Here is a 226,092-nt window from a genome sequence, read left to right as displayed (position 1 = left end):
GCCGGCTCGTCGACCGGTACGCCTCCGAGCTGTGCGTGGCGGCCGTCGCCGGGAACGAGCCGCCCGAGTGGGTGCGGGCCGCGCTGCCCGGCCTGCCCGACACCATGGCCGCCGGATCGCGCCGCGCCAACGCGGTGGAGCGGGAGAGCGTCGACGTCGTCGAGGCGGCGCTGCTCAGCGGCCGGGTCGGGGAGCTCTTCGACGCGTACGTGATCGACGTGAAGGAGAAGGAACCGTCCGTCGGCACCGTCCACCTCGACGATCCGGCGGTCGTCGCCCGGGTCGAGGGCGGCACCGCGCCGCTGCCGCTGGGGGAGTGGCTGCGGGTCAGGCTGTCGGAAGCGGATCCTGGCCGGGCGAAGGTGCTGTTCGCGCCCGCGTGACGGCGACCGCGTCGCGGACCGCCTCGTACAGCGCCCTGGGGTCGTCGGCGTGCAGCCGGACGGTCGTCACCTGCCGGACCCCGCCGAGCAGTCCGACGACGTCGACGGGCTCGCCCAGCTCCAGGGTGACGGAGGTCTGCGAACCGACGGCGAGGTTCAGCTCGCCGTCCCTCTTCTCGTGGGTGAAACGGTTCTCCCTGCGTACGGCGGTGATCCGGTCCAGCGGGACGCACACGTCCACGTGGGCGCCCTGCCGGGCCCGGAGCCGCCCGTCGCCGAGCACGTGCGGCCGGGTGACCGAAGCCGCGTGCAGCCCGAGGACGAAGAGGACCGTGTAGACGTCCAGGACGAGGACGATCGCGTGCACGACGGGCAGATCGGCCAGGAGCCACGACATGCCGGCCGTCTCGACCAGACAGACGAAGGCGAAGCCGTACATGAGGGCGGCCTGGTCCCGCGCGTGCGGGAAGACGCCCTCGGCCCCCGCCGTCCCGTGCGGCCGGCGCGCCGCCCACCGCCACAGGCTCGCGAGCAGCGTCAGCTCGTGCGCGATCAGCCGCAGCACCCGCTCCGGTACGAGCTCCGCCAGCGCCTCCCGCCGGGAGAGCCCCCGCCGCCGCAGCCGCGTCCACACCACCGCCTCGGCGGTGAGCAGCACGCCCATCAGCAGCTCCGTGCCGACCAGCACCGCCCCGGGCATCCGCACCCCGCCGAGGAGCAGCACCAGCACCACCAGCTCGGCCGGCAGCGCCACGTACGCCACCGCGCGCAGCACCCGCAGCACCGGCCCCCGCTCACGCCCCGTCATCCGTCTCCCCTTCCTGTCGCTCCCGCACGAGTCCGAGCGCCCGCCGTACGACGGCCGCCTGGGCCGGTGCCAGATCGGCGAAGAACACGTCGGCGAGCCCCCCGGACCCCTCCGGGGGGAGCTCGAAGCCGCCGATCCCGTCCGGCAGCGCCGCGGCGAGCGCCCGCGCGGCCTCCTCGACCCGGGGGTCGTCGGCCGGGGCGTCGACGAGCGCGTCGAGGAGCCCGTACACGTGCCCGGCGCTCCCGGCGACCTCGTGCATCAGCTCCATCAGCCGGGCCCGCTCCGCCGGGGGCACGACCGTGTCCAGCAGGGCGAGGATCTCCCGGTCCTTCACCGCCATGGGCGAGTCCGGCAGTTCGCCGACCCCGGCGAGCAGCGCGGCCAGCTCCGGCGAGACCGGTCCCTCGGCGGTGAGCCGCCCGGCCCTGGCCGCGTCGAGCAGCCCGGCGAGCCGCGCCCGCCGCCCGTGGATCACCGCCTCCTGGCGCGCGAGGTCCGCGTCCAGCTCCTCCAGCACGTCCACCAGCTCCCGCCCCTCGTCGTCCGCGAGCACGTCGCGCACCTCGTCGAGCCCGAGCCCCAGCTCGGTCAGCCGTCGCACCCGCGCGAGCAGCACCGCGTCCCGGACGCCGTACTCCCGGTAGCCGTTGGGCAGCCGCTCGGGCTCGGGCAGCAGCCCCAGGTGGTGGTAGTGCCGCACCGCGCGGGGGGTGACCCCGACGAGTGCGGCGATCTCGCCGATCCGCATGCCCTCAGTAGAAACCCTGACGCCGCGGCAAGGTCAAGCCCGTCCCTCCCGGCAGGTAGCATGGTCGGCACGGCAGACGAGCCGGGCGGGCGGCCGCGTGGAGATCCCCGGATCTCCCCGAGGAACGTCCGGGCTCCACAGAGCAGGGTGGTGGCTAACGGCCACCCGGGGTGACCCGCGGGACAGTGCCACAGAGAACAGACCGCCGGGGGCCTCGGCCCACGGTAAGGGTGAAACGGTGGTGTAAGAGACCACCAGCGCCTGAGGTGACTCAGGCGGCTAGGTAAACCCCACCCGGAGCAAGGTCAAGAGGGGACACCCCGGTGTCCCTGCGCGAACGATCGAGGGCTGCTCGCCCGAGTTCGCGGGTAGACCGCACGAGGCCGGCGGCGACGCCGGCCCTAGATGGATGGCCGTCACCCCGGCGACCGCGAGGTCCCGGGGCACAGAACCCGGCGTACAGCCCGACTCGTCTGCCCCTTCGGTCCCCGACCTGCCGCATCGCAGGCCAGGGGCCTTTTTTCATGGGACGCCACTCTCCCGCCGAGTCACCGGGGTGTCGGAGGTCTCCGATGTCTGCCGGTCCCGGGGCCGAGCTGCGGTGTCGCCCCGGGGACGGAGGGAGGGGCAGCCTCGGTGTGGGGAAAGAGAAGGAGCCTTGCCTCCGCGAGGTTCGTCGCGAAGCCGTACGGCTCCCACAGGTGGCCGTTCCACCGCTGGATCGCGCGGGGAGCGTCGGGGTTCAGATGCGATGCCCGCGGGCCGTCTCCGGTCACGAGGGGCACGGCACGGAGCTGCCCGATCCTCGCGTCCCGGCGCTCGGCCCACTCCGCGAGCGGTTCGTCGTCCATGGCCGGAGCGTAGTGGGTCAGGTGATCCGGTGCTCCCATCGCAGGGAAGAGGCCTGGTCGATCCAGTACAGGTGGGACGCGGGCGTCACGCGGAGCCGTACGGAGTCGATCTCCGGCGTCCCTGCGGCCCGCCAGGCGACGAGGGAACGTTCCACGTCGTCCCACAGGGCCACCGGGCCGCCTTGGCGGACGGTCCAGTTCTCGTCGTCGACGAGGAACTCGGCGAACGACTCCCTCTCCGGATCGAACAGGTACCGCAAGGGCGCCCCGTCACCGTCCGTCGCGCGGACGAACTGAGCGCCGGGCGCCGCCAATTGCGCGAGGAAGGCGGGCATCCACTCCTCCAGGACAAGAGGAGACACCTGAGTGCGCCGCTCACCGTCCGCGTACGCGGTCCGGGCGGAGAGATCGCCGGCCACGGGGGCCACTGCCTGGGCCCGCGCCTGCATGAAGGAGGAGCGCCCGATGATCGAGCCCTCGGCGGTGCCGTCGTCGCCGACCGTCAGTCTCGCGAGGCCGGTTCCCCACGGCCACGAGCCGACCGTACCGAGGACGACGCCTCCGGCTCTCGTCTGCCTGATCCACGCGTACGGGATGCGGCGGACCGCGCAGGTGGCGATGACCCGGTCGTACGGTGCCCGGTACGGGTGGCCGAGGAGACCGTCGCCCGTCACCGTCCACGTCGAGAAGCCGGCGGCTTCGAGTGCGGCGTCGGCGCGCGCGGCCACCTGTGCGTCGACCTCCACCGTGGTGACGTCGTCCTCGCCGAGGCAGTGGCACATCAGGGCGGCGGAGTAGCCGGTGCCCGTGCCGATCTCCAGGACGCGGTGGCCCCTCGCGAGGTCCAGAGTCTCGATCATGCCGACGACGGTTGCCGGGGCGGTCGAGGAGGACGTGGGCACACCCACGACGGGTCCGCCGGACCGGTCGGCGGTGAGGTGGCCGTCGAGCTGGGTGGTGAGGGTGTCGCCGTTGTATGCGATCTTCAGCCACTCGCCCGGGTCCGTGTTCGCGGCGGTGACGGGCCGCCAGGTCCGCCCCTCGTCCAGGAAGACTCCCGGATGGAGGAACCGCTCGCGGGAGACACTCTCGACGGCTGCACGCAGCCAGGGGGATTTCAGGACCCCCGCCTTCATGAGCGCGGTCGCCATGCGGCGTCGCTCTGATGTCGGGTCGGTCATCGGCGGTCTCCTTGTGCGAGCAGGTCGGCGAAGGCAGCGGACATCGGGAGGCCGGTCTCGGTCTCCAGCCACCCCCACTGTCCGTTGGGATTCAGTTCCAGCCACCAGTAGTCCCCGGTGCGGTCGACCGCGAGGTCGAAGCTTCCCGACACCAGACCCAGTCGGCCCAGGTAGGCATGCAGTCCCTCGGTCACCCGGTCGGGAAGGTGCTCCACGGTGTAGGTCAGGGCGCCGTAGTCCTTGCGCCAGTCCAGGAGGGCGGAGTCGATGCGTACGGCGAACGTCTGTCGGCCGACGATCAGCACGCGGACGTCGGCGACCTTGTCCACACGGGCCTGGAACAAGTGGGGGACGACTCGGACGCTGTCGTCGATCTCGTCGGCGGTGACCGGGTCCGACCAGCCGGTCACCGGCACGTTGTCACGCGTGTAAGGGGTCCATCGGAGTGTCTTGAAGATCGCTTGCTCCTGAGCCCGGATGAAATCGCGGGCTTCGTCCGGATCGTTGGTGACAAGGGTGGGAGGGATGGTGAAGCCGAGTTGCCGGGCGAGAACGAGCTGCGCGGGTTTGTAGTCTGCTGCGGCGACGCGCAGGGGGTGGTTGACCCACAGCGGGCCACTCAGGGCGTAGAGGGTGCCGCCGAGTCCGTAGCGGACCTGCGCCGCCGCGAACCGGGAATCGTCGGCGGACAGGTGGGGAAACGTAGGCCATTCCGGGCGGCGCCAGTACACCGACCGGACCTGGGTCACATCAGCGGTTCTCGTCGGGGTGCGCACCTGCCCGACCACCGAGGCCGGGCAGGTGCCGAACAGGGCCGAGACCGTGAGGTTCTCGCCGATGTCGGCGGGATTGAACCGGACCACCGGCACATCGCGCCGGTTGAGTTCGGTGATCACCATGTCGGCGGTGATGTCGTCCGCCTCGGTGGCCACCAGAACCGGCCTGTCCTCGGTGATGGCCATCAGTCCTGCGTGCTGTCCTGGTCGTGACCCTGGTCGTTCCGGGAGTCCGAGTTCGTCGTCGTGGAGGTCTCGGTGCCGGAGCTGGTGCCGTGCTTGCCCATCTCGACCACCCGCCCGGCAGGGTCGCGGAACACCCCGAGCTGCGTCGTGGGGTCGATGGCGACCGTGGCGTGGGGCCGGCGGATGACCGCCGGGTAGGGCGCGAGCCGGCCCGCACCCCACGGCCGCGTGGGGGAGGGGAGTGCGACAGAGGTGGTCATGGGACTCCTTGGGGCGAAAGGTGTGGTGCGGGAAGCCTGTGCCAGGGGCCGCGGACGGCGATCCACGGGGCGCGGCTCAGGGGCGAGCGGGCTGGATGTTGTCGGCCGCGGTCGTCCACTCGACTCCGGACGCCGGCCGGATGTGCGCGATGCGGACTGTGCCGTGGCTGTGGAGTTCGTGTGTGACGGCGACGAGCACACCCTCCCCACGCGAGGCGATGTCACGGACACGCGTGTCCAGGAGCGGGTGGTGCTCGTAGCCGTCGGAACCGACCGGATTCACTTCTCCGGCTCCCGCCTGGCCTCGGCGCGACGCATGAATCTCTGCCGGCCGCCGGCAGCTCGTAGCCGCAGAGCCCGGCTCGGCGCACCCGGCCGGGGCTCCGGCGGCGTGTACGTACGGCCGCTGGCGGCAGGGGCTCTGCGGGGCGGTCCGGAGGTCGTCACCCGGCGCTCCTCTCCGTGAGGGAGTCGCTCGGAGGCCCCTTCGGCCTCCGAGCGATGTGTGACCAGTGAACGACGATCCGTTACCTTCTCCCAGAGCTGACCTCGCGCAATACCCGGGCGTTTTCCAGGCGTTGGTACATGGCGGGTACGAGTGCGTGAAAGGGTTCTCGTGAGGGGAGACCTATGGCGTCGAGGCGTAAACAGTTCGCGGAACGGCGTGCGGCCCGGGGTTACTCTCAGGAGGAATTCGCGGCAGCGCTCTCGGCGGCCGCGTCCACCGTGGTCCGTTGGGAAAGTGGCCGCGCCACCCCGCGCCCCCACCAACGGCCTTGTATCGCACAGTTGTTGGGAGTGACCCTCCCCGAGCTGGAAGCCCTTCTCTCCGACGAGCAGCCGGCCGAGACGGCCGGGCTCTCCGCTGCTCCACCCCTCCTCCATGGTGATGATGACGACATGAAGCGCCGCGAAGTCCTGGGTCTGCTCGCCGTCACGGGTGCTCTGGTCGCCCTTCCCGATTCCGGCGAGGCCGCCCGAGGGCGGGCTGCGTCGACGCTCCTGGAGACGGGGGACGCCTTGCATCGCAGCCTCTGGCAGGTCTACGCGCTGTCGGACTCGAAGCAGAGCGTCTTCCCCGCGGTGCGCGCACAGCTCGATGTGATGGCGAAGGGGCTGACCGAGCCCCGTACCGCTGCGGAGCGGTCTCGGCTGTGTCGGATGACGGCCGACCTCTACCAGCTCGTCGGTGAGCTGTTCTTCGACGCCAACCGGTACACCGACGCCGCGCAGTGCTACACGCTGGCCGCCAACGCGGCCCATGCCGGTGGCGACCACGACCTGTGGGCCTGTGCCATGACCCGTCACGCGTACGTCGAGCTGTACGCGCGCCGCGCGCACGCGGCCCAACCCCTGCTCGCGGCAGCGTTCCGTATCGCCCGGAGCGGAGACCACACGCTCTCCACCCGTCACTGGGTCGCGGCCGTCCAGGCGCAGGCGTACGCGGCCGTGGGCGATCTCGACGCGTGCGACCGGGCTCTGGACGAAGCCGAGAAGGTGCAAGCCCTCGACGGTGCCCACTCGCACAACGGCGGCTGGCTCCGCTTCGACGGCTCCCGCCTGGCCGAGGAAAGAGGGGCCTGCTACCTCCAACTGGGGCGCCCTGATCTCGCTGAGGAAGCGCTCACCGCGGCCCTTGCCCAGCCGCTGTCCCTGCGTCGCCGCGCCGCTGTTCTGAGCGACCTCGCCGTGCTGGGGGCGCACAGGCGGGACATCGACCAGGTCGTGCACTACGCGGAGCAGGCACTCGGACTGGCCGACCGGTCCGATTCGGGATTCATCGGCAAGAAGCTGGACGCGCTTCGCGGGCGTCTTGCCCCGTTCGTGTCCGATGACCGAGTCTCGATTCTTGATCACCGAATCGCGGCGCTTCCGCGCAGCGCATGACGAGAGGGGCACGCGTATGAACGACGGCCGGATCTTCCGCGAGGCGTGGATCGACGGGGTGAACAAGCACTATCCCGGCGAGCCGAAACCCGGCTACGTCACGCCGTGGGACGAGACGCCGGAGTGGGAGCGCGGGGCCGCAGCCGCTGTGTACGGGCAGGTGCGCGACTTCATCGAGGTCAGCGGCGGGCATGCGGCCCGGCTGACCCGCGAGCAGAAGGGCCGGTTCGTCGCGATCTGCTGGACCGCCCAGATGTTCAGGCACTTCGAGGACCCGAAGCCCGGATACGTCGCCGACTGGGCCGACCTGCCGGCCTGGCAGCAGGAGACGGACGCGGACATCTTCGAACGTATCGAGCGGGCCGTCTGACGTCAGGAGCGGCGACGTCCCCGTCCTGGCCGGGTGGGGACGTTCTGCCGTGTAGTCGCCGAAGGAGCCACGGAAGGGCCCTCCCTGCACGTTTGTGCAGGTCATGGCGCCGCGCCGACAGAACCCGGCGTACAGCCCGACTCGTCTGCCCCTTCAGGGCCCCGGAAGGGGCCCTTCTCGCGTGGGGCGGGAGGGCTCAGGCCAGGACCTCCACCGTCCAGTGGGGCTCGCGGTCGTCGGTGCGGATCACGACCGGCCTGGGGGCGGGGGTGGGCTCCTCGAAGAGGTCGCGGCCGAGGGCGAGGCCGTTCTGGGTGATGACGTAGGTGCCGGTGCCGAGGGCGGCGAGATCGGTGACGGTGGTGACGCCGTCGGGGGTGATCCGCTGGAGGCGCCAGACCGAGGCGGGGGTGTCGTCGGGGCGGACCAGGGCCGGGGAGCGGTCGGTGCCGGGGGCGGTGACCCGGTCCTCGGTGCCCTTCACGGTGAGGCGGAAGCCGCCGTCGGCGGCCCCGACTGCCCACTCGGCGGTGCGGTGCCGTTCGGCGGGGAAGCCCACCAGCGTGCCCTCGTGGACCCCGACCGGGGCCCCCTTCGCGTACAGCCTGACGATCCGGTCGTGCTCCGACATCGCTCCTCCAGCGGGGACGGGCGGTTTGGTGTCCCCGATACTGCCCGGGGCCCCCGCCGGGTCGCCGGAGGCTGTCGGGGGGCTCGCCCGACTGGCCCATCCCCGGCGCCGGAGCGGGGCGCGGGGCGCTCCGGCGGGTACGGCTGGGGCATGACCCTTCCTGTGGAACGACTCCGTGAGCCTGCCGTGCGCGCCTTCGTCGCCGCGCTGAACGCGAACGACCGGGCGGCCTTCGCCGACGCCCTCGCGCCCGGCGCGACCATGTCCGACGACGGCTCCGAGCGCGACCTGCGGGAGTGGACCGAGCGCGAGGTGTTCGCCTCGCACGGGCGGATGGCGGTGGAGAGCGAGGACGAGAACGGGCTCGCGCTCGTCGCCACCTACAGCAACGACACCTGGGGCGCGATGCGGACCGCCTGGCGGTTCACCGTCGAGGACGGGAAGGTGGCCCGCTTCGAGACCGGTCAGGCGCCCGCGGAGTAGGCGGGCGGGCCGTCAGCCGCGGCCGACGTAGGGCATGGTCGTGGCCATCACGGTGGCGAACTGCACGTTCGCCTCCAGCGGGAGGGCCGCCATGTGCACCACGGTCGCGGCGACGTCCGCCGCGGCCATCACCGGTTCGGCCGCGAGCTCGCCGTTGGCCTGGAGGATGCCGGTCTGCATGCGGGCCGTCATCTCGGTGGCCGCGTTGCCGATGTCGATCTGACCGCAGGCGATCCGGTACGGGCGCCCGTCCAGCGACAGCGACTTGGTGAGGCCCGTCATCGCGTGCTTCGTCGCGGTGTACGCGATCGAGTGCGGGCGCGGCACATGGGCGGAGATGGAGCCGTTGTTGATGATGCGGCCGCCCTGCGGGGACTGCTCCCTCATGGCGCGGAAGGCCGCCTGGGCGCAGAGGAAGGCGCCCGTCAGATTGACGTCGACGACCGCGCGCCAGGTGTCGTAGGACAGCTCCTCCACCGGGGTGCCGCCGCCCGCGAAGGTCCCCGCGTTGTTGAAGAGCAGGTCGACGCGGCCGAAGCGGTCCCGTACCGCGTCGAAGAGGGCCGCCACCGCCTCCGGTGAGGTCACGTCCGTGGGCACGGCGAGGACGCGGTCCCGCGCCAGGCCCTCGGCCGTCTCCTCCAGGGGCGCGAGCCGCCGGCCCGCGAGCGCCACCGACCAGCCCGCCTCCGCCAGGGCCCGTGCCACGCTCCGGCCGATGCCCGAACCCGCTCCCGTCACCACCGCGACGCCCATGCCGAACCCGCCTTCCAGCTCCGTGTCGCCCCCGGCCGCGCAGCGTACGCCAGACGTGTGCCCCATGAACTCATCCGTCCGACACGTGGATGACCTGTCCCCGACAAGGCGATGTCGCCCCGGACCCCTCGAATACCGACGGACAGCAACCGTCAGGGGAGGGGCACATGACACCCGCACCGCACCACACCTCGGCCCACAGCGAGGAACTCCGCGCCGCAGCACGCCACTTCGGCCGCCGTCGGTTCCTCACCGCGACCGGTGCGGCCGCCGCGCTCGCCTTCGCCGTCCAGCTGCCCTCGGCCGGCACGGCCGCCGCCGCGGAGCTGGACGGCCGCCGGATCACCGAGGACCCGTTCACCCTCGGCGTCGCCTCCGGCGACCCGCACCCCGGCTCCGTCCTGCTGTGGACCCGGCTCGCACCGCGCCCCTTCGAGCCCGGCGGCGGCCTGCCCGCCGAGCGGGTGTCCGTCCACTGGGAGCTCGCCCGCGACGAGCGCTTCACCCGGCCGGTGCGGCGCGGACGCGCCACCGCCCACCCCGAGTTCTCCCACACGGTGCACGTCGAGGTCGAACACCTGGAGCCGGGGCGGGAGTTCTTCTACCGCTTCCGCGCGGGGCAGTGGACCAGCCCGGTCGGCCGCACCCGTACCGCCCCCGCGCCCTGGGCCCGGCCGGCCCGGCTGCGGCTCGGCGCCGTCTCCTGCCAGGCCTACCACGACGGCTATTTCACGGCCTACCGGCATCTCGCCGAGGAGGACCTCGACGTCGTGTTCCACCTCGGCGACTACCTCTACGAGTACGCCGTGAACGCCACCGGAGGCGCCCGCGCCTACACCGACCGCGTCCTCCCGGCCGTCTTCGCCCGCGAGACGGTCACCCTGGAGGACTACCGGCTCCGCTACGGCCTCTACAAGTCGGACCCCGACCTGAGGGCCGCGCACGCCGCGCACCCCTTCGTCGTCACCTGGGACGACCACGAGACCGAGAACAACTACGCGGGCGGGACCCCCGAGAACGGCGTGCCGCCGGAGGAGTTCCTGCTGCGCCGCGCCGCCGCCTACCGCGCCTACTGGGAGCACCAGCCGTTGCGCAGCCCCCAGCTGCCCGAGGGGCCGGACATGCGGCTGTACCGGCGGCTGCGGTTCGGCCGGCTCGCCCAGTTCGACATCCTCGACACCCGCCAGTACCGCTCCGACCAGGCGTACGGCGACGGCTGGCAGGTCCCGGGCCCGCTCTCCGAGGACCCGGCCCGCACCATGACCGGCGCCACCCAGGAGCGCTGGCTCCTCGACGGCTGGCGCCGCTCCGACGCCCGCTGGAACGTCCTGCCCCAGCAGGTGGTCCTCGCCGAGCGCCGGGACCGGCCGACCGCCGACTTCAAGGTCTCCATGGACTCCTGGGACGGCTACCCGGCCTCCCGCGCCCGGATCCTGGCGGGCGCGCAGGCGGCGGGAGTGGAGAACCTGATGGTCCTCACCGGCGACGTGCACGTCGGGTACGGCTTCGACCTCAAGGCCGACTTCCGCGACCCCGGCTCCCGCACCGTCGGCACCGAGATCGTCGCCACCTCGATCGCCAGCGGCAAGGACGGCGCCGACCGCCCGTCGAACCACGACACGCTCATGCGGTCCAACCCGCACCTGAGGTTCTTCAACGGGCGGCGCGGCTACGTCACGGTGGAGCTCGGCGAGGAGAGCGCCCGCGCCGACTTCCGCACCGTCACGCACGTGACGACGCCGGGCGCCCCGGTCACCACCGCGGGCTCCTTCGTGACGGTGGCGGGCGACCCGGGGCTCACGCCCGCGTGAGCCCCGCCTCCTGCGGGTAGCGGACGCCGACGCGGTCCCGCACCGCGTCGAGCGTCCGCATCACCGCGAGGGTGCCGTCGAGCGGGACCAGCGGCGACTCGGTCTCCCCGGCCCGCAGACAGCGCATCACCTCGGCGGCCTCGTGGCGCAGCGAGTGCGGGTCGTCCGTGTTCGCGAACTCCTCCGGCTCGGCGCCCTCCCGGTGGAGCGTGAACCGCTCCGGGAAGAAGAAGCCGCGCGGCACCTCGATCCGGCCCTTCGTGCCGGTCACCGAGGCGGTCAGCGGGGTGTCCGCCTCCAGCGAGCAGGACAGCAGCGCCGAGGCGCCCGACTCCCAGCCCAGCAGCATGCCCGTGTTCAGGTCGACGCCCTCGGGGGAGAGGCGCGCGTGCGCCTGCACCGAGTCCGGCTCGCCGAGCAGCAGGTGGGCGAAGGACACCGGGTACACGCCCAGGTCGAGCAGGGCCCCGCCGCCGACCGCGGGGTCCCGCAGCCGGTGGTCCGGGCCGAAGGAGCCGGCGAGCCCGAAGTCGGCCTGCACGGTCCGCACCTCGCCGACGGCCCCGTCCCGAACCAGCTCCGCGAGCCGCCGGATCAGCGGGTTGCAGTACATCCACATGGCCTCCATGAGGAAGAGGCCGCGGTCCCGGGCGAGGCCGACCAGCTCCTGGGCCTCACGGGCGTTCAGCGTGAAGGCCTTCTCGCACAGGACCGCCTTGCCCGCCTCCAGGGCACGGCCGGCCGCCTCCCGGTGGGCGTGGTGCGGGGTCGCCACGTACACCACGTCGACCTCGGGGTCGGCGAAGAGCCCGTCCCAGCCGCCGTACGCCCGGGCGATCCCGAACCGGTCGGCGAAGGCGCGCGCCGACGCCTCGGTGCGCGACGCCACCGCCACCACCTCGGCGCCGTCCAGCTCCGCCAGATCCGTCGCGAACCGCTCGGCTATCCCGCCGGTCGCGAGAACGCCCCACCGTATGCCGTCGCCCATGCCGTCCCACCCCACTGGTTTCGTCCCGTCCGATCGAGCTGAGAGCATAGGCAAGGTTTCAACGAAATGGAGCGGTCGATGCCGGAAAGCGGCCAGAGAACAACACAAGGAAACATAGCCGGACCTTCCCCGGCCGCCTCCGCCCCCGCCGCCCGGCGGGTCGGGCTGCTCGTCACCCTCGTCCTCGGCGGGCTCACCGCTCTCCCCCCGCTGTCCATGGACATGTACCTGCCGGCACTCCCGGAGGTCACCCGCTCGCTGGCCGCCCCCGCCGCGACCGTACAGCTCACCCTCACCGCCTGCCTCGCCGGCATGGCCCTCGGCCAGCTTGTCGTCGGCCCCATGAGCGACAAGTGGGGCCGCCGCAGGCCGCTCCTCGCCGGCATGGTCGTCTACGTCCTCGCCACCGCCGTCTGCGCCTTCGCGCCCACCGCCGAGCTGCTCATCGCCTTCCGGCTCCTCCAGGGCCTCGCCGGCGCCGCCGGCATCGTCATCGCCCGCGCGGTCGTCCGCGATCTGTACGACGGCGTCGAGATGGCCCGCTTCTTCTCCACCCTCATGCTGATCTCCGGCGTGGCGCCGATCATCGCCCCGCTCATCGGCGGCCAGATCATGCGGATCACCGACTGGCGGGGCGTCTTCCACGTCCTCGCGCTCATCGGAGTCGCCCTCACCGTCGTCGTCTGGCGCTTCCTGCACGAGACGCTGCCCCCGGAGCGCCGCCAGGAGGGCGGCGTCGGGCAGGCCCTGCGCACCATGCGCGGCCTCCTCGCCGACCGGGTCTTCACCGGCTACATGCTGGCCGGAGGGCTCGCCTTCGCCGTCCTCTTCGCGTACATCTCCGCCTCCCCCTTCGTCGTCCAGGAGATCTACGGCGCCTCCCCGCAGACCTTCAGCCTCCTCTTCGGGCTCAACTCCATCGGCCTCGTCGCCGTCGGCCAGATCAACGGCAAGCTCCTCGTCGGCCGGGTCAGCCTCGACAAGGCACTCGGCTGGGGCCTCTCCGTCATCCTCCTCGCCGCGGTGGCGCTGCTCCTGATGACCAGCGGCGTCTTCGGCGAGGTCGGCCTCGTGCCGATCGCCGCCGGACTCTTCGTCCTCATGTCCGCGATGGGTCTGGCCATGCCGAACACCAACGCCCAGGCGCTGATGCGGACCCCGCACGCCGCCGGCTCCGCCTCCGCGCTCCTCGGCACCTCGTCCTTCCTCATCGGCGCGATCGCCTCGCCGCTCGTCGGCATCGCCGGCGAGCACACCGCCGTCCCCATGGCCGTCGTCCAGCTCGCCTGCGCGGTCGCCGCGCTCGCCTGCTTCCTCCTCCTGTGCCGCCCCTGGCGCGCCGCCCGGGGTCCGGCCGCGGTCTGATGTGACGATCCGGGGGTGTGCCACTACTGCGGTTGCCGGGACATCCCCCTGATCAAGGAGTTCATCGCCGAGCACGAGGCCGTCACCGACCTCGGCGGCGACGCGGTCCGCGCCCTCGAAGCGGGCGACCGCGCGCGGGCGGCGTCCCTCGCCGCCGAGATGACGGTGCTGCTGCGACGGCACTGGGCGGGCGAGGAGGCGGGACTCTTCCGCGTCATGGCCGAGAACGAGGAGTACGCGGGGTACGTGGCGGCGCTCGTCACCGAGCACCGCGAGCTCGACGCCTTCCTCACCGGCCTCGACCTGGACGAGCCCGCGCAGCGGGAGGCCTTCGTCTCGGCGGTCTCCGAGCTCCACGACCACATCGCCAAGGAGGAGGACGGCCTCTTCCCCGCCTCCCTCACGGAACTCACGGGCGAGCAGTGGAACAGGGCGATGTCCGCCCGGCGCGACGTCCGGGGCGCGTGACGGGGACGCGTGACCGGGGCGGACCGGTGCCGCGGTCCGCGGCGGGACGGGGGCGCGGAGGCGACGCCTAGACTGGATCGGTGAACGCCTCCACCCCCTCCGCCGAGTCCCTGCGTGCCGCCCTCGCCGGGCTGCTGGACGGGCTTCCGCCCTCGCAGACCGCCAAGGCCGTGGAGCGGCTGATCGCGCACTACCGGGGCACGACCCCCACCGACGCGCCCGTGCTCCGGGACCGCTCGGACGTGGCCGCGTACGCGGCCTACCGGATGCCCGCCACCTTCGAGGCCGCCCGCGCCGCCCTCGGGGCGCTGCGGGCCGCCGCGCCCGGGTGGGTGCCCGGCGGCCACACGGACGTCGGCGGCGGGACGGGCGCCGCGAGCTGGGCGGTCGCCGAGGCGTGGGACGGGGCCCCGCCGCGTACCACCGTCCTCGACTGGGCCGAGCCCGCGCTCGCCCTCGGCCGCGAACTGGCCGCCGGGACCCTGGACGCCGAATGGCGCCGCGAGCGCATCGGCACCGCGCTCCGGCTCGCCGACACGGACCTGGTCACCGTCTCGTACGTGCTCAAGGAGCTCACCGAGGCCGACCGGGTCGCGCTCGTCACCGAGGCGGCCCGGGCCGCGCGCGGCGCCGTCGTGATCGTCGAACCCGGCACCCCGGACGGCTACGAGCGGATCATCGCCGCCCGCTCCGTCCTGATCGACGCCGGCCTCACCGTCGCCGCGCCCTGCCCGCACAGCGGCGCCTGCCCGATCGAACCCGGCACCGACTGGTGCCACTTCGCGGCCCGGGTCAGCCGGTCCTCGCTGCACCGCAAGGTGAAGGGCGGCTCGCTCCCGTACGAGGACGAGAAGTACGCGTACGTCGCCGCGACCAGGTTTCCCGTGACCCCGGCCCCCGCCCGCGTCATCCGCAAGCCGCAGCTCCGCAAGGGGCTCGTCCAGCTCGACCTCTGCGGCCCCGGGGGGCTGGGCCGCGAGACCGTCACCAAGCGCCACGGGTCCCTCTACAAGCGGGCCCGTGACGCCGAGTGGGGAGACTCCTGGCCGCCGGAGCCGGTCGAGGACCGGGCCTGACCGAGGACCGGGCCTGACCGAGGACCGGGCCTGATCGAGGACCAGGCCTGATCGGGGTCGGGGTCAGGGGCGGGATCGGGGTCGGGGTCGGGGTCGGGAGGGCGTCAGGACGCTAGGGCCGCAGCTCCTGGGTGCAGCACTTCACGCTGCCGCCGCCCTTGAGGAGTTCGCCCAGGTCCATGCCGACGGGGTCGAAGCCCCGGGCCCTCAGCGGGGCGAACAGGCCGGTCGCCGTCTGCGGCAGCAGCACGTGCCGGCCGTCGCTGACCGCGTTGAGGCCGAGCGCCGCCGCGTCCTCGTCGGTGGCCAGGAGGGCGTCGGGGAAGAGCCGGGCGAGGACGGCACGGCTGCCGGGGGAGAAGGCGTCGGGGAAGTACATGACCTCGTCGGCCGCCTCGTCGAGGACGCACAGCGCCGTGTCCAGGTGGTAGTAGCGCGGGTCCACCAGCTCCAGGCCGATCACCGGCCGTCCGAAGAACTCCTGGGCCTCGCCGTGGGAGAGCGGGCTGGAGCGGAAGCCGGTGCCGGCCAGGATCCAGGACGCGGTGACGGCGAAGTCGCCCTCGCCCTCGTTGACGTGCCGGGGGAGCCACAGGTCCTCCTCCGCCCAGCCGCTCCGGCGGAACCAGTCCAGGTGCGCCTCGGCCTCCGCCGTCCGCTCGGGGTAGGCGAACCGGGCGCCGAGGACCCTTCCGCCGACGACGGTCGCGCCGTTCGCCGCGAAGACCATGTCGGGCAGCGCCGGGTCGGGGTCGAGGAGTTCGACGGTGTGCCCGAGGGCGAGGTAGCGGTCGCGCAGGTCCTCCCACTGGGCGAGGGCGAGCGGCAGGTCGACGGGTTTCGTCGGGTCCATCCACGGGTTGATGGAGTACGTCACCGAGAAGTGCGCGGGTGGGCACATCAGGTAGCGGCGGGGCGAGGACTCGCGCGGAGTGGAGCGCAATCGGGCCTCCTCACGGACGGCGGCCCGCCGGAGCGGACCGTGGATCGGTGGAGCCATGGTCCGCTCTCGGGGCCCGGAGCGCAGTGGACCGTTCGGGTGGTTCGTGCCCCGCACACCTGGGCGATACGGCGGTGCCGCGAGGGCGCGGTGCCGTGATCACGAGGGACGAGACGGGTCGTCTCGCCGGGTGGTAGGTTGGGCGCCATGCCCGCACACCAGGACTCCGCCGAGGTCCCCGCCGCCGAGACGCCCGCCGCCAAGGCCTCCACTGCCAGGACGTCCGCCGCGAAGGCCTCCTCCGGCACCAGGACGTCCGCCGCCAAGGCCCCGGACGCCTCCCGCCGCAGCGAGCGCTCCCGCCGCGCCATCTTCGACGCCGCCCTCGCCCTCGTCTCCGAGACCGGCTACGCGAAGACCACCGTCGAGGGCATCGCCGCCCGCGCGGGCGTCGGCAAGCAGACCATCTACCGCTGGTGGCCCTCGAAGGCGGCCGTCCTCCTCGACGCCTTCCTCGACCTCGCCGCCCGCGCCGCCGAGGAGGCCGGCGCGGCGGAGGGGCAGACCGAGCTGCCCGACACCGGTGACCTCGCCGCCGACCTCCGGCTCGTCCTGCGCGCCACCGTCGACGAACTCGCCAACCCCCGCTACGACGCCCCCACCCGCGCGCTCGCCGCCGAGGGCTCCACCGATCCCGAGCTCGGCGCCCGCTTCACCGAGAGCCTCCTCGAACCGCAGCTGAACGTCTTCGCCCGCCGCATCGAGGCCGCCCAGGCCGCCGGCCAGGCGGACCCCGGCGTCGATCCCCGGCTCGCCACCGAACTCCTCGTCGGCCCTCTCCACCACCGCTGGCTGCACCGCACCGGCCCGCTCACCCACGCCTACGCCGACGCCCTCGTCGACCTCGCCCTGCGCGGCCTCACGCCCCGCGCGTGACGGGCGTGAGCGTCGTCACCGGCCCCCGGTTCCCCACTCCGGTCACCCGGGGAGCAGGATGGTGGGACCATGGGCAAGAGCCGAACGGGCGAGCATGAGGTGTGAGGGGATAGATGGGCGACGGCATCGGCCGCTACCGCGGCACGGAGAGCAAACTCGCACAGTGGCTGCGCAGGCGCCCGAAACGCACCGCGGCCGACGACGGGAACACCCGCGAGACGCTGCTCCTGGCCGTCGCCGCCGCAGGCCTGCCCCTGGCCCCCGCCGCCCACCCCGTCGGCTACAGCTGCTCCTGTGAGCGGATCGGCTGTCCCACCCCCGCCCGGCACCCGGTCTCCTTCGCCTGGCAGACCCAGTCGACCACCGACCGCGCGCAGATCGAGCGCTGGGTACGGAACCAGCCCGAGGCGAACTTCATCACCGCCACCGGCATGGTCCACGACGTCCTCGACGTGCCGCTGGCCGCCGGCCGCGCCGCCCTCGACCGCCTCCTCGCCGAGGGCGTCGAGGTCGGGCCCGTCGCCGAGTCCGCGGACAGCACCGGCGACGGCGGCCGGATGCTCTTCTTCACCGCCACCCGAGGCACCCCCGAGGACGAGGACGAGTGGTGGCCCTGCGAGCTGGACTGCCATCCCGAGACCATGGACGAGCATCCCGGCCTGCGCTGGCACTGCCGCGGCAGCTACGTCCTGGTACCGCCCGCCCGGCTGCCCGGTGACGAGGACGACCACCCGGTCGTCGGCTGGGTCCGCGGCCCCGAGCACGCCCTGCCCGACCCGCTGAACCTGCTGGAGACGCTCACCGACGCCTGTGCCCGGCACGCCGCCCAGCGCGAGGCCGACGGCGACGAGCACGCGGCCCACTCCGTCGCCTGGCCCCTCACCCGCTGACCCCGCCGGATCACCCTCACCCGTCGAGCCCGCCGGGCGCGCTCACCCGCCGCCGCTGTCGTCGGGGCTACGAGCCCTCGACCGCCACCACGCCCTGGAGCCGGCCCGCGAACGTGACCGCGTCCCGGTCCGAGCCCGCCGGCTTCACCAGGACGACCTGGCTCGACACCCACTCCTTGGTCACCGTGTTCACGATCTCGCCCTTCATCAGGGCCCGCAGCTCGGGGCCCAGCTTCGGCCGGTAGCCCTTCGCCGTCGTCTGCCGCTCGAAGTGGCGGCTCGCGAAGAAGACCAGCGCCCCGCCGTCCTTCGTGCCCAGCGCCAGCGGCGCGAAGTCGCCCGTGTCGGCGGCCCGGTCGATGAACTGGACGGCCAGGCCGGGCCGCGCGGCGGTACGGGCCCGCTTGTCGCGCCACTCGGTGGTGTGCGGACCGGCGGCGAACGGACCGGCCCCGCCGTCCTTCAGGTACGCGGCGTACCGCGCGCTCAGCGCGCCGGGGGCGACCGCGAGCGCGCCCGTGTCGGCCGCGACCGACACCTCGTCCCCCTCCGCCTCGGCGAACTCGGGCACCTCGTCCGGGCCGAGGATCACCAGATGGGCGGCCTTCCACGCCTCGTCCGGGCCGTTGCGGACGAAGGCCACCAGCCAGCGGTTCTCCGCCCCGGCCGTGTTGTCGTCCCGGTTGGCGTCGGTGTCCGCGACGAACCAGCGCGGCCAGCCCGCCTTCCGGGGCACCAGGAAGCGGGCGTCGCGCAGTTCCAGCGGCTTGTGGTCCGGGTTGCCCCCCGGCTGGGTCACCGACTTCGACTTCAGGCCGGCCTGGTTGATCGCCCCGAGCGGGCCGGTCACCTGGCGGGCGTCGAGCGTCGGGTCGTTGGCCTTGTCGGCGCGGTTGAACGCGGTGACGAAACCGGCCAGCGCCGCCGTCGCCTCCTCCGCCGTCGCACCCGGCACCACCGCGGTCCCGCCGTGGACGGTCACACAGCCGCTCGCCGTCAGCGCCACGGCGGTCACCGCGGCGACGGACGCCAGGGCCCTCGCCGGACGCCGCCCCCGCCGCTCCCCGGACCGCCGGGTCTGCCGCTCCAGCCTCAGCCTTCTCATCGGTCGCCTTCTGCTTCTCCACGCGCACGGACGGACCCGACCCTATCGGGGCGGGGAAGGGCGCGAGCGCCGGGACCGGATACAGCGCCCACACCGTGACCTGAGGGGCCGTCGGGCCCCGCGCCGGCTCAGCCGGCGGGCACCGCCGGCCGGTCCGGGTGATGTCCGTCCCGCCGCGGGACGACCTGGGGGACGCCGGTGCGCGGGTGCGGGAAGACCTCCACCGGCTGCCGGTAGACCCGGCTCAGCAGCTCCTCGTCGAAGACCTCGGCAGGCGGCCCGTCGGCGGCCACTCCGCCGCCGTGCACGATCCCCACCCGGTCCGCGTGCGCCGCCGCGAGCCCCAGGTCGTGCAGGACGACCACCACCGCGTCCCCGGCCGCCGCCCGCTCCCGGCAGACCCGCAGCACCAGTTCCTGGTGGCGCAGGTCGAGCGCGGCCGTCGGCTCGTCGAGCAGCAGCAGCCCCGTCCGCTGGGCCAGCACCCGGGCCAGCGCCACCCGGGCCCGCTCGCCGCCGGACAGCGCGGAGAACGGGCGCGCGGCGAACTCCGTCACCTCGGTCGCGGCCATCGCCTCCGCCACGGCCGTCTCGTCGTCCGCCTCCCGCGCGGTCCCGGCCCACGGGGCGCGGCCCATCCGGACCACGTCGGCCACCGGGAAGGGGAAGGACAGCTCGGCGGTCTGCGGCAGCACCGCCCGCCGCAGCGCCAGTTCGGGCGCGCTCCACGCGTCGGCGGCCCGGCCCCCGATCCGTACCGTCCCCGCCTCGGGGGCCAGGTCCCCGGCGAGCACGGACAGCAGGGTCGACTTGCCGGCGCCGTTGGGCCCCACCAGGGCCAGCACCTCGCCGGCGCGCACCCCGATCCGGGCCCCGTCGAGGACGGCCCGCCGCCCCCGCACCACCCGGATCCCGTCCGCGTCGGCGACGGACCCGCCGGGCTCCACGGGCGTCGGCAGCGCCTTCGTACGCCTCCTGAACACGTCGATCACGCCCAACCACCCTGCTTCCTGCGGGTCCTGCGGAGCAGCCAGAAGAAGAACGGGCTGCCGATGAGGGCGGTGAGGACGCCCAGGGGGAGTTCGGCGGGGGCCGCGAGGGTGCGGGCCGCCAGGTCGCCGGCGGTGAGGGCGACCGCGCCGCCGAGCGCGCTGCCGGGGATCAGGAAGCGGTGTCCGGGGCCGTTCGCCATCCGGAGCACGTGCGGGATCACCAGGCCGACGAAGGTGACGATGCCGGAGACCGCGACGGCCGCCGCCGTCAGCAGCGCCACCACCAGGATCAGCGCGATCCGCAGCCGCTCCACCTCCACGCCCAGGTGCCGGGCGGGCCGCTCGCCGAGCGCGAGCAGGTCGAGCCGGCGGGCGTAGAGCGGGGCGACGGCGAGGCCGAGCAGCGCGCACGGCAGCACCGCGAGCACCTTCGGCCAGGTGGCCTGGGCCAGCGAACCCAGCTGCCAGAAGGTGATCTGGCTGATCTGCGCGTTGTCCGCGAAGAAGATGAAGAGCCCGATGAGGGCGCCCGCGAAGGCGGTGACGGCGATGCCGGTGAGGATCAGCGTGACCACCTCCGTCCGGCCGCCCGAGCGGGACATCGCGTACACCAGCACGACGGTGACGAGCCCGCCGGCGAAGGCGAAGACGGTCACCGTCCAGGTGCCGAGGAATCCCGCGCCCAGCACGATCGCGCCGACCGCGCCGACGGCGGCGCCGGAGGAGATGCCGATGACGCCGGGTTCGGCCAGCGGGTTGCCGAAGACGCCCTGCATCAGCGCGCCGGCGCAGCCGAGGGAGGCGCCGACGAGGAGGGCCAGCACCACCCGGGGCAGGCGGATGTTCCACAGCACGCTCTCGGCGGTCCGGTCGAGAGCGTGCCCGCCGAGGCCGATCCGGTGCTGGACGGAGGCGAGGACGTCACCGAGCGGGATCTCGTACGCGCCGATGCCGGCCGACAGCAGGGCGAGCAGCAGCAGCGCGGTGAGCAGCCCGCCGGTGAGCAGCGCGGTGCGGCCGCGGCGGTGCGCGGGGCCGGGGGTCTTCCCGGGGCCCTCGGCGGCCGTCGGGTCCGCGGGGTCCGCCGGGGAGGCCGCGCGTTCCTGGAGCGCCGTCACTTCTTCGCCCCGTACAGCTGGTCCACGAGCGAGGCGAGCACCTGGTCGGTGCGCGGGCCGTAGTTGAGGAGGACGCCGTCGTCGACGGAGACGACGCGGCGGTCGGCGCCGGCCGGGGTCTCGGCGACGCCGGGGATCTTCACCAGTCCGTCGACCCCGCCGACGGACTGGAGGCCCTTGGTCATGACGAGGATCGCGTCGGGGGCGGCCTGGGCGAGGGCCTCGGTGGTGATGGGGGTGAAGTCCTTCTTCAGCCCCGACTCCTTGCCCGCGTCGACCGCGCCGGCCGCCTCCAGGAGCGAGCTCGCCCCGGACTCGGCGCCGCCGAGGAGGTAGACGGCGGCCGAGCCGCGCACGTAGAGGAAGGCGACGCGCGGCCTGTCGGCGTGGGCGGGGATCTTCTCCCTCACGGCGTCGAGCCGTTCGGCGGTCCGCTCGCGCAGCTCCTCGCCGGCGGCGGGCACGCCGAGGGCGGCGGCCACGTCGTCGATGCGGCTGCCGACGTCGTCGAGGTCCTTGGCGGCCGGGACGACGACGAGCGGGACGCCGGCGTCGCGGATCTGGGCGATGGCCTCGGCGGGTCCGGTGGTGGACTCGGCGAGGACGAGGGTCGGCTTGAGCGAGAGGACGCTCTCGGCGGAGACGTCGTGGGCGCGGGTCACCACCGGGAGGTCCGCGGCCTGTTCGAAGGTGGCGGTGACGTCCCGGGCCACGACCCGGTCGCCGAGGCCGAGGGTGAAGACGATCTCGCTGAGCGAGCCGCTGAGCGGCACGATCCGCTCCGTCGAGTCGACGGTCACCCGGCGTCCGTCGGCTGAGCCGACGGTGACGGGGAGCTGGGGGGAGGCGGGGGAGGAGAGCGGTTCGACCCGGTCGGGGGCGGCCGCCGCCTTCGCGGCGGGGGCGGCCTTCGGAGAGTCGCCGCCGCCGCACCCGGTCGCCGTGAGGGCGAGGGCGATTACTGCTGTCAGCGCTCCCGCGAGGCGAGTTCTGCGCACCGGACACCGTCCTGTCGTTCCGCTTCGGAAGTTCGTGGCCCGGCTTCCGTGGGAGGGGTTCCCGCCGGGACCAGGGATACCTTAGGTTAGCCTTACCTCACCCGCTAGCCCTCGGAGGGGTGCTCCATGCTGCTGTCCAGACCCTGCCGCGCACTGGCCGTGACCCTGTTCGCGGCCCTGCTCGCCGCCCTCGTGCCGGCCGCCGGCGCCCACGCGGAGAGCCGCCCGGTGCAGGGCGGCCGACTGGACTGGGGCATCAAGTCCTCCTTCCAGAGCTACGTCACCGGCCCCATCGCGCAAGGCAGTTGGAACCTCACCGGGGGTGCGGCCACGGTCGGCTCCCAGTACCGCTTCCACTCCGCGCAGGGCTCGTACGACGCCGAGACCGGTGCCTTCGAAGCCGCCTTCGGCGGCGGCGTCCACTTCACCGGACACCGCAAGGCCGACGGCACGAACGAGCTCGACCTCACCATCAGCCGGCCCCGGATCCGCATCCAGGGCGGCGCCGGCACCCTCTACGCCGACATGGCGAGCAAGGCCAAGGGCAGCGGGCGCACGACCGTCAGCGCGCAGGTTCCGCTTGCGAGCCTGAACCTCGGCGGCATCGACATGCGCGGCGGCACCGGCTCCGTCTCGCTCGCCGGCGTCCCCGCCACGCTCACCTCCCAGGGCGCCTCCGCCTTCGCCGGCTACTACCCGGCGGGCACCGCGCTCGACCCGATCAGCCTCACCGTGGACGTGCGGGCCGCCCCGGCGACGAAGGCCCCGTCCACCCCGCCGCGTACGACCGCCCCGCCGACGACCGCTCCGGCCACGACCGCTCCGGCCACGGCCACTGCGAAGCCCACGGCGACCGCCGGCACCCCGCTGAGGACCGCCGCCGTCGACTGGGGCGTCCGCCGCACCTTCCGCGAGTACGTCACCGGCGCCATCGCGCAGGGGAAGTGGACCCTCGCCGAAGGCGCCCAGGACGGCGGAGCCCTCTTCCGCTTCCCCTCGGGCACCGGCCGCTTCGACCCCGCGGCGGGCACCCTCGACGCCGCCTTCGCCGGCAGCGTCCGCTTCACCGGCACCCACCTCGACCTCACCCTCGCCGAGGTCACCGTCAAGGTGACCGGCGGCACGGGCACCCTCGCCGCCGACGTCACCAGCGCCGGGAAGACCGAGAAGAAGGTCCCGCTCGTCACCTTCCCCGCCCGCGGACTCGCCCCGAAGAACGGCCTCGCCGTCGTCACCGAGGCACCCGCCACCCTCACCGCGGGCGGCGCCCGCGCCTTCGGCGGGATGTACAAGGCGGGCACCGTGATGGACCCGGTCTCCCTCGCCGTGTCCGTCGACGCGGCCGCCGCGCTCCCGGCCCTGCCCGACCTGGGCAGCGAGCCCACGGCCACCCCGTCCGCCGCGGCCACCCCGTCCGCCGCGAGCCCCTCGGCCTCCGCCGCGCCGGTGACCGCCGCCGCCTCTTCGGACTCCGGCACGCCGGTCGGCGTCTACGCCGGGATCGGCGCGGGCCTCCTGGCGGTCGCCGTCGCCGCGTACGTGCTCCTCCTCCGCCGGCGCCGCACCGCGCAGCCGGCGGACGCGACCGGCCCGGGTGACACGAACGGGGCGCCCAAGCCCACCGACTGACCCCCCGAGCCCCCCGAGCCCCCACCCCGAGTCCCACCCCGCACAGGCCCGCGCAAGACGCCCGTGCGGCGGCCCCCCACACCCTCGTGCGCCCCCGCACACCCCCCGAACCCCCCGTTCCCGCCTAGGAGACCACCCGACATGGCCACCCGTATGCGCCGTCCCGTCACTCTGGCCGCCGCCGTCACCACGGCCGCCGCCCTGAGCGCCGGTGCCCTGACCCTCGCGCTCCCCGCGGCCGCCGCCGACACCCCGGCCCCGCCGCTCCCCCTCGTGGAGGGCACCCTGGACTGGGGCATCAAGCAGTCCTTCCGCAACTACCTCGCGCAGCCCTTCAGCAAGGGCAGGACGACGATGGAGGGCGGCGCGACCCAGGCCGCGGGCAACGGTGTCTTCACCTTCGTCGACGGTGCCGGCACCTACGACATGACGAGCCACGCCACGGCCACCGCCTTCAAGGGCGGCGTGCACTTCGAGGCCCACGACGGCGCCCTCGACATCCGCATCTCGGACGTCAGGCTCAAGACCGCCGGTTCCGCGGCCCCGACCGGCGAGATCACCGCCGACGTCGTCACCAAGGAGAAGGACGGCACCTTCACCACCCGCAACGACGTCTCCTTCGCCGCGCTCGACATGACCGGCGTCCGGCCCGGCCAGGGCCCCGGCGGCGCGATGGTCTTCAAGGACATACCGGCCAAGCTCACCGAGAAGGGCGCCGCCGCGTTCGCCGGGTTCTACAAGGAGGGCGATGCCCTCGACGCCGCCACCCTCACGGTGAAGGCCGGCCCCCGCCCGACCCCGCCCACGACGCCGCCCACCACCCCGCCCACCGCCACGCCGACGACGACCCCGCCGACCACGCCCCCGACCACCCCGCCCACCACGCCGCCCACCACCGCGCCGACCACCCCCACGACGGCCCCGACCACCACCGCCCCCACCACCGCGCCCCCCACCACCCCGGCCCCGACCACCACCGCGCCGAGCCCGACCTCCACCACGACCACGCCCGCCGAGGAGCCCGGTGTCGTCGCGGGCCGGCTCACCTGGGGCGTCCTGGAGCGCTGGCGCGTGTACGTCGCCGAGCGCTGCGGCGGCAGCGTCACCCCGGCCGCCGGGGCGACGAAGTCCGGTTCCGCGTACGCCTTCCAGGTCGACGAGGCCGAGCTCGACGCGAACGCCCGCACCCTCGCCGCCTCCTTCACCGGCCGTGTCGACTTCGTCTGCGCCGCGCACGGCATCGACTGGCGCATCGGCGGCGTGAAGATCGCCGCCGACGGCACGAAGGGCAGCATCACCGCCGACGTCACCACCGCCGACGGCACGAAGAAGGGCGTGCGCTTCGCCGAGCTCGACCTGGCGAAGGCGGACTGGACCCCGAAGGACGGGGTCGTCACCCTCGCCGCCCTCCCGGCGAAGCTGACCGCCGACGGCGCCGCCCTCTTCGCCGCCCCCGGCGGCGCGTCCTTCTACGACGCGGGCCTCGCCCTGGAGCCGGTGACCGTCTCCCTCGCCCTGGACAAGGACGCCACCCTGCCGCCCACCGGCTCCACCGGCTCCACGGGCTCCACGGGCTCCACCGGCACCAGCGGCTCGGGCACGACCGGCTCGGGCACGACCGGCTCCGGCACCACCGGAGCGGGCACGGTCGGCGGCGGCGGCACGGTCGGCGGGGGTGGCACGGTCGGCGGTGGCACCGCCGGCGGCTCCGGCGCCCTCGCCGCCACCGGCTCCTCCACCCCCACCGGCCTGCTGGCCGGTGCCGCCGCGCTCATCGTCGCGGCGGGCGGTGCGGTCGTCGTCGCCGCCCGCCGTCGTACCGGCGGTGCCGAGAGCTGACCGCCCGTAACACCGCAGCACCAGCAGTACCGCAGCACCAGCAGCACCCGCGTCACCCGAAGACCGCCACCCCCCAACAGGCAGGGCCGCACCCCGGAAACGGAGGTGCGGCCCTGCCGCATGCCCCTGGATGGTTCAATTCCGCCATGAACACGACTGCCACCGACGTCACGGAGATCGACGTCCTGCGGGTCTTCTGCGCGGGCGACGGCCGCCACGGCAACGCCCTCGGCGTCGTACGGGACGGCCGCACCCACCCCGACGAGGCGTCCCGGCAGGCGCTCGCCAAGGAACTCGGCTACAGCGAGACCGTGTTCGTCGACGACCCCGAGCGCGGCGTCGTCGACATCTACACCCCCGGGCTGCGGCTCCCCTTCGCGGGGCACCCGCTCGTCGGCGCCGCCTGGCTGCTCGACCTGGAGGTCGTCCACCCGCCCGCGGGCGAGGTCTGGGTGCGTGGGGACGGAGAGTTCACCTGGATCGAGGCGCGCGCCGAGTGGGCGCCGCCGCGCACCCTGCGCCGGTACGGCTCGGCCGCCGAGGTGGAGGCCCTGGAGGTCCCGCCGCCGGGTGAGTGGATCTACGCCTGGGCGTGGGAGGAGGAGGCCGCCGGACGGATCAGGGCGCGCGCCTTCCCCGGGCGCGGCGACGGCATCGACGAGGACGAGGCCACCGGCGCGGCGGCGCTGCTGCTCACGGCGGAGCTGGGCCGGGCCCTGAACATCACACAGGGCCGGGGTTCGCAGCTGCTCACTGCCCCCGGCCCTGACGGCATCGTGGAGTTGGGCGGACGGGTCCGCCTGGAGGGCACGCTCACGCGCTGAGCCCCGCGCGACGCGAGGCGTCCACGTGCCGGGCGTGCCCCGTGGGTCTCAGGCGCTGAGCGGGAACTCGACGCCCAGCTCGCGGAAGACGCCGGTGTTGAAGGCGAAGGCCCGCTTGCACTCGTCGACGATCCGCTGCTTCTCCAGGTCGTCCGCGTTCACCTGGTCGAGGAGCTCGCGGTAGGTCCGCTTGAACGCGGCCGGGTTGCCGATCGCGTCGAAGACGTAGAACCGCACGCCGTCGCCCTTGCGGTCGAAGCCCCAGGTCCGCTCGGCCTTGTCGCGGATGATCTGACCGCCCGACAGGTCGCCCAGGTAGCGCGTGTAGTGGTGGGCGACGTACCCGGCGGGCCAGGTGCGGGCGCACTCGGCGACCCGCTCGGCGTACGCCACGGTGGCCGGCAGCGCCGAGACGCCGGAGCGCCAGTCGGGGCCGCGCAGGTGGGCGAGGTCGGCCTCCAGGGCGGCCGTGCGGAAGAGCTCGGGCTGTATGAACGGCCCGGCGACCGGGTCCTCGCGCAGGGCCTCCGCGCCCTCCTCCAGGGCCTGGTACACGAACCAGAGCTGCTCGGTGTAGCGGGCGTACGCGTCCACGCCCAGTCGTCCGCCGAGGAGGTCGCCCATGAAGGACGAGGTCTCCGCCTCCGTGTGCTGCTCGTGCGAGGCCGTGCGGATGAGGGTGGAGAAGGGCGTGTCCAAGGCGTGCCTCCGGGACCGATGGGGCGGGAACCAGTTGACCCGATTTTGCAAGGTTAGGCTTGCCTAAGTCAACTGGTTCCCGACGACCTGTCGGTAAAGCTTGTACCCCCGGGGGTGGTCAGGGCAACGTAAGAATCTCCGCTCCGGTCTCGGTGACCACGAGGGTGTGCTCGAACTGGGCAGTCCGCTTGCGGTCCTTGGTCACCACCGTCCAGCCGTCCTCCCACATGTCGTACTCGTGGGTGCCGAGGGTCAGCATCGGCTCGATGGTGAAGGTCATGCCGGGCTGGATGACGGTGGTGTGGTGGGGCGAGTCGTAGTGCGGGACGATCAGGCCGGAATGGAAGGACGAGTTGATGCCGTGCCCGGTGAAGTCCCGCACGACGCCGTAGCCGAACCGCTTGGCGTACGACTCGATGACGCGGCCGATGATGTTGATCTGCCGGCCGGGCTTCACCGCCTTGATCGCGCGGTTCAGCGACTCCCGGGTGCGCTCGACGAGGAGCCGGGACTCGTCGTCGACGTCGCCGCACAGATAGGTGGCGTTGTTGTCGCCGTGGACGCCGCCGATGAACGCCGTGACGTCCAGGTTCACGATGTCGCCGTCGCGCAGCACCGTGGAGTCCGGGATGCCGTGACAGATGACCTCGTTGACCGAGGAGCAGAGCGACTTGGGGAAGCCCCGGTAGCCCAGGGTCGAGGGATAGGCGCCGTGGTCGCACAGGAACTCGTGCGCGACCCGGTCGAGCTCATCGGTGGTGACGCCCGGGGCGATGTGCTTGGCGGCCTCCTCCATCGCCTGCGCGGCGATGCGGCCGGCGGTCCGCATCAGCTCGATGGTGTCGGAATCCTGCACCTCGGGCCCCGTGTACGGGGTGGGGGCGGGCTTCCCGACGTACTCGGGGCGGCGGATCGAGCCCGGGACGGAGCGGGTGGGGGAGAGCTCCCCCGGAACGAGAAGCGACTGGCCAGACATACCAGCGAGTCTAACGACCGTGTCTGGGGCAGCATGGTCCCGAGGGAAGGAGCCGACGACCATGGCCCTGTTCAAGAAGCGCACGGCCGGAAAGCCGGGCGAGTGGTACTACTGCCTGGAGCACAAGAAGGTGGAGGAAGGGCCCGAGTGCCCGGCGAAGAACCGATTCGGCCCCTACGCCACCCGTGACGAGGCGACCCACGCCATGGAGACCGCCCGCGAGCGGAACCTGGAGTGGGAGACCGACCCGCGCTGGCACGACGCCCCCGGCCCGGACGAGAACCGGGACTGACGGCGGCGGACGGCCGGGGCCGGGGCCCACACGACCCCGGCCCCGTCGCCGCGGCCCGCACCACCGGGCCTTGCCCCCGTCGCCGCCCGCCCGGCCCTGGCGCCGTGGCGCCCCGACTCACACTGCCCGGCCCCGGCCTCGGTCTCGCCCGGCTCGCCCCACCGCCGCTCGCACGGCTCCGGGCCTCGTCGCCGCCCGCCCGGTCCGGCCTCGTCGCGGCTCACGCCGCCCCGGCAGCCGCCGCCTCCTGCTGCGCCTTGCGGCGCAGCGCGTCCTCGTCCGTGGCGGAGTCGTACCGGAGGAGCTTCGGGAGCGCCAGGCAGAGCAGGCCCACGGAGGCCACACAGGCCACGCCGCCCGCCCACACCGCCGTCCGCGTGCCGGTCCACCCCGCCATCACGCCCGCCCGCACCTGGCCGAGCTGCGGGCCCACGCTGTACGACAGCACCTCGATGCCCGCGAGCCGGCCGCGCAGCTCCTCCGGGATGGTCTGGTTCCAGATCGTCGACCGGCCGAGCCCGCTCAGCATGTCGCCCGCGCCCGCGAACGCCAGGCACAGCAGCACCAGCCACACGTTCCCGAACCAGCCCGCGCCCGCGATCGCCAGGCCCCAGCCCGCCGCGCCGCCGGCCACGAGCAGCCCGTGCCGGCGCACCTTCGACGTCCAGCCGCTGGTCAGCCCGAGCACCAGCGAGCCGACCGAGCCGGCCGCGTACATCAGGCCCAGCGCCCAGGGCGCGTCCAGGTCGTCGGCGAGGAAGGGGAAGATCGCGTTCGGGAAGGCGAAGAACATCGCCGCCAGGTCGATCGCGTACGTGCCCAGCAGCACCGGCCGCGACCAGGCGTACCGCGCGCCCTCCGCGATCGACCGCAGCGACGGCTTCTCCGCGTCGTGGGCCGGCGGCGCGGGGGAGAGGCGCCGGCACATCAGCACCGACACCGCGAAGCCGGCCAGCGTCACCGCGTACGCCGGGGCGTGGCCCGCGTAGGCCACCACCAGGCCCGCCAGCGAGGGGCCCGCGATCGCGCCCAGCTGCCAGCGCAGCGAGTTGAGCGCCGCGGCGGCGGTCTGCTGGGCGTGCGGCACGATTCTCGCCATCAGCGAGTCCAGGGCGGGCCGCTGGAGCCCGGCCAGCGCCGACACCCCGGCCGCGACCACGTACAGCGGCCACAGCAGCGGTTCGTCCAGCAGCGAGTTCAGGAGCAGCAGCAGCGCGAGCAGTCCGAGGCCCGCCTCGGTGCCGATGATCACCCGCCGCCGGTCCACCGCGTCCGCGAGCGCCCCGCCGTACAGTCCGAAGACCACCAGCGGCACCAGCTCCACGGCGCCCATCGCGCCCACGGCGAGCGGTGAGTCGGTCAGCTCCTTGATCTGGAGCGGCAGGGCGACCATCGCCATGGCGCTGGCGAAGAAGGTGACGAGCCCCTGCCCCCACAGCAGCCGGAAGTCCCGTGAGGAACGCCAGGGCGCGGTGTCGGGGAGCAGGCCGGCGAGCCGGGCGCGAAGCGTGGGCGGAGCGGGGGAGGGAGCGGAGGAGGACACGAGAAGCCATCCTGCGCTGCGACGATCGCCTGAGGCAACCGGATTCGGTCACCAGCGGGCGGGCGGCGGCGAGGTGAGCCGGTCGGCCAGCACGGAGAGCCGGTCGCGGAAGCGGCGCCCCCGGGGCGACGGCAGCGCGTTCTCGCCCGCCGCCGCGCTGACCAGGTGCTGGACCGTGTCGAGGTCCACCCCCGCCGCCTCGTCGACCGTGAGCGTCTCGTGCGCCAGCCCCCGCACCTCCGCGTCCCCGCCGTCCAGCGACAGCACCGTCGCCCCCGCCCGCCGGGCGTCGTGGACCCGCTGGAGGAGCTCCGCCCCGGGCCGCTCCGGCGCCACCACCAGCAGGGTCGCGCCCCGGCCCGCCGCCGCCAGGCGGCCCGGGCCGACCGCCAGGTGCGCCGGGTCGCCCGGACGCGCCCGGTGCCGTACCAGCGTCGGCGCCAGCTCGGGCAGCCCGGACCAGGCCGCCTCGTCCACCAGATGGGCCGCCAGGTGCCAGGGCTCGTACGTCTCCGTGCCGACGAGCAGCAGCCCGCCCCGGTGCGGCACCACCGAGCCCCGCAGCGCCCCGGCGAAGCGGCGGGCGGCCGCCGGCCACTCCGTCCCGGCGAGCACTTCCCGCAGCAACGCGACCCGTACGGCATCCATGGCGCCGCATCCTGCCCCAGCGGACGCCCGCGCGCCGGGGCTTGTCCCCGATCCACCCGAACGGGGACCGAACCGGTGGGTAGGGTCGCCCCATGACTTCCTCGACTCCTCCCCGTACCCCCAAGGACCCCTGGGACCTTCCCGACGTCTCCGGGCTCGTCGTCGGCGTCCTCGGCGGCACCGGCGACCAGGGCCGCGGCCTCGCCTACCGCCTCGCCGCCGCCGGCCAGCAGGTGATCATCGGCTCCCGCGCCGCCGACCGGGCCGAGGCCGTCGCCGCCGAGATCGGCCACGGCGTCGAGGGCGCCGACAACGCCGAGTGCGCCCGCCGCAGCGACGTCGTCATCGTCGCCGTGCCGTGGGACGGGCACGCCAAGACGCTGGAGTCGCTGCGCGAGGAGCTGGCCGGCAAGCTCGTCGTGGACTGCGTCAACCCGCTCGGCTTCGACAAGCAGGGCGCCTACGCGCTCAAGCCCGAGGAGGGCTCCGCCGCCGAGCAGGCCGCCGCGCTCCTCCCGGACTCCCGGGTCGCCGCCGCCTTCCACCACCTCTCCGCCGTCCTCCTCAAGGACACCTCGATCGCCGAGATCGACACCGACGTGATGGTCCTCGGCGAGGAGCGCGCCGACGTCGAGATCGTCCAGGCCCTGGCCGGCCGCATCCCCGGCATGCGCGGCGTCTTCGCCGGCCGGCTGCGCAACGCCCACCAGGTCGAGTCGCTCGTCGCCAACCTGATCTCGGTGAACCGCCGCTACAAGGCCCACGCGGGCCTGCGCGTCACCGACGTCTGAGAGCCCCGCGGGCCCGGCGCGCCGCCGCCGTCCGGGAGCCCCGCCGCGCGCGGGGCGGAGCCGGAGAACGGACGCTTCGGGGCATGGGGGACACTGGTCGGGCACCGTCAGCCGTACCCGACAGGAGCCGACCCCCATGCCCCGTCTCGCCCTCTACGCCCTCGCGGTCTGCGCGCTGGCCGTCGCCGCCGCCGTGATCTCCTTCGTCAACGGCAGCTTCATCGGCATCGTCTGGGTCCTCCTCGCCGGCCTCTCCTCCAACATGGCCTGGTACTACGTCCGCCGCGCGAAGGCCGAGAAGGCCGCGTCGGCCGAGGCGGCGGCCGTCACCGGCTAGAGCGGGCAGTACTCCGGGGCCGGCGTGCCCTGCCAGAAGCGGAACAGCTCCGAGCCGCAGTAGCGGTTCAGCCCGTCGACGCCCAGCGCGCGCATCAGGGCGTCGACCGCGTCGAAGAAGGCGCCGTTGACCGCCGGCACGAAGAGCAGGCCGATCACGACGAAGAAGCCGTACGGCGCGTACGGCGCGATCTTCCGCTTCACCTCGTACGACAGCCAGGGCTCGATGATCCCGTAGCCGTCGAGGCCCGGCACCGGAAGCAGGTTCAGGAGCGCGGCCGTGACCTGGAGGAACGCCAGGAAGGCCAGCGCGTACCGGAAGGCGGGCGGCACCCCGTCCAGCGCGTCCAGCCAGAACGGGGCCGTGCACGCCACCGCGAACAGCACGTTCGCCAGCGGGCCCGCCGCCGAGACCAGGCTCTGCCTCCACCGGCCCCGGATCCGGTCCTGCTCGATGAACACCGCGCCGCCCGGCAGACCGATCCCGCCCATGATCACGAAGAGCACGGGCAGGATCACGCTCAGGACGGCGTGGGTGTACGCGAAGGGGTTCAGGGTGAGGTAGCCCCTGGCGCCCACCGAGGCGTCCCCGCTGTGGAGGGCCGTGCGGGCGTGCGCGTACTCGTGCAGGCAGAGCGACACGACCCACGCCGAGACGACGAAGAGGAAGACCGCCACCCCGGGCAGGGCCGCGAAGTCCACCCACACCGCCCATCCGGTGACCGCCATGACGGCGAGCACCGCCAGGAAGACGGGACTGATCCGGCGCTCGTGGCGGCGGACGGCGGCCGAACTCATCACGGACTCCCCGGGGGACGGACCCGCGGGCCCGGCGGACGGGCCGCGGAAGGACTGCGGACGGTGTGCGTGCGATGTGCGTGCGGCGGGCCGGACGCGAGGGCCGGCCCGTGTGCGGACGGCGGGCCGGGTGCGGGCGCCGGTCCGGTGCGGACGGTTCGGGCGGGTGGACGGGACGCGGACTGTGTGCGGGAGAACGTACCGCTCCGCCCCCGGGTTCCCCCGCCTCCTCGCGCGCCCGCGGCTCTCCCGGAGAATGGGGGCGTGCGTTACTGCCTCCTGGGACCGACCCGCGTGCTGACCGCCGACGGCGACGAGCTGTCCGTCGGCGGCCCGCGCGTCCGCGCCCTGCTCACCACGCTCGCCCTGCGGCCCGGTCGGGCGCTGCCCGTCGCCGCGCTCGTCGACGAGGTCTGGTACGGCGACGAACCGCCCGCCGACGCCGTCGCCGCCCTCCAGGCCCTGGTCGGGCGGCTCAGGAAGGCGCTCGGGCGCGACCGGGTCCACTCCGCGGAGGGCGGCGGCTACCGGCTCGGCGCCGCCCGCGAGGACGTCGACCTGTTCCGCTTCGAACGGCTCGCCGCCGAGGGCTCCGCCGCCCTCGCCGCCGGGGACCCCGGGCGGGCCGCAGCGCTCCTCGACGAAGCTCTGGGCCTCTGGCACGGCCCCGTCCTCGCCGACCTGCCCGACCGGCACGCCGAGGCCGGCCGCTGGGAGGCCCGCCGGCTGGACGCCCGCCGCACCCGCCTCGACGCGGCCCTCGCGCTCGGCCGGGCCGCCGACGCGCTCCCCGAACTGACCGCGCTCTGCGCCGACCGCCCGCTCGACGAGCCCCTTCAGCTGCTGCGGATCCGCGCCCTGCGGGACACCGGCCGAGGCGCCGAGGCGCTGGCCGCCTACGAGGAGGTCCGCCGGACCCTCGCCGACCGCCTCGGCGCCGACCCGGGCCCCGCGCTGCGGGCCCTCCACGAGCGGCTGCTCGCCCCGCCGGCGGAGCCCGTGACCCCCGCCCCCGAGGGTCCGCCCGCCCCCGAGGGTCCGCCCGCCCCCGCGCCGGCCCCCGCCTCCGCCCCCGGAAACCTCCGGGCCCGGCTCACCTCCTTCGTCGGGCGCGACGCGGAGATCGGCGCCCTGCGCCAGGACCTGGCCGCGGCCCGGCTCGTGACCCTGCTCGGACCCGGCGGCGCCGGCAAGACCCGGCTCTCCCAGGAGACGGCCGAGCGGGTCGCCGACGCCTGGCCCGACGGCGTCTGGGTCGCCGAACTCGCCCCCGTCCGCGACCCGGAGACCGTCCCCGAGGCCGTCCTCGCCGCCCTCGGCGCCCGCGAGACCGTGCTCCGCGGCGCCGGCGCCGAGGAACTGCGCACCGCGGCCGACCCCCTGTCCCGCCTCGTGGAGCACTGCGCGGGGCGGCGGATGCTGCTGCTCCTGGACAACTGCGAGCACGTGGTGGGGGCGGCGGCCCGGCTGGCCGAGTCCCTCCTGGCCCGGTGCCCGGGGGTACGGATCCTGGCGACGAGCCGGGAACCGCTGGGCGTGCCGGGGGAGCGGCTGCGACCGCTCGGACCGCTGCCCGAGGAGACGGCGCTGCGGCTCCTCGCCGAGCGCGGCGCGGCGGCCCGGCCCGGCTTCGAGGCGACCGACGACCCGGCGGCCGCGCGGGAGATCGTGCGGCGGCTCGACGGGCTGCCCCTCGCGATCGAGCTGGCGGCGGCCCGGCTGCGGATGCTGTCGGCGCGCCAGATCGCGGACCGCCTCGACGACCGCTTCCGGCTGCTGACCTCGGGGGCGCGCACGGTGCTGCCGCGCCAGCAGACGCTGCGGGCCGTCGTCGACTGGTCCTGGGAGCTCCTGGAGGAGCCGGAGCGGGCGGTGCTGCGGCGGCTCGCCGTCTTCACCGGCGGCTGCGACCTGGAGGCCGCCGAGGCCGTCTGCGCCGGACCGGAGGACGCGGACGTCCTCGACGTGATGGGCGCGCTGGTGGACAAGTCGCTGGTGGTGTCGGCGCCGGAGGAGTCCGGGATGCGCTTCCGGCTCCTGGAGACCGTGGCCGAGTACGCGGCGGAGCGCCTGGACCAGGCGGAGGAGAGGGCGGACGCCGAACGGGCCCACCTCACGTACTACCGCGAACTCGCCCGCCGCACCGACCCGGAGCTGCGCGGGGCGGGGCAGATCGCCGCGATGGTCCGGCTGGACGCCGAGTACGGCAACGTCAGGACCGCGCTCGGCCGGGCCGTCGCCGCCCGGGACGAGGACGAGGCCCTCGTCCTCGTCCACGCCCTGCTCTGGTACTGGCAGCTGCGCGACCACCGCTCCGACGCCCTGCACGCCGTCCGTGCGGTGGCCGCCCTCGGCCCCGACCCCTTCTCCCCGCCCGCCGCGCCCCTCGTCCCGCTCGCCGAGCCCTGCACGGCGGCCCCGCCGCCGCTCTCCGAGGAGCAGCGCTGGGAGGCCCGGCGCGGGGTGCGGCTGGTCGAGCTGATCAACATGGACCACGAGACCGCGCGCTGGATGAGCCCCGAGGGCCAGGACCGGCTCCGCGAGATCACCGCCGTCTACCGGCCGGGACTGCCGCAGACCTGCCGGCTCCCCGGCTCCTTCGCCGTCTTCGCCGTCCTCATCATGGGGGAGCCCGAGCGGCTGCACGAACTGCTCGACGTCACCGTGGACGCCTGCCGCCGCAACGGCTACACCTGGGAACTCGCCCACATCCTGCACATGCGCGCCAACATGCGGGCCAACCGGGGGCAGTGGGCCCAGCGGGCCATCGCGGACGCCGACGAGAGCCTGGACCTCTTCGAGCGGCTGGGGGACGCCTGGGGGGCGGCCGAGGCGCTCTCCGCCCGCGCCGAGGCTCATGAGAGGCAGCTCGCCTACGACCTGGCGGCCCGGGACTTCGCCGCCGCCATCGACTACGCGGAGAGGATCAGGGCCCCCTCGCAGCGGGCCCTGCTGCGCGCCCGGTACGCCGACACCCTCGTGGAGGCCGGCCGGGTCGAGGAGGGGGAGGCGATCCTGCGGGAGATCATCGGCGACCACTCCACCGGCCACGAACCCCAGCTCGGCGCGCGGCTCTTCCTGGCCATCGCGCTGGGGCGCACGGGTCGGACCGGCGAGGCGCGGGAGTACCTCACGGCCCTCCTGGCGGAGTTCAGCAGCGAGACCCTGTCCGTCTTCGAGGGGTTCACGCTCGGCATCCTGGCCTGGCTCGACGTCCTGGAGAAGGAGTACGCCGCCGCGCTGGGACGCGCCTTCGAGGCGTACGAGCGCTCCCTCGGCCCGCTGTCGATGATGGTGATGCCGCAGATGCCCGGGATCCATCTGGCGGTGGGGGCCTGGGCGCTCGCGGGGCTCGGGGGCGAGCGGGCGCGGACGGCGGCCGTGCTCCTCGGCGTGCGGGACGCCCTGGTGCCGGAGGGGCACCGGGAGCCGGCGATGGAACGGGACAACCTGGCGCGGGCGACGGAGCTGGCCCGCGCGACGCTCGGCGACGCCGTCTTCGAGGCGGCGCACGCCGAGGGCGGCGGCCTCTCCGCTGAGGAGGCCGCCGCCCTGCTCGGTCGCGCCGCCGACGCGATCACCGGACGCGCCGAGCCCTGATCCCCCGCCGGTGGGGGCCGGTCCCGTCAGGTCTTCTTGCGGAACTTGGAAACCGCGAGCGGCGCCGTGACGAGCGTGATGACCAGGGACCAGCCCAGCACCATCCACACCGAGTGGGCGACCGCGCCGCCGTTGATGAGCGCGCGGGCCGCGTCGGCGAGGTTGGAGAGCGGGTTGTAGTCCGTGAAGGTCTCCAGCCAGCCGGGCATCGTCGTCGTCGGGGCGAAGATCGACGAGCCGAACTGGAGCGGCATCAGCACCATCATCGCCATGCCCTGCACCGCCTGCGCGGACCCGAGGCTCAGGCCGAGCAGGATGAAGATCCACATCAGCGAGGCGCCGAAGACCACCGACAGGCCGATCGCGGCGAGGAGGTGGAGCACCGAGGTGTGGATCGTCAGACCGAGCAGGAAGCCCATGCCGAGCAGGATCGCCGTGGCGATCATCATGCGGCCGAGCTCGACGACGATCTTGGCGATGAGGACCGAGGAGCGGGCGATCGGCATCGTCCGGAACCGGTCCATCACCCCCTTCTTGAAGTCGTCGTTGATGCCGACGCCGACACCCATCGCGATGTTCATGCCCATCATCGCCATCAGGCCGGGGGTCACGTAGTTCACGTAGAGGTCGTTGTTGCCCTTGCCGGAGATGGCGCCGCCGAACACGTACACGAAGAGCAGGATGAAGATGATCGGCATGAACACGGCGTCGAACATCGACTCCGGGTCCTGCTTGATCTGGAGCGCGTTCCGCCGGGCCAGGGCGCCGATGTGGCGCAGGTTGGCCCGCAGGCCGATGCGGCCGTCGGTCTCGGTGCGGACCGGCCGGACCTCGGCGGGACCCGGGGCGACGGCGGGGGACTTGGTGACCGTGGTCGTGCTCACGCGGCGACCTCCTCGGGGATCTCGTCGGAGACGGCGGTCTTCTGGCCGGTGATGGCCAGGAACACCTCGTCCAGGCTGGGCAGGTGGGTGCCGATGTGGGCGACGCCGAAGCCGCGCGCGCCGAGCAGCGCCACCACGGCGGTCAGCTGCTGGTCGGTCAGGATCGGCACGTACAGCGCGCCCTCGTCGGGCACCACGGTCGCGCCGGCGACGCCGTCGAGACCGGTCTCGCGGAGCGCGGCCGCCATCGCGGGCAGCTGGTCGGGGTCGACCGGGCGGACCTTGAGGGTCCGGCCGCCGACCTTCGCCTTGAGCTCGTCGACCTCGCCCTTGGCGATGACCTTGCCCCGGTCGACGACGGTCAGCTCCCTCGCGAGCTGCTCCGCCTCCTCCATGTACTGGGTGGTGAGGAGGACGGTGACGCCCTCGGAGACCATCCGCTTCACCTCGTCCCACACCTCGTTGCGGGTGCGGGGGTCGAGGCCGGTGGTCGGCTCGTCCAGGTAGAGCACGGCCGGCTGCCCGATCATCGAGGCGGCCAGGTCGAGGCGGCGGCGCATGCCGCCGGAGTAGTTCACGGCCGGGCGCTTGGCAGCCTCGGTGAGGGAGAAGCGCTCCAGCATCTCGTCGGCGCGGCGGCGGGCGTCGGCGCGCGACAGGTCGAGCAGCCGGCCGATCATGTACAGGTTCTCGAAGCCGGAGAGCTTCTCGTCGACGGAGGCGTACTGGCCGGTGAGGCCGATGGTGCGGCGCAGCTGGCGGGGCTGGCGCACCACGTCGTAGCCGGCGACGGTGGCGGTCCCGGCGTCCGGGACGAGGAGGGTGGAGAGGCAGCGGACGAGGGTGGTCTTCCCGGCGCCGTTGGGGCCGAGGACGCCGAGGACGGTGCCCTCGCGGACGTCCAGGTCGACCCCGTCGAGGGCCTTGGTGTCGCCGAAGTGCTTCACGAGGCCCCTGACCTCGATGGCGTTGGTCTGTGATCGCGTCATGGACACCATGGAACACGCGACCACTGACAGTCTTCCGACAGACGGCCGACAGCCCGCCGACGGGGGCTGTCGGCGGGCTGTCGGTGGTGCCGGGAGCGGACTAGTGGAAGGTGTGCTCCTCGGCGGGGAAGGCCCCGCCGGCCACGTCCTCCGCGAAGGCGCGGGCGGCGTCGCCGAGCGTCTCGCGGAGGTTGGCGTACTGCTTGCTGAAGCGCGGCACCTTGCCGCCGGTCAGCCCGGCCATGTCCGTCCAGACGAGCACCTGGGCGTCGGTGTCGGGTCCCGCGCCGATGCCGATGACCGGGATGTGCAGCGAGCGGGTGACCTCGGCGGCGAGTTCGGCCGGGACCAGCTCCAGGACGAGCGAGAAGGCGCCCGCGTCCTGGGCGGCCTTGGCGTCGCGCAGCAGCTTGTGCGCGGCCTCGTCGGAGCGGCCCTGCACCCGGTAGCCCATGGTGTTCACGGACTGCGGGGTGAGGCCGAGGTGGGACATGACGGGGATGCCGGCCTGGACCAGCATCTCGGTCTGCGGCAGCGAGCGCTCGCCGCCCTCCAGCTTGACCGCCTGGACGCCCGCGTCCTTGACCAGCCGGGTCGCGCTGCGCAGGGCCTGCACGGGGCCCTCCTGGTACGAGCCGAAGGGCAGGTCGCCGACGACGAGGGCGCGCCGGGTGCCCCGGACGACGGCGGCGGAGAGCAGGGCCATCTCGTCCATCGTGACGGGCACGGTGGTGTCGTAGCCGAGGTGGCAGTTGCCCATGGAGTCGCCGACGAGGATCACCGGGATCCCGGCCTCGTCGAAGACGGACGCGGTCATGGCGTCGTAGGCGGTGAGCATGGGCCACTTCTCGCCGCGCGTCTTGGCGGCGGCGATGTCGTGGACGGTGAGTCGGCGCGAGCCCTTGCCCCCGTACAGCGTCCTCGTGCTGTCGGCGGGCGGTTTCTGGGCAGCCTGAAGCGTCATGGTGCACGGCTCCTTGTGTCATCTCGAGGCGCCCTGACGGCGTCCCCGGACCACATCCATGGTGGCACTTCGCCGGGCGGGCGGGGAAGTGGGCCGGAGTGGCGCTGTTCACAGACGAATAAGCGTTCGATTGCTGGGTCGGGGGCACGTAAAGGGTCGGTCATGAATTTCAATACGAGACGGACCCGTATCGAAACGCGTCTACAGTGGAGAACATGCCTGTCCCCACCCCGTCCGCGCCCGCCCGCTCCCTGCCCGAGGCCGTCCACCGCCGCCGCTGGGCCGTCCTCGGCGTGCTGATGCTCAGCCTGCTGATCGTCGTCCTCGACAACTCGATCCTGAACGTCGCGGTCAAGACGATCTCGACCCCGGCCCCCACCGGTCTCGGCTCCACCCAGAGCGAGCTGGAGTGGGCCATCAACTCCTACACGCTCGTCTTCGCCGGGCTCCTCTTCGCCTCCGGCCTCCTCGGCGACCGGCTCGGCCGCAAGAGGTCCCTCCTCTTCGGCCTCGTGGTCTTCGGGGCCGGCTCCGCACTGGCCGCCTTCTCCGGCTCACCGGGCGAGCTCATCGCCTTCCGGGCCGTGATGGGCCTCGGCGCCGCCTTCGTCATGCCCGCCACCCTCGCCGTCCTCATGAACGTCTTCGAGCGCGACGAGCAGCCCAGGGCCATCGGCATCTGGGCCGGCGGCGTCGGCCTCGCCATCGCGATAGGCCCGATCACCGGCGGCGTCCTCCTGGAGCACTTCTGGTGGGGCTCGATCTTCCTCATCAACGTGCCCGTGGTGCTCCTCGCCCTCGGCCTGATGATCTGGCTCGTCCCCGAGTCCCGGGACCCGGCGCCCGGCCGCATCGACGTCGTCGGCGTGCTCCTCTCCGTCCTCGGCCTCGTCCTCCTCGTGTACGGGATCATCCGCGGCGGCGAGCAGGCGTCCTTCACCGAGGCGGGAGTCCTCGTGCCGGTCGTGGCGGGCCTCGCCGTCCTCACCGCCTTCGTCCTGTACGAGAAGCGCAGCGACCACCCGGCCCTGGACGTCTCCTACTTCCGCAAGCCGGTCTTCTCCGCCGCCGTCGCCGCCATCGCGCTGGTCTTCTTCGCGCTCATGGGCGTGACCTTCTTCTCCGCCTTCTACCTCCAGAGCGTCCGCGGCTACAGCGCCCTCGACTCCGGTCTGCTCCTGCTGCCGCTCGCCCTCGCCCAGATGGTCTTCGCGCCCCGGGCCCGGCTCGCCGTCGAGCGCTTCGGCGCCCGGACGGTCTGCGCCACCGGCATGGCGGCCGTCGCCCTCGGTCTCGGCGCCTTCGCCTTCTTCGACGCCGACACCCCGGTCTGGGTGCTGTGCCTGGTCTTCCTGGTGCAGGGCGCGGGCATGGCGCACATCATGCCGCCGGTCACCGTCGCGATCATGCAGACGCTGCCCCGGGAGAAGGCGGGCTCCGGCTCCGCGATCAACAACACCTTCCGCCAGGTCGGCGGCGCGCTCGGGGTGGCCGTCCTCGGCTCCGTCCTCTCCTCCGTCTACCGGGGCGAGATGGAGGGCCACCTCGGCGCCCTCCCGGCCGCCGTGCGCACCACGGCCGGCGAGTCCCTGGAGGCGACCCTGGCGGTCGCCGAGAAGCTGGGCGCCGACGCCCTCGTCGCCCCCGCCCACCAGGCCTTCCTCGACGCCATGCACGTCACGGCCTGGGCCTCCGCGGGCATCGCCGCCGTCGGCGCGGTCGTCGTCGCCGTTTTCCTCCCGGGCCGCACCGCGCCGCCCGGCACCCCGCCCCGCCCGACCACCGACCAACAGGACCACCCGCAACCGGCCCACCGCTGAGCCGGGGTCCGGGCCTGGGCCCGGCTCTGGCTCCGGCCCCGGGCCTTGGCCCCCGGCTCCGGCCTCGGCCCCCGGGCCCGGGCCTTGGGCCGTGCCCCCCGGCCCGCCAGGTCCAGGCCTCGCCCGCCCCGGGCCCCGGCCTCGCCCGGGACCCGCAGGGCCGGCTTCGCCCCGCCCTGCCCCGCCCTGCCCCGCCAGGGCCCGGGGGGCCGCGCTCGGGGGGTGAGAATGAAGGGGACTCAGCTTTCCCACGACGAGAGGCGACGCGCGTGTCCTTGGCGGACGGCGAGAATCCCGGCGAACCGGCCGGCCCGGCCCCCGACCGGCGGCCCCCGGCCGTCCCGGCCGTCACGGAGGTTCCGGCCGTCCCGGCCGTCCCGCTGGTTCCGGCCATGTCCGGTCCCGGCGGCGACGCGCCCGTCGCCGCCGGTCCGGGCGGTCCGGATCTCGGCGCCGATCCCAGCCCCGATCCCGGCCCTGACCCCAAGCCCGTCCTCGACCCCGTCCCCGACCCCAAGCCCGTCCCCGCCCCCGGCCCCAAGCCTGCCCCCACCCCCGACGCGCCCGTCGGCTGCTCCGGGGCCGAGGGCGGGCCGCGGCGGGGGCGGCCGCGGAGCGAGGGGGTGGAGCGGGCCGTCTTCGACGCCGTGATCGGGCTCCTGGAGGGCGGGGTGCCGCTCGGGGACGTCTCCATCGAGCGGATCGCCCGCACCGCCGGGGTCGGCAAGGCCACGATCTACCGCCGCTGGGCCGGCAAGGAGGATCTGCTCGTCGAGCTGATCCGCTCCGTCGAGCCCCCGGACCCCGAGCTGCCCGGCACCTCCGTCCGCGACGACCTCGTCATGCTCCTGGAGTTCATGCGGCGGCGTGGACTCGCCAAGCGGACCTCCGCGCTCCTGCGGAACATGTTCGCGCAGATGCAGGCGCACCCCCGGCTCTGGGACCAGTACCACCGCACCGCGATCGAGCCCCGCCGCCGACGCGGCATCGAGGTCCTGGAGCGCGGCGTGGCCACCGGCGAGGTCCGGGCCGACCTCGACCTGGAGCTGGTCAACGACCTCTTCGTCGGGCCGCTCCTGCTCCGTACCGTCCTCCAGCCCGACGCCGACCTGTCGCCGGACTTCCCGGCCCGCGTCGCCGACACCATCCTCGACGGGGTCCGACCGAGAAACTGACCACACCGGCCGCCGCCGGACCCGGGCCGGAGACCCGTACGAATGTGCGCGTTCTGTCACAGCCCGCCCTCATCGCCGCGCCGCCGGGAACCCCGTCACACGCCGTGTCCGTCCTTGGGGGAGTGCGCGGGGCCCGGCATCGCCTAGGGTCGGGACCGGGTCTCGGAGCACGGACGGGTACGACGCACGGCACGGCAAGACGAGCGAGGGCAGCGATGGCGCGGGTGGACATGACGGGGACGGAGCACGGCGGAACGGGAGGTGCCCCTTCCGGGGCCCAGGGCCGGTTCCGTTCCTCCCTCGGCCGCCTGCGCCGCGACCCCGGCATCTGGCGGCGCGGCATCCTGCTGGCCGCCTTCGCGATCGTCCTCGCGCTCCTGATGGCGCTCCACGCGCAGATCCCCAACCGGGTCGGCAACCTCGGCAGCCTCACCGAGACCTTCCTCCCCTGGTTCGGCCTCCTCGTCCCGGTCCTGCTCCTCCTCGCGCTGCTGCGCCGCTCCGCCACCGCGCTCATCGCGCTGCTGCTCCCGGCGGTCGTCTGGCTCAACCTCTTCGGCGGGCTCGTCGCCGACAAGTCGACCGCGGGCGGCGACCTCACCGTCGCGACCCACAACGTCAACGCCGACAACCCCGATCCCGAGGGCACCGCCCGGCAGCTCGCCGCCTCCGGTGCCGACGTGCTCGCCCTGGAGGAGCTGAAGGCCGACATGGTGCCGGTCTACGAGCGGGAACTGGCGGAGAAGTACCCGTACCACTCGGTGCAGGGAACCGTCGGCCTGTGGAGCCGGCTGCCGCTGCGCGACCCCAAGCCGGTCGACATCCACCTGGGCTGGACCCGCGCCATGCGGGCCACCGTCGTCGCCCCCCAGGGCGAGCTGCGGGTGTACGTCGCCCACCTCCCCTCCGTACGCGTCAACCTCGACGCCGGCTTCACCGCCAGCCAGCGCGACACCAGCGCCGACGCCCTCGGCGCGGCCATCGCCGGCGACCGTGCCCAGCGGATCGTCCTCCTCGGTGACCTCAACGGCACCATGAACGACCGCGCCCTCAACGCCGTCAGCGCCCAGATGCGCTCCACCCAGGGCGCGGCCGGCGACGGCTTCGGCTTCTCCTGGCCGGCCTCCTTCCCGATGGCCCGGATCGACCAGATCCTGGTCCGCGGTGTCGAGCCGGTCTCGTCCTGGGCGCTGCCCGAGACGAAGAGCGACCACCTGCCGCTCGCCGCCCGCATCACCCTCTGACCCGACGGACGCCCCGGCCGGTGACCGGGCGACCGACCCGCCGGCGACCGGGTGACCGACCCGCCGGCGACCGGCCGACGACCGCGCGAAGCCGGGCGTACGGCGTCCGAAACCCTTTCTTCATCCCCCGGTGACCGGGGGACCCTCCGGGATCTGCCACAATTTGTTTTGTAAGAAAACAAACCCCTGGATCCGGAAAGGGTCTCCCACCCATGCCCGTGGCCCTGCTCGCCCTGGCCATCTCCGCTTTCGGCATCGGCACCACCGAGTTCGTGATGATGGGCCTGCTGCCCAACGTCGCCGGCGACCTCGGCACCACCGTCCCCACCGCGGGCCACCTCGTCTCCGCCTACGCCCTCGGCGTCGTCGTCGGCGCCCCGCTGCTCACCGCCCTCGGCTCCCGGATCCCGCGCAAGCGGATGCTGATCCTGCTGATGGCCCTCTTCACCGTCGGCAACCTCGCCTCCGCCCTCGCCCCCGGCTACGGCTGGCTCCTCGCGGGACGCGTCCTCGCGGGCCTCCCGCACGGCGCCTTCTTCGGCGTCGGCGCCGTCGTCGCCGCCCGGCTCGTCCGCCCCGACCGGCAGGCCCGCGCGGTCGCCACCATGTTCCTCGGCCTCACCGTCGCCAACATCCTCGGCGTCCCCGCGGCCACCCTGCTCGGCCAGCACCTCGGCTGGCGCGCCACCTTCCTCGTCGTCGCCGTCATCGGCCTGGTCTCGCTCGCCGCCCTGGCCCGGATGATCCCGGACCTCCCCGTCGACGAGCGCCAGGGTCTCGGCCGCGAACTGCGCGCGCTGGGCCGCCCGCAGGTGCTGCTCGGCCTGCTCACCGCGGTCTTCGGCTTCGCCGGCGTCTTCGCCGTCTACTCCTACCTGGCCTCCATGACCACCGAGGTGATGGGCTTCGGCGAGTCCACCGTCACGATCGTCCTCGCCCTCTTCGGCATCGGCATGACGGCCGGCGCGCTCGCCGCGGGACCGCTCACCGACCGCGCCCCGCGCCCCACCCTGTACGGCTCCCTCGCCGCCCTCGCGCTGACCCTGGTGGCCTTCCGCTTCACCGTCCACGTGCCCTGGCTCGCCCTGGTCACCGTGGTGGTGCTCGGCGCCGTCGGCTTCATGACGACCACCCCGCTCCAGATGCTCGTCATGGAGAAGGCGAAGGACGCCCCCACCCTGGCCTCCGCCTCCAACCACTCGGCCTTCAACCTCGCCAACGCGGGCGGCGCCTGGGCCGGCGGCGCGGCCATCGCCGCAGGCTGGGGCTGGACCTCCCCGGCCCTGGTCGGCGCGGGCCTCGCCGCCGCCGGCCTCGCGGTCGCCGTCGCCGCCGGGCTCCTCGACCGTACGGGCAGGAGCGCGGAAGGGGCCTCGCACGTCGTCGCGCGAAGCCCCCTCTCCGGCCGGGAGACCCCTGTCAGGGAGCCGGCGTCTCGCGCCAGCGGTTCGTGATCGGCAGCCGCCGGTCCTTGCCGAAGCCCTTCGCCGAGATCTTGGTGCCCGGCGGGTACTGGCGCCGCTTGTACTCCGCCGCGTCCACCATCCGCAGCGTCCGCGCCACCAGCTCGGCGTCGAAGCCGGCCGCCACGATCGCGTCCGTGCCCTCGTCCCCGTCCACGTACAGGGCGAGGATCCGGTCCAGCACGTCGTAGTCCGGCAGCGAGTCCGTGTCCACCTGGCCCGGGCGCAGCTCGGCGCTGGGCGGCTTCGCGATCGAGTTCTCCGGGATCGGCGGGGTCTGGCCCCGCTCCTCGGCGGCCCGGTTGCGCCAGCGGGCCAGCCGGAAGACGTCCGACTTGTAGACGTCCTTGATGGGGCCGTAGGCGCCGACGGAGTCGCCGTAGAGGGTCGAGTAGCCCACCGCCAGCTCGGACTTGTTGCCCGGGGCGAGGACGAGGTGGCCCTCCTGGTTCGAGATCGCCATCAGGGTGGTGCCGCGCAGCCGGGACTGGAGGTTCTCCTCCGCGAGCCCGGTCAGATCCAGTGAGGCCATGAAGGCGTCGAACATCGGCCCGATCGGGACCGTCCGGAGGTTCAGGCCGGTCCTGCGGGCCAGTTCGGCCGCGTCGCCCTTCGAGTGGTCGGAGGAGTACCGCGACGGCATCGACACCCCGTGCACCCGGTCCGCGCCGAGCGCGTCGCAGGCGATCGCGGCGACCAGCGCCGAGTCGATCCCGCCGGAGAGGCCGATCACCACCGAGCCGAAACCGTTCTTCGCGACATAGGCGCGCAGCCCGATGACGAGCGCCGAGTAGACCTCCTCGTCGTCGTCGAGCCGCTGCGCGTAACCGCCCGTCAGCTCCGCGTCGTACTCCGGTACGGGCTCCCCGGCCTCCCCGGTGAGGACCGCCCGGTCGATCCGCAGCCCGTCGTCCACCACCGTCCCCGGCGCCGGCGCCTCCGGGTCGGCGGCCGGCAGGTCCAGGTCCAGGACGACGCTGCCCTCGGTGAACTGCGGGGCCCGCGCGATCACCTCGCCCGCCGCGTCCACCACGATCGAGTCCCCGTCGAAGACCAGCTCGTCCTGCCCGCCGGTCGACGCCAGGTAGGCGGTCGTGCAGCCGGCCTCCTGGGCCCGCCCGCGGACCAGTTCGAGCCGGGTGTCGTCCTTGTTCCGCTCGTACGGCGAGGCGTTCACCGACAGCAGCAGCCCGGCGCGGGCGCTGCGCGCCGCCGGCACCCGGCCCCCCTCCTGCCACAGGTCCTCGCAGATGGCGAGGGCCACGTCCACCCCGCGCACCCGCAGCACCGGCAGGGTGTCGCCCTGCACGAAGTAGCGGAACTCGTCGAAGACGCCGTAGTTGGGCAGGTGGTGCTTGGCGAAGCGGAGCACGGCCCGGCCGCGGTGCAGCACCGCCGCCGCGTTCTCCGGCGACCCGGCCGGGCGCCCGAGCCGGGGCACCGCCCGCTCGGTGCGGTCGAGGTAGCCGACGACCACCGGCACCTCGCCGAGGCCCTCGTCGGCGAGCCGCCGCGCGAGCGCGAGCAGCGCCGCCCGGGAGGCCTCGACGAAGGACGGCCGCAGGGCCAGGTCCTCGACGGGGTAGCCGGTCAGCGCCATCTCGGGGAAGGCGACGAGGTGCGCGCCCTGCCCGACGGCGTGCCGGGTCCAGTGGACGATCGCCTCGGAGTTCCCGGCGAGGTCCCCGACGGTCGAGTCGATCTGATTCAGCGCGAGGCGTAGTCGATGCACGCGTCGCAGTCTAATCGTCAAATCGACGCTATGTCCCGGGAATCGTGGCTCGACCCTGCCGCCGCCCCGTTCGCCCCGACATGCGGAGAGCGTCCACCCCGCTGACCATGAGCCCATGACGACCACCGACGACCCGGCGGAGTCGGCGCGGCCCGCCACCGGCGAGGACACGACGGCCCTCTCCGCCGCCCCTCGGGTCGCCGCCGCGCCCCGGGTCGCCTGCGCCGGCGGACCGGTCCTCCGGGGCCGCGTCGCCCCGCCCCGGCTCGCCTCCGCGGGCGGACCGCTCCTCCCGGGCCGCGTCGCCCTCGGCCTCTTCCCGGGCCGCGTCGTCCCCGGCCTCTTCCCGGGCCGCGTCGTCCCCGGCCTCTTCCCGGGCCGCGTCGTCCCCGGCCTCTTCCCGGGCCGCGTCGCCCCCGGCCTCCTCCTCGGGTTCCGCGGACCCGCGCGGGTCCACCCCGCGCGGGTCCGCCCCGCGCGCCGGGAACCTTCCGGGACTCCCTGACGTCAGACCCCGTATGCCCGGAAAGATCACGCGCGCTTCCGCCGTCCTGCTGCTCCTGGGGGCGCTCGCGTACACCGCCTGGGTCCTCGAAGTCGTCGTGCGGACCGGTCTCGACCCGGTCCGCACCTACGTCTCCGAACTCGCCGCCGCCGACCAGCCCCTCGGCGGGCTCTTCCGCGCCACCGACCTGGTCGCCGGGCTCCTCGTCCTCGCCGGCGCCGTCCTCGGCCTGCTCGCCTCCCGCGCCCCCGCCGGACCCCCGTCCGACCCGGGCACCCCCAGCTGGGCCCGCACCGACCCCCGGCCCCCCGGCCGCCGCCCCTGGCTCCTCGCCGGCTGGGCCGCCCTCGCCCTCTTCGGCGCCGCCACCGCCGTCGATTCCCGCCTGCCGCTCAGCTGCACCCCCACCGCCGACCCGGAGTGCGCCGCTCGCGAGACCGCCGGGCTCGTCCCCGCCACCCACACCGCCCACGCCGTCAGTTCCGGCCTCGCCATGACGGGCGCGATCCTCGCCATGGTCCTCCTCACCGTCGCCGCCCGCCGCTACGGCCGCTGGCGGCCACTGGCCCGCATCGGTCCCTTCCTCGTCGCCCTCGAACTCGCCGCCACCGCCTGGACGCTCGCCGAGGTCGCCTCCTTCGAGGCGGGCAAGGGCCTGTGGGCCCTCGGCGCCGGGCAGCGCCTCCAGGTCCTCCTCGTCGCCGTCTGGACCGGCCTGCTCGCCGTGTCGCTCGCGCGTGAGGGCACCGCCCGCCGCGCCGGCGCCGGAGGCGGCACCGGAAGGAGCACCGCACCATGAGCTTCGTACGCCTCGGGGGCCTCGTCCACCACGTCGCCGTCGACGGGGAGGGACCGGTCTGCGTGCTCTCCGCCGGGCTCGGCCTCGGCTGGTTCGACTGGGACCCGGTCGTCCCGCTGCTCGCCCCGCACCGCACCGTCGTCCGCTTCGACCGCCCCGGCCACGGCCTCACCCAGGGGACCACCGCGCCCCCGACCCTCGCCGGCGAGGCCGACCGGATCGCCGCCCTCCTCGACGCCCTCCGGCTCCCCGGCCCCGTCACCGTCGTCGGCCACTCGATCGCCGGCTTCCACGCCGAGGGCTTCGCCCGCCTCCACCCGCACCGCACGGCCGGACTGGTCCTCGTCGACTCCTCCGTCGAGGACCGTCCCCGCCCCGGATTCCTCGGCTGGACCGTCCCCGCCGGGACCGCCCTGACCGCCCTCGGCCTGCCCGCGGCTCTCGGCCCCGCCCTCCGCCGTCTCGCCGTCCACCCCGACCCGGCCCCACCCGCCGAGGTCCGCCGGGTCTACCGCAGCTCACGCGTCTGGCGCGGCGCCCTGCGCGAGAACGCCCGCTACGGCTCCGTCGCCGCCGAGCTCGACGCCCTCCGCCGCACCCACCCCCTCCCGCCCGCCGCCCCCGTCACCGTCCTCGCCGCCCCCGGCGGCTCCGCCCGCTGGGAGCGCCGCCAGCGCGCACTGGCCCGACGGCTCGGCGCCCGCTACGAGGCGGCCGCGCCCTCGGGCCATCTGGTCATGCGGGACGCCCCGGACACGGTCGCCCGGGTCGTCCTGGAGTCGGGTCAGGAAGCGGCGTAGACGCTCGCGCAGAACGCCTTCAGCTGCTCGTCCGAGAGCTGCTGGGCCAGATCGGCCTCGCTGATCATGCCGACCAGCCGCTTGTCCTCGATCACCGGGAGCCGCCGGATCTGGTGGCTCTGCATCTCCTCCAGCACCGCGCCCACGTCCGCGTCCGCGTCGATCCAGCGCGGGGTGCCCTGCACGATCTCGCCGCAGGTCACCTCGGACGGGTCGTGGCCCATCGCCACACAGCGGACGACGATGTCGCGGTCGGTCACGATGCCGCAGAGACGTTCGTTCTCGTCGGCGACGGGGAGCGCCCCCACGTTCAGGTTGCGCATCATCTGCGCCGCGCGGTCGAGCGTCTCGTGGGCCGGGATCCACTGGGCTCCCGGGTGCATGATGTCCTTCGCCGTGGTCATGGGGTGCGTACCTTTCGTCGAACTACGTCGTACGAACTCCCCGAGCGCCTCTCATTCTCCGGGCACGCGTCGGCCCCCGCGACCGCAGCGGTCACGGGGGCCGGGCGCGCCTGACTCAGGCGGTCGCGCCGCGCTTGCGGAGCATGTCCGCCATCAGCGCGATCTCCGACTCCTGGGCGTCGACCATGCCCTGGGCGAGGTCGCGCTGGATGTCCACCGAGCACTTCTGCACACAGCCCTGGGCCATGTGCACCCCGCCCTTGTGGTGGGCGGTCATCAGCCTCAGGTACAGGATCTCGGCGTCCTTGCCGGACGCCTTCCGCAGGGCGTCCAGCTGGGTCCGCGTCGCCATGCCGGGCATCAGCGCGCCGTCCTTGGCGGCGGCGTCACCGGTGACCGGCATGCCCATCCAGGTCATCGGCGCGGTGCCGGACTCGACCTTCGGCAGTCCCCACACGTCGAGCCAGCCGAGCATCATCCCGCGCTGGTTGGCCTGGGTGTTGGCGATGTCGTACGCGAGCCGGCGCACCGACTCGTCCCGCGTCCGGTCCCGGACGATGAAGGACATCTCGACGGCCTGCTGGTGGTGGACCGACATGTCCCGGGCGAAGCCGGCGTCCGCCGACGCGGTGTCCGGGGTGCGGGGTGCCTCCTCGCGCTCGGCCGAGGCGACCGTGACCGCGCCCGCGGCGAAGAGCACCGAGAGGGCGACCGCGGTGATCGCCGCGTAGCGGGTGCGGCGGGGGGTCACTGGCCCATCCCGGCGCCGCCCATGCCGTCGGCGCCGACGCCGCCGGTGCAGGCCGCGCCCGGCTCGGGCGTCTGCTTGCCCTGGACGTACTTGGTGAAGAAGGCGTCGACGCGCGGGTCGCTCGCGCCGTCCACGGTGACCTGCTTGCCCCACGCGGAGAGCATGATCGCGCCGGTCTGGTCGTCGACCGGGCTCATCAGCGTGTAGGGGGTGTCGGAGACCTTGTCCTTCAGCTTCTTCACGTCGGCCTCGGCGGCCTTCTTGCTGTACGTCACCCAGACGGCGCCGTGCTCCAGCGAGTGGACGGCGTTCACCTCGGGGACGGCCTTGTCGTAGACGTCGCCGTCGCAGTTCAGCCAGACCGGGTGGTGGTCGCCGCCGACCGGGGGCTTCGTGTCGTACTTGACCGCGGTCTCGACGTGGTTGCGGCCGAGCTTCGCCGCGTCCCAGCTCTTCTCGCCGGCGATGGGGGCCTTGGCGGCGGCCTCCTTGGCGTCCTCCTCGTCGGACTTCTTCATGAGCACGAAGGTGCCGAAGCCGACGAGGCTCAGCACGACGACGGCGGAGACGCCGATGGTGAGGAAGCGGTTGCGGCGCTCCCGGGCCTGCTCGGCGCGGCGCATCTCCTCTATTCGCGCGCGGCGGTCGGCGGTGGTGGAGCGGTTGGCGGCCATGGTGGTGTCGTCCTTCTGGGAAAGAAAAAAGGGGGTGTCGTCGGGCGGGGGAGGGCGGAGGGCCCTAGGTCCGGAGGACCTGAAGGACGTGCAGGTCCGGGGCGCGCGGCCGGACCCCGGGGCCGCCCGCCGCACCGTCGCCGGCGAGCGCGTCGACACGCGGCAGCCGGTCCTCGGTGTGCAGCGGCGGATCGAGGGGCGGGGCGCTGAGCACCGCGGGGGAGAGGGACGGGAAGAGGGAGCAGTCGCCGCGGTCGTACGGGCAGACGTACGCGCTCCGGTCGCCCCCGGGGACGGGGGTGGCGGCGGGACCCGGGGCCGCCGCGGTCGCCGCCGCGGCGGCCCGCTCGTGACCCGGATGGCGGCCCGGACCGGCCGGTCCGGGCCCCAGGCAGACGAAGAGCGCGCCGAGGAGCGTCGCCACGGCACTCACCAGTGCCAGGGGACGCGCGTGCCGGGACGGGCGTTCGAGCCGCAGGGCTCCCATGGGCGCAGATCGTAGTGGGCGAGGGGGCTCCGTGGGCCGAACGGGGTACGGATTGCGGAGGTCCTCGGTTACCTGTGTCACACCCGAACAGGCAGTATGGGTGTGCAACGTGCGCGAAACCATGTGGTGGGATGCTCAGGTGCCCCCCGATGTGCCCGAGGCGGTGGGAGCAGGCGGCCTGACCAGCGAGGATGGGTGTGTAAATGGACAAGCAGCAGGAATTTGTGCTCCGTACGCTCGAAGAGCGCGACATCCGCTTCGTGCGCCTGTGGTTCACCGACGTGCTCGGCTTCCTCAAGTCGGTCGCCGTCGCCCCCGCCGAGCTGGAGCAGGCCTTCGACGAGGGCATCGGCTTCGACGGCTCCGCGATCGAGGGCTTCGCACGGGTCTACGAGTCCGACATGATCGCCAAGCCGGACCCGGGCACCTTCCAGATCCTGCCCTGGCGGGCCGAGGCCCCCGGCACCGCGCGGATGTTCTGCGACATCCTGATGCCGGACGGCTCCCCCTCCTTCGCCGACCCGCGCTTCGTCCTCAAGCGGGCCCTCGCCAAGGCGTCCGACCTCGGCTTCACCTTCTACACCCACCCCGAGATCGAGTTCTTCCTGCTGAAGGACAAGCCGCTGGACGGCTCCCGGCCCACCCCGGCCGACAACTCCGGCTACTTCGACCACACCCCGCAGAACGTCGGCATGGACTTCCGCCGGCAGGCCATCACCATGCTCGAATCGATGGGCATCTCGGTCGAGTTCTCCCACCACGAGGGCGCCCCGGGCCAGCAGGAGATCGACCTCCGCTACGCCGACGCGCTCTCCACCGCGGACAACATCATGACCTTCCGCCTGGTCATGAAGCAGGTGGCGCTGGAGCAGGGGGTCCAGGCGACCTTCATGCCGAAGCCGTTCTCCGAGTACCCGGGCTCCGGCATGCACACCCACCTCTCCCTCTTCGAGGGCGACCGGAACGCCTTCTACGAGTCGGGCGCCGAGTACCAGCTCTCCAAGGTGGGCCGCTCCTTCATCGCGGGCCTGCTGAAGCACGCGGGCGAGATCTCCGCCGTGACCAACCAGTGGGTCAACTCGTACAAGCGCATCTGGGGCGGCTCCTCCCGCACGGCCGGCTCGGGCGGCGAGGCCCCCTCGTACATCTGCTGGGGCCACAACAACCGCTCCGCCCTCATCCGCGTCCCCATGTACAAGCCCGGCAAGACCGGCTCCTCGCGCGTCGAGGTCCGCTCCATCGACTCGGGCGCCAACCCCTACCTCACCTACGCGGTCCTCCTCGCCGCGGGCCTCAAGGGCATCGAGGAGGGCTACGAACTCCCCGCCGGCGCCGACGACGACGTCTGGGCCCTCTCCGACTCCGAGCGCCGCGCCATGGGCATCGAGCCCCTCCCCCAGAACCTCGGCGAGGCCATCTCCCTCATGGAGAAGAGCGAACTGGTCGCCGAGACCCTCGGCGAGCACGTCTTCGACTTCTTCCTCCGCAACAAGAAGCAGGAGTGGGAGGAGTACCGCTCCGAGGTCACCGCCTTCGAACTGCGGAAGAACCTGCCGGTGCTGTAAGCGCAGGTCAGGACAGGTAGACCCTGGAATTGAGGCTGAGGGCCGACGGTCGCGAACCGTCGGCCCTCAGGCGTCCCGCCCGGCCGGGGCCGTCTCTGGGCCCCGCTGGAGCTTCGGCGGTGGCCGCTCAGCGTTCGGTGAGCTCCGAGGGGGCCTCCTGGACGATCCAGCCGTTGCCGTCCGGGTCCTGGAAGGAGAGGAAGGAGTTCCAGGTCTCGCCCTTTCCCTCCTCCCAGCCGTTCGGGCCGAGGCGCATCACGGGGGAGACGTCCACCCCGGTCTCCACGAGCGCGATCCGCGCCGCCTCGATGTCGGTGACGCACATCTGGAGGTTCTGCAGGGAGCCCGGGGTCATCTGCGTGGTGCCGGGCATCGGCGGCATGCCGGAGAGCAGCGCGAGGGAGCAGCGCGAGCCCGGCGGGGTCAGCTGGATGATCCGGGTCCCGGGGGCGACCTCGTCGTCCAGGTCGACGGCGAAGCCGCACTGCTCGGCGTAGAACTCCTTCGCCCGGTCCATGTCGGTGACGGGGACGGGCACGACTTCCAGTGTCCAGTTCATGGGACCACCGTCCCGCACCCCGCCGCACGCCGCACGTCTTCGACCTGACGGACATGCGTCTTCCCTCCGACCGGGTGACCTGATCTTTTCGGCCGAGGGTCGGGACGGATCACCGATGACCGGTTCGGCGACACACAACTTCCTTATAGTGACCACGCGTTGGCCGCACCAGGCGTGCCGACGGCAGGTTCGCCACAGGAGACAGGACCGATGACGAGCTCCCCCTCCGCAGGTCCCGTACCCGATCCGGCACCCCCGTCCGGGTGCCCCGCGGCCGTCCCGCTCTCCGGCCCCGGCTTCCACACCGACCCGCAGGCCCTCTACCGGTCCATGCGCCGCGAGCACGGCCCCGTCGTCCCGGTGGAACTCCCCGGCGGCTTCCCCGCCTGGCTGGTCATCGGCTACCGCGAGGTCCACCGGGTCACCAGCGACCCCGAGCTCTTCCCCCGGGACGTCGGACTGTGGAACCAGTGGCCGCACGTCCCGGACGACTGGCCGCTCCTCCCCATGGTCGGACGCCCCCTGCCCTCCGTCTACTTCAGCGCGGGCGAGGAGCACCGGCGTCACCTGCGGATGCTCGTGCCCGCCCTGGAGGCCGTCGACCCCTTCGAGGTCCGCGGGCACTGCGAGCAGCTGGCCGACCGGCTGATCGACGCCTTCTGCGCCCGCGGCACCGCCGACCTCGTCGCCGACTTCTGCGAACCCCTCCCGGTCCTCGTCCTCGCCCGGCTCGTCGGCTTCCCCGACGACGAAGGCGCCGACATCGCACGGGTGTTGAAGGACCTCGCCGACGGCGGACCGGAGGCGCAGACCGCCCACCAGCGGTTCGCCGGACACATGGCCCGGCTGGTCGCCGCCAGGCGCGCCGAGCCCGGCGACGACGTCACCAGCCGGATGCTCGCCTTCCCCGAGGAGTTCACCGACGAGGAGTACACGCTCGACCTGATGGCCGTCACGGCCGCCGGGCACCTCACCACCGCCGACTGGATCGGCAACTCCGTCCGGCTGATGCTCACCGAGGACGCCTTCGCCGACTCGATGGCCCGCGGCCGCCGCAGCGTCGCCGACGCCATGAACGAGGTGCTGTGGGAGGACGGCCCCACGCAGATCCTCGCCGGCCGCTGGCCGGTCCGCGACACCCGGCTCGGCGAGCGCGCGGTCAAGGCCGGTGACCTGCTGCTGCTCGGCCTCGGCGCCGCCAACACCGACCCGGTGATCCGCGCGGGCGCCCCCGGCGGCGCCCCGGCCGGGCGCGGTGGCGGCGGCGCCCACCTGGCCTTCAGCCACGGCGAGTACCGCTGCCCGTTCCCCGCCCAGGAGATCGCCGAGACCATCGCCGGGACCGGCATCGAGGTCCTCCTCGACCGGCTGCCCGACCTCGAACTCGGCGTACCGGAAGAGGCGTTGGTCCGCCGCCCGTCCGCCTTCCTGCGCGGCACCACCGCCCTGCCCGTCCGGTTCACCCCCGTACCCCCGACAGGAGACCCCTCGTGACCTGCCCGCACGCGGCCGCCCAGGGCGGCGCACCCGTCGTCGTCGACCCGATGGTCCGGGACCTCGACGGCGAGACCGCCCGGATCGCCGCCGCCGGTCCGCTGGCCCGCATCGACCTGCTCGGCGTGCCCGCCTGGGCCGTCACCCGCCACGCCGACGCCCGGCGTCTCCTGGTCGACCCCCGGCTGGTCAAGGACCTGAACGCCTGGGACCTGTGGACCTCCGGAACCGTCACCCACGCCTGGCCGCTCATCGGGATGATCGACGCGGGCCGCTCGATGTTCACCGTCGACGGCGACGAGCACCGCCGGCTGCGCGCCAAGACCTCGCAGGCGCTGACCCCGCGCCGCCTGGAGGCGATCCGACCCGACATCGAGAAGTTCACCGCGGAACTCCTCGACGCCCTGGAGGAGGGCGGCCGGGACGGCGCCGTCGTCGACCTCAAGGCCGTCTTCGCGCAGCCGCTGCCCATGCGGGTCGTCGGCATGCTGATGGGCGTCGACCCCGCGGCGAACGCGATGCTCACCCGGCAGTACAAGAAGTTCTTCTCGATGCTCACGCCGCAGGACGAGCGGCTCGCCCTCCTCGCCGACCTCGACGTCTTCTACACGGACCTCGTCCGCGCCAAGACCGCCCTGCCCACCGACGACCTCACCTCGGCGCTCATCCTCGCCGACGAGGGCGGCGAACCGCTCACCGAGGAGGAGGTCGTCGGCAACCTCAAGGCCATGGTCGCCGCCGGCCACGAGACCACCATCGGCCTCGTCCTCAACGCCGTGCGCGCCCTCCTCGCCCACCCCGACCAGCTCCGCGGGGTGCTCGCCGGAGAGGTCTCCTGGGACGCCGTGATCGAGGAGACCCTGCGCTGGGACACCCCCACCACCCACCTGCTGATGCGCTTCGCCACCGAGGACGTCCAGGTCGGAGACGCCGTCATACCCCGGGGCGAGGGCGTGGTGATCTCGTACCGGGCGATCGGACGCGACCCCGAGCAGCACGGTCCCGACGCCGACGCCTTCGACATCACCCGCCCGGCGCCCGTCCGGCACATGACCTTCGGCCACGGCCCGCACATCTGCCCGGGCGCGGCGCTCTCCCGCGTCGAGGCGGGCATCGCCCTCCCGGCGCTCTTCGCCCGCTTCCCCCGCCTCAGGCTCGCCGTGCCCGACGAGGAGCTCCGCAACCTTCCGGTGATGACCCAGAACGACCTGGAGTCCTTCCCGGTGCTGCTGGACGCCTGAGCCCGCGTGCTGGACGCATGAGCCCGCGTGCCGCTGGACGCCTGAGCCCGCGTGCCGCCGGACGCATGGGCCCGCGTGCTGCTGGACGCCCGAGCCCGCGTGCCGCTGGACGCCCGAGCCCGCGTGCTGCCGGATGCCTGAGCCGCTCCGGCGTCAGGTCCGCGGGCTCGGCGCCGGGCCGGGGGTCCAGTGGAGCCGGCCGTCCTGGCCGAGCGCGGCCACCCCGCCCGGGCCCGCCGCCGGCGCGCCCGCCAGCGGGAAGTCGGAGAGGCGCCAGGTGCCGCCGCCCGGGAGCGGGGCCACCGCGAGCCGGCCCGTCCTGGACCGGGCCGCGACCAGACCGTCCGCCGCGCTCACCGGGCCGAAGCCCGCGATCCCGCCGGCCGGCGGGACGACCGGCGCCAGCCGGACGGTGCCCTGGAAGTCGGCCGCCTGCGGCGCCCCGGTGGCGGGCACGCGCGACCAGAGACGGATGCCGTCGCCGACCGGCGACGGGCCCGCGCTCAGCGCCAGCGTCGTCGCCGGCAGACCGGTCGGCAGCGGCCCGGCCACCGGGCCGCCGCCCGACGCGCCGGTCCACATCAGGACCGAGAGCGGGGTGCCCGCGAAGACGTACGTCCGCCCCCGGGCGTCCGTCGCCGCCACCGGGTCGCCGTGCAGATCGGCCCCGCCGAGGCTCCGCCACGGACCCCAGGCGCCGCCCGGGGTCCGCTCGCGCCCGGAGAGCCGGTGCTCGCCGTCGCGCAGGAAGAGCGAGACCCGGCCGGTGCCGTCCACGGTCACGGCGGGCGCGCTGATGTCCGGCGTCCGGTCGGCCTCGTCCCGCTTCCCGGGGGTGCCCAGCGAGCGCCACGTCCCGAAGCGGCCGCCCGGCGCGGTCTGCTCGACCGCGACGACCTCGCGCCGGTAGCCGGCCGGGCCCTCGAAGGAGGTCCGGGTGCCGAAGACGGCGATCCGGCCGTCCCGCAGCCGTACGGTGTTGACCCCGCCGTCCAGACCGCCGCCGGCCAGCAGCTCCGGCCCCTTCCAGCCGCCGCCGGGCGCCCGGTGCCAGGTCGCGAGCCGCCCGTCCTGGACGCCGAAGGCCAGCAGCCCGCCGTCCGAGGCCGGCTGGATCCAGCCGGTCGAGGAGCCGCGCGCGTACCGCACGGTCCCGGTCCAGCCGCGCCCGCCCGGCCGGCCCGACGCCTTCAGGTCGCCGCAGCCCGCCGGGCTGCCGCAGTCGGCCCCGTCCAGCCAGGCGTACGTCTCCAGGCTGCGCAGCTTCTCCTCGGCGGTGCGGCTGTCCAGCGCGCTGGGCAGGTCCGTGTTCGGGTAGCCCATGTAGCTCTGCACCCCGAAGCGCGGGTTCCCCGGCCGCTCCGCGTACCGGGCCAGCGCCGCCTGCACGAACCGCGCCCCGTAGGCGTGGTCCTGGTGGTCCCGCAGCCGTCCGGTGTCCTCGTGGGTGCCGGGCGTCGGGTCCAGGGTGCGCACGAAGGTCGGCCGGAAGCGGTCGAGCAGCCCCGCCAGCGTGGCGACGACCTGCTCCTTGGAGTACGCGAAGTCCGCGGCGACCGGCGTGCCCGAGGAGAGCTGGGAGCCGAGTGCGGGGATCCGGCCGTGCCACAGGCCGCGCAGGCTCACCGGGCGGTCGGCCGAGGTCGAGCCGGCCTCGCGCAGCTGGAGCCAGACCAGCCGCAGCTCGGGCCGGGCCCGCAGGGTGTCCAGCTCGGCCGCGCCCCCGCCGGCCGTGGGGATCACGGTCCGTTCCCAGGGGCTGGTGCGGTCGCCGGTCGCCATCTCGGCGTACGCGGCGCGTATGCCGTTCTGCCGGGCCTCGGCGAAGGCGGGCTTGTCCGGCAGGGTGACGGCGGAGGCCCGGCCGGAGCGGGCGTTGACGCCGTTCGACTCGCCCGCGGTCATGTACACGGTGGTGAGCGGGGCCCGGTCGGCCAGCGACTGCGCGGTGTCCGGGTTCATGAAGTACAGGTCGTCGTCGGGGTGGGAGACGAACTGGACGACGGCGAGCCGGGCGGCGGCGCGGTCGCCCTTCCCCGCCGGGGCGTCCCCGGCGGGCTCCTGGGCCACGCCCCGCACGGCGCCGCGGGGCGGCCGCGGGTCGGGGACGGCCTCCCGCACGCCGACGGAGGACGGGGCGACGGCCGCGCCGTGCGCCTCCTCCGTGGCGGACGTCGCCGTGAGCACGCCCGCGAGCGTCCCGCCCGTCAGCACGGCGACCGTCGCCGCGGTCACGACGGACCTGCGGTGACGGAAGGGGCGTATGAGGCGTGAGGGGCTGCGGACGGGCATGGCGGGGGAGGGCTTTCTCTACCTGGGCGGCGGGGGCGCGTCGGGGAGCGACGGCGGTTCGCGACGGCGACGGCGACGGGACGAACGACTCACATGGGTACAGGGCCAAAGCGGCCGAAGGGTTCCGAAAACGGCCCGATGTGCCCGACGTCACGTGTGATCCGTGCCGGATCCGGGCAGGTGGCACAGGTTGCCCGCCGGCTCCCGGACCTCGCCCGCGGCCCGGTCCGCGCCCGTCGCGCACGCCCCGCCCGCTCCCTGCGGATAGGCTCGATCCGTCGGGCGTGCGGGGCTGGAGGGAGCTGCGGAGATGACGGTGCCGGGGCGCAGGAGCAGTACGTTCTCACGGCTGCTGCGGCACGGGTTCACCGATCCGTCCGGGGCCGAACGGCTGCTCGACCTGCCCGAGCTCGCCGCGCTGCGCGGGGACCCCGTCCTGCTCGACGCGCTGGGCGCCACCGCCGACCCCGACCTCGCCCTGCGCGGCCTGGTCCGGCTGGTCGAGGCGCAGTCCGACACCGAACGGCAGACGTTCACCACCACCCTGCTCTCCGCCAAGCCCTTCCGGGACCGGCTGCTCGGCGTCCTCGGCGCCTCCGAGGCGCTCGGCGACCACCTGGCCCGGCACCCGGAGGACTGGGCGACCCTGGTCACCTACGAGGCCGTCGACCTGCACCCGGGGGTCACCGAGTTCGAGCGGGGGCTCGCGGAGGCGACCGACCCGGTGTCCCTGCGGGTCGCCTACCGCCGCTGCCTCCTCGGGATAGCGGCCAGGGACGTGTGCGGCACCACCGACGTCGCCCAGACCGCCGCCGAGCTGGCCGACCTGGCCACCGCCACGCTGCGGGCCGCCCTCGCCCTCGCCCGGGCGGCCGAACCCGCCGACGCCGCCCAGTGCCGGCTCGCCGTGATCGCCATGGGCAAGTGCGGCGGCCACGAGCTGAACTACGTCTCCGACGTCGACGTGATCTTCGTTGGCGAGCCCGTCGAGGGAGCCGACGAGGCCAAGGCGATCCAGGCCGCCACCCGGCTCGCCTCCCACCTCATGCGGATCTGCTCCGAGACCACCGTCGAGGGCACCATCTGGCCGGTCGACGCCAACCTCCGCCCCGAGGGCCGCAACGGCCCGCTCGTCCGCACCCTCTCCTCCCACCTCGCCTACTACCAGCGCTGGGCGAAGACCTGGGAGTTCCAGGCCCTCCTCAAGGCCCGGCCGGTGGCAGGCGATCCCGAACTGGGCAGCGCCTACGTGGACGCCGTCTCCCCGCTGGTCTGGCAGGCCGCCGAGCGCGAGAACTTCGTCACCGACGTGCAGGCCATGCGCCGCCGGGTCGTCGACAACATCCCGGTCGCCCAGGTCGACCGCGAGCTGAAGCTCGGCCCCGGCGGCCTCAGGGACGTCGAGTTCGCCGTCCAGCTCCTCCAGCTGGTGCACGGCCGCAGCGACGCCACCCTGCACAGCGGCTCCACCCTGGACGCGCTCGCCGCCCTCGCCGGCGGCGGCTACGTCGGCCGCGCCGACGCGGCCCAGCTCGACGAGGCCTACCGCTTCCTGCGCGCGATGGAGCACCGCATCCAGCTGTACCGGCTGCGCCGCACCCACCTCGTCCCCGAGGGCGAGGACGACCTGCGCCGCCTCGGCCGCTCCCTCGGCCTGCGCACCGACCCGGTCGCCACGCTGAACAAGGAGTGGAAGCGGCACGCCTCCGTCGTCCGCCGCCTCCACGAGAAGATCTTCTACCGGCCGCTGCTCGACGCCTTCGCCCAGCTCGCCCCCGGCGAGATCCGGCTCAGCCCCAAGGCCGCGGGCCAGCGCCTCGAAGCCCTCGGGTACGCCGACCCCGCCGCCGCCCTGCGCCACCTGGAGGCACTGGCCTCCGGGGTCAGCCGCAAGGCCGCCATCCAGCGCCATCTGCTGCCGGTGCTGCTCGGCTGGTTCGCCGACTCCGCCGACCCGGACGCCGGCCTCCTCGGCTTCCGCCGGGTCTCCGACGCCCTCGGCAAGACCCCCTGGTACCTGCGGCTGCTCCGCGACGAGGGCGCCGCCGCCGAGAACCTCGCCCGGGTCCTCTCGGCCGGCCGGCTCGCCCCCGACCTGCTGCTGCGCGCCCCCGAGGCGGTCGCCATACTCGGCGACCCCGAGGGGCTCAGGCCGCGCGGCCGGGACCACCTGGAGCAGGAGGTCCTCGCCGCCGTGGGCCGCGCGGACGACGCCGAACAGGCCGTCGCCGCCGCCCGCGGGGTGCGCCGCCGCGAGCTGTTCCGTACCGCCGCGGCCGACCTCATCGACTCGTACGGCACCGAGGACAGCCCCCGCACCTCCGACCCCGGCGCGCTGGTCGACCGGGTCGGCGAGGCCGTCACCGACCTCAACGCCGCCACCCTCGCCGGCGCCCTGCGGGCCGCCGTCCGCGCCGAGTGGGGCGAGCAGCTCCCCACCCGTTTCGCGGTCATCGGCATGGGCCGCTTCGGCGGCCACGAACTCGGCTACGGCTCCGACGCCGACGTCCTCTTCGTCCACGAGCCGCGCCCCGGCGTCGACGAGCAGGAGGCCGCCAAGGCCGCCAACCGGGTCGTCACCGAGATGCGCAGGCTCCTCCAGCTCCCCACCACCGACCCGCCGTTGCTGATCGACGCCGACCTGCGACCGGAGGGGCGCAACGGGCCGCTCGTCCGCACCCTCGCCTCCTACGAGGCCTACTACCGCCGCTGGTCGCTCGTCTGGGAGTCCCAGGCCCTGCTCCGCGCCGCCCCCATGGCGGGCGACGCCGACCTCGGGCAGCGGTTCATCGAGCTGGTCGACCCGCTCCGCTACCCCGTCGAGGGCCTCGGCGAGGACGCGGCCCGCGAGATCCGCCGCCTCAAGGCCCGCATGGAGTCCGAGCGGCTGCCGCGCGGCGCCGACCCCACCCTCCACGCCAAGCTGGGCCGCGGCGGCCTCAGCGACGTCGAGTGGACCGTCCAGCTCCTCCAGATGCGGCACGGCTGGGCCGAACCGGGGCTGCGCACCACCCGCACCCGCACCGCGCTCTCCGCCGCGCACTCCGCCGGCCTGATCCCGACCGAGGAGGCGCAGACCCTCGACGAGGCCTGGGTCCTCGCCACCCGGGTCCGCAACGCGGTCATGCTGGTGCGCGGCCGCCCCGGCGACACCTTCCCCTCCGACCCGCGCGAACTGGCCGCCGTGGGCCGCTACTTGGGATACGGCCCCGGGCACGTCGGCGAGATGGTCGACGACTACCGCAGGATCACCCGCCGGGCCCGCGCGGTCGTCGACGAACTCTTCTACGGCTCCTGAGCCGGGCGACCGCCCCACCCGGCCGTCCGGGCCGAACGCCCCGCCCCCGCGCGGCCGGTGGCGCGAGCCCGAGGCCCCGCCTCCGCACGGCCGGTCGCCCGGGCCCCCGCCCCCGCACGGCAGGCCGTCCGGGCCGAACGCCCCGCCCCCGCGCGGCCGGTGGCGTGATCCGGCCGACGCGGCCGGGGCCCGGCCGGATACGATCGCCGCATGGCCCTGATCATGAGCGACGTGCACCGGTTCGAGGCGGCCCGGCCGCGGCTGGAGGCCATCGCCTACCGGATGCTCGGGTCCTCGGCCGAGGCGGAGGACGCCGTGCAGGAGACCTTCCTGCGCTGGCAGGCCGCCGACATCGGGCGCATCGAGGTGCCCGAGGCCTGGCTCACCAAGGTGCTCACCAACTACTGCCTCAACCAGCTCACCTCGGCCCGCGCCCGGCGCGAGACCTACGTGGGCCAGTGGCTCCCGGAGCCGCTGCTCGCCGGCGACCCGATGCTCGGCCCCGCCGACACCGCCGAACAGCGCGAGTCCGTCTCGTACGCCGTCCTCGTCCTCCTGGAGCGGCTGACGCCGGCCGAGCGCGCGGTCTACGTGCTCCGCGAGGCCTTCGGCTACGCGCACCGGGAGATCGCCGAGATCCTCGACATCAGCACCGCCTCCAGCCAGCAGATCCTCCACCGCGCCAAGAAGCACGTCGCGGCGGGCCGGGCCCGCACCGAGATCGACGAGGCCGCCGCCCGCAGGATCGTCGAGGAGTTCCTGGCCGCCGCGACCAGCGGCCGTACCGAACCGCTGATCGAGCTGCTCACCCAGGACGCGGCCGCCATCGGCGACGGCGGCGGCAAGGTCCCCGCCCGCGCCCGGGCCTTCGAGGGGGCGGTCGCGGTCGCGACCTTCCTGCGCGGCCTCTTCAGGCCGAGCGACGCCAAGCGGGCGCTGGTCGGCGGCTCGCCCGCCTTCTACGCGTCCACCGCGAACGGCGGCCCCGCGCTCGTCGCCGTGGTGGACGGCCGGGTCGTCGGGATCACCTGCCTGGAGGTCACGCCGGACGGCATCCTCGCCGTCCGCAGCCAGGTCAACCCCGACAAGCTGGACCGGGCCACCGACCGCTGGGCGGAGGAGGCGCACGAGGCCCCGCTGTTCGCCTTCTGACTCCTCGCCGAAGGGTGTGACGCAGGTCACATCGAGATCCTGTCAGAGAACGCGGGGCCGCCCGGTTCAAGGGGCGAGACCACGCCGGAGAAACGGCGCGGACCCCGCGCAGACAGGAGTTCGGTCATGCAGCACCGCATCGTCGTCCTCGGAGCCGGCTACACCGGAGCCGTCGCCGCCGGCCGCCTCGCCCGCCGCCTGCGGGGCGAGGACGTGAGCATCCGCCTGGTGAACACCGAGCCCGACTTCGTCGAGCGCGTCCGCCTGCACCAGCTCGCGGCCGGCCAGGACCTCACCCCCCGCCCCTTCGACGAGATGTTCGCCGGCACCGGCGTCGAGCTGACCCTCGCCCGCGTCGCCGCCGTCGACGTCGACCGCAGGGCGGTCACCGTCGACGGCGCCGCCGGACGCGAGGAGCTGGCGTACGACTCCCTGGTCTACGCCCTCGGCAGCGGCTGGAACGACGGAGGCGTCCCCGGCGCCGCCGACCACGCCCACGAGCTCGCGAGCCGCCCCGGCGCCCTCCGGCTCCGCGCCCGGCTCGCGACCCTGGAGGCCGGCCGGACCGTGGTGGTGGTCGGCGGCGGACTCACCGGCCTGGAGGCCGCGACCGAGATCGCCGAGAGCCGCCCCGACCTGGACGTGGCCCTGGTCGTCCGCGGCGCCCTCGGCGACTGGCTCTCGGAGAAGGGCCGCGGCCACCTGCGGAAGGTCGTCGCGGGGCTCGGCATCACCGTCCACGAGCACCGGACGGTCGCCGCCGTCGCCGCGGACCGGGTGACCACCGAGGACGGAACCGCCGTCCCGGCCGACGTCACCGTCTGGACCACCGGCTTCGCCGTCCACCCCGTCGCGGCGGCCACCGCTCTGGAGCTCGCCCCCGACGGCCGGATCGCGGTCGACGCCACCATGCGCTCGGTCTCCCACCCCGACGTCTACGCCGTCGGCGACGCGGCCATGGCCGCCGGACCCGGGGGCGAGCCGCTGCGGATGTCCTGCGCCTCCGGCGTCCCCATGGCCTGGCAGGCCGCCGACGCCCTCGCCGCCCGCCTGGCCGGCGTCAAGGTGCCCGAGATCGCGATCCGCTACTTCCAGCAGTGCGTGTCGCTGGGCCGCAAGGAGGCCCTGGTCCAGTTCGTCACCGCCGGCGACCGGGCCAAGGAGAAGGCCCTGACCGGCCGCACCGCCGCGCTCTACAAGGAGCTCATCTGCAGGAGCGCCGTCTGGGGCGTCGCGAACCCGACCATGGGCCTGCCCTCCCGCCGCCGCCGGGTCGCCCGGCAGGACCACCGCGACGCCGTCCCGGCGGAGGCGACCGCCTGACGACAGGCCCAGGGGATCCCGGCGGAGGCCCCGCCGACGAGACGACGGAGGCCCCCGCCGACGAAACGGCGGGGGCCTCGGTCCTGCTCACGCTCAGCGGCGTCCGTATCACCTTCCGGAGCCGACCGGCTCCTCGCGCTCCGCGGCCTCGCGCGCGTCCGTCCCCCGTGCGGGGGCGGACGCCGCCGGCGCGACGGCGGTCAGCGGCTCCACCTGCTTCGACAGGCGGTGCGGCCAGGTGCCGTACCAGAAGTAGGCGACGAGGAAGCCGAAGCCGAGGCAGATCCAGCCGCCGACCGCGTCCAGCCAGAAGTGGTTGGCGGTAGCGACGATCACGACCAGGGTCAGCGCCGGGTAGAGCAGGCCCAGGATGCGGGCCCAGGGGGCCTTCGCCAGGAAGAAGATCGTCAGGCCGCACCACGTCGACCAGCCGATGTGCATCGACGGCATCGCCGCGTACTGGTTCGACATGTGCTTGAGGTCGCCCGAGGCCATCGAGCCCCAGGTGTGGTGCACCAGGACCGTGTCGATGAAGTCCTTGCTCTCCATCAGCCGCGGCGGCGCCAGCGGATACAGGTAGTAGCCGACCAGGGCCACGGCGGTGGTGGCGAAGAGGACGGTCCGAAACGCGGCGTAACGGCCCGGCTGCCATCGGTACAGCCACACGAGCACACCGATGGTGACGATGAAGTGCAGGGTGGCGTAGTAGTAGTTCATCGAGACGATGAGCCATGTCACCGAGTTCACGGCGTGGTTGACGGCGTGCTCGAAGGCGAGGCCGAGGGACTCCTCGGTCCGCCAGATCCAGTCCGCGTTCCTCAGCGCCTCGGCCTTCTGCTCCGGCACCGCGTTGCGGATCAGCGAGTACACCCAGTAACTGACCGCGATCAGCAGCAGTTCGAACCAGATGCGGGGACGTCGCGGGCTGCGCGCACGCAGCCACGCCCACCGGCCGTCGGCCACGATGGGTGACGACGGGGTCGTCCGGTCGTCCAAACTCTTCACGGTCGTTTCACCCATAGGCAGAGAGTTTGCCAGATCCACGCCCCCCGACCGATCATCCCCCGGTCGGGTGTGCGGCGCACCCTCTCCGTCTCAAGGACGAGGTACCCGGGTACTACCGGGCGGCCGGGGGCGGCGCCGAGGCCGTGGAGCCGCGGACGACCAGCTCCGGCATGAAGACGAACTCCGAGTGCGGGGCCGGGGTGCCGCCGACCTCCTCCAGGAGGGCGCGGACCGCCGCCTGGCCCATGGCCTGCACGGGCTGCCGGATGGTGGTGAGCGGCGGATCGGTGAAGGCTATGAGGGGGGAATCGTCGAAGCCGACGACGGAGACGTCCCTGGGCACGTCGAGCCCCTGCTGCCGGGCCGCGCGGATCGCGCCGAGCGCCATCATGTCGGAGGCGCAGACGATCGCGGTGCACCCCTTGGCGATGAGGGCAGAGGTCGCCGCCTGGCCGCCCTCCAGGGTGTACAGGGAGTGCTGGATCAGCTCCTCCGACTCCTCGGGGGCGAGGCCGAGGCGGTCCCGCATCCCCTTCTGGAAGCCCTCTATCTTGCGGAGCACCGGCACGAAGCGCTTCGGTCCGACGGCGAGCCCGATCCGGGTGTGGCCGAGGGCGGCGAGGTGGGTGACCGCCAGCTGCATCGCGGCCCGGTCGTCGGGGGAGACGAAGGGCGCCTGCACCTTGGGGGAGAAGCCGTTGATGAGGACGTACGGGACGCCCTTGCCGCGCAGCTGGTCGTAGCGGGAGGTGTCGGCCGTGGTGTCGGCGTGCAGCCCGGAGACGAAGATGATGCCGGCCACCCCGCGCTCCACCAGCATGTCGGTGAGCTCGTCCTCGGTGGACCCGCCGGGGGTCTGGGTGGCGAGCACCGGGGTGTAGCCCTGGCGGGTCAGGGCCTGCCCGATGACCTGCGCGAGGGCCGGGAAGATGGGGTTGTCCAGTTCGGGGGTGATCAGCCCGACGAGGCCGGCGCTGCGCTGGCGCAGCCGTACCGGACGCTCGTAGCCGAGCACGTCGAGCGCGGCAAGGACGGATTCGCGGGTGGCGGTGGCCACACCGGGCTTGCCGTTGAGCACGCGGCTGACTGTGGCTTCACTGACCCCCGCCTGGGCTGCGATGTCGGCAAGCCGCGCGGTCATGGGAGTGGACTGTACCGGTCACAGCGCGTATTGCCCACCAGTGGGGGAGGCCCCGCTCGCCGGGGGACTGGCCGCGGCCCCGGTGGAAGGTGATCGCAAGGTCTTGCAGGTCTTGCGGTGGGGCGTGGGTGACGGTTGCTGCGGAATGGATGGTTCCGCAGGGTGATGAGGGCCTCTGTCGAGCCGATCCGGGCCGGAGAATCCGGACGAAAGGGGGGAAGGGGCGCTTCCGGGCCGCTGTCAAGCGGCCCGACGGCAACCTTCGGGACACGCGGATGTAACGATCCCCGGTCCTTGCAGAAATTCGCCGCAAGCTCTTTCGGCTCGTTTTCATCCCTGTTACGTTCCTGGCAACCCGGAGCGCCGCGAGGGAGCGGTCGCAATGAGGAAGGTTCCAGCCCCTCGTCACCCCGGGATCATGTTGAAGGAGTTCACATGCGGCGTGGCATAGCGGCCACCGCGCTGGTCGCGGCCCTGGGCGTCACCCTGGCGGCGTGCGGCGGGAGCGACAGCGGTTCCGACGGTGCATCGAAGGGCTCGGGCGAGCTCTCCGGCACCGTGACGTGGTGGGACACCTCCACGGTCGGCTCCGAGGACAAGGTCTTCAAGAAGGTCGCCGAGGACTTCACCAAGAAGCACCCGAAGGTCACCGTCAAGTACGTGAACGTGCCGTTCGGTGAGGCCCAGAACAAGTTCAAGAACGCCGCGCAGTCCGGCTCCGGCGCCCCCGACGTGATCCGCTCCGAGGTCGCCTGGACCCCCGAGTTCGCCGACCTCGGCTACCTCGCCCCGCTGGACGGCACCCCGGCGCTGAAGAACCAGGACGACTTCCTGCCGCAGGCCGCCGCGTCCACCAAGTACAAGGACAAGACCTACGCCGTCCCGCAGGTCATCGACTCCATGGGCCTCTTCTACAACAAGAAGATCCTCAAGGAGGCCGGTGTCGAGGCGCCCAAGAACATCACCGAGCTGAAGGCCGCCGCCGCCAAGATCAAGGAGAAGACCGGCAAGTCCGGCCTGTACCTCCGCGGCGACGACGCCTACTGGTTCCTCTCCTTCCTGTACGGCGAGGGCGGCGACATGGTCGACGCCGCGAGCAAGACGATCACCATCGACAACGCGGCCGGCGTCAAGGCCTTCAAGACCGTCAAGGACCTCGTCGACTCCAAGGCCGCGATCACGGACGCGACCAACGGCTGGGACAACATGCAGGCCGCCTTCAAGGACGGCAAGGTCGCGATGATGATCAACGGCCCGTGGGCGCTCGCCGACACGTACGCCGGCAAGGAGTTCGCGGACAAGGCGAACCTGGGCATCGCCCCGGTCCCGGCCGGCTCCGCCGGCCAGGGCGCCCCGCAGGGCGGCCACAACCTCGCCGTCTACGCCGGTTCCAAGAACCTGGACGCCTCCTACGCCTTCGCCGAGTACATGACCTCGACCGCGGCCCAGGCCCAGGTCACCAAGGAGCTGAGCCTCCTCCCGACCCGCCAGTCCGCCTACCTGGAGTCCGAGGTCGCGGGCAACGAGAAGGTCGGCTTCTTCAAGCCGGCCGTCGAGAAGGCCGTCGAGCGCCCCTGGATCCCGGAGGGCGGCAGCCTCTTCGCGCCGCTCGTCACCGAGTACACCAAGGTCCTCACCGGCCAGGCCACCCCTGAGCAGGGAGCGAAGACGGTCGGCGAGGGCTACCGCAAGCTCCTCAAGGACTGGAAGTAAGAGGAAGGCTGACCGGCTGATGGCTGTGGACACCACCGGCCAGTCGGTGGCGAAGGCCGCGGGCGACGACGTCGCCCGCGGCCGGAGCCGCGGGACTGGTCCGAAGCGGCGGGCGCCGAAGCGCTCCCTCGCCACCCACTGGTACGCGTGGGCCATGGTCGCCCCCGTGGTGATCGTGATCGCCGTGATCATCGGATACCCGCTGATCCGCGGCATCTACCTGTCGCTCACCGACGCCACCGAGCGCAACGTCGCGCGCAGTATCGGCGTCAACGAGATCCCGGCCACCTACGAGTTCGTGGGCCTGGACAACTACGTCACGGCCATCAACGGCAGCCAGTTCTGGGCGACGCTCGGCTGGACGGTCCTGTGGACCGTCGCCTGCGTGTCGATCACCTTCGCCCTCGGCCTGGCCCTCGCCAACATCCTCAACCGCAAGATCGCCGGCCGCTCCGCCTACCGGATGATGCTCATCCTCCCCTGGGCGGTCCCCGGCTTCGTCTCGGTCTTCGCCTGGCGCTTCCTCTACGACGAGCGCCGCGGCATGCTCAACCAGATCCTCTCCGGCGTCGGCATGGACGGCGTGCCCTGGCTGAACGACCCCACCTGGGCCAAGTTCTCCGTCATCGCCGTCAACGTCTGGCTCGGCATCCCCTTCATGATGGTCGCCCTCCTCGGCGGCCTCCAGTCCATCCCCGGCGAGCTCTACGAGGCCGCCGAGATGGACGGCGCCAACGCCTGGCAGCGCTTCCGGAACATCACCATGCCGGGACTCCGGTCCGTCTCCACGACGGTGGTCCTCCTCTCCACCATCTGGACCTTCAACATGTTCCCGGTGATCTTCCTGCTCACCCGGGGCGGACCCGGCGAGGCCACCCAGATCCTCGTCACCCAGGCGTACAAGTTCTCCTTCGAGATCAGTCCGCGCGACTTCGCCCAGTCGTCCACGTGGGGCGTCCTCATCCTGGTGCTCCTGATGATCTTCGCCGCGATCTACCAGCGCGTCCTCCGCAAGCAGGGAGAAGTCTGGTGACCACCACGAACCCCGCCCCCCGGGCGATGAACGCCCCGGTCCGGGGCCGCCGCTCGCCGCTCGCCTCGGTGGCGCTGCACCTCACCCTGATCGTCGCCTCCGTGATTGCCGTCTTCCCGGTGCTGTGGGTCCTGCTGACCTCGCTCAAGCCGGCGAAGTACGCGACCACCACGGACTTCTTCAAGGAGACGACGTTCGAGAACTACACGAACCTGCTGAGGGACACCCCGTTCCTCACCTGGTTCGGGAACTCGCTCCTCATCGCCGGACTCACCACCGTCGTCGGCGTGTTCATCTCCGCCACCACCGGCTACGCCGTCAGCCGCTTCCGCTTCGCCGGCAAGCGCGGCCTGATGTGGACCCTGCTCATCACGCAGATGTTCCCGGTCGCCGTCCTCATCGTGCCGATCTACAACATCATGGCGTCGCTGGGGCTGCTCAACCAGGCGGCCGGCCTGGTCATCACCTACCTGACCATCGCCGTCCCCTTCTGCGCCTGGATGATGAAGGGCTTCTTCGACGGCATCCCGCGCGAGATCGACGAGTCGGGGTACGTCGACGGGCTCACGCCCTTCGGCACCTTCTGGCGGCTGATCCTGCCGCTCGCCAAGCCGGGCATCGCGGTGACCGCCTTCTACTCCTTCATCACCGCCTGGGGAGAGGTCGCCTACGCCTCCGCCTTCATGGTCGGCGACGAGAACCTCACGCTCGCCGGCGGTCTGCAGAAGTTCGTCAACCAGTACGGGGCCCAGTGGGGTCCGATGACGGCGGCCTCCGTCCTCATCGCCATCCCCGCCGCCCTGGTGTTCCTCCTCGCCCAGCGCCACCTCGTCACCGGCATGTCCGCCGGCGCGGTGAAGGGCTGACGGCCCTGAGCGCCGAACCCGTACGCCCCTCCTTACCTCCCAGGGAAGACATGACCCAGCACCTCGCCACCCCCGCCGCCGCCCCGACCACCGGCACCGACACGGGCTGGTGGAGAGACGCGGTGATCTACCAGGTCTACCCGCGCAGCTTCGCCGACGGAAACGGCGACGGCATGGGCGACCTGGTGGGCATCCGCAGCCGGCTGCCGTACCTCAAGGAGCTCGGCGTCGACGCCGTGTGGCTCTCCCCCTTCTACGCCTCGCCGCAGGCCGACGCCGGGTACGACGTCGCCGACTACCGGGCCATCGACCCGATGTTCGGCTCGCTGCTCGACGCCGACGCCCTCATCCGCGAGGCCCACGGGCTCGGCCTGCGGATCATCGTGGACCTGGTCCCGAACCACTCCTCGGACCAGCACGAGTGGTTCCAGCGCGCCCTGCGCGAAGGCCCCGGCTCCCCGCTGCGCGACCGCTACCACTTCCGCCCCGGCAAGGGCGAGAACGGCGAACTCCCGCCCAACGACTGGGAGTCCATCTTCGGCGGCCCCGCCTGGACCCGGGTCGAGGACGGGGAGTGGTACCTCCACCTCTTCGCCCCCGAGCAGCCGGACTTCGACTGGGACCACCCGGCCGTCCGCGACGAGTTCCGCTCGATCCTGCGCTTCTGGCTCGACATGGGCGTCGACGGCTTCCGCGTCGACGTCGCCCACGGCCTGGTCAAGGCCCCCGGCCTGCCCGACATCGGCGCGCACGACCAGCTGAAGCTGCTCGGCAACGACGTCATGCCCTTCTTCGACCAGGACGGCGTCCACGAGATCTACCGCTCCTGGCGGCAGATCCTCGCCGAGTACGACGGACAGCGCGTCCTCGTCGCCGAGGCGTGGACCCCCACCGTCGAGCGCACCGCCAACTACGTGCGCCCCGACGAGATGCACCAGGCGTTCAACTTCCAGTACCTGGGCACCCACTGGGACGCCACGGAGCTGCGCACCGTCATCGACGCCTCGCTCGCCGCGATGCGCCCGGTCGGCGCCCCCACCACCTGGGTGCTCTCCAATCACGACGTCACCCGGCACGCCACCCGCTTCGCCAACCCGGCGGGCCTCGGCACCCAGCTCCGCACCCCCGGCGACCGCGCGCTCGGCCTGCGCCGGGCCCGCGCCGCGACGCTGCTGATGCTGGCGCTGCCCGGCTCCGCCTACGTCTACCAGGGCGAGGAGCTGGGCCTGCCGGACGTCACCGACCTGCCCGACGAGGTGCGCCAGGACCCGTCCTTCTTCCGCGCCAGCGGCCAGGACGGCTACCGCGACGGCTGCCGGGTGCCGATCCCGTGGACCGCCGAGGGCTCCTCGTACGGCTTCGGCGACGGCGGCTCCTGGCTGCCGCAGCCGGCCGCCTGGGGCGGACTGAGCGTCGAGGCCCAGACCGGCGACCCCGGCTCCACCCTGGAGCTGTACCGCAGCGCGCTCGCCGTGCGCCGCGAGCGTCCCGAGCTCGGTGCGGGCGAGGCCGTGGAGTGGCTGGAGGCGCCCGAGGGTGTGCTCTCCTTCCGTCGCGACGGCTTCGTCTGCACCGCCAACACCACCGGCCGGGCCATCTCCGTCCCGCTGCCCGGCCGGTATCTCCTCTCCAACGAGGACGTCAGGATCGCGGACGGCGCCGCAGAGGTGCCGGCCGACACCACCGTCTGGTGGGCGGTGTGACGATCCCTCCGCCGCGGGGCACCGGCAACGGCGCCCCGCGGCTCGCGGACATCGCGGCACAGTCCGGGGTCAGCGAGGCCACCGTCAGCCGCGTCCTCAACGGCAAGGCGGGGGTGGCCGGCGCGACCCGGCACAAGGTCCTCGCGGCGCTCGACGTGCTCGGATACGAGCGTCCGGTCCGGCTGAAACGCCGGAGCGCGGGCCTTGTCGGGCTCGTGGTGCCCGAGCTGACCAACCCGATCTTCCCGGCCTTCGCGCAGGTGGTCGAGCAGGTCCTCGCCGGGCACGGCTACACGCCGGTGCTCTGCACCCAGATGCCCGGCGGGGCCACCGAGGACGAGCTGGTCGACCAGCTCGTCGAGCGCGGGGTGGCCGGCATCGTCTTCCTCTCCGGGCTGCACGCGGACGCCTCCGCCGACCCGGCACGGTACGCCCGGCTGACCGAGCGGGGGGTGCCGTACGTCCTCATCAACGGCTACCACGAACGGATCGACGCCACCTTCGTCTCCCCGGACGACCGCGCCGCCGCCCGGATGGCCGTGCGGCACCTGGCCGAGCTGGGGCACGAGCGGATCGGCCTGGCCATCGGCCCCACCCGGTACGTGCCCTCGCGCCGCAAGGCGGAGGGCTTCGCCGCCGAGCTCTACGAGATGCTCGGCGTGGAACGGGCCGAGGCCGAACGCTTCGTGCGGCCCACCCTGTTCGGCGTCGAGGGCGGGCACGCCGCCGCCGAGATCCTGCTCGACGAGGGGTGCACGGGCATCGTCTGCGGCTCCGACCTGATGGCGCTCGGCGCCGTCCGGGCGGCCCGCGCCCGCGGCCTCGACGTGCCCCGGGACGTCTCCGTCGTCGGCTTCGACGACTCCCCGCTGATCGCCTTCACCGACCCGCCGCTGACCACCGTGCGCCAGCCCGTGCAGGCCATGGCGACGGCGGCCGTCGGCGCGCTCCTGGAGGAGATCGAGGGCAGCCCGGTGCAGCGCACCGAGTTCGTCTTCCAGCCGGAGCTGGTCGTGCGCGGGTCCACCGCGCAGCCGCCGCAACTCCTTGCGTGATCCCCGGCGATCGCGGTGTCGGAAGTATTGACCGCACGCCTGTACGCCCCTACGGTCGCGGCTGAAAACAGTTGCTGAGAGTTTCGGCAACTTCTTGCGAACAGCTCTCACACGCGACAGGGACGTCGTACAGGAGGAAGCATGGCAAGAAAGACCGTGGCCGCTGCACTCGCCCTCGTGGCGGGAGCCGCTGCGGCCGTCACGGTGAACGCCCCGGCCCAGGCCACGCCGCCGGGGACCAGGGACGTCACCGCCGTGATGTTCGAATGGAACTTCGCCTCGGTGGCCCGGGAGTGCACCGACCGCCTCGGCCCCGCCGGCTATGGCTACGTCCAGGTCTCCCCGCCCCAGGAGCACCTCCGGGGCTCCCAGTGGTGGACCTCGTACCAGCCCGTCAGCTACAAGATCGGCGGACGGCTCGGGGACCGCACCGCCTTCAGGAACATGGTCGACACCTGCCACGCGGCCGGCGTGAAGGTGATAGCCGACTCGGTCATCAACCACATGGCCAACGGCTCCGGTACGGGAACGGCCGGGACGCCGTTCTCCAAGTACGACTACCCCGGCCTCTACTCCGGCGCCGACATGGACGACTGCCGGGCCACCATCTCCACCTACCAGGACCGCGGGAACGTCCAGAACTGCGAACTCGTGGGCCTCCCCGACCTCGACACCGGCGAGGACTACGTCCGCGGAAAGATCGCCGGCTACCTCGACGACCTCCTCTCGCTGGGCGTCGACGGCTTCCGGATCGACGCCGCCAAGCACATGCCGGCCGCTGACCTGGCCGACATCAAGTCCCGGCTGAGCAACCCGAACGTCCACTGGAAGCACGAGGCCATCTTCGGGGCGGGCGAGGCCGTCTCCCCGAGCGAGTACCTCGGCAGCGGCGACGTCCAGGAGTTCCGCTACGCCCGCGACCTCAAGCGGGTCCTCCAGAACGAGAAGCTCGCCCACCTCAAGAACTTCGGCGAGTCCTGGGGCTACATGCCCTCCGGCCGGTCCGGCGTCTTCGTCGACAACCACGACACCGAGCGCGGCGGCGACACCCTCAGCTACAAGGACGGCGCGAACTACACCCTCGCCTCCGTCTTCATGCTCGCCTGGCCCTACGGCTCCCCGGACGTCCACTCCGGCTACGAGTGGACCGACAAGGACGCCGGGCCGCCCAACGGCGGTCAGGTGAACGCCTGTTACACCGACGGCTGGAAGTGCCAGCACGCCTGGCGCGAGATCTCCTCCATGGTCGCCTTCCGCAACACCGCCCGCGGCGAGGCCGTCACCCAGTGGTGGGACAACGGCAACAACGCGATCGCGTTCGGCCGCGGGTCCAAGGCCTACGTGGCGATCAACCACGAGTCGTCCCCGCTCACCCGCGCCTTCCAGACCTCCCTGCCGGCCGGCACCTACTGCGACGTCCAGTCGAACACCCCGGTCACCGTCGGTACGAACGGCCAGTTCACCGCCACGCTGGGCGCCAACACCGCCGTCGCCCTGCACACCGGCGCCGTGAACTGCGGCGGGACCACCCCCACCACCCCGCCCACCACCCCGCCCACGACGCCGCCCGCCACCGCGGGCGCCTCCTTCAACGCCACCGCCACCACGGTGATGGGCCAGAACATCTACGTCACCGGCAACCGCGCCGAGCTGGGCAACTGGGCCCCGGCCGCCGCCCTCAAGCTCGACCCGGCCACCTACCCCGTGTGGAAGCTGGCCGTGAACCTGCCCGCGGGAACGGCCTTCGAGTACAAGTACATCCGCAAGGACGCGGCCGGGAACGTCACCTGGGAGTCCGGTGCCAACCGCACCGCGACCGTCCCCGCCTCCGGCCAGGTCGTCCTGAACGACACCTTCCGCAGCTGAGCCCCTCCCTCCGCAGGGCCGCCCCGACCGGGGCGGCCCCCTCTTCCCGTACCTCCAGGGAGCCCCCGTGATACCCAAGAGAACGGCCGTGGCGCTCGCCGCCGCCCTGTGCGCGGCCCTCGTGCCCGCCCTCCCCGCCACCGCCGCGCCCCGCCCGCCCGCGCCCCCGTCCGACCGGGCGCTCGCCGCCGAACCGGCCCGCCAGGACCTCACCCGCGAGCAGTTCTACTTCGTGCTCCCGGACCGCTTCGCCAACGGCGACACCTCCAACGACCGGGGCGGCCTCACCGGCAGCCGCACCGCCACCGGCTTCGACCCCACCGACAAGGGCTTCTACCAGGGCGGCGACCTCAAGGGCCTCACCCAGCGCCTCGACTACATCAAGGGCCTCGGCACCACCGCCATCTGGATGGCGCCGATCTTCAAGAACCGGCCCGTGCAGGGCGAGGGCAAGGACGCCTCGGCCGGCTACCACGGCTACTGGATCACCGACTTCACCCAGGTCGACCCGCACTTCGGCACCAACGACGACCTGAGGAAGCTCATCAAGGCCGCCCACGCCAAGGGCATGAAGGTCTTCTTCGACGTCATCACCAACCACACCGCCGACACCGTCGACTACGCCGAGAAGAAGTACGGCTACCGCCCCAAGGGCGCCTACCCGTACCTCGACAAGGACGGGCGGCCCTTCGACGACCGCACCGCGATCGGGAAGGTGGACGCGGACTCCTTCCCGTACACCCCCGTCGAGAAGGCCGGCACCAAGGTCCCGGCCTGGCTCAACGACCCGGAGATGTACCACAACCGCGGCGACTCCACCTGGCAGGGCGAATCCGCCGAGTACGGCGACTTCGTCGGCCTCGACGACCTGTGGACCGAGCGCCCCGAGGTCGTCGAGGGCATGAAGCGGATCTACGAGACGTGGGTCCGCGACTTCGACATCGACGGCTTCCGCATCGACACCGTCAAACACGTCGACCTGGACTTCTGGACCCAGTGGGCCACCGCGCTCGACGCCTACGCCAGGAAGCGCGGCCGCGAGGACTTCTTCATGTTCGGCGAGGTGTACTCCGCCGACACCACCGTCACCGCCCCCTACGTCACCCGCGGCCGGCTCGACGCCACCCTCGACTTCCCCTTCCAGGACGCCGCCCGCGCCTTCGCCTCCCAGGGCGCCGGCGCCGACCGCCTCGCCAAGGTCTTCGCCGAGGACTACCGCTACACCACCGACAAGGCCAACGCCTACGAGCAGGTCACCTTCCTCGGCAACCACGACATGGGCCGCTTCGGCACCTTCCTGAGGCAGGACAACCCGAACGCCTCCGACGCCGAACTCCTCCGCCGCGCCGGCCTCGCCAACGAGCTGATGTTCCTCTCCCGGGGCAACCCCGTCGTCTACTCCGGCGACGAGCAGGGCTTCACCGGCGCCGGCGGCGACAAGGACGCCCGCCAGACCCTCTTCGGCTCCCGCGTCGCCGACTACCTCGACGACGACCAGCTCGGCACCGACCGCACCCACGCCACCGACGCGTACGACACCGGCCACCCCGTCTACCGGTCGATCGCCGCCCTGTCGAAGCTCACCCGCGAACACCCCGCCCTCCGCGACGGCGTCCAGCAGCAGCGGTACGCCGAGGGCTCCGTGTACGCCGCCTCCCGCACCGACGCGAAGCAGCGCGTCGAGTACCTCGTCGCCGCCAACAGCTCAACCGAGGCGAGGACAGTCACCGTCCCCGTCGACTCCGCCTCCTTCCGCACCCTGTACGGAGGCCAGGGCGCCGTCACCGCCCGGGACGGCAAGGTCACCGTCACCGTCCCCGCCCTCTCCACCCTGGTCCTCAAGGCCGACCGGCCGCTCCCGGCCGTCACCGCGAAGCCCGACGTCACCCTCGCCGCTCCCGCCGCCGGCTCCACCGGCACCGTCGAGATCAGCGCCGACGTCGACGGCGGCGGGCTCAACCGGGTCGTCTTCGCCGCCCAGGTCGGCAACGGACGCTGGCAGACCCTCGGCACCGCCGACCACGCCCCCTACAAGGTCACCCAGCACGTCACCGCCCCCGCCGGCACCCCGCTGCGCTACAAGGCCGTCGTCGTCGACGCCGCCGGACGCACCGCGAGCGCCACCGCCGCCACCACCGCCGGCGCACCCCCGGCCCCCGAGAAGCCGGTCGCCGTCGAGCGCCCGTACGCGATCGTCCACTACAAGCGCGAGGACGGCGACTACGACGGCTGGACCCTCAGGGCCGCCGGCCAGGAGGCCGCCTTCACCGGCCGCGACGCCCACGGCGCCTTCGCCTGGGTCAAGCTCCCCGAGGGCGCCTCCACCGTCCCGTACACCGTCGAGAAGGCCGGCACCGCCGACGGCCCGCAGCGCACCATCAGCCTCGGCCGCACCGGCGAGGTCTGGATCACCCAGGGCCAGGACGGCCAGTCCGACACCGCCCCGGCCCCCGCCCCGCGGGACAGGACCAAGGCCGTCCTCCACTACCAGCGCGAGGACGGGAACTACGACGGCTGGGGCCTCCACCTGTGGACCGGCGCCGCCCAGCCCACCGACTGGTCCAAGCCCCTCCTGCCCGCCCGCGTCGACGCCTACGGCGCCGTCTACGAGGTGCCGCTCGCCGAGGGCGCCACCACGCTCTCGTACATCCTCCACAAGGGCGACCAGAAGGACCTCCCCACCGACCAGTCCCTCGACCTGGCCGCCACCGGCCACGAGGTCTGGCTCCTCGCCGGGCAGCCGAAGTACCTCCTGCCGACCTCCGGCGGCGCCCCCGCCCTCGACCTCGCCAAGGCCGAGGCGCAGTGGATCGACCGGAACACCGTCGTCTGGAAGGTGAGGACGAACGACTCCACCAGCCAGCAGCTGGTGTACGCCCCCGACGGCGGCATCACCGTCACCGACGGCGCCCTCAGCAGCGAGGGCCAGTGGCTGCGGCTGAACCAGACCGCGCTCACCGACGCCCAGAAGGCGAAGTTCCCGCACCTGAGGGACTTCCCGGCCTTCACCGTCGACCCGCGCGACGCCGACCGCGTCCGCTCCTCCCTGCGCGGCCAGCTGATCGCCACCCAGCGCGCCGCCAACGGCGCCCTCCTCGCCGCCACCGGCGTCCAGACCGCCGGCGTCCTCGACGACCTGTACGCCGAGAAGGCCGTCGAGGCCGACCTCGGACCGGTCTTCGACCGGAAGGGCCGCCCCACCCTCTCCCTCTGGGCGCCCACCGCCCGGTCCGTCGCCCTGGAGATCGACGGCAGGACCCTGCCCATGCGCCGCGACGACGCCTCCGGCGTCTGGACGGCCACCGGCCCGAAGTCCTGGAGCGGCAAGCCCTACCGGTACGTCGTGAAGGTCTGGGCGCCCACCGTCCAGAAGCTCGTCGAGAACCGCGTCACCGACCCCTACTCGACCGCCCTCACCACCGACTCCGCCCGCAGCCTCGTCGTCGACCTCGCCGACCCGAAGCTCGCCCCGGCCGGCTGGAAGAGCCTGCGGAAGCCGGCCGCCGTGCCGCTGCGCGACGCCCAGATCCAGGAACTCCACGTCCGCGACTTCTCGATCGCCGACCCCACCGCGAAGGCCGCCCACAAGGGCACCTTCCTCGCCTTCACCGACAAGGACAGCAAGGGCTCCCAGCACCTCAAGGCCCTCGCCGACTCCGGCACCTCCTACGTCCACCTCCTCCCGGCCTTCGACATCGGCACCGTCCCCGAGAAGAAGTCCGCGCAGACCGAACCCGCCTGCGACCTGAAGGTCTACGCCCCCGACTCCGAGGAGCAGCAGGCCTGCGTCGCCGAGGCCGCCGCGAAGGACGCCTACAACTGGGGCTACGACCCCCTGCACTACACCGTCCCCGAGGGCTCCTACTCCACCGACCCGAACGGCACCCGCCGCACGGTCGAGTTCCGGCAGATGGTCCAGGCCCTCAACGGGCAGGGCCTGCGCACCGTCATGGACGTCGTCTACAACCACACCGTCGCCGCCGGACAGTCCGACAAGTCGGTGCTCGACCGGATCGTCCCCGGCTACTACCAGCGCCTCCAGGCCGACGGCTCCGTCGCCACCTCCACCTGCTGCGCCAACACCGCGCCCGAGAACGCCATGATGGGCAAGCTCGTCGTGGACTCGATCGTCACCTGGGCCAAGGAGTACAAGGTCGACGGCTTCCGCTTCGACCTCATGGGCCACCACCCGAAGGAGAACATCCTCGCCGTCCGCGAGGCGCTCGACGCCCTGACCCTCGCGAAGGACGGCGTCGACGGCAAGGCGATCGTCCTCTACGGCGAGGGCTGGAACTTCGGCGAGATCGCCGACGACGCCCGCTTCGTCCAGGCCACGCAGAAGAACATGGCCGGCACCGGTGTCGCCACCTTCTCCGACCGGGCCCGCGACGCCGTCCGCGGCGGCGGCCCCTTCGACGAGGACCCGGGAGTCCAGGGCTTCGCCTCCGGCCTCTACACCGACCCCAACACCTCGACCGCCAACGGCACCCCGGCCGAGCAGAAGGCCCGCCTCCTGCACTACCAGGACCTCATCAAGGTCGGCCTCAGCGGCAATCTCGCCGGCTACACCTTCACCGACACCTCCGGCCGCACCGTCCGGGGCTCCGAGGTCGACTACAACGGCTCCCCGGCCGGCTACGCCGCCGCCCCCGGCGACGCCCTCGCCTACGCCGACGCCCACGACAACGAGACCCTCTACGACGCCCTGGCGTTCAAACTCCCCGCCGGCACCTCCGCCGCCGACCGGGCCCGCATGCAGGTCCTCGCCATGGCCACCGCCACCCTCTCCCAGGGCCCGGCGCTCTCCCAGGCCGGCTCCGACCTGCTCCGCTCCAAGTCCCTCGACCGCAACTCCTACGACAGCGGCGACTGGTTCAACTCGATCCACTGGGACTGCCGGGCCGGCAACGGCTTCGGCATCGGCCTCCCGCCGGCCGCCGACAACCAGGCCAAGTGGGGCTACGGCAAGCCGCTCCTCACCAACCCGAACCTGACGGTCGGCTGCGCCCAGATCGACGGAGCCTCCGCCGCCTACCGGGACCTCCAGAAGATCCGTACCACCGAGCCGGCCTTCTCCCTGGCGACCGCCGGCCAGGTGCAGTCCGCCCTCTCCTTCCCGCTCTCCGGCGAGGACGAGACCCCGGGCGTGATCACCATGCGCCTCGGCGGCCTCGTGGTCGTGTTCAACGCGACCCCGGGCGAGGCGAAGCAGACGGTCACGGGCCTGGCCGGCACGGCCCACACCCTCCACCCGGTCCAGGCGAACGGCTCCGACGCCGTCACCAGGACGGCCTCGTACGACACCGGTTCGGGCACCTTCACGGTCCCGGCCCGCACGGTCGCCGTCTTCAAGGCCACCGGCTGACGCTCCTCCTCAGGGGCACGGGCCCCGGCCGCCACTTGTGCGGCCGGGGCCCGCGCCGTAAAGCTGTGGCCCGACACCCCGCACCAGCAGGAGACACCGTCATGCCGCAGATCACCGTCGACTACTCCGCGCCCCTGGACCGGCGCGGATTCGCGCTCGACCTCCACGCCCTGCTGGTCGGGACCGTCGACACCGCGCTCGACTCCTGCAAGACCCGCTTCCGGGAGGTGGAGGAGACCGTCGTCGGCGACGGGTCGACCGAGGACGTCGTCGTCCACGTGGAGATCGCCCTGCTCTTCGGGCGCACCGACGCGATCCAGGCCCGGCTCGCCGAGGCCGTGCTCGACCTGCTGCCCCGCCACCTCAAGACGACGGACGGGGTCCGCCTCTCGGTCGAGGTGCGCGACCTGGAGAACTCCTACCGCAAGCGCTGATCCGATACGGCGGCGGCCGGGGCCAGCTCCAGGAGCCGGCCCACCAGCTGCGCGAACGGCCCGTCCGCCGGCTCCTCCGCCAGGATCGCCGCCAGCACCCCCGCCGTCTGCTCGTCGTAGACCGCGCTCACCGCCGTCAGGGCGGCGAAGTCGTGCACCAGCTTCTGCTCCAGCTCCGCGCGCGGCACCCGCCGCCCGTCCAGCCACAGCAGCGCCGTCGACTCGGCGAGCGACACCCAGGACCGCACCACCAGTTCGAGCCGCGGCGAGGGCTCCGCCACCCCGAGGTGGGCGACGATCTGCTCGTACGCGGCCTGCCGCACCTCGTCGATCATCGCGTTGGTCGTGGACGAACCCACCGCGGGACCGCCGCGCATCAGCGCCGCGAAGCCGGGCCCGTGGTCGTCGACGAAGTCGAAGAACCGGCCCATCACCCGCAGCAGCCGCGCCCCCAGCGGGCCCTGCGGCGGCTCCAGGAAGCGGGCCGCGAGCTCGTCGGCCGCGCGCCGCAGGGCGGCTTCGTACAGGCTCTGCTTGCCGGGGAAGTAGTGGTAGACCAGCGGCCGGGAGATGCCCGCGGCGGCGGCGATCTCGTCGATGGAGACCTCGTCGGGGGAGCGGCTGCTGAAGAGTTCGAGGGCCACCCCGATCAGCTGCTGCTTGCGCTCCTCGACGCCCATCCTGCGCCGTACACCGGTCGTCATACGAACAGCCTATCGGGGTCCGTTACGCTCCTCGTCCATGAGCGCTTCCGACCGGTCCAGCCTGGCCGCCGACAGTCCCGTGACCGACGAGCCCGACGAGGCCGAGGACACCGCCGGGGCCGCCGCCGGGTCCGGCGGGGCCGACGGGGCCGACAAGGTCGCGGAGACCGGCCAGGCCCCGGAGACGGCGGAGCCCGCCGGAGCCGGGCAGCCCGCCGCGGCCGGGCGGCCCGACGAGACCGACGGACCCGACGCGGACGTCGCGGACGTCGCGGACACCGGACGCGGCGACGATGACGACGAGGACGACGAGCAGGACGACGACGAACTCGACGACGAGGCCCCCGTCGACGGCATGACCCCCAAGCAGGCGCGGCGGCTGCGCGTGGCCGCCGCCTCGGTCCTGCTCGTGGTGATGGGCGTCATCCTGGTGGTCCGCCTCGCGAGCCGGACCTCCGTGCTCGTCGTCGGCGTCTACGGTCTGGCGATGATCCTCTGCGGCATCGTCATCGAACTCGCCCGCAACGGCCGCACCCGCCTCGCCACCTGGCTCCTGGTGGGCGGCCTCGCGGCTGCCCTCGCCTTCGACTGGCTGATCCTGCCCTGACGTTCAGAGGTCCAGGACGAGCTTCTTCCCGGCGCAGCGCGAGACGCAGATCAGCATCGAGTCCGCCCGCTCCGCGTCGGTGAGCAGCTCGTCCCGGTGGTCGACCCGGCCCTCCAGCACCGTCTGCCGGCAGGTGCCGCAGAAGCCCTGCGCGCAGGAGTACATGAGGCCCGGCACCTCCTCCCGCACCGCCGCGAGCACGGACTGGTCGGCGGCGACGGCCACCGTGCGTCCGGAGCGCCGGAGTTCGACCTCGAAGGGGGTGCCGTCGGCCGGGGCGACCGCCGAGAAGCGCTCCAGACGCGGGGCCCGGCCCGCCGGCATCGCGGCGGTGACGGCGTCCATCAGCCCCTCGGGCCCGCAGCAGTAGACGGCCGTGCCGTCCGGCACGGACCCCAGGAAGGACAGGTCGGGGTGGCCCGACTCCTCCTCCACGACCAGGCTGACCCGCTCCCCGCCGAGCCGTAGCAGCTCCGCCAGGTACGGCATCGAGGCGCGGGACCGGCCGCAGTAGACCAGCCGCCACTCCGCGCCCGCCGCCTCCGCGGCCCGCGCCATCGGCAGGACCGGGGTGATCCCGATGCCGCCGGCGACGAAGACGTACGCGGGGGAGGGGACCAGCGGGAAGCGGTTGCGGGGGCCCCGGATCTCGATCTCGACGCCCTCGTGGAGCTGTTCGTGCACCTCGTGGGAGCCGCCCCGGCCGCCCCGCTCCTCCTCGACGAGCCGGGTCGCGATGCGGTACACGTCCGGCTGGGCGGGGTCGCCGCAGAGCGAGTACTGCCGGATCCGGCCAGAGGGCAGGACGAGGTCGAGGTGGGCGCCCGGTTCCCAGGACGGCAGCCGCTCGCCCTCCAGGCGCAGTTCGACCACGCCCTCGGCGGGGACGGCCCGCCCGGTGACGAGCACCCGGCGCGGGACGGTCGCCCCGCGCCCGTAACCGGAGACGGGCTCCTCCAGGGAGGGCAGCGGCCAGAGCGGGGCGCTCGTCATCCGGGAGCGGACCGCCCGGCGGACGAGGAGCGCGGCGCCGGCGGCGAGGGCGACAGTGGCGAACCGGGGCATCAGCGGCCTCCGTTGGCGCCGGGGGAGGAGGCCAGGTAGGCCACGGCCTGCGCGGTGTCGCCCTCCTGGGAGGGGTGGTAGGCGCGGCTCAGGTAGCGGGGTATCGAGCGCAGCATGGCCGGGGTGGACGGCAGCACGCCCTCGCGGCCCCTGCGGTAGAAGTCCGCCCAGGAGGCCTTGGGGTCGAGCAGGGTGGGGTCGTTCTCCAGAAAGAAGCGGACCCCGCGCTGCCAGAGGAAGACCAGCGCGGAGAAGGCGAGCGCCCAGGTGCGGGCGCGCCGCCGGTAGCCGCCGTCGAGGTGCATGAAGAGCTCGAAGGCGACCGCCCGGTGCTCGACCTCCTCGGCGCCGTGCCAGCGGAGCAGGTCCATCATCATCGGGTCGGCGCCGCGCCGGTCCAGCTCCTCGGCGTTGAGCACCCAGTCGCCGAGGAAGGCGGTGTAGTGCTCGATCGCGGCGATCATCGCGACCCGCTCCATCAGCCACCAGCGGCGCGGCCGGCCCGGAGGCAGCGTCCGGTCGCCGAGCAGCTTCTCGAAGAACCAGTCGACCTGGGCGGTGTACGGCGTGGGGTCGAGCCCCTGCCGGCGCAGGTGCGGCAGGACGTCGTCGTGCGCCTGCGAGTGCACGGCCTCCTGTCCGATGAAGCCGATGACGTCCTCGCGCAGCCGGTCGTCGGTGATGTACGGCAGCGCCTGCTGGTAGACGTGCACGAACCATCGCTCGCCGGCCGGGAGCAGGAGGTGCAGCACGTTGATCGTGTGCGTGGTGAAGGGGTCGCCGGGAACCCAGTGGAGCGGGGTCTCCTGCCAGTCGAAGGCGACCTTGCGGGCCTTGAGCTCGACGTGTTCCGACGCCACCGGTGCAGGCTGCGTATTAGACATGCCGTCAATGTACTGAGGAGTAGACACGCGCGACAGGGCCGTGCACCGCCTTTTTCGGCCCACGGCCGGAAGGCCGCCCGTCCCCCGGGCCGTGCCGGTACGGCCCGGGGGACGGCACGCCGCCCCGCGCCCGTCGTCGCGGTGGCGGACACGCCGTACCGGACCCCTGCCCCGCGGCCACCGGCGCGCCCCGCTGCGGTGCCCGGCGGCCGATCCGGGGACCCCGGCTCTCGTACCTCCGCTGCCGGTACGCGGTCCCGGCTCCCGTACCTCCGCCGCCGCCGCTGCCTCCGCTGGCGCTGCGGCCGGTGCGCCGGTGTCGTCGCTACCTCAGCGCGGGCATCCGGCGGCCGTCCTCCAGGGTGGCGCTCAGCTCGGCGCGGGCGCCCGCCTGCGCCGCCGCGGCGAGGACCGGGCCCTCGGCGCGGGCCTTCACGCCGCCCGTCACCTCCACCGACGCCACGTCGGGGCCGCCCGCCGCCAGCACGTACCAACCGCCGCCCGGCGCCTGCCACAGCGCCCCGGCCAGCACCCTCGGCTCCCGCGCCCCGCACGCCGGGGCGTCCTGCGCGCGGGCGGCGAGCGAGGCGGGCACCTTCCGCTCCGGCGGCAGGAACTGGGCGAGGACCCGGCTGCCGGTGCCCCGCCAGGTCTCCGCCCGGGTGCACACCCAGGTCGCCCGGCCCGCGCCCTCCGGCAGCGTCTGCCGGGCGAACGCCCACGCCTGCGCCGACCGCACACCCTGCCCGAGGAGCGTGCTCAGCTGGCAGGCCGTCCGCGCCCAGGCCGCCCGCGCCTCGCGGCCGGTCGCGTCCACGGGCGCGTCGGGGGAGCCCCACAGCAGCCGGGCGGGCACCAGCTCCCCGAGGTCGCCGAGGAGCCGGCTGCCGGAACCGTCCCTCAGCTGAAGGGTGTTCCACCGCGCGCACTCCTTCGCCTGCGCGGGGCTGGGCAGGGCGTCCGTCACCCCGCGCGCGTCCCGGCCGAGCGGCCACGGCTCCTTGCCGGGCATCAGCAGGTCCCGCACGGCGGCGCCGGTCACCCAGGGCGCGGTCAGATACCGCACGTTCCCGGCCGCCCGCGTCACGACCACCGCCGCGGCGCCGGGGCCCTCGGCCGCGTCGGTCCGGGCGAAGTCGAGCGCCGCTCCGGCCGTCCCCACCACCGGCTCGGCGTACCGCACGATCCGCAGCCCGTCGTGGAGGAGCACCACCCGGGCCGCGTCCACCCGCCCCGCGAAGAGGAGTTGGGGCGGGCCCATCGGCGGCCCGACGGGTGTCCCCGGGGTCGCCGACGACTCCACCGCCCCGCCGGGCCGCGCCCACACGGCGAGCGCCCGCCGCAGCAGCCCCGCGTCCCCGGCGAGCTCCCCGCGCGCCGGCCACACCGAGAAGTCCCGGCGCACCGCCCCCGGCCACACGGCGGCGTTCACCCGCTTCACCTTCGCCGGGTCGAGCGCGGCCTCGGCGGCGGGGTTGCGGGCGTAACTCGGCGCGGCAGCACCGTTTCTTCCCCACCCGTCGCCCGGTAGTCCGAGCAGCGCCCCGCACACCAGCAGGGCCGCCACCCCCACCAGCGCGGCCCGCCCGTGCTGCCGCCGCCGCAACAGGTCGCCGGGCCGCGCCTGGAGCGTGCAGGGATCGAACTCGGCCGACTCCAGCAGCGCGGCCCCGCTGACCCGCCTCCCGGCGGAACGCGCCCGCGCGGCGGGTGCTCCGGGATCGGCCCGGCGGCCGGGGGAGCCCGGGGTACGGCCGGAGGGCGGGGCGTCGCCGGAGCCCGGGGCATTGCCGGAAACCGGGCCGCCGCCGCGGGTCCGGCCCGGGCCGGGCTGCTCGGCCACGCGCGGAGGGCGCTCGCCGCCGCGCGGGGCGGCCGGGAGGTCCGGCGCGCGCCCCGTCCCCGCCTCCGCCCCGTCCGCCCCGTCCGCCCCGTCCGCCTCCGCCCCGTCCGGGGCCGGCTCGTCCTCCAGCGCGGCCAGTTCGGCGAGGGCAGCCGCCGGGTCGTCGGCGCCGGCCGCGGCCAGCACGCGGAGGACCTCCGCGTCGCCCTGCCGCTCCAGCCCGCGCAGCACGTACGCGGCGCGGGCCGGCGCGGAGAGGCCGGCGAGCAGCTGGTCCAGGGCGAGCTCGTCCGCCCCGCCCGCGCGGGGGAACAGCCGCAGCCCCCACACCTGCGGGAGCAGCGGCGGCAGCTGGGCCCGGCGCGGCACCGCGAGCCGCCGCAGCGGCAGCGCGGCCACCAGCGCCTGCCGCAGCACCTCGCCCCGTACGTACGCGTACCCGGGATCCACCGCGTCCTCGGGCCGCCGGGCCTCCGGCACGGCCGGTCCCGGCACCCGCCGGCGCGGCAGGGCGCGCTGGACGAGCGCGTGCGCGGTCAGCACCCGCCGGTTGCGGCCCATCGTCGGCGGCAGGACCAGATAGGCGATGCGCACGAGGCGCGGATAGCGCTCGACGAGCGCGGCCTCGGCCTGCTCGACGTCGACGGGGCCCGCGGGAGACGGAACGAGATCCTGGGTGGTCACGTTCAGCAGAACGAGCGATTCTTCCGATGGTCACCCCGGAGCCCCGCGCGCCCCGCGCCCGCCTTTCACACCGCGTACACCGTCAACCGCTCCCGCAGCAGCGCGACGAGCTCGTCGGGGACGCCGAGACCGTCCCGTACGTACGCCTCCATCGAGCCGTGCCGGTCCTCGACCTCCGTCAGCGCCGCGTCCAGGTACTCCGGCAGGACGCCGATCATCGCGAGGACGAGATCGGGGTCGCCGCCCTGGGTGACGAACCCCTCGATCATCGGCGCGAACGCCTGCCGCACCGCCGGGTTGACCGCCAGGTACTCCTCCCGCACCGTCGCCCCGTCCGCGCCGAGCAGCGCGAGCACCACCGTCGCCGCCCAGCCCGTGCGGTCCTTGCCTGCAGTGCAGTGGAAGAGCAGCGGCCCCGCGCCGGGCGTGCCCAGCTCGGTGAGGAGCGTCCGGTAGGAGGCGCGGGCCGACACGCTGGTCACGAAGGCGCGGTACGTGCTCCGCATCGCCTCCAGGATCCGTCCGCCGCCGAGGTGCCGCTCCGCGAGCGACGGATCGGAGAGCAGGTCCTTGAGCCGAGCGGCCGGCGGCAGCCCGCTCGCCGCCAGATGGTCGGCGAGCACGTCCGCGACGACCGCCCGCGCCCCGTCCGGGAGCCGGTCCGGCCGGTCGGCCCGCTCGGCGGCCGTCCGCAGGTCCACGACCGTACGGATCTTCAGCCCGCTGACGGCCTCCTCCTCGGGCTCCAGCCGGTCGAGCTGCGCCGACCGCAGCACCAGCCCGGCCCGTACGGAACGCCCGCCGCCCAGCGGCAGGCCGCCGAGGTCCCGCAGATTGGCGACGGAGGTGGCGGCGATCGCGGCCATGGCTGGGTCTCCTCCCGTGACAGGGCTCCCCCCGACGGTAACGGCCCCACCGCCCCCCGGCACCACAAGCCCACCCACCCCCCGCCCGCCCGGACCCGCCCGCCCCACCCCACCCCACCCGCCGCCCCGACCACCCCGCCCCGCTCCACCCCCCGCCCCGGAAGTAGTCCGTTCCGTACCACCGGGAGGTGCTCCCGCGTGTCCTCGGGGCGGGTGGCAGCATGTCCCCCGATGACGCATCCCCTGTCGCCGCTGCGCGCCCTGCGAGCCGCCCTCTTCGCGGTCGTGTGCGTCGTACTGACAGCGGTGGGGCATTCGTCCCTGTCTGCGCATCCGCTCGACCCGCTCACCCTTCTCGCCGCCTTCGCCGCCACCGCCGCCGCGGCCTGGTGCGCGGCCGGCCGCCGGCGCGGTCCGGCCGGCTGCGCGGGCGGCCTCCTCGCCGCCCAGGGCGCCCTCCACGCGGCCTTCTCCCTGACCGGTGCCCACGCCGCCCCGCCCACCGCCCCCGCCGCGCGGCACGCGGGCCACGCGGCGCACGCCGAGCACGCGGCGCACCTGTCCCACGACGCCCCGGCCACGGCCACCGCGACCGCCGCCACCACCACCGACGGCCTCGCCGCCCTCCTCGCCCCCGTCGCCGACGGCGGCCCCGGCATGCTCGCCGTCCACCTCCTGGCCGCACTGGTCTGCGGCGTGTGGCTGGCCCGCGGCGAGGCCGCCTTCTTCGCGCTCGCGGAGGCCGCGCTCACCCCGCTCCGGCACCTGCTCGCGATCCCGCTCGGCCCCGCCGCCGTCCCCGCCGACCCGCGCCGCCCGGTCCGCCGGCCCCGCCGGAACGCCCGGCGCCCGCACGTCGTCGTCCTCGCGCACGTCCTCTCCCGGCGCGGCCCGCCCCGGCCGTCCGTCCCCCGCGCCATGGTCCTCGGTCCGCTCGTCTGACGCCGGGGGCCGCTTCCCCCTGCCCTACGGCAGACCTCACGAGACTCCGAGGACGCACAGCCATGACCATCGACGATCCCGCACGCCCCGACACGGCCGAAGCGCCACCACAGGCACCCGCCACCCCCCGCCGCCCCGGCGCCTGGAGCGCGCTGCGCCCGCTCCTCCTCCGGCTGCACTTCACGGCCGGGCTCCTCACCGCCCCCTTCCTCCTGGTCGCCGCGCTCAGCGGATTCCTCTACGCGCTCTCGTACCAGGCGGAGAAGGTCGTCTACGCGCACGAGCTGGAGGTCCCGGTCGGCGACACCGTCCTCCCGCTCGACCGCCAGACCGACATCGCCCGCGCGGCGAACCCGGACGGCACCGTCACCGCCGTCTGGCCCGCCGCCGAACCGGGCGCGACCACCCGCGTCCTGATGGCCGACCCCGAGGCGCCCGAGGGCACCTCGCTCGCCGTCTTCGTCGACCCGTACACCGGCGAGGTGCGCGGGCAGCTGCCCAGCTACGGCAGCAGCGGCGCCCTGCCGCTGCGCACCTGGATCGACGGACTCCACCGCGACCTGCACCTCGGCGAGCCCGGCCGGATCTACAGCGAACTCGCCGCCAGCTGGCTGTGGGTGCTGGTCCTCGGCGGCCTGGTCCTGTGGTTCGCCCGGCGCCGCACCAGGCGGCGTGCGCTCCTGCTGCCCGAGGGAGGCCCCAAGTCCCGCCGCCGCACCCTCTCCTGGCACGGTTCCGTCGGCCTCTGGGCCGCACTCGGCCTGCTGCTGCTCTCCGCGACCGGCCTGACCTGGTCGCGGTACGCCGGCGAGAACATCGGCACCCTCCAGGACCGGCTCGGCGGCGCCACCCCCACCCTCTCGGCGGGCGCCGCCGGCGGCGCGGGCGGCGAGCACGCGGGTCACGGCCCCGGCCACCAGCCGGCCGACCCGGCCCCGGAGACCGCCGACATCGGCGTCGACCGGGCCGTCGAGGCCGCCCGCGCCGCCGGCGTCGACAGCTCCTCGATAGCCGTCACCCTGCCCGCCGAGGGCAGCGGCTACGTCGTCAAGGAGACCGACAAGCAGTTCCCGGTCGAGCTGGACTCGGTCGCGCTGGACCCCGCCGACGGCACGGTCCTCGACCGGCTCGCCTTCGCCGAGTACCCGCTCCTCGCGCAGCTGACCCGGATCGGCATCGACGCGCACATGGGCGTCTCCCTGGGCCTGTTCAACCAGCTGGTCCTCGCGGCCCTCGCCCTCGCGCTCTCCCTGATGATCCTCTGGGGGTACCGCATGTGGTGGCTGCGCCGCCCGCGCCGCCCGGTGGGCCGGGGCGCCTGGCGGAAGGTGCCGGTGACGATGCTGCTGCCGCTCGCCGCGGCGACCGCGCTCATCGGCTGGTTCGTCCCGCTGCTCGGCATCAGCCTGCTGGTGCTGCTGGCCGCCGAGGCGGTCCTCGCCCTGACGGCCAGGGCGAGGAGGCGGCGGGCCTCTGCCTCTTAGGACACTGCCCGGGGGACGGTCAGGGCAGGTACTTGTAGCCGACCCGCCGCACGGTCTGGATCGTGTGGCGGTGCTCGGCGCCCAGCTTGCGCCGCAGCCGGGCGACATGGACGTCGACCGTCCGCCCGTCGCCCACGTGCCCGTACCCCCACACCGTCTGCACCAGCTGGTCGCGGGTGTGCACCCGGTGCGGGTGGGTCACGAGATGGGCGAGCAGCTCGAACTCCAGATACGTCAGGTCGAGCGCCCGCCCGTCGACGGTGGCGATCCGCCGCTCCCCGTCGATGCCGACCGGCCCCTCGGCCTCCGGCCCCGGCGGCGCGGGCGGGAGCGGTTCCTGCTCGGCGGGGAGCAGCACCAGATAGCCGACCATCGGCGGCCGGCCCGGCAGCGTGGGCAGGGCGTGCGGAGGGGCGGGCAGCAGCGTGGCGCCCGGCGGCAGGAAGTCGGCGACCCGGGCCAGCCCGGCGACCTCGTCGGGGGCGACGGCGCGCAGGCGGGGACGGGTGGCGGTGGGAAGCGGGGTGGCGGCAGCCTGGGTGTGGGCCATGGGAGGACTCAGCTCTCTCGCGCGAGGTGCGGGACGGACCGGAGGTCGTACGTCATGCGTCATGCGCGGCGGCCGAAGGCCGGGGACCGGAATCCGCCCGGTCGGGGCTTTAGAGGGCCGGCGCGTTCCTCACGCGCCGACAGCACCGGTCGAAGTCGTGGTGCTGGCGGGAAGGCCAGAACGGTTCGAGGTCATGGCGACCCCGCGCGCTCTCGTCCCGCTCCATGCTGGCCATATCCCTATTAAACCAGGAGGGAAGTCCGGCGGGCAGCCCCGGGAACCCAAAACCCCTGTCGCGCCGACCACATGGCGAAGCCCCGCACCCGTGCCGGACGACCGCGCACGACGAGAGGGGCGCCCACCGTGCGGAACGGTGGGCGCCCCTCCCGGGAAGCGCGTGAGCGGGACGGTCAGACCTGGCCGGCCTTCGCCAGGGCCTCGCAGCAGGTGTCCACGATCAGGCGGGTCACCACGTACGGGTCCACGTTGGCGTTGGGACGGCGGTCCTCGATGTAGCCCTTCTGGTCCTGCTCGACCTGCCACGGGATGCGGACCGAGGCGCCGCGGTCCGAGACGCCGTAGGAGTACTGGTCCCACGGGGCGGTCTCGTGCAGACCCGTCAGACGGTCGTCGATGCCGGCGCCGTAGTTCTTGACGTGGTCGAGCGGCTTCGAGCCCTCGCCCAGCGACTCGCAGGCGGTGATGATCGCGTCGTAGCCCTCGCGCATCGCCTTGGTGGAGAAGTTGGTGTGCGCGCCGGCGCCGTTCCAGTCGCCCTTCACCGGCTTCGGGTCCAGCGTCGCGGAGACGTTGAAGTCCTCGGCCGTGCGGTAGAGCAGCCAGCGGGCGATCCACAGCTGGTCCGAGACCTCCAGCGGCGCCAGCGGGCCGACCTGGAACTCCCACTGGCCGGGCATGACCTCGGCGTTGATGCCGGAGATGCCCAGGCCCGCCTTGAGGCAGTTGTCCAGGTGCGCCTCGACGATCGGACGGCCGTGGATCTCGTCCACGCCGACGCCGCAGTAGTAGCCGCCCTGCGGGGCCGGGAAGCCGTTCACCGGGAAGCCGAGCGGACGGGTGCCCTCGAAGAAGGTGTACTCCTGCTCGATACCGAAGATCGACTCCTGGCCGGCGTACTTCGTGGCGACCTCGACCAGCGCGGCGCGGGTGTTGGAGGAGTGCGGGGTCATGTCCGTGTTGAGGACCTCGCACAGCACCAGGATGTCGTCGCCGCCGCGGATCGGGTCCGGGCAGGTGAAGACCGGCTTGAGGACGCGGTCCGACGCGTGACCCTCGGCCTGGTTGGTGCTGGAACCGTCGAAGCCCCAGATCGGCAGCTCCGCCAGCGGCAGGACCTCGCCCGCGATGATCTTCGTCTTCGAGCGAAGCTTCGCGGTCGGCTCGGTGCCGTCGATCCAGATGTACTCAGCCTTGAAGGTCACGGGGTCATCCTTAGGGCGTGGCGTGCTGCTGCGGGAGTCCGCGGCGGCTCGCGGCGCTGCGAGAGCTGCGGTGTCGGCGCCGACCGCCCGACCGGTACCCGGCCCGCCGTGACTGCGCCTTTCGTGTGACCGCAGCTTCGCAACACGGGATTTCCCTTCGGTTGCCCGTTTGTGAACCCCGTGTTACTCAGCTTTCCTGCGCATTGCGGGCCGCCTGTGCGAGCCCGTGCGCGTCCAGCAGCGCCCCGAAGCCCGCCGCCCGGATCCGCCGCACCAGCTCGTCCCGCGAGGTCCCCAGCTCCTCGGCCGTCCGGCCGGGATGCCAGTCGCAGGCCGCCAGCCTGCGGAGCAGGTACCCCCGCCTGACCTGCGCGTCCGAGAGGCGGAAGGTCTTCAGATAGGCCGCCCGCCCCTTGTGGTCGGTGATCAGCTCGCCGATGTGCTGCTCCCGCCCGTCCCGGAGGAACGGCGGCAGGAAGCGGTGCAGCTCGAACGACCCCATCCGGTACACCCGCTCGAAGGCGTACGGGGTCTCCAGGAGGTCCCGCGCCATCAGCCCGTCGTGCGCCACCGCCCAGCGCCGCTCCTGCTCCCGGGCCGCCGCCCGCAGGTCCGCGAGGTCCCGGACGCCGCCGGCGCCGTCCCGGATCCGCGCCGCGAACTCGGGCACCGGACCGCCGTAGTACGCGTACTGGTGCACCAGCTCGCCGTACAGGTCCTCCACCAGCGTCGGGTGCAGCAGCCGGTAGTCCTCCGGGTGCGGCACCACGAAGGCCCCGGCCAGCGCGTCCGCCGTGTACACGAGGATCCCGCACTGGCCCGGATGCAGCTCGAAGATCCGCAGCGCCTCCGCGAGCCCCGGCACGTCCACGCCCGCGTACGCGGCCTCCGCCCGCGGCGAGAGCCCGCGCCGCAGCGCCTCCCGTGACCACTCCTCCCACAGCACCGAAGGCCCGCCGAAGTGCAGCGAGAGATAGCCGTCCAGCGCGAGGTGGAGCGGCAGGAACCGCAGCCGCCGCTCGCCGCGGCGCCGCTTCGCCAGCCGGTGGTGCGGGGCGCGCAGCGGCACGGTGGCCGGCGGCCCGTCCCCGAGCCGCGTCCCGTACGCCGCCTCCTCACGCTCCGCCCCCGACCAGTCCGCGACGAAGCCGTGCGGGATGTACGAGGTGTGGACGGAGCCGTCGCCGACGTCCACGGAGGAAGGGAGGGCGAGGCGCGGGACGTACCCGCCGTCCCCGCCCCCTCCGTCGTACCGGGCCGCGCTCCCGTACACCTCCCGGTGCAGCCGCAGCCCCCCGACCGGCTCGGCCCGCACCAGCGGCACCAGCCGCACCCCGCCCCAGACCTGCGAGGGCCGCACCTCCAGGCCGGTCAGGTCGATCCGCGTCACGCCCCCGCCCCCTTCGCGTGCGCCGCCAGGAAGTCCGCCACCCGCCGGTCCAGGTAGGCGCGCAGCTCCGTCAGCCCGGTCCGCCCCTCGGCGAACCCGGCGATCTCCACCAGCGCCGGCAGGTCCTCCGCGTCCCGGATCCCGACCGCGGGCACCGAAGGCCCCAGCCGGCGCACGTCGAACACCCCCGCGTCGTATACGGGGTTCACATGGACCACCGCCGTCCGCCGCTCCGGATCGAGCCGCGACCGCCAGACCCGCAGCACCTCGCCCGCGAGCCCCGGCGGCGCGTTGTCCCAGCCGTCCGAGACGATCACCAGCCGCTCCGGCCCGCCGTCCAGCGCGTCCAGGATCCGCAGCCCCAGCGGGGTGGGCCCGTACGGCCGGACCAGCAGCGGATCCGTACCGCCCGAGGTCCACAGACCGGTGTACGCGCCCGGCGCCGCCAGCGCCTCCAGGAGGAAGTGGCCGCCGAGCGCCACCGCCAGCGGCCGGCGCCGCTTCACCGCCGAACCCGACGAGGAGAAGCTGTCGTCCAGCACGGCCGCGACCCGCCCCCAGCTCCCCGCGTACGGCCCCGCCGCCCGGCGCGCCGCGGCCCGCAGCGCCCCGGTCAGCTCCTCCCGGCGCGCCGCCCGCTCCGCGAACGGCAGCGACAGCACGTACAGCGCCAGCCGCGTCAGCGGCATCACGGCCAGGTCCGAGGCCCCCGCGCCGCGCCCCGACGCCCGCTCGCTCCGCAGCCGTTCGAGACGGGTCATCCGGGGCGCGATCCGCTCCAGGAACACCGCCCGGTCCACCCCGTGCTTCGCCGCGAAGCCCTCGGCGACGGTGAACGGAAGGCCGTAGAGCGCGCTCTCGTCGTACCGCGCCCGCCGGTACGCCTCCAGCGTCCGGTCCTCGTAGCGGACCCGGCGCCCCGGAGCGAAGAGGAAGTCCCCGGTCTCGGCGTCGGCGGCCGGCACGTGCGCGTGCTTGAGGACGGCCTTCACCCCGGCCCGGTACTTCACGGCGTCGAGCGCCGGATCCGGCCGGGCCGCCAGCCACTCCCGCACGATCGCGCGCGTGCGCCGGTTGTTCACCCCGGCCTGCCGCAGCCGCCGGAAGAGCCGGTACACCCGCTGCGGCGCCATCCGCGCCAGCCGGGCCGCGACGAGCCGCCCCTCACCGTCGCCGGCCTCACCGGGCGTCCGCAGCAGGTGCTCGACGACGAGGGCCGCGTTGTGGTCGTTGATGTCGAGCGCGAGGGACGCCGCGTACAGCGGCCGGTAGTTGACCCGTACGTACTCGTGGACGAAGTCCAGCGACAGCCGCTGCTCGACGGCGGAGGAGCGGAACTCCCGCTGCCCGGTGGCGGTGACGGCCGCGTTGACGAACAGCAGCACGTCCTCGGCGGCGACGAGCTCGGACACGGCGTCCCCCTTCTCGCGTGTCGGCGTGCCGGCCGGGGAAGGGGAGCGCGATCAGCGAAGACGTTGCTTTACGAGGCAGGTTCCGGAAGTCGCGCCGAAGTCCCGCGGCCGGCACCCGTGCACGCTAACACCGGCCCGGGGGAGCACGGCCACCGGATATCGGTCGCGCGCCCGGGGCGGGCAGACTGGTCCCATGGCTCTCCTCCCCGCACACCAGCGCCCCCGAATCGGACTCGTCGGCACCGGCCCCTGGGCCGCCCGCACCCACGCACCGGCACTCGCCGCGCACGAGGGGGTCGAGTTCGCCGGGGTGTGGGGCCGGCGCCCCGAGGCGGCAGCCGAGCTGGCCGAGGCCTTCGGCACCCGCGCGTACGAGGACCTGGACCTGCTCCTGGCGGAATGCGACGCCGTGGCGGTCGCGCTCCCGCCTGACGTCCAGGCCGGCGTCGCCGTCCGCGCGGCCGAAGCGGGCTGTCACCTCCTCCTCGACAAGCCCCTCGCGACCACGGTCGCCGGGGCCCGCGAGGTCGTGGAGGCGGCGGAGAAGTCGGGCGTCGCCTCGGTCGTCTTCTGCACCCTGCGCTTCGCCCCCGAGACCGCCCGCTGGATCGAGGAGCAGCGGGCGGCGGGCGGCTGGTACGTCGCCGAGGCCCGCTGGCTCGGCTCGCTCTACGCGGCCGGCTCCGAGAGCCCCTACGCCGCCTCCCCCTGGCGCCGCGAGAAGGGCGGCCTCTGGGACGTCGGCCCGCACGTCCTCTCGGTCCTCCTGCCGGTCCTCGGCGACGTGACCTCGCTGACGGCCGTGCGGGGTCCGGAGGACACCCACCACCTGACCCTCCGCCACACCTCGGGCGCGAGCAGCACCGCCACCCTCACCCTCAGCGCCCCGCCGGCGGCGGCCGGCGCGGCCATCACCCTGTACGGCACGGCGGGCCGCGTCGAGCTCCCCGGGTGGAACGGCGCGGCGGAGGCGTACACCCACGCCATCGACGCCCTCCTCGCGGCGGCCCGCACCGGCACGCCCCACCCCTGCGACGCCCGCTTCGCCCTCCGCCTCACGGAACTCCTCACCGAGGCGGAAACCCGCGCGGCGACCACCTGAAGCGCCCCCGACGCGACCCGGCGCGGGCCCGGCGCCTGACGCGGCCCGGTGCGGGCCTGGCGCCCGACCGGGCCCGATGCCTGACGGGCCCCGGCGCGGGCCCCGGCGTCTGACCCGGCCCGATCCGGCGGGGGACGCCCTAACCCCGCCCGAGCGCCTCCCGCACGGCCTCCTCCGAGCGCCCGACGACGGCCGTGCCGTCGTCGGCGGTGATGATGGGGCGCTGGATGAGCTTCGGGTGGGCGGACAGGGCCTCGATCCACCGCTCGCGGTCCTCCGGGGCCCGCCCCCACCCCTTCACGCCGAGCTCCCCGGCGACGGCTTCGCCGGTCCGCGTGATGTCCCAGGGCTCCAGCCCCAGCCGCTCCAGGACGCCCCGGATCTCCTCCGCCGAGGGCACGTCCTCCAGGTACTTCCGGACGGTGTACTCGGCCCCCTCGGCGTCGAGCAGGGTGAGGGCGCCGCGGCACTTGGAACAGGCGGGATTGATCCAGATCTCCATCCCCCCAAACTACCCCTGAACCCCGTCCGACCAGGGCCGATTGTCAGTGGCAGCCACTAAAATAGGAGCTGAAGGCAAGGGCCCCGGGGAGGGCCCCCGCCACCGTTCGCCAGGAGGTAGCCCATGGCAACAGCCGTGATCCGCAGGCCGTCCATCGAACCCTTCACGCCGCTCCTGAAGAAGCCCCTCCCGGCCGGCCGCCCGCGCGCGTGGTACATCTCGCACAACCGCCGCCTCAAGGCCATGCGCCTCGCGATCGCCCTCCTCGACGCCGGCGTCTACGTCCCGTCGAAGGCCACGAACGCGACCATCCGCACCACGGCCGTCCGCATAGGCATCCACCCGCCCTCCGACACCACCTGCCGTCTGGTCCGCACCTTCATCCGCCAGACCCGCTGACGCGACGGCCGGCGCGCACGACGGCGAGGGCCGCCGTCCCGGAGTGGTTCCGGGGCGGCGGCCCTCAGCTGTGCGTCTGGTGCGCCTCGCGGTCTAGAGGTCGTAGTAGAGCTCGAACTCGTGCGGGTGCGGGCGCAGCTGGATCGGGGCGATCTCGTTGGTGCGCTTGTAGTCGATCCAGGTCTCGATCAGGTCGGAGGTGAAGACGCCGCCGGCCTGGAGGTAGTCGTTGTCCTCCTCCAGGGCCTTGAGCACGGCCTCCAGGTTGGTCGGGACCTGCGGGACGCTCGCGTGCTCCTCGGGGGCGAGCTCGTACAGGTCCTTGTCGATCGGCTCCATGGGCTCGATCTTGTTCTTGACGCCGTCGAGGCCCGCGAGGAGGAGGGCGGAGAAGGCGAGGTACGGGTTCGAGGACGGGTCCGGCGCGCGGAACTCGACGCGCTTGGCCTTCGGGTTCGAGCCCGTGATCGGGATGCGCATGGCGGCGGAGCGGTTGCGCTGCGAGTAGACCAGGTTGACCGGCGCCTCGAAGCCCGGGACCAGGCGGTGGTAGGAGTTCACCGTCGGGTTGGTGAAGGCGAGCAGCGACGGGGCGTGCTTGAGGATGCCGCCGATGTAGTAGCGGGCGGTGTCCGAGAGGCCCGCGTAGCCGGCCTCGTCGTAGAACAGCGGGTCGCCGTTGGACCACAGCGACTGGTGGACGTGCATGCCCGAGCCGTTGTCGCCGAAGATCGGCTTCGGCATGAAGGTCGCGGACTTGCCGTTCCGCCAGGCGACGTTCTTGATGATGTACTTGAACAGCATCAGGTCGTCGGCCGAGGCGAGCAGCGTGTTGAACTTGTAGTTGATCTCGGCCTGGCCGGCGGTGCCGACCTCGTGGTGCTGGCGCTCGACCTGGAGGCCGACCTTCTCCAGCTCCAGGGACATCTCGGAGCGCAGGTCGGCGAAGTGGTCGACCGGCGGGGCCGGGAAGTAGCCGCCCTTGTAGCGGACCTTGTAGCCGCGGTTGTTCTCCTCCGCACCGGTGTTCCAGGCGCCGGCCTCGGAGTCGATGTGGTAGAAGCCCTGGTTCGCCGAGGTCTCGAAGCGGACCGAGTCGAAGACGTAGAACTCGGCCTCGGGGCCGAAGTACGCGGTGTCGGCGATGCCGGTGGAGGCGAGGTACGCCTCCGCCTTCTTCGCGATGTTCCGCGGGTCGCGGCTGTAGGCCTCGCCCGTGATCGGGTCGTGGATGAAGAAGTTGATGTTGAGCGTCTTGTCGCGGCGGAACGGGTCCAGGCGGGCCGTGGAGAGGTCCGCGCGCAGCGACATGTCGGACTCGTGGATGGCCTGGAAGCCGCGGATCGACGAGCCGTCGAAGGCCAGCTCCTCGGACGGGTCGAAGGCCGTCGCAGGGATCGAGAAGTGCTGCATCACGCCGGGAAGGTCGCAGAAGCGGACGTCGACCATCTTGACGTCCTCGTCCTTGATGAACTTCGCGACTTCTTCGGCGTTCTGGAACCCGTGCTTGGACATCCAACTCCTCCTACTCCCGGCCCGGGGAGGGGCGGGGTTGCAGCTCGGTGATGCGGCCAGTGCGGTGGCGCACGCTCGGACCCGACCCTAGGCAGTCGGGATTTCTCAAGCATGACCCATTTGTTTCGTCGAAGTTAACCGGGGCGGGTGGCGGCACTCCGTGTCGCGCCCCGGACCCGGCTCCCGCCGTGTCCGGGGCGCGCCCCACGCGTACCCGGACCGAAGTGATCGAAAACGGGCGCAGTACGGTGGTCGGGTGGACAACAGGCAAGCACTGGGATCGTGGCTCTCCGGCCCCCGCGCCGCGGCGGAGCAAGCAGGCGTGGACTTCGGCCACCGGGGCAAGCAGCTGGGCCTCCCCGAGGAGGGACCGGGCTCGATCGCCCGTCCCGGGGCGCGGCTCGGGGCGCTCGCCGTGGACTGGGGCCTGTGCCTGCTGATCGCATACGGTCTCCTCACCGACGGCTACAACCAGGCGACCGCGAACTGGGCCCTGCTCATCCTGTTCGTCCTGAACGCCCTGACCGTGGGCACGGTCGGCGCCACCCCCGGCAAGCTCCTCTTCCGCCTGCGGGTCGTCTCGGTCCGAGGGGGCCGGATCACGCTGCCCCGCGCGGTGCTCCGCGCCGCCCTCACCTGCCTGGCGATCCCCGCCCTGATCTGGGACCGGGACGGCCGCGGCCTCCACGACCGCCTCGCGGGCGCGGTCCAGGTGCGCGTCTGACCTGCCGCGCCCACCGGACGCGAAACGGCGGTGCCCCGGACCTCATGAGGTCCGGGGCACCGCCGTTCTCGTTCTCGTGCGGGTCAGCGCATCTTCCCGCCGCGCGGCATCTTCATGCCCTTGGGCATCGGGCCCTTCGGGAGGGGCATGTTGGACATCAGGTCACCCATCGCCCGGAGCCGGTCGTTGGCGGCCGTCACCTGGGGGCCGCTGAGCAGCCGGGGCAGCTTCAGCATCTTGGTGCGGACCTTCTTGAGCGGGACCTGGCCCTGCTCCTCGTCGTTGCCGACGACGAGGTCCGTCACCGGCACGTCGACCAGGACGCGGGCCATCTTCTTCTTCTCGGCCGCGAGGAGGGGCTTCAGCCGGTTCGGGTTGCCCTCGCCGACCAGGACGATGCCCTGGCGGCCGACCGCCCGGTGCACCACGTCCTGGCTGCGGTTCATCGCGACCGCGGGGGTCACGGTCCAGCCGCGCCCGATGTTCTGCAGCACCGCCGCGGCGGCGCCCGGCTGGCCCTCCATCTGTCCGAAGGCCGCCCGCTCGGCGCGCCGCCCGAAGACGATCGCCATCGCCAGGAACGCCAGGACGAAGCCCAGGATGCCCAGGTAGACCGGGTGTCCGATCAGGAAGCCGATACCGAGGAGGACACCGAGTACGACGATGCCCACGCCGGCCACGACGAGCCCGACCTTGGGGTCGGCCTTCCGGGTCATCTTGTACGTGAGGGCGATCTGCTTCAGTCGCCCGGGGTTCGCGGCGTCAGCGCCGCCCGTGTTTGCCTTCCTCGCCATGCCTTGAAGTCTACGTGGCCCGGGACGTCCGGCCCGACGCGGCCTCCAGGACGTGCTGGGCCTCGATGCGGTCCTTGGCGCGGCGGCGGTCCTCCAGGACGGAGGTCCAGGCGTTGCGCCGTGCGGTGCGCTGTCCCGCGCCCAGGAGCAGCCCCTCGACGGCGCGGAGGGCGTCCGTGACGGACGGGAGGGCGGCGGCCCGGACGTGGGTCGATGCGGCCGGCATGAGGGGTCCTCTCTCGCATGCGGATGAGACGAGGTGGGGGAGTGAGCGGAAGGTGGCGTTGTGTGGATCCATGCTCACAGAACGGTGTTACCAGGGCATGACCCGGCGGTCAAACACTGATGAAACGCCGGCGGCGACCCTCCGTACGGCGGAGCGGCCCGTGCGGCCCCGCTGAACTGCGGGGCCGCACGGGCCGCTCTCCCACCCGCCCTACCGGCGGGTATTCATCTGTGCGGCGACTCACACCGCCTGAACGGCCTCCACCGTCGTCCCGCGCTTCTCGATCGCCTGCTGGTACAGGCGGCCGGCGCGGTACGAGGAGCGGACCAGCGGGCCCGACATCACGCCGGAGAAGCCGATCTCGTCGGCCTCCTCCTTCAGCTCCACGAACTCCTGGGGCTTCACCCAGCGCTCCACCGGGTGGTGGCGGAGCGAGGGGCGCAGGTACTGGGTGATCGTGATGAGCTCGCAACCGGCGTCGTGCAGCTGCTGGAGCGCCTCGCTGATCTCTTCGCGGGTCTCGCCCATGCCGAGGATCAGGTTGGACTTCGTGACCAGACCGTAGTCACGGGCCCGGGTGATGACGTCCAGCGAGCGCTCGTAGCGGAAGCCGGGGCGGATCCGCTTGAAGATCCGGGGCACCGTCTCCACGTTGTGCGCGAAGACCTCGGGGCGGGAGGCGAAGACCTCCGCCAGGAGCTCCGGCACCGCGTTGAAGTCGGGGGCGAGCAGCTCGACCTTGGTGCGGCCGTCGGCGCGCTCGGCGGTCTGCTGGTGGATCTGGCGCACGGTCTCGGCGTACAGCCAGGCGCCGCCGTCCTCCAGGTCGTCGCGGGCGACGCCGGTGATGGTGGCGTAGTTCAGGTCCATCGTGACGACCGACTCGCCCACGCGCCGCGGCTCGTCGCGGTCGAGCGCCTCCGGCTTGCCGGTGTCGATCTGGCAGAAGTCGCAGCGCCGGGTGCACTGGTCGCCGCCGATGAGGAAGGTCGCCTCACGGTCCTCCCAGCACTCGAAGATGTTGGGGCAGCCGGCCTCCTGGCACACGGTGTGCAGGCCCTCGCTCTTCACGAGGCTCTGCATCTTGGTGTACTCGGGCCCCATCTTGGCGCGGGTCTTGATCCACTCGGGCTTGCGCTCGATGGGGGTCTGGGCGTTCCGGACCTCCAGGCGCAGCATCTTGCGTCCGTCGGGTGCGACTGCGGACACATCGGCTCCTGTAGCTTCGATTCTTCGGCGCACACCAGGGTACGCCCGTTGCTTCCATGCCTTGCTACGTCTGGCCAACCCATGGCCAGAGCCAGGCATTCCTAGGCCGAGGCCCGTTCCGTCTCGCGCGCGATCTCGCGCGGCCTGGGCTCCGCGTTCTCCAGCACGTCCCGCAGGTGCCGCTCGGCGACCGGCAGCACCTCCTCGATCGTGACGTCCCGGCCCAGCTCGTTGGCGAGCGAGGTCACGCCCGCGTCGCGGATGCCGCACGGGATGATCCGGTCGAACCAGGCGTTGTCCGGGTTCACGTTGAAGGAGAAGCCGTGCATGGTGACGCCCTTGGCGACCCGGATGCCGATGGCGGCGAGCTTCCGGTCCTCGCGCCGCTGGCCGGCGTTGGAGGGGGCGTACTCGGGGCCGTTCAGACGCGGGTCGAACTCGTCGTCCGTCAGCCGGGGGTCGAAGTCCAGCGAGAGCCCGCCCAGGGCCGGCCGCCGCTCGACCGGGTCGCCCAGGACCCAGACGCCGCTGCGCCCCTCGACCCGGGTGGTCGCGACGCCGAAGTCGGCGGCGGTGCGGATCAGCGCCTCCTCCAGCCGGCGCACGTGCGCGACGACGTCCACCGGGCGGGGCAGCTTGAGGATCGGGTAGCCGACGAGCTGGCCGGGGCCGTGCCAGGTGATCTTGCCGCCGCGGTCGACGTCGACGACCGGGGTCCCGTCGAGCGGACGCTCGTTCTCCGCCGTGCGCCGGCCCGCCGTGTAGACCGGGGGGTGCTCCAGGAGCAGGCAGATGTCGCCGGTCTCGTCGGCGAACCGCGCGGCGTGCACCTCGCGCTGCTTGTCCCAGGCCGTCCGGTACTCGACGGCGTCCTCGCCGAAGCCCAGGCGGACGAATTGCAGCTCACTCACGGCCATGCCTCCTCCTGGGTGCCCGCGGCCGGGTTCCGGGGATCGTCCCGGGGCGGGAGCCGGCCCGGCACCCTGCGTCATACGCGCCCCTGCCACTGTACGGCGACACGCCCGGAACCCTTCGGGCAGGTGGATCCGGGGCCGGGGCGCCCGGAGGGGGTGGCCCGGTCAGCGCGGAGTGGCAACGAGGGTTCCGGTTCCTCACACGATCGGATGAATGTGGGGCGAAGCTGGCGGTACGGGCCGGGATGACCGCTACATTCACGCCGTTCCATGAGGGTCGAAACGGGCTGCCACCTGCGCCCGAAGGCAGGAGACCGCACAGCCGATGACGGAACGACCACCGCAGCGCGTCCCGAACCGCCAGCTCGCCGCGCTCATCGCCGAAGCCGGGTTCTCGAACGCGGGGCTCGCCAGAAGGGTGGACCAGCTGGGGCTGGAGCACGGGCTCGACCTGCGGTACGACAAGACCTCCGTGACCCGGTGGCTGCGCGGGCAGCAGCCGCGCGGCACCACGCCCGCGCTCATCGCCGAGGTCTTCACCCGCCGGCTCGGCCGCCGGCTCTCCGCCCAGGACCTGGGCCTCGACGCCTGCGCGCCGGTCTACGCGGGCCTGGAGTTCGCCGCCACCCCCGAGGAGGCCGTGGACATCGTCAGCGGCCTCTGGCGCAAGGACTCCGGCAGCCACGCCGAGCTCCGCAAGATCGCCTTCACCCCCGCCGGACTGGTCGTGCCCAGCCGCGACTGGCTCATCGGCCGTGCCGACGACCGCGTCGCCCGCGGCGAGCCGGCCGCCCCCGTGCCGGTGGTCCGCCCCGGGGGCGGACCTGTCCGGGCCATCGGCACCGACCCGCGCGTGCCCCCGCAGGGCCGCTTCTCCGTCCCCCGCCAGCGCGGCACGGAACGCGGCCCCGGGCAGCGCGTCACCGGCGGCGACATCGCCGCCCTCCGCTCCGTCGGCGACCTCTTCCGCACGCTGGACCACGCCTACGGCGGCGGCCACGCGCGCCAGGCCCTCGTCCGCTACCTGGAGCACGAGGCCGAGCCCATGCTCCGCGGCAGCTACGGCGAGGCCACCGGCCGGCGCCTCTTCGCCGCGGCCGCCGACCTCACCCGGCTCGCCGGCTGGACCTCGTACGACATCGCCGCCCACGGCCTCGCCCAGCGCTACTTCGTCCAGGCGCTCCGCCTGGCGCAGGCCGCGGGGGACCGGGGGTACGGCTCCTACGTGCTGCTCACCATGAGCTGCCAGGCCGTCTACCTCGGCCACGGCCGCGAGGCCGTGCAGCTCGCCCGGGTCGCCCAGCAGGGCGTCGGATCCGCCGCCCCGCCCGTCGTCCAGGCGATGCTGCACGCGGTCGAGGCCCGCGGCCACGCCGTCCTCTCCGAGGCCCGCGCGTGCAGCGCCTCCCTCGTCCGCGCCGAGCGGGCCCTGGAGGCCGCCCGGCCCGGCGACGAGGTGCCCTCCTGGGCCCGCTCCTTCGACGAGGCCCAGCTCGCCGACGAGCTGGGCCACTGCCACCGCGACCTCCAGCAGTACCGCCCCGCCGCCCAGCACGCCGAGCGGGCACTCCAGCTCCGCGCCCCCGGCTACGCCCGCAGCCGCCTCTTCTGCCGGGTCGTCCTCGCCACCGCCCGGCTCGCCCTCGGCGAGCTGGACCAGGCGTGCGCGCTCGGCGCCGAGGCCGCCCAGCAGGCCGCCGAGATGCGCTCGGCCCGCGCGATCGAGTACGTCCGCGACTTCGAGCGCCGCCTGGAGCCCTACCGCGACGCCCCGCCCGTCCGCACCTACCGCGACCGGGTGGCCGCCCTCGGCTGACCCGACGGAGGCCTCAGGCCGCCTCCTCCTCGGCCTCCTCCAGGACCGGCGCGCACAGGCCGAGGTCGGCCAGGACGGCCCCGGCCGCCCGCTCCCCGGAGGCCAGGGTGGAGCGCAGGGTGCCCGCCCCGCGGTGGTCGCCGGCGACGTACAGGCCCGCGAGCAGCCGCACCGAGCGGCACGTGTCGTGGGCCGGGGGCGTCGCCAGGACCGCGTCCCGGGTGTGGTGCAGGGCCAGCAGCTCCCACTCGTCCGTGGAGGTGCCGTACAGCGCCGCCAGGTGCTTGCGGACCCGGCGCTCGGTGTCGTCCGGCGGCGTCCCGAGCACCGTCGAGGTGATCAGCGGCCGGCCGGCCGGGGCCCGCGTCGGGTCCACCGCGCTCATCACCGCGGTGTGCGCGACCGGCCCGCCCGGGTCCGCCTCCAGGAGCAGCGTCGGATCCGCCGTGGGCGCCACCGGAGCCGTGTGGTGGAGCACCGTCACCGGGTGGTACGCCGGGACCCGCAGCCCCGGCAGCAGCCCGGCCGCCGTCCGCGCCCCCGTCGCCAGGACCACCGCCCGGCAGCCGACCGTGCCGTGTTCCGCCGTGCCGACGCGCGACGCGGACACCTCCGTGACCCGGACCCCGGTCCGTACGGTGCCCTCCGGCAGCACCGCCGCGAGGTGGGACGGGACCGCAGCCGAACCGCCCTCCGGCACCGACACCCGGCCCCGCGCGAAGGCCCGCAGCGCCAGGTCCGCGCGCCGGCTCGACACCTCCAGGTCCGGATCGGCGAGGAGCGCCGCGAGCAGCGGCCGCAGCACCGCCTGCACGGTCCTGGCCGGCAGCCGGCCCGACAGTGCCTCCCGCGCGGTCCGCTCCGGCCGGGCGAGCAGCCGGTGCGTCGGGGTCGCCGCGAGCCGCACCAGCGAGGCGCCGAGCCGTGCCTGGTCCAGCGAGGCCGCCGGATGCCGGGGGGCGCTCGCGAGGGCGCGCGCCACGGTGAACGCGCCCCTCCGGCTGCGCGGGGGCGGGGCGCCCCAGCGCGCGTACCGCCCGTCGGAGTGGACCAGCACCCCGGGCGCGAAGGCGCGCGGCACCACGCCGTCGAGGCCCGGGAGGGCCCGCAGCTCCTCCGGGGCGAGGGTGAGCAGCCGGCCCACCCGGTCGAGCCGGAAGCCGTCGGTCTCGCCGGTGGCGTGCCGGCCGCCGAGGAACGGCTCGGCCTCCAGGACGGCGACCGAGAGCCCCGCCCCGGTCAGCCGCCGGGCCGCCGCGAGCCCCGCGATCCCGGCGCCGACGACGACCACGTCGACGTCCCCGACTCCGCCGCCTGCCCCGCCGTGCTCCGCCTGCCGGGGCCGCGGGACGACAGTGCCCCGCGCGGCCTCCGGACCGGAGCCGCCTTCCGTGACGCCGTCCGCGTGCTGTGCCTGCTGTGCGCTGCGTGCGGTACTGAGCACGTGCCCCTCCCAGGTCTGCGCCGCCTGTTGGTGGCCTATGCCCCCAACAGGCCCCCGGAATGCCCGGGTTCGCGATCCATGTCGACTGGTGGGCACCGAGGTTAGGCAGCGCTCCCACGGCAGCGGGCCCGCGCGCGGCGGGCTTCCCGGAGCACGGGGGAGCGCAGGGGGCGCCGGGGGGCGCCCGGCCGGTCGGTCCGGGCGCGCGGCGTCCCCGGTCCGGTCCGGTCGGCGAGGCCGCCCCCGGCGCCCGCTCAGCGGGCCGCGGCGGCCCGGATGGAGGCGTCGATGGTGGGGAAGGCGAAGCTGAAGCCGGAGGAGAGCAGCCGCCCCGGCAGCACCCGCTGGGAGCCGAGGACGTCCGCCGCGAAGTCCCCGAGGACCAGCTTCAGGGCGGCGGCGGGGACCGGGAACGGCGTCGGGCGGCGCAGCACCCGGCCCATGGCCGCGGTGACCTCGCGGTTGGTGACCGGTTCGGGGGCGGTCAGGTTCACCGGGCCCGAGAGCGACGGAGTGTCCATCAGGTGCCGCAGCGCGGCCACCTCGTCGTGGAGCGAGATGAAGGACCAGTACTGGCCGCCGTCGCCCATCCGCCCGCCGAGGCCGGCCTTGAAGACCGGGAAGAGCCGTCCCCAGGCGCCGCCCTGACGGGCCACCACGAGACCGGTGCGGGCGTACGTCACCCGGATCCCGGCCTCCTCGGCGGGAGCCGCCGCGGCCTCCCACTCGACGCAGACCGAGGGCAGGAAGCCGGTGCCGGCCGGGGCGCTCTCGTCCACCGCGCGGCTGCCGGTGTCCCCGTACCAGCCGAGCGCCGTGCCGCAGACCAGCGTCTCCGGCGGCTCGGCGAGCCCGGCGAGGGTCCGGGCGATCGCGGTGGTGCCGAGCACCCGGCTGTCGCGGATCTCCCGCTTGTACGCCTCGGTCCACCGCCGCTCGCCGACCCCGGCGCCCGCCAGGTGCACGACCGCGTCGACGCCGACGAGCCCGGCGCCGTCCACGTACAGCCGCCCGGGGTCCCACTCGACCTCGTCGGCGGTCCTGGCCGGGCGGCGGACGAGCCGGAGGACGTCGTGTCCGTCGGCGCGCAGGGAGCGGACGAGGGCGGCGCCGATGAGCCCGGAGGCTCCGGTGACGGCGACCCGCTTGCGGAGGGCGGAAGGCTGCATGCGCCCATCCTGCCCGGCGCCCGGCCGTCCGTCGCCGACCGGGGCATGGCAGAGTGGCGGCATGACCGAGCCGGAGACCTTCGTGATCCGAGGCGCCCGGCAGGGCGACGCCGAACCGCTGGGCGAGTTGGACCGGGCGACCTGGTCCCCGCTGCACGCGGTGCTGCCCCCGCCCTCGGAGCCGTACGAGCCCTTCTTCGACGACCGCCACCGGCCCGCGGACTTCCTCGTCGCCGAGCGGGCCGGGACGCTCCTCGGGTACATCCGGGTGGTCCCGCCGACCCCGCTCGCCTCCAACGCCCACGTGCGGCAGATCCAGGGCCTCGCGGTCGCCGGCGAGGCCCGGGGCCAGGGGGTGGGCCGCGCTCTGCTGCGGGCCGCCCTCGCGAAGGCCCGCGCCGACGGCGCGAGCCGCGTCACCCTGCGGGTCCTCGGGCACAACGTCCCCGCCCGCGCGCTCTACGAGGCCGAGGGCTTCGCGGTCGAGGGCGTGCTGCCCGGCGAGTTCGTCCTCGACGGCGAGCCGGTCGACGACGTCCTGATGGGCCGGCGGCTCAGCTAGTACTCCACAGCGCCACCCCGCCCATCAGCTCGCGCAGACAGCGCAGGGCGAGGGCGGCGGGGGAGCCGGGGCCGTCGACGGGCGCGTCGGACTCGGCCCAGCTCTCCAGCGCGATGCGGATGGCGTCGGTGGCCGCCGCCGCGGCGAGCCGTACCTCCAGGGGGTCGGCCGCCGGGCCCGCCAGCTCTCCCAGGACCTCGCGGAGCCGTTCCTCCGACTCCTGGTTGACCCGGTACCAGACGGCCCGCAGGGCGGGGTCCTCCTCGGAGGCGCGCAGCAGTCCGCGGGTCCAGCGCAGCCCCTCCGCCGCCGCCTCGTCCTCCGGGGTGAGCGAGTCCGCGATCGAGCCCTCCAGCGCGGCCGGCAGCGGTGTGCCGGGGGCGGTGGCGGCGAGCGACTCCCGCCAGCGGTCGGCGCCGCCCGCGAGCAGCGGGGCGACGGCGTCCTGCTTGGAGCGGAAGTAGCGGTAGAAGGTGCGCAGCGCGACCCCGGCCCGCAGGGCGATCGACTCGGCCGTGGTGCCGTCGGGCCCGTGCTCGGTGAACAGCTCGGCCGCCGCGCGGGCGATGTCCAGCTGGGTGGCGGCCTTGCGGCGCTGGGTCAGGGAGGGCGTCGCGGGAGCGGGCTCGGGTCGGTGCGTCACCGTACGAGGGTACGCCTCCGGATGCAGAGAGTGCGCGATGTGCAGTGGTGGCAAAACGTGCCACCTAGGCGTACGGTGGTCATCAGCAAAGAAGCTTGACATCGAGAGGTTGCCGCCATGAACCAGCTCACCCGCTACGAAGGACGCCGCGCACTCGTCACCGGCGGCGGCTCCGGCATCGGCCAGGCCACCGTCCTGCGCATGCTCGCCGAGGGCGGCCGGGTCGTCGCCGCCGACATCAGCGAGGACGGCCTGAAGGACACCGCCGCCAAGGCCGGCGACGCGGCCGGCCGCCTCACCACGGTGCTGGTGAACGTCGCCGACGAGGCGTCCGTACGGGCCGGCGTCGCCACCGCCGTCAGCACCCTCGGCGGCCTGGACGTACTGGTCAACGCGGCCGGCGTGCTCCGCTCCTCGCACACCCACGAGACCGGCCTCGACTCCTTCGAGCAGGTGATACGGATCAACCTGACCGGCACCTTCCTCATGATCCGCGAGGCGATCCCGGCCCTCCTGGAGGGCGACGGCCCGGCCGTCGTCAACTTCTCCTCCACCTCCGCGCACTTCGCCCACCCCTACATGGCGGCCTACGCGGCCAGCAAGGGCGGCATCCAGTCCATGACCCACGCCCTCGCCGCCGAGTACGCCAAGCAGGGCATCCGCTTCACCGCCGTCCAGCCCGGCTCCATCTCCTCCGGCATGACCGACGGCTCCGGCGCCAGCAGGCAGTCCCTCGGCCCCGGCCTCCCCGCCGACGCCGACATGTCGCTCTTCATGAAGCTCGCCCCCGCCCTCGGCCAGGGCTTCGCCGGCCCCGAGACCGTCGCCGGCGTCGTCGCGATGCTCGCCTCGGAGGACGGCAGGTTCATCACCGGCACCGAGGTCCGCATCGACGGCGGCACCCACTTCTGACGGCCGCCTCCTCGCGGAGCGGCCGATCCCGAGCCGCCGAGGGCCCCGGTTCCCCCGCCCGGGCCCTCGGCCTACTCCGCGCCGAACCGCTCCCACAGCCGGGGCAGCCGGGCCGCGAGCGCCGCCTCGTCCGCCACGTCCAGCCGCGCGCCCTCCGGCTCCCCGTCCGGCATCACGAGACCCAGGTCCGGGGTCTCCGTACCGGTCAGCGTCTCGTACGCCTCGTCCGCCGCGAAACCGATCTCCTCGCCGTCCCCGTCCAGCTCCGGGTCGAACGCGTCGAGCAGGTCCGCGAGCCCGTCCGGATCGTGCACACCGCCCTCGTACACCTCCCGGCCCTGGCCGATCAGCCAGCAGCGGAACGCGTCGAAACCCTCCTCGGCCACCCCCGCCCCGTCGAGCAGCACCGCCGCCGCGCCCCACAGGTCCCAGTGGTACGCGCGGTTGAAGCGGGCCTCGAAATGGCGCGCGTAGTCGAGCACCGTGTCCGGATCCAGCCGGGTCAGCCGTTCCACGAGCAGATCCGCCTGCTCCTCGGGGTCGCCCTCGGCGTCCTCGCGGGTGGCGTCGATGATCTCCCAGAACTCGGTCTCGTCCATCACGGCTCCAGCATCCTGTCTCCGCGACCGCGACGCACCCGGAAAGTCCGGATCCCATCCGGACAGAAGATGTCGGGTATCGCTGTCAGCCTGAGAACCATGACCATCGAAACGAAGCCGCTGCACGGACGGATCTGCCTGGTCGCCGGGGCCACCCGGGGCGCCGGACGGGCCATCGCCGTCCAGCTCGGCGCCGCCGGAGCCACCGTCCACGTCACCGGCCGCACCACCCGCGACAAGGTCAGCGAGGTCGGCCGCGCCACCGAGACCATCGAGGAGACCGCCGAACTGGTGACCGCCGCCGGCGGCGAGGGCATCGCGGTCCCCACCGACCACCTGGAACCCGATCAGGTCCGCGCCCTCCTCGACCGGATCGACCGCGACCACGGCCGGCTCGACGTCCTCGTCAACGACGTCTGGGGCGGCGAGCACCTCCTCGTCTTCGGGAAGAAGACCTGGGAGAACGACCTCGCCGACGGACTCAGGATGCTCGAACTCGGCGTGCGCACCCACGCCATCACCTCGCACCTCGCGCTCCCGCTGCTGATCCGCAACCCCGGCGGGCTCGTCGTCGAGGTCACCGACGGCACCGCCGCCTACAACGCCACCCGCTTCCGCGAGAACCTCTACTACGACCTCACCAAGAACGCGCCGATCCGGATGGCCTTCGGCCTCGCGAAGGAACTGGAGGAGTACGGCGCCACGGCCGTCGCCGTCACCCCCGGCTGGCTCAGGTCCGAGCAGATGCTCGCCTCCTTCGGCGTCACCGAGGAGAACTGGCGCGACGCCACCGCGAAGCTCCCCGACTTCGCCGTCTCCGAGTCCCCGGTGTACGTCGGCCGGGCCGTCGCCGCCCTCGCCGCCGACCCCGACCGGCACCGCTGGACCGGACAGTCGCTCTCCAGCGGCGGCCTGGCGAAGGAGTACGGCTTCACCGACGCGGACGGCTCCCGGCCGGACGCCTGGGGCTTCATCGTCGCCGGCGAGACCGGCACGCCGGACGTGGCCGACTACCGGTAGAGCCGCGCCGCCGCCCGCGCCGCCTCGGCGAAGCGGGCCCGCAGGGAGGCGGGGGCCACCACCTCCGCCTCCGGACCGAGCCCGAACAACTGGGCGAAGGCGACGTCCTCGCCCTCCACCCGGAGCGTCACCGTCACCCGGCCCTCCGCGTCCGGCACGGCACCCGCCAGCGCCTCCTCCGCCGCCGCCCGGTCCGTCACGTACGGCAGCCGGCGCGCCCCCGCCTCCGTCAGCCGCACCACCACCTCGGCCCGCAGCAGCGAGCGCGCGAACTCCGCCGCGCGCTCCGCCCAGAACACCGCCAGCTCGAAACCGGGGTCCCGCTCGAAGCGCTCCCCGCCGACCGCGACCGCCGTGAACCGGTCCACCCGGTAGGTGCGGTACGCGCTCCCCGCACGGGCGCACACGTACCAGACCCCCGCCTTCAGGACGAGTCCGTACGGCGCCAGCTCCCGCTCGACCTCCTCGCCGTCCCGGCGCCGGTAGCGCACCGACAGCAGCCGGTCGTCCCAGACCGCCTCCGCCACCGACGGCAGCAGCTCCGGCGTCACCGGCTCCTGGTACCAGCCCGGCGCGTCCAGATGGAACCGGCGGGCCGCCGAACCCGGCGCGTCCGCCAGCGAGGGCAGCAGCGCCGCCGACACCTTCAGCCGGGCCGCCGAGGCCGCGTCCTGGAGCCCCATGTCCCGCAGCGCCCCCGGAAGCCCGGAGAGGAACAGCGCCTCCGCCTCGTCCTTCGCGAGCCCGGTCAGCCGCGTCCGGTACCCGCCGACCAGCCGGTACCCACCGGCCCTGCCCCGCTCCGAAAACACCGGAACCCCCGCCTCCGAGAGGGCGAGGGCATCACGGGTGACGGTCCGCTCCGACACCTCCAGCTCGGCGGCGAGCTCGGCCGCCGTCATGGACGGGCGGTTCTGGAGGAGCAGGACCATCTTGATGAGTCGGGCGGCGCGCATGACTGACATCATGCGCCCCGCCACCGACACACCGGCCTACAGGCCGTAGCGCTCGCGCGCCTCCTTCACCGCGGTGGCCGGGACCTCGCCGCGGCGGGCGAGCTGGGCCAGGGAGGCGGCCACGATCGACTGCGCGTCGACACCGAAGTGGCGGCGGGCGGCGGCGCGGGTGTCCGAGAGGCCGAAGCCGTCGGCGCCCAGCGACGAGTAGTCCTGCTCGACCCACTGCGCGATCTGGTCCGGGACCTGGCGCATGTAGTCGGAGACCGCCAGGACCGGCGACTCGACGCCCGCGAGGGCCTGGCGCACGTACGGGACGCGCTCCTCGCCGCGCAGCAGGGCGGCGTCCGCCTCCAGCGCGTCGCGGCGCAGCTCGGTCCAGGAGGTGGCGGACCACACGTCGGCGGCCACACCCCACTCCTCGGCGAGCAGCTTCTGCGCCTCCAGGGCCCAGTGGATCGCGGTGCCCGAGCCGAGCAGCTGGATCCGCGGCGCGTTGACCGGCACGGTCACCCCGGCCGACTCGGCGGTGTTGAAGCGGTAGAGGCCCTTGACGATGCCCTCGTCGACGCCCGCGTGGCCCGGCTTGGCCGGCTGCGGCATCGGCTCGTTGTAGACCGTCAGGTAGTAGAAGACGTCCTGGTCCTCGTCCGGCGCGGCCTCGCCGTACATCCGGCGCAGACCCTCCTTGACGATGGTCGCGACCTCGTAGGCGAACGCCGGGTCGTAGGTCAGCGCCGCCGGGTTGGTGGCCGCGATGACGGGGGAGTGGCCGTCGGCGTGCTGGAGGCCCTCACCGGTCAGGGTGGTGCGGCCGGCGGTGGCGCCGACGAGGAAGCCGCGGCCGAGCTGGTCGCCGAGCTGCCACATCTGGTCGGCGGTCCGCTGCCAGCCGAACATCGAGTAGAAGATGTAGAACGGGATCATCGTCTCGCCGTGCGTGGAGTACGCGGTCGACGCGGCGATGAAGTCGGCCATCGAGCCGGCCTCGGTGATGCCCTCGTTCAGGATCTGGCCGTTGACGGCCTCCTTGTAGTACATCAGCTGGTCGCGGTCGACCGGCTCGTACGTCTGACCCTTCGGCGAGTAGATGCCGAGCGAGGGGAAGAGGGACTCCATGCCGAAGGTGCGGGCCTCGTCCGGGACGATCGGGACCCAGCGCTTGCCGGTCTCCTTGTCGCGGACCAGGTCCTTCACCAGGCGGACGAAGGCCATCGTGGTGGCGATCGACTGCGAGCCGGAGCCCTTGTCGAAGGAGGCGAACGCCTTCTCCGGGGCGGCCGGGAGCGGGGCGACCGGGTGCACGCGGCGGGCCGGGGCGGGACCGCCGAGGGCCGCCCGGCGCTCCTGGAGGTAGCGGACCTCGGGGGAGTCGGCGCCGGGGTGGCCGTACGGCACCACGCCGTCGACGAACTGCGCGTCCGAGATGGGGAGCTCAAGAAGGTCACGCATGTTCTTGAACTCGTCCGTCGTCAGCTTCTTCATCTGGTGGTTCGCGTTCTTCGACGCGAAGCCCTCACCGAGGGTGAAGCCCTTGACGGTCTGCGCCAGGATCACGGTCGGGGCGCCCTTGAACTCCAGGGCGGCCTTGTACGCGGCGTACACCTTGCGCGGCTCGTGGCCACCGCGCGAGAGGTGGAAGCACTCCAGGATCTTGTCGTCGGAGATCAGCTGCGCCATCGCGGCGAGCGCCGGGTCCTTGCCGAAGAAGTCCTGGCGGATGTAGGCGGCGTCGCGGGTCTGGTACGTCTGGACCTGCGCGTCCGGCACCTCGCGGAGGCGGCGGACCAGCGCGCCGGTGGTGTCGAGCGCGAAGAGCTCGTCCCAGGCGTTGCCCCAGAGGCTCTTGACGACGTTCCAGCCGGCGCCGCGGAACTGGGCCTCCAGCTCCTGCACGATCTTGAAGTTGGCGCGGACCGGGCCGTCGAGGCGCTGCAGGTTGCAGTTGATGACGAAGGTCAGGTTGTCCAGACCCTCGCGGGCCGCCAGCGCGAGTGCCGCGGTCGACTCGGGCTCGTCCATCTCGCCGTCGCCGAGGAACGCCCACACGTGCGAGGCGGATACGTCCTTGATGCCGCGGTTGGTCAGGTAGCGGTTGAAGCGCGCCTGGTAGATCGCGGAGAGCGGGCCGAGGCCCATGGAGACGGTGGGGAACTCCCACAGCCAGGGGAGGCGGCGCGGGTGCGGGTAGGAGGGCAGGCCGTTGCCGCCCGACTCCTGCCGGAAGTTGTCGAGGTGCGACTCGTCCAGGCGGCCGTCGAGGAAGGCGCGGGCGTAGATGCCGGGGGAGGCGTGGCCCTGGATGTAGAGCTGGTCGCCGGAGCCGGGAGCGCTCTGGGACTCCTTGCCCTGGAAGAAGTGGTTGAAGCCGGTCTCGTAGAGCCAGGCCGCGGAGGCGAAGGTGGCGATGTGGCCGCCGACGCCGTGCTTGGAGCCGCGGGTGACCATCGCGGCCGCGTTCCAGCGGTTCCAGGCGGTGATCTTCCGCTCCAGCTCCTCGTCGCCGTCGATGACCGGCTCGGCGGAGGTGGGGATCGTGTTGAGGTAGTCCGTCTCCAGCAGCTTGGGCAGGGCCAGGCCCGCGCCCTCGGCGTGCTGGAGCGTCCGGCGCATCAGGTAGGCGGCCCGGTGGGGGCCGGCGGCCTTGGTGACGGCGTCCAGGGAGGCCGCCCACTCGGCGGTCTCCTCGGTGTCACGGTCCGGGAGCTGGTCGAGCTCGCTCGGAATCTTGCCTACGGGATCGGTCATGATCGCCGCCTTCCGGACAGATGGGTGGAGATAAAAACGGGTGCCTTGTCTGGCAGGACAGGGCTGAGGGCCGGGTGGCGGCCCGTCGAAGACTGTAAACCGCCGATCGATGATCGATCAAAGGGTTGAAGCAGGAAACCTCTTCAGATCGAGAAAGTCGGCACAGGGTGCCGCGAAAATGGGCACCGGGTGCCGACTTTTCGAACGATTCGGAAACGACCGGAGCCCCGCCGAAGCGGGGCTCTGACCTGCGGGAACGACTAGGCGCGGGGGGCGCAGCCCAGGACGTGGGCCTTGACGAGCGCCCCGATGTTCGGATCGCTGCGGCGGAAGGCCTCCACCAGCTCCTGGTGCTCCTCCGCGTACGACTTCTGCACCGTGCCCAGCCAGCGGATCGACAGCGCGGTGAAGACCTCGATGCCCAGGCCCTCCCAGGTGTGCAGCAGCACGCTGTTGCCGGCGGCCTTCACCAGCTCGCGGTGGAAGGCCACGGTGTGCCGGACCTGACCGGTGCCGTCGGAGGTCGCGTCCGCCTCGTACAGCGCCGCCACGTGCGGCTCCAGGGTCGAGCAGTCGGCCGAGAGCCGGGGCGCGGCCAGCTCCGCCGCGATCTGCTCCAGACCGGCCCGGACCGGATAACTCTCCTCCAGGTCGGCCGCGGTGAGGTTGCGGACCCGGACGCCCTTGTTCGGCGCCGACTCGATCAGCCGCAGCGACTCCAGCTCGCGCAGCGCCTCGCGGACCGGGGTCTGGGAGACCTCCAGCTCGGTCGCGATCCGGCGCTCGACGATCCGCTCGCCCGGCTTCCAGCGGCCGCTGACGATCCCCTCCACGATGTGCTCGCGGATCTGCTCGCGCAGCGAGTGGACGACGGGGACGGTCATGGAACGGCTCCTCCGGGAGTTTCGTGACCCTTAGACAATACGGCGGTGCCCCCGCCCGGAGACACATCCGGACGGGGACACCGCTGGTGAGGCTCGTTACGTTGCCTCGGAGGCGTGGAGCTCTACGAGCCCTCAGAGACCGAGGTCCACCTCGAACTCGCCGGCCTCCAGGATCGCCTTGACGGCCGTCAGGTAGCGGGCGGCGTCGGCGCCGTCCACCAGACGGTGGTCGTAGGAGAGCGACAGGTAGGTCATGTCGCGGATGCCGATGACGGTGCCCTCGGCGGTCTCGATGACGGCCGGACGCTTCACCGTGGCGCCGATGCCCAGGATGGCGACCTGGTTCGGCGGGACGATGACGGTGTCGAACAGCGCACCGCGCGAACCCGTGTTGGAGATGGTGAAGGTGGCGCCGGCCAGGTCGTCCGGGGTGATCTTGGAGGCGCGCACGGCGCCCGCCAGCTCCGCGGTCTTCTTGGAGATGCCGGCGATGTTGAGGTCGCCCGCACCCTTGATGACCGGGGTCATCAGACCCTTCTCGGAGTCCACCGCGATCCCGATGTTCTCGGAGTCGAAGTAGGTGATCGTGCCCTCGTCCTCGTTGATCCGGGCGTTGATGACCGGGTGGGCCTTCAGCGCCTGGGCCGCGGCCTTCACGAAGAAGGGCATCGGGGAGAGCTTGACGCCCTCACGGGCGGCGAAGGCATCCTTGGCGCGGGCGCGCAGCTTCATCAGCTTGGTGATGTCGACCTCGACGACCGAGGTCAGCTGGGCCTGCGTGTGCAGCGCCTTCATCATGTTGTCGCCGATGACCTTGCGCATGCGGGTCATCTTGACGGTCTGGCCGCGCAGCGGGGACACCTCCAGGGAGGCGGCCTTCGGAGCGGCGGCGGCCGGGGCGGCGGCGGGGGCCGGGGCGGCCTTCTTGGCCTCGGCGGCCGCGATGACGTCCTGCTTGCGGATGCGACCGCCGACGCCGGAGCCCTTGACGGCCGCGAGGTCGACACCGTTCTCGGTGGCGAGCTTGCGGACCAGCGGGGTCACGTAGGCGCCGTCCTCGGCGGGAGCCGGAGCGGCGGCCGGGGCCGGGGCCGGGGTGGCCGGGACCGGGGTGACGACCGCCGGGGCGATCGACGGGGCGGCCGGCGCGGCCGGAGCCGGAGCGGCGGCGGGCGCGGCCGGGGCGGCCGGCGCGGGGGCCGGAGCCGGAGCGGCGGGGGCGGCCGGAGCAGGGGCGGCGGCGGGGGCGGCCGGGGCAGCCGGGGCCGGGGCGGCCGGAGCGGCGCCCGCGGCACCGATGACGGCCAGCTTGGCGCCGACCTCGGCGGTCTCGTCCTCGCCGACCACGATCTCCAGGAGCACGCCGGAGGCGGGCGCCGGGATCTCGGTGTCGACCTTGTCCGTGGAGACCTCGAGCAGCGGCTCGTCGGCCTCGACGGTCTCGCCGACCGACTTCAGCCAGCGGGTGACGGTGCCCTCGGTGACGGACTCGCCCAGCGCGGGCAGCACGACGTCGGTGCCCTCGGCGGAACCGCCGCCGGAGGTGGCGTCGGCGGTCGGGGCCGGGGCGGGCTCCTGGACCTCGGTGGACGGCGCGGCCTGCGGGGCCGGAGCGGCCTCCGCGGCCGGAGCCGGGGCGGCCTCGGCGGCAGGGGCCGGGGCGGCCTCGGCGGCCGGGGCCTCGGCCGCGGCCGAGGCGCCGGAGCCGTCGTCGATGATGGCGAGCTCGGCGCCGACTTCGACGGTCTCGTCCTCGGCCACCTTGATGGAGGCCAGGATGCCGGAGGCGGGGGCGGGGATCTCGGTGTCGACCTTGTCGGTCGAGACCTCGAGCAGCGGCTCGTCCGCCTCGACGCGCTCGCCCTCGGCCTTGAGCCAGCGGGTGACGGTGCCCTCGGTGACGCTCTCGCCGAGCGCCGGCAGGGTTACGGAAACCGACATGGTTTCAGTTGCTCCTAACGAATTGCGGAAGTTGGTCGTCGCGCCCTGTGAGTGACGTGAGCGTCAGTCGTGGGAGTGCAGAGGCTTGCCGGCCAGGGCCAGGTGGGCCTCGCCGAGTGCCTCGTTCTGCGTCGGGTGGGCGTGGATGAGCTGCGCGACCTCGGCCGGCAGCGCCTCCCAGTTGTAGATCAGCTGCGCTTCGCCGACCTGCTCGCCCATGCGGTCACCGACCATGTGGACGCCGACCACGGCACCGTCCTTGACCTGGACGAGCTTGATCTCGCCCGCGGTCTTGAGGATCTTGCTCTTGCCGTTGCCCGCGAGGTTGTACTTGAGGGCGACGACCTTGTCCGCGCCGTAGATCTCCTTGGCCTTGGCCTCGGTGATGCCGACGGAGGCGACCTCGGGGTGGCAGTACGTCACCCGGGGCACGCCGTCGTAGTCGATCGGGACGGTCTTCAGACCGGCCAGCCGCTCCGCCACCAGGATGCCCTCGGCGAAGCCGACGTGCGCCAGCTGGAGGGTCGGGACCAGGTCGCCGACGGCGGAGACGGTGGGCACGTTGGTCCGCATGTACTCGTCCGCCAGGACGTAGCCGCGGTCCATCGCGATGCCCTGCTCCTCGTAGCCGAGGCCGGCCGAGACCGGGCCGCGGCCGATGGCGACGAGCAGCACCTCGGCCTCGAAGGTCTTGCCGTCGGCGAGGGTGACCTTCACGCCGTTCTCGGTGTACTCGGCGCTCTGGAAGAAGGTGCCGAGGTTGAACTTGATGCCCCGCTTGCGGAAGGCGCGCTCCAGCAGCTTCGAGCTGTTCTCGTCCTCGACCGGGACCAGGTGCTTCAGGCCCTCGATCACCGTGACGTCGGTGCCGAAGGACTTCCACGCGGAGGCGAACTCGACGCCGATGACACCGCCGCCGAGGATGATCGCGGACTCCGGCACACGGTCCAGGGTGAGGGCGTGGTCCGAGGAGATGATGCGGTTGCCGTCGATCTCCAGGCCGGGCAGGGACTTCGGCACGGAACCGGTGGCGAGGAGGACGTGGCGGCCCTCGACCCGGCGCCCGTCGACGTCGACGGAGGTCGGGGAGGACAGGCGGCCGGTGCCCTCGATGTAGGTGACCTTGCGGGAGGCGACGAGACCCTGCAGACCCTTGTAGAGGCCCGAGATCACGTCGTCCTTGTACTTGTGCACGGCCTTGATGTCGATGCCCTCGAAGGAGGCCTTGACACCGAACTGCTCCGCCTCGCGCGCCTGGTCGGCGACCTCGCCGGCGTGGAGCAGGGCCTTCGTCGGGATGCAGCCGTTGTGCAGGCAGGTGCCGCCGAGCTTGTTCTTCTCGATCAGTGCGACGTCCAGGCCCAGCTGCGCTCCGCGCAGCGCCGCGGCGTAACCGCCGCTACCGCCGCCGAGGATCACTAGGTCGAAAACGGTGCTGGCGTCGTTCGCCACGTCACGTCCTCCATGCATGTGCGCTCGTCGCCGGTCGTCGATGACCGGGCGGCGGCTCCGGTGTCCGGCCGCATTATGTCGGCCCTGTGGTGGGGGCCCTGTCCTGCCGAGAACCCATCTTCGCACTTGTTGACGGACGGCGGGACGCGGGGCCGGTGGATGAGACCGGGCGATCGTCCGTCCGGCCGTCCACCAGGGCGTACGAACCTACGGATTTCGTCGGCAGCGAACAGCGGCGCGGGAACGGGGGAGGCCCCGGAGCCGAAGCGTCCGGGGCCTCCGTCCGGCGTCGGCGGGCTCAGAGCTCGCCGGCCGCCGTCAGCTCGGCGAGCCGCACCAGGGTGCGGACCGAGGAGCCGGTGCCGCCCTTGTGCGTGTAGCCGTACGGGGCGCCCTCGTGGAAGGCGGGGCCCGCGATGTCCAGGTGGGCCCAGGTGATGCCCTCGCCCACGAACTCCTGGAGGAAGAGGCCGGCGACCAGGCCGCCGCCCATCCGCTCGCCCATGTTCGCCATGTCGGCGGTGGGGGAGTCCATGCCCTTGCGCAGGTCGGCGGGGAGCGGCATCGGCCAGGCCTGCTCGCCGACCTCCTCCGCGATCTCGTGCAGCGCGGTACGGAACTCGTCGTCGTTGGCCATGATGCCGAAGGTGCGGTTGCCCAGGGCCAGCACCATGGCGCCGGTCAGGGTCGCCACGTCGACGATGGTGTCCGGGTGCTCCTCCGACGCCTTGGTGAGCGCGTCGGCGAGGACGAGCCGGCCCTCGGCGTCGGTGTTCAGGACCTCGACGGTCTTGCCGCTGTACATGCGCAGCACGTCACCCGGGCGGGTGGCGGAGCCGGACGGCATGTTCTCGGCCAGGGCCAGCCACGCCGTGACGTTGACCTCCAGGCCGACGCGGGCCGCGGAGACGACGGCGGCGAGGACGGCGGCGGCGCCGGCCATGTCGCACTTCATCGTCTCGTTGTGGCCGGCCGGCTTCAGGGAGATGCCGCCCGAGTCGTAGGTGATGCCCTTGCCGACCAGGGCCAGGGACTTCTCCGCCTTCGGGTGCGTGTAGGCGACCTTGACCAGGCGCGGCGGGTTCTCCGAGCCGGCGCCGACGCCGAGGATGCCGCCGTAGCCGCCCTTCGCGAGCGCCTTCTCGTCCAGGACCTGGACCTTCAGGCCGTGCTCCTTGCCGGCGGCCTGGGCGATCGCGGCGAAGGAGGCCGGGGTGAGGCCGTTCGGCGGGGTGTTGACGAGGTCGCGGGCGCGGTTGATCTCCTCGGCCACGGCCAGGGCGCGGTCCGCGGCGGCCTTGTGGGCCTTGTCGCGCGGCTTGGCGCCGAGCAGCGCCACCTCGGCCAGCGGCTTCTTGGCGTCCTTGACCTCCTCCTTCCAGGCGTCGAAGGAGTACGCGCCGAGCAGCGCGCCCTCGGCGATCGCGCCGGCGTCCTCGGCCGAGGCGATCGGCAGCGCGAACGCGGCCTTCTTCGAGCCGAAGAGGACGCGGGCGGCGGTGCCGGCGGCGCGACGGAGGGTCTCGGTGTCGAACGGCTCGCCGTCCTCGGGGGCGGAGCCGAGGCCGACGGCGAGCACGACGGGGGCCTTCAGGCCGGCGGGCGCGGGCAGCTTGGTCGCCTCACCCTCTCCACCCGAGGCACCCAGGGTCTCCAGGACGGCGGCGAGCCGGCCGTCGAACGCCTTGTCGACGGCCTCCGCGCCCGGGGCGACGACGAGCGTCTTCCCGGACTTCGCGACGCCGACGACGAGGGCGTCGGCACGCAGCGTCGCCGCTCCGGCAGTGCTGAGAGTGAGAGCAGTCACGGTGGTGAAATCTCGCTTCCATTGAGTTCTGTGGCGGTCGAGGGATGGGCCGACCGAGCCCGCCGCATCGTATTTCGGCCCGATGAGCGCCGAGAACGAGCCTACGCTCGCTCATCCGGTTCGCTCACCGCGGCTTCGGTTCACTCATCCGTGGTGTCTCTTTCATGTTTGTCCTTCCGGCTTCCGCGCCGCCGCCACACTCGCCTCATTCACGCAAGGGCGGCACTCGCGCCCGCGCTTCATCTCCACAGGTCCTCCCTCGTCCGGAGGCCTGCCGAGGGGGGACACCACACCATGCCCGCGAACAGATCCCGCATGCCCGCGGCCGCGCCGAGGAAGTCCGGAAACAAGGGGGTACCGCGCCGCGCGGGCCGTACCGCGGGGGTCCTCGCCGCGGCGGCGCTCCTCGCCACCGTGGTGCCGTCCGCGCAGGCCGCGGCCGCCCCGGCGCCCCGGATCGACCTCACCGTCCTGGTCGTGGACGACGGCGGCAGCGCGGTCGAGGCGATCACCGCCGAGCTGAGGGGCTCCGGAGTCCCGTACCGCACCCTCGACCTGAACGACCCGAACCGGCCCGTCCTCACCGCCGGCTTCCTCAGCGACACGGTCGACGGCCGGCCCCGCGCCAAGTACCAGGGCGTCGTCCTCCCCCACGAGACCGCCTTCGGCCCCGACTCCGCCGAGCACACCGCCCTCCAGGCGTACGAGCGCGCCTTCGGCATCCCGCAGGTCGACGCGTACACCTGGTCCCACCCCGGCGTCGGCCTCGACTACACCACCGAGGGCGGCTGGTCCGGCGTCCTCGACGGCGCCACCGCCGGCGTCACCCCCGCCGGGAAGGCCGGCCCCTTCGGCTACCTCGCGGGCAGCCTGGCCTTCGAGGACAACGACCCGGCGATCTCCGAGAGCTACGGCTACGCGGGCCGCCCCCGGGCCGGCTTCACCAGCTACCTCGACATCCCCGTCGGTGGCACCGGCGGCCGGGCCAGCCTGGTCGGCGAGTACGCCGCCGACGGGCGCCGCGAACTCGTCGTCACCTTCGCCTACAACCAGCACCAGCGGCAGTTCCGCGCCCTCGCCCGCGGCATCGTCGACTGGCTCACCCAGGGCGTCCACCTCGGCCGGTCCCGGAACTACCTCTCCGTCCACGTCGACGACGTCTTCGCCCCCGACGCCCGCTGGGACACCGTCCGCAACTGCACCCCCGGAGACCTCGACTGCGTCGGCGGCGACGGGGAGCCCGAGAACCCCATCCGGATGACGGCCGCCGACGCCACCCACGCCGCCGCCTGGCAGAAGACCTCCGGCTTCACCCTCGACATGGTCTACAACGGCGGCCAGGGCGAGCAGTGGAAGTCCGAGCACGGCGGCAGCGACCCGCTCGCCGCCCGGCTGATCGCCGACCGCGCCCAGTACCGCTGGATCAACCACACCTACACCCACCCCTTCCTCGGCTGCGTCCAGGACAACACCACCGTCCCCTGGCAGTGCGCGAAGAACGCCTCCGGCGCCACGCTCTGGGTCAGCCGCGCCGAGCTCTCCGCCCAGATCCGCGACAACCTCGCCTGGGCGGCGGGCAAGGGCATCTCCGTCGACCGCGCCGAACTCGTCACCGGCGAGCACTCCGGCCTCAGGACCCTGCCCCAGCAGCCCGCCGACAACCCGAACCTCGCCGCCGCCCTCGCCGACAACGGGGTGAAGTCGATCGCCGCCGACAACTCCCGTGAGCCCCGCCAGCGGGCGATCGGCGCCGCGAAGACCGTGCCCCGGCACCCCATGAACGTGTACTACAACGTCGGCACCGCCGCCGAGATGGCCGACGAGTACAACTGGATCTACACCTCCCGCGCCGACGGCGGAAGCGGCGCCTGCGAGTCCAACCCCGCCTCCACCTGCCTGCCCGCCCCGCTCGACCCGGCCACCGGCTACGCGGCGTACATCGTGCCGCAGGAGGCCCGCATCGCCCTCGGCCACGTCGTCGCCAACGACCCCCGCCCGCACTACGTCCACCAGTCCAACCTCGCCGAGGAACGCCTCCTCTACCCGGTCCTCGACCGGATCCTCGCCGACTACCGGGGACTCTTCGCCGCGAACACCCCCCTCGTGAACCCCCGTCAGAAGGACGTCGGCACCGAGCTGACCCGCCGCGACGCCTGGGACGCGGCCCTCGCCGCCGGCAAGGTCACCGCGTACCGCGTCGGCACGACCGTCACCGTCAAGGCCCCCGCCGGTGTCCAGGTCCCCGTCACCGCCCCCGAGGGCACCCGCAAGCAACTCCTCCTCGGCACCACCGCGTTCGGCACCGCCTACGCCGGCAGCCGCTCCGACTGGACCGCGCCGGAACTGCTCCAGACCGCCGTCACGCTCCAGCTCCCGACCGCCTGACCAGCACGTCCTGGGGGGACACGCACATGCCGAGCAGTGGCCGTCACGTCACCATGCTCACCGAAGGCACCTATCCACATGTCCACGGCGGCGTCAGCACCTGGTGCGACCAGCTCGTCCGGGGCATGCCCGAGGTCACCTTCGAGATCCTCGCCCTCACCGGCAGCGGCCGCGAGCCCGTCACCTGGGAGCTGCCGCCCAACATCACCCGGCACACCGCGTTCCCCCTCTGGGGCCACCAGCGGGGACCGGCCGCGCCCCGCCGCGCGGCCCGGCCCCCGCGGGGGCGCGAACGCCGCCGCTTCCTCGCCGACTACGAGCACTTCCTGCTCGCCCTCCTCGACCCGGAGGCCGGCCATGACCTCGCCGGCAGCCTCTACGAACTGGCCGCCCTCGCCCGCGAGGGCCGGCTCACCCCGGCCCTGCGCTCCGAGGCGGCCCTCCGCTCCCTCATGTGGATCTGGACCATGCCGCACCTGCCGACGCGTGCGGCCGGCCCCACCGTCCACGACGCCCTCACCGCCACCGACCTGCTGGAACACGCCCTCCGCCCGCTCGGCGCCCGGATAGCCGACGGCAGCGTGGCACACGCCGTCTCCAGCGGCCTCGCCACCCTGCCCGCGCTCGCCGCACAGCACTTCGAGGGGGTGCCCTTCCTGCTCACCGAACACGGCATCTACCTCCGCGAGCGCTACCTCGGCTACCGCACCGAGGCCCAGCGCTGGCCCGTCAAGGCCCTCATGCTCGGCTTCTACCGCGAGCTGAACTCCCTCGGCTACCGCCGGGCCGACCTCATCACCCCCTGCAACCAGTACAACCGGCGCTGGGAGGAGCGCGGCGGCGCCCCCGCCGACCGCATCCGCACCGTCTACAACGGCGTCGACCCCGCCCTCTTCCCCGAGGCCGGACCCGAACCGGAGACCCCCACGCTCAGCTGGTGCGGCCGGGTCGACCCGATCAAGGACCTGGAGACCCTGATCCGGGCGTACGCGATCTCCCGCGCCGAACTCCCCGAGCTGAGGCTCCGTCTCTTCGGCCCCGTCCCCGCCGGGAACGAGGACTACCTCACCCGCCTGGAGAAGCTCGCCGCCGAACTCGGCGTCGCCGACGGCGTCTCCTTCGAGGGCCGCGTCTCCGACGTCCCCTCCGCCTACGCCGCCGGCAGCGTCGTGATGCTCTCCTCCATCAGCGAGGGCTTCCCCTTCTCGCTCATCGAGGCCATGTCCTGCGGCCGGGCCACCGTCTCCACCGACGTCGGAGGGGTACGGGAGGCGGTCGGCGACACCGGCGTCGTCGTCCCGCCCCGCGAACCGGCCGTCATGGCCGCCGCCGTCTCCGCCCTGCTGCGCGACGACGCCCGCCGCGCCGACCTCGGCCGCCGCGCCCGGCAGCGGGTCGTCGACGAGTTCACCCTGCACCGCTCGGTCGACGGCTTCCGCCGCATCTACCGCGAACTCGCCGCGCCCCGCGCCCCCGAGCCCCCCGTCGCCGTCCCGCCGCTGCGCGTCAGCATCCCGTCCCCGCGCCGCGGCGCGCCCCGAATCCCGGAAGGCACCCCGGCATGAGCGGCTCCCTCTGGCTGAAGCCCCCGACCACGGCCCCGCCCCTGCCGGCCCTGCCCCGCCCCCGGCGGGAGGGGCCCGCGGGCGCCCGCCCTGAGCCCGGCACGTGGCCGGCACCCGGTACGGGGCCGGCACCCGGTACCCCGGCCGTGCCCGGCACCCCGCCCGCGCCCGGCACCGTGTCCGCCCCGGGGCCCGAGGGGCCGTCCGGGACCGCCGCGGACCCGCTCGACGAACTCGCGCTCCGCCTCGACGAGTTCGTGGCGGCGGCCGTCCATCCCGACGAGATCGCCGCGCTCCTCGAGGCCGACGGCATGACCGACGACCACATCCGCCTCGCCTACGGGCGGAACGATTCCTTCACCCTCGCCGAGGACCTCTACGCACGCGGGGAACGGCGCCACCCCGAGCCGCCCCGGCGCGAACCGGCCGCCCCCGGCCGGTTCGCGGGACTCGGCGGCTGCCTGCTGCGCGGCCTCGTCTTCGCCTTCCCCTGCCTCGCCCACGTCCTGGCCGGCCCCCTGCTCGCCGGACCCCACGGACGGTACGGACTCCCCGCCGGCACCGTCCCGCTGCTCGCCGGCGCCGTCACCGGCTGGGTGTGGAACCAGGCCCTCTCCCACCGCGCCCACACCTGGCTGGGCCTCGGCGACCGGCCCGCCGCCGCCCGCGCCCTGCTCCTCGGCGCCCCCGCCGGTGTGCTCGCCGGCACCGCCGTCGCCGTCGCCGCGGCCCGCGACGGCGAACTGCCCGCCGCGCTCTTCGCCGCGGGCCAGTCCCTCTACCTCGCCGCCGCCACCGTCCTCCTCGTCCTCGGCCGCGAACGGGCCCTGCTCGCCGCCCTGCTGCCGCTGCTCGGCGCCCTCCCCGCCCTCCGCTGGGACCTGCCCGACCCGCTCCGCGTCGCGCTCCCGGCCCTCTCGCTCACCGCCGCCTGCCTGATCGCCGCCCGGACGCTGCGCCCCGGCACCGCGCGCGGCGCCGCCGGCCGGGGCGGACCACCGCTCTCGGCCTCCGTCCCGTACGGCCTCTTCGGCCTCGGCAGCGGGGTCCTCGTGCTCCACGCCGGGCTCGGCGACTCCCTCGCCGCCGGCACCGGCGCGGTCGTCGCGCTCACCCTCTCCATGGGACCCGCCGAATGGCTGCTGCACCGCTTCCGGGGCGGCAGCCTCGCCCGGCTGCGGACCCACACCACCGCCCGCGCCTTCCGCCGGGCGATCACCGGCACCCTGCTGGGCTGCCTCGGCGGCTATCTGACCGCGCTGCTCGCGCTCACCCTCGCCGCGACCCTGCTCGGGTCCGGCACCCCCTGGCCCGCCCCGGACCGGCTGCTCGTCCTCGTCCTCATCGGCACGGTGCTCTGGCTGGGACTCCTCCTCCAGGCCTTCGGCGCCGTCCTCGGCGCGGCCACCGTCTGCCTGCTGGCCGCCGCCGCCCAGACCCTCCAGCCGGCGGCGGGCCCGCTCGCCGCCGGGGGAGCGGCGGCGGCACTGGCCCTCCTCAGTCATGTTCTGCTGGTACGCCCGACCACCCACCGCGCTTAGGAGCCACAGCGAGTGAAACGTTCCCTCCTGGTGCCCTTCTACGAGCACCCCGACGACCGGCCCGAGGACTGGGCGGCCCTGCTCGCCGCCGCGCCCGTCCTCTACGGCGTCGTCCTCAACCCGGCGAACGGCGCCGGGGAGGCCGCCGATCCGGCCTTCGCGGAGGCCGCCGCCCGGCTGCGGGCCGCCGGCGTGCGGATCCTCGGCTACGCGGACACCGCCTACGGCCGCCGCCCGCACGCCGAGGTCGTCGCCGACCTGCTGCGCCACCGCGACTGGTACGGCGCCGACGGGGCCTTCCTCGACCAGGTGGCGACCGCGCCCGACGCCCTGCCGCACTACCGGCGGCTCGCCGTCGCCGCCCGCGCCGCCGGGGCCGCGACCCTGGTGCTCAACCACGGCACCCGGCCCGACGAGCGGTACGCCGAACTCGCCGACCTGCTGGTCACCTTCGAAGGGCCCTGGGACAGCTACCGCGCCCTCGACCCGCCGGCCGCCCCGCACCACTGCCACCTCGTCTACGCGGCCCCGCCCGGATCCCGCCCGGTGACCGAGGTGCACTGCGCGGTCCCCGGCACCGGCGCCCACCCCTGGGGCACCCTGCCGCACGACCTCCCGGAGCCCGCCCGATGAGACGCCCCCCGCTCCTCCTCGCGGTCCTGCTGCTCCTGCTCACCGCCTGCACCGGCGGCCCCGCCCCGGAGCCCGACCCCGAACCCCGCGGCGAACGCTGGCGCCCGAAGGCCGGTCTGGCCTGGCAGTGGCAGCTGAGCGGGAAGCTCGACCCGACCGTCGACGTCCCCGTCTACGACATCGACGGCTTCGACCACTCCGCCGAGACCGTCGCCGACCTGCACCGGCGCGGCCGGAAGGTGATCTGCTACCTGTCCACCGGCGCCTGGGAGGAGTTCCGCCCCGACGCCGGCCGCTTCCCCGAGTCCGTCCTCGGCGAGGGCAACGGCTGGGAGGGCGAGCGCTGGCTCGACATCCGCCGCACCGACGTCCTCGAACCCCTGATGGCCGAGCGGATCGAGATGTGCCGGGCCAAGGGCTTCGACGCGGTCGAACCCGACAACATGGACGGCTACGCCAACCGCACCGGCTTCCCGCTGACCGCCGCCGACCAGCTCCGCTACAACCGGCTGATCGCCCGCCTCGCCCACGACCGCGGCCTCGCCGTCGGCCTCAAGAACGACCTCGACCAGATCCCGCAGCTCCTCGACGCCTTCGACTTCGCGGTCAACGAGCAGTGCGCCGAGTACGACGAGTGCCACCGCCTCACCCCCTTCGTCGCGGCGGGCAAACCCGTCTTCCACGCCGAGTACGAGCGGTCCACGGAGACCTTCTGCGCCCGGAGCCGCGAGCTCGGCCTGAGCTCGATCCAGAAGAAGTACGAGCTGGGGGTCTGGCGCAGGGCCTGCTAGAGCCTGTCGTCTAGCCCAGCGTCAGCGCCACCAGCGTCGCCGTCGCCGCCGTCTCCTCCACCGCGCCGAACACGTCGCCGGTCACGCCGCCGAAGCGGCGGACGCAGCGGCGGAGGAGGAGGGCGGCGACGGCGAGGCCGGCGCCGGTGGCGAGGACGGCGTGGACGGCGTCGTACGGGGAGAGCAGCAGGCCCCCGCCGGCGGCGAGGAGGAGGACGGCGGCGGTGCACAGGGTCGCCGACCGGACCGGCACCGTGCCGGCGACGATCGCGCCGAGCCCTTCCGGCCGCGCCGCCGGGACGCCGTGCCGGGAGGCGTGGGTGAGGGCGAGCCGGGCGACCGTGGCCGCGAGGACCACGGAGACCGCGCCGTGCGCCCAGCCCTCCCCGTACAGCTCGTACACGGCCGCGACCTGCGCGAGCAGGGTGAGGACCAGGGCGATGACGCCGAACGGGCCGATGTCGGACTGCTTCATGATGCGCAGCGCCTCGTCGGCGGGCTTCGCGCTGCCGAGCCCGTCGGCGGTGTCGGCGAGGCCGTCGAGGTGGAGCCCGCGGGTGAGCAGCGCGGGGACGGCGACGGTGACGACGGCGGCGGTCAGCGGCCCTGAGCCGAGCGGCAGGAGCACCCCGCCGGCCGCGGCGGCGACGAGGCCGACGGCGAGTCCGGCGAGCGGGGCCCAGAGCATGCCGGAGCGTGCCGCGTCCCGGTCCCAGCGGGTGATGCGGGCGGGGAACACGGTGAGGGTCCCGAAGGCGAAACGCAGGCCGTCCATCCGGGCAGGGTAATCGCCGGTCGCGGACGGTAGATTGCGCAAGGCGATGCGTATGGGTGCGTATCGGTCATAGCGGAACGGGGTGGCATGGGTCACTGGTTCTCCCGCAACATCCTGGAGCCGGGGAAGCTCCCGATGCTCCTCGCGCTGACCTCCTTCGTCCTCACCTTCCTGATCACCCGCACCGTCACCCGGCTCATCCGCGCCGGCAAGGGGCCGTTCCGGAACGTCTCCTCCTCCGGCGGCCTGCACATCCACCACGTGGTGCCCGGCGTGGTCCTCACCGTGCTCGGCGGCTTCGGCGCGGTCGCCAGCGGCCGGCACGGCTTCGGCGCGGCGGCCTTCGCGGTGGTCTTCGGGATCGGCGCCGGCCTCGTCCTGGACGAGTTCGCGCTCATCCTCCATCTGGACGACGTGTACTGGTCCGAGGAGGGGCGGCAGAGCGTCGAGGTCGTCGTCCTCACCGCCGCCCTCATGCTGCTGCCGCTCAGCGGCTTCTCCCCGCTCGGCGTCGACGACGTCACCGCGGAGGAGCGTCAGGACCGCCTGAGCTTCATCCTGACCCTGGCCCTGAACTTCCTCCTCATCCTGGTCACCCTGGTCAAGGGCAAGCTGCGGATGGCGCTGCTCGGCGTCTTCGTGCCCTTCCTGGCGATCATCGGCGCCGTCCGGCTGGCCCGCCCCGGCTCCTGGTGGTGGCGGCACTTCTACCGGCGCCGCCACCGCGCCCGGGCCCGCGGAACCGTCCGCGCCTACCGGCACGACAAGCGCTGGACCCGGGTGCGGCGGAAGGTTCAGGACCTGATCGGCGGCTTCCAGGAGCGCGTCCCCGGCCGCGGCTCCACCCCGTCCTGACCCCGCTCCCGCCACTTCAGGAACGCCACCAGCAGCAGGACGCCGGCGATGGCGGCCAGGTGCTCCTTGCCCGCGAGGTTCGGCTTGACGACCACCTCGATCACCATCGCGAGCACGACCGCTCCCCCCGTCCAGTACGCCCGCCGGCGCCAGCAGACGAAGACGGCGAGGCCCACCACCGCGGCCGACGGACCGGTGTCCACCACGTGCGCGTCGGAGGCCGGCAGGCCGAGCGGGGTGCCGGGACCGAGGGCGATGCCCACGCGCGCGTACAGCGTGCCGCACAGGGTCGCCAGGTAGGCGATCCCGAGCGTCCGCCACCGGCCCAGGCAGAGCTCCGCGATCCCGAAGACCAGCAGCACCTGGGCGAGCGCGCCCCAGACGGGCAGGTCGAGCGCGGGGACGAAGAGCGAGAGCGGGGTACGCAGCAGGGCGAGCCAGAGCGGGTCCTCGGCCCGCACCGCGCCGATCGCCTGCACCGGCCCGTACCCCCACTCCTGGTTCTGGACGAACTGGAAGAGCGCGGTGAGGCAGACCGCGGTCAGCGTCAGCGGGACCGCCGCCCACCGGCGGGCCGTCAGCCCCCGCCGTACGGTGCCGAGGAGGGGCCCCCACTCACGGAGGGCGAACCCGCGGACCGCGCCGCTCAACGCCCGCTCTCCAGGTGTTTGCGGTGCAGCCACTTCGGCAGCCCGGGGGCCTCCAGGAAGCCCTCGGCGCGGCCCGCGGCGATGCCGATGCGGGGCAGGTCGGCGCTCTTCTCGAAGAGCATGAAGCGGGGCTCCCAGATCGGTCGGTACTTGGCGTTGGCGCGGTACAGCGACTCGATCTGCCACCAGCGGGAGAAGAAGCTGAGCAGCGAGCGCCACATCCTCAGCACCGGGCCGGCGCCGAGCTTCGAGCCGCGTTCGAAGACGGACCGGAACATCGCGAAGTTCAGCGAGACCTGAGTGATCCCGATCTCCTTCGCGCGCTGGAGGAGTGCGATCACCATGAACTCCATCAGCCCGTTCTCGGACTCGCGGTCCCGCCGCATCAGGTCCAGCGACAGCCCCTTCGGCCCCCAGGGCACGAAGGAGAGCACCGCCCGCAGCTCGCCGGTGCCGTCGGTGCACTCCAGCATCACGCACCGCCCGTCGCGCGGGTCCCCGAGCCGGCCGAGCGCCATCGAGAAACCGCGCTCGGTGGCCCCGTCCCGCCAGTCGTCCGCCTTCCGCAGCAGCTCCGCCATCTCCTCGGCCGGGATGTCCTCGTGCCGCCGGATCCGCACCTCGTACCCGGCCCGCTCGACCCGGTTGTACGCCTGTCGGACCGTCCGCATCGCCCGCCCGTCCAGGGTGAACTCGTCGGTCTCCACGATCGCCTCGTCGCCCAGCTCCAGGGCGTCCAGGCCGTGCCTGGCGTAGATCACCCCGGCCTCCTCGCTCGCGCCCATCACCGCCGGGATCCAGCCGTGCTCGCGGGCCTCGGCCAGCCACGGCTCGATCGCCCCCGGCCACGCCTCGGGGTCGCCGATCGGATCGCCGGAGGCGAGCGAGACCCCGCCCACCACCCGGTAGGCGACGGCCGCCTTCTCGCTAGGCGACCAGATCACGCTCTTCTCGCGGCGCAGCGCGAAGTAGCCGAGCGAGTCCCGGTCGCCGTGCTTGTCGAGCAGCGCCCGCAGCCGCTCCTCGTCCCCCTCGGTCAGCGGGTCCACCGCCCGCCGGGAGCGGAAGGCGGCGAACAGCACCGCGAACAGCAGCAGGGTGGACATCACGTTGATGACGACGTCGACCCAGCCCGGGGTGGCGATGGTCGGGAACCGCGAGTCGTCGGCGGCCAGTGTGATCAGCCGCATCACGCCGTACCGCCACCGCTCCAGGAAGGTGGCGTGCCCGGAGGCGGTGTTGGTGGCGGTGACGAGCAGGGCGGCGAGCAGCGAGGTGACGAGCAGACCGCCGACCGCGACCACCGCGGCGAGCAGCGGGTTGGAGCGGTCGCCCTTCGCGTAGAACTCCTTGCGCCCCAGCAGCAGGGAGACGAGGAAGGCGGCGGTCAGGACCAGCGAGATCCAGTTCTGGGCGTGCTGCCGGACCTCGGGGAAGAACATCACCAGGGCGAAGAGCAGCAGGAAGAGGCCGCTCAGCGCGGTGTTGAGGATCCAGGCGGCGCGCTTGCGGCGGCGCATGGTGATCGCCAGGAAGAGGGTGAGGACGCCGGAGGCGAAGCCCGCCGTGAGCATGTACGGCGTGAAGTAGTTGTCCTCGTTGTGCCGCCGCAGGTCCTGCCCGAAGGAGACCCAGACGGCACTCAGGAAGTTGATGAACGTGACGACGCGGAGGTACCAGACGGCGAACGCGGCACTCCGCCGCGAGCGGTCGGTGCCCCGGGGCGTTCCTTCGGCGGACAAACGGACCTCTCCCATGAAAAGCGATCATATGGGGCATCGCTTCCCGTGCGGCGACGCCGGAGGCGGCCACCCGCGCGTCGCGGGCGGCCGCCTCCGGGCCTCACCGTCGGAGTACGCCGTCCCCTCAGACCGCCCCGGCCGGGGCGACCTCGTCCGGAGTGGTCGGCTCCGGACGCTCGGGCAGCTCGGCGGCGAGTGCCGCCGCGGCCCGGACGAGGGGAAGCGCGAGCAGTGCCCCGGTTCCCTCACCCACCAGGACGCCCTGATCCAGCAGGGGGTTGAGTGCCATCCGGTCCAGCGCCTTCGCCTGCGCCGGCTCCCCGGACACCTGGCCCGCCAGCCACCAGTCCGGCGCCCGGAACGCCGCCCGCTGCGCCACCAGCGCACAGGCCGCGCCCACCACGCCGTCCAGGATCACCGGCATCCGCCGCACCGCCGCCTGGAGCAGGAAACCGGTCGCCGCCGCCAGGTCGGCCCCGCCGACCGCGCCGAGCAGCGCCAGCTGGTCGCCCAGGACCGGCCGCGCCCGCCGCAGCGAGTCCCGGATCGCCGCGCACTTGCGCATCCACGCCAGGTCGTCGATCCCCGCGCCGCCGCGCCCGGTCACCACCGAGGCGTCCGTCCCGCACAGCGCCGCGATCAGCGTCGACGCCGGGGTCGTGCCGCCCACGCTCAGATCGCCGAGCACCACCAGATCGGTGCCCGAGTCGGCCTCCTCGTCGGCGACGGCCATGCCGAGCCGCACCGCGGCCTCGGCCTCCTCCGGCGTGAGCGCGTCCTCGACGTCGATCCGGCCGCTGCCGCGCCGCACCCGGTGCCGCGTGACCGCCTCCGGCAGCAGCTCCGGGTCGCAGTCCAGGCCCGCGTCCACCACCCGAACCGGCACGTCCATCGACCGCGCCAGCACGGCGAGCGGGCTCGCCCCGTCGAGCAGCTCACGGACCAGGACGTGCGCGGTGCCGGCCGCGCGACCCGACACATCCGCCGAGGCGATGCCGTGGTCCCCGGCGAAGACGACCACCTTCGGCTGCTCGATCGCCCGCACCCGCACGGCCGACTGGGCGGCGGACAGCCACTCGCCCAGCTCGTCGAGGCGGCCGAGCGCGCCCGGGCGGACGGCGAACCGCTCCCGGCGCTCCTCGGCGTCACGCCGGATCCCGCCGTCGGGACGCTCGATCAGATCGGAGAAGTCGTCGAGGTTCAGGGGGTGCAGGTCGTCGTCCATCGGGGTTCCGCCTTGTGACATCAGCGAGGTTCGGCACACGGGCCCATCGAGATCAGCACCCTACCCGCGCAGCACCAGGGGCTGACCCGCGACCACCAGCACGACCTGCTCGCACTCCTCGGCGAAGGCCGCGTTCAGCCGCCCCAGCTCGTCCCGGAACCGCCGCCCCGCCGCCGTCGCCGGCACCACGCCCGCACCGACCTCGTTGGTCACCGCCACCACCGTCCTGCGGGTCGTCCGCACCGCCGCCACCAGCTCCGACGTCCGCTCCCGCAGCGCCGCCCGCCCGCCGTCGGCCCAGGCGTCGTCGTCCCAGGCGCCCACCCGGTCCATCACGTCCGTCAGCCACAGCGACAGGCAGTCGATCAGCAGCGCCGGACCCTCGGCGGTCAGCAGCGGCACCAGATCGGTGGTCTCGGCGGTACGCCAGGAGGCCGGCCGCCGATCCCGGTGCAGCCCCACCCGCTCCGCCCACTCCGGGTCGCCCTCCCGGGTCCCGCCGGTCGCCACGTACACCACCTCGGGGAAGGTCTCCAGGCGCCGCTCGGCCTCGACCGACTTCCCCGACCTGGCCCCGCCGGTCACCAGCGTCCGCCGCGGCACCTCCGGCAGCTCGTGGTACTCGCCCAGGTACAGCACCGTCCCGTCCGGCACCGCCCGCGCCCCGGCCGCCGCGAGCCGCCGGTCCAGCTCGGCCCCGGTCGGCGCGTCGTGGTCCAGGTGGACGGCGATCACCTCCGTGGCCGGCCCCACGGCGCCGGTCGCCCGCAGCCGCGCCAGCGCGTCCGGCCGGCCCGTCACGTCCGCCGCCACCAGGTCGTACGGCTCCTGGTGGTTCTCCGGCAGTCCGGCGGGCGCCCCGCCCGGCGGCAGGTACAGCAGCCGCTCGCCCTCCACCGACACCACCTCGTACCCGGTGCCGGGGGAGTCCATCGGGACCGCCCGCACCCGGTGCCCGCTGATCAGCGTCAGCTCCCGCCCGTCGGGCACCCGCCCGGCCGTCGGCAGCCCGGCCGGCACCTCCACCGCCGGACCGTCGTGCGGATGGGTCAGCAGCACCTGCCGCACCCCCACCAGCGAGCGCCCCGCGCGGGCCGCGGCGAGCGCCGCCCCCGGGGTGAGGTCGAGCAGCAGCGCGCCGTCCACGAGCAGCGCGGTCGCGGCACGCGCGCGCGTGCCGCGGGAGCGCGCGCACACCGCGCAGGGGCAGTCGGGGCGGGGCAGGCCGAGCGGGGAGCCGGTGCCGAGCAGAGTCAGTTCCACGCACTGATCCTCCCGCGCCCCCGCGCGCGGTGCGCGCCCGGCTACTCTGCGGGCAGGAAACCGATCATCCGGTGAAAGCCCCAGGAGGCGGACATGGCATGGACGTGGCGGTTCGAGAAGACCGACGGCACGGAGGTCGCGCCGGTGGTGACGCCGGAGGAGTTCGGCACCCAGGGCGACGCCGAGAGCTGGCTCGGGGAGCACTGGCGCGACCTCCTCGCCGGCGGCGCGGACCAGGTGACCCTCTCCGAGGACACCACGAAGATCTACGGCCCGATGCCGCTGGACGCCGAGGGCGCCTGACGGCGAGGAGGGGCGGGACCCACGGGCTCCCGCCCCTTCCCGTACCGGCTGCTTCCCGTACGCGCCTCTTCCCGTAGGGGCCTGGCCCCCTGCCGGCTGCTTTCCGTACGAGCCGGCCCCTGTCCGTACGAGCCCTCTCCCCGCCCCGGCGTCTTCCCGCCCCGGGGTCTCCCCGCCCAGACGTCTCCCCGGTCCTTTCCGTGCCCCGCCCCGACGTCTCCCCGGGCCGGTTCCTTCCCGTGCCCCGTCACATCTCGCCGAGGGTGACCTCCGCCTTGCGGGTCTCCGTGCCCCGGACGTACGTGACGGACACGACGTCGCCCGGGCTGCGGTCCGCCAGGGACTCCGCGAGCGAGGTGATCGTCGTGATGTCGTCGTCGGCGAGCCGGGTGATCACGTCGCCCGCCCGCAGCCCCGCGTCCGCCGCCGCGCCGCCCTCCTCGGCCTCCACCACGGCCACGCCGGCCGGCTCGTAGGCGTCGTCCAGGACGGTCCGGCCGGTGATGTCGAGGGCGGCCCGGCCCGAATCGGTGACCTTGCCGTCCTCGATGATCTGGTCGGCGACCGTCTTCACCATCGAGGCGGGGATCGCGAAGCCGATGCCGGGCGCGGAGCCGCCGCCCATCGCCGGGTCGGTGGCGGCGAGCGTCGGGATGCCGACGACCTGCCCGTCCAGGTCGACCAGCGCGCCCCCGCTGTTGCCGGGGTTGATCGCCGCCGAGGTCTGCACCATGTTGCCGATGGTGGCGCCGGTGCCGCCGCCGGTCAGGCCCTCGCTGACCGTGCGGCCGGTCGCGGAGACGATGCCCTGGGTGACGCTGCCCGACAGGCCCAGCGGCGACCCCATCGCCAGCACGATCTTCCCCATCTCGACCGCCGCCGAGTCGCCGAACCGGGCCGGCTTCAGCCCGTCGGGGACCGACTCCAGCCGGATCACCGCGAGGTCCTGCTCGGGGTAGGCGGCGACGAGCCGCGCCTCGACCGGCTGCCCGCCGGTGGCGGCGGTGACCCGGAAGGCCCGCTCGTCGCCGACCACGTGCGCGTTGGTGACGATGTGCCCCCGGTCGTCGTAGACCACCCCGGAGCCCAGGCTCTCCGAGGCGTCGATCTGCACCACGGACGGCAGCACGTCCTTGATGACGGACTGGTAGTCGTCCTCCAGCTCGTTGGCGGCGCGCGGCGCCGCCGCCTGCGCGGTGGTCCGCTCGGGCACGGCGGACGCCCCGGAGTCCGCGGAGCAGCCGGCGGTCAGCGCGGCGGCGCAGACCGCCGCGGCGAGGGGAAGGGCGAGTCGGCGGGTGCGGGTACGGACACGGGCGCGGGAGACATCCATGTCCGGAGTATCCGTTCCGTCCCCTTCGACGTCCCGGTGGACGCCCCCGAACAGGCGTACCCCGCGCCGGACGGGGCAGGGGAGGGGCCAGGCCAGGGCGACACGCGCGAGGGCCGGCGCGCCGCGTCGGCGCACCGGCCCCCGGCCGTGTCATGCGTGTCGTGCTCCGGGGCTCAGCCCCGCACTCCGCACAGGTGCAGCAGTGCCGCCACCCGCCGGTACGGATCGGTCCGGCCGGCCCGCTCCTCCGCGGCCAGCAGCCGCTCCAGCTCCTCGGCCGCGGGCAGACCCGCCTCCGGGGGGACGCCGTCGGTGAAGACCCGCACCCCGTACCAGGCGTGCAGCGGGGCCGCGATCCCGGCGAGCGTCGCCATGAGGGAGTCGAGCCGGTCGGCCCGCACCTTCACGCCGTCGTCGTCCTGGTAGACGTCCGAGTCGAAGCCCGCCAGCGCGCCCGTCCAGTCCCCGGCGAGCCCCGGCCGCATGGCGAGGGCGTCCGCGTTCCGTACCACCAGGGAGAGCAGGCCGCCGGGGGCCAGCATCCGGGCCAGACCCGCGAGCAGCGCGTCCGGCTCGTCGGCGTACATCAGCACCCCGTGGCACAGGACCACGTCGAAGCTGCCCGGCAGGAAGTGGACGCCGGTCTCGCGCCCGTCGCCCTCGATCAGCCGGACCCGCTCCCGGATCCCGGCCGGCTCGGTCGCCAGCGACTCCCGGGCCGCCTTCAGCAGCTCGGGATCGGACTCCAGGCCCGTGACGGTGTGCCCGGCCCGGGCCAGTCGCAACGCCTGCGTACCGGCGCCCATGCCCGCGTCGAGGATCCTCAGCCGCTGCCCCACCGGGTAGCGGCCGGTTATCTGCTCGTCGACCTGGCGGGCGACGATCTCCTGCCGGATGGTGTCCCGGAGCCCGCCGTGACCGGCGGGCCAGTGGGCGACGGAGGGCAGCATCGGACCGCCCGCCCCGGTGGCGTCCACGCCGAAGGCGTGGCCGCCGGAGACCGAGCCGTCCGCGCTCAGGGCCGCTCTCCGCGCTTGACCTGCGGCTTCGGCAGCCGCAGGCGGCGCATCTGGAGCGTGCGCATCAGGCCGTACGCGATCGCGCCGCGCTTCGGCGTGTCGGGGAAGCGCTCGTTGAGCTGCTTCTTCAGACGGATCCAGATGCCGATCGAGTCCAGGATGATCAGGATGATCACACCGAGCCAGAGCAGCAGCGAGATGTTCTGGAGCGCGCGGTTCGCGTTGCCGAAGAGCGAGAGCACGAGGATGACCACGGCCATCGGCAGGAAGAACTCGGCGATCGCGAAGCGCGAGTCGACGAAATCGCGCACGAAACGGCGCACCGGACCCTTGTCACGGGCCGGCAGATAACGCTCGTCACCGCTGTTCAGCGCCTCGCGCTGGCGCGTCAGGTCGGCACGCCGCGCCTCTCGCTGGCGCTTGGCGGCCTCCTTGCGGTCGAGCGGGACGGACTGCGCACGACGACGCTGGGTCTGGGCCTCACTCCGCTTCGGGGTCGGGCGGCCCTTGGGGGCCTCGGGGTCGCGGGGCTGCTTGGAGAGGTCCGCCGTCACCTTCTCGGTGGGGGCCTTCTCATCCTTCGAACGGCTACGGAACACAAAACCCAAGGGTACGGGGTGGCGGGCATGGAACCCCAGTCCGGGAGGGAACGATCCGCTCACAGCCGGCGTCGTAACCGGTACGCACACGAGGACGCTCGGGATCCGGCACCGGATCCGGGGGGAACCGAGCAGACGCGGAGGGCCGCCGCCAGGGGTCTCCCGGAGATCCGTCTACTCCTCCCGCCGGAGACGGGAGGGCACCCAAGTCGTCCTTGGGGAGGAGCGCATCCGGCTCCGAACAGTGCGGTAATGGAGGCAGGGACCGTACTGTGGATCCTGACGAAGAGCTGGTGCCAAGTCCGTCAGAAGGGGGCGCGCGAAGCCCATGAGCGGTGTCATGAAGCGTATGGGGATGATCTTCCGCGCGAAGGCGAACAAAGCCCTTGACCGGGCCGAGGACCCGCGCGAGACCCTCGATTACTCCTACCAGAAGCAGCTGGAGCTGCTGCAGAAGGTGCGCAGGGGCGTCGCCGACGTCGCCACCTCCCGCAAGCGGCTCGAACTCCAGCTGAACCAGCTGCAGGGCCAGTCCTCCAAGCTGGAGGACCAGGGCCGCAAGGCGCTGGCGCTCGGCCGCGAGGACCTCGCCCGCGAGGCGCTGTCCCGCAGGGCCGCGCTCCAGCAGCAGGTCAGCGACCTCGAGGTGCAGCACCAGACCCTCCAGGGCGAGGAGGAGAAGCTGACCCTCGCGGCGCAGCGCCTCCAGGCCAAGGTCGACGCCTTCCGCACCAAGAAGGAGACCATCAAGGCCACCTACACGGCCGCCCAGGCCCAGACCCGGATCGCCGAGTCCTTCTCCGGCATCTCCGAGGAGATGAGCGACGTCGGCCTCGCCATCCAGCGGGCCGAGGACAAGACCGCCCAGCTCCAGGCCCGGGCCGGCGCCATCGACGAGCTCCTCGCCTCCGGCGCGCTCGACGACCAGTCGGGCCTCGCCAAGGACGACATCCAGGCCGAGCTGGACCGCCTCTCCGGCGGCACCGACGTCGAGCTGGAGCTCCAGCGGATGAAGGCGGAGCTGGCCGGGGGCCCCTCGGCGCAGCAGCAGGCCATCGAGGGCGGCGCGACCGGCGCCCCGCAGCAGGAGCAGCAGCAGTCCCACCCGCGCTTCGACAAGCAGTAGGCAAGGACGGCGTCATGATCGTACGGATCATGGGGGAGGGCCAGCTGGAGCTGGCCGACAGCCACTTCGCCGAGCTGAACAAGCTCGACGACGAGCTGCTGAACGAGATGCAGTCCGGTGACGAGGAAGGCTTCCGGCGCACGCTGGGCGCCCTCCTCGACGCCGTCCGCCGTCTGGGCACCCCCCTCCCGGACGACGCCCTGGAACCCTCGGAACTCATCCTCCCGTCGCCCGACGCCTCCCTGGCGGAGGTCAGCGGGATGCTCTCCGACGACGGCCTGATCCCGGGCTGACACGGCCACGCCCACCGGCCCCGCTCCCGCGGGGCGGGCTGACACCGCAGGCCCCGCCGGTCCCGCTCCCGCGGGGCTGACACGGCCGGCCCCACCGGTCCCGCACCCGCGGGACCGGTGGGCGCGCCGGACGGTGCCCCCGCACCCCTCCCACCCCGCGGGACGGCACCGCTTCCCGCGCCCGCGCCGCCACCCCGTACCGTTTCCGGGTGACCCGCACCGGACCAGGCCTCGCGGCATCGCTGTGCGAACGCTTCCGCGAGCACCCCCTCGCCCTCGACGCCGTCCTGGCCCTCGGCGTCCTCCTCGCGATGATCGCCGCCTCCTTCACGGACCCCCACGGCAGCGCCACCGGTCCGACCTTCGGCGACCGCGCCCCCACCCTGCTCGGCGTCGCGATGATGACCGCCGCCGCCGTCGCCCTGGTGCTCCGCCGCCGCCGGCCCTTCGCCGTCCTCGCCTTCACCGCCGGGCTCACCCTCGTCGAACTGCTCGGCGACACCCGGCCCGCCCCCGTCACCGTCAGCGCCGTCGTCGCCCTCTACACCGTCGCCGCCCGCACCGACCGCCCCACCACCTGGCGGGTCGGCCTCGCCACCATGACCGCGCTCGCCGTCGCCGCCATGGCCTTCGGCCCCACCCCCTGGTACGCCCAGGAGAACCTCGGGGTCTTCGCCTGGACCGGCATGGCGGCCGCCGCCGGCGACGCCGTCCGCAGCCGCCGCGCCTTCGTCGACGCCATCCGGGAGCGCGCCGAACGCGCCGAACGGACCCGCGAGGAGGAAGCCCGCCGCCGGGTCGCGGAGGAACGGCTCCGGATCGCCCGCGACCTCCACGACGTCGTCGCCCACCACATCGCCCTCGTCAACGTCCAGGCCGGCGTCGCCTCCCACGTCATGGACAAGCGCCCCGACCAGGCCAAGGAGGCCCTCGCCCACGTCCGCGAGGCGAGCCGCTCCGCCCTCGACGAGCTGCGCGCCACGGTCGGCCTGCTCCGCCAGTCCGGCGACCCCGAGGCCCCCACCGAGCCCGCCCCCGGCCTCGCCGTCCTCGACGGGCTCCTCGACAGCTTCCGCAAGGCCGGCCTGCCCGTCTCGCTGGCCCGTTCCGACGGCGGACGGCAGCTGCCGGCGGCCGTCGACCTCGCCGCGTACCGGATCGTCCAGGAGGCCCTGACCAACGTCCGCAAGCACGCGGGACCGGACGCGAGCGCCGAGGTGAGCGTCGTCCTCGTGGGCCGTACCGTCGAGATCACCGTCCTCGACGACGGCACCCCGCCCACCGGACCGGCCCCGGAGCCCTCCGGCGGCCACGGCCTGCTCGGCATGCGCGAGCGGGTCACCGCCCTCGGCGGCGGCCTCACCGCCGCACCCCGCTACGGCGGCGGCTTCCGCGTCCAGGCGATACTGCCGTTGCCCCTCGGGACCGTCCGGGAGGCGCGGGAGGACGACAGATGACGATCCGGGTACTGCTCGCCGACGACCAGGCCCTGCTGCGCAGCGCCTTCCGCGTGCTGGTCGACTCCGAGCCCGACATGGAGGTGGTCGGCGAGGCCGCCGACGGAGCCCAGGCCGCCGCCCTCGCCCGCGCCGAGCGGCCCGACGTCGTCCTCATGGACATCCGGATGCCCGGCACCGACGGCCTCGCCGCCACCCGCATGATCACCGCCGACCCCGAGCTCGCCCGGGTCCGGATCGTCATGCTCACCACCTTCGAGATCGACGAGTACGTCGTCGAGTCGCTGCGCGCCGGCGCCTCCGGCTTCCTCGGCAAGGGCGCCGAACCGGACGAGCTGCTCGGCGCGATCCGGATCGCGCACGCCGGCGAGGCGCTGCTCTCCCCGGCCGCCACCAAGGGCCTGATCGCGACCTTCCTCGCCCAGAGCGCCGCCGTGCCGCCGGCCGGCGCCGGTGCCCGGGTGGACGCCGGCCGGCTCGCCGCGCTCACCGCGCGCGAGCGCGAGGTCCTGGTCCTGGTCGGCGGCGGGCTCTCCAACGACGAGATCGCCGAACGGCTCGACGTCAGCCCGCTCACCGTGAAGACGCACGTCAACCGCACCATGGCCAAGCTCGGCGCCCGCGACCGCGCCCAGCTGGTGGTCACCGCCTACGAGACCGGACTGGTACGCCCGAGGGGGGAGTGACCCCGCCCGCCGGCGTACTGCGGACGCGGTACGCGCCCCGGGACAGACCCGCCCCGGGGGCGACGCGACGGGGCCCGCCGGTGGCGGATCCTGTCGCAGTGGGCGCTCCTGGCTGCCCGCCGCCTGCCGACGCGTACGCCACAGAAGAGAGACCCCATGTCCTGGCTGTCCAGATTCAGCCTCGCGCAACGGGCCCTGATCGGGCTGATGTCCATCATCGCCATCGTCTTCGGACTGATCGCGATACCCCAGCTGAAGCAGCAGCTGTTCCCCTCGATCGAGCTCCCGATGGTCTCGGTCATCGCCCCCTACCAGGGCGCCTCTCCCGATGTGGTCGAGAAGCAGGTCGTCGAGCCGCTGGAGAACAACCTCAAGGCCGTCGACGGCATCAAGGGCATCACGTCCACCGCCTCCGAGGGCAGCGCCGTCATCATGGCCTCCTTCGACTACGGGGACGAGTCCACCAAGCAGCTCGTCGCCGACGTCCAGCAGGCCGTCAACCGCGCCCGGGCCGTGCTGCCCGAGACGGTCGACCCGCAGGTCGTGGCCGGCTCGACCGACGACATCCCGACCGTCGTCCTCGCCGCCACCTCCGACAAGGACCAGCAGGCTCTCGCCGACCAGCTGGAGCGGACCGTCGTCCCCGCCCTGGAGGACATCGACGGCGTCGGCCAGGTCAGCATCGACGGCGTCCAGGACCTCCAGGTCTCCGTCACCCCCGACGAGCGCAAGCTCGCCGCGGCCGGCCTGACCTCGATGAACCTCGCCCAGGCCCTCCAGGCCGGCGGCGCCACCCTGCCCGCCGGCTCCTTCTCCGAGGCGGGCAAGAGCCGCACCGTCCAGGTCGGCGGCGGCTACACCTCGCTCCAGCAGATCCAGGACCTGCGGATCAAGCCCGCCCAGGGCAAGGCCGTCCGGCTGGACGACGTCGCCGACGTCACGCAGGAGGAGTCCGCCCGGGTCTCCCTGACCCGCACCAACGGCAAGCCCAGCCTCGCCGTCATGGCCACCATGGACAAGGACGGCAGCGCCGTCGCCATCTCCGAGGCCGTCGAGGAGAAGCTCCCCGGGCTGCGCGAGCAGCTGGGCGCGGGCGCCGAGCTGACCGTCGTCTCCGACCAGGGCCCGGCCGTCGCCAAGTCGATCTCCGGCCTCACCACCGAGGGCGCCCTCGGCCTCGTCATGGCCGTCCTGGTGATCCTGGTCTTCCTCGCCTCGATCCGCTCGACCCTGGTCACCGCGGTCTCCATTCCGCTCTCGGTCGTCCTGGCCCTGATCGTGCTGTGGACCCGCGACCTCTCCCTCAACGTGCTGACGCTGGGCGCGCTCACCATCGCCATCGGCCGGGTCGTCGACGACTCGATCGTGGTCCTGGAGAACATCAAGCGCCACCTCGGCTACGGCGAGGACCGCCAGTCCGCGATCGTCACCGCCGTCAAGGAGGTGGCCGGCGCGGTCACCTCCTCCACCCTGACCACCGTCGCCGTCTTCCTGCCGATCGGCCTGGTCGGCGGCATGGTCGGCGAGCTGTTCGGCTCCTTCAGCCTCACCGTCACGGCCGCCCTGCTGGCCTCGCTGCTGGTGTCGCTGACGGTCGTCCCGGTGCTCTCCTACTGGTTCCTGCGCGCCCCCAAGGGCACCTCGGAGGACCCGGACGAGGCCCGCAGGCTCGCCGAGGAGAAGGAGGCGAAGAGCCGCCTCCAGCGCGCGTACGTACCGGTGCTGCGGTTCGCCACCCGCCGCCGCGTCACCAGCGTGGCCATCGCCCTCGTCGTCCTGGTCGGCACCTTCGCCATGGCGCCGCTGATGAAGACCAACTTCTTCGACCAGGGCGACCAGCCGGTCCTGACGGTCAAGCAGAAGCTGGAGCCCGGCACCGGCCTGGACGCCTCCGACGAGGCCGCGAAGAAGATCGAGAAGGTCCTCGCGGACACCGAGGGCGTCAAGGAGTACCAGGTCACCGTCGGCTCCTCCGGCTTCATGGCGGCCTTCGGCGGCGGCACCGGCGCCAACCAGGCGTCCTTCCAGGTCACGCTGGAGGAGTCCGCCTCGTACGAGAAGACCCGGGACGCCATCGAGGCGGGTCTCGGGAAGCTCGACGGCATCGGCGACACCTCGATCGCGGCCGGCGACGGCTTCGCGAGCCAGGACCTGAGCGTCGTCGTGAAGGCCGGCGACCGGGAGCTGCTCCAGAAGGCGTCCGACCAGGTCCGGAAGGCGGTCGCGGAGCTGAAGGACGTCACCGACGTCCAGAGCGACCTCTCCCAGTCGGTCCCGCGGATCTCCGTGAAGGCCAACGCGAAGGCGGCCGACGCCGGCTTCGACGCCACCACCCTGGGCATGGTCGTCGCCCAGGCCGTCCGCGGCACCCCGGCCGGCAAGGCGACCCTCGACGACGCCGAGCGGGACGTCCTCGTCACCTCGGCCGCCCCGGCCACCACCCTCGCCGAGCTGAAGGCGCTGCCGCTCGGCCCGGTGAAGCTCGGTGACATCGCCACCGTGGAGCTCGTCCCCGGTCCGGTCTCCATGACCCGGATCGACGGCGCCCGCGCGGCGACCATCACGGCCAAGCCGACCACGGACAACACCGGCGCCGTGGGCACCGCGCTCCAGGCGAAGATCGACAAGCTCGACCTGCCCGAGGGCGCCTCCGCCTCCATCGGCGGTGTCTCCGAGGACCAGAACGAGGCGTTCGTCAACCTCGGTCTGGCGATGCTCGCGGCCGTCGCGATCGTCTTCATGCTGCTCGTCGCGACCTTCCGGTCGCTGGTCCAGCCGCTGATCCTGCTGGTCTCCATCCCGTTCGCCGCCACCGGCGCCATCGGCCTGCTGGTCGCGACCGGCACCGCGATGGGCGTTCCGGCGATGATCGGCATGCTGATGCTCATCGGCATCGTCGTGACCAACGCGATCGTGCTGATCGACCTGATCAACCAGTACCGGGCCCAGGGGTACGGCGTCGTCGAGGCGGTGATCGAGGGCGGCCGGCACCGGCTCCGCCCGATCCTGATGACCGCGCTGGCGACCGTGTTCGCCCTGCTCCCGATGGCCCTCGGCATCACCGGCGAGGGCGGCTTCATCGCCCAGCCGCTCGCCGTGGTCGTGATCGGCGGCCTTATCACCTCGACCCTGCTGACCCTTCTCCTCGTCCCGACGCTCTACGCGATGGTCGAGCTCCGCAAGGAGCGCCGGGCGAAGAAGAAGGCGGCGAAGAGGGCGGGGGCCGCCCAGCTGCCGGCGCAGCCGAAGGAGCAGGTGAAGGCCTAGGACGGACGAAGGGGCGCCCCCACGGTGGTGGGGGCGCCCCTTCGGCGTACGGACCGATCCGGCGTACGGACCGATCCGGCGTACGGACCGATCCGGCGTACGCGGCGGCTCGGCGTGCGGGCTGGCTCGGCGTACGGACCGGCTCGGCGTGCGGGCCGGAGAACCGTTACGGCAGAGCCAGCATCCGCTCCAGCGCCAGCTTCGCGAACGCCTCCGTCTCCTTGTCGACCTCGATCCGGTTGACGAGGTTCCCCTCGGCCAGCGACTCCAGCGTCCACACCAGGTGGGGCAGGTCGATCCGGTTCATGGTCGAGCAGAAGCAGACCGTCTTGTCGAGGAAGACGATCTCCTTGCCCTGGTCGGCGTAGCGGTTCGCCAGTCGCCGGACCAGGTTCAGCTCCGTGCCGATGGCCCACTTGGAGCCGGTCGGGGCCGCCTCCAGCATGTTGATGATGTACTCGGTCGAGCCCACGTGGTCCGCGGCGGCGACGACCTCGTGCTTGCACTCGGGGTGGACCAGCACGTTCACGCCGGGGATGCGGGCGCGGACGTCCTGGACCGACTCCAGCGAGAAGCGGCCGTGCACCGAGCAGTGGCCGCGCCACAGGATCATCCTGGCGGCCCGCAGCTGCTCGGCGGTGAGGCCGCCGTTCGGCTTGTGCGGGTTGTAGACCACGCAGTCGTCCAGGGACATGCCCATGTCGCGGACGGCGGTGTTGCGGCCCAGGTGCTGGTCCGGCAGGAAGAGGACCTTCTCACCCTGCTCGAAGGCCCAGTCCAGGGCCTTCTTCGCGTTGGACGAGGTGCAGATCGTGCCCCCGTGCTTGCCGGTGAAGGCCTTGATGTCGGCCGAGGAGTTCATGTACGAGACGGGCACGGTGATGTCCGCGATCCCCGCCTCGGTCAGCACGTCCCAGCACTCGGCGACCTGCTCGGCGGTGGCCATGTCGGCCATCGAGCAGCCGGCCGCCAGGTCCGGCAGCACGACCTTCTGGTCGTCACCGGTGAGGATGTCGGCCGACTCGGCCATGAAGTGCACACCGCAGAAGACGATGTACTCGGCCTCCGGCTTGGCGGCGGCGTCACGCGCGAGCTTGAAGGAGTCACCGGTGACGTCGGCGAACTGGATGACCTCGTCGCGCTGGTAGTGGTGGCCGAGGACGAAGACCTTGTCCCCGAGCTTCTCCTTGGCCGCTCGGGCACGCTCCACCAGGTCGGGGTCGGAGGGAGACGGCAGATCGCCGGGACACTCCACGCCGCGCTCGCTCTTGGGGTCGGCCTCGCGGCCGAGCAGCAGGAGGGCGAGCGGCGTCGGCTGGACGTCCAGGGGGGTCTGGGCGGTGGTCACGTCACGCACCCTTTCTTCGGGGAACCTTTTCGTCTAAATGACGCTATCTATCATAACCTCTTCACGTCATCCTGACGATGGCCATAGTGTCGATGTGACGAATTCGCCCTCCGCGTCCGGGGGCCGGGTGTGCGAGCATGAAGGGGGGAGATCCCGAGGGAAATCCCACTCGACCCGGAATGAATCCGGGGCACCGCCGGTTCCAACCGTCGGCAAGCAGTCTCCGTACCAACCCGGGAGAGATGTAGATGTCCGTATCGGACGAGACCAGCACCGTCACCGACGGCATCCTTCTGAGCGACGCCGCCGCGGCCAAGGTCAAGGCTCTGCTCGACCAGGAAGGCCGCGACGACCTGGCCCTGCGCGTCGCCGTCCAGCCCGGCGGCTGCTCCGGCCTGCGCTACCAGCTGTTCTTCGACGAGCGCTCGCTCGACGGCGACGTCGTCAAGGACTTCGACGGTGTCAAGGTCGTCACCGACCGCATGAGCGCCCCGTACCTGGGCGGCGCCTCCATCGACTTCGTCGACACCATCGAGAAGCAGGGCTTCACGATCGACAACCCGAACGCCACCGGCTCCTGCGCCTGCGGCGACTCGTTCAGCTAGGCCGTTCCTCCCGGCGAGATCCGGGAGAAGCGGCCGGGGCCGTCGCGCGAGCGACGGCCGAGGGCGATGGCCCGGGAGACCGACCTCCCGGGCCATCGCCCTTCTCGTTCACGAGCCCGCGCGCCCTACCGGCGCGGCAGGGCCTCGTCGCTCACCGCGTCCACCACCGGCCGGTCGCCCAGCGGGGCCTTCAGCGCCACCTCCACGGTGACCTCCTTGGCCACCAGGATGCAGACCCGGTCCGGATCGGCCGGCTTCTCGTCGATCCGCACCCGCACCTGGCGCGCGTCCTCGGCGGCGTGCGCCGTGTAGGTGCTGCACACCCCGCCCCAGAAGGTCAGCGCCAGCGTCCGCCCGTCGGGCCGCACCGTGAACGACTCGATCCGCCGCACCGGCTCCGTGCCCTCGGCGGGCTCCTCCACGCTCGGCGTGGGCACCGGGGACGGCGTCGCCGGCGGCACCACGTACTCCGGCGCCACCGCCGTCGAGGTCACCGTGTACGGCGCCGAGTCCGCCGGTTCGGCGGTGAACAGCCACGCCGGCACGAGCGCCCGCCCGTCCGGCGTGTCCGTCGCCGCCAGACCGAGCACCGCACCCGTCACCGGCACCTCGCGCGGCGGGGCCATGTCCACGACCGTCTGGCAGGGCGCGTCCTTCCCCGGCTCGCCGGGCGCCTGGGGCTCCCCGGCCGGCGGGGCGGTCGCGCAGCCGCCGATCCCGATCGGACCGGTGCCCTTCGACTCCTCGTTCAGCTTCGCCAGCGCCCGCTGAGCCGACACCACCGGGTACGTCCCGGCCTCCGCCGGCTCCTTCAGCGTCCCGCTCCCCGCGACCGGCCGGCCGTCCGGGCCGATGTGCAGCCCCGTCGACCAGCCGTAGGTGGGCAGCCCGCCGACCACCGGCTCGGCGTTCACCACCCGCACCGAACCGTTCATGACCTGCGTCGCCGACACCTTGGCGTCGTCCTGCCCCAGCACCTTCAGCACCGGCGCGGCGGCCGCCCGCGCCGCGGCCTCGCTCACCGGGGTGCCCTTGGCCGGGGGCTTCGCCTCGCCCGGCGGCGGGCACGCCTTGCCCTTGAGACAGGTGTCGCCGACCGGACCGCCGTCGTGCCAGGAGTACGTCCAGCTCCCCGGCGCCTCGCGGGACACGTCGAGGCGCGGCCCCCGACCGTCCTTCTCGGGGCGGATCGTCCACACGCCCCCGACCAGCGCCGGCCGCCCCTCGACCCCGAGAACCGCGGCCAGCCTGGTCACCTCTTCCGAGGTGACCAGGCCCTCCGGCCGGTGGACCGCGGCCGACGAGGGCCCCTGGGGGAGTGGGCCCTCGGCTCTGTAGACCGTCCCGCTCGGGCCGCCGCCCGGGTCCGGTTCGCCCGGCGCGATCCCCGCGCCCGGGCCCGTACCGCCGCTCCCGCCCCCGAGCCGCAGGGGCGGCGGTGCGGGCGCTCCCGCGGCCCGCGACGCGGTGTCCGCCCCCTCGTCACCCGAGGCGGTCAGATACAACCCGCCGCCACCGGCCAGCACCACACCCGCCGCCACCGTGGCGACGAGCGCGGTCCGCCGTCCGCGTCCGCTCTCCGTACCGGTCACCGCAACGCTCCCTCGTGTCGATCGGACACGGGTGGGACGGAGCGGGGGCGCGGACGGTTCCGTCCGTCAGCCGCCGTACTCGGCGGTGGCCGCGATCAGCCGGGCCGAGGCGTCCGGGACGACCACCCCGTGGATCGAGGAGGGCGGGACCGGTGCGGGCGCCGGATCGGCCGGCGTCACCCAGTGCGGGACCATCCGGGCACTGGCCCCACGCAGCTCCGCGAGGCTCAGTTCGGACTCGTGTCGCTCGCGAGGAGCGGGGTACAGGGTCATGGGCGCACCGTATGCACCACCCGCCTCCGGAGAAAAGCCCTACTCTGGGGTAGTTTCCACTGTTCGGCAGCGCGCCCGGCACCGGGTAGCGTGGATCGTCATCACCCTTCACCCGCAGGAGCGCCCAGCCGTGCGTATCGCAGTCACCGGCTCCATCGCCACCGACCACCTCATGACCTTCCCCGGCCGGTTCGCCGACCAGCTGGTGGCCGACCAGCTCCACACGGTGTCCCTCTCCTTCCTCGTGGACAACCTCGACGTCCGCCGCGGCGGTGTCGGACCCAACATCTGCTTCGGCATGGGCCAGCTCGGCGGCAACCCGATCCTGGTCGGCGCGGCCGGCTACGACTTCGACGAGTACCGCGCCTGGCTCGACCGCCACGGCGTCGACACCGGCTCCGTCCGCATCTCCGAGGTCCTGCACACCGCGCGCTTCGTCTGCACCACGGACAAGGACCACAACCAGATCGGCTCCTTCTACACCGGCGCCATGAGCGAGGCCCGCCTCATCGAGCTCAAGGCCGTCGCCGACCGCGTCGGCGGGCTCGACCTCGTCCTCATCGGCGCCGACGACCCCGAGGCGATGCTGCGCCACACCGAGGAGTGCAAGACCCGCGAGATCCCCTTCGCGGCCGACTTCTCGCAGCAGATCGCCCGCATGGACGGCGAGGAGATCCGCGTCCTCCTCGACGGCGCCACCTACCTCTTCTCCAACGAGTACGAGAAGGGCCTCATCGAGTCGAAGACCGGCTGGACCGACGAGGAGATCCTGTCCCGCGTCGGCCACCGCGTCACCACGCTCGGCTCGCGCGGCGTCCGCATCGAGCGCGCGGGCGAGCCCGCGATCGAGGTCGGCTGCCCGGAGGAGGAGGCCAAGGTCGACCCCACCGGAGTCGGCGACGCCTTCCGCGCGGGCTTCCTCACGGGCCTCCAGTGGGGCGTCGGCCTGGAGCGGGCGGCGCAGGTCGGCTGCATGCTGGCGACGCTGGTCATCGAGACGCTCGGCACGCAGGAGTACACGCTGCGCCGCGCCAACTTCATGGACCGCTTCACCAAGGCCTACGGCCACGAAGCCGCCACCGAGGTCCACGCCCACCTCGGCTGACCGGCGCGCGGGGCGCGGCCCACAGGGCGGCGCCCCCTTCGCACCTCCGTGCGGGCACCCGCCTCACAGGGCGGCGCCCCCTGTCCCGCCTCCGTGCGGGCACCGGCCTCACAGGGCGGCGCCACCCGTCGCACCTCTGTGCGGGCGTACGTTCCGCCCCGGCCACGCGTGCCCGCGACGGAGCGGCGGCGCGGCCCCGGCGCGCGGCCGGCTACGACACGCGGCGGACCACGTAGGCGTGGCCGCCGGCCGGCGCGGGTGACACGCCCTCGTACCGCTGCCCCCGCATCTCGCACCACGCGGGGATGTCCAGCCGTGCCGCCTCGTCGTCCGAGAGCACCGTCACCGTCCCGCCCACCCGCACCGACCCGATCACCTTCGCCAGCTCGATGACGGGGATCGGGCACCGCTTCCCCCGCGCGTCCACCACCAGCTCCCCGCCGTCGTCCGGCACCGCGGCGCCGGACGACGGCACGCCCAGCCGCTCCCGTACCGTCGCGACGACCCCCGGCAGCACCGCCAGGAAGCGGTCCACGTCCTCCTCCGAGGTGCCGCCCGGGAGGGAGACCCGGACGTTCCCCTCGCTCAGCACCCCCATCGCGCGCAGCACATGGCTGGGCGTCAGCGTCGAGCTGGTGCACGACGAACCGGACGAAACGGAGAAACCCTCCCGGTCCAGCTCGGACAGCAGCGTCTCCCCGTCGACGTACAGACAGGAGAAGGTGACGAGGTGGGGGAGGCGCCGCACCGGGTCGCCCACCACCTCCACGTCCGGCACCAGCTCCGGCACCCGCGCCCTGATCCGGTCGACGAGGGCCCGCAGCCGGGCGCCCTCCGCCGCCGCCTCGGCCCGCACCGCCCGCAGCGAGGCCGCCGCCGCGACGATCGCGGGCAGGTTCTCGAAGCCGGGCGCGCGGCCCGACTCCCGCTCGTCGGACGGGCCTTGCGGTGCGAACCGCACCCCCTTGCGCACCGCGAGCAGTCCCACGCCCGCGGGGCCGCCCCACTTGTGCGCGCTCGCCGCCAGCAGCGACCAGCCCTCCGGCACCGGCCCCCAGCCCAGCGACTGGGCCGCGTCCACCAGCAGCGGCACCCCGGCCGCCCGGCACGCCTCCGCGACCTCGGTCACCGGCTGCTCCGTGCCCACCTCGTGGTTGGCCGACTGGAGGCAGGCGAGCGCGACCCCCTCACCGAGCTCCGCGGCGAAGGCCGCCGGGTCCACCGCGCCGTTCCGGCCGACCGGAACCTCCGTCACCGTCCCGCCGGCCGCCGCGTGCGCCTCGCCCGCGTGCAGCACCGAGGAGTGCTCGACGGCCGAGACCACGAGCCGTCCGCCGACCCGCCGGCGGCCGGCGAGCGCGCCCGACACGCCCGAGTGGACGGCGCGTGTCCCCGAAGGGGTGAAGACGAGTTCGTCGGGGCGACAGCCCACCGCCTCCGCCGCGGCCTCGCGCGCCGCGTCGAGCAGCAGCCGGGCCCGCCGCCCCTCCCGGTAGAGCCGGGCAGGGTCGGCCCACCCCTCGTCGAGGGCGGCGAGCAGCGCCTGACGGGCGACGGGGTGGAGCGGAGCGGCGGACGCGGCGTCGAAGTACGGCATCCGCCCACCGTAGAGCCTGCGCCCGGGCCCCCCTCCGCCCAGCCACGGACACCGCCTCCCGCCCACCGCCCGAGCCCCGAGGGCGCCCGGCCACGCGACCCCCGCCCACCGTCCGAGCCCCGACGGCCCCCGGCCCACCGGCCCGCGGCCGCCGACGCGCGCCTCCGCCGTTCCGCGGTCCGTCCGTGGCCGGCCCACCGGCTCCCGACCATGCCCCCGCCGGCATCGCGAGACGGCAGGGGAGGCCCCCGGTCGCCGGGGGTGAGTCCGTGTCAGAACGCCGCCCCCACCCGTCCCCAGACCCCCGAACGGGTGCTTCCGGTCGTTCGGCGGAACGTTCGGGTCCACCCCTTCGGGGACTCGGACGGCGCGTTGGGCACCCTCCCCGCGCGACCCCAAATAGCGTCCAGTAGGGTTTGGTCCGCATAAACATCCAAACCCCTGCCCGCGGCCGGGGCGGCGACCGACCAGCGAGACGGACGGCCGTGGCCGACCAACGCGGGCCGAGACTCTCGGGAAGGCGCTACGTGAGTCCCAACGGCTCCGACCGCTCGTCGCGGCGCCCGATGCGGCGGAAGCTGCCGCAGGTGCTGACTGCGGGCCTGATCCTGGCGACAGCCACCGGCTGCTCGTACAACTGGGAAGACTTCCCCCGCCTTGGCATGCCCACCCCCGTCACGGAAGAGGCGCCTCGGATCCTCTCCCTGTGGCAGGGCTCGTGGGCCGCCGCGCTCCTCACCGGCATCCTGGTGTGGGGCCTCATCCTGTGGTCGGTCATCTTCCACCGGCGCAGCCGGACCAAGGTCGAGGTACCTCCGCAGACCCGCTACAACATGCCCATCGAGGCGCTGTACACGGTCACCCCCCTCATCATCGTCTCGGTGCTCTTCTACTTCACCGCGCGCGACGAGTCGAAGCTCCTTGCCCTCTCGGACAAGCCGGCCCACACGATCAACGTGGTCGGCTACCAGTGGAGCTGGGCCTTCAACTACATCGAGGACGTGCCCGGTGTCGAGGGCGACGCGAAGACGGACAAGAACCTCGCGTCCATTCCGGACAAGTTCATCAAGCAGTTCCCGGAGAACGCGGGCGGCGTCTACGCCGCCGGCATCCCCGGCGACCGCAACCCGCAGACCGGCAACCCGGGCCCGACCCTGTGGCTGCCGAAGGGCGAGAAGGTCCGCTTCGTCCTCACCTCGCGTGACGTCATCCACTCCTTCTGGGTGGTGCCGTTCCTCTTCAAGCAGGACGTCATCCCGGGCCACACCAACGTCTTCGAGGTGACCCCGACCCAGGAGGGAACCTTCCTCGGCAAGTGCGCCGAGCTGTGCGGTGTCGACCACTCCCGGATGCTCTTCAATGTCAAGGTCGTCTCCCCGGAGCGCTACCAGGCGCACCTGAAGGAGCTGGCCGAGAAGGGCCAGACCGGCTACATCCCGTCCGGCATCGAGCAGACGGACCCGGCCAGGAACGCGGAGAAGAACCAACTGTGAGCATCCCCAACGAAACCAAGGGTGCCGCGGCTGAGGACTCGTACGAGAACGAGCTGCCCGTCCGCCGCAAGCAGCCCGGCAATGTGGTGGTGAAGTGGCTGACCACCACCGACCACAAGACCATCGGTACGATGTACCTGGTCACCTCGTTCGTGTTCTTCATCATCGGCGGCCTGATGGCGCTCTTCATGCGCGCCGAGCTGGCCCGTCCGGGCACGCAGATCATGTCGAACGAGCAGTTCAACCAGGCGTTCACGATGCACGGCACGATCATGCTGCTGATGTTCGCGACGCCGCTGTTCGCCGGTTTCGCGAACTGGATCATGCCGCTGCAGATCGGCGCGCCCGACGTGGCGTTCCCGCGGCTGAACATGTTCGCCTACTGGCTGTACCTCTTCGGCTCGATCATGGCGGTGGCCGGCTTCCTCACCCCCCAGGGTGCGGCCGACTTCGGCTGGTTCGCCTACTCCCCGCTGTCGGACGCGGTCCGCTCGCCGGGCGTCGGCGCCGACATGTGGATCATGGGTCTGGCCTTCTCCGGCTTCGGCACGATCCTCGGCTCGGTCAACTTCATCACCACGATCATCTGCATGCGCGCTCCGGGCATGACGATGTTCCGCATGCCGATCTTCACCTGGAACGTGCTGCTGACCGGTGTCCTGGTCCTGCTCGCCTTCCCGGTCCTCGCGGCGGCGCTCTTCGCGCTGGAGGCGGACCGCAAGTTCGGTGCCCACGTCTTCGACGCGGCGAACGGCGGAGCCCTGCTCTGGCAGCACCTCTTCTGGTTCTTCGGACACCCAGAGGTGTACATCATCGCCCTGCCGTTCTTCGGCATCGTCTCCGAGGTCATCCCGGTCTTCAGCCGTAAGCCGATGTTCGGCTACATCGGTCTGGTGGCCGCGACCATCGCGATCGCCGGTCTGTCCGTGACCGTGTGGGCCCACCACATGTACGTCACCGGCGGCGTGCTCCTGCCGTTCTTCTCCTTCATGACGTTCCTCATCGCCGTACCGACCGGCGTGAAGTTCTTCAACTGGATCGGCACGATGTGGAAGGGCTCGCTGTCCTTCGAGACACCGATGCTCTGGACGATCGGCTTCCTGATCACCTTCACCTTCGGTGGTCTGACCGGCGTCATCCTGGCCTCGCCGCCGATGGACTTCCACGTCTCGGACTCGTACTTCGTGGTGGCGCACTTCCACTACGTCGTCTTCGGCACCGTCGTCTTCGCGATGTTCGCCGGCTTCCACTTCTGGTGGCCGAAGTTCACCGGCAAGATGCTGGACGAGCGCCTGGGCAAGATGACCTTCTGGACGCTGTTCATCGGCTTCCACGGCACCTTCCTGGTGCAGCACTGGCTGGGCGCCGAGGGCATGCCGCGTCGTTACGCGGACTACCTGGACGCCGACGGCTTCACCGCGCTGAACACGATCTCGACGATCTCGTCGTTCCTGCTCGGCCTGTCGATGCTGCCGTTCTTCTACAACGTGTGGAAGACCGCCAAGTACGGCAAGAAGGTCGAGGTCGACGACCCGTGGGGCTACGGCCGTTCGCTCGAGTGGGCGACGTCCTGCCCGCCGCCGCGGCACAACTTCCTCACGCTGCCGCGGATCCGTTCGGAATCGCCCGCGTTCGACCTGCACCACCCTGAGATCGCGGCTGTCGACCAGCTGGAGAACAAGCCGCACGAGGCCGCGGCCCTCACGGGCAGCAAGGAGGCCGGCAAGTGAAGATCCAGGGCAAGATGTTCATCTGGCTGAGCGTCTTCATCCTTGCCATGGCGGTCCTGTACGGCGTCTGGAGCAAGGAGCCGGTCGGCACGACGGCGCTCTTCCTGGCCTTCGGCCTCTCCATCATGATCGGCTACTACCTGGCCTTCACGGCCAAGCGTGTCGACGCGATGGCCCAGGACGACAAGGAGGCCGACGTCGCGGACGAGGCCGGCGAGGTGGGCTTCTTCGCCCCCCACAGCTGGCAGCCGCTGTCGCTGGCCCTCGGTGGAGCGCTCGCGTTCCTCTCGATCGCGATGGGCTGGTGGATCATGTACTTCTCCGCCCCGCTGATCCTCGTCGGCATCTGGGGCTGGGTGTTCGAGTTCTACCGCGGTGAGAACCAGAACCAGTAGCAGTACCCCGCAACACCCCCGAGGGGCCCGGTCACTTCGTACGCGAAGCGGCCGGGCCCCTCGTTTGCACCGCCCGGCGCGCCTGCGCGCGGAAGTGTCCTTAGCGTGAAGTCATGAACGACACGCCGCGCATTCGGACTGTTCTGAGCTGCACCCTCCTGGCCCTCACCGTCACCGCGGGCGCGGCGGCGTGCGTGGGCGGTCCGGACGGGCACCCGCTGTCGGCGACCCCGTACGACGCGGCCGACCAGATCGCCTTCGCGGCGGCGGACGGGACCCGGCTCGACCCCGAGAAGCCCCTGGAGATCACCGCCAAGGGCGACGAGGGACGCCTCACCGACGTCACCGCGACCGACGCGGCCGGCCGTCACCTCGCGGGCGAGCTCACCGCGGACGGGCGTACCTGGCGCTCCACGGGCTCGCTGGCCGCCGGCACCCGTTACACCGTCAGAGTGGCCACGGAGGACGAGGACGGGGCCCCTGGGGCCCGTACGTACACGTTCGAGACGGCTCCGACCAAAAGGGCCCTGACCGTCACCTTCGGGCCGGAGGCGGGCACCTACGGCGTCGGGCAGCCGATCACCGCCGACCTCAGCCTCCCCGTGAAGGACCGGGCGGCGCGCGCCGTCGTCGAACGGGCCCTCAAGGTCCGCTCCACGCCCGCCGTCGAGGGCTCCTGGTACTGGGTGGACGACAAGAAGCTGCACTTCCGGCCCAAGGAGTACTGGCCGGCCGGCGCGCTCGTCTCCGCCACCGCCAACCTCGACGGCCTCCGGGTCGGCGACAAGCTCTACGGCGGCCCGTCCACCCCGCTGCGGCTGAAGATCGGCGACCGCGTCGAGGCCGTCGCGGACGCCTCGACCCACTACATGACGGTCCGGCGCAACGGAGAAGTGATCAACACCATTCCGGTGACCACCGGGAAACCGGGCTTCTCCACCCGTAACGGGATCAAAGTGGTGCTCGGCAAGGAGTACTACGTCCGGATGCGCGGCACCAGCATCGGCATCGCCGAGGGCAGCTCGGAGTCGTACGACCTGCCGGTGTACTACGCCACCCGGGTGACCTGGAGCGGCGAGTACGTGCACGCCGCCCCCTGGTCCGTCGGCTCCCACGGCGTCGCCAACGTCAGCCACGGCTGCGTGGGCATGTCCACCGGCAACGCCGCCTGGTTCTACGAGACCGTCCGCCCCGGCGACATCGTCAGGACCGTCAACAGCTACGGCGAACTGATGGACACCTTCGGCAACGGCTTCGGCGACTGGAACCTGGACTGGGACAAGTGGCGCCGGGGCAGCGCCCTGGTGGCCGAGAAGGGCGACCCCTCGGCCACCGAGGTCACGAAGGCCCGCCTCCGGCCGACCTTCTGAGGGCCCGGCCCGTCTCCCGGCGCCCCGGCCGGGCGGCCCGCTCCCCGGCCCGCCTCCGGCCGGAGGCGGGCCGGAGCACCCTCAGGAGGCGATCGAGAGGCGCGAGCGGAGCAGGGCGGCCAGGGACGCCGCGAACTCGACCGGTTCCACCGGAAGGGTGACCGCGGCGTCCGCGCGGCTCCAGGTGGCCAGCCAGGCGTCCTGCGGGCGGCCGATCAGCAGCAGCACCGGCGGGCAGCGGAAGACCTCGTCCTTGATCTGCCGGCAGACGCCCATGCCGCCCGCAGGGACGGCCTCGCCGTCCAGCACGCAGACGTCGATCCCGCCCTCGTCGAGCCGCTTCAGCACGGCCGGGAGCGTCGCGCACTCCACGAACCGCACCGGGGGCACGTCCGCGGCGGGCCGCCGCCCGGCGGCGAGCCGGACCTGCTCCCGGGTGTTCGCGTCGTCGCTGTAGACCAGGACCGTGGCACTCGACTGCATCGTTCCTCCGTCCGGAAGGCGGGCCGGTCGTCCTCGACCGGTGCGCGGGATGCTACTCCGCTCCACAGCCCGTCAACACCCGTTCAACACCTGTTCGAAGGGTGTCGCGAGGCCCGCGCGATGGGCCGTTCGGGCTGGACACACCCCCCTGACACTCCGAACGGCACCCCCCGGAGTGAGGGCGGGATAAGCGACCGACATAATGTCGGTCGTGGCGACAGTAACGACAGTAGATACCGGGCACGCGCACCCGTCGGTCAATCGACCGAACCTCACCAGCGTCGGAACCATCATCTGGCTGAGTTCCGAGCTGATGTTCTTCGCGGCCCTCTTCGCGATGTACTTCACCCTGCGATCGGTGACCGGTCCCGAGTTCTGGACGGAAAAGGCAGACGCCTTGAACTTCCCGTTCTCGGCGACCAACACCACGATCCTGGTGCTCTCCTCCCTCACCTGCCAGCTCGGCGTCTTCGCCGCCGAGCGCGGTGACGTGAAGAAGCTCCGGACGTGGTTCATCATCACGTTCGTGATGGGTGCGATCTTCGTCGGCGGCCAGGTCCTGGAGTACACCGAGCTGGTCAAGCACGAGGGCCTCTCGCTCTCGTCCGACCCGTACGGCACGGTGTTCTACCTGACCACCGGCTTCCACGGCCTGCACGTGACGGGCGGTCTCATCGCCTTCCTGCTGGTCCTCGGCCGGACGTACGCCGCCAAGAGGTTCACTCACGAGCAGGCAACCGCCGCCATCGTCGTGTCCTACTACTGGCACTTCGTCGATGTCGTCTGGATCGGCCTCTTCGCCACGATCTACATGATCAAGTAGTCGGCCACCGCCCGTCGCGGCGGACCGACATCCAGCAAGCATCGACGCAGAAGATCCTGACACCGGGGTAATCCGTGAAAAAGCTCTCCGCACGACGACGCCATCCGCTGGCGGCGGTCGTCGTCCTACTTCTCGCGCTGGCGGCCACGGGGGGGCTGTACGCCGCGTTCGCGCCCGCGGGCACGGCGAAGGCCGATGAAACCGCCCAGTCCCTCGCCATCGAGGAGGGCAAGAAGCTCTACTCCGTCGGCTGCGCCAGCTGCCACGGAACCGGCGGTCAGGGCACCACTGACGGCCCGTCCCTCGTCGGCGTGGGCTCCGCCTCCGTGGACTTCCAGGTCGGCACCGGCCGCATGCCGGCGCAGCAGCCGGGCGCCCAGGTCCCGAAGAAGAAGGTCATCTACACGCAGGCCGAGATCGACCAGCTCGCGGCGTACGTGGCCTCCCTCGGAGCCGGCCCGATCACGCCGAAGGAAGGCCAGTACGACCCGGCGGGTGCCGACGTCGCCAAGGGTGGCGAACTGTTCCGCACCAACTGCGCGCAGTGCCACAACTTCACCGGTGAGGGCGGCGCCCTGACCCACGGCAAGTACGCCCCGACCCTCGAGGGCGTCAGCCCGAAGCATCTCTACGAGGCCATGCAGACCGGCCCGCAGAACATGCCTTCCTTCCCGGACACGACCATGCCGGAGAAGGAGAAGAAGGACATCATCGCGTACGTCCAGGCCGTCAACGGCGAGAAGACCGTCAGCCCGGGCGGCCTCTCGCTCGGTGGCCTCGGCCCCGTCTCCGAGGGCCTGTTCGCCTGGGTCTTCGGTCTGGGCGGGCTGATCGCAGTTGCCATCTGGGTCGCGGCCCACACCGCTAAGGCCAAGAAGTCATGAGTAGCCAAGAGATTCCAGAAGAGAACCTGCCGGCAGGGCAGGACACCGCGCACGGCGCGGTGAAGGTCGCGGACAACCCGTTCGTCGACCCGGGCCTTCCGCCCCACAAGCCGCGCATCCAGGACATCGACGAGCGGGCCGCCCGTCGGTCCGAGCGCGCGGTCGCCTTCATGTTCGTGCTGTCGATGCTGGCCACCGTCGGCTTCATCGCCTCGTACGTGATCTTCCCGGTCGACAAGAACGTGTACATCTGGCCCTTCGGCCACGTGTCCGCGCTCAACTTCGCGCTCGGCTGGACGCTCGGTCTCGCCCTCTTCTTCATCGGCGCGGGCGCGGTCCACTGGGCCCGCACCCTGATGTCCGACGTCGAGATCGCGGACGAGCGCCACCCGATGGCGGCGACCCCCGAGGTCAAGGCGAAGGTCATGGCGGACTTCGCGGCCGGCGCCGCCGAGTCCGGCTTCGGCCGCCGCAAGCTCATCCGCAACACCATGTTCGGCGCGCTGGCCCTGGTGCCGCTCTCCGGCGTCGTGCTGCTGCGTGACATGGGCCCGCTGCCCGAGAAGAAGCTCCGGACCACGCTGTGGGCCAAGGGCAAGCTGCTCATCAACATGAACACGCACGAGCCGCTGCGTCCCGAGGACGTGGCCGTCGGCTCGCTGACCTTCGCGATGCCCGAGGGCCTCTCGGAGCACGACCACCACTTCCAGGTCGAGATCGCCAAGGCCGCCCTGATGATCGTCCGGATCCAGCCGGAGGACATCAAGGACAAGCGCGAGCTCGAGTGGTCGCACGACGGCATCGTCGCCTTCTCGAAGATCTGCACCCACGTCGGCTGCCCGATCTCGCTGTACGAGCAGCAGACCCACCACGTGCTCTGCCCGTGCCACCAGTCCACCTTCGACCTGTCCGACGGCGCCCGAGTCATCTTCGGCCCGGCCGGTCACGCCCTCCCGCAGCTGCGGATCGGCGTGAACGACGAGGGCTTCCTCGAAGCGCACGGCGACTTCGACGAGCCCGTCGGTCCCTCTTTCTGGGAGCGCGGATGAGCACTGTGACCAACACGGAGAAGAAGGCGCCCGCCGGTGAGCGGATCGCCGACTGGGCCGACGGTCGCCTGGGGATCTACACGCTGGCCAAGGCCAACATGCGGAAGATCTTCCCGGACCACTGGTCCTTCATGCTGGGCGAGATCTGCCTCTACAGCTTCCTCATCATCATCCTGACGGGCGTCTACCTGACGCTGTTCTTCCACCCGTCGATGAACGAGGTGGAGTACGCCGGACCGTACGTCCCGCTCCAGGGACAGCTGATGTCCGAGGCGTTCAACTCGACCATGCACATCTCCTTCGAGGTGCGCGGTGGCCTGCTCATCCGGCAGATCCACCACTGGGCGGCGCTGATCTTCCTCGCCGGCATGTTCGTGCACATGATGCGCGTCTTCTTCACGGGCGCCTTCCGCAAGCCGCGTGAGATCAACTGGCTGTTCGGCTTCCTGCTGTTCTTCCTGGGCATGTTCACCGGCTTCACCGGCTACTCGCTCCCGGACGACCTGCTCTCCGGCACCGGTGTCCGCTTCATGCAGGGCGCGATCCTGTCGGTGCCGATCGTCGGCACCTACCTGTCGATGTTCCTCTTCGGCGGCGAGTTCCCCGGCGGCGACTTCGTGGCCCGGTTCTACTCGGCGCACGTGCTGCTGCTCCCCGGCATCATGCTGGGCCTGGTGGTCGCGCACCTGATCCTGGTGTTCGTCCACAAGCACACGCACTTCGAGGGCCCCGGCCGGACGAACAAGAACGTCGTCGGCATGCCGCTGCTCCCCGTGTACATGGCGAAGGCCGGAGGCTTCTTCTTCCTGGTCTTCGGTGTGATCACGGTCATCGCGGCGGTCGCCTCGATCAACCCGATCTGGGCCCTCGGCCCGTACCGGCCGGACCAGGTGTCCACCGGCGCCCAGCCCGACTGGTACATGGGCTTCGCCGAGGGTCTGATCCGTGTCATGCCGGGCTGGGAGATCAACCTCTGGGGCCACACGCTCGTCCTGGGCGTGTTCATCCCGCTGGTGATCTTCCCGCTGGTCCTCGCGGCGATCGCGGTCTACCCGTTCATCGAGTCCTGGATCACCGGCGACAAGCGCGAGCACCACATCGCGCAGCGCCCGCGCAACGCTCCGACGCGCACCGCCTTCGGTGTCGCCTGGATCACCGCGTACATGATCATGCTCGTGGGTGGTGGAAACGACCTCTGGGCGACCCACTTCCACCTGTCGATCAACTCGATCACCTGGTTCGTGCGGATCTTCTTCTTCGCCGGCCCGGTCATCGCGTTCGTCATCACCAAGCGGATCTGCCTCGGCCTCCAGCGCCGCGACAAGGACAAGGTGCTGCACGGGCGCGAGTCCGGCATCATCAAGCGCCTGCCGCACGGTGAGTTCGTCGAGATCCACGAGCCGCTCAGCCAGGGCGAGCTGTACAAGCTCACCGCGCACGAGCAGTACCAGCCCGCCGAGCTGCCGCCGGCCGTCGACGAGAACGGCGTGGAGCGGAAGGTCGGCGCGGTCGAGAAGCTCCGGGTCAAGCTCAACAAGGGCTACTACGGCGACGACAACCAGGTCGCCAAGCCCACCCTCGACGAGTACAAGGAGATCCAGAGCGGCCACGGCCACCACTGAGACCTCCTGACCTCCTGAGCAGGTCGCCACGGCGAGAGCCCCGTCCATTCGATGGACGGGGCTCTTTGCCGTACCCGCGGATCGATAGGCTGGACCCCGTATCCGACGCACGATCATCAGGAGCTGCCATGAGCGCTGTGACCCCCGCTGGAGGACCGACCACGGCGGGCCGCTCCTGGCCCGTCCTCCTGAACGGCCTCCTGGAGGGGAAGGACCTCTCCGCCGACGACACCGCCTGGGCGATGGACCTCATCATGAGCGGTGAGGCGACCGACGCCCAGATCGCCGGCTTCATGGTGGCGCTCCGGGCCAAGGGCGAGACCGTCGAGGAGATCAGCGGACTCGTCCGGACGATGTACGCCCACGCCAACACGATCGAGGTGGCCGGACCGGCCGTCGACATCGTCGGCACCGGCGGCGACGGCGCCAAGACCGTCAACATCTCCACGATGGCCTCGATCGTCGTCGCCGGCACCGGCACCCGGGTCGTCAAGCACGGCAACCGCGCCGCGTCCTCCGCCTCCGGCTCCTCCGACGTCCTGGAGAAGCTCGGCATCAACCTCGGCCTCACCCCGCAGCGGGTGGCCGAGGTCGCCGAGGAGGCCGGCATCACCATCTGCTTCGCCGTGAGGTTCCACCCCTCGCTGCGGCACGTCGCCGCCGCCCGCGGCCAGCTCGGCATCCGCACCACCTTCAACGTGCTCGGCCCGCTCACCAACCCGGCCCGGGTGAAGGCCCAGGCCGTCGGCGTCGCCGACCCCCGGATGGCGCCGATCGTCGCCGGGGTCTTCGCCGAGCGCGGCAACTCGGCGCTGGTCTTCCGCGGCGACGACGGCCTCGACGAGCTGACCATCACCGGCACCTCCCGGGTCTGGGTGGTCCGGGACGGCGCGGTGCGCGAGGAGGTCTTCGACCCGAAGGACGTCGGCCTCGACTACGCGCCCCTGGAGGCCCTGCGCGGCGCCGACGCCTCGTACAACGCCGACGTCGCCCGCCGCGTCCTCGCCGGCGAGACCGGGCCGGTACGCGACGCGGTGCTGCTCAACGCGGCGGCGGCGCTCACCGCGCTGGAGCCCGGCGAGGGCACCCTCGCGGAGCAGCTGCGCGCCGGCATGGCACGGGCCGCCGAGTCCGTCGACTCCGGCGCCGCCCGCGCGGCCCTCGACCGCTGGATCACCGCCAGCAACGCCTGAAGGACCGCCGCGCGGTCCGCGAGACACCCGTCCCGGAATACGGACGGGGTTGCGCGGACCGCGAGCGGTGGCATACGTTCGGCAACAGGTCATGAGTGACAGCCCTCAAGCCCCGGCTGGCTGTCCGGCAACCCTCCGTCCGTGGCGGGGTGCCCCGGGTGAAGACCAGGCCGTGGACAGCAAGGTCCTCGGCAAGCGCGGACCCCTGCGCCATCCCTGGGGTCCTGGTCCTCGAGGGAGCGGTCTCGTGAGCAAGCGAATGCGATAGGGCCTTCGGCCCCTCTTCCCCTCCGTGCGGCACCTTTCTCGTCGCATGTCGAGGCACCACCCGTACGCGACCGGCCCCTCGTGCCGTCCTGCGGGCTTTCACGCCACTCGCCCCGCCCTCCCGGGAGACTCCGCCATGTCCGCACGCCCGAACGCCGCCGTCACCGCCCCCTCCGCCGTCACCGCCGCCGACTCCGCCGACGCCTGCTGCACCGGCCCGCTGGCCGTCCTCGGCCGCGACGTCACCGTCCCGCTCGTCACCGGTGGCGAGGTGACCTACGCGGCCCTCGACTACGCCGCCAGCGCCCCCGCCCTCCAGCGGGTCTGGGACGACGTCGCCGCCTACGCCCCGTACTACGGCAGCGTCCACCGCGGCGCCGGGTACCTCTCCCAGCTCTCCACCGACCTCTTCGAGCAGAGCCGCGTCACCGTCGCCGAGTTCCTCGACTGCCGGGAGGACGACCAGGTCGTCTTCACCCGCTCCACCACCGACTCGCTCAACCTCCTCGCCCAGGTGGTCCCCGCCGACTGCCAGGTCTTCGTCTTCGAGACCGAGCACCACGCCTCCCTGCTGCCCTGGCGCGACGCGCAGGTCACCTACCTCAACGCCCCCCGCACCCCCGCGCAGGCCGTCGAGACCCTGGAGCGCGCCCTCGCCGACCGCGACCCGCACGGCCCGGCGCTGGTGTGCGTCACCGGCGCGTCGAACGTCACCGGCGAGCTGTGGCCGGTCCGCGAACTGGCCGCCGCCGCCCACGCGCACGGCGCCCGGATCGTCCTCGACGCCGCCCAGCTCGCCCCGCACCACCCGGTCTCCGTGCGTGAACTGGACGTGGACTGGGTCGCCTTCTCCGGGCACAAGCTCTACGCGCCCTTCGGCTCCGGCGTCCTCGCCGGCCGCGCCGACTGGCTCCGGGCCGCCGAGCCGTACCTGGCCGGCGGCGGCGCCTCCCGCACCGTGGCCCGCCGGGCCGACGGCGGCGTGGACGTCGAGTGGCACACCACCGCGGCCCGCCACGAGGCCGGCTCCCCGAACGTCATCGGCGTCTACTCCATCGCCTCCGCCTGCAAGGCGCTGACCGAGGCGGGCTTCGACACCCTCGTCGCCCGCGAGCGGCACCTCATCGACACCGTCCGCGCCGGGCTCGCCGAGGTGCCCGAGGTCCGCGTCCTCTCGCTCTTCGGCGACGACGCGCCCCGGGTCGGCGTCATCTCCTTCGTCGTCGACGGCTGGAACAGCTCCCACTTCGCCGCCGCCCTCTCCGCCGAGTACGGCATCGGCGTCCGCGACGGCCTCTTCTGCGCCCACCCGCTCGTCCGCACCCTGCTCGGTTCCGACGCCCAGGACCCGGGCGAGTGCGGCGCCCCGGAGCCGGCCGCCCCCGGCGAGAGGTCGCTGAACGCCATCCGCGTCAGCTTCGGCGCCGGCACCCCGGACGAGCACGTCGAGCGGTTCGTCGGCGCCGTGAAGGAGCTCGTCCGCGACGGCGCCCAGTGGAAGTACCGCACCGAGGACGGCCGCTGCGTGCCCGACCGCGGCTGAGCTGCGGCGGTCAGGCCGCGAGCCGGGTGCCGACCAGCACCATCCGCAGGGCCCGCTCGGCCGCGTCGGCGAGGAACTCGGCGCCCCGGTCGAGGGCTTCGGGCAGCGCCATCGGCGCGGGCAGGATCGAGCCGTAGGCGTCGACCCCGACCGCCCGCACCTCGTGGGCGCCCTGTCCGAGCGTCCCGGCCAGCGCCAGGACCGGCACCCCGTGGGCCTTGGCCCGGCGCGCCACCTCCGCCGGGACCTTGCCCCGCACGGTCTGCCCGTCCAGCGCGCCCTCCGCGGTGATCACCAGATCGGCGCGGGCCAGCCGGGCGTCCAGGTCGACGTGGTCGAGCAGCACCTCGAAGCGGGGGAGCAGCCGGGCGCCGAGCGCGGCGAGTCCGGCGCCGAGCCCGCCCGAGGCGCCCGACCCCGGGGCCGTACCGAGCCCGGCGGGCGCGCCCAGGTCCCGTACGAGCAGGGCGGCCCAGCGGTCCAGGGCCGCCGCCAGCTCCTCGACCCGCTCCGGGCCCGCGCCCTTCTGCGGGCCGAAGACCCGGGCCACGCCCCGCTCGCCGCGGAGCACGTTGTACGGATTGCAGGCCACGAGCAGCTCGGTGCCGGCGAGCCTCGGATCGAGCCCGGTCGGGTCGATCCGGTCCAGGCGGTTCAACGCGGCACCCCCGAAGGGGAGTTCGGCTCCCTCGGCGTCCAGGAGCCGGACGCCGAGGGCCTGGAGCGCTCCCGCCCCGCCGTCCGAGGTGCCGGAGTCGCCGCAGCCGACGAGGACGCGGCGGGCCCCGGTGTCCAGCGCCGCCCGGACCAGTTCGCCCACCCCGTACGTCGTGGTGGACCCCGGGTCGCGGCGGTCGGCCGGCACCAGGGAGAGGCCCGCGACGGCCGCCATCTCGACCACCGCGGAGGAGTGGTCGAGGAGCGCGAAGTGGGTGCGGACCGGGGAGCCGACGGGTCCGGTCGCGATCCGGGGCAGCAGCCTGCCCCCGGTCGCGGCCGCCAGCGCCCGGGCGGTGCCCTCGCCGCCGTCGACCAGCGGGATCAGGTCGACGACGGCGTCCGGGCGGACCCGGCGCAACCCCTCGGCGATGGCTTCGGCGGCCTCGGGGGCGGACAGGGACTCCTTGAAACCGCTGGGGGCGACGGCGATGTGAAGGCTCACGGCTGGGACTCCAGAAGGACGGGCACGCCGAGCAGCGGCCAGACGAAGAGGGCGAAGAGCAGCACCAGGGCGGCGTTGAGCGGGGCGAGCACGGCGGAGAGCCGCAGCAGGTCGCGGGGGGCGAAGGTGGGGACGCCGTCCGGTGGTTCGGCGAAGAGGGCGACCGGCTTCGCGGAGGCCGGCAGCGTGTGGCAGAAGCCGGCCGCGGCCGTGGAGGCGAGCGCCGCGGCCACCGGATCGACCCCCGCGCCGACCGCCGCGGCCACGACCAGCGGCACCAGGACGGAGGAGCGGGCCGAGCGGGACTGGAGCACCAGATGGGCGGCGGTGCTCACGGCGACGACCACGGCGAGGAAGGCCCACGGGGGCACCCCGCCCGGCAACCCGCCGACCAGCCAGCCGGCCGCGCCGGAGTCGACCAGGGCGACGCCCATCGCGGTGGTCGCCGCCATGAAGAGCAGCATCGGCCAGGGCACCGATCGCAGCCCGTCCTTCATCCGGACGGTGCCGAGCGCGGGGGAGGAGGCCACCACCGCGCCGATCAGCGCGACGACGGCGGGGGAGACCCCGTGCAGCGGCTCGGCGCACCAGAGCACCACGACCGTGCAGAGCAGCAGGAGGCAGCGCTGCTCGGGCGGGGAGAGCGGGCCCGACACCGGGGTGGCGGAGTGCTCCTGGAGCGCGCCGAGGGTGATCCGTACGGGACCGCGCCGGTCCTCGCGCCGGGTGGTGGTGAGCAGCACCGCCTCCGCCGCGAGATGGGAGGAGACCACCGCGAGCGGCAGGCCGAGGACCAGCCAGCGGGCGAAGCCGATGGACTCGCCGGTCTGTTCCAGGAGCACCCCGACTGTGATGAGGTGGGCGCCGGCTCCGATCAGGGTGGCGACGGCCGACAGCAGGATGACGGTGGGGAAGAGCAGGGCCAGCATCACCACGAGCCGGCGCCGCTCGGCGAGGGAGCGGGCGAGGGCGAGGAAGACCGGCAGGGCCAGCGCGGCCCGCCCCGAGGTGGCCGGGACGGCGAAGGCGGTGACGACCAGCGCGGCGGTGGTGAGGTGGACCAGCTGGCGTACGGACCGGGCCCCGGTGACGAGGAAGGCGGCCGCGCGGCCCGCGAGCCCGGTCCGGGTCACCGCGGCGGCGAGGACGAAGGCGCAGATCAGCAGCCAGACGGTGGCGTCGCCGAGGGTGGCGAAGAGGGCGTCGGCGCTGAGCACCCCGGTGACGGTGAGGGCGAGTCCGGCGCCCAGCGCGACATAGGTGTCGTCGACCGGGGCGGCGATCCAGGCGCAGGTCGCGAGGGCGAAGACGGCCAGGGTCAGCCGCGCCTCGCCGCCCAGACCGGGGGCGGTGCCGGGGACGGCGAGCACCGCGCAGGCGCTGAGCGCGAGGCAGAGCCACACCGTCTGTTGGAGGGAGAGGTTCACGTGAACCACCCTCGGGGCGGCCGGTGAGCCGTCGATGAGCCCTCCATGAAGGAAGGTTCATGCACCCGCCGAGCACCCTGCCGTACACCCCGCCGAGCATCCTGCCGTACACCGCCGAGCATCCTGCCGTACCCCGCCGAGCATCCTGCCGTACCCCGCCGAGCACCCGTCACACCCCGGCCGGGTTCGCCACGCCCTCCGGCCGGGTTCGCCACGCCCTCCGGCCGGCTCCCGTCACGCGCCCCCGGCCGGATCGTCACGGCATGCGGTACCCCATGCCCCGGACCGTCTCGAGCCGCTGCGCGCCCAGCTTCTTCCGCAGCGCCCGGACGTAGACGTCCACGATGTTGGAGCCGGGGTCGAAGTCGTACCCCCATACGTGGGAGAGGATCTGCTCCCGGGAGAGCACCTGCCCGGGGTGGCGCAGGAAGAGCTCCAGGAGCACGAACTCACGGGCGGTCAGGTCCACCGTCCGGTCTCCGGAGCGGGCCCGCCGGGTGCGCAGGTCGAGGCTGAGGTCGCCGCTGCGGAGCACGGTCACCTCGGGGGCGCGGGCGGCGGTGCGCAGCCGCAGCCGGATCCGGGCGAGCAGTTCCTCGAAGCGGAAGGGCTTGGTCATCCAGTCGTCGGCGCCGCCCTCCAGGCCGGCCACGGTGTCCCGGACCGAGTCGCGGGCGGTCAGGACGAGGACGGGCAGGGTCACCCGGGCCTCGCGCAGCTCCCGCAGGACGGTGAAGCCGTCCCGTCCGGGCAGTCCGATGTCCAGCACCATCAGGTCGAAGCCTCCGGTGAGCGCCCAGGCGAGCGCGGTGTCGCCGTCGGCGGCGACGGAGGTGGTGAAGCCGTTGGCGCGGAGGCCCTTCTCCACGAAGGAGGCGATGCGCTCCTCGTCCTCGGCGATCAGGACGCGGTTCATGGTGTCTCCTCTGACAGCACCGAGGACTCACTCCTCGAAGACAAGTACGAAGGTGGCGCCGCCGCCTTCGGTCGGGCGCAGTTCGACGGAGCCGCCCCGGTGCCCCTCGGCGATCGCCCGGACGATCGCGAGCCCGAGCCCGGCGCCGCTGGTGCGGGCCCCGCGCCGGGCGGTGCCCCGCCGGAACCGCTCGAAGATCACGGAGGCGTCCGCCTCCTGCACCCCCGGGCCCCGGTCCGCGACGTACAGCTCGATCCGCCCGGCGCCGGTCCGCGAGCCGATCGCGATCCGCGCGCCCGGCACGGTGTGCTGGACCGCGTTCTGCGCCAGCTGCACCATCGCCTGGGTGATCCGCTGGGCGTCGAGCGACGCCTCCCGGTCGGCCACCCCGTCGAGCACCCAGTCGCGCTCGCCCAGCGCCCGGGCCTTCACGAAGACGTCGGCGGTCAGCTCGGCCAGCTGCACCGGCTCGGTCCGCACGAAGTCGGGCCGCTCGGCCTTGGCGAGCAGCAGCAGGTCCTCCACGATCCGGCTCATCCGGTCCAGCTCGTCGGTGACGAGGCGGACGGTCTCGGCCCGCTCGGCCGGATCGTCGCCCATCAGCTCCAGGTGCCCGCGGACGATGGTGATCGGGGTCCGCAGCTCGTGCCCGGCGTCGTCCACGAACTGCCGCTGGCCCGCGAAGGCCTGTTCCAGCCGGTCGAGCATCGCGTTGAAGGTCTCGGCGAGCGCGGCGATGTCGTCCTTGCCCTGCACCGGGATCCGCTGGGTGAGATCCCGCTCGGTCAGCTCGGCGGCGGTCGTCCGCACCACCCGTACGGGAGCGAGGATCCGGCCCGCGACCACCCAGCCGATGCCGGTGGTCAGCAGCAGCGCCACCCCGGAGATGGCGAGCAGGATGCGGAACGCCTCGTCGGCGATGGCCTGCTGACGGTCGGCGTGGAAGGCGACGACGAAGGCGGACGGCGGCCCGCCGGTCTCGATCGGCACCTTCGCCCACCGCACCTCGCCCTGCTCGCGTTCGATCCGGCCCGAGGGCTCGGGGGCGGCGGCGATGGCGTCGAGGGCGGGCCGGTCGAGGTGGAGCGGGAGGGCGCTCGGTATGTCACGGGACTGCCGGACGACCCTCGGGCCGGGGCCGCCGGTGCCGACCAGCCCGAGGAGTTCCTCGTCCGGGTCGGAGTACTGGCGCTGGAGGAAGACCCGCAGCAGCGCCTCGGGGTCGGTGAAGCTCCGGCCGGTCGCCGGGTCGACGCCCTGGGTCACGAAGGTGGCGAACTCCCCGGTCTCCTGGGTGAGCAGCTGGTTGATGCGGTGGTCGGCGTCCCGCAGCAGCAGGGTGCGGGTGACCACGGCGACCGCGGCCAGCGCGACCGCCATGACGAGCAGCAGCCACAGCAGGATGCGGACGCGGGCGGAGAGGCGGTGTTCGGTGCGCTTCACTCGTGATCGTCATCGTCGTCGTCGCCCGTGGTGGAGGGGCCGGGCACGACGGAGTCGGAGGGCGGCGGCGTCGAGCCGGCCGACGAGGCCGGCGGCGTCGACGGCGTAGACGGGGAGGTGGGGGCCGTCGGCGCGGTGCCGGTGGGGGACGGCGTGGCGGACCCGGTGGGGGGCGGGGTGGTGGAGAGGTGCACGGCGGGCGGGACCCGCGGCGCCGCCGGTTCGTCGGTCAGCGCGTAGCTGGTCGCGGCGATGCCGAGCGGGACGGCGACCACGGCGACGAGTCCGGCCATGCGGTGGGTGAAGGACATGGCGCCAGGGTGGGGCGGGAAGGCGCGCCCCAGGATGAAGCCCGGATGAGGATTCCTTCATCCGGGCGTCACGGCGGCACGGGGTCCAGGATCAGGACTCCAGGCCGATGGCGAAGGCCGCTTCCAGGTCGTGCTGCGAGTAGGTGCGGAAGGCGACGTGCGTGTCGGTGCCCTCGACGCCCGGGATCTTGCTGATCCGGCCGGGGATGACCTCGGCCAGGTCGTCGTGACGCGGCACCCGGACCATCGCGATGAGGTCGTACGTACCGGTCACCGAGAAGACCTCGCTGACGTTGTCGAGCGCGGCGATCGACTCCGCGATCTCGGGGATGCGGTCCACGCTGGTCTTGATGAGGACGATCGCGGTGATCACGGCTGGCTGTCTCCCTCGGTCGCCGCTGCTGGGGTTTTCACTCTATCCCCACCCCGGAACCGCACCCAGGCGTAGAGGAAGCCGGCCGCGAAGCCCACCACGTGGGCCAGATAGGCGACCCCCGGGCCCGCGCCCGCCGCGCGCGCGGCCAGCCACTGGAGCGTGAACCAGAAGACGAGCACCGCCCAGGCCGGGAAGCGCAGCGGCAGGAAGAAGAGGAAGGGGAAGAGGCTGGTCACCCGGGAGCGGGGGAAGAGGAAGAGGAAGGCCCCGAGCACCGCGGAGATCGCCCCCGAGGCCCCGACCAGCGTCTGCTCGCTGTCCGCGTGCGCGATCGCGTAGCCCGACAGGGCGATGTAGCCGGTGCCCAGATAGAAGAGGGCGAACTCGACGTGACCCATCCGCTCCTCGGCCATCGCCCCGAAGACCCACAGGAAGAGCATGTTGCCGAGCAGGTGGAGCCAGCCGCCGTGCACGAAGAGGGCGGTGAAGGGGGTGAGCAGCGCGCCCGGGTCTCCCCGTGTCAGCTCGGCCGGCACCACGCCCCACCGCCGGAAGTACGCGCTCTGCGCCGCCAGCACCTCGTCGCCGGTCCCGTGCGCCGGGTTGAGTCCGGAGACCGGGCTGACGAGGAAGAGGAGACAGCAGGCGGCGATCAGCCCGTAGGTCACCGCGGGTCCGGTACGGACGCCCTGGTACGCGCCCAGGGCCGTGGCTCGCCAGTCGATCATGGACAGATCATGACCCAGAAGGGACGAAGTGGACAGAGTGCCTCGCCGGGCCGGGCGGCCTCCGGTGAGGCCGTAGGGTTACGGGATCGAGCACCGCAGTCCGACGGCGCACCGCGGCTCCCGCACCTGGTTCCACCACGACAGGAAGAAGGACGGCAACGATGACGACGGTTCCCCTGCCGACCGCCGAGACCCGCTGGCGCTGCACCCTCTGCGGCAATCTGACCCGCTTCGACGTGACGCGCTCCTCCAAGGTCGTGGAGTACGTCCATCTGGACCTGGCCGGCGAGCCCAAGGTCGAGGAGCGCGAGGTGCTCAGTGAGACCATCGAGTCGGTCCGCTGCCGCTGGTGCAACGCGGTGGACCAGATCGAACTGGTGGACAAGCCGGGCGTCGAGTCCTGACGGACGGCGCCGACGACAGTAGGGGTGACGGATCGTGGAGCAGCCCGCGCACGGTGACGAACCGGCCGGCGCGGCAGGTGACGCTGCCGAGGCGCTCGACCACCCCCTGCCGGAGGGGGTACGGCGGCGGGTGATCGCGCTGGTCGCCGACGCCTTCGGCGGCCTCACCGTCGCCGAGCTGCCCGCCCCCCTGCGCCAGTACGCCCGCTTCACCGCCAGCCGGCGCGCCAAGTTCGCGGGCAACGCGATGGCCGCGGCCCTGGAGAGCGACCCGCTCTTCCGGCAGCGGATCGGCGAACGCCTCAAGCAGGCCCAGCCGGAGCTGGCCGCGGCCGTCGAGACCGGCACCCCGCCCGCCGCCGCCGACCCTGTCGACGTGGCCGCGGCGGCGTACGTGCTCCGCCCCGCGGGCTGGGCCAAGCTGGTGGCCGCCGCCGGCGAGGAGGTCCAGCGGGCCGACGCCGAACGCGCCGACGAGGCGGGCCGGCGCGAGGTCGAGCGGCTCCGCGAGGAGCTGGCCGCCGCCCGCGAGCGGACCCGGGGAGAGACGGAGCAGCTCCGGCACGACCTGGAGGCCGCCCGCAAGGAAGCCGAATCGCTTCACCGCAAGCTGCGCGGGGCCCAGAGCGACGTGAAGCGCGGCGAGGCCGCGCTGCGCCGCACCCACGCCGAGATCGAGGCCGCGCGCGCCGAGGCGGCGGCCCAGGTGTCCGCCGCCGAGAGCGAGTCGCGGCGGCTCAAGGCCCGGCTCGGCGAGGTGGAGGCGGCCCTGGAGGCGAGCCGCCGGGCCGCCCGCGAGGGGCGCTCGGTGGAGGACATGCGGCTGCGGCTGCTCCTCGACACCGTCCTCGACGCGGCCCAGGGGCTGCGGCGCGAACTGGCCCTGCCGCCCGCGTCGATCCACCCCGCGGACACCGTGGACGCGGTGGAGCCGGGACGGATGTCCCCGAAGGACATCGCCGCCCGCGCCCTGTCGGAGACCGATCCGGCCCTGCTGGACCAGCTGTTGGAGCTGCCGCAGGCCCATCTCGTCGTCGACGGCTACAACGTCACGAAGACCGGCTATCCGACGATGCCGCTGGAGAAGCAGCGGCTGCGGCTGCTCGGCGGGCTCTCGGCCCTCGCGGCCCGCTCGGGCGCCGAGGTCACCTGCGTCTTCGACGGGGCCGAGCTGGCCGCGCCGGTGCTCCTCGCGCCGCCGCGCGGGGTGCGGGTGCTCTTCTCCAAGCCCGGTGTGACGGCCGACGAGCTGATCCGCCAGCTGGTGCGGGCGGAGCCGCCGGGCCGGCCGGTCGTCGTGGTCTCCACCGACCGCGAGGTGGCGGACGGCGTCGCCAAGGCGGGTGCGCGGCCGGTCGCGTCGGCTCTGCTCCTCAAGCGCCTTTCGCGGCTCTCGTAACAACTCGCCCGGCTCGCAACTCTTGGGTTCTATGCCCGATTTCTGGAGGGCGCACCGTCAAGTGCCGGTCACGGGCCGTGTGATGGTGGTAAATAAAGTGGTGGGTGGGCGAGATTTTTGCCAGCGGGATTTGAACTGATCACAACTTGGTCACTAGGGTCGGGGCTCGAACCTTCGCGCGGTTGATCACCCATCAGGGCGATCCGTGGAGGAACCGCCTGCCCCTGACCGGCCGGCGGCTCTGAGGAAGAAGGAGCTCGCCTTCGTGGCGTCCCACCGTCGACCCAAGCAGCCGAGCCGCACCCGTGTGACCGTGCTCACCGCGACCGCGGCCGCCGCCGTCGCGTTCTCCGCCCAGACCGGAGCCCAGGCGGCCCCCAAGCCGAAGATCGACGAGGTCAAGGCGAAGGTCGACGACCTGTACCACGAGGCCGAGGAGGCCACCGAGCAGCACAGCCTGGCCGAGGAGCGCCGCGGCAAGCTGCAGAAGGAGATCGGCCAGATCCAGGACCGGGTGGCGCGTGGTCAGCAGGAGCTGAACACCCTCCGGGACCAGATCGGTTCGGTCGCCAGCGCCCAGTACCGCTCCGGCGGCATCGACCCGGCGCTCCAGCTCTTCCTCTCCTCGAACCCGGACGACTACCTGGAGAAGGCGTCCGCCATCGGCCGGGTCACCGACCAGCAGGCCGACGTCCTCGCCACCATCCAGGACAAGCAGCGCACCCTCGCCCAGCAGCGGGCCGAGGCCACCGCCAAGCTCGCCGACCTCGAAGAGGTCCGCAAGACGCTCGGCGAGAAGAAGCGCAAGGTCCAGGGCAAGCTCGCCGAGGCGCGCAAGCTGCTCGGCACCCTCACCGCCGAGGAGCGCGCCCGCATCCAGCAGCAGGAGCAGGAGAAGGCCGAGAAGGCCGAGCGCGCCAGCCGCGCCTCCAACGAGCGCCTCGACCTCGGCAACGAGGTCGCCGCCAGCGGACTGGGCGCCGCCGCCCTCGCCCACGCCGCCACCCAGGTCGGCAAGCCGTACCAGTCCGGCGCCGAGGGCCCGTACGCCTACGACTGCTCCGGCCTCACGCAGTGGGCCTACGGCAAGGCCGGCGCCCGGCTCTCCCGGGTCACCTACACCCAGCAGAACGACGGCACCAAGATCGGCCGCAGCCAGCTCCGGCCCGGCGACCTGGTCTTCTTCAACGGCCTGTCGCACGTCGGCCTCTACGCGGGCAACAACACGATCCTGCACGCCCCGAAGCCGGGCGCCTCGGTCCGCTACGAGTCGATGAACTACATGGGCACGTTCCAGTTCGGCGTCCGCATCGGCGGCTGACCCGCCCGGCATGCCGCCCGAACGGGTGGTTCGCCGCACTCCGCGCTGACCTGACGCCCCGCCGGTGACCTCGTGATCTCCGGCGGGGCGTCATTTTGTGTGCCCGGTGCCTTCGTTGGACGCGACCGGGGGAGCGGCTACTGTCTGCGGCGCCAGTCCGCAACGAGCCGAACGGAAAGAGCGCGAGCCGTGGCCTCCCACCGCAGACCCGCCCGGGTCACCGTCCTGACCGCAGCCGCCGCGGCCACCGCGGCGGCCTCCCTCGGCGCCGTCCCCGCGAGCGCCGACCCGGGCGCCGGCACCGAGGCCACCCGCGCCAAGGTCGACCGGCTCTACGAGGAGGCCGAGCGCGCCGCCGAGGGGTACAACCAGGCGGACGAGAAGGCCGACGCCCTGCGCCGCAAGGTCGGCCAGGCCCAGGACAGCCTCGCCCGCGGCCAGGAGCGCATCAACCGGATGCGGGGCGCGCTCGGCGCGCTCGCCGGCGCCCAGTACCGCTCCGGCGGACTCGATCCGGCCCTGGTGCTGCTGCTCTCCTCCGACCCGGACAGCTACCTCGCCCGGGCCTCCGCCCTCGACCGGGCCACCGCCCGGCAGACCGCCGCCCTCACCGAGCTCCAGCGGGAGCGCCGCCGGCTCGACCAGGAGCGCTCCGAGGCCCGCACCGCCCTCGGCGAGCTGGAGCGCAGCCGCGCCGAGGTCGCCCGCCACAAGCGGTCCGTGGAGCGGAAGCTCGCCGAGGCCCGCCGGGTCCTCGCCTCCCTCACCGCCGCCGAACGCGCCGACTACGAGCGGGCCTCCCGCTCCGACGGGCGCTCCGCGGGCCCCGGCGAGGCGCTGCCGCCCGCCGCCGACCTCGGCCCGGCCGACTCGCGGGGCGCCGCCGCGGTGCTCGCCGCCCGCAGCGCCGTCGGCAAGCCGTACGTCTGGGGCGCGACCGGCCCCACCGGCTTCGACTGCTCGGGGCTCATGGTCTGGTCGTACCGGCAGGCCGGGATCAGCCTCCCGCGCACCTCCTCCGCGCAGCGGTACGCGGGCCGGCAGGTGCCGCTCTCCCAGGCGCAGCCCGGCGACCTCGTCACGTACCGCGGCGACGCCAGCCACGTCGGCATCTACGCCGGGAACGGGCAGGTCATCCACGCCCCCTACCCGGGCGCCCGGGTCCGCTACGACCCCGTGAACATGATGTCCCATGTGACGGTGACCCGGCTCTGAGGCCGCCCCCGCGGCTTCCGCGGGCTCCCGGAGGCGGGCGTCCGTCACTCTTCCGTACCATCTGAGGGATGGTGGAACAGGGGTGCGGCGGGCGACGGCCGGGCGGAGCGCTGCTCGCTCTGATCCTCGCCCTCGCCGTCCTCGTCGGCTGCTCCACCACCGCCCGGCCCGCCGACCCGGCCCTCCGCGAGGTCCAGGCCCTGCTCGACCGGCACGCCCGGGCGCTCCTCGACCGCGACGAACCGGCCTGGCTGGCCGCCGCCGACCCCGCCCACCGGTCCGCCGCGCGGACCGAGTTCCGCCGGCTCGCCGAGGTCCCGCTGGCCGGCTGGAGCTACCGCGTCACCGGCGTCGACCGCACCGGCGAGGGTCGGCTCACCGCCCGCGTCGCGCGCGGGCACCGGATCGAGGGCTTCGACCGCGGCCCTCTCGACGCCGGCCGGGTCATGGAGTTCGCCGAGCGGGACGGACGGTGGTACGTCACGGCCGAGCGGGCGGCCGACGGCGCGCCGGAGCGGCTCTGGGAGCAGGGCGAGGTGGCCTCGGTGCGCGGCGCCCGCTCGCTCGTCCTCGGCGTCGGCCAGGACAGGGACCGGCTGGCCGAGATCGCCCGCCTCGCCGACCGCGCGGTGCCCGCCGTCGACGAGGTGTGGGGCCCCGGGTGGGCCCGCCGGGTGCTGGTCCTCGTCCCCGCCTCCCTCGACGACATGGGCGGCCTGCTCGCGGTGGACGGCTCCCGGTACCGGGGGATAGCGGCCGTCACGACCGGGGAGACCGAGCGCACGGCGGCGTCGCCCGCGGACCGGGTGATCCTCAACCCCGAGGCGTACGGGGTGCTCGGCGCCTTCGGCCGGGAGGTGATCCTCACCCACGAGACCGTCCACGTCGCCACCCGCGCCCACACCTCGCCGTCCACCCCGGTCTGGCTCTCCGAGGGCTTCGCCGACTGGGCCGCCTACCGGGGCACCGACCGGACCCCCGCCGAGGTCGCCCCCGAACTCCGGCGGGCCGTGCGGGCGGGGGAGGCGCCCACCGCCCTCCCCGAGGACGAGGACTTCGCCTTCTCCGGCGACGCCGAGGCCTTGGCCCGGGCCTACGAGACCGGCTGGCTGGCCTGCGCGATGGTCGCCGACCGCTGGGGCGAGGACCGGCTGACCGCCTTCTACCGCGAGGTGGGCGCCCACCCGGGCCGGGACGGGGCGGTGGAGAGCGCCCTGCGGAAGGTGCTGGACACGACGCCGGAGGAGTTCACGGAGGCCTGGCGGGCATACCTGCGGGCGAAGCTCGCCTGAGGCTCCCCCCAGGACCACCGCGCCCGCCGGCCGTGTCCGCGGGGCCGGGCGCCGCACCGTGGGACGGCCGGCGCGCCGGACGGGCTCAGCCGGTGAGCACCTTCTCGCGCTCCGGCCGGCCCTCCGGGACGGGGATGACCGTCCCGGCCTCGGTGACCGTGTGCTTCCACAGGATCCGGCAGGCCATCAGCGTCGCCGCGATCAGCAGGCCGTTGCGCAGGAACAGCACGCCGATGCCCAGCCAGTCGCTCTGCGTCACGTGCGAGAACCAGACCGGGAACTCGAACTGGGTCACCGCCGTCGCCCACAGGATCAGATACGCGGGCGTCCGCATCCGGCTCGACCGGTAGACCAGGCAGACCGCGGCGAGACCGACCAGCCAGATCATGTACTGGGGGGAGATCACCCGGCTCGTCGAGGTGAAGAGCAGCACCGCGACGAAGGCCGCGTCCGCCACCGTCGACGAGGTGAAGCGGCGCGCCTTGAACCGCCACAGCAGCAGCCAGGCGAAGGCCGCCACGGTCAGCGCCATCGCGCCCTTCGAGACCCAGGAGACGTACGGGCCGAGGAACTCGATCGAGCCGTAGTTCATCCGCGCCTCGCCGTCCCAGCCGAAGTGCCGGGCCACGTGGAAGACCATCGCGCCCAGCGACTCGACCTCGGTGCCCCGCTCGCTCTGGAAGGAGAGGAAGGCGAGACCGCCCGGCATCCAGGCCATGCACAGCGCCAGCACGCCCGCCGCCGCCCCGGCCGCCACCGGCCAGGAGCGCCAGGTCGCCCGGCCCTTCGGGGTGCCCGCCAGGATCAGTGCCGGCCACACCTTCAGCACCGCGCCGAAACCGGCCATCGCGCCCAGCACCCGCGGGCTGCGGATCGCGGCGAGCAGACCCACCACGGCGACCGCGGTGACCATGATGTCGTAGCGGGCGTACGCGGTCGGCCCCATCAGCGGCACCGCCGCCAGCCAGAGCCACGCGCCCCGCATCGACCGGCCCGGCCGGCCGCCCGTGTACACGAGCAGCGCGAAGACCGCGGCGTCGCAGAGGAAGGCCAGCACGAAGAACGCGGCCGAGTAGTTCAGGAAGGGCAGCAGGGCGGGCGAGAGGATCGCGAGGGCCGCGGCCGGCGGGTACTGCCAGGTGACGTCGTCCTGCGGGTACGTGCCGGTCTTCAGGACCTCGTACCAGCTCTGGTAGATCTGTTCGACGTCACTGGTGACGTCCGGCCCCGGAACCACCACGATCTTGAAGACGCACACCAGGAGGATGATCCTGGTCAGTGCCCAGAGGCCGAGCGGAAGACGCAACTCCCGCAGCCGCGTACCCGTGCGCGGGCCGATCCCCACTGCGCCCGTCATTACCTGTCCTGTTCCTGTCCTGTCGGTCCGCTCGCGCGGAAGGGGGTGGTGCCGGGCGTAGGGTGCGATCGCGTGCCATCACGTACTGTCTGTCACGATGCACAAGACCCTGATCGTAACGAACGACTTCCCGCCGCGTCCCGGCGGAATCCAGGCGTTCCTGCACAACATGGCGTTGCGACTGGACCCCGACCGGCTCGTGGTCTACGCCTCCACCTGGAAGCGAGGCCGCGAAGGGGCGGAGGCCACCGCTCTGTTCGACGCGGAACAGCCTTTCACGGTTGTCCGAGACCGCACCACCATGCTGTTGCCTACGCCACGTGTGACCGCCCGGGCCACCGCGCTGCTGCGCGAGCACGGCTGTGAGTCGGTCTGGTTCGGGGCCGCGGCGCCGCTCGGACTGATGGCTCCCGCGCTGCGCAGGGCCGGTGCGAAGCGGCTGGTGGCGACCACCCACGGGCACGAGGCGGGCTGGGCCCAGCTGCCCGCCGCCCGGCAGCTGCTGCGGCGGATCGGCGAGGGCACGGACACGATCACGTACCTCGGCGAGTACACCCGCTCCCGGATCGCCTCCGCCCTCACCCCGGCCGCCGCGGGCCGCATGGTGCAGCTGCCGCCCGGCGTCGACGAGAAGACCTTCCACCCCGGCTCCGGCGGCGACGAGGTCCGGGCCCGCCTCGGCCTCACCGACCGGCCGGTCGTCGTCTGCGTCTCCCGGCTCGTCCCGCGCAAGGGGCAGGACACCCTGATCCGCGCCCTGCCCCGGATCCTCCGGCAGGTGCCCGACGCGGTCCTGCTGATCGTCGGCGGCGGCCCGTACGAGAAGGCCCTGCGCCGGCTCGCCGCGGAGACCGGTGTCGCCGGCTCCGTCCGCTTCACCGGCGCCGTCCCCTGGTCCGAGCTGCCCGCCCACTACGGCGCCGGCGACGTCTTCGCCATGCCCTGCCGCACCCGCCGCGGCGGTCTCGACGTCGAGGGGCTCGGCATCGTCTACCTGGAGGCGTCCGCGACCGGTCTCCCGGTCGTCGCCGGCGACTCCGGCGGCGCCCCCGACGCCGTCCTCGACGGCGAGACCGGCTGGGTCGTCCGGGGCGAGTCCGCCGAGGACACCGCCGACCGCGTCGCCACCCTCCTCCTCGACCCCGCGCTGCGCGCCCGCATGGGCGAGCGCGGCCGTGCCTGGGTCGAGGAGAAGTGGCGCTGGGACCTGCTGGCGGAACGGCTCAGGGAACTGCTGTAGCCATGGCGGAGAAGGAGCCGCCGGGGTGACGGCGGAGACGGAACCGCCAGAGGCACGGTGGAGACGGAACCGCCGCCCTCACGGCGGAGACGGAGCCGACGTGCTCATGACGGAGGGGCCCGGCGCACGCGCCGGGCCCCTCCGTCATGACCGCTCACTTGCTGTAGATCGCCTCGATCTCGTCGGCGAAGTCCTTCGCCACCACGTTCCGCTTCAGCTTCAGCGACGGGGTGATGTGGCCCGCCTCCTCGGTGAACTGGGAGGCCAGGACGCGGAACTTGCGGACCGACTCCGCCTTGGAGACCGCCGCGTTGCCGTCGTCGACCGCGCGCTGGACCTCGGCGAGCAGCGCCGGGTCGTCGCGGAGCGTGGCGGCGGTCAGACCGGCCGGCTTGCCGTGCTCGGCCGCCCAGCGGCCCAGGAACTCCTCGTCGAGGGTGACGAGCGCGCCGACGAAGGGGCGCCCGTCGCCGACCACCATGCACTCCGCCACCAGGGCGTGGGCGCGGATCCGGTCCTCGATGACCGCCGGGGCGACGTTCTTGCCGCCCGCCGTCACCAGGATCTCCTTCTTCCGGCCGGTGATCGCGAGGTAGCCGTCCTCGTCGAGGGTGCCGATGTCACCGGTGTGGAACCAGCCGTCCGCCAGCGCCTCGGCCGTCGCCGCCTCGTTGTTCCAGTACCCCGTGAAGATGTGCTCGCCGTGCAGCAGCACCTCGCCGTCGTCCGCGATCCGCACCACCGAGCCCGGCAGCGGCTGGCCGACCGTGCCGATCTTCGGGCGGTCCCACGGGTTGAAGGCGGTCGCCGCGCACGACTCCGTCAGGCCGTAGCCCTCCAGGACGGTGAAGCCGATGCCGCGGAAGAAGTGGCCGAGCCGCTCGCCCAGCGGGGCGCCGCCGGAGATCGCGTACTCGCCCCGGCCGCCGAGCACCGCCCGCAGCTTCGAGAAGACCAGCTTGTCGAAGAGCTTGTGCTTGAGCCGCAGCCCGAGCGACGGGCCCTGCGGCGTCGCGAGGGCGCGGCTGTACGCGATGGCCGTGTGCGCGGCCTTGTCGAAGATCTTGCCCTTGCCGTCGGCCTGCGCCTTGGCGCGCGCCGAGTTGTAGACCTTCTCGAAGACGCGCGGCACGCCCAGGATCAGCGTCGGACGGAAGGAGGCCAGCTCGTCCGTGAGGGTCTTGATGTCCGGGAGGCAGCCCAGCCGGATCGGGGCCATCACCGAGGCCACCTCGATCAGCCGGCCGAAGACGTGCGCCGCCGGGAGGAAGAGCAGCACCGAGGACTCGCCGGTGCGGAAGAGCGGCTTCAGGCGCTCCACCACGTTGCCGCACTCGGCGAAGAACGCCCGGTGGGTCAGCACGCAGCCCTTGGGGCGGCCCGTCGTGCCCGAGGTGTAGACGATGGTGGCGGGGTCGTCCGCGTTCGCCGCCGACATCCGGGCGTCCAGCGTCTCGTCCGAGACCTCCGCGCCGGAGGCCGTCAGCCGCTCGACCGCGCCGTCCTCGATCTGCCACACGTCCTTCAGCGCCGGAAGCCCGTCGCGTACGGACTCCACCGACGCCTGGTGCGCCGCGGACTCCACCACGGCCAGCGAGGCGCCGGAGTCGCCGAGGATCCACTGGATCTGTTCCGGCGAGCTGGTCTCGTACACCGGCACGGTCACCGCGCCCGCGCTCCAGATCGCGAAGTCCAGCAGCACCCACTCGTACCGGGTGCGGGAGAGCAGCGCGACCCGGTCGCCCACCCCGACGCCGGCCGCGATCAGGCCCTTGGCGGCCCCGCGGACCTCGGCCAGGAACTCCTCGGCGGTGACGTCCGTCCACACGCCGTCGACCTTGCGGCCCATCACGGCGACGTCTGGGTGCTGGGAGGCGTTGCGGCGGATGAGATCCGTCAGGTTGCCGTCCGAAGGGACCTCGTACAGGGCCGGAAGGCTGAACTCGCGCAAGACTGCTGCTCCTCATCGGGCTCCGGTGCCACGGCTCTGTGTGACGCACCGGTGCGGTCCATGATCGGGCAGGTGCTCGTGGGGGTGAGCACGACTGTGGACTGCCCGGACGTTACCCATCAGTACGTGGTTCCCGATAGGGGGTCCCGGCGAGATGTTCCGTGCGTCACACCCGTGTGACGGCCCTCCGCGCACAGTAATCCACAGCTTTCCCGACTCCCAAGTAACCGCAGGTCCGACCCCCTAAAGTGGGCTCATGCGAGTCCACGTGGTCAGCGACGTGCACGGCAACTCCGGCGCCCTCGCCCGGGCGGGGGACGGCGCCGACGCCCTCATATGCCTCGGCGACCTGGTCCTCTTCCTCGACTACGCCGACCACAGCCGGGGCATCTTCCCCGACCTCTTCGGCGTGGCCAACGCCGACCGGATCGTCGAGCTGCGCACCGCCCGCCGCTTCGACGAGGCCCGTGACCTGGGCCGCAGCCTCTGGGCCGGACTCGCCGTCGACCGCGAGACCGCCATCGAGGCCGCCGTCCGCCGCCAGTACGCCGAACTCTTCGCCGCCTTCCCCACCCCCACCTACGCCACCTACGGCAACGTCGACATCCCCACCCTCTGGCCCGAGTACGCCCGCCCCGGCACCACCGTCCTCGACGGACAGCGGATCGAGCTCGGCGGCCTGACCTTCGGCTTCGTCGGCGGCGGCCTGCGCACCCCGATGCGCACCCCGTACGAGATCCCGGACGAGGAGTACGCCGCCAAGGTCGAGGCCCTCGGCGAGGTCGACGTCCTCTGCTCCCACATCCCGCCCGAGGTCCCCGACCTGACCTACGACACCGTCGCCCGCCGCTTCGAGCGCGGCAGCCGCGCCCTCCTCGACGCCATCCACCGCACCCGCCCCCGCTGGTCCCTCTTCGGCCACGTCCACCAGCCGCTCGCCCGCCGGATGCGGATCGGCGCCACCGAATGCGTGAACGTCGGACACTTCGCGGCCGGCGGCCGCCCCTTCGTCCTGGAGTGGTGACGGGCGCCCGAGCCGGGCGCGATAGCCTTCCGTCGGCACGTGTGTGCCCTTCGTACGTCCGCCGGACCGCACAGTGGAGGAGCCACCGCGATGGCCGAACACACCAGCTCCAGCATCACCATCGAGGCGGCGCCGGCCGACGTCATGGGTGTGATCGCCGACTTCGCCCGCTACCCCGACTGGACCGGCGAGGTCACCCAGGCCGAGGTCCTGGAGACCGACGACGCCGGCCGCGCCGAGAAGGTCCGCCTCGTCCTCGACGCCGGCGCCATCAAGGACGACCACACCCTCGCCTACACCTGGACCGGCGCGAACGAGGTCAGCTGGACCCTGGTCAAGTCCCAGATGCTGCGCTCCCTCGACGGCTCCTACCGGCTCACCGCCCTGGAGGGCGACCGCACCCAGGTCACCTACCAGCTCACCGTGGACGTCAAGATCCCCATGCTCGGCATGATCAAGCGCAAGGCGGAGAAGGTCATCATCGACCGCGCCCTCGCCGGACTGAAGAAGCGCGTGGAGTCGAAGGCCTGAGCACCGGGCCGAGACCCCCGGCCGGGGGACCGGAGACCGGGGACCGGCCCCCGGCGGACCCGCGATAGCGTCACCCGCATGCGGATCATCCTCGTCACCGGAGCCGGCGGCGCCGGGCGCACCACGGTCGCCACCGCGACCGCCCTCGCCGAGGCCCACGCGGGCCGCCGCGTCCTGCTCGTCCCCGGCGACACGGATCCCGCGCGGACCGCGCCCGCCGAGGACGCCGCCCCCGACCTCGCCGGCCCCGGGTCCCTCACCGTCCTGCGACCCGACCCCGCCGGCGACTTCCGGCGTGAGTTCCTCGCCCTCCAGGCCCGCTCCGGGACCGTCCTCGACCTCCTCGGCGCCGCGCCCTTCGAGGACGCCGAACTCACCGAACTTCCCGGCAGCCGCCAGTTCGCCCTCCTCCGGGCCCTGCGCGAGGCCGCCACAGGCGACCACGACCTCGCCGTCGTCGACCTCCCCCCGCTCCGCGAGGCCCTCACCGTCCTCGCCCTCCCCGAGCAGCTCCGCCGCTACCTGCGCCGGCTGCTGCCGCCCGAACGGCAGGCCGCCCGCGCGCTGCGCCCGATGCTCGCCCAGCTCGCCGGCGTCCCCATGCCCGCCCAGTGGCTGTACGAGACCACCGCCCGCTGGGAGCGCGAGCTCGCCGCCGTCCAGGACGTCGTCGAAGCCCCCGGCACCACCGTCCGCCTCGTCCTCGAACCCGGCCCGGCGGCCGCCGCCACCCTCCGCGAGGCCCGCCTCGGCCTCGCGCTCCAGGGCCTCGCCCTCGACGCCGTCATCGCCAACCGGCTCCTCCCCGCCACCTCCGACGACCCCTGGCTGACCGCCCTCACCACCGAGCAGCACCGCCACCTGGAGACCCTCCGCGCCGACGCCGGCGACGTCCTGCACGAGCTGCCGCACCTCGGCCGCGCCCCCCGAGGACCCGAGGACCTCGCCCTGCTCGCCGCCGTGCGCCCCGGCCTCCCGCCCGTCCCCGCGCCCGCGCCCGCCGTCGAGGACCGGCGCGCACGGGACGGCGTGCTCGTCTGGCACCTCCCGCTGCCCGGCGCCGTCAAGCAGGAGCTCTCCCTCGTCCGCAGGGGCGACGAACTCCTCCTCGGCGCCGGACCCTTCCGCCGCATCCTGTCCCTCCCGCCCGCCCTGCGCCGCTGCACCGTCACCGGCGCCGGCCTCGTCGACGGCGACCTCGCCGTCCGCTTCGCCCCCGACCCCGGACTCTGGCCCAAGGACTCCTGACCGCTTCCCCCGGCGTGTACCGTCGAAGGAAGGGAAGCGACGGAGGAGTACGCCATGAACAGCGATCCGGACGCCTGGGCCGAGGCGTGCGCCGAGGACCTGGAGGCGGAGAAGGCCCGCCGCCGCGCGGAGCACGGCGCCGAGCCCGGCTCGCCCGCCGAGGAGTTCCGCAAGCTCTTCGAGGCCGTCGCCGACAAGCTCACCGGCGGACTCGGCGCCGCCGCCCCGCTGCTCGGCGGGCAGAACGCCGCCGAGGCGGCCGCCCAGGCCGCGGCGACCGTCAAGGGACTCGTCAACCAGGCGAAGGCCGCCGTCGAGCCGGTCATCGAGCGCAACCCGCAGGTCTTCGACCACCTCGCCGCCGCCGGCAGCGAACTCCTCGCCGCCTACCGCTCGGCCGTCGAGGGCCACGAGACCCGCTGGACCCGCGGCTCCGGCCTCGCCGAGGACGACCCCCGCCGCGCCGCCGACACCCCCCGCGAGCCCGAGGCCCGCGACGGGGACGACCGCGCGGACGGCGACGAAGGCCCCACCCCCGGCCGTCCCATCGACCTGGACTGATCAGACTGATCAGTACGGCCCCTCCCCTCGGGTACGGTGGGCCCTAGCGGGGCTCGACCGAAAACTGAGGGACACATGGGACTCACCATCGGCGTCGACATCGGCGGCACGAAGATCGCGGCCGGCGTGGTCGACGAGGAGGGCAACATCCTCGACACGCACACGGTGCCCACCCCGCCGACCCCCGAGGGCATCGTCGACGCCATCTGCGCGGCCGTCTCCGAGGCTGGCAAGGGCCACCAGATCGAGGCCGTCGGCATCGGCGCGGCCGGCTACGTCGACGACAAGCGGGCCACCGTCCTCTTCGCGCCGAACATCGACTGGCGGCACGAGCCGCTGAAGGACAAGGTCGAACAGCGCGTCGGGCTCCCCGTCGTCGTCGAGAACGACGCCAACGCCGCCGCCTGGGGCGAGTACCGCTTCGGTGCCGGCCAGGGCCACGAGGACGTCATCTGCATCACCCTCGGCACCGGCCTCGGCGGCGGCATCATCATCGGCAACAAGCTCCGCCGCGGACGCTTCGGCGTCGCCGCCGAGTTCGGCCACATCCGGGTCGTCCCCGACGGCCTGCTGTGCGGCTGCGGCAGCCAGGGCTGCTGGGAGCAGTACGCCTCCGGCCGCGCCCTCGTCCGCTACGCCCGCCAGCGCGCCAACGCCACCCCCGAGCGGGCCGAGGTCCTGCTCGGTCTCGGCGACGGCACCCCGGAGGGCATCCAGGGCAAGCACGTCAGCGAGGCCGCCCGCGCGGGCGACCCGGTCGCCGTCGACTCCTTCCGCGAGCTGGCCCGCTGGGCCGGCGCCGGACTCGCCGACCTGGCCTCGCTCTTCGACCCGTCGGCGTTCATCGTCGGCGGCGGCGTCTCGGACGAGGGAGACCTCGTCCTCGACCCGATCCGCAAGTCCTTCCGCCGCTGGCTGATCGGCGGCCAGTGGCGCCCGCACGCCCAGGTCCTCGCCGCCCAGCTCGGCAACAAGGCAGGACTGGTCGGCGCCGCGGACCTGGCCCGCCAGGGCTGACCCGCCCCGGCCCGCCGTTTCGGTCGATGCCCGCCGCGCCCTCTGGGGCGGGGCGGGCATCCGCCTTATGTTGGGCCCATGGCCCTCGACGCGACCGGCGCGCTGCCCGCCTCCCGTACCGAGCCGGACGGCTCGGCCGTGGTCCGGATCCTCAGCTACAACCTGCGCTCGATGCGCGACGACGAGGACGCCCTCGCCCGGGTGATCAGGGCCTGCGCCCCGGACGTCGTCCTCGCCCAGGAGGCCCCGCGCTTCTTCCGCTGGCGCAAGCACGCGGCCCGGCTCGCCGCCAAGAGCGAGCTCCTCGTCCTCTCCGGCGGGGCCACCGCCGCGGGGCCGCTGCTGCTCTGCTCGCTGCGCGCCACCGTCGAGCGCACCGAGGACGTCCTGCTGCCGCTCACCCCCGGCCTGCACCGGCGGGGCCTCGCCACCGCCGTCGTACGCTTCGGAGCGGTCCGGCTCGGGCTCGTCAGCTGCCATCTGAGCCTGCGCGAGGACGAGCGGTACGCCCAGGCCGGACTGGTCCTCGACCGGGTCGCCGCGCTGGGCACCCCGTACACGATCGTCGCCGGGGACCTCAACGAGCGGCCCGGCGGCCCGGCCTTCACCCGGCTCACCCGGAGCCTCCGCGACGGCTGGGAGGTCCGCCCGTGGGGCACCGAGCACACCCACCCGCCCACCGCCCCGCGGCAGCGGATCGACGTCGTCCTCGCGACGGACGGCGTCGAGTTCCTGGGCTGCGGCGTCCCCACCGGCCTCGACCCCGCCGACCTGACCGCCGCCACCGACCACCTCCCGGTCCTGGCGGCGGTCAGACTCCCGGCCCCGGTCTGACGGCGGCCCCGGCCCCCGGACGGTCCCGGCCGGGGTCGGGCTCCGGGCCCTGGACGACAGCGGCCCCGGCCCGCCTCCCGGCCCCGGCGGCGTGAGGCTCCGGGCGCGGCAGACGGGCCGGGGCCGGGCCCGCCGCCGGGGTCACCGCCGGGGCCGCCGCCGACGGTGTCACACCACGGCGCCGCGGCCCGGGTCGTCGTAGCCGTCGTCGTCCTCGTCGTCGCCCTTCATACGGGCCACCAGCGTCGCGAAACCGCCCAGGAAACCGCCGATGCACAGGGTGGTGAGCCACCACGTCATGTCCCACTGGAGGAGGACGGCGACCAGCATCAGCACCGGGCCGCCGACCACGCCGAGCCAGGCGAACTTGGTGGTGGTGTCCGCCTCCGGCAGCGGCGGCGGCTCCGGCGGCACGAAGTGGCCCTCCTCCGAACCGCCGGGACCCGCCTCCGGCTCCGCCAGGCTGTAGTCGCGCGGGCCGCCGCTCGGCCGCACCCCGGGCGCGAAGACGACCGAGCTGCCGAGCGCCGGCTTCTCGTCCCCCTCGTCACCCGAGTCCGGGCCCGGCTCGGGCTCCGGCGACAGCGGCGTCGGCGCCTCCCGCTTCGGGTCCGGCTTCGGCTTCGGCTTGTCGGGCTTCGGCACGTCACCGCCCGAGGCCGCCCGGGCCTCACGGGCCTCCAGCTCCTCCGGCTCCGGCAGCCTCAGGGTCTCGATCGGCCGGTACGGCCGCGCGCCCGGAGGATCCGCCGGCTCCTCGCCGTACCCCGCGACGATCGCGGCCCACGCCGCCTCCTCGTCGATGGGCTGCGGCTCCCGCTCGCCGCCGTCCTGCTGGTCAGCCACCGCTCCTGCTCCCCTTCCCGCCCACGAGTCCCGGGGCGAGACGCTCGACGAACGCCAGACTCTCCTCGAAGATCCTCTCCGCGTCATGGTCCAACGTCGCCACGTGGTAGCTCTGTTCCAGCAGGACCTCACGGACGTCCGTGGAGGAGACCCGGCCGAGCACCCGGGCCGAGTCGGCCGGCGGCACCACGTGGTCCTGCGGGCTGTGCAGCAGCAGGAGGGGCTGGGTGACCTGCGGCAGCTCGCCGTCGACCAGCCGGAAGAACTGCCGCAGGGAGTGCGCCGCGTGCAGCGGCACCCGGTCGTACCCGAGCTCGGTCACGCCCTCCTTCGCGATGTCGTTCGCCACGCCCTTCGTCGTCGGGACGAGGTGCCGCACCACCGGCAGGGCGTGCGCGGCGAGGCCGTGCACCTTGTTCCCCGGGTTGACGAGCACGACGCCGTCGATCGCGTCGCCGTGCTTCGCCGCGAGCCGCAGGGACAGCGCCCCGCCCATGGAGAGGCCGAAGACGAAGACGGCCGAGCAGCGGGCGGTCAGCTCCCGCAGTGCCCGGTCCACCTCCGCGTACCAGTCGTGCCAGGTGGTGAGCTGCATGTCCTGCCAGCGGGTGCCGTGCCCCGGCAGCAGGGGCACCGACACCGTCAGGCCGTGCTCCGCGAGGTACTCGGCCCACGGGCGCATCGACTGCGGGGAACCGGTGAATCCGTGACAGAGAAGGACGCCGACCTCTCCGCCCTCATGGCGGTACGGCTCGGCTCCGGGAAGGACCGGCACCGGGGTCTCCTGTTCGGTTGCGGCTCCGGCGCGTCGGGGGCGTCGGAGCCGTACGGCGATGGGGGAAGGACCTTCACGGTACGCGACCGGACCGACACCCGACCAGGGCCGCAGCGGGGGCGGCGCGCGGGTACGGGATAAAGTCGTCGCGACGGCACACGGAAGGCATGGCGAGTTGATCTACGGCGCAATGAAGTTCTCCCTCGGAGGGTCCCTGAAGCTCGCCTTCCGGCCCTGGGTGGAGGGCTTGGAGAACGTGCCCGCCGAGGGCCCCGCGATCCTCGCCAGCAACCACCTGTCCTTCTCGGACTCCTTCTTCCTCCCCGCCGTCCTCGACCGCAAGGTCACCTTCATCGCGAAGGCGGAGTACTTCACGACGCCCGGCGTGAAGGGCCGGCTGACCGCCGCCTTCTTCAAGGGCGTCGGCCAGCTCCCGGTGGACCGCTCGGGCGCCCGGGGCGCCGGCGAGGCGGCCATCAAGGCGGGCATCGAGGTCATCGAGGGCGGCGGCCTCTTCGGCATCTACCCCGAGGGCACCCGCTCGCCCGACGGCCGCCTCTACCGCGGCAAGCCCGGCGGGCTCGCCCGGGTGGCGCTGGCCACCGGCGCCCCGGTCATCCCCGTCGCCATGATCGACACCGAGAAGATCCAGCCGCCCGGCAAGGTCGTCCCGAAGCTGATGCGTCCCGGGATCCGGATCGGCAAGCCGCTGGACTTCTCCCGCTACCACGGCATGGACGGCGACCGCTTCATCCTGCGCTCGGTGACCGACGAGGTCATGTACGAGATCATGAAGCTCTCCGGCCAGGAGTACGTGGACATCTACGCGACCGCCGCCAAGCGGCAGATCGCCGAGGCCGAGAAGGCCGCCAAGGAGGCCGTGAAGGCGGAGATCGCCGCACGGGAAGAGTCCGGCGCCTGACGCTCCCGCGAGGGGGCGCCGGTGGGGGTGGGGGAGATGGCCAAGCGCGAGCGTGTCGTGCGCATGTCGGTCGAGCAGCCGCTGTGGCGCGCGCTGACCGGATACCGCGTCCTGACGATGGTCTACGCGGTGCTGATCTTCGCCACCGGCCGGGACCGCTACGAGCGGCCCTGGATCGCCGTGGTCTACCTGGCGGTGCTCTGCGTCTGGAACCTCGCCACCCTCCCCAAGGTGGCGAACGCGGCCAGCTGCACCCGGCGCTTCCTCGTCGCCGACCTCACCGTCGCCCTCACCGGCATCCTCCTCACCCCGCTCGCCGACGCCCACGCCCAGACCGTGGACGGGCCGACGCTGCCGACGATATGGACCGCGGGATCCGTCCTCGCCTACGCCATCAAGGGCGGCTGGCGCTGGGCCGGTCTCGCCTCCTCCCTGGTCGCCGTCGCCAACATCATCGAGCGCGGCCACCCCAGCCGGGACACCGTGCACAACGTCATCCTCGTCTGGGTCGCCTCCATCGCCATCGGGTACGTCGTCGAGGTCGCCCGCGCCTCCGAGCGCACCCTCGCCCGGGCCCTGGAGATCGAGGCCGCCACCCGGGAGCGCGAGCGGCTCGCCCGCGACATCCACGACAGCGTCCTCCAGGTCCTCGCCATGGTGCAGCGGCGCGGCACCGCGCTCGGCGGCGAGGCCGCCGAGCTGGGCCGGATGGCCGGCGAGCAGGAGGTCGCCCTGCGCACCCTGGTCGCCGGCGGCCTCACCCGCCCCAGCCACGTCTCCGAGGACGAGTCCGAGGGGGCCGTCGTCCGGGTCGTCGAGGTCGACGACGAACCCCACGACGACACCCCCGTCGACCTGCGCGCCCTGCTCGCCCCCCGGGCCGGCGCCCGGGTCACCCTCGCCGACCCCGGGGTGCCCGTCCCGCTGCCCTCCGGCGCCGCGCGGGAACTGGCCGCCGCCGTCGGCGCGGCCCTGGACAACGTCCGGGTCCACGCGGGCGCGGGCGCGTGCGCGTGGATCCTGGTCGAGGACTGGGACGACGAGGTCATCGTCACCGTCCGGGACGACGGGCCCGGCATCCCGGAGGGCCGGCTCGTCGAGGCGGAGGGCGAGGGCCGGATGGGCGTGGCCCTGTCCATCCGCGGACGCCTGCGCGACCTGGGCGGCACGGCCGAGCTGATCTCGGTCCCCGGCCAGGGCACCGAAGTCGAACTGAAGGTCCCGCGACCGCCGCGGGACGCACGGGGGAAGGCAGGAGACAAGTGAACGAGGCAGACAGCGCGGCGGAGCAGGGGCGGCCCATCAAGGTGATGGTCGTCGACGACCACCCCATGTGGCGGGACGCCGTCGCCCGCGACCTGGCCGAGGCCGGCTTCGACGTGGTCGCCACCGCGGGCGACGGCGAGCAGGCCGTGCGCCGGGCCCCGGCCGCCGGGCCCGACGTCCTCGTCCTGGACCTGAACCTGCCGGCCAAGCCGGGCGTCCAGGTCTGCAAGGAACTGGTCGGCACCCTCCCCGGGCTGCGGGTCCTGGTCCTCTCGGCGAGCGGCGAGCACGCCGACGTCCTGGAGGCCGTGAAGTCCGGCGCCACCGGCTACCTGCTGAAGTCGGCCAGCACCGAGGAGCTGACCGACGCCGTCCGCCGCACCGCCGCCGGCGACCCGGTCTTCACCCCGGGCCTGGCCGGCCTGGTCCTCGGCGAGTACCGCCGCCTCGCCTCCGAGCCCGGCCCCTCCACGGGCGCCGGCGAGCCCGAGGCACCGCGCCTCACCGACCGCGAGACCGAGGTCCTGCGGCTCGTCGCCAAGGGCCTCAGCTACAAGCAGATCGCCGAGCGGCTCGTCATCTCCCACCGCACCGTGCAGAACCACGTCCAGAACACCCTCGGCAAGCTCCAGCTGCACAACCGCGTCGAGCTGGTCCGGTACGCGATCGAGCGCGGCCTCGACGAGGGCTGACCGGCCGGGCGCCGGGCGGGCCGGGGGACGGAGCCGTATATTCAGGCCCGTATGCGCCAGATTCGGGCGCATACGCGGCCTTCCGGCGAGAGGACTGGCGTGGAGATCCTGGCATTCGGCGTACAGGCGGACGAGAAGCCGATGATCGAGAAGGCGTTCGCGGGCCACCACGACGTCCGCTGCCTCGATGTCTTCCTCACCGAGGACACCGCCCCCATCGCGGCGGGCTACGAGATCATCTCCACCAGCGTGAACGCCATCCTCGACCACCGGGTCCTGCAGACCCTCGCGGCCGGCGGCACCCAGATGATCGCCCAGCGCTCCACCGGCTTCAACAACATCGATCTGGAGGTCGCCGAGCGCCTGGGCCTCACCGTCGCCCGCGTCTCGTACTACTCGCCCTACTCCGTCGCCGAGTTCGCCTGGACCCTCGCCATGGCCGTCAACCGGCGGATCGTCCGCGCCTCCAACCGCACCCGCGACTTCGACTTCCGGCTCGACGGGCTGATGGGCCGTGACATGCGCGGCCGCACCGCGGGAATCCTGGGCACCGGCAAGATCGGCGAGGCCTTCGCCCGGATCGCCCACGGCTTCGGCATGCGGCTGCTCGGCTGGGACGTCGCCGAGAACCCGGCCTGCGTCGAACTCGGCATGGAGTACGTCGACAAGGACCGGCTCCTCGCCGAGGCGGACCTCGTCAGCCTCCACGTACCGCTGCTCCCGGCCACCCAGCACATCCTCGACGCCGCCGCCCTCAAGGCCATGAAGGACGACGCCCTCCTGGTCAACTCCAGCCGCGGCGGCCTGATCGACACCGACGCCCTCGTCACCGAACTGCGCGCCGGCCGCTTCGCCGGCGTCGGCCTCGACGTCTACGAGGCCGAGGCCGGCCTCTTCTTCCTCGACAAGTCCCTCGCGGTCGTCGAGGACGACACCCTGGCCCGCCTGATGACCTTCCCCCACGTCCTGGTGACGAGCCACCAGGCGTACTACACCACCGACGCGGTGGGCCAGATCGTCGACACCACGGTCCAGAACGTCCTCGACTACACCCAGGGCCGGCGCGGCGAGAACGTCCTGGTCCCGCGGGCCGCCCGCTAGACCAGCACCCCCGCGAGGAGGGAGGCCGTCAGCGCGGCCCCCTCCAGCGTCAGCACGGACTCCGGGTGGAACTGCACGCCCGCGAAGCCGCCGCCCCGCAGCGCGTGCACCTCGCCGCTCTCCGCGTCCCGGCTCACCTCGATCCGGTGCAGCGCCAGCTCCGTCGCCTCCCGCTCGCCGCAGCGCGCGGTGAAGCTGTTGTAGAAGCCGACCGTCCGCTCCTGCCCGAAGAGGTCGATCCGGACCTGCGCGCCCTGGAACGGCGTCCGCTTGCGCACGATCTCCAGGCCCAGCTCCGCCGCGATCAGCTCGTGCCCCAGGCACACCCCGAGAAGACCGTGCCGGTGCTCGCGCAGCAGCTCGGCGGTGAGTCCGCGCAGGAACCGCATCTTCGGGTCGGCCGCGTCCGTCGGGTCGCCGGGACCGGGCCCCAGCACCACCGGACCCTCATGGGCGAGCGCCAGCTCGCGCAGACCCGGCTCGTCGTAGCGGACGACCGACACGTCGAGCCCCGAGGAGCGCAGCAGGTGCGCCAGCATCGCGGTGAAGGTGTCCTCGGCGTCGATCACCAGCGCGTGCCCGCTCAGCTCCGCCGACCGGACCTGCATCCGCAGCCAGAACGGCGCCAGGTCCGCCCGCCGGGCGTCCAGCGCGTCCCGCACCCGCGGATCGTCCGCCAGCCGCGGCCGGACGCGCGCGTCCTCCGCCGCCGGGCGTCCCTCCCGCACCCCGAGCGCCGTCAGCACCGCCGCCGCCTTCGCGTGGGTCTCCGCGACCTCGCCCGCCGGGTCCGAGTGCCGGACCAGGGTGGCTCCCACCGGCACCCGCAGCCGCCCGTCGGCGGCGATGTCGGCGGTCCGGATCAGGATGGGGGAGTCCAGCGTCTGCGCCCCGCTCCCGTCCGTCCCGAGCAGCGCGAGCGCCCCCGCGTAGTAGCCGCGCCCACCGGCCTCGTGCCGCTCGATCACCCGGCACGCGTTCTGCACCGGCGAGCCCGTCACGGTCGCCGCGAACATCGTCTCCCGCAGCACCTCCCGTACGTCCAGCGAGGACCGCCCCCGCAACTCGTACTCGGTGTGGGCGAGATGGGCCATCTCCTTCAGCCGGGGGCCGATCACCACCCCGCCCATGTCCCCGACCGTGCACATCATCTTCAGCTCCTCGTCCACCACCATGGAGAGCTCCTCGGTCTCCTTGCGGTCGGCGAGGAAGCCGAGCAGCCCCTCGGCGGTCGGCGCCCCGCCGTCCGGGTAGCGGTACGTGCCGCTGATCGGGTTCATGACGACCGTGCCTCCCGCCATCCGCACGTGCACCTCGGGGCTGGCCCCGACGAGCGTCCGCTCCCCGGTGTGCACCACGAAGGTCCAGTACGCGCCCCGCTCGCCCGCGAGCAGCCGCCGGAAGAGGGCCAGCGCGTCGGCCCGCCCGAAGCCGGGGATCTCCCCGGTGTACGTCCGCCGGATGACGAAGTTGGCGCCCTCGCCGCCGCCGATCTCCTCCTCGATCACCCGCCGCACGATCCCCGCGTACTCCTCGTCGGAGACGTCGAAGCCCCCGCCGGTCACGGCCACGGGACGCGCGGGCAGCGCCTCCAGCGCCTCGCCGAGCGGCAGCTCGTACGTCTCCTCGGCGACGAGCACCGACAGCGGCGTCCCGTCGTCCCGCACGTCGAAGCCGCGCTCCCGGATCTGCCGGAACGGCACGAGCGCCAGCGCGGGGCGCTCGCCCACCGGCAGGTCGGCCAGCCGCTCGGCCTCGTGGACGGCCCCGATCAGCACCTCGACGGTGTCGTGGTCGCGGCCGGGGGTGCGGCGGCGCAGCAGGGCGAAGGGCGGGGCGGAGTCGTCGAGGAGACGGGAGAGGTCGAAGGTCATGGCGTGCGGGTTCCTTCCGGTCGGAGTGCGGAGAGGAACGGCCTCGCGGGAACGAGAAAGGCCGCCCCTCGGGCGGCCTTCGCGTGGACTTCGGATACGCGCAGTCAGTGGGCCGCCGGAGGGACGGTCCACCACCAGTTCTGGGTCGGAAGCGCGTACATGCGAGCACTGTAACCCAGCGGGGAACGGGAACGGGGCCCGTCCCACGCCGTGGACGGCGCGGGACGGACCCCGTTCGGGGCCGGTCGCCCGATCAGACGATCAGGTTGTAGACCCCCCAGCCGCCGCCGACCCGCTGCATGGGGGCGTACGGGTTCGGGTAGCCGCCCTTGTTCTTGTAGAACCACAGCTCGCCGGAGGCGTTCCGGGCGATCAGGTCGGGCTTGCCGTCCTTGTCGAGGTCACCGGCGCCGACCATGAGGTTGTAGACGGACCAGCCGCCGCCGACCTTGCCGCGGGTGGCGTACGGGTTGGGGGAGCCGCCGGTGTTCTTGTACAGCCACAGCACGCCGGTCTTGTCGCGGGCGATCAGGTCGGGCTTGCCGTCGCCGGTCATGTCGCCGGTGCTGATCAGCTCGTTGTAGATGTTCCAGCCGCCGCCGACGCGGACCCGGGTGGCGAAGGGGTTCGGGGAGGCGCCGGTGTTCTTGTACAGCCAGAGCACGCCGGTCCGGTCGCGGGCGATGAGGTCCGCGCGGCCGTCGGCGTTCATGTCGCCGACGCCGAGGAGCTTGTCGTAGACGCTCCAGCCGCCGCCGACCTTCAGACGCGTCTTGAACGGCGCGGAGGGGTTGCCGGTGCCCTTGTAGTACCAGAGCACCCCGTCCTTGCCGCGCGCGACGACGTCCCCGGTCCCGTCCGCCTTCAGCGTCGTCATCGGCGTGATGGTGTCGTACTCCTGCCACCCCGGCCCGACCCGGAACTTGGTCAGGAACGGCGCGGAGCCGCTGCCGCTGCCCTGGTACTGCCAGAGCACGCCGGCGGCGTCACGGGCGATGACGTTGTTGCGGTCGCTCGTGGCGACGGGGGTGGCGCCGGGTGCCTCGGCGACGTCGCTCTGCTTCACCCAGACGATCTTGTGGTGGAAGCGGATCGGCACGAACATCGTGGAGCCGATGACGTTCTTCTGGGCGGAGCCGAACCAGTCGTCGCCCTTCACGGCGGGACCGGCCTTCACGTAGGCCTGGCTCGCACCCAGCGAGAACCTGGTGAGGGAAGCGTTTTCGTCGCCCGGGGCGGTGAGGCCCGCGGCGGTGTAGGCGGCCGTCTCCGGGAACGCGCGGCCGTAGATCTTGGCCGAGGTCAGACCGGACTTGACCTTCACCGTGGTCGCGTTCACGGGCACGGTGTACTGGCCGCCGGGGTTGTAGAACCACGCCTTCTCGCCCGCGTACCAGATCGCCGTCCAGTTCGACCGGACCTCGGCGACGACGTACAGACCGCCGGCGCGGACCTTGTTGCCGTAGTTGGAGCCCTCGGACCAGAGGGAGGTGAAGTACGGGTCCTTCAGCGTCGTCGCGCTCGTCGAGGGCGACGTGTACAGGTAGCCGAAGTTGGACGGCCGCGCCGGGACGGCCGTGCCGCCGACGCTCAGCTTCGGCTGGTTCGCCGTGGTGAACGGCGGGACGACCCGGACCGTCTGGCCGGCCCGGAGCAGGCCGCCCGCGCCCTGGTCGCCCTGCGGGACGCCCAGGAGGGACATGTAGTGGTTCCAGTCCCAGTACGGGCCGCCGTCCCAGTGCAGGTTGGCGACGTCGTCGTCCGTCTGGAGCGCGACCTCGTCGTGGCCGATGATGTGCTCACGGTCGAGCGGCACGCCGTACGTGGTGGCGAGGTGCTTCACCAGCGCTGCGGAGGAGCGGTACTGGGGCTCGGTGTACCAGCTGCCCTCCTTGATGGCGTAGCCCTCGTGCTCCACGCCGATGGCGTGCATGTTGTGGGTCCAGTTGCCCGCGTGCCACGCCAGGTTCTTGTTCTCGAGCATCTGGGTGACCAGACCGTCGGACGCCCGGATCAGGTAGTGGGCACTGCCCCCGCCCGACGGGTCGGTGAGCACCTTGAGCGAGCCGTCGTAGCCGCCCTCGGTGTCGTGGATGACGATCTGACGGATGTCGACGCCCTGGTTGGGCCGGTCACCGGCGGTGTAGTTCTTCTTGCCGGTGGACGAGGGCACGCTCAGCTTGACGTTGCAGTTCAGGCCGGCGGGGCAGTCCGGGAGGGAGGCGGCCGTCGTGCTCGCGAACGTGGCCGCCAGCGGCACGTTCGACGGCTTGATGGGCTCGACCCCGGGATCGGCCGGCAGCGCGACCTGCTCGCCGTCGAGGGTGAGCTCCTGCTCGCCCTTCTTGATCGAATCGAAGACGCGCTTCGCGAAGAGTTCGGCGCCCTTCTTCTCCGGGGACTGGCTGTACCGGGCCACCGCCGGGTACCAGGCACCGGGCTCGTCCGACAGCTCGGCACCCGCCTGCTTCTGGTAGTCGGCGAGGAGTGCGGCACCGGCGCGGATGGACGCGGTGGTGTCGTTCTGGACGGCCTCGGTGGAGCTGTCGATGAGGTCGGCGGCCTTGTCCAGCGTGTGGAGACGGGGGTCGTCGGTGTCGACGAGCGCCTTCTCCAGGATGCTGCGGACCTTCGCGCGGTCGAAGGTCTTCTCGATCTCCGGCCGGCCGGAGCCGTTGAAGTGGTCGATCTGCTCGTCGGTGACCTGCTGCTCGACGTCCTCCGGGTCGACCTTGGTCAGGCCCATGACGTTGTACGCGCCGGTCGTGCTCGGCTCGCCGTCGTGCGACTCCCAGCGGGTCTGCTGGTACGACACCGCCATCAGCACGCTCTGCGGCACGTCGAACTCCGCCGCCGCCGCCGCGAACTGCTCCTGGAGGGTTTCCGTGCTGCCGGGCTTCGCGTCGTCGGCCGTGCCCAGGAGGCCCGGCGAGGCGACCGCGATGGTGCCGATCGTGGCCGTGGCGACGACCGCGGCCGCCGCTCCGTACAAGAGTCGTTTCTTCTTGCGATCCCTGCGGTGCCTCTGGGTCACACCCACCCCTGTGTCATCAGCTATGTATGTGTACGTCAGCCCCGAGCGGCTTTGCTCGTTTGCTAAACGGGCCCGAGGGTAACATCACTCGATGGCGTGAAGATCACGCCCGGACATTACGGGCGCGCGTCTCAGTCACTGGGCACCGGGCTGGACAGGGCGATTAACCCCGTACTGTGGTCCGTGTGACCGTGAACGCTGAATCCCACGCCGTCGCCGAGGCGACCTGGCGAGACCTGCCCGCGGCGCAGCAGCCCGAGTACCCCGATGCCGAGGCTCTGCGCGATGTGATCGCGGACCTCGAGTCGTATCCTCCGCTCGTCTTCGCCGGCGAGTGCGACCAGCTGCGCGCCCGGATGGGAGCCGTCGCCCGTGGCGAGGCGTTCCTGCTCCAGGGCGGCGACTGCGCCGAGGCCTTCGACGCGGTGTCGGCCGACCACATCCGGGCCAAGCTGAAGACCCTGCTCCAGATGAGCGCCGTCCTGACGTACGCGGCCTCCGTGCCCGTCGTGAAGGTGGGCCGCATCGCCGGGCAGTACTCCAAGCCCCGCTCGAAGGGCACCGAGACCCGTGACGGGGTGACGCTCCCCACCTACCGGGGCGACTCCGTCAACGGCTTCGACTTCAACGAGAAGGCCCGCGTCCCGGACCCCGAGCGCCTGAAGCGGATGTACAACGCCTCCGCCTCCACGCTCAACCTGGTCCGCGCCTTCACCACCGGCGGTTATGCCGACCTGCGCCAGGTGCACGCCTGGAACCAGGACTTCGTGAAGTCGTCCCCGTCCGGCCAGCGCTACGAGGCGCTCGCCCGCGAGATCGACAACGCGCTGAACTTCATGAAGGCGTGCGGCACCGACCCGGCCGAGTTCAAGGCCGTCGAGTTCTACGCCTCCCACGAGGCGCTGCTGCTCGACTACGAGGGCGCCCTCACCCGTACCGACTCCCGCACGGGCAAGCTGTACGACACCTCCGGCCACATGGTCTGGATCGGTGAGCGCACCCGCCAGCTGGACCACGCGCACATCGAGTTCGCCGCGCGGATCGCGAACCCGATCGGCATCAAGCTGGGCCCGACGACCACCCCGGAGGAGGCGCTGACGTACATCGAGCGCCTCGACCCGGACCGCGAGCCGGGCCGGCTGACCTTCATCGTCCGCATGGGCGCCGACAAGGTCCGGGACAAGCTCCCGGAGCTGGTCGAGAAGGTCACCGCCTCGGGCGCGACCGTCGCCTGGGTGACCGACCCGATGCACGGCAACACCTTCGAGGCGGCCTCGGGCCACAAGACCCGCCGCTTCGACGACGTGCTCGACGAGGTCAAGGGCTTCTTCGAGGTCCACAAGGAGCTGGGCACCCACCCGGGCGGCATCCACGTCGAGCTCACCGGCGACGACGTCACCGAGTGCGTGGGCGGCGGCGACGAGATCTTCGTCGACGACCTGCACCAGCGCTACGAGACGGCCTGCGACCCGCGCCTCAACCGGAGCCAGTCGCTCGACCTCGCGTTCCTCGTGGCCGAGATGTACCGCGATCAGTAAGTAGATACCTACGACGATGGGGCGCGGATCCTTGTGATCCGCGCCCCATCGTCGTAGCGAAGGCTTTTACGCTCCCCGGCCGCCGGGTAAGGTTAGGTTAGCCTAATCGATCTCGGCGGGAGGTGAACCGCGTGTACGTCTGCTCATGCTTCGGTGTCACGGAGAAGCAGGTCAAGGAACACGCGGACGCCGGCGCGTGCACGCCCCGCCAGATCGCCTCCGCCTGCAAGGCGGGCACGGACTGCGGTTCGTGCGTCCGGCGCATCCAGGCCCTCCTCGGGCGGGGGAACTGCCCGCGCCGCGAGCTCCTGGACAAGGGTGTGCCCGCCCTCGCCGCGGACGTCACCGACCTCGACGGTCTCGACGGTCTCGACGACCTCTCCGAGGCCGCCTAGCCCGTTCGGGCGGCCCGCTAACTCGGCTGCTCGATGAGGGTCGAGATGTAGAGCGCCTCGCCCAGCGACTCGATCAGCTCCAGCTGCGTGTCCAGGTAGTCGATGTGGTGCTCCTCGTCCGCGAGGATCTCCTCGAAGAGGTTGGCCGAGGTGATGTCGCCCTTGGCGCGCATGACCTCGATGCCCCTCTTCAGGCGGTCGATCGCCTCCACCTCGACCTGGCGGTCCGCCTGGAACATCTCGGTGATGGTCTGGCCGACGCGCACGTGGAAGAGCCGCTGGTAGTTGGGCAGGCCGTCGAGCATCAGGATGCGCTCGGTCAGCTTGTCCGCGTGCTTCATCTCGTCGATGGACTCTTCGCGGGTGTACTTCGCGAGCTTCGTCCAGCCCTTGTTGTCCTGGATGCGGTAGTGCAGCCAGTACTGGTTGATGGCCGTCAGCTCGCCGGTCAGCTGCTCGTTCAGAAACTCCAGGACCTCGGGGTCGCCCTGCATCGCTCCAGGTTCCTTCCATCACGGGGTGTATCCGGCCTCTCACAGGGCAGGATGGCCGCATCCTCGCACTCCGAATGGGGGGCGTCCAGTAAGTGCAGGCTTAGTAGGACTTGCCCGAATGGCTGCGTCCGGGTGGGTGGCTGGTCATGACCACCCCTCGCCGTCTGTCACCATGGATGACATGGGTCAGCCGGAGAGCGGGGTACACCGGGAAGCGGGGATGGCGGACATTTCTCCCGAGCTCCCGCCGGGGCAGAGGCTCCAGCGGGGCTGGCCGGTCACCCATTACGGGCCCGTGCCCAAGTTCAAGCCCGAGCGCTGGGAGTTCCGCGTCTTCGGTGCCACCGCGGACGGCGACAAGCGCTGCTGGAACCACGAGGAGTTCTCGGCCCTGCCGTTCTCCACGGTGGTGGCCGACCTGCACTGCGTGACCAAGTTCAGCATGCTCGGCGCGGAGTGGGGCGGGGTCGCCGCCCGGACGGTCCTGGAGCTCGCGCCGCCGGCCCCGCACGTCACGCACGTGATGGTCTGGGCCGAGTACGGCTACAGCGCCAACATGCGGCTCGCCGACTTCGCGGCCGAGGGCACCGTCTTCGCCACCCACAAGGACGGCGAGCTGCTCACCGCCGAGCACGGATTCCCGCTGCGGCTCGTCGTGCCGCACCTGTACGCCTGGAAGGGCCCGAAGTGGGTCCGCGGCGTGGAGTACATGACCGCCGACCGCCGGGGCTTCTGGGAGGAGCGCGGCTACCACAACCTCGGCGACCCGTGGACCGAGCAGCGCTACTCGTACCAGGAGGAACCGGGCGACGGCCCGGAGCTATAGCCCCGGGCCGCCGCCGGTCCGCGCTCAGTGGTGGTACTGGTGCACCACGGCGTGCCCCTTGCCGCGGCCGATCAGCCACTTGTTCACCGGGGTGGTGACCACGAAGGCGACGAGGAAGGCGAAGGCGAGCGCGCCCCAGAAGAGCGGCGCGTCCAGGTGGGCGTCCATGGCGCCCGGGACGAGCAGCAGCACGCCGTTGTCGACGATCTCCATGACGGCGATCGAGAGGGTGTCGGCGGCGAGCGCCACCTTGAAGGCGGACCTGAAGTCCAGGCCGGCGGCGAGGACGCCGCGCAGCGTGAGCGCGTAGCCGAAGAAGAACGCGAGGGCGATCGCGAGGGCCATGGTCGGCGCGTTGCCCCAGCCCAGCGCGGTGCCGATGATCATGCCCAGGACCTCGCCGATGGCGCAGCCGGTGAGGCAGTGGAGGGTCGCCTTCGCCGCCGTGCCCCAGGACGCCCCGCCGCCGGCGTGACCTGCGTGGGCCCCGTGGTCGCCGTGACCCGCGTGATGGCCCCCGTGGCCCGTGTGACCCGTGTGGTCGGTGTGTCCTGTGTGGTCGTGGTGCGCTTCGTGCTCCATGAGGGTGCCCCCAGCCTCGGGTAGCGGTTCCTGCGTCCTCCGGAACCGTATACCCCTGTGGGGTATTCCTCAATCGGAGACGATCAGCGGCGGACGATCCGGCCCGGCCGGCCCGGCCGGATCGTCCGCCTCGGCCGGATCAGTCCCGGAGCTTCTTGAGCAGCTCGATGTCGGCGACGTGGCCCTCCTTGCCGCCCGGCGTCTCGATGACCAGCGGGACGCCGTCGGTGGCCGGGTGGCGCAGGAGCTGCCGGAAGGCCTCCTGGCCGATGTGGCCGACGCCGATGTTGGCGTGCCGGTCCTTGCGCGCGCCGGAGACGTCCTGGGAGTCGTTGGCGTGGATCAGCCGCAGCCGGCCCTCGCCGACCGTGGCCACCAGCTCGTCCAGGGTCCGTACCGCCCCGCCCGGCTCCGCCAGGTCGTGGCCGGCCGCGAAGATGTGACAGGTGTCGAGGCAGATCCCCAGCCTGGGGTGGTGGTCGAGCGCGTCGAAGTACGGGCCGAAGTCCTCCGCCCGGGAGCAGAGCGAGAAGCCCTGGCCGGCCGTGGACTCCAGGAGGAGGTACGGGTCGTCCTCGTGGGTCAGCTCGTCGAGGAGCGGCAGCATCCGCTCCCGTACCTGCGCCAGCGCCTCCTCGCGGGGGCGCCCGCCGGTCGCCGAGCCGGTGTGGACGACGACGCCCTTCGCGCCGATCTCCCGGCCGCGGCGCAGCGAGTGGCGCAGCGACTCGACCGACTTCTCGACCGTGGCCTCGGTGTGGGAGCCGAAGTTGATCAGGTACGGGGCGTGCACCCAGGCCGAGAGCGACTCCGCGGCGCACTCCTCCCGGAAGCGTTCGTCCTGGGCGGGGTTGCCGGTCGGGGTGGCCCAGCCGCGCGGGTTGGCGACGAAGACCTGGACGGTCTCGGCGCCCAGCTCCCGGGCGTAGCCGAGGCCGGTGGTGGCGAGTCCGCCGGCCACGGGGACGTGGCCGCCGACGGGGTTGCGCATGGGTGTCTCAGATTCCCTTGATGGTGATGGCGACGGTGGACCCCTCCGGGGCGGCCTCGCCGCCCTCGACGGACTGGCCCGTGACCTCGTCCCCGAGGAAGGGGAAGTCCTTCTCCACCTTCACCTCGAAACCGGCGGCCTCCAGCTCCTCGCGGGCCTCGTCGGTCGACATGCCGACGACGTCCGGCACCTCGACCTGGCGCGGGCCCTTGGAGACGGTCAGCGTGATCGCGTCGCCCTTCGCGGCCCGGCTGCCCTCGGCGAGGGACTGGGCGGCGACCGCGCCGGCGTCCTCGGGGGAGTGGATCCGCTCCGGTGCGACGGAGACGTCGAGACCGGCCTCCCGGAGGGTGGCGGTGGCGTCGTCCACGGTCTCGCCGGTCACGTCCGGCACGTCGACCGGGGCGCCCTTGCTGACCAGCAGCGCGACGGCCGAGTCCGGGGCGCGCTCGGTGCCCGGCTCCGGGTCGGAGCCGATCACCGCGCCCTGGGCGACGGTGGTGCTGAACTCGGTGGTGACCACGCCGGGGGCGAGGCCCTGCTCCGCGAGGATCCGCTTGGCCTCGTCGAGCGGCTTGTTCTTCAGATTCGGCACCTTCACGATCTCCGGCCCCCGGGAGAGGGTCAGGGTGACGGTGGCGTGGCTGCGGACCCGCTCACCGGGCGCCGGGTCGACGCCCATCACGGTGCCGCGCTCGTACACGTCGCTGAAGGCGCGCCGCGTCGTGCCCAGCTCCAGGCCGGCGTCGGCGAGCCGTCCCGCGGCCACCTGCTCGGTCTGGCCGAGGACAGCGGGGACGCGGGTGAACTGGCCGGCGTTGATGTACCAGACGCCGGCGCCGAGGCCCAGCGCGAGCAGGACGCCGGCGACGATCAGGAGCGGGCCGCGCGGCGGCCTCGGGCGGGTGCGCGGGCGACGGGCCGGCGGCGGGAGCTCGGGGGTCGTGAGGCGGCTGGTGTGCTGCACCGCGTGCGGGTCGCCGGCCTCCGGCGCGGGCACCGGGCGGGCGATGACGCCGGTGCGGTCCTCCCCAGTGTCCCGCCGGCTGGCCCGCGCCCGCGGCGGCACCGCGTCCAGCTGGGCGTCGGTGAGCGCCGCGCGCGCCTCCCGGGCCAGGGCGAGCAGGGCCACGGCGTCGTGCGGGCGGACCTCGGGGTTGCGGGCGGTGGCGGCGGCGACCAGCTCGTCCAGTTCGAGCGGCAGCCCGGGGACGGCGGCGGACGGGGCCGGCACGTCGGTGTGGAGGTGCTGGTAGAGGACCTGGGCCGGGGTGTCGCCCCCGTGCGGCTTGCCGCCCGTCAGCATCTCGTACAGGACGACGCCGCAGGCGTACACGTCGGCGCGGGTGTCGGCGGTGCCGTGCTCGATCTGCTCGGGGGCGAGGTAGGAGACGGTGCCGAGGACCGCGCCGGTGGTGGCGGTCGCCGAGCCGACCGAGCGGACCAGCCCGAAGTCGGCGACCTTGACCCGGCCGTCGTCCCCTATCAGCACGTTCTCCGGCTTCATGTCCCGGTGGACGAAGCCGGCCCGGTGCGCCGCGCCGAGCGCGGCGAGGACCGGCTCCAGGATGTCCAGGGCGGCGCGGGGCTGGAGGGCGCCGCGCTCGCGGAGCACGTCGCGCAGGGTGCAGCCGGAGACGTACTCCATCGCCAGGTAGACGTACGCGCCCTCGGCGCCCTGGTCGAAGACGGCGACCACGTTCGGGTGCGCGAGGCGGGCGACGGACTTCGCCTCGCGGATGAACCGCTCGACGAAGACCGCGTCGGCCGCCAGGGCGGGGTGCATCACCTTGAGCGCGAGGACGCGGTCGAGGCGGGTGTCGACGGCCCGGTAGACCGTGGCCATCCCGCCGACGGCGATGCGCGCGTCGACGCGGTAGCGGCCGTCGAGCAGCCGCCCGACGAGGGGGTCCTGAAGGGTCGTGTCCACGGCGTCGAGTCTACGAGCCGGTACGGACGCCCCGCCCCGCGTGCCCCGACCGCAGCACGCTTGTGACGTACCCCGCTCCGCTCCGGGGTCAGAACGCGGGGCGTTCCGGGTCCAGCCGGGCGCGGCCCTCCACGGGGGAGGACGCCTCCGCGAAGTGGCGGCGGGGGATGCGGCCCGCGCGGTGCGCGAGGCGGCCCGCCTCCACCGCGTGCCGCATCGCCGAGGCCATCAGGACCGGCTCCTGCGCACGGGTGACCGCCGAGGCGAGCATCACCGCGGCGCAGCCCAGCTCCATCGCGAGCGCCGCGTCCGACGCGGTGCCCGCGCCGGCGTCCAGGATGACCGGCACGCCCGCGCGCTCGGTGATCAGCTCGAAGTTGTGCGGGTTGCGGATGCCGAGGCCGGAGCCGATGGGGGAGCCGAGCGGCATGATCGCCGCGCAGCCCACGTCCTCCAGCTTCCGGGCCAGGATCGGGTCGTCGTTGGTGTACGGCAGGACGGTGAAGCCGTCGTCCACCAGGGTCTCGGCGGCGTCGAGGAGCTCCACGCCGTCGGGCAGGAGGGTCCGCTCGTCCGCGACGACCTCCAGCTTGATCCAGTCGGTGCCCAGCGCCTCCCGGGCCAGCCGGGCGGTCAGCACGGCCTCGCCCGCCGTGTAGCAGCCCGCCGTGTTCGGCAGGACGCGGATGCCGAGCCGGTCCAGGACGGAGAGGACCGAGCCCTGCACGGTCGGGTCGAGGCGGCGCATGGCGACCGTGGTCAGCTCGGTGCCGCCGGCGACCAGCGAGCGCTCCAGGACGTCCAGGCTGGGGGCGCCGCCGGTGCCCATGATGAGGCGGGAGGAGAACTCCGTACCGCCGAGGACGAACACGTCGTCGGACATCGCGCTCAGCCTCCCTGCACCGCGGTCAGGACCTCGACCCGGTCGCCGTCGGCGAGCAGCGTCGTCGCCCACTCGCCGCGCGGCACCACCGCCTCGTTGACGGCGGCGGCGACCCCGGCGGGGGCGGTGGTGAGGCCGGCGACCAGGGAGGCCAGGGAGACGGGGGCGGCGAGGGCGCGCGGCTCGCCGTTCACGGACACGGACACGTTCATGCGGGCTGCTCCTGACGTACGGGCAGAGCGGTGGGGAAACGGTGGGGGGAGAAGGGGCGCGCCTCTTCGGGGAGGACGCCCGTGGTGAGCGCCTCCGCCATGACGTCGCCGGTGACGGGGGTGAGGAGGATCCCGTTGCGGTAGTGGCCGGTGGCCAGGTGGAGACCCGGCAGGGCGCTCGGCCCGAGCACCGGCGCGTTGTCGGGGGAGCAGGGGCGCAGTCCGGCCACGGTCTCCGTGAGCGGCAGCTCGGTGAGGCCGGGGACCAGCTCGTGGGCGTCGCGCAGCAGCTCGTACACCCCGCCGGCGGTCACCGTGGTGTCCCAGCCCAGCTCCTCGCTGGTGGCGCCGACGACCAGCTCGCCGTTCTCGCGCGGCACCAGGTAGACGTGGCTGCCGCGCACCACGGCCCGGACGGTGCGGGAGAGGAAGGGGGCGTACGGGGCGGGGATCCGCAGCCGCAGGACCTGGCCCTTCACCGGGCGGACCGGCGGCAGCACCGCCTCGGGCACGCCCGCGAGCCGGCCGCTGAGGCTGCCCGCGGCGAGCACGGTCAGGCCCGCGGCGAGCTCGGTGCCGTCGCCGAGGACGACCCCGCGCGCCCGTTCGCGGGCCACGACGAGCCGCTCCGCGAGCGCCCGGTGGAAGACCACCCCGGCCCGCTCGCAGGCCGTGAGCAGCGCGGCGGCCAGCCGGCGCGGGTCCACCTGGTGGTCGCCGTCCACCCGGAGCCCGCCGCGCACCCCGGGCGCCAGCATGGGTTCGAGCCGGCGGCACTCGCGGCCGCTCAGCCACTCGGAGGCGAGCCCGCAGCGGGTCTGGAGGGCGTGGAGTTCGCGCAGGTGGGCCCGGTCGTCGGTGTCGAGCGCGACCGCGAGGGTGCCGCAGGCGCGGTAGCCGACGTCGAGGCCGGAGGCCTCCTCCAGCTCGGCGACGAACGCGGGGTAGCGCGCCGCCGAGGCGAGGTTGAGCCCGAGGAGGGTCTCCTCGCCGTAGTGCAGTTCGGTGACGGCGGCGAGCATCCCGGCCGCGACCCGCGCGGCCCCGCCGCCCGGGTCGGGGTCGATGACCGCGACGCTCAGCCCGCGCAGGGCCGCCCGCCAGGCCGTGACCAGGCCGATGACGCCGCCTCCGACGACGAGCACGTCGGTGGTCGGCCCGGTCGGGCGTGAGGTCGGCTCGTTCTGGTGTGCTTCGGAAGAACGCATGGGCGTTCCCGCCCCTCCCTTCGCCGGCATGACCCGGATCAGGTTCGTACGGTCGGAGGCCGGCCAGCCCCCCTCTCAGCCCGGTGCGTCCGGGCTCCCGCGAGTGGTTGTGCCCGCCACCCTAGCCCCCGCGGCCGGGGTGCCACAGGGCACCTCCCTTCCTGACGGATCGTCAGCTGCGTAAGGTGGACGGGTGAGCGAGCAGAAGCAGACCCAGCGGCACGTCGTGATCGTCGGCGCGGGCATGGCGGGCGTGCAGACCGCCGTCGCCCTGCGCGAGCAGGGCTTCGAGGGCCCCGTCACCCTCATCGGCGCCGAACCCCACCAGCCCTACGACCGGCCCCCGCTCTCCAAGGCCGTCCTCCTCGGCAAGGCCGAGCACTCCGCCTTCGACGTCGACTTCGAGTCCCTCGGCGTCGACCTCCGGCTCGGCCTCGACGTCACCGGGGTGCGCCCCGCCGAGCGCGAGCTCGTCACCGAGGCGGGACGCTTCCCGTACGACACCCTCGTCCTCGCCACCGGCGCCCACCCGCTCACGCTGCCCGGCACCGAGGGCGTCCCCGGCGTCCACCTGCTGCGCACCCTCGACGACGCCGTCCGCCTCGGCCCCGTCCTCGCGGGCGGCGGCCCCGTCGTCGTGGTCGGCGCCGGCTGGATCGGCGCCGAGTTCGCCACCGCCGCGCGCGAGGCCGGCTGCGCCGTCACCGTCGTCGAGGCCGCCGCCCTGCCGCTCGCCGGCGCCCTGCCCGCCGAGGTCACCACCGCCATGGCCGGCTGGTACGCCGAGAGCGGCGCCGAACTCCTCACCCACGCGCGCGTGGCCACCGTCCGGCCGGGCGCCGTCGTCCTCGCCGACGGCCGCGAGCTGCCCGCCGACTCCGTCGTCGTCGGCATCGGCGCCCGCCCCGCCACCGACTGGCTCGCGGGCTCCGGCATCGCCCTCGACCCCGGCGGCGCCGTCACGGCCGACGACCGCCTCCGTACCTCGCTGCCCGAGGTGTACGCGGTCGGCGACTGCGCCTCCTTCCCCTCCGCCCGCTACGGCGAACGGCTCCTCGTCCACCACTGGGACAACGCCCTCCAGGGCCCCCGCACGGTCGCCGCCTGCATCACCGGCTCCGAGGGCGCGGAGCCGCAGCCGTACGACCCCGTCCCGTACTTCTGGTCCGAGCAGTTCGGCCGCTTCGTCCAGTACGCCGGCCACCACGCCGGCGCCGACACCCTGGTGCGGCGCGGCGACTCCTCCGGCGGCTCCTGGTCGGTGCTCTGGCTGCGCGACGGGGTGCTGGTCGCGCTGCTCGCCGTCGGCCGCCCCCGCGACCTCGCCCAGGGGCGCAGACTCATCGAGGCCGGCGCCGCCGTCGACCCCGAGCGCGCCGCCGACCCCGCCGTCCCGCTCAAGTCGGCGGTCCTCCGGAGTGGCTCCTGACCCCCGGACGGAGGCGACGGGGGTGGCCCGACTACCGGCTGTCGGTCCCGGATGGCAGGCTTGTCCCGTGACCGAGATTGACGCAAACATCGATGCTCTCGTCCCCGCCTGGCTCTACCTCCCCGACATCGCGGAGATGCTCGACGTCGAGGTGACGCGGGTGCGGCAGCTGGTGAAGGAGGGCCAGCTGATCGCCGTGCGCCGCGGAGAGAACAACGCGCTCCAGGTGCCCGCCGCCTTCATCCAGGGCGACAAGGTCGTCAAGGGCCTCGCCGGCACCCTGACGCTCCTCAGGGACGACGGCTTCTCCGACGAGGAGATGCTGGAGTGGCTCTTCACCCCGGACCCGACCCTGCCCGGCACCCCCGCGCAGGCCCTCGGCGAGAATCGCGGTACGGAGGTGAAGCGCCGCGCCCAGGCGCTCGCCGTCTGACACACCGGACCAGCACCGCCGGTGCCGCGGCCCCGCGCCGCGGCACCGGCACCACCCGACGGGGGGAACCACCATGCCCACACCTCGTGAGCGGCTCGCCGACGCCCGGCTCTACCTGTGCACCGACGCCCGGAAGCGCCAGGGCGACCTGCCCGCCTTCCTGGACGCCGTGCTCTCCTCCGGCGTCGACATCGTGCAGCTCCGCGACAAGGGCATGGAGGCGGGCGAGGAGCTGGAGCACCTGGCCGTCTTCGCCGAGGCCGCCCGCCGGCACGGCAAGCTCCTCGCCGTGAACGACCGGGCCGACGTCGCCCACGCGATCGGCTCCGACGTCCTCCACCTCGGCCAGGGCGACCTGCCGGTGCCCGCCGCCCGCGCCGTCCTCGGCGACGAGGTGCTGATCGGACGCTCCTGCCACGCCGGGTCCGAGGTGGACGCGGCCGCCGCCGAGCCCGGCGTCGACTACTTCTGCACCGGCCCCTGCTGGCCCACCCCCACCAAGCCCGGACGGTACGCCCCCGGCCTCGACCTGGTGCGGTACGCGGCGGGGCTCGCCCAGGACCGCCCCTGGTTCGCCATCGGCGGCATCGACGAGACCAACCTGGACCAGGTGCTGGACGCCGGCGCCCGCAGGATCGTCGTGGTCCGCGCGCTCACCGAGGCCGACGACCCGGCCGCGGCCGCCGCGTCCCTCGCCAAGCGCGTCCGGGAGCGCGCGGACGCCTGACACCCGCGGCGGGCACGACGCCTCACGGACGGAGCAACCGCCCGGAAGGCGACCGGACGCCGGCTTCCGCGCGTCCGGCCCCGGTACGACGCCTTCCGGCGGCGCGAACCGCCCGGAAGGCGTCGTACCGGTGTCCGAAAACGTGTCCACCACTCGGACGCGGTTTCCGCGCCACCTGGACCCCGTCTAACCTGCCGGTATGGCCCTTGGAACCGCTTCCGTCCGTTCGGACCGCGCGCGCACGGTCCGCGAGATCCTCGCCTCCGGCAGCACGTCGTACTCCTTCGAGTTCTACGCGCCCCGGACCGAGAAGGGCGAGCAGGGCCTCTGGAACGCCCTGCGCCGCGTCGAGGCCGTCGGCCCCAGCTTCGTCTCCGTGACCTACGGCGCCGGCGGGTCCACCCGCGGCGGCACCGTCAAGGCCACCCAGAAGATCGCCTCGGACACCATCCTCACCCCGGTGGCCCACCTCACCGCCGTCGACCACTCGGTCGCCGAGCTGCGCAACGTCCTCGGGCAGTACGCCGACGCCGGCATTCGCAACATGCTCGCCCTGCGCGGCGACCCGCCCGGCGACCCGCTGGGCGACTGGGTCGAGCACCCCGAGGGCGTCCGCTACGCCGCCGACCTGGTCCGGCTCATCAAGGAGTCCGGCGACTTCTGCGTCGGCGTCGCCGCCTTCCCCGAGATGCACCCCCGCTCCGCCGACTGGGACACCGACATCCGGCACTTCGTCGACAAGTGCCGGGCCGGCGCCGACTACGCGATCACCCAGATGTTCTTCGACCCGGAGAACTACCTGCGGCTGCGCGACAGCGTCGAGAAGGCGGGCTGCGACACCCCGATCATCCCCGAGGTCATGCCCGTCGTGAACGTGAAGACCCTCGACCGGCTGCCCCAGCTCAGCAACGCCGCCTTCCCCGCGGATGTGAAAGAACGCATCCTCGCGGTCAAGGACGATCCCGCCGCTGTACGCTCCATTGGTATCGAGTTCGCGACGGAGTTCTGCGCGCGCCTGCTGGACGAGGGTGTCCCGGGACTGCACTTCATCACGCTCAACAGCTCCACCGCGACGCTCGAGATCTACGAGAATCTCGGACTGCACCAGCAGTCCTGACCGGTCGTACCCGCCCCGACCCGCGGCGGAGGCCGTAGAGAGGGGCTTCGGGGCATGGGGTGGACGACGGTCCTCTACATCGCGTTCGGTCTGGTGGCGCTCTGGCTGCTGGGCGAGGTGCTCCTCCAGTACAAGGCCCGACTGCGCTGGCGGATCCTCGCCTTCTGCGGCTTCCTCGGCGTGGTCGTCGGCGTGCTGCTGGCGTCGACGGTGGTGATCATCGCCGGCGCGGTCGCCTTCGCCGTCGGCCAGACCTTCGTCACCCTCTCCTTCCGCCGCGGCTTCTCCACCGGCTGGGCGATCGGCGGCAACCCCGGCGCCAGCCGCCGCCGCAAGGCGGGCCGGGCCGTCGATGCGGGCCCCACCCTCGAAGTCTCCGGCCTCTCCTACGAGGACTCCGCCGCGGCCCACGCCCCCGGGCCCGACGCCGACGAACTGCGCGCCGGAGCCGAGCAGCCGTCCGTCTACGAGCCGCAGCCGCTGCCCGAGGACACCGGCCAGTACGGCGTCTACGGCGGCGGGCAGCCCGACCGGACCGAGCAGGCTCCCGCGTACGGCGGCTACGACACGGGCGCGTACGACCCCGGCGCCTACGGCACCGCGGCCTACGGCAGCACCGACGGCTACGACGGCGCCGGTCACGACTCCGGCGGCTACGCGCCTGCCGGCACCCCCGCGCCCGCGTACGACACCTACGCCGCCGGGTACGAGCAGCAGCAGCCCGGCTACGAGCAGCAGCCCGGCTACGACTACGGCGCGAGCGGCGCCCCGCAGCAGTACGCCGCCTACTCCGACCCGTACATCGGCCCCGGCACCGACGGCCAGCAGTACACCTCGTACTACGGCGACTCCTACGCCGCCCCCTCGTACAGCTACGACACCCCGCCCGGCGGAGTCTGGGTCCCGCAGCAGCGCGACACCGACGAGCAGCCGCCCCAGGCGCACGCCCCGGGCCAGTACGGCTACGAACAGCACCCCGACGAGCAGTCCCGGTACCGCTACTGAGGCCCTGTCCGGCCGGGCGCCGTCCTGTCCAGGAGGAGGCCCGGCCGGGAGGCCGTCCGGTCGGGTCAGGTCACCGGGAGCCGCGGAACTCCGCGCCCTCCACGATCAGCCCGGCCACCAGCGCGCCCGACATGCCCGCGTGGGCGAGCCCGCCGCCCGGATGCGACCAGCCGCCGGCGAAGTACAGCCCGGGCACCGGGGAGAGATTGGGCGCCGGGAGCCACTCCCCGCGGGCGTCCGCCAGCGCGGGGCCCGGCACCTCGGCCGTCCCCGTCGCCGCCCGTACGTCCCCCGGGGTGCGGACCTCCTGCCAGAGCAGCCGCTCGGCCAGTCCCGGCACGGCCCGCGCGGCGGCCTCGACCATCCGCGCGGCGAACTCCCGGGACTCCTCCTCCGACTGCGGCCGGACCAGCGCGGAAACCGTCACCGACTCGTGGTCCGCGTCGGGCCGCAACGCCGGATCGTCCGGCCGCAGCACCGTCACCGTGGGCCGCCCGCCCTCCCCGTCGCCGTGCACCACCGTGCGGTGCGCCGCCCCCTCCTCGCGGGAGCCGCGGAGGGCCAGCAGGACGGTCAGACGGCTGGTGCCGTGCCGCTGGAAGTGCGTCCACTCGTCGCTGTACCGCCACGGCAGGACCTGCTCGCGGTAGAGCTCCGGCACGGGCGCGCCGACCACCACGTGGTCCGCCTCCACCGCCTCGCCGGACTCCAGCCGCACCCCGACGGCCCGCTCGCCCGCGCCTTCACCCTCGGTCACCACGTGGTCGACGGGGGCGTCGAAGACGAACGCGACCCGCCGCTCCAGGCAGCGCCGGTACACCGCGTCCGCGAGCGCCCGGATGCCTCCGGCCACGTACCAGCTGCCGAAGGTCTGCTCCATGTAGGGCAGGACGACGGCGGACGCCGGGGCGCGCGACGCCGGGAAGCCGTAGGACTCCGCGTACGAGTCCAGGAGCGCGATCAGCCGCGGGTCCCGCAGCTCCCGCTCGCCGACCTGGGCGAGCGTCCGCGTCGGACGCCGCAGCAGCCCCGCCTTGAGCGCCGGGTACGGCTCACGGGCCAGGTCCTTCGCCCGGGCGGGCTGCGGCTCCTCCAGGAGCGGACGGCGGGTCCGGTCCCACGCCTCGCGGGCCCTCACCAGGAACTCCCCCCAGCACTCGCCCGCGCCCCCGCCGAGCGCGGCTTCCAGGGCGGCGATCGTGCCGGCCCGGGAGGCGTTCGGCAGGTCCACGCGCGTGCCGTCCGCGAAGACGTGCCGGGCGGCCGGATCGACCTGGCTCAGCCCGACGCACTCCTCCAGCGGCTTCTTCCCCGTCTTCACGAACAGATCGCGGTACACCGCGGGCAGGTGCAGCAGCCCGGGGCCCGTGTCGAAGGCGAAGCCGTCCCGCTCGAAGCGGCCCACCGCGCCGCCGTACGTCGACGTCCGCTCGTACACCGTCACCGCGTGCCCGGCGATCGCCAGCCGTGCCGCCGCCGCCATGGCGCCGAGACCCGCGCCGACCACCACAATCCGTCCCATGTCAGGGACCCTATCGGCCCCCGCCGACAGATCGGTCCGCAGGTGGGCCGCCCTCGGCCGCCGCCAGTCTGCGCTCCTCGCGACGCTGCGCCCGACGGCGCCGGAAGCGCCGGATCCTGGAGGCGAGGAAGATCAGCAGCCACACGCCGAGCGCCAGCAGCACGGCGGCGATCACCGCCGCCGCCACCGGATGGAACATCGCGAAGGTGATGATCCCGGCGACGCCGAGGTCCTCGGCCGTGCTCAGCGCGATGTTGGAGAACGGGTCCGGCGAGGTGTTCACCGCCATCCGGGTCCCCGCCTTGACCAGATGGCTCATCAGCGCCGTCGAACCGCCGACCGCGCCCGCCGCCAGCTCCGGCAGCGAACCGCTCTCACCGGCCAGCAGCGCCGCCACCACGGCCCCCGCGACCGGCCTGATCACCGTGTGGACGGAGTCCCACACGTTGTCCACGTACGGGATCTTGTCCGCCACCGCCTCGCAGAGGAACAGGACGCCGGCCACGATCAGGACGTCCGTGCGCTGGAGCGCCTCGGGCACCTCGTCGGTGAGCCCGGTCGCGCCGAAGAAGCCGAGGAGCAGGACCACCGCGTAGGCGTTGATCCCGCTCGCCCAGCCGCTGGTGAAGACCAGGGGAAGTACGGACACGCTCGCGATCGTAACGAGGCCGCGCCCACCCGTCACCACGAGCCTGAGTATCCGTACCTAGACGCCGAGATGAGTACGCGCGCGGATGGGGGAGGGGTCGCCGGGAGGAGAGAGTGGAGCCACGGAAGGGGCGCGGCTCCGGAACCGCCGGCACGGGGCGGCGGAACGGGGTCGCGCGCCTGCCGGCACGGGGGACGTGCACGGGGGTGTACGAAGGAAGCGCCGGTCCGGTGCGGCTCGGGGGGATCGAGCCTCACGGGACCGGCGCTTTCGTCCGTGTCGTGGGGATCCACGATCCCCTTCTCTGGACAGTGGATCCAATATCCGAGGTATGGGATCCGGGATCCAATATCCAAGCTGCGGGATCCAGGATTTCGGATCCCGGATCCGCAGTCCGATCTGCGGGATCCAGGATCCAGGATCCGATATCCAGGATCCGATATCCAGGATCCGATATCCCGGATCTGATATCCAGGATCCGATATCCCGGATCCTGGATCCGGCTCAGCAGCCCCCGCCCACGCGCCCGTGCAGCAGCAGCGACAGAGCCGCGTGGACGTCGTCCAGCGAGCGCTCGCTCTGGAAGGCCTTCCAGTCGAGGGCGGCCACCAGGACCATGCCGACCAGGGCCGCCGCCGTCAGCTGGACGTCGATCTCCTCGCTCAGCTCGCCAGCCTCGACGCCGTCGCGGAGGACGCCCTCCACGACGGCCACGGCCTCCTGGCGGACGACGAGGAGCGTGGAGTTCCAGGCACGGTTGGTGCGCCAGAGCTCGGCGACGTACAGCTGGGTGAAGGCCGGGTAGCGGTCGATGAAGACGAGGCCCGCGCGGATCATCGCGTCCAGCGCGGCGACCCGGCTGCCGCCCCGGTCCGCGGTCTCCTCCGCGGCCGTCCGCAGCGAGGCGGTGAGCAGGGCGACGCCGTGGCGCAGCAGCTCCTCGAAGAGCTCGGTCTTGCTCTTGAAGTTGTAGTAGACCGTGCCCTTGGCGACCCCGGCCCGCTCGGCGATCTCGTCGACCGTCGTGGCCGAGAAGCCCTGCTCGGCGATGAGGGTGACGGCCGCCTCGTAGAGCTTGGCCCGGGTCGCCTGACGGCGCGTTCTGCTGCTGTCCATGGGGTCGATTCTCACAGAGGCGGTACGGGTCACAGGGACAGCTCGGGGTGGAGCCGGTCCAGCGTCCACACCTGCTTGCGCCGCGCGGTGACGGCGGTCAGGGCGAGCGCGCCCAGGGTGAAGGCGGTCAGGACGGCGACGGCCTGCCAGACGGGACCGAGCCCGCCGCCGGTGATGAGCCGGCGGAGCGCCTCGACCACGTGGGTCATCGGCAGGAACGGGTGGACGGCGTTGAAGAAGCCCGGGCTCGTCTGCACCGGGTAGGTGCCGCCGGCCGAGGTCAGCTGGACCATGAGCAGCGCGAGCACCAGGATCCGGCCGGCCGCGCCGAAGCGGGCGTTGAGCCATTGGATGATCGCGGCGAAGCAGCAGGTCACCAGGGCCAGGAAGCCGACCGTGCCGGCCGCCCTCGCCATCTCCAGGCCGAGCCCCCAGTGCAGGACCGCGAGGAGCGCGCCGACCTGGAGGACCCCGATGGCCGCCACCGGGAACCAGCCGGCCAGCGCGATCCGCCAGGCGGAGGCGCCCGCGGCGAGGGCCCGCCGGTTCATCGGCTGGATGATCATGTAGGCGACCATGGCGCCGACCCACAGGGAGAGCGGGATGAAGTACGGGGCGAAGCCCGTGCCGTAGTTCGGCGCCTTGTGGAGGGACTGGGCGGCCAGTTGCACGGGGTCGGCCATGACCTCGGTGCGCCGGTCGCGCTCGTCCTTGTCGTAGTCCGGGATCTTGTCGACGCCGTCCTTGAGGCCGGTGGCGAGCGAGCCGGAGCCGTCGGCCAGCTTGAACAGGCCGCCGTCGAGGTCGCCGGCGCCCTTCTTCAGCTTCCCGACCCCGCTGTCCAGGCTGACCGAGCCCGCGCGGGCGCCGGTGATGCCGGTGTGCAGCTGCGCGGCGCCGTCGGCGACCTTCTTCGCGCCCCTGTTGAGCTCGTTGATCTTCCGGATGGCGCCCTCGACGTCCTCGTCCAGGTGCGGGGCGCGGGCGGCCAGTTCGTCGGCCTCCTTCTTCAGCTTCTTCAGCCGGGTGTCGAGCGTCTTCAGGTCGCCCTTGCTGTCCTTGGTCAGCGTGTGCACGTCGTCCGCGACGGTGGCCACGTCGCCGGCGGTGGTCGACGCCTCCTTGAGGGCCGCGCACACCTCCTTGGAGTCGGGGAGCGCGACGCCCTCGGGCAGGGTGACGCCCTCCGGCAGCTCGGCCGGCGGGACGGACGGGGTGGCGCCGGGCTTCTCGCAGGACTCGCGGTGCAGGCGGCCGAGCGTGTCGTCCGCCTTGTGGGCGGCGGTGCGCAGCGCCGGGGCGCGGCGGACCAGGTCCTCCAGGTCGTTGCGGGCGGCGGTGGCCGAGTCGGAGACCAGCTTCGCGGTGTCGCGGATCGACGTGCCGTTGTTCGCCAGGTAGGGGCGGACCTTGTCGGCGGTGCCGTTCACCTTGTCGGCGAGCGCCTGGGTGCCGTTCGCGACCTTGCGCGAGCCGGTCCTGAGGTCCTTGGACCCCTTGTCCAGCTTCTTGAGGCCCGAGGCCAGGTCGCTGCTGCCGGTCTTGGCGTCGGTCAGGCCGTCGGAGAGGTCCTTGGACCCCTTCTTGGCCTTGTCCACGCCCTTCTTCAGGTCGGCCGCGCCCCTTGCGGCCTCGGCGGTGGCCTCGTGGATGTCCGAGAAGGAGATGAAGATCTTGTCGAGGAAGGTCCGGGAGGACTTCGTGGAGGCGGCGGTGCGCACCTCGGAGAAGACCGTCCGCGAGATCTGGCCGACGATGTAGTTGTTGGAGTCGTTCGTACGGACCTTCAGCGCGCCGGTCTCCGGCGAGCTCCCGGAGCTGGACGCGATCCGCTCGCTGAAGTCGCCGGGCACGGTCAGGGACAGGTAGTACGTACCGTCCTCGACGCCCTTGCGTGCCTCGGCGTCGCTGACCTGGTGCCACGCGAAGGTCTTGCTGTCCAGCAGGCCCTCGGTGATGTCCTCGCCCGCGGTGATCCGCTTGCCGTCGGCGTCGGCGCCGCGGTCCTCGTTCACCAGGGCCACGGGCAGCCGGTCGAGCCGGCTGTACGGGTCCCAGAACGAGTACAGGTACAGGGCTCCGTACAGCAGCGGCAGCAGCAGGACCGCGACGAGCGCGGCGCGCGGCAGCTTCCCCCTGCCGAAGCGCCTCAGCTCAAGAGCGGCCAGTTTCGGCGAGCGCATCGTCCGCCCCCTCCTCGGTGATGTCGTCTTCGGAGTCCTCGGCCTTCTCGGCCTTCTCGGCCTTCTCGGCGTCCCCGGCCGGCGCGGCGGGGTCGGCGGCCTCGGTGGTGCCGGTGGTGCCGGTGGTGCCCGTGGTGTCGGCGGCCTCGGCAGTGCCGACCGTGGTGATCCGCAGGGCGTCGGCCGGGGCCTCGCTGCAGACGGCGAGGACGGTGGTGCCGGAGGCGGCCACCGTGCGCAGCAGCGCCCAGGCCTCGGCCCGGTCGGCGTCCGACAGCTTCAGATCCGTGTCGTCCACGCCCACCAGCCGGGGCCGGCCCATCAGGGCGAGCGCGAGACCGAGCCGCAGGGCCTCCAGGCGCTCCAGGTCCCGTACGGAGGTCCGCTCGGCCTTCGGGAGGGCGGCGAGGTCCAGCCCGGCGGCCTTCAGGGCCTCGTCGATCCGGGCCCTGGTCTCGGCCGCCCGGGTGCCGGGGCGGCGGAACAGCGCGCGGACCGAGCCGTCGAAGCGGCGCTGGAGCAGCGCCCGCTCCCTCAGGTGCTCGGCGACCGTGAGCGACGGGTCCAGCTCGCTGACGCCGGGAACCTGGCCGAGCGCGGCGATCCGGCGCACGGCGGCCATCCGGCGCGGCAGCGGGAGGCCGCCGACCTCGGCGCGGCCCTCGCCCGTCTTCATCCGTCCGGTGAGGGCGAGCAGCAGGCAGGTGCGGCCGGTCCCGGACGGGCCTTCGAGCGCGACCAGGGAACCGGCCCCGGCGCGGAAGGAGACGTCCCGGAAGGCCCAGCCGCGCGGGCCCTTCAGCCCCAGCCCCTCGACCACGAGCTCGGCGCCGTGCACCGCCGGCTCGCGGCCGGGGCCGGCCTCCCCGCCGGCCCCCTCCGGAGACGGCCGCGTGGTCAGGTCCTCGGATCCCACGGATCCACCCCCCGCTTCCCCATTTTGAACTGACTGGTCAGTCCAAAAGTTACCCGTCGGTTGCTTCTCTGGCAAAACCCCAGGTCAGCGTGATTGTCAGTGGCGACCTGCACGATGGACACAGACGGCGACAAAGCCGTCACCCGACGACAGGAGGCTCGTCATGGTCAGCCCTTTCGCAGCAGCCGACGTCCACCCCGTGTCCCGCCGGACCACCGCCCCGCCCGCCGCCCTCGACCTGCTCGCCAAGGCCCGGGCCGGGCTCGACGAGGCCGCCGCCCTCGACCGGCCCCACGAGAGGTACGCCACCGCGCACCTCGCCGCCCTGCGCGCCGCCGCCGCCGTCCTCGCCGCCCGCGCCCGCCCCGCGCCCCGCACCCGCCGGCGCCAGGCCATAAGGAGCGCCTGGGAGCTGCTGCCGCAGCTCGCGCCCGAGCTCACCGAATGGAGCGCGCTCTTCGCCTCCGGGGCCCCGCGCCGTGCCCTCGCCGAGGCCGGTGTCGCCGCCGCCGCGACCCCCCGCGAGGCCGACGACCTCATCAGGGACGCCGGTCACTTCCTGCGCCTGGTCGAGCGGCTTCTCGCGCTCCAGCCGGTGCTGCCCCGGCAGCCCCCGGCCGACGGGGTGGCCGGTTGATCCGCTCCGCGCCACCGAGGCCATAGGGTGGGGGCGTCCGTACCCGTCACCGAGGAGTCAAGAGCCGTGCCGGACCCTTCTCCCGCCTTCGGCCGCGAGGCGTCGTCGCGCCCGTCGCGCGCCTCCCTGCGAACCGCCGTCGTCTGGGACGTCCTCAAGGACGCCCTCGACCGCCGGGTCGGGACCACCGGGAAGGCCGCCCTGGACGTCCTCGACACCGGCGGCGGCTCCGGCAACTTCGCGGTGCCGGTGGCCCGCCTCGGCCACCGCGTCACCGTCGTCGACCCCAGCCCCAACGCGCTCTTCGCCCTGGAGCGGCGCGCGGCCGAGGCCGGCGTGGCCGACCTGGTGACCGGCGTCCAGGGCGACGTCCGGGGCCTCTTCGACGTGGTCGAGCGCGGCGCCCACGACGCCGTGCTCTGCCACGGCGTCCTGGAGTACGTGGACGACCCGGCCGAAGGCGTACGGAACACCGTGGCCGCGCTCCGCCCCGGCGGGTCGCTCAGCCTCCTCGGTGCCGGCCTCGGCGGCGCGGTCCTCGCCCGCGCCCTCGCCGGACACTTCACCGAGGCCCGGACCGCGCTCGACGACCCGGACGGACGCTGGGGCGCGGGCGACCCCGTGCCCCGGCGCTTCACCGCCGAGCAGCTCACCGGCCTGGCCGAGGAGGCCGGCCTCTCCGTGAGCGCCGTCCACGGCGTCCGGATCTTCGCCGACCTCGTCCCCGGCGTCCTCGTCGACACCGAGCCCGGTGCCGCCGAGGCCCTGCTGAAGCTGGAGGCCGCGGCCGCCGAGCTGCCCGCCTTCCACGCCGTCGCCACCCAGCTCCACCTGCTCGCCGAGAAGCCGGCCTGATCCGGCGGAACTCCGGGGCCGCGCCACCCGTTCGGTGGTGCGGGCCCGGCTCTGCCACAGGCCGCCCCATATGCGGCTTCGCGCCGTATGATCGAGGGAAACCATCCGGCATGACGGGCGGGCGGCTGGGGAATCAACGCCTCACCAACCGAACCGCATGGCGGCCCGGATTGGCTGATCGGTAGTGAGGGCGGGTTTCACGGGGGCGATTCCCTGCCTATCCTGAAAGGGCCGCAAACCGGTCGCCCCCGCGACCGACGACTAGGAGGACTCCGTGCCGCTCTCGGAGCACGAGCAGCGAATGCTCGAGCAGATGGAGCGAGCGCTGTACGCCGAAGACCCCAAGTTCGCGACAGCGCTCGAGGGAAGCGGGCTGCGCACGTACACTCGGCGACGGGTGTATCAGGCAGTCGCCGGCTTCCTGGTGGGTATCGCGCTCCTCATGGCCGGAATGGTCGCACAGCAGATCTGGATCAGCGTGGTGGGATTCCTCGTCATGCTGGGCTGCGCGGTCCTGGCGGTCACCGGTTGGCGCAAGGCGCCGAAGCCGGGGGAGCAGCCGCAGCAGGCCAGAGGTGGGACGGCGGCCGGAGGCCGTCAGACCCGGGCGCGACGCTCCATGATGGACCGTATCGAAGCGCGGTGGCAGCGCCGCCGCGACGAGCAGCAGGGCGGCGGCCACTGACGCCCCCCTGAGCGGCGACCCCGCACACCTAGCCCCCGCGCCCCGCCGGCCCCGAGCCTCGGCGGGGCGCAGCCGTTGCGTCACGGGCACCCGTTCGGCGTCGGGCGGCACCCGCACGGAGGTACGACCCGGGGCGGGCGCCGCCCCCCTGGAGGAGCGGACGCCCACCCGTCGGATCGGCGGGCGGTGGCCTGGGACCGGTCGGATCAGCGGTGGTGGCCTGGGACCGGTCGGATCAGCGGTGGTGGCCTGGGACCGGTCGGATCGGTCGGATCAGCGGGTGGTGGCCTGGGGCCGGTCGGATCGGCGGGTGGTGGCCTGGGCGGCCCGTGATTTCAGGTGGGCCCAGCGGGCGGAGGCCGCCCAGTGGAGGCGGACCGCCGAGCGCGGGGCGAAGAGGGCCTGGAGACGGACCCCGCGCGAGGCACGCGCCCGGAACCCGGCCCGTACCTGCTCGGCGTCCCGCGCCAGCCCGTGCACTGGCGGCGGCGAAGGCGCGTAGAGGGCCTCCTCGACGGCCCCCGCCACCCGGTGCACCGCCTCCGCGGCGGCGCCGTCCAGCTCACCCGTCCGGACGATCCGCTCCGCCGTTCTCCTCGGCGTCCGCGCCTCGTCCGGCTCCACCCCGTAGTCCCAGGCCGTGTCGCCGATCTCGCGCCACACCGCCAGCGGTCCGCCCGAGGGGGCGAGCCGGCGGGCCCGCGCCCGGGTCCGCCACAACATCGGGACGCACAGCAGTGCCAGGACCAGCAGCGCTCCCAGGGTCCATCCGGCCGCCTTCAGCACGTCCGTACCGCCGCCGGAGGAGGAGTCCGCGACCGCCGCCGGGTCCTGGCCGCACTCGCCCAGGCGCCGCATCTCCGCAGGGCAGCTCTCCGAGGGCCTCGGCGCGGCCGAGGGCTGGGCCGACGCCTCCTGCGAGGGCTGGGCGGGACCGGTCGGGCCGGCGGTGGGGGTGGCCCGCCGGGTGTAGGCGGGGGTGGAGCCCCGGGACGGCGTCGGCTCGAAACGGGTCCAGCCCGCGCCCTCGAAGTACAGCTCGGGCCAGGCGTGGGCGTCCCGGATGCCGACGGAGACCGAACCGTCGGACTGCTTGGTGCCGGGCATGAAGCCGACCGCGACCCGCGCCGGGATGCCCAGCGAGCGGGCCATCGCCGCCATCGAGAAGGAGAAGTGGATGCAGAACCCCTCCTTGTCCTTCAGGAAGCGGGAGATCGCCTCCGTGCCCGTCCCGGACGTCACGTCGACGTCGTAGCGGAAGCCGCCCTTCTTGGCGAACCAGTCCTGGAGCAGGACCGCCCGCTCGTAGTCGTTCCGCGCTTCCGCGGTGACCGTCAGCGCCGTCGTCCGCACGTCGTCGGGGAGGCTGCCGGGCACCCTCGTGTACTCCTGCCGCAGGCGCTCCGGCGCCGGGCCGGCCGCCGCGAGCAGCTCGCCGGTGGGCTGCACGTCGAGGCTGGTCACCTGGTAGCGGACGCCCTTGGTGGTCTGCTTGTCGTCGCCGACGAGCATCCGGCCGGCCGGCTCGAACCGCCAGCGGCCCTCGGCTTCCACCCGGGCGGCCGGGAAGGGCATCGGCAGCCACTTCTGGTCGTACGCCTCGGAGGCGACGAAGTTGCTGGTCACCTCGGAGGTGCGGACGGACTGGGAGAGGCCGTCGGGCCACGGCAGCGACTTCGGCACCGCCTCGATCGGGCGGACCGAGGACTTCCACGAGGTGCCGTCGAACTGGTCGAGGGCGACCAGGCGCAGGTACAGGTCGCTGTTGTCCTGGGCGTTGGTCCGGTAGCGGAGGACCTCGAAGTCCTCCGGCTGCCGCAGGTTGTCCTGGAGGGAGACCAGCGGGTTCACGGCCGCGATCGTGCCGCCGCCCCCGCGCCCCGCGCCCGCGCCTCCTCCGCCGCCGTCGCCCAGCAGCCCGCCGGAGAAGCCCGGCAGGACCAGCGGCACCACCAGGGCGGTGCCCATGGCGACGGCGCCGATCCGGCGGCCGGTACGCACCGGTGCGAAGGACGGCCCGTCGGAGCCCGCCATCGCCCCGGCCCGGCCGGGGCGCCGCGTCCCGCCGAAGACCCGGCCCCAGGCGGCGAGCCGGTCGCGCCCCTCGGCGAGGAGGAGCAGCAGATAGCCGGTGGCGGCGAGGAGGAACCAGAGCCGGCCCGCGCCGCCGCCGGAGAGCCCGGCGGCCACCGAATACAGCGCGAGCAGCGGCAGGCCGGCCGGGGCGGCGCGGCGGAAGGTGACCGCCAGGACGTCCACGAGCAGCCCGATCGCCAGCACGCCGGCGACCACCATGAGCCGGATGCCCTCGGTGTCCGGGGCGGGGATCGCGTAGGTCCCGACGTCCTCGGCACCGAGCCGGAACAGCTCGGCCACCCGCTGGACCGCGAGCGGCCCGGGCAGGAAGCCGAGGACCGCCTGCTCCCGGGCGAAGACCACGGTCAGCGCGACCACGCCGACCAGCAGCTGGGCGCCGATCGTCAGCGGCCGGGCCAGCGGGACCCGCCGGCACAGCATGCCGGTGGCGCTCTGCAGCGCCAGCAGGAAGGCGGCGGTGAAGATCCAGGTGGCCGGCTTGACCAGCGGCAGCAGCGCCCCGGCGGCCATCAGGGAGGCCGCCCAGGCGGCCAGTGTCAGGCGGGTGCGCCCGCTCATGCCCATCCTCCGTAGCTGTCCGCGGCGGCGGTCTCCCGCAGCGCTCCGGCGGCCTGCTGCCAGAGATCGGTCATCCGCCCCCCGGGCGGCACCGGGACGACGGTCCAGCCGGCCTCGCGCAGCTGCCGGAGCCTGGCGGTGCCGGCCCCGGCCGCGGCGCCGCCGGTGAGCCAGGCGCCGGAGTCCAGGACGAAGGCGACGGCCGCGCCGGCCCGCCCGCGCATCCGGGCGGCGAGGGCGGCCTGCTCCTCGTCGAGGTCGCCGAGGAAGGCGACGAGCAGTCCGTCGCTCCCGGCGCGCAGCACGTCGGAGGCGCGGGAGAGCCCGGCGCCGTCGGAGTGGTCCACGACCGCGAGGGTGTCCATCATCAGTCCGGCGGTCTCCACGGAGTCGCTTCCGGACGTGCCCGCGTAGCCGTCGGAACCCTCGCCGGGGACCGAGGATCCGGTGTCGGTGAGCAGCCGGACCGCGTAACCGCGCTCCAGCATGTGGGTGAGGACGGAGGCGGCGCCGGAGACGGCCCACTCGAAGGCCGAGTCGGGGCCCGAGCCCTGGTAGCCGGAGCGGCGGGTGTCGAGGAGGACCGTGCAGTGGGCGCGCTGGGGCTGCTCCTCGCGGCGGACCATCAGCTCGCCGTAGCGGGCGGTGGAGCGCCAGTGCACCCGGCGCAGGTCGTCGCCGTGCCGGTAGGCGCGCGGGATGACGTCGTCGTCGCCGGCGAGGGCCAGCGTGCGCAGCTGCCCGTCGCCGTACCCGGAGGCCGCGCCGCCCAGCCGGACGGCCGGCAGCGCGGCGGTCCGCGGGACGACGGTCAGGGTGTCGTAGGCGCTGAAGGAGCGGGTGAGCTCGCACATCCCGAAGGGGTCGCTGAGCCGGAGCTGGAGCGGGCCGAGCGGGAAACGGCCGCGCAGGTCGGAGCGGACCCGGTAGGAGACCTCGCGCCGGCCGCCCGCCTCGACCCGGTCGAGCACGAAGCGCGGGCGGGGGCCCAGCATGTACGGCACGCGGTCCTGGAGCATCAGCAGCCCGGTCGGGAGCTTGGACACGTTCTCCATGCGGAGCTGGACGCGGGCCTCCGTACCGGCCTCCACCCGCTGCGGGGTGAGCAGGCGGGAGGTGGCGACCCGGTAGCGGGTGCGGTGCAGGACGACGGCGCAGATCAGCGGCAGGCTGGCGAGCAGCAGGCCGACCCGGAGCAGGTCGGCCTGGCCCAGCACGTAGGCGCAGACGGCGGCGGCCGCCCCGGCCGCCAGGAAGGACCGGCCGCGGGTGGTGAGACCGCTGAGGGCGGCCCGCAGGCCGCCCCTGCCGTCCTCGGCCCGCGGGCCGTCGTGGTCGTCGGCCCGCTGCCCCCGGGGTGCGGCGGGGGTCGCCATCACAGCCGCCGGCCGCCGGTCTGCCGGCCGTGGAGCGGGCCGGCGGGCGGGGCCGCGGACGGGACGGGGGTCCGCTGGAGGATGTCGAGGACGACCTGCTCGGCGTTCCGCCGGTTGAGCTGGGCCTGCGCGGTGGGCAGCAGCCGGTGCGCGAGCACCGGCACGGCCAGCGCCTGGAGGTCGTCCGGCAGCACGTACTCGCGGCCGGCGAGGGCGGCGGAGGCGCGGGCGGCCCGCAGCAGGTGGAGCGTGGCGCGCGGGGAGGCGCCGAGCCGCAGGTCCGGGTGGTTGCGGGTGGCGGCGACGACATCGACCGCGTACCGCCGGACGGCGTCGGCGACGTGCACCGAGCGGACCGCCTCGATCAGCTTGAGGATGTCGTGGGCGTGGGCGACCGGCTGGAGGTCGTCCAGCGGATTGACCGCCCCGTGCACGTCGAGCATCTGGAACTCGGCCTCGGCGCTCGGGTAGCCGATGGAGACGCGGGCCATGAAGCGGTCGCGCTGCGCCTCGGGCAGCGGGTAGGTGCCCTCCATCTCCACCGGGTTCTGGGTGGCCACCACCATGAACGGGCTGGGCAGCTCGTAGGTCTGCCCGTCGATGGTGACCTGGCGCTCCTCCATGGACTCCAGGAGCGCGGACTGCGTCTTGGGCGAGGCGCGGTTGATCTCGTCGCCGATGACGATCTGGGCGAAGATCGCGCCCGGCTTGAACTCGAACTCCCGTCGCTGCTGGTCGAAGATCGACACGCCGGTGACGTCCGACGGCAACAGGTCGGGGGTGAACTGGATGCGGCGCACCGAGCAGTCGATGGACTTCGCCAGTGTCTTGGCGAGCATGGTCTTGCCGACGCCGGGTACGTCCTCGATGAGGAGGTGCCCTTCCGCGAGCAGCACCGTCAGCGCGAGACGTACGACCTCGGGCTTGCCCTCGATCACGCTCTCCACCGATCCGCGGACGCGCTCCGCGGTGGTGGTCAAGTCTGTGAGGCTCGCTCGGTCGTCATAGGTCGTCACCCCGGCCCTCCTCGGCCTTGCAGGAACACGGACACCTGCCCCCGTCGGGATGGTCGGGGGGTGTCACATGGGCATTCTTGTGGGGATTGCCGGGCCGTGTCACTCGACTGTGGACAACCGCGAGGGAATTGCCTCGGTTTGTCATCTTTCGCGGCGACGAAAGGTGTGCTGGGGCGGGTGCCGGAACCATTCTCCACAGGTGCGGAAACCCTCGACCGCGCAGGTCGGCGGCCCGCGGGCCGTGATCGCCGGGCGCCTCCGAACAGGTGAAGCACCCGGAATGTCCGCCCCCGCCTCCGGCGCCGCGCGGCGCGCCAGCCGGTTGATTGACCGGCCCCGTCCGTGGACTAGAGTGACGCGGAGTCCATGGAGACAATCGAGCGATTTGAAGCGGTTTCTCCCCCGTGTGCGCGGCGGTACCCACAGCTCGCCCCTCCCGCTCGCCGGTCGGCCGACGCGCCCCTCCGGCGCCGACGACCGCGTCCGACCCCCGAGCGGGCGGGAGCCCGGCCCTCCGTACCCCCGTGTCCGTTCTGAGAGGGTGCGTTGAGCAACGACCGACACGTCCCGGTGATGCTCCAGCGGTGCCTGGACATGTTGGCCCCTGCCCTCCAGAACCCCGGTGCGGTCGTCGTCGACTGCACCCTGGGCCTCGGCGGACACAGTGAGGCCCTGCTCCGCGCCTTCCCCGAGGCCCGGCTCGTCGCCCTCGACCGCGACAAGGAGGCGCTGCGCCTCTCCGGCGAGCGGCTCGCCTCCTACGGGGACCGCGCCACCCTCGTCCACGCCGTCTACGACGAGCTGCCCGAGGTCCTCGACCGGCTCGGCATCGACAAGGCCGACGGCGTCCTCTTCGACCTCGGCGTCTCCTCCATGCAGCTGGACGAGGCCGACCGCGGCTTCGCCTACGCCCAGGACGCCCCGCTCGACATGCGCATGGACCAGACGACCGGCATGAGCGCCGCCGAGGTCCTCAACACCTACCCGGCCGGCGAACTCGTCCGCATCCTGCGCGCGTACGGCGAGGAGAAGCAGGCCAAGCGGATCGTCTCCGCCGTCGTCCGCGAGCGCGACAAGGAGCCGTTCACCAACAGCGCCCGGCTCGTCGAGCTCATCCGCGACGCCCTCCCGCAGGCCGCCAAGCGCACCGGCGGCAACCCCGCCAAGCGCACCTTCCAGGCCCTGCGCATCGAGGTCAACGGCGAGTTGAGCGTCCTGGAGCGGGCCATCCCGGCCGCCGTGAAGGCCCTCGCCGTCGGCGGTCGCGTCGCCGTCCTCTCGTACCACTCCCTGGAGGACCGGCTCGTCAAGCAGGTCTTCGCGGCCGGCGCGGCCACCACGGCCCCGCCCGGCCTCCCGGTCGTCCCCGAGAAGTACCAGCCCCGCCTCAAGCTCCTCACGCGCGGCGCCGAACTCCCCACCGAGGAGGAGGTCGCCGAGAACCGCCGGGCCGCCCCCGCCCGGCTCCGGGGCGTCGAGCGCATCCGGGAGGACGTGCTGTGAGCGGGGCGAGGGGGCCCCTCAAAGGCCGGGCCGCGCGGCTCGGACGGCTGATGCCGTCCGGACCCAGCTCGGCCGCCCGCACCCCCTTCGTCCTGCTGGTCGTCCTCCTCCTCGGCGGCGGCCTCATCACCCTGCTGCTGCTGAACTCCGCCCTCAACCAGGGCTCCTTCGAGCTGCGCGAGCTCAAGGACCGCACCACCGAGCTCACCGACGAAGAGCAGGCCCTCCAGCGGGACGTCGACGCCAACGCCGCCCCCGACGCCCTGGAGCGCCGCGCCCGCGAGCTCGGCATGGTCCCCGGCGGCAGCCCGGCCTTCCTCGGCCCCGACGGCAAGGTGCTCGGCGAGCCCATCGTCGCCGCCTCCCCGAAGCCCTCCCGCACGCCCTCGCGCGCCCCGGGCCGCACCGGCGACCCCGACCCCTCCCGTACGGGGGAGGGCGCCGCCCCCGAGTCCACCCCCACCGGAACCGCCCCCGCCGCCCCGACGACCTCCGGCAGGTGACCGAGCAGTGCCCCAGGAGCCCCCGCGCCGCCGCGTCCCCGGCCCCGCCCGGCCCGCCCGCCCCCGCTCCTCCTCCGGAGGAGGAGCCGGAGCCGCGGACCGCGCCGCCAGGGCCGGTTCGGGATCCAGGCCCGGTGCCGGCGCCCGCGGCCCCCGGCCCGCCCCGCGCCCGGCCGCCCGTCGCCCCGCCGCCCGGCCGCCCGCCCGCAAGCCCCGCACCATCAAGCTCGGCAGCCCCAGGCCCCGGCTGCGCCTGATCTCCGTCGGCCTCACCCTCGTCATGCTCGCCTTCGTGGTGCGGCTGCTCCAGGTCCAGGCCGTCGACGCCAGCGCCTACGCGGCCAAGGCGGACAAGTACCGCTTCCAGGAGTACACGCTCTCGGCCGAGCGCGGCGAGATCACCGACCGCAACGGCATCGCCCTGGCCGCCAGTGTCGACGCCTACGACATCACCGCGGACCCCAAGCTCTTCACCCCCGAGGAGTCCGGGCTCCGCGACGCGCCCGAGCAGGCCGCGGCCCTCCTCGCCCCGATCCTGGGCAAGGAACCGGCGGAACTCGCGAAGAAGCTCCGCACCCCCGACTCCCGCTACACCCTGCTCGCCCGCAAGCAGACCCCGCAGGTCTGGAACCAGATCAAGGACCTCAGGAAGGTCTACGCGCAGAAGGCCCAGGAGCCCGGCGGCACCCGGGTCAACCTGCTCGGCGGCGTCCTCAGCGAGCCCAGCACCAAGCGGGTCTACCCGAACGGCGACCTCGGCGCCGGAATACTGGGACACGTCAACGCCGAGGGCCGCGGCGCCGGCGGCATCGAGTCCCTGCTCGACCCCGAACTCGCCGGCCGGGACGGCAAGATCCGCTTCACTGCCTCCGGCGGCCGCCAGGTCCCCACCGCCGGCTCCCAGGGCACCCCCGCCGTCCCCGGCTCCGACATCGAGCTCACCATCGACCGGGACATCCAGTGGGCCGCCCAGCAAGCCATCGCCGAGCAGGTCCGCAAGTCCAAGGCCGACCGCGGCTACGTCATCGTCCAGGACACCCGCACCGGCGAGATCCTGGCCATGGCCAACGCCCCCGGCTTCGACCCCAACGACCTCTCCGCGGCCAACGCCGCCAGCATGGGCAACGCCGCCCTCCAGGACGCCTACGAGCCCGGCTCCACCAGCAAGGTCATGTCCATGGCCGCCGTCCTGGAGGAGGGCAAGGCCGCCCCCGACACCCACGTCACCGTCCCCAACCGGCTCCACCGCGGCGACCGGCTCTTCAAGGACGACATCGACCACCCGACCTGGTACCTGACGCTCAACGGCGTCCTCGCCAAGTCCAGCAACATCGGCACCATCCTCGCCACCGGCCAGCTCGGCAAGGACCAGGCCGAGTCCAACCGCGTCCTCGACGGCTACCTCCGCCGCTTCGGCATCGGCAGCCCCACCGGCCTCGGCTTCCCCGGCGAGACCGCGGGCATCCTCGCCAAGCCCGAGGACTGGTCCACCTCCCAGCAGTACACGATCCCCTTCGGCCAGGGCCTCTCCGTCAACGCCCTCCAGGCCGCCTCGGTCTACTCGACCATCGCCAACGGAGGCGTACGGATCGAACCCACCCTCGTCCGCGGCACCAAGGGCCCCGACGGGCGCTTCACCGCCGCCGACAAGCCCGCCGAGAGCCGGGTCGTCAGCGAGCAGACCGCCAAGACCCTCGCCAGGATGCTGGAATCCGTCGTCGAGGACCGGGAGGGCACCGGCACCAAGGCCGCCATCCCCGGCTACCGCGTCGCCGGAAAGACCGGCACCGCCAACCGCGTCGACCCCGAACTCGGCCGCTACAAGGGCTACACCGCCTCCTTCGCCGGCTTCGCCCCCGCCGACCAGCCCCGCGTCACCGTCTACTGCGCCATCCAGAACCCCACCAAGGGCAGCTACTTCGGCGGCCAGATCTGCGGACCCATCTACAAGAAGGTCATGGAGTTCGCCCTCAAGAGCCTCCACGTGGCCCCCACCGGCAGCGCGTCACCCCGCCTGCCGGTCACCTTCGAACCCACCCCGTGACCCCCGGGAGCACCACCAGTGACGACGATCACCCCCCACTCCGGGAACCGCGCATCGGACTCCGGCGACGCCCCCGGCTCGTTTGGTCCCCCCCAGGGTGCGCCCGGTACGCTCACCGCCGTGCCACACGCTGATCAGTCCCGAACCTCCCCGCCCCGCCCGGAGCGGGCCCGCCCCACACCCCTGGGCGAGCTCGCGGCACGGCTGGGCACCGAGCTCCCCGACGCCGCACAGGGCGTCCAGGTCTCGGGCATCACCCACGACTCCCGGGCGGTACGCCCCGGGGACGTGTACGCGGCCCTGCCCGGCGCCCGCCTGCACGGCGCCGACTTCGTCGCCCAGGCCGCCGGCCTCGGCGCCGCCGCGGTCCTCACCGACCCGACGGGCGCCGACCGCGCCGCCGCGACCGGCCTGCCGGTCCTCGTCGCCGAGGACCCGCGCGGCCGGATGGGCGAACTCGCCGCCGAGATCTACGGCCGCCCGGGCGCGGACCTCCTCCAGATCGGCATCACCGGTACCTCCG

At 73.4% G+C, this 226,092-nt stretch carries 201 protein-coding genes, 1 other RNA gene, 1 pseudogene and 2 riboswitches (2 of these 205 running past the window's edge); of the genes and pseudogenes, 104 read left to right on the top strand and 99 right to left on the bottom strand.

Annotated elements, in window-relative coordinates; translation table 11 throughout:
• Positions 1-383, top strand: partial view of an RNB domain-containing ribonuclease gene (locus tag ACF1BN_RS11900; protein ID WP_392331432.1) — the final stretch only. It extends 1,066 nt beyond the left edge of the window; the window shows 383 of its 1,449 coding nt (coding positions 1,067-1,449); its start codon lies beyond the left edge, outside the window; its stop codon occupies positions 381-383.
• Here ACF1BN_RS11900 and ACF1BN_RS11895 read toward each other — a convergent pair.
• Positions 328-1,191 carry a hypothetical protein gene (locus ACF1BN_RS11895; protein ID WP_392331431.1) on the bottom strand — a complete coding sequence of 288 codons (864 nt, stop codon included), beginning with the start codon at positions 1,189-1,191 and terminating at the stop codon, positions 328-330. The two genes, ACF1BN_RS11900 and ACF1BN_RS11895, sit on opposite strands and share 56 nt — an antisense overlap.
• On the bottom strand, positions 1,178-1,942 hold the full coding sequence (locus ACF1BN_RS11890; RefSeq protein ID WP_392331430.1) for a MerR family transcriptional regulator: 765 nt from the start codon (positions 1,940-1,942) through the stop codon (positions 1,178-1,180). Before ACF1BN_RS11890 ends, ACF1BN_RS11895 begins: the two co-directional genes overlap by 14 nt.
• Positions 1,943-2,019: 77 nt before the next feature.
• On the opposite strand from ACF1BN_RS11890, the gene rnpB reads away from it, so the two are divergent.
• An RNA gene (rnpB, locus tag ACF1BN_RS11885) (RNase P RNA component class A) lies at positions 2,020-2,418 on the top strand.
• Positions 2,419-2,490: 72 nt separating this feature from the next.
• Here the strand turns inward: rnpB and ACF1BN_RS11880 are convergent.
• The 5 genes from ACF1BN_RS11880 to ACF1BN_RS11860 all read right to left on the bottom strand — a co-directional run bounded on the left by ACF1BN_RS11880 (position 2,491) and on the right by ACF1BN_RS11860 (position 5,479).
• Positions 2,491-2,793 carry a DUF6087 family protein gene (locus ACF1BN_RS11880; RefSeq protein ID WP_392331429.1) on the bottom strand — a complete coding sequence of 101 codons (303 nt, stop codon included), beginning with the start codon at positions 2,791-2,793 and terminating at the stop codon, positions 2,491-2,493.
• Positions 2,794-2,810: 17 nt separating this feature from the next.
• A complete protein-coding gene (tgmC, locus tag ACF1BN_RS11875) occupies positions 2,811-3,974 on the bottom strand; it encodes an ATP-grasp peptide maturase system methyltransferase (RefSeq protein ID WP_392331428.1) in 1,164 nt (387 codons plus the stop codon).
• Positions 3,971-4,936 (bottom strand): ATP-grasp ribosomal peptide maturase, encoded by a 966-nt coding sequence (gene tgmB, locus ACF1BN_RS11870; RefSeq protein WP_392331427.1) that lies wholly within the window; start codon positions 4,934-4,936, stop codon positions 3,971-3,973. The genes tgmC and tgmB overlap by 4 nt, the downstream gene beginning before the upstream one ends.
• Positions 4,936-5,196 carry a putative ATP-grasp-modified RiPP gene (gene tgmA / locus ACF1BN_RS11865; protein WP_392331426.1) on the bottom strand — a complete coding sequence of 87 codons (261 nt, stop codon included), beginning with the start codon at positions 5,194-5,196 and terminating at the stop codon, positions 4,936-4,938. Before tgmA ends, tgmB begins: the two co-directional genes overlap by 1 nt.
• A gap of 76 nt (positions 5,197-5,272) precedes the next feature.
• A complete protein-coding gene (locus ACF1BN_RS11860) occupies positions 5,273-5,479 on the bottom strand; it encodes a hypothetical protein (RefSeq protein ID WP_392331425.1) in 207 nt (68 codons plus the stop codon).
• A gap of 347 nt (positions 5,480-5,826) precedes the next feature.
• On the opposite strand from ACF1BN_RS11860, the gene ACF1BN_RS11855 reads away from it, so the two are divergent.
• On the top strand, positions 5,827-7,083 hold the full coding sequence (locus tag ACF1BN_RS11855; RefSeq protein WP_392331424.1) for a helix-turn-helix domain-containing protein: 1,257 nt from the start codon (positions 5,827-5,829) through the stop codon (positions 7,081-7,083).
• A 16-nt stretch (positions 7,084-7,099) separates the two neighbouring features.
• On the top strand, positions 7,100-7,453 hold the full coding sequence (locus tag ACF1BN_RS11850; protein WP_392331423.1) for a hypothetical protein: 354 nt from the start codon (positions 7,100-7,102) through the stop codon (positions 7,451-7,453).
• Between the two features lie 196 nt (positions 7,454-7,649).
• On the opposite strand, the gene ACF1BN_RS11845 is transcribed toward ACF1BN_RS11850, so the two are convergent.
• Positions 7,650-8,084, bottom strand: coding sequence for a hypothetical protein (locus ACF1BN_RS11845; protein WP_392331422.1), 435 nt, complete (start codon positions 8,082-8,084; stop codon positions 7,650-7,652).
• Between the two features lie 150 nt (positions 8,085-8,234).
• Here ACF1BN_RS11845 and ACF1BN_RS11840 point away from each other — a divergent pair, with 150 nt between their 5' ends.
• Entirely contained in the window at positions 8,235-8,567 is a 333-nt protein-coding gene (locus ACF1BN_RS11840) for a nuclear transport factor 2 family protein (RefSeq protein WP_392331421.1), read from the top strand.
• Positions 8,568-8,579: 12 nt separating this feature from the next.
• Here the strand turns inward: ACF1BN_RS11840 and ACF1BN_RS11835 are convergent, their stop codons facing one another.
• The gene (locus ACF1BN_RS11835) at positions 8,580-9,323 is read right to left on the bottom strand and encodes an SDR family oxidoreductase (protein ID WP_392331468.1); all 744 of its coding nucleotides are present in this window, start codon (positions 9,321-9,323) and stop codon (positions 8,580-8,582) included.
• A gap of 167 nt (positions 9,324-9,490) precedes the next feature.
• Between ACF1BN_RS11835 and ACF1BN_RS11830 the strand changes: the two genes are divergently transcribed.
• A complete protein-coding gene (locus ACF1BN_RS11830) occupies positions 9,491-11,134 on the top strand; it encodes an alkaline phosphatase D family protein (RefSeq protein ID WP_392331420.1) in 1,644 nt (547 codons plus the stop codon).
• Here ACF1BN_RS11830 and ACF1BN_RS11825 read toward each other — a convergent pair.
• The gene (locus ACF1BN_RS11825; RefSeq protein ID WP_392331419.1) at positions 11,121-12,122 is read right to left on the bottom strand and encodes a Gfo/Idh/MocA family protein; all 1,002 of its coding nucleotides are present in this window, start codon (positions 12,120-12,122) and stop codon (positions 11,121-11,123) included. The two genes, ACF1BN_RS11830 and ACF1BN_RS11825, sit on opposite strands and share 14 nt — an antisense overlap.
• Positions 12,123-12,200: 78 nt before the next feature.
• Here ACF1BN_RS11825 and ACF1BN_RS11820 point away from each other — a divergent pair, with 78 nt between their 5' ends.
• The 3 genes from ACF1BN_RS11820 (at position 12,201) to ACF1BN_RS11810 (ending at position 15,031) form a co-directional block, all read left to right on the top strand.
• Positions 12,201-13,487, top strand: a complete 1,287-nt coding sequence (locus ACF1BN_RS11820) for a Bcr/CflA family multidrug efflux MFS transporter (RefSeq protein ID WP_392331418.1) — start codon at positions 12,201-12,203, stop codon at positions 13,485-13,487.
• Between the two features lie 15 nt (positions 13,488-13,502).
• Positions 13,503-13,955 (top strand): hemerythrin domain-containing protein, encoded by a 453-nt coding sequence (locus tag ACF1BN_RS11815; RefSeq protein WP_392331417.1) that lies wholly within the window; start codon positions 13,503-13,505, stop codon positions 13,953-13,955.
• Positions 13,956-14,035: 80 nt separating this feature from the next.
• Entirely contained in the window at positions 14,036-15,031 is a 996-nt protein-coding gene (locus ACF1BN_RS11810; protein ID WP_392331416.1) for a small ribosomal subunit Rsm22 family protein, read from the top strand.
• Positions 15,032-15,143: 112 nt separating this feature from the next.
• Here ACF1BN_RS11810 and ddaH read toward each other — a convergent pair whose 3' ends face one another.
• Positions 15,144-15,974 carry a dimethylargininase gene (gene ddaH / locus ACF1BN_RS11805; RefSeq protein ID WP_392331415.1) on the bottom strand — a complete coding sequence of 277 codons (831 nt, stop codon included), beginning with the start codon at positions 15,972-15,974 and terminating at the stop codon, positions 15,144-15,146.
• A gap of 204 nt (positions 15,975-16,178) precedes the next feature.
• Between ddaH and ACF1BN_RS11800 the strand changes: the two genes are divergently transcribed.
• Complete coding sequence (locus ACF1BN_RS11800; protein WP_392331414.1) at positions 16,179-16,907, top strand: TetR/AcrR family transcriptional regulator; 729 nt, start codon at positions 16,179-16,181, stop codon at positions 16,905-16,907.
• Between the two features lie 113 nt (positions 16,908-17,020).
• Positions 17,021-17,797 (top strand): bifunctional DNA primase/polymerase, encoded by a 777-nt coding sequence (locus tag ACF1BN_RS11795; protein WP_392331413.1) that lies wholly within the window; start codon positions 17,021-17,023, stop codon positions 17,795-17,797.
• 67 nt (positions 17,798-17,864) lie between these two features.
• On the opposite strand, the gene ACF1BN_RS11790 is transcribed toward ACF1BN_RS11795, so the two are convergent.
• The 4 genes from ACF1BN_RS11790 to ACF1BN_RS11775 form a co-directional block, all read right to left on the bottom strand.
• Positions 17,865-18,902, bottom strand: coding sequence for a hypothetical protein (locus tag ACF1BN_RS11790; protein WP_392331412.1), 1,038 nt, complete (start codon positions 18,900-18,902; stop codon positions 17,865-17,867).
• A gap of 128 nt (positions 18,903-19,030) precedes the next feature.
• Positions 19,031-19,894, bottom strand: coding sequence for a heme ABC transporter ATP-binding protein (locus ACF1BN_RS11785; protein ID WP_392331411.1), 864 nt, complete (start codon positions 19,892-19,894; stop codon positions 19,031-19,033).
• Positions 19,891-21,012, bottom strand: a complete 1,122-nt coding sequence (locus ACF1BN_RS11780; RefSeq protein WP_392331410.1) for a FecCD family ABC transporter permease — start codon at positions 21,010-21,012, stop codon at positions 19,891-19,893. Before ACF1BN_RS11780 ends, ACF1BN_RS11785 begins: the two co-directional genes overlap by 4 nt.
• On the bottom strand, positions 21,009-22,010 hold the full coding sequence (locus tag ACF1BN_RS11775) for a hemin ABC transporter substrate-binding protein (RefSeq protein WP_392331409.1): 1,002 nt from the start codon (positions 22,008-22,010) through the stop codon (positions 21,009-21,011). The genes ACF1BN_RS11780 and ACF1BN_RS11775 overlap by 4 nt, the downstream gene beginning before the upstream one ends.
• Positions 22,011-22,136: 126 nt before the next feature.
• Here ACF1BN_RS11775 and ACF1BN_RS11770 point away from each other — a divergent pair, with 126 nt between their 5' ends.
• From ACF1BN_RS11770 to ACF1BN_RS11760, 3 genes are all read left to right on the top strand, one after another.
• Positions 22,137-23,639 (top strand): HtaA domain-containing protein, encoded by a 1,503-nt coding sequence (locus tag ACF1BN_RS11770; RefSeq protein ID WP_392331408.1) that lies wholly within the window; start codon positions 22,137-22,139, stop codon positions 23,637-23,639.
• Between the two features lie 141 nt (positions 23,640-23,780).
• On the top strand, positions 23,781-25,478 hold the full coding sequence (locus ACF1BN_RS11765) for an HtaA domain-containing protein (protein WP_392331407.1): 1,698 nt from the start codon (positions 23,781-23,783) through the stop codon (positions 25,476-25,478).
• Positions 25,479-25,624: 146 nt separating this feature from the next.
• Complete coding sequence (locus ACF1BN_RS11760) at positions 25,625-26,302, top strand: PhzF family phenazine biosynthesis protein (protein WP_392331406.1); 678 nt, start codon at positions 25,625-25,627, stop codon at positions 26,300-26,302.
• Positions 26,303-26,350: 48 nt separating this feature from the next.
• Here the strand turns inward: ACF1BN_RS11760 and ACF1BN_RS11755 are convergent, their stop codons facing one another.
• Positions 26,351-27,001, bottom strand: a complete 651-nt coding sequence (locus ACF1BN_RS11755) for a heme oxygenase (biliverdin-producing) (RefSeq protein WP_376603074.1) — start codon at positions 26,999-27,001, stop codon at positions 26,351-26,353.
• A 118-nt stretch (positions 27,002-27,119) separates the two neighbouring features.
• The gene (map, locus tag ACF1BN_RS11750; protein ID WP_392331405.1) at positions 27,120-27,977 is read right to left on the bottom strand and encodes a type I methionyl aminopeptidase; all 858 of its coding nucleotides are present in this window, start codon (positions 27,975-27,977) and stop codon (positions 27,120-27,122) included.
• A gap of 61 nt (positions 27,978-28,038) precedes the next feature.
• Here map and ACF1BN_RS11745 point away from each other — a divergent pair, with 61 nt between their 5' ends.
• Complete coding sequence (locus ACF1BN_RS11745; RefSeq protein ID WP_392331404.1) at positions 28,039-28,269, top strand: hypothetical protein; 231 nt, start codon at positions 28,039-28,041, stop codon at positions 28,267-28,269.
• A 220-nt stretch (positions 28,270-28,489) separates the two neighbouring features.
• Here the strand turns inward: ACF1BN_RS11745 and ACF1BN_RS11740 are convergent, their stop codons facing one another.
• Positions 28,490-29,812 carry an MFS transporter gene (locus ACF1BN_RS11740; RefSeq protein ID WP_392331403.1) on the bottom strand — a complete coding sequence of 441 codons (1,323 nt, stop codon included), beginning with the start codon at positions 29,810-29,812 and terminating at the stop codon, positions 28,490-28,492.
• A 48-nt stretch (positions 29,813-29,860) separates the two neighbouring features.
• On the bottom strand, positions 29,861-30,460 hold the full coding sequence (locus tag ACF1BN_RS11735) for a hypothetical protein (RefSeq protein ID WP_392331402.1): 600 nt from the start codon (positions 30,458-30,460) through the stop codon (positions 29,861-29,863).
• Positions 30,461-30,552: 92 nt separating this feature from the next.
• Between ACF1BN_RS11735 and npdG the strand changes: the two genes are divergently transcribed.
• Entirely contained in the window at positions 30,553-31,251 is a 699-nt protein-coding gene (gene npdG, locus ACF1BN_RS11730; RefSeq protein ID WP_392331401.1) for an NADPH-dependent F420 reductase, read from the top strand.
• 136 nt (positions 31,252-31,387) lie between these two features.
• Positions 31,388-31,588 (top strand): hypothetical protein, encoded by a 201-nt coding sequence (locus ACF1BN_RS11725; RefSeq protein WP_392331400.1) that lies wholly within the window; start codon positions 31,388-31,390, stop codon positions 31,586-31,588.
• Here ACF1BN_RS11725 and ACF1BN_RS11720 read toward each other — a convergent pair.
• Complete coding sequence (locus ACF1BN_RS11720; protein WP_392331399.1) at positions 31,585-32,385, bottom strand: site-2 protease family protein; 801 nt, start codon at positions 32,383-32,385, stop codon at positions 31,585-31,587. The two genes, ACF1BN_RS11725 and ACF1BN_RS11720, sit on opposite strands and share 4 nt — an antisense overlap.
• Positions 32,386-32,649: 264 nt before the next feature.
• On the opposite strand from ACF1BN_RS11720, the gene ACF1BN_RS11715 reads away from it, so the two are divergent.
• Positions 32,650-35,985, top strand: coding sequence for a BTAD domain-containing putative transcriptional regulator (locus ACF1BN_RS11715; protein WP_392331398.1), 3,336 nt, complete (start codon positions 32,650-32,652; stop codon positions 35,983-35,985).
• Positions 35,986-36,011: 26 nt separating this feature from the next.
• On the opposite strand, the gene ACF1BN_RS11710 is transcribed toward ACF1BN_RS11715, so the two are convergent.
• The 3 genes from ACF1BN_RS11710 to panB form a co-directional block, all read right to left on the bottom strand.
• Positions 36,012-36,869: an ABC transporter permease gene (locus tag ACF1BN_RS11710; protein ID WP_392331397.1), complete on the bottom strand. Its 858-nt coding sequence runs from the start codon at positions 36,867-36,869 to the stop codon at positions 36,012-36,014.
• Positions 36,866-37,867: an ATP-binding cassette domain-containing protein gene (locus tag ACF1BN_RS11705; protein ID WP_392331396.1), complete on the bottom strand. Its 1,002-nt coding sequence runs from the start codon at positions 37,865-37,867 to the stop codon at positions 36,866-36,868. Before ACF1BN_RS11705 ends, ACF1BN_RS11710 begins: the two co-directional genes overlap by 4 nt.
• 91 nt (positions 37,868-37,958) lie before the next feature.
• Positions 37,959-38,822: a 3-methyl-2-oxobutanoate hydroxymethyltransferase gene (gene panB / locus ACF1BN_RS11700; protein ID WP_392331395.1), complete on the bottom strand. Its 864-nt coding sequence runs from the start codon at positions 38,820-38,822 to the stop codon at positions 37,959-37,961.
• Positions 38,823-39,037: 215 nt separating this feature from the next.
• On the opposite strand from panB, the gene ACF1BN_RS11695 reads away from it, so the two are divergent.
• The 4 genes from ACF1BN_RS11695 to ACF1BN_RS11680 all read left to right on the top strand — a co-directional run bounded on the left by ACF1BN_RS11695 (position 39,038) and on the right by ACF1BN_RS11680 (position 44,515).
• Positions 39,038-40,642 (top strand): MFS transporter, encoded by a 1,605-nt coding sequence (locus ACF1BN_RS11695; protein ID WP_392331394.1) that lies wholly within the window; start codon positions 39,038-39,040, stop codon positions 40,640-40,642.
• A 392-nt stretch (positions 40,643-41,034) separates the two neighbouring features.
• Positions 41,035-41,817 (top strand): TetR/AcrR family transcriptional regulator C-terminal ligand-binding domain-containing protein, encoded by a 783-nt coding sequence (locus ACF1BN_RS11690; RefSeq protein WP_392331467.1) that lies wholly within the window; start codon positions 41,035-41,037, stop codon positions 41,815-41,817.
• A gap of 230 nt (positions 41,818-42,047) precedes the next feature.
• Positions 42,048-43,061 (top strand): endonuclease/exonuclease/phosphatase family protein, encoded by a 1,014-nt coding sequence (locus ACF1BN_RS11685; protein WP_392331393.1) that lies wholly within the window; start codon positions 42,048-42,050, stop codon positions 43,059-43,061.
• Positions 43,062-43,273: 212 nt separating this feature from the next.
• Positions 43,274-44,515, top strand: coding sequence for an MFS transporter (locus ACF1BN_RS11680; protein WP_392331392.1), 1,242 nt, complete (start codon positions 43,274-43,276; stop codon positions 44,513-44,515).
• Here the strand turns inward: ACF1BN_RS11680 and ACF1BN_RS11675 are convergent.
• Complete coding sequence (locus ACF1BN_RS11675) at positions 44,481-46,265, bottom strand: NAD+ synthase (protein ID WP_392331466.1); 1,785 nt, start codon at positions 46,263-46,265, stop codon at positions 44,481-44,483. The genes ACF1BN_RS11680 and ACF1BN_RS11675 overlap by 35 nt on opposite strands.
• A gap of 106 nt (positions 46,266-46,371) precedes the next feature.
• Here ACF1BN_RS11675 and ACF1BN_RS11670 point away from each other — a divergent pair, with 106 nt between their 5' ends.
• The 3 genes from ACF1BN_RS11670 to ACF1BN_RS11660 are packed head-to-tail and all read left to right on the top strand — an operon-like array spanning position 46,372 to position 48,360.
• The gene (locus ACF1BN_RS11670) at positions 46,372-46,761 is read left to right on the top strand and encodes a hypothetical protein (protein WP_392331391.1); all 390 of its coding nucleotides are present in this window, start codon (positions 46,372-46,374) and stop codon (positions 46,759-46,761) included.
• A 13-nt stretch (positions 46,762-46,774) separates the two neighbouring features.
• Positions 46,775-47,560 carry a DUF998 domain-containing protein gene (locus tag ACF1BN_RS11665; RefSeq protein ID WP_392331390.1) on the top strand — a complete coding sequence of 262 codons (786 nt, stop codon included), beginning with the start codon at positions 46,775-46,777 and terminating at the stop codon, positions 47,558-47,560.
• A complete protein-coding gene (locus ACF1BN_RS11660) occupies positions 47,557-48,360 on the top strand; it encodes an alpha/beta fold hydrolase (protein ID WP_392331389.1) in 804 nt (267 codons plus the stop codon). The genes ACF1BN_RS11665 and ACF1BN_RS11660 overlap by 4 nt, the downstream gene beginning before the upstream one ends.
• Here ACF1BN_RS11660 and ACF1BN_RS11655 read toward each other — a convergent pair.
• The 4 genes from ACF1BN_RS11655 to ACF1BN_RS11640 all read right to left on the bottom strand — a co-directional run bounded on the left by ACF1BN_RS11655 (position 48,345) and on the right by ACF1BN_RS11640 (position 50,676).
• On the bottom strand, positions 48,345-48,764 hold the full coding sequence (locus ACF1BN_RS11655) for a CBS domain-containing protein (protein WP_392331388.1): 420 nt from the start codon (positions 48,762-48,764) through the stop codon (positions 48,345-48,347). The genes ACF1BN_RS11660 and ACF1BN_RS11655 overlap by 16 nt on opposite strands.
• Before the next feature lie 115 nt (positions 48,765-48,879).
• Entirely contained in the window at positions 48,880-49,515 is a 636-nt protein-coding gene (locus ACF1BN_RS11650) for a DUF305 domain-containing protein (protein WP_392331387.1), read from the bottom strand.
• Complete coding sequence (locus tag ACF1BN_RS11645) at positions 49,512-50,189, bottom strand: DUF3105 domain-containing protein (RefSeq protein WP_392331386.1); 678 nt, start codon at positions 50,187-50,189, stop codon at positions 49,512-49,514. The genes ACF1BN_RS11650 and ACF1BN_RS11645 overlap by 4 nt, the downstream gene beginning before the upstream one ends.
• A 64-nt stretch (positions 50,190-50,253) precedes the next feature.
• Positions 50,254-50,676 (bottom strand): hypothetical protein, encoded by a 423-nt coding sequence (locus ACF1BN_RS11640; RefSeq protein ID WP_392331385.1) that lies wholly within the window; start codon positions 50,674-50,676, stop codon positions 50,254-50,256.
• A gap of 203 nt (positions 50,677-50,879) precedes the next feature.
• On the opposite strand from ACF1BN_RS11640, the gene ACF1BN_RS11635 reads away from it, so the two are divergent.
• The gene (locus ACF1BN_RS11635; RefSeq protein WP_360311921.1) at positions 50,880-52,241 is read left to right on the top strand and encodes a glutamine synthetase family protein; all 1,362 of its coding nucleotides are present in this window, start codon (positions 50,880-50,882) and stop codon (positions 52,239-52,241) included.
• Positions 52,242-52,368: 127 nt separating this feature from the next.
• On the opposite strand, the gene ACF1BN_RS11630 is transcribed toward ACF1BN_RS11635, so the two are convergent.
• A complete protein-coding gene (locus ACF1BN_RS11630) occupies positions 52,369-52,800 on the bottom strand; it encodes a VOC family protein (protein WP_392331384.1) in 432 nt (143 codons plus the stop codon).
• A gap of 210 nt (positions 52,801-53,010) precedes the next feature.
• Here ACF1BN_RS11630 and ACF1BN_RS11625 point away from each other — a divergent pair, with 210 nt between their 5' ends.
• The gene (locus ACF1BN_RS11625; RefSeq protein WP_392331383.1) at positions 53,011-54,294 is read left to right on the top strand and encodes a cytochrome P450; all 1,284 of its coding nucleotides are present in this window, start codon (positions 53,011-53,013) and stop codon (positions 54,292-54,294) included.
• Positions 54,291-55,535: a cytochrome P450 gene (locus tag ACF1BN_RS11620; RefSeq protein ID WP_392331382.1), complete on the top strand. Its 1,245-nt coding sequence runs from the start codon at positions 54,291-54,293 to the stop codon at positions 55,533-55,535. Before ACF1BN_RS11625 ends, ACF1BN_RS11620 begins: the two co-directional genes overlap by 4 nt.
• Before the next feature lie 153 nt (positions 55,536-55,688).
• On the opposite strand, the gene ACF1BN_RS11615 is transcribed toward ACF1BN_RS11620, so the two are convergent.
• A complete protein-coding gene (locus tag ACF1BN_RS11615; protein WP_392331381.1) occupies positions 55,689-57,770 on the bottom strand; it encodes a PIG-L family deacetylase in 2,082 nt (693 codons plus the stop codon).
• Between the two features lie 367 nt (positions 57,771-58,137).
• Between ACF1BN_RS11615 and ACF1BN_RS11610 the strand changes: the two genes are divergently transcribed.
• The 3 genes from ACF1BN_RS11610 (at position 58,138) to ACF1BN_RS11600 (ending at position 63,600) form a co-directional block, all read left to right on the top strand.
• Complete coding sequence (locus tag ACF1BN_RS11610; RefSeq protein ID WP_392331380.1) at positions 58,138-61,125, top strand: bifunctional [glutamine synthetase] adenylyltransferase/[glutamine synthetase]-adenylyl-L-tyrosine phosphorylase; 2,988 nt, start codon at positions 58,138-58,140, stop codon at positions 61,123-61,125.
• 210 nt (positions 61,126-61,335) lie between these two features.
• The gene (gene sigJ / locus ACF1BN_RS11605) at positions 61,336-62,277 is read left to right on the top strand and encodes an RNA polymerase sigma factor SigJ (RefSeq protein WP_392331379.1); all 942 of its coding nucleotides are present in this window, start codon (positions 61,336-61,338) and stop codon (positions 62,275-62,277) included.
• Between the two features lie 126 nt (positions 62,278-62,403).
• The gene (locus ACF1BN_RS11600; RefSeq protein ID WP_392331378.1) at positions 62,404-63,600 is read left to right on the top strand and encodes an NAD(P)/FAD-dependent oxidoreductase; all 1,197 of its coding nucleotides are present in this window, start codon (positions 62,404-62,406) and stop codon (positions 63,598-63,600) included.
• 108 nt (positions 63,601-63,708) lie between these two features.
• Here the strand turns inward: ACF1BN_RS11600 and ACF1BN_RS11595 are convergent, their stop codons facing one another.
• Together ACF1BN_RS11595 and ACF1BN_RS11590 are read right to left on the bottom strand one after the other, a co-directional pair.
• Positions 63,709-64,620 (bottom strand): phosphatase PAP2 family protein, encoded by a 912-nt coding sequence (locus tag ACF1BN_RS11595; RefSeq protein ID WP_392331377.1) that lies wholly within the window; start codon positions 64,618-64,620, stop codon positions 63,709-63,711.
• Positions 64,621-64,717: 97 nt separating this feature from the next.
• The gene (locus tag ACF1BN_RS11590) at positions 64,718-65,746 is read right to left on the bottom strand and encodes a LacI family DNA-binding transcriptional regulator (RefSeq protein WP_392331376.1); all 1,029 of its coding nucleotides are present in this window, start codon (positions 65,744-65,746) and stop codon (positions 64,718-64,720) included.
• Positions 65,747-66,181: 435 nt separating this feature from the next.
• On the opposite strand from ACF1BN_RS11590, the gene ACF1BN_RS11585 reads away from it, so the two are divergent.
• From ACF1BN_RS11585 to ACF1BN_RS11550, 8 genes are all read left to right on the top strand, one after another.
• Positions 66,182-67,459: an extracellular solute-binding protein gene (locus tag ACF1BN_RS11585; protein WP_392331375.1), complete on the top strand. Its 1,278-nt coding sequence runs from the start codon at positions 66,182-66,184 to the stop codon at positions 67,457-67,459.
• A gap of 19 nt (positions 67,460-67,478) precedes the next feature.
• A complete protein-coding gene (locus tag ACF1BN_RS11580; RefSeq protein WP_392331374.1) occupies positions 67,479-68,492 on the top strand; it encodes a carbohydrate ABC transporter permease in 1,014 nt (337 codons plus the stop codon).
• Positions 68,493-68,518: 26 nt separating this feature from the next.
• Entirely contained in the window at positions 68,519-69,358 is an 840-nt protein-coding gene (locus ACF1BN_RS11575; protein ID WP_392331465.1) for a sugar ABC transporter permease, read from the top strand.
• Positions 69,359-69,408: 50 nt separating this feature from the next.
• Positions 69,409-71,061 carry a glycoside hydrolase family 13 protein gene (locus ACF1BN_RS11570; RefSeq protein WP_392331373.1) on the top strand — a complete coding sequence of 551 codons (1,653 nt, stop codon included), beginning with the start codon at positions 69,409-69,411 and terminating at the stop codon, positions 71,059-71,061.
• Positions 71,049-72,116 carry a LacI family DNA-binding transcriptional regulator gene (locus ACF1BN_RS11565; RefSeq protein WP_392331372.1) on the top strand — a complete coding sequence of 356 codons (1,068 nt, stop codon included), beginning with the start codon at positions 71,049-71,051 and terminating at the stop codon, positions 72,114-72,116. The genes ACF1BN_RS11570 and ACF1BN_RS11565 overlap by 13 nt, the downstream gene beginning before the upstream one ends.
• Positions 72,117-72,257: 141 nt before the next feature.
• Positions 72,258-73,982: a carbohydrate-binding module family 20 domain-containing protein gene (locus ACF1BN_RS11560; RefSeq protein WP_392331371.1), complete on the top strand. Its 1,725-nt coding sequence runs from the start codon at positions 72,258-72,260 to the stop codon at positions 73,980-73,982.
• A 67-nt stretch (positions 73,983-74,049) separates the two neighbouring features.
• A complete protein-coding gene (gene pulA / locus ACF1BN_RS11555) occupies positions 74,050-79,347 on the top strand; it encodes a pullulanase-type alpha-1,6-glucosidase (RefSeq protein WP_392331370.1) in 5,298 nt (1,765 codons plus the stop codon).
• 101 nt (positions 79,348-79,448) lie between these two features.
• A complete protein-coding gene (locus ACF1BN_RS11550; protein ID WP_392331369.1) occupies positions 79,449-79,781 on the top strand; it encodes a 5-carboxymethyl-2-hydroxymuconate Delta-isomerase in 333 nt (110 codons plus the stop codon).
• Here ACF1BN_RS11550 and ACF1BN_RS11545 read toward each other — a convergent pair.
• Positions 79,766-80,485, bottom strand: coding sequence for a TetR/AcrR family transcriptional regulator (locus ACF1BN_RS11545; RefSeq protein ID WP_392331368.1), 720 nt, complete (start codon positions 80,483-80,485; stop codon positions 79,766-79,768). The two genes, ACF1BN_RS11550 and ACF1BN_RS11545, sit on opposite strands and share 16 nt — an antisense overlap.
• Positions 80,486-80,522: 37 nt before the next feature.
• Here ACF1BN_RS11545 and ACF1BN_RS11540 point away from each other — a divergent pair, with 37 nt between their 5' ends.
• The gene (locus ACF1BN_RS11540; protein ID WP_392331367.1) at positions 80,523-81,092 is read left to right on the top strand and encodes a hypothetical protein; all 570 of its coding nucleotides are present in this window, start codon (positions 80,523-80,525) and stop codon (positions 81,090-81,092) included.
• Between the two features lie 3 nt (positions 81,093-81,095).
• Here ACF1BN_RS11540 and ACF1BN_RS11535 read toward each other — a convergent pair whose 3' ends face one another.
• The 4 genes from ACF1BN_RS11535 to ACF1BN_RS11520 form a co-directional block, all read right to left on the bottom strand.
• Complete coding sequence (locus ACF1BN_RS11535) at positions 81,096-82,157, bottom strand: PDR/VanB family oxidoreductase (RefSeq protein ID WP_392331366.1); 1,062 nt, start codon at positions 82,155-82,157, stop codon at positions 81,096-81,098.
• Positions 82,157-83,041, bottom strand: coding sequence for a metal-dependent hydrolase (locus ACF1BN_RS11530; protein WP_392331365.1), 885 nt, complete (start codon positions 83,039-83,041; stop codon positions 82,157-82,159). The genes ACF1BN_RS11535 and ACF1BN_RS11530 overlap by 1 nt, the downstream gene beginning before the upstream one ends.
• A 325-nt stretch (positions 83,042-83,366) precedes the next feature.
• Entirely contained in the window at positions 83,367-85,568 is a 2,202-nt protein-coding gene (locus ACF1BN_RS11525) for a hypothetical protein (RefSeq protein ID WP_392331364.1), read from the bottom strand.
• A gap of 65 nt (positions 85,569-85,633) precedes the next feature.
• A complete protein-coding gene (locus ACF1BN_RS11520; RefSeq protein WP_392331363.1) occupies positions 85,634-86,434 on the bottom strand; it encodes a tyrosine-protein phosphatase in 801 nt (266 codons plus the stop codon).
• A gap of 231 nt (positions 86,435-86,665) precedes the next feature.
• Between ACF1BN_RS11520 and ACF1BN_RS11515 the strand changes: the two genes are divergently transcribed.
• On the top strand, positions 86,666-87,376 hold the full coding sequence (locus ACF1BN_RS11515; RefSeq protein ID WP_392331362.1) for a hypothetical protein: 711 nt from the start codon (positions 86,666-86,668) through the stop codon (positions 87,374-87,376).
• 62 nt (positions 87,377-87,438) lie between these two features.
• On the top strand, positions 87,439-88,860 hold the full coding sequence (locus ACF1BN_RS11510) for a PepSY-associated TM helix domain-containing protein (protein WP_392331361.1): 1,422 nt from the start codon (positions 87,439-87,441) through the stop codon (positions 88,858-88,860).
• A gap of 19 nt (positions 88,861-88,879) precedes the next feature.
• Here the strand turns inward: ACF1BN_RS11510 and ACF1BN_RS11505 are convergent, their stop codons facing one another.
• The 4 genes from ACF1BN_RS11505 to ACF1BN_RS11490 form a co-directional block, all read right to left on the bottom strand.
• The gene (locus ACF1BN_RS11505) at positions 88,880-89,410 is read right to left on the bottom strand and encodes a winged helix-turn-helix domain-containing protein (protein ID WP_392331360.1); all 531 of its coding nucleotides are present in this window, start codon (positions 89,408-89,410) and stop codon (positions 88,880-88,882) included.
• A 410-nt stretch (positions 89,411-89,820) separates the two neighbouring features.
• A complete protein-coding gene (glnII, locus tag ACF1BN_RS11500; protein ID WP_392331359.1) occupies positions 89,821-90,852 on the bottom strand; it encodes a glutamine synthetase in 1,032 nt (343 codons plus the stop codon).
• A 187-nt stretch (positions 90,853-91,039) separates the two neighbouring features.
• Positions 91,040-92,242, bottom strand: coding sequence for a hypothetical protein (locus ACF1BN_RS11495; protein ID WP_392331358.1), 1,203 nt, complete (start codon positions 92,240-92,242; stop codon positions 91,040-91,042).
• Positions 92,239-93,654 (bottom strand): hypothetical protein, encoded by a 1,416-nt coding sequence (locus ACF1BN_RS11490; protein ID WP_392331357.1) that lies wholly within the window; start codon positions 93,652-93,654, stop codon positions 92,239-92,241. Before ACF1BN_RS11490 ends, ACF1BN_RS11495 begins: the two co-directional genes overlap by 4 nt.
• A 193-nt stretch (positions 93,655-93,847) precedes the next feature.
• Between ACF1BN_RS11490 and ACF1BN_RS11485 the strand changes: the two genes are divergently transcribed.
• On the top strand, positions 93,848-94,756 hold the full coding sequence (locus tag ACF1BN_RS11485) for a Gfo/Idh/MocA family protein (protein ID WP_392331356.1): 909 nt from the start codon (positions 93,848-93,850) through the stop codon (positions 94,754-94,756).
• A gap of 139 nt (positions 94,757-94,895) precedes the next feature.
• Here the strand turns inward: ACF1BN_RS11485 and ACF1BN_RS11480 are convergent, their stop codons facing one another.
• Positions 94,896-95,258 (bottom strand): arsenate reductase family protein, encoded by a 363-nt coding sequence (locus tag ACF1BN_RS11480; protein WP_392331355.1) that lies wholly within the window; start codon positions 95,256-95,258, stop codon positions 94,896-94,898.
• Between the two features lie 123 nt (positions 95,259-95,381).
• On the opposite strand from ACF1BN_RS11480, the gene ACF1BN_RS11475 reads away from it, so the two are divergent.
• Positions 95,382-95,657 carry a hypothetical protein gene (locus ACF1BN_RS11475; RefSeq protein WP_392331354.1) on the top strand — a complete coding sequence of 92 codons (276 nt, stop codon included), beginning with the start codon at positions 95,382-95,384 and terminating at the stop codon, positions 95,655-95,657.
• 93 nt (positions 95,658-95,750) lie between these two features.
• Here ACF1BN_RS11475 and glnA read toward each other — a convergent pair whose 3' ends face one another.
• Entirely contained in the window at positions 95,751-97,172 is a 1,422-nt protein-coding gene (gene glnA / locus ACF1BN_RS11470; RefSeq protein WP_392331353.1) for a type I glutamate--ammonia ligase, read from the bottom strand.
• 256 nt (positions 97,173-97,428) lie between these two features.
• Between glnA and ACF1BN_RS11465 the strand changes: the two genes are divergently transcribed.
• The gene (locus tag ACF1BN_RS11465; protein ID WP_392331352.1) at positions 97,429-97,896 is read left to right on the top strand and encodes an RDD family protein; all 468 of its coding nucleotides are present in this window, start codon (positions 97,429-97,431) and stop codon (positions 97,894-97,896) included.
• Positions 97,897-97,979: 83 nt separating this feature from the next.
• Here the strand turns inward: ACF1BN_RS11465 and ACF1BN_RS11460 are convergent, their stop codons facing one another.
• From ACF1BN_RS11460 to lipB, 4 genes are all read right to left on the bottom strand, one after another.
• Positions 97,980-98,690 carry a DUF4191 domain-containing protein gene (locus tag ACF1BN_RS11460; protein WP_360322339.1) on the bottom strand — a complete coding sequence of 237 codons (711 nt, stop codon included), beginning with the start codon at positions 98,688-98,690 and terminating at the stop codon, positions 97,980-97,982.
• Positions 98,691-98,700: 10 nt separating this feature from the next.
• Entirely contained in the window at positions 98,701-98,916 is a 216-nt protein-coding gene (locus ACF1BN_RS11455; protein WP_376604991.1) for a hypothetical protein, read from the bottom strand.
• A gap of 240 nt (positions 98,917-99,156) precedes the next feature.
• Positions 99,157-100,125: a lipoyl synthase gene (gene lipA / locus ACF1BN_RS11450; RefSeq protein ID WP_392331351.1), complete on the bottom strand. Its 969-nt coding sequence runs from the start codon at positions 100,123-100,125 to the stop codon at positions 99,157-99,159.
• Positions 100,126-100,226: 101 nt separating this feature from the next.
• Positions 100,227-101,036, bottom strand: coding sequence for a lipoyl(octanoyl) transferase LipB (gene lipB, locus ACF1BN_RS11445; RefSeq protein ID WP_392331350.1), 810 nt, complete (start codon positions 101,034-101,036; stop codon positions 100,227-100,229).
• Between the two features lie 328 nt (positions 101,037-101,364).
• On the opposite strand from lipB, the gene ACF1BN_RS11440 reads away from it, so the two are divergent.
• On the top strand, positions 101,365-102,855 hold the full coding sequence (locus tag ACF1BN_RS11440; RefSeq protein WP_392331349.1) for a regulator: 1,491 nt from the start codon (positions 101,365-101,367) through the stop codon (positions 102,853-102,855).
• A gap of 13 nt (positions 102,856-102,868) precedes the next feature.
• On the opposite strand, the gene ACF1BN_RS11435 is transcribed toward ACF1BN_RS11440, so the two are convergent.
• On the bottom strand, positions 102,869-104,299 hold the full coding sequence (locus tag ACF1BN_RS11435; RefSeq protein WP_392331348.1) for an FAD-dependent oxidoreductase: 1,431 nt from the start codon (positions 104,297-104,299) through the stop codon (positions 102,869-102,871).
• 254 nt (positions 104,300-104,553) lie between these two features.
• Positions 104,554-105,468: a TIGR01777 family oxidoreductase gene (locus ACF1BN_RS11430; RefSeq protein ID WP_392331347.1), complete on the bottom strand. Its 915-nt coding sequence runs from the start codon at positions 105,466-105,468 to the stop codon at positions 104,554-104,556.
• Positions 105,469-105,529: 61 nt separating this feature from the next.
• Here ACF1BN_RS11430 and ACF1BN_RS11425 point away from each other — a divergent pair, with 61 nt between their 5' ends.
• The gene (locus ACF1BN_RS11425; RefSeq protein WP_392331346.1) at positions 105,530-106,030 is read left to right on the top strand and encodes a GNAT family N-acetyltransferase; all 501 of its coding nucleotides are present in this window, start codon (positions 105,530-105,532) and stop codon (positions 106,028-106,030) included.
• Here the strand turns inward: ACF1BN_RS11425 and ACF1BN_RS11420 are convergent.
• Positions 106,023-106,673 carry a TetR/AcrR family transcriptional regulator gene (locus ACF1BN_RS11420; protein ID WP_392331345.1) on the bottom strand — a complete coding sequence of 217 codons (651 nt, stop codon included), beginning with the start codon at positions 106,671-106,673 and terminating at the stop codon, positions 106,023-106,025. The genes ACF1BN_RS11425 and ACF1BN_RS11420 overlap by 8 nt on opposite strands.
• A 117-nt stretch (positions 106,674-106,790) precedes the next feature.
• Between ACF1BN_RS11420 and ACF1BN_RS11415 the strand changes: the two genes are divergently transcribed.
• Positions 106,791-107,585: an SDR family NAD(P)-dependent oxidoreductase gene (locus ACF1BN_RS11415; protein WP_392331344.1), complete on the top strand. Its 795-nt coding sequence runs from the start codon at positions 106,791-106,793 to the stop codon at positions 107,583-107,585.
• Between the two features lie 71 nt (positions 107,586-107,656).
• On the opposite strand, the gene ACF1BN_RS11410 is transcribed toward ACF1BN_RS11415, so the two are convergent.
• Positions 107,657-108,184: a DUF4240 domain-containing protein gene (locus tag ACF1BN_RS11410; RefSeq protein WP_392331464.1), complete on the bottom strand. Its 528-nt coding sequence runs from the start codon at positions 108,182-108,184 to the stop codon at positions 107,657-107,659.
• A 99-nt stretch (positions 108,185-108,283) separates the two neighbouring features.
• Between ACF1BN_RS11410 and ACF1BN_RS11405 the strand changes: the two genes are divergently transcribed.
• On the top strand, positions 108,284-109,204 hold the full coding sequence (locus ACF1BN_RS11405) for an SDR family oxidoreductase (protein WP_392331343.1): 921 nt from the start codon (positions 108,284-108,286) through the stop codon (positions 109,202-109,204).
• Here the strand turns inward: ACF1BN_RS11405 and ACF1BN_RS11400 are convergent.
• The 6 genes from ACF1BN_RS11400 to ACF1BN_RS11375 form a co-directional block, all read right to left on the bottom strand.
• Positions 109,195-110,160: a helix-turn-helix transcriptional regulator gene (locus ACF1BN_RS11400; protein ID WP_392331342.1), complete on the bottom strand. Its 966-nt coding sequence runs from the start codon at positions 110,158-110,160 to the stop codon at positions 109,195-109,197. The two genes, ACF1BN_RS11405 and ACF1BN_RS11400, sit on opposite strands and share 10 nt — an antisense overlap.
• A gap of 36 nt (positions 110,161-110,196) precedes the next feature.
• Entirely contained in the window at positions 110,197-112,908 is a 2,712-nt protein-coding gene (gene aceE / locus ACF1BN_RS11395) for a pyruvate dehydrogenase (acetyl-transferring), homodimeric type (RefSeq protein ID WP_392331341.1), read from the bottom strand.
• Positions 112,909-113,168: 260 nt separating this feature from the next.
• Positions 113,169-113,792 (bottom strand): GntR family transcriptional regulator, encoded by a 624-nt coding sequence (locus ACF1BN_RS11390; protein WP_392331340.1) that lies wholly within the window; start codon positions 113,790-113,792, stop codon positions 113,169-113,171.
• 132 nt (positions 113,793-113,924) lie between these two features.
• A complete protein-coding gene (gene sucB, locus ACF1BN_RS11385) occupies positions 113,925-115,733 on the bottom strand; it encodes a 2-oxoglutarate dehydrogenase, E2 component, dihydrolipoamide succinyltransferase (RefSeq protein ID WP_392331339.1) in 1,809 nt (602 codons plus the stop codon).
• 63 nt (positions 115,734-115,796) lie between these two features.
• Positions 115,797-117,185 (bottom strand): dihydrolipoyl dehydrogenase, encoded by a 1,389-nt coding sequence (gene lpdA / locus ACF1BN_RS11380; RefSeq protein WP_392331338.1) that lies wholly within the window; start codon positions 117,183-117,185, stop codon positions 115,797-115,799.
• Between the two features lie 298 nt (positions 117,186-117,483).
• Positions 117,484-118,992, bottom strand: coding sequence for a leucyl aminopeptidase (locus tag ACF1BN_RS11375; RefSeq protein WP_392331337.1), 1,509 nt, complete (start codon positions 118,990-118,992; stop codon positions 117,484-117,486).
• Positions 118,993-119,286: 294 nt separating this feature from the next.
• Between ACF1BN_RS11375 and ACF1BN_RS11370 the strand changes: the two genes are divergently transcribed.
• From ACF1BN_RS11370 to ACF1BN_RS11350, 5 genes are read left to right on the top strand one after another with little or no spacing between them, the layout of a single operon-like run.
• A complete protein-coding gene (locus ACF1BN_RS11370) occupies positions 119,287-121,377 on the top strand; it encodes a hypothetical protein (RefSeq protein ID WP_392331336.1) in 2,091 nt (696 codons plus the stop codon).
• A 26-nt stretch (positions 121,378-121,403) separates the two neighbouring features.
• On the top strand, positions 121,404-122,942 hold the full coding sequence (pelF, locus tag ACF1BN_RS11365) for a GT4 family glycosyltransferase PelF (protein WP_392331335.1): 1,539 nt from the start codon (positions 121,404-121,406) through the stop codon (positions 122,940-122,942).
• Entirely contained in the window at positions 122,939-124,483 is a 1,545-nt protein-coding gene (locus ACF1BN_RS11360) for a hypothetical protein (protein ID WP_392331334.1), read from the top strand. Before pelF ends, ACF1BN_RS11360 begins: the two co-directional genes overlap by 4 nt.
• Before the next feature lie 12 nt (positions 124,484-124,495).
• A complete protein-coding gene (locus ACF1BN_RS11355; protein WP_392331333.1) occupies positions 124,496-125,116 on the top strand; it encodes a spherulation-specific family 4 protein in 621 nt (206 codons plus the stop codon).
• Positions 125,113-125,907: an endo alpha-1,4 polygalactosaminidase gene (locus tag ACF1BN_RS11350; protein WP_392331332.1), complete on the top strand. Its 795-nt coding sequence runs from the start codon at positions 125,113-125,115 to the stop codon at positions 125,905-125,907. The genes ACF1BN_RS11355 and ACF1BN_RS11350 overlap by 4 nt, the downstream gene beginning before the upstream one ends.
• 10 nt (positions 125,908-125,917) lie before the next feature.
• Here ACF1BN_RS11350 and ACF1BN_RS11345 read toward each other — a convergent pair whose 3' ends face one another.
• Entirely contained in the window at positions 125,918-126,682 is a 765-nt protein-coding gene (locus ACF1BN_RS11345) for an adenosylcobinamide-GDP ribazoletransferase (protein WP_392331331.1), read from the bottom strand.
• 87 nt (positions 126,683-126,769) lie between these two features.
• Between ACF1BN_RS11345 and ACF1BN_RS11340 the strand changes: the two genes are divergently transcribed.
• Positions 126,770-127,537, top strand: coding sequence for a hypothetical protein (locus ACF1BN_RS11340; protein WP_392331330.1), 768 nt, complete (start codon positions 126,770-126,772; stop codon positions 127,535-127,537).
• Here ACF1BN_RS11340 and ACF1BN_RS11335 read toward each other — a convergent pair.
• The 4 genes from ACF1BN_RS11335 to ACF1BN_RS11320 form a co-directional block, all read right to left on the bottom strand.
• Positions 127,477-128,187 carry a hypothetical protein gene (locus ACF1BN_RS11335; RefSeq protein ID WP_392331329.1) on the bottom strand — a complete coding sequence of 237 codons (711 nt, stop codon included), beginning with the start codon at positions 128,185-128,187 and terminating at the stop codon, positions 127,477-127,479. The genes ACF1BN_RS11340 and ACF1BN_RS11335 overlap by 61 nt on opposite strands.
• A complete protein-coding gene (locus tag ACF1BN_RS11330) occupies positions 128,184-129,944 on the bottom strand; it encodes a phosphatidylglycerol lysyltransferase domain-containing protein (RefSeq protein ID WP_392331328.1) in 1,761 nt (586 codons plus the stop codon). The genes ACF1BN_RS11335 and ACF1BN_RS11330 overlap by 4 nt, the downstream gene beginning before the upstream one ends.
• Positions 129,945-130,053: 109 nt before the next feature.
• Positions 130,054-131,133, bottom strand: coding sequence for a nicotinate-nucleotide--dimethylbenzimidazole phosphoribosyltransferase (locus ACF1BN_RS11325; RefSeq protein ID WP_392331463.1), 1,080 nt, complete (start codon positions 131,131-131,133; stop codon positions 130,054-130,056).
• 81 nt (positions 131,134-131,214) lie between these two features.
• Positions 131,215-132,417, bottom strand: a complete 1,203-nt coding sequence (locus ACF1BN_RS11320; protein WP_392331327.1) for a bifunctional adenosylcobinamide kinase/adenosylcobinamide-phosphate guanylyltransferase — start codon at positions 132,415-132,417, stop codon at positions 131,215-131,217.
• A 93-nt stretch (positions 132,418-132,510) separates the two neighbouring features.
• Between ACF1BN_RS11320 and ACF1BN_RS11315 the strand changes: the two genes are divergently transcribed.
• Positions 132,511-132,720, top strand: a complete 210-nt coding sequence (locus ACF1BN_RS11315) for a hypothetical protein (RefSeq protein ID WP_376605614.1) — start codon at positions 132,511-132,513, stop codon at positions 132,718-132,720.
• A gap of 247 nt (positions 132,721-132,967) precedes the next feature.
• Here ACF1BN_RS11315 and ACF1BN_RS11310 read toward each other — a convergent pair whose 3' ends face one another.
• From ACF1BN_RS11310 to ACF1BN_RS11300, 3 genes are all read right to left on the bottom strand, one after another.
• Positions 132,968-134,053 carry a S1C family serine protease gene (locus tag ACF1BN_RS11310; RefSeq protein ID WP_392331326.1) on the bottom strand — a complete coding sequence of 362 codons (1,086 nt, stop codon included), beginning with the start codon at positions 134,051-134,053 and terminating at the stop codon, positions 132,968-132,970.
• A 173-nt stretch (positions 134,054-134,226) separates the two neighbouring features.
• A complete protein-coding gene (locus ACF1BN_RS11305) occupies positions 134,227-135,003 on the bottom strand; it encodes a class I SAM-dependent methyltransferase (protein WP_392331462.1) in 777 nt (258 codons plus the stop codon).
• Between the two features lie 65 nt (positions 135,004-135,068).
• Positions 135,069-135,671, bottom strand: a complete 603-nt coding sequence (locus ACF1BN_RS11300; RefSeq protein ID WP_376603026.1) for a DUF3043 domain-containing protein — start codon at positions 135,669-135,671, stop codon at positions 135,069-135,071.
• A gap of 328 nt (positions 135,672-135,999) precedes the next feature.
• Between ACF1BN_RS11300 and ACF1BN_RS11295 the strand changes: the two genes are divergently transcribed.
• The 5 genes from ACF1BN_RS11295 (at position 136,000) to ACF1BN_RS11275 (ending at position 142,500) form a co-directional block, all read left to right on the top strand.
• Positions 136,000-136,797 carry a PspA/IM30 family protein gene (locus ACF1BN_RS11295; protein WP_376603025.1) on the top strand — a complete coding sequence of 266 codons (798 nt, stop codon included), beginning with the start codon at positions 136,000-136,002 and terminating at the stop codon, positions 136,795-136,797.
• Positions 136,798-136,811: 14 nt separating this feature from the next.
• The gene (locus ACF1BN_RS11290) at positions 136,812-137,090 is read left to right on the top strand and encodes a hypothetical protein (protein ID WP_387274190.1); all 279 of its coding nucleotides are present in this window, start codon (positions 136,812-136,814) and stop codon (positions 137,088-137,090) included.
• 209 nt (positions 137,091-137,299) lie between these two features.
• Positions 137,300-138,547 (top strand): sensor histidine kinase, encoded by a 1,248-nt coding sequence (locus tag ACF1BN_RS11285; RefSeq protein ID WP_392331325.1) that lies wholly within the window; start codon positions 137,300-137,302, stop codon positions 138,545-138,547.
• Positions 138,544-139,233: a response regulator gene (locus ACF1BN_RS11280; protein WP_392331324.1), complete on the top strand. Its 690-nt coding sequence runs from the start codon at positions 138,544-138,546 to the stop codon at positions 139,231-139,233. Before ACF1BN_RS11285 ends, ACF1BN_RS11280 begins: the two co-directional genes overlap by 4 nt.
• Positions 139,234-139,389: 156 nt before the next feature.
• On the top strand, positions 139,390-142,500 hold the full coding sequence (locus ACF1BN_RS11275) for an efflux RND transporter permease subunit (protein WP_392331323.1): 3,111 nt from the start codon (positions 139,390-139,392) through the stop codon (positions 142,498-142,500).
• A 166-nt stretch (positions 142,501-142,666) separates the two neighbouring features.
• Here ACF1BN_RS11275 and nadA read toward each other — a convergent pair whose 3' ends face one another.
• Positions 142,667-143,857: a quinolinate synthase NadA gene (gene nadA, locus ACF1BN_RS11270; RefSeq protein ID WP_392331322.1), complete on the bottom strand. Its 1,191-nt coding sequence runs from the start codon at positions 143,855-143,857 to the stop codon at positions 142,667-142,669.
• Positions 143,858-144,096: 239 nt separating this feature from the next.
• Between nadA and ACF1BN_RS11265 the strand changes: the two genes are divergently transcribed.
• Entirely contained in the window at positions 144,097-144,453 is a 357-nt protein-coding gene (locus tag ACF1BN_RS11265; RefSeq protein ID WP_030758092.1) for an iron-sulfur cluster assembly accessory protein, read from the top strand.
• A 125-nt stretch (positions 144,454-144,578) separates the two neighbouring features.
• On the opposite strand, the gene ACF1BN_RS11260 is transcribed toward ACF1BN_RS11265, so the two are convergent.
• Complete coding sequence (locus ACF1BN_RS11260; RefSeq protein WP_392331321.1) at positions 144,579-146,045, bottom strand: hypothetical protein; 1,467 nt, start codon at positions 146,043-146,045, stop codon at positions 144,579-144,581.
• A 66-nt stretch (positions 146,046-146,111) separates the two neighbouring features.
• Positions 146,112-146,318, bottom strand: coding sequence for a hypothetical protein (locus tag ACF1BN_RS11255; RefSeq protein WP_392331320.1), 207 nt, complete (start codon positions 146,316-146,318; stop codon positions 146,112-146,114).
• A 130-nt stretch (positions 146,319-146,448) separates the two neighbouring features.
• Between ACF1BN_RS11255 and ACF1BN_RS11250 the strand changes: the two genes are divergently transcribed.
• Complete coding sequence (locus ACF1BN_RS11250) at positions 146,449-147,423, top strand: carbohydrate kinase family protein (protein WP_392331319.1); 975 nt, start codon at positions 146,449-146,451, stop codon at positions 147,421-147,423.
• A gap of 211 nt (positions 147,424-147,634) precedes the next feature.
• Here the strand turns inward: ACF1BN_RS11250 and ACF1BN_RS11245 are convergent, their stop codons facing one another.
• Complete coding sequence (locus tag ACF1BN_RS11245; RefSeq protein WP_392331318.1) at positions 147,635-149,020, bottom strand: cysteine desulfurase/sulfurtransferase TusA family protein; 1,386 nt, start codon at positions 149,018-149,020, stop codon at positions 147,635-147,637.
• A 527-nt stretch (positions 149,021-149,547) separates the two neighbouring features.
• On the opposite strand from ACF1BN_RS11245, the gene coxB reads away from it, so the two are divergent.
• From coxB to ACF1BN_RS11225, 4 genes are all read left to right on the top strand, one after another.
• A complete protein-coding gene (gene coxB, locus ACF1BN_RS11240) occupies positions 149,548-150,513 on the top strand; it encodes a cytochrome c oxidase subunit II (RefSeq protein WP_392331317.1) in 966 nt (321 codons plus the stop codon).
• Positions 150,510-152,243: a cytochrome c oxidase subunit I gene (ctaD, locus tag ACF1BN_RS11235; protein ID WP_360313651.1), complete on the top strand. Its 1,734-nt coding sequence runs from the start codon at positions 150,510-150,512 to the stop codon at positions 152,241-152,243. The genes coxB and ctaD overlap by 4 nt, the downstream gene beginning before the upstream one ends.
• On the top strand, positions 152,240-152,638 hold the full coding sequence (locus ACF1BN_RS11230) for a cytochrome c oxidase subunit 4 (RefSeq protein WP_360600271.1): 399 nt from the start codon (positions 152,240-152,242) through the stop codon (positions 152,636-152,638). The genes ctaD and ACF1BN_RS11230 overlap by 4 nt, the downstream gene beginning before the upstream one ends.
• A gap of 113 nt (positions 152,639-152,751) precedes the next feature.
• Complete coding sequence (locus ACF1BN_RS11225; protein WP_392331316.1) at positions 152,752-154,008, top strand: Ig-like domain-containing protein; 1,257 nt, start codon at positions 152,752-152,754, stop codon at positions 154,006-154,008.
• Between the two features lie 81 nt (positions 154,009-154,089).
• On the opposite strand, the gene ACF1BN_RS11220 is transcribed toward ACF1BN_RS11225, so the two are convergent.
• A complete protein-coding gene (locus tag ACF1BN_RS11220; protein WP_392331315.1) occupies positions 154,090-154,491 on the bottom strand; it encodes a hypothetical protein in 402 nt (133 codons plus the stop codon).
• Between the two features lie 202 nt (positions 154,492-154,693).
• Between ACF1BN_RS11220 and ACF1BN_RS11215 the strand changes: the two genes are divergently transcribed.
• The 6 genes from ACF1BN_RS11215 to ACF1BN_RS11190 all read left to right on the top strand — a co-directional run bounded on the left by ACF1BN_RS11215 (position 154,694) and on the right by ACF1BN_RS11190 (position 161,872).
• Positions 154,694-155,314 (top strand): heme-copper oxidase subunit III, encoded by a 621-nt coding sequence (locus ACF1BN_RS11215; RefSeq protein ID WP_189850239.1) that lies wholly within the window; start codon positions 154,694-154,696, stop codon positions 155,312-155,314.
• Positions 155,315-155,388: 74 nt separating this feature from the next.
• Entirely contained in the window at positions 155,389-156,198 is an 810-nt protein-coding gene (locus ACF1BN_RS11210; RefSeq protein ID WP_392331314.1) for a c-type cytochrome, read from the top strand.
• Entirely contained in the window at positions 156,195-157,247 is a 1,053-nt protein-coding gene (locus ACF1BN_RS11205) for a Rieske 2Fe-2S domain-containing protein (RefSeq protein WP_392331313.1), read from the top strand. Before ACF1BN_RS11210 ends, ACF1BN_RS11205 begins: the two co-directional genes overlap by 4 nt.
• Positions 157,244-158,869: a cytochrome bc complex cytochrome b subunit gene (locus ACF1BN_RS11200; RefSeq protein ID WP_392331312.1), complete on the top strand. Its 1,626-nt coding sequence runs from the start codon at positions 157,244-157,246 to the stop codon at positions 158,867-158,869. The genes ACF1BN_RS11205 and ACF1BN_RS11200 overlap by 4 nt, the downstream gene beginning before the upstream one ends.
• Positions 158,870-158,997: 128 nt before the next feature.
• Positions 158,998-160,062 (top strand): anthranilate phosphoribosyltransferase, encoded by a 1,065-nt coding sequence (trpD, locus tag ACF1BN_RS11195; protein WP_392331311.1) that lies wholly within the window; start codon positions 158,998-159,000, stop codon positions 160,060-160,062.
• Between the two features lie 87 nt (positions 160,063-160,149).
• Positions 160,150-160,266, top strand: a riboswitch (SAM riboswitch).
• 199 nt (positions 160,267-160,465) lie between these two features.
• On the top strand, positions 160,466-161,872 hold the full coding sequence (locus ACF1BN_RS11190; RefSeq protein ID WP_392331310.1) for an aminotransferase class V-fold PLP-dependent enzyme: 1,407 nt from the start codon (positions 160,466-160,468) through the stop codon (positions 161,870-161,872).
• Here the strand turns inward: ACF1BN_RS11190 and ACF1BN_RS11185 are convergent.
• The 7 genes and pseudogenes from ACF1BN_RS11185 to ACF1BN_RS11155 all read right to left on the bottom strand — a co-directional run.
• A pseudogene (locus tag ACF1BN_RS11185) lies at positions 161,833-163,076 on the bottom strand (glycerate kinase); the annotation flags it as partial. The gene ACF1BN_RS11190 and the pseudogene ACF1BN_RS11185 sit on opposite strands and share 40 nt — an antisense overlap.
• Positions 163,031-164,461 (bottom strand): SLC13 family permease, encoded by a 1,431-nt coding sequence (locus ACF1BN_RS11180; RefSeq protein WP_392331309.1) that lies wholly within the window; start codon positions 164,459-164,461, stop codon positions 163,031-163,033. The gene ACF1BN_RS11180 and the pseudogene ACF1BN_RS11185, both read right to left, overlap by 46 nt.
• A gap of 256 nt (positions 164,462-164,717) precedes the next feature.
• Complete coding sequence (locus tag ACF1BN_RS11175) at positions 164,718-165,377, bottom strand: response regulator transcription factor (protein ID WP_392331308.1); 660 nt, start codon at positions 165,375-165,377, stop codon at positions 164,718-164,720.
• Positions 165,378-165,404: 27 nt separating this feature from the next.
• Positions 165,405-166,757: a sensor histidine kinase gene (locus ACF1BN_RS11170; protein WP_392331461.1), complete on the bottom strand. Its 1,353-nt coding sequence runs from the start codon at positions 166,755-166,757 to the stop codon at positions 165,405-165,407.
• A 59-nt stretch (positions 166,758-166,816) separates the two neighbouring features.
• A complete protein-coding gene (locus ACF1BN_RS11165) occupies positions 166,817-167,131 on the bottom strand; it encodes a small hydrophilic protein (RefSeq protein ID WP_392331307.1) in 315 nt (104 codons plus the stop codon).
• A 91-nt stretch (positions 167,132-167,222) separates the two neighbouring features.
• Positions 167,223-167,504, bottom strand: a complete 282-nt coding sequence (locus ACF1BN_RS11160; protein ID WP_030758121.1) for an Lrp/AsnC family transcriptional regulator — start codon at positions 167,502-167,504, stop codon at positions 167,223-167,225.
• Entirely contained in the window at positions 167,501-168,235 is a 735-nt protein-coding gene (locus ACF1BN_RS11155; protein WP_392331306.1) for a rhomboid family intramembrane serine protease, read from the bottom strand. The genes ACF1BN_RS11160 and ACF1BN_RS11155 overlap by 4 nt, the downstream gene beginning before the upstream one ends.
• 161 nt (positions 168,236-168,396) lie before the next feature.
• Between ACF1BN_RS11155 and ACF1BN_RS11150 the strand changes: the two genes are divergently transcribed.
• From ACF1BN_RS11150 to ACF1BN_RS11130, 5 genes are all read left to right on the top strand, one after another.
• Positions 168,397-168,639 (top strand): hypothetical protein, encoded by a 243-nt coding sequence (locus ACF1BN_RS11150; protein WP_376596783.1) that lies wholly within the window; start codon positions 168,397-168,399, stop codon positions 168,637-168,639.
• A gap of 34 nt (positions 168,640-168,673) precedes the next feature.
• Positions 168,674-170,038 (top strand): NYN domain-containing protein, encoded by a 1,365-nt coding sequence (locus ACF1BN_RS11145; protein ID WP_392331305.1) that lies wholly within the window; start codon positions 168,674-168,676, stop codon positions 170,036-170,038.
• 265 nt (positions 170,039-170,303) lie between these two features.
• Positions 170,304-171,359, top strand: coding sequence for an NlpC/P60 family protein (locus tag ACF1BN_RS11140; protein WP_392331304.1), 1,056 nt, complete (start codon positions 170,304-170,306; stop codon positions 171,357-171,359).
• A gap of 189 nt (positions 171,360-171,548) precedes the next feature.
• Positions 171,549-172,574, top strand: coding sequence for an NlpC/P60 family protein (locus ACF1BN_RS11135; protein ID WP_392331303.1), 1,026 nt, complete (start codon positions 171,549-171,551; stop codon positions 172,572-172,574).
• A gap of 68 nt (positions 172,575-172,642) precedes the next feature.
• Complete coding sequence (locus ACF1BN_RS11130; RefSeq protein WP_392331302.1) at positions 172,643-173,866, top strand: hypothetical protein; 1,224 nt, start codon at positions 172,643-172,645, stop codon at positions 173,864-173,866.
• Positions 173,867-173,951: 85 nt separating this feature from the next.
• Here ACF1BN_RS11130 and ACF1BN_RS11125 read toward each other — a convergent pair whose 3' ends face one another.
• Entirely contained in the window at positions 173,952-175,223 is a 1,272-nt protein-coding gene (locus ACF1BN_RS11125) for a glycosyltransferase 87 family protein (protein ID WP_392331301.1), read from the bottom strand.
• A gap of 97 nt (positions 175,224-175,320) precedes the next feature.
• Between ACF1BN_RS11125 and ACF1BN_RS11120 the strand changes: the two genes are divergently transcribed.
• Positions 175,321-176,463, top strand: a complete 1,143-nt coding sequence (locus ACF1BN_RS11120; RefSeq protein WP_392331300.1) for a glycosyltransferase family 4 protein — start codon at positions 175,321-175,323, stop codon at positions 176,461-176,463.
• 154 nt (positions 176,464-176,617) lie between these two features.
• Here ACF1BN_RS11120 and ACF1BN_RS11115 read toward each other — a convergent pair whose 3' ends face one another.
• The gene (locus tag ACF1BN_RS11115; protein WP_392331299.1) at positions 176,618-178,414 is read right to left on the bottom strand and encodes an AMP-dependent synthetase/ligase; all 1,797 of its coding nucleotides are present in this window, start codon (positions 178,412-178,414) and stop codon (positions 176,618-176,620) included.
• 256 nt (positions 178,415-178,670) lie between these two features.
• Here ACF1BN_RS11115 and ACF1BN_RS11110 point away from each other — a divergent pair, with 256 nt between their 5' ends.
• The 6 genes from ACF1BN_RS11110 (at position 178,671) to ACF1BN_RS11085 (ending at position 183,629) form a co-directional block, all read left to right on the top strand.
• Positions 178,671-179,438 (top strand): metallophosphoesterase, encoded by a 768-nt coding sequence (locus tag ACF1BN_RS11110; RefSeq protein ID WP_392331298.1) that lies wholly within the window; start codon positions 178,671-178,673, stop codon positions 179,436-179,438.
• Between the two features lie 90 nt (positions 179,439-179,528).
• Positions 179,529-179,969, top strand: coding sequence for an SRPBCC family protein (locus tag ACF1BN_RS11105; protein ID WP_392331297.1), 441 nt, complete (start codon positions 179,529-179,531; stop codon positions 179,967-179,969).
• 78 nt (positions 179,970-180,047) lie between these two features.
• A complete protein-coding gene (locus ACF1BN_RS11100) occupies positions 180,048-181,217 on the top strand; it encodes an ArsA family ATPase (RefSeq protein WP_392331296.1) in 1,170 nt (389 codons plus the stop codon).
• Positions 181,218-181,271: 54 nt separating this feature from the next.
• On the top strand, positions 181,272-181,778 hold the full coding sequence (locus ACF1BN_RS11095; RefSeq protein WP_392331295.1) for a DUF5304 domain-containing protein: 507 nt from the start codon (positions 181,272-181,274) through the stop codon (positions 181,776-181,778).
• A 75-nt stretch (positions 181,779-181,853) separates the two neighbouring features.
• Positions 181,854-182,795 (top strand): ROK family glucokinase, encoded by a 942-nt coding sequence (locus ACF1BN_RS11090; RefSeq protein ID WP_389162215.1) that lies wholly within the window; start codon positions 181,854-181,856, stop codon positions 182,793-182,795.
• Between the two features lie 78 nt (positions 182,796-182,873).
• Positions 182,874-183,629, top strand: coding sequence for an endonuclease/exonuclease/phosphatase family protein (locus ACF1BN_RS11085; protein WP_392331294.1), 756 nt, complete (start codon positions 182,874-182,876; stop codon positions 183,627-183,629).
• Positions 183,630-183,797: 168 nt separating this feature from the next.
• Here ACF1BN_RS11085 and ACF1BN_RS11080 read toward each other — a convergent pair whose 3' ends face one another.
• Together ACF1BN_RS11080 and ACF1BN_RS11075 are read right to left on the bottom strand one after the other, a co-directional pair.
• Complete coding sequence (locus tag ACF1BN_RS11080) at positions 183,798-184,475, bottom strand: hypothetical protein (RefSeq protein WP_392331293.1); 678 nt, start codon at positions 184,473-184,475, stop codon at positions 183,798-183,800.
• The gene (locus tag ACF1BN_RS11075; protein WP_392331292.1) at positions 184,468-185,250 is read right to left on the bottom strand and encodes an alpha/beta hydrolase; all 783 of its coding nucleotides are present in this window, start codon (positions 185,248-185,250) and stop codon (positions 184,468-184,470) included. The genes ACF1BN_RS11080 and ACF1BN_RS11075 overlap by 8 nt, the downstream gene beginning before the upstream one ends.
• 190 nt (positions 185,251-185,440) lie before the next feature.
• Here ACF1BN_RS11075 and ACF1BN_RS11070 point away from each other — a divergent pair, with 190 nt between their 5' ends.
• The 4 genes from ACF1BN_RS11070 (at position 185,441) to ACF1BN_RS11055 (ending at position 189,231) form a co-directional block, all read left to right on the top strand.
• Positions 185,441-186,172 (top strand): lysophospholipid acyltransferase family protein, encoded by a 732-nt coding sequence (locus ACF1BN_RS11070; protein ID WP_360313587.1) that lies wholly within the window; start codon positions 185,441-185,443, stop codon positions 186,170-186,172.
• A 36-nt stretch (positions 186,173-186,208) separates the two neighbouring features.
• Positions 186,209-187,438, top strand: a complete 1,230-nt coding sequence (macS, locus tag ACF1BN_RS11065; RefSeq protein WP_392331291.1) for a MacS family sensor histidine kinase — start codon at positions 186,209-186,211, stop codon at positions 187,436-187,438.
• Positions 187,439-187,482: 44 nt separating this feature from the next.
• Positions 187,483-188,130, top strand: coding sequence for a response regulator (locus ACF1BN_RS11060; protein WP_392331460.1), 648 nt, complete (start codon positions 187,483-187,485; stop codon positions 188,128-188,130).
• A 99-nt stretch (positions 188,131-188,229) separates the two neighbouring features.
• On the top strand, positions 188,230-189,231 hold the full coding sequence (locus tag ACF1BN_RS11055) for a 2-hydroxyacid dehydrogenase (RefSeq protein WP_392331290.1): 1,002 nt from the start codon (positions 188,230-188,232) through the stop codon (positions 189,229-189,231).
• On the opposite strand, the gene ACF1BN_RS11050 is transcribed toward ACF1BN_RS11055, so the two are convergent.
• The 3 genes from ACF1BN_RS11050 to ACF1BN_RS11040 form a co-directional block, all read right to left on the bottom strand.
• On the bottom strand, positions 189,228-191,105 hold the full coding sequence (locus ACF1BN_RS11050) for a chorismate-binding protein (RefSeq protein ID WP_392331289.1): 1,878 nt from the start codon (positions 191,103-191,105) through the stop codon (positions 189,228-189,230). The two genes, ACF1BN_RS11055 and ACF1BN_RS11050, sit on opposite strands and share 4 nt — an antisense overlap.
• Positions 191,106-191,209: 104 nt before the next feature.
• Positions 191,210-191,266, bottom strand: a complete 57-nt coding sequence (locus tag ACF1BN_RS11045) for a trp operon leader peptide (protein WP_107049246.1) — start codon at positions 191,264-191,266, stop codon at positions 191,210-191,212.
• Positions 191,267-191,358: 92 nt separating this feature from the next.
• Entirely contained in the window at positions 191,359-194,097 is a 2,739-nt protein-coding gene (locus tag ACF1BN_RS11040) for an N-acetylmuramoyl-L-alanine amidase (RefSeq protein ID WP_392331288.1), read from the bottom strand.
• Positions 194,098-194,324: 227 nt separating this feature from the next.
• On the opposite strand from ACF1BN_RS11040, the gene ACF1BN_RS11035 reads away from it, so the two are divergent.
• Both ACF1BN_RS11035 and ACF1BN_RS11030 read left to right on the top strand, forming a co-directional pair.
• Positions 194,325-195,677 carry a class II 3-deoxy-7-phosphoheptulonate synthase gene (locus ACF1BN_RS11035; RefSeq protein WP_392331287.1) on the top strand — a complete coding sequence of 451 codons (1,353 nt, stop codon included), beginning with the start codon at positions 194,325-194,327 and terminating at the stop codon, positions 195,675-195,677.
• 122 nt (positions 195,678-195,799) lie between these two features.
• On the top strand, positions 195,800-196,072 hold the full coding sequence (locus tag ACF1BN_RS11030; RefSeq protein ID WP_392331286.1) for a bacterioferritin-associated ferredoxin: 273 nt from the start codon (positions 195,800-195,802) through the stop codon (positions 196,070-196,072).
• A gap of 17 nt (positions 196,073-196,089) precedes the next feature.
• Here the strand turns inward: ACF1BN_RS11030 and bfr are convergent, their stop codons facing one another.
• Positions 196,090-196,566, bottom strand: coding sequence for a bacterioferritin (bfr, locus tag ACF1BN_RS11025; RefSeq protein ID WP_015032978.1), 477 nt, complete (start codon positions 196,564-196,566; stop codon positions 196,090-196,092).
• A 181-nt stretch (positions 196,567-196,747) separates the two neighbouring features.
• Between bfr and ACF1BN_RS11020 the strand changes: the two genes are divergently transcribed.
• Positions 196,748-197,392, top strand: coding sequence for a sulfite oxidase-like oxidoreductase (locus ACF1BN_RS11020; RefSeq protein WP_392331285.1), 645 nt, complete (start codon positions 196,748-196,750; stop codon positions 197,390-197,392).
• Positions 197,393-197,416: 24 nt separating this feature from the next.
• Here the strand turns inward: ACF1BN_RS11020 and ACF1BN_RS11015 are convergent, their stop codons facing one another.
• The 6 genes from ACF1BN_RS11015 to thiO form a co-directional block, all read right to left on the bottom strand.
• Entirely contained in the window at positions 197,417-197,974 is a 558-nt protein-coding gene (locus tag ACF1BN_RS11015) for a DUF4396 domain-containing protein (protein WP_392331284.1), read from the bottom strand.
• A gap of 139 nt (positions 197,975-198,113) precedes the next feature.
• Positions 198,114-198,965, bottom strand: coding sequence for a deoxyribonuclease IV (locus tag ACF1BN_RS11010; RefSeq protein ID WP_392331283.1), 852 nt, complete (start codon positions 198,963-198,965; stop codon positions 198,114-198,116).
• A gap of 7 nt (positions 198,966-198,972) precedes the next feature.
• A complete protein-coding gene (gene pknB, locus ACF1BN_RS11005; RefSeq protein ID WP_392331282.1) occupies positions 198,973-200,895 on the bottom strand; it encodes a Stk1 family PASTA domain-containing Ser/Thr kinase in 1,923 nt (640 codons plus the stop codon).
• Positions 200,896-200,983: 88 nt separating this feature from the next.
• Positions 200,984-201,778: a thiazole synthase gene (locus tag ACF1BN_RS11000; RefSeq protein ID WP_392331281.1), complete on the bottom strand. Its 795-nt coding sequence runs from the start codon at positions 201,776-201,778 to the stop codon at positions 200,984-200,986.
• A gap of 5 nt (positions 201,779-201,783) precedes the next feature.
• Complete coding sequence (gene thiS, locus ACF1BN_RS10995) at positions 201,784-201,990, bottom strand: sulfur carrier protein ThiS (RefSeq protein ID WP_392331280.1); 207 nt, start codon at positions 201,988-201,990, stop codon at positions 201,784-201,786.
• Positions 201,987-203,198 carry a glycine oxidase ThiO gene (gene thiO / locus ACF1BN_RS10990; RefSeq protein ID WP_392331279.1) on the bottom strand — a complete coding sequence of 404 codons (1,212 nt, stop codon included), beginning with the start codon at positions 203,196-203,198 and terminating at the stop codon, positions 201,987-201,989. The genes thiS and thiO overlap by 4 nt, the downstream gene beginning before the upstream one ends.
• Positions 203,196-203,309: riboswitch (TPP riboswitch) on the bottom strand. (Overlaps the previous gene by 3 nt.)
• A gap of 82 nt (positions 203,310-203,391) precedes the next feature.
• Here thiO and ACF1BN_RS10985 point away from each other — a divergent pair.
• The 5 genes from ACF1BN_RS10985 to ACF1BN_RS10965 all read left to right on the top strand — a co-directional run bounded on the left by ACF1BN_RS10985 (position 203,392) and on the right by ACF1BN_RS10965 (position 207,909).
• The gene (locus tag ACF1BN_RS10985; RefSeq protein WP_392331278.1) at positions 203,392-204,627 is read left to right on the top strand and encodes an NAD(P)/FAD-dependent oxidoreductase; all 1,236 of its coding nucleotides are present in this window, start codon (positions 203,392-203,394) and stop codon (positions 204,625-204,627) included.
• 67 nt (positions 204,628-204,694) lie between these two features.
• On the top strand, positions 204,695-205,060 hold the full coding sequence (locus ACF1BN_RS10980; RefSeq protein WP_392331277.1) for an Rv2175c family DNA-binding protein: 366 nt from the start codon (positions 204,695-204,697) through the stop codon (positions 205,058-205,060).
• A 73-nt stretch (positions 205,061-205,133) separates the two neighbouring features.
• Positions 205,134-205,787, top strand: a complete 654-nt coding sequence (gene thiE, locus ACF1BN_RS10975; RefSeq protein ID WP_392331276.1) for a thiamine phosphate synthase — start codon at positions 205,134-205,136, stop codon at positions 205,785-205,787.
• Between the two features lie 199 nt (positions 205,788-205,986).
• The gene (metF, locus tag ACF1BN_RS10970) at positions 205,987-206,904 is read left to right on the top strand and encodes a methylenetetrahydrofolate reductase [NAD(P)H] (RefSeq protein WP_392331275.1); all 918 of its coding nucleotides are present in this window, start codon (positions 205,987-205,989) and stop codon (positions 206,902-206,904) included.
• A 54-nt stretch (positions 206,905-206,958) separates the two neighbouring features.
• Positions 206,959-207,909, top strand: coding sequence for a hypothetical protein (locus tag ACF1BN_RS10965; RefSeq protein WP_392331274.1), 951 nt, complete (start codon positions 206,959-206,961; stop codon positions 207,907-207,909).
• Between the two features lie 70 nt (positions 207,910-207,979).
• Here the strand turns inward: ACF1BN_RS10965 and ACF1BN_RS10960 are convergent, their stop codons facing one another.
• From ACF1BN_RS10960 to ACF1BN_RS10940, 5 genes are all read right to left on the bottom strand, one after another.
• The gene (locus ACF1BN_RS10960; protein WP_392331273.1) at positions 207,980-209,431 is read right to left on the bottom strand and encodes a phytoene desaturase family protein; all 1,452 of its coding nucleotides are present in this window, start codon (positions 209,429-209,431) and stop codon (positions 207,980-207,982) included.
• 10 nt (positions 209,432-209,441) lie between these two features.
• Positions 209,442-210,080, bottom strand: a complete 639-nt coding sequence (locus tag ACF1BN_RS10955; RefSeq protein WP_392331272.1) for a DUF4126 domain-containing protein — start codon at positions 210,078-210,080, stop codon at positions 209,442-209,444.
• 504 nt (positions 210,081-210,584) lie between these two features.
• The gene (locus tag ACF1BN_RS10950; protein WP_376602642.1) at positions 210,585-211,196 is read right to left on the bottom strand and encodes a TetR/AcrR family transcriptional regulator; all 612 of its coding nucleotides are present in this window, start codon (positions 211,194-211,196) and stop codon (positions 210,585-210,587) included.
• 29 nt (positions 211,197-211,225) lie between these two features.
• Complete coding sequence (locus ACF1BN_RS10945) at positions 211,226-213,379, bottom strand: YhgE/Pip family protein (RefSeq protein WP_392331271.1); 2,154 nt, start codon at positions 213,377-213,379, stop codon at positions 211,226-211,228.
• Positions 213,351-214,217, bottom strand: a complete 867-nt coding sequence (locus ACF1BN_RS10940; protein ID WP_392331459.1) for an ATP-binding cassette domain-containing protein — start codon at positions 214,215-214,217, stop codon at positions 213,351-213,353. The genes ACF1BN_RS10945 and ACF1BN_RS10940 overlap by 29 nt, the downstream gene beginning before the upstream one ends.
• Positions 214,218-214,458: 241 nt before the next feature.
• Here ACF1BN_RS10940 and ACF1BN_RS10935 point away from each other — a divergent pair, with 241 nt between their 5' ends.
• From ACF1BN_RS10935 to ACF1BN_RS10925, 3 genes are all read left to right on the top strand, one after another.
• Entirely contained in the window at positions 214,459-214,932 is a 474-nt protein-coding gene (locus ACF1BN_RS10935) for an SAV_6107 family HEPN domain-containing protein (protein WP_392331270.1), read from the top strand.
• Positions 214,933-214,998: 66 nt separating this feature from the next.
• Positions 214,999-215,787, top strand: a complete 789-nt coding sequence (locus ACF1BN_RS10930) for a class I SAM-dependent methyltransferase (protein WP_392331269.1) — start codon at positions 214,999-215,001, stop codon at positions 215,785-215,787.
• A 274-nt stretch (positions 215,788-216,061) separates the two neighbouring features.
• Entirely contained in the window at positions 216,062-216,472 is a 411-nt protein-coding gene (locus tag ACF1BN_RS10925; protein WP_376602638.1) for a DUF3040 domain-containing protein, read from the top strand.
• A gap of 273 nt (positions 216,473-216,745) precedes the next feature.
• Here ACF1BN_RS10925 and ACF1BN_RS10920 read toward each other — a convergent pair whose 3' ends face one another.
• Genes ACF1BN_RS10920 through ACF1BN_RS10910 form a run of 3 tightly spaced genes read right to left on the bottom strand, consistent with a single transcriptional unit; the run spans position 216,746 to position 221,519 of the window.
• Entirely contained in the window at positions 216,746-219,127 is a 2,382-nt protein-coding gene (locus ACF1BN_RS10920; protein WP_392331268.1) for a transglutaminaseTgpA domain-containing protein, read from the bottom strand.
• Positions 219,124-220,503 carry a DUF58 domain-containing protein gene (locus ACF1BN_RS10915; RefSeq protein WP_392331267.1) on the bottom strand — a complete coding sequence of 460 codons (1,380 nt, stop codon included), beginning with the start codon at positions 220,501-220,503 and terminating at the stop codon, positions 219,124-219,126. Before ACF1BN_RS10915 ends, ACF1BN_RS10920 begins: the two co-directional genes overlap by 4 nt.
• Positions 220,503-221,519 (bottom strand): AAA family ATPase, encoded by a 1,017-nt coding sequence (locus tag ACF1BN_RS10910; RefSeq protein WP_392331266.1) that lies wholly within the window; start codon positions 221,517-221,519, stop codon positions 220,503-220,505. Before ACF1BN_RS10910 ends, ACF1BN_RS10915 begins: the two co-directional genes overlap by 1 nt.
• A gap of 546 nt (positions 221,520-222,065) precedes the next feature.
• Here ACF1BN_RS10910 and rsmH point away from each other — a divergent pair.
• The 4 genes in view from rsmH to ACF1BN_RS10890 are tightly spaced (at most 50 nt apart) and all read left to right on the top strand, a layout consistent with a single transcriptional unit that may run on beyond the window.
• Complete coding sequence (gene rsmH / locus ACF1BN_RS10905; protein WP_392331265.1) at positions 222,066-223,022, top strand: 16S rRNA (cytosine(1402)-N(4))-methyltransferase RsmH; 957 nt, start codon at positions 222,066-222,068, stop codon at positions 223,020-223,022.
• 50 nt (positions 223,023-223,072) lie between these two features.
• Positions 223,073-223,525: a septum formation initiator family protein gene (locus tag ACF1BN_RS10900; protein ID WP_392331264.1), complete on the top strand. Its 453-nt coding sequence runs from the start codon at positions 223,073-223,075 to the stop codon at positions 223,523-223,525.
• Between the two features lie 7 nt (positions 223,526-223,532).
• Positions 223,533-225,569: a peptidoglycan D,D-transpeptidase FtsI family protein gene (locus ACF1BN_RS10895; RefSeq protein WP_392331263.1), complete on the top strand. Its 2,037-nt coding sequence runs from the start codon at positions 223,533-223,535 to the stop codon at positions 225,567-225,569.
• Positions 225,570-225,587: 18 nt separating this feature from the next.
• Positions 225,588-226,092, top strand: the beginning of a protein-coding gene (locus tag ACF1BN_RS10890) for a UDP-N-acetylmuramoyl-L-alanyl-D-glutamate--2,6-diaminopimelate ligase (protein WP_392331262.1). Its footprint extends 1,154 nt past the window's final position; 505 of the gene's 1,659 nt are visible here — the first part of the coding sequence; its start codon is at positions 225,588-225,590; its stop codon lies beyond the right edge, outside the window.

It is taken from the genome of Streptomyces sp. NPDC014861 (assembly GCF_043081625.1).
Taxonomy (GTDB): domain Bacteria; phylum Actinomycetota; class Actinomycetes; order Streptomycetales; family Streptomycetaceae; genus Streptomyces.
The sequence above is the reverse complement of the archived record's forward strand: the minus strand, read 5'-3'. Positions and strand labels throughout refer to the sequence as shown.

Excerpts from the sequence above, each read along its gene's own strand:
- ACF1BN_RS11095 (WP_392331295.1), top strand. The coding sequence starts at position 181,272 with ATGAACAGCGATCCGGACGCCTGGGCCGAGGCGTGCGCCGAGGACCTG.
- ACF1BN_RS11415 (WP_392331344.1), top strand. The coding sequence starts at position 106,791 with ATGAACCAGCTCACCCGCTACGAAGGACGCCGCGCACTCGTCACCGGC.
- ACF1BN_RS11855 (WP_392331424.1), top strand. The coding sequence starts at position 5,827 with ATGGCGTCGAGGCGTAAACAGTTCGCGGAACGGCGTGCGGCCCGGGGT.
- pelF (WP_392331335.1), top strand. The coding sequence starts at position 121,404 with ATGCCGAGCAGTGGCCGTCACGTCACCATGCTCACCGAAGGCACCTAT.
- ACF1BN_RS11745 (WP_392331404.1), top strand. The coding sequence starts at position 28,039 with ATGGCCCTGTTCAAGAAGCGCACGGCCGGAAAGCCGGGCGAGTGGTAC.
- ACF1BN_RS11580 (WP_392331374.1), top strand. The coding sequence starts at position 67,479 with ATGGCTGTGGACACCACCGGCCAGTCGGTGGCGAAGGCCGCGGGCGAC.
- ACF1BN_RS11085 (WP_392331294.1), top strand. The coding sequence starts at position 182,874 with ATGGCCCTCGACGCGACCGGCGCGCTGCCCGCCTCCCGTACCGAGCCG.
- ACF1BN_RS11130 (WP_392331302.1), top strand. The coding sequence starts at position 172,643 with ATGGTGGAACAGGGGTGCGGCGGGCGACGGCCGGGCGGAGCGCTGCTC.
- ACF1BN_RS11560 (WP_392331371.1), top strand. The coding sequence starts at position 72,258 with ATGGCAAGAAAGACCGTGGCCGCTGCACTCGCCCTCGTGGCGGGAGCC.
- ACF1BN_RS11060 (WP_392331460.1), top strand. The coding sequence starts at position 187,483 with ATGGTCGTCGACGACCACCCCATGTGGCGGGACGCCGTCGCCCGCGAC.
- ACF1BN_RS11295 (WP_376603025.1), top strand. The coding sequence starts at position 136,000 with ATGAGCGGTGTCATGAAGCGTATGGGGATGATCTTCCGCGCGAAGGCG.
- ACF1BN_RS11550 (WP_392331369.1), top strand. The coding sequence starts at position 79,449 with ATGCCGCAGATCACCGTCGACTACTCCGCGCCCCTGGACCGGCGCGGA.
- ACF1BN_RS11800 (WP_392331414.1), top strand. The coding sequence starts at position 16,179 with ATGCCCGCACACCAGGACTCCGCCGAGGTCCCCGCCGCCGAGACGCCC.
- ACF1BN_RS10960 (WP_392331273.1), bottom strand. The coding sequence starts at position 209,431 with ATGGGACGGATTGTGGTGGTCGGCGCGGGTCTCGGCGCCATGGCGGCG.
- ACF1BN_RS11575 (WP_392331465.1), top strand. The coding sequence starts at position 68,519 with ATGAACGCCCCGGTCCGGGGCCGCCGCTCGCCGCTCGCCTCGGTGGCG.
- ACF1BN_RS11175 (WP_392331308.1), bottom strand. The coding sequence starts at position 165,377 with ATGAACCGCGTCCTGATCGCCGAGGACGAGGAGCGCATCGCCTCCTTC.
- ACF1BN_RS11460 (WP_360322339.1), bottom strand. The coding sequence starts at position 98,690 with ATGGCGAGGAAGGCAAACACGGGCGGCGCTGACGCCGCGAACCCCGGG.
- ACF1BN_RS11360 (WP_392331334.1), top strand. The coding sequence starts at position 122,939 with ATGAGCGGCTCCCTCTGGCTGAAGCCCCCGACCACGGCCCCGCCCCTG.
- ACF1BN_RS11125 (WP_392331301.1), bottom strand. The coding sequence starts at position 175,223 with ATGACGGGCGCAGTGGGGATCGGCCCGCGCACGGGTACGCGGCTGCGG.
- ACF1BN_RS11630 (WP_392331384.1), bottom strand. The coding sequence starts at position 52,800 with ATGAACTGGACACTGGAAGTCGTGCCCGTCCCCGTCACCGACATGGAC.
- ACF1BN_RS11425 (WP_392331346.1), top strand. The coding sequence starts at position 105,530 with ATGACCGAGCCGGAGACCTTCGTGATCCGAGGCGCCCGGCAGGGCGAC.
- ACF1BN_RS11275 (WP_392331323.1), top strand. The coding sequence starts at position 139,390 with ATGTCCTGGCTGTCCAGATTCAGCCTCGCGCAACGGGCCCTGATCGGG.
- ACF1BN_RS11540 (WP_392331367.1), top strand. The coding sequence starts at position 80,523 with ATGAGCGCTTCCGACCGGTCCAGCCTGGCCGCCGACAGTCCCGTGACC.
- ACF1BN_RS11760 (WP_392331406.1), top strand. The coding sequence starts at position 25,625 with ATGAACACGACTGCCACCGACGTCACGGAGATCGACGTCCTGCGGGTC.
- thiO (WP_392331279.1), bottom strand. The coding sequence starts at position 203,198 with ATGCGTTCTTCCGAAGCACACCAGAACGAGCCGACCTCACGCCCGACC.
- ACF1BN_RS11405 (WP_392331343.1), top strand. The coding sequence starts at position 108,284 with ATGACCATCGAAACGAAGCCGCTGCACGGACGGATCTGCCTGGTCGCC.
- ACF1BN_RS11105 (WP_392331297.1), top strand. The coding sequence starts at position 179,529 with ATGGCCGAACACACCAGCTCCAGCATCACCATCGAGGCGGCGCCGGCC.
- ACF1BN_RS11100 (WP_392331296.1), top strand. The coding sequence starts at position 180,048 with ATGCGGATCATCCTCGTCACCGGAGCCGGCGGCGCCGGGCGCACCACG.
- ACF1BN_RS11640 (WP_392331385.1), bottom strand. The coding sequence starts at position 50,676 with ATGGGAGCCCTGCGGCTCGAACGCCCGTCCCGGCACGCGCGTCCCCTG.
- ACF1BN_RS11645 (WP_392331386.1), bottom strand. The coding sequence starts at position 50,189 with ATGGCCGCCAACCGCTCCACCACCGCCGACCGCCGCGCGCGAATAGAG.
- ACF1BN_RS11770 (WP_392331408.1), top strand. The coding sequence starts at position 22,137 with ATGCTGCTGTCCAGACCCTGCCGCGCACTGGCCGTGACCCTGTTCGCG.
- map (WP_392331405.1), bottom strand. The coding sequence starts at position 27,977 with ATGTCTGGCCAGTCGCTTCTCGTTCCGGGGGAGCTCTCCCCCACCCGC.
- ACF1BN_RS11370 (WP_392331336.1), top strand. The coding sequence starts at position 119,287 with ATGCCCGCGAACAGATCCCGCATGCCCGCGGCCGCGCCGAGGAAGTCC.
- ACF1BN_RS11600 (WP_392331378.1), top strand. The coding sequence starts at position 62,404 with ATGCAGCACCGCATCGTCGTCCTCGGAGCCGGCTACACCGGAGCCGTC.
- ACF1BN_RS11070 (WP_360313587.1), top strand. The coding sequence starts at position 185,441 with ATGAAGTTCTCCCTCGGAGGGTCCCTGAAGCTCGCCTTCCGGCCCTGG.
- ACF1BN_RS11515 (WP_392331362.1), top strand. The coding sequence starts at position 86,666 with ATGACGCATCCCCTGTCGCCGCTGCGCGCCCTGCGAGCCGCCCTCTTC.
- ACF1BN_RS11635 (WP_360311921.1), top strand. The coding sequence starts at position 50,880 with ATGGACAAGCAGCAGGAATTTGTGCTCCGTACGCTCGAAGAGCGCGAC.
- ACF1BN_RS11400 (WP_392331342.1), bottom strand. The coding sequence starts at position 110,160 with ATGCGCGCCGCCCGACTCATCAAGATGGTCCTGCTCCTCCAGAACCGC.
- ACF1BN_RS11720 (WP_392331399.1), bottom strand. The coding sequence starts at position 32,385 with ATGAGTTCGGCCGCCGTCCGCCGCCACGAGCGCCGGATCAGTCCCGTC.
- ACF1BN_RS11680 (WP_392331392.1), top strand. The coding sequence starts at position 43,274 with ATGCCCGTGGCCCTGCTCGCCCTGGCCATCTCCGCTTTCGGCATCGGC.
- tgmA (WP_392331426.1), bottom strand. The coding sequence starts at position 5,196 with ATGACCACCTCTGTCGCACTCCCCTCCCCCACGCGGCCGTGGGGTGCG.
- trpD (WP_392331311.1), top strand. The coding sequence starts at position 158,998 with ATGAGCGCTGTGACCCCCGCTGGAGGACCGACCACGGCGGGCCGCTCC.
- ACF1BN_RS11590 (WP_392331376.1), bottom strand. The coding sequence starts at position 65,746 with ATGACCGCGCGGCTTGCCGACATCGCAGCCCAGGCGGGGGTCAGTGAA.
- ACF1BN_RS11880 (WP_392331429.1), bottom strand. The coding sequence starts at position 2,793 with ATGGACGACGAACCGCTCGCGGAGTGGGCCGAGCGCCGGGACGCGAGG.
- ACF1BN_RS11585 (WP_392331375.1), top strand. The coding sequence starts at position 66,182 with ATGCGGCGTGGCATAGCGGCCACCGCGCTGGTCGCGGCCCTGGGCGTC.
- ACF1BN_RS11570 (WP_392331373.1), top strand. The coding sequence starts at position 69,409 with ATGACCCAGCACCTCGCCACCCCCGCCGCCGCCCCGACCACCGGCACC.
- panB (WP_392331395.1), bottom strand. The coding sequence starts at position 38,822 with ATGACGCTTCAGGCTGCCCAGAAACCGCCCGCCGACAGCACGAGGACG.
- ACF1BN_RS11340 (WP_392331330.1), top strand. The coding sequence starts at position 126,770 with ATGGGTCACTGGTTCTCCCGCAACATCCTGGAGCCGGGGAAGCTCCCG.
- ACF1BN_RS11735 (WP_392331402.1), bottom strand. The coding sequence starts at position 30,460 with ATGGATGCCGTACGGGTCGCGTTGCTGCGGGAAGTGCTCGCCGGGACG.
- ACF1BN_RS11685 (WP_392331393.1), top strand. The coding sequence starts at position 42,048 with ATGACGGGGACGGAGCACGGCGGAACGGGAGGTGCCCCTTCCGGGGCC.
- aceE (WP_392331341.1), bottom strand. The coding sequence starts at position 112,908 with ATGACCGATCCCGTAGGCAAGATTCCGAGCGAGCTCGACCAGCTCCCG.
- ACF1BN_RS11010 (WP_392331283.1), bottom strand. The coding sequence starts at position 198,965 with ATGCGCAACCCCGTCGGCGGCCACGTCCCCGTGGCCGGCGGACTCGCC.
- ACF1BN_RS11345 (WP_392331331.1), bottom strand. The coding sequence starts at position 126,682 with ATGGACGGCCTGCGTTTCGCCTTCGGGACCCTCACCGTGTTCCCCGCC.
- ACF1BN_RS11255 (WP_392331320.1), bottom strand. The coding sequence starts at position 146,318 with ATGACCCTGTACCCCGCTCCTCGCGAGCGACACGAGTCCGAACTGAGC.
- ACF1BN_RS11020 (WP_392331285.1), top strand. The coding sequence starts at position 196,748 with ATGGGTCAGCCGGAGAGCGGGGTACACCGGGAAGCGGGGATGGCGGAC.
- ACF1BN_RS11265 (WP_030758092.1), top strand. The coding sequence starts at position 144,097 with ATGTCCGTATCGGACGAGACCAGCACCGTCACCGACGGCATCCTTCTG.
- ACF1BN_RS11665 (WP_392331390.1), top strand. The coding sequence starts at position 46,775 with ATGCCCGGAAAGATCACGCGCGCTTCCGCCGTCCTGCTGCTCCTGGGG.
- ACF1BN_RS11390 (WP_392331340.1), bottom strand. The coding sequence starts at position 113,792 with ATGACCGTCCCCGTCGTCCACTCGCTGCGCGAGCAGATCCGCGAGCAC.
- ACF1BN_RS11205 (WP_392331313.1), top strand. The coding sequence starts at position 156,195 with ATGAGTAGCCAAGAGATTCCAGAAGAGAACCTGCCGGCAGGGCAGGAC.
- thiE (WP_392331276.1), top strand. The coding sequence starts at position 205,134 with ATGCCCACACCTCGTGAGCGGCTCGCCGACGCCCGGCTCTACCTGTGC.
- ACF1BN_RS11290 (WP_387274190.1), top strand. The coding sequence starts at position 136,812 with ATGATCGTACGGATCATGGGGGAGGGCCAGCTGGAGCTGGCCGACAGC.
- ACF1BN_RS11455 (WP_376604991.1), bottom strand. The coding sequence starts at position 98,916 with ATGCCGGCCGCATCGACCCACGTCCGGGCCGCCGCCCTCCCGTCCGTC.
- ACF1BN_RS11705 (WP_392331396.1), bottom strand. The coding sequence starts at position 37,867 with ATGGTGTCCATGACGCGATCACAGACCAACGCCATCGAGGTCAGGGGC.
- ACF1BN_RS11765 (WP_392331407.1), top strand. The coding sequence starts at position 23,781 with ATGGCCACCCGTATGCGCCGTCCCGTCACTCTGGCCGCCGCCGTCACC.
- bfr (WP_015032978.1), bottom strand. The coding sequence starts at position 196,566 with ATGCAGGGCGACCCCGAGGTCCTGGAGTTTCTGAACGAGCAGCTGACC.
- ACF1BN_RS11155 (WP_392331306.1), bottom strand. The coding sequence starts at position 168,235 with ATGATCGACTGGCGAGCCACGGCCCTGGGCGCGTACCAGGGCGTCCGT.
- tgmC (WP_392331428.1), bottom strand. The coding sequence starts at position 3,974 with ATGACCGACCCGACATCAGAGCGACGCCGCATGGCGACCGCGCTCATG.
- ACF1BN_RS11655 (WP_392331388.1), bottom strand. The coding sequence starts at position 48,764 with ATGACCACGGCGAAGGACATCATGCACCCGGGAGCCCAGTGGATCCCG.
- ACF1BN_RS11830 (WP_392331420.1), top strand. The coding sequence starts at position 9,491 with ATGACACCCGCACCGCACCACACCTCGGCCCACAGCGAGGAACTCCGC.
- ACF1BN_RS11200 (WP_392331312.1), top strand. The coding sequence starts at position 157,244 with ATGAGCACTGTGACCAACACGGAGAAGAAGGCGCCCGCCGGTGAGCGG.
- ACF1BN_RS11850 (WP_392331423.1), top strand. The coding sequence starts at position 7,100 with ATGAACGACGGCCGGATCTTCCGCGAGGCGTGGATCGACGGGGTGAAC.
- ACF1BN_RS11530 (WP_392331365.1), bottom strand. The coding sequence starts at position 83,041 with ATGTCTAATACGCAGCCTGCACCGGTGGCGTCGGAACACGTCGAGCTC.
- ACF1BN_RS11305 (WP_392331462.1), bottom strand. The coding sequence starts at position 135,003 with ATGCTGCCCTCCGTCGCCCACTGGCCCGCCGGTCACGGCGGGCTCCGG.
- ACF1BN_RS11315 (WP_376605614.1), top strand. The coding sequence starts at position 132,511 with ATGGCATGGACGTGGCGGTTCGAGAAGACCGACGGCACGGAGGTCGCG.
- ACF1BN_RS10950 (WP_376602642.1), bottom strand. The coding sequence starts at position 211,196 with ATGGACAGCAGCAGAACGCGCCGTCAGGCGACCCGGGCCAAGCTCTAC.
- ACF1BN_RS11245 (WP_392331318.1), bottom strand. The coding sequence starts at position 149,020 with ATGCCGTACTTCGACGCCGCGTCCGCCGCTCCGCTCCACCCCGTCGCC.
- ACF1BN_RS11165 (WP_392331307.1), bottom strand. The coding sequence starts at position 167,131 with ATGTCCTTCACCCACCGCATGGCCGGACTCGTCGCCGTGGTCGCCGTC.
- ACF1BN_RS11670 (WP_392331391.1), top strand. The coding sequence starts at position 46,372 with ATGACGACCACCGACGACCCGGCGGAGTCGGCGCGGCCCGCCACCGGC.
- ACF1BN_RS11825 (WP_392331419.1), bottom strand. The coding sequence starts at position 12,122 with ATGGGCGACGGCATACGGTGGGGCGTTCTCGCGACCGGCGGGATAGCC.
- ACF1BN_RS10915 (WP_392331267.1), bottom strand. The coding sequence starts at position 220,503 with ATGGCGACCCCCGCCGCACCCCGGGGGCAGCGGGCCGACGACCACGAC.
- ACF1BN_RS11890 (WP_392331430.1), bottom strand. The coding sequence starts at position 1,942 with ATGCGGATCGGCGAGATCGCCGCACTCGTCGGGGTCACCCCCCGCGCG.
- ACF1BN_RS11690 (WP_392331467.1), top strand. The coding sequence starts at position 41,035 with ATGTCCGGTCCCGGCGGCGACGCGCCCGTCGCCGCCGGTCCGGGCGGT.
- ACF1BN_RS11350 (WP_392331332.1), top strand. The coding sequence starts at position 125,113 with ATGAGACGCCCCCCGCTCCTCCTCGCGGTCCTGCTGCTCCTGCTCACC.
- ACF1BN_RS11120 (WP_392331300.1), top strand. The coding sequence starts at position 175,321 with ATGCACAAGACCCTGATCGTAACGAACGACTTCCCGCCGCGTCCCGGC.
- ACF1BN_RS11505 (WP_392331360.1), bottom strand. The coding sequence starts at position 89,410 with ATGGCCCACACCCAGGCTGCCGCCACCCCGCTTCCCACCGCCACCCGT.
- ACF1BN_RS10920 (WP_392331268.1), bottom strand. The coding sequence starts at position 219,127 with ATGAGCGGGCGCACCCGCCTGACACTGGCCGCCTGGGCGGCCTCCCTG.
- ACF1BN_RS11535 (WP_392331366.1), bottom strand. The coding sequence starts at position 82,157 with ATGCCCCGGTTCGCCACTGTCGCCCTCGCCGCCGGCGCCGCGCTCCTC.
- ACF1BN_RS11595 (WP_392331377.1), bottom strand. The coding sequence starts at position 64,620 with ATGGGTGAAACGACCGTGAAGAGTTTGGACGACCGGACGACCCCGTCG.
- ACF1BN_RS11820 (WP_392331418.1), top strand. The coding sequence starts at position 12,201 with ATGCCGGAAAGCGGCCAGAGAACAACACAAGGAAACATAGCCGGACCT.
- ACF1BN_RS11625 (WP_392331383.1), top strand. The coding sequence starts at position 53,011 with ATGACGAGCTCCCCCTCCGCAGGTCCCGTACCCGATCCGGCACCCCCG.
- ACF1BN_RS11545 (WP_392331368.1), bottom strand. The coding sequence starts at position 80,485 with ATGACGACCGGTGTACGGCGCAGGATGGGCGTCGAGGAGCGCAAGCAG.
- ACF1BN_RS11225 (WP_392331316.1), top strand. The coding sequence starts at position 152,752 with ATGAACGACACGCCGCGCATTCGGACTGTTCTGAGCTGCACCCTCCTG.
- ACF1BN_RS11440 (WP_392331349.1), top strand. The coding sequence starts at position 101,365 with ATGACGGAACGACCACCGCAGCGCGTCCCGAACCGCCAGCTCGCCGCG.
- ACF1BN_RS11015 (WP_392331284.1), bottom strand. The coding sequence starts at position 197,974 with ATGGAGCACGAAGCGCACCACGACCACACAGGACACACCGACCACACG.
- ACF1BN_RS11695 (WP_392331394.1), top strand. The coding sequence starts at position 39,038 with ATGCCTGTCCCCACCCCGTCCGCGCCCGCCCGCTCCCTGCCCGAGGCC.
- ACF1BN_RS11835 (WP_392331468.1), bottom strand. The coding sequence starts at position 9,323 with ATGGGCGTCGCGGTGGTGACGGGAGCGGGTTCGGGCATCGGCCGGAGC.
- ACF1BN_RS10935 (WP_392331270.1), top strand. The coding sequence starts at position 214,459 with ATGGTCAGCCCTTTCGCAGCAGCCGACGTCCACCCCGTGTCCCGCCGG.
- ACF1BN_RS11215 (WP_189850239.1), top strand. The coding sequence starts at position 154,694 with ATGTCGGTCGTGGCGACAGTAACGACAGTAGATACCGGGCACGCGCAC.
- metF (WP_392331275.1), top strand. The coding sequence starts at position 205,987 with ATGGCCCTTGGAACCGCTTCCGTCCGTTCGGACCGCGCGCGCACGGTC.
- ACF1BN_RS11150 (WP_376596783.1), top strand. The coding sequence starts at position 168,397 with ATGACGACGGTTCCCCTGCCGACCGCCGAGACCCGCTGGCGCTGCACC.
- ACF1BN_RS11480 (WP_392331355.1), bottom strand. The coding sequence starts at position 95,258 with ATGGAGATCTGGATCAATCCCGCCTGTTCCAAGTGCCGCGGCGCCCTC.
- ACF1BN_RS11110 (WP_392331298.1), top strand. The coding sequence starts at position 178,671 with ATGCGAGTCCACGTGGTCAGCGACGTGCACGGCAACTCCGGCGCCCTC.
- ACF1BN_RS11795 (WP_392331413.1), top strand. The coding sequence starts at position 17,021 with ATGGGCGACGGCATCGGCCGCTACCGCGGCACGGAGAGCAAACTCGCA.
- ACF1BN_RS11330 (WP_392331328.1), bottom strand. The coding sequence starts at position 129,944 with ATGGGAGAGGTCCGTTTGTCCGCCGAAGGAACGCCCCGGGGCACCGAC.
- ACF1BN_RS10945 (WP_392331271.1), bottom strand. The coding sequence starts at position 213,379 with ATGCGCTCGCCGAAACTGGCCGCTCTTGAGCTGAGGCGCTTCGGCAGG.
- sucB (WP_392331339.1), bottom strand. The coding sequence starts at position 115,733 with ATGTCGGTTTCCGTAACCCTGCCGGCGCTCGGCGAGAGCGTCACCGAG.
- ACF1BN_RS10965 (WP_392331274.1), top strand. The coding sequence starts at position 206,959 with ATGGGGTGGACGACGGTCCTCTACATCGCGTTCGGTCTGGTGGCGCTC.
- ACF1BN_RS11475 (WP_392331354.1), top strand. The coding sequence starts at position 95,382 with ATGGCAACAGCCGTGATCCGCAGGCCGTCCATCGAACCCTTCACGCCG.
- macS (WP_392331291.1), top strand. The coding sequence starts at position 186,209 with ATGGCCAAGCGCGAGCGTGTCGTGCGCATGTCGGTCGAGCAGCCGCTG.
- ACF1BN_RS11280 (WP_392331324.1), top strand. The coding sequence starts at position 138,544 with ATGACGATCCGGGTACTGCTCGCCGACGACCAGGCCCTGCTGCGCAGC.
- ACF1BN_RS11660 (WP_392331389.1), top strand. The coding sequence starts at position 47,557 with ATGAGCTTCGTACGCCTCGGGGGCCTCGTCCACCACGTCGCCGTCGAC.
- ACF1BN_RS11895 (WP_392331431.1), bottom strand. The coding sequence starts at position 1,191 with ATGACGGGGCGTGAGCGGGGGCCGGTGCTGCGGGTGCTGCGCGCGGTG.
- ACF1BN_RS11845 (WP_392331422.1), bottom strand. The coding sequence starts at position 8,084 with ATGTCGGAGCACGACCGGATCGTCAGGCTGTACGCGAAGGGGGCCCCG.
- ACF1BN_RS11610 (WP_392331380.1), top strand. The coding sequence starts at position 58,138 with ATGACGGTGCCGGGGCGCAGGAGCAGTACGTTCTCACGGCTGCTGCGG.
- ACF1BN_RS11790 (WP_392331412.1), bottom strand. The coding sequence starts at position 18,902 with ATGAGAAGGCTGAGGCTGGAGCGGCAGACCCGGCGGTCCGGGGAGCGG.
- ACF1BN_RS11410 (WP_392331464.1), bottom strand. The coding sequence starts at position 108,184 with ATGGACGAGACCGAGTTCTGGGAGATCATCGACGCCACCCGCGAGGAC.
- ACF1BN_RS11000 (WP_392331281.1), bottom strand. The coding sequence starts at position 201,778 with ATGTCCGACGACGTGTTCGTCCTCGGCGGTACGGAGTTCTCCTCCCGC.
- sigJ (WP_392331379.1), top strand. The coding sequence starts at position 61,336 with ATGGCCCTGATCATGAGCGACGTGCACCGGTTCGAGGCGGCCCGGCCG.
- thiS (WP_392331280.1), bottom strand. The coding sequence starts at position 201,990 with ATGAACGTGTCCGTGTCCGTGAACGGCGAGCCGCGCGCCCTCGCCGCC.
- ACF1BN_RS11840 (WP_392331421.1), top strand. The coding sequence starts at position 8,235 with ATGACCCTTCCTGTGGAACGACTCCGTGAGCCTGCCGTGCGCGCCTTC.
- ACF1BN_RS11485 (WP_392331356.1), top strand. The coding sequence starts at position 93,848 with ATGGCTCTCCTCCCCGCACACCAGCGCCCCCGAATCGGACTCGTCGGC.
- ACF1BN_RS11725 (WP_392331400.1), top strand. The coding sequence starts at position 31,388 with ATGCCCCGTCTCGCCCTCTACGCCCTCGCGGTCTGCGCGCTGGCCGTC.
- ACF1BN_RS11220 (WP_392331315.1), bottom strand. The coding sequence starts at position 154,491 with ATGCAGTCGAGTGCCACGGTCCTGGTCTACAGCGACGACGCGAACACC.
- ACF1BN_RS11050 (WP_392331289.1), bottom strand. The coding sequence starts at position 191,105 with ATGACCTTCGACCTCTCCCGTCTCCTCGACGACTCCGCCCCGCCCTTC.
- ACF1BN_RS11430 (WP_392331347.1), bottom strand. The coding sequence starts at position 105,468 with ATGCAGCCTTCCGCCCTCCGCAAGCGGGTCGCCGTCACCGGAGCCTCC.
- ACF1BN_RS10900 (WP_392331264.1), top strand. The coding sequence starts at position 223,073 with ATGCCGTCCGGACCCAGCTCGGCCGCCCGCACCCCCTTCGTCCTGCTG.
- ACF1BN_RS11170 (WP_392331461.1), bottom strand. The coding sequence starts at position 166,757 with ATGGCGGTCGCGCTGGCCGCGGTCGCCGTGGTCACCCGCACCCTGCTG.
- tgmB (WP_392331427.1), bottom strand. The coding sequence starts at position 4,936 with ATGGCCATCACCGAGGACAGGCCGGTTCTGGTGGCCACCGAGGCGGAC.
- ACF1BN_RS11310 (WP_392331326.1), bottom strand. The coding sequence starts at position 134,053 with ATGGATGTCTCCCGCGCCCGTGTCCGTACCCGCACCCGCCGACTCGCC.
- ACF1BN_RS11520 (WP_392331363.1), bottom strand. The coding sequence starts at position 86,434 with ATGGCCGCGATCGCCGCCACCTCCGTCGCCAATCTGCGGGACCTCGGC.
- ACF1BN_RS11090 (WP_389162215.1), top strand. The coding sequence starts at position 181,854 with ATGGGACTCACCATCGGCGTCGACATCGGCGGCACGAAGATCGCGGCC.
- ACF1BN_RS11190 (WP_392331310.1), top strand. The coding sequence starts at position 160,466 with ATGTCCGCACGCCCGAACGCCGCCGTCACCGCCCCCTCCGCCGTCACC.
- ACF1BN_RS11510 (WP_392331361.1), top strand. The coding sequence starts at position 87,439 with ATGACCATCGACGATCCCGCACGCCCCGACACGGCCGAAGCGCCACCA.
- glnA (WP_392331353.1), bottom strand. The coding sequence starts at position 97,172 with ATGTCCAAGCACGGGTTCCAGAACGCCGAAGAAGTCGCGAAGTTCATC.
- npdG (WP_392331401.1), top strand. The coding sequence starts at position 30,553 with ATGACTTCCTCGACTCCTCCCCGTACCCCCAAGGACCCCTGGGACCTT.